Origin of the sequence: Prosthecobacter sp. SYSU 5D2, from assembly GCF_039655865.1 — a bacterium.
In the GTDB taxonomy this organism is placed as follows: domain Bacteria; phylum Verrucomicrobiota; class Verrucomicrobiia; order Verrucomicrobiales; family Verrucomicrobiaceae; genus Prosthecobacter.
On the sequence record NZ_JBBYXL010000014.1, the window covers coordinates 1 to 172,535 of the forward strand.

129 protein-coding genes are annotated in these 172,535 nt (G+C 58.8%); 42 read left to right on the forward strand and 87 right to left on the reverse strand.

What is annotated here, in order from left to right; translation table 11 throughout:
- Window positions 1–20: 20 nt before the first annotated feature.
- The 3 genes from WJU23_RS21030 to menA are packed head-to-tail and all read right to left on the reverse strand — an operon-like array spanning window position 21 to window position 3,001.
- Window positions 21–1,136, reverse strand: coding sequence for an AMP-binding protein (locus WJU23_RS21030; protein WP_346334596.1), 1,116 nt, complete (start codon window positions 1,134–1,136; stop codon window positions 21–23).
- Window positions 1,133–2,107, reverse strand: a complete 975-nt coding sequence (locus tag WJU23_RS21035; RefSeq protein ID WP_346334597.1) for a hypothetical protein — start codon at window positions 2,105–2,107, stop codon at window positions 1,133–1,135. The genes WJU23_RS21030 and WJU23_RS21035 overlap by 4 nt, the downstream gene beginning before the upstream one ends.
- Window positions 2,108–2,110: 3 nt before the next feature.
- Window positions 2,111–3,001, reverse strand: a complete 891-nt coding sequence (gene menA, locus WJU23_RS21040; RefSeq protein ID WP_346334598.1) for a 1,4-dihydroxy-2-naphthoate octaprenyltransferase — start codon at window positions 2,999–3,001, stop codon at window positions 2,111–2,113.
- A 177-nt stretch (window positions 3,002–3,178) separates the two neighbouring features.
- Between menA and WJU23_RS21045 the strand changes: the two genes are divergently transcribed.
- The gene (locus tag WJU23_RS21045; protein WP_346334599.1) at window positions 3,179–4,609 is read left to right on the forward strand and encodes an AAA family ATPase; all 1,431 of its coding nucleotides are present in this window, start codon (window positions 3,179–3,181) and stop codon (window positions 4,607–4,609) included.
- Window positions 4,610–4,676: 67 nt separating this feature from the next.
- Here the strand turns inward: WJU23_RS21045 and WJU23_RS21050 are convergent, their stop codons facing one another.
- Window positions 4,677–5,657 (reverse strand): hypothetical protein, encoded by a 981-nt coding sequence (locus tag WJU23_RS21050; RefSeq protein WP_346334600.1) that lies wholly within the window; start codon window positions 5,655–5,657, stop codon window positions 4,677–4,679.
- 8 nt (window positions 5,658–5,665) lie between these two features.
- Window positions 5,666–6,916, reverse strand: a complete 1,251-nt coding sequence (locus tag WJU23_RS21055) for an OmpA family protein (protein WP_346334601.1) — start codon at window positions 6,914–6,916, stop codon at window positions 5,666–5,668.
- A 122-nt stretch (window positions 6,917–7,038) separates the two neighbouring features.
- On the opposite strand from WJU23_RS21055, the gene WJU23_RS21060 reads away from it, so the two are divergent.
- Both WJU23_RS21060 and menB read left to right on the forward strand, forming a co-directional pair.
- Window positions 7,039–7,959: a PfkB family carbohydrate kinase gene (locus WJU23_RS21060; protein ID WP_346334602.1), complete on the forward strand. Its 921-nt coding sequence runs from the start codon at window positions 7,039–7,041 to the stop codon at window positions 7,957–7,959.
- Between the two features lie 113 nt (window positions 7,960–8,072).
- The gene (gene menB / locus WJU23_RS21065) at window positions 8,073–8,885 is read left to right on the forward strand and encodes a 1,4-dihydroxy-2-naphthoyl-CoA synthase (RefSeq protein ID WP_346334603.1); all 813 of its coding nucleotides are present in this window, start codon (window positions 8,073–8,075) and stop codon (window positions 8,883–8,885) included.
- 15 nt (window positions 8,886–8,900) lie between these two features.
- On the opposite strand, the gene WJU23_RS21070 is transcribed toward menB, so the two are convergent.
- The 3 genes from WJU23_RS21070 to WJU23_RS21080 form a co-directional block, all read right to left on the reverse strand.
- A complete protein-coding gene (locus tag WJU23_RS21070; RefSeq protein ID WP_346334604.1) occupies window positions 8,901–10,295 on the reverse strand; it encodes a sulfatase in 1,395 nt (464 codons plus the stop codon).
- A 65-nt stretch (window positions 10,296–10,360) separates the two neighbouring features.
- Entirely contained in the window at window positions 10,361–11,869 is a 1,509-nt protein-coding gene (locus tag WJU23_RS21075; RefSeq protein ID WP_346334605.1) for a hypothetical protein, read from the reverse strand.
- 57 nt (window positions 11,870–11,926) lie between these two features.
- Window positions 11,927–14,281, reverse strand: a complete 2,355-nt coding sequence (locus WJU23_RS21080; protein ID WP_346334606.1) for a family 16 glycoside hydrolase — start codon at window positions 14,279–14,281, stop codon at window positions 11,927–11,929.
- Between the two features lie 188 nt (window positions 14,282–14,469).
- On the opposite strand from WJU23_RS21080, the gene WJU23_RS21085 reads away from it, so the two are divergent.
- The 3 genes from WJU23_RS21085 (at window position 14,470) to feoB (ending at window position 20,877) form a co-directional block, all read left to right on the forward strand.
- A complete protein-coding gene (locus WJU23_RS21085) occupies window positions 14,470–18,267 on the forward strand; it encodes a PQQ-binding-like beta-propeller repeat protein (protein ID WP_346334607.1) in 3,798 nt (1,265 codons plus the stop codon).
- A gap of 109 nt (window positions 18,268–18,376) precedes the next feature.
- The gene (locus WJU23_RS21090; protein ID WP_346334608.1) at window positions 18,377–18,613 is read left to right on the forward strand and encodes a FeoA family protein; all 237 of its coding nucleotides are present in this window, start codon (window positions 18,377–18,379) and stop codon (window positions 18,611–18,613) included.
- Window positions 18,610–20,877, forward strand: a complete 2,268-nt coding sequence (gene feoB, locus WJU23_RS21095; RefSeq protein ID WP_346334609.1) for a ferrous iron transport protein B — start codon at window positions 18,610–18,612, stop codon at window positions 20,875–20,877. Before WJU23_RS21090 ends, feoB begins: the two co-directional genes overlap by 4 nt.
- Window positions 20,878–21,117: 240 nt before the next feature.
- Here feoB and WJU23_RS21100 read toward each other — a convergent pair whose 3' ends face one another.
- Window positions 21,118–22,215, reverse strand: coding sequence for a 6-bladed beta-propeller (locus WJU23_RS21100; protein ID WP_346334610.1), 1,098 nt, complete (start codon window positions 22,213–22,215; stop codon window positions 21,118–21,120).
- Window positions 22,216–22,350: 135 nt separating this feature from the next.
- Between WJU23_RS21100 and WJU23_RS21105 the strand changes: the two genes are divergently transcribed.
- The 3 genes from WJU23_RS21105 (at window position 22,351) to WJU23_RS21115 (ending at window position 24,455) form a co-directional block, all read left to right on the forward strand.
- Window positions 22,351–22,737 carry a hypothetical protein gene (locus WJU23_RS21105; protein WP_346334611.1) on the forward strand — a complete coding sequence of 129 codons (387 nt, stop codon included), beginning with the start codon at window positions 22,351–22,353 and terminating at the stop codon, window positions 22,735–22,737.
- 48 nt (window positions 22,738–22,785) lie between these two features.
- Entirely contained in the window at window positions 22,786–23,532 is a 747-nt protein-coding gene (fabG, locus tag WJU23_RS21110) for a 3-oxoacyl-[acyl-carrier-protein] reductase (protein ID WP_346334612.1), read from the forward strand.
- A 260-nt stretch (window positions 23,533–23,792) separates the two neighbouring features.
- Window positions 23,793–24,455 (forward strand): VTT domain-containing protein, encoded by a 663-nt coding sequence (locus WJU23_RS21115; protein ID WP_346334613.1) that lies wholly within the window; start codon window positions 23,793–23,795, stop codon window positions 24,453–24,455.
- Between the two features lie 62 nt (window positions 24,456–24,517).
- Here the strand turns inward: WJU23_RS21115 and WJU23_RS21120 are convergent, their stop codons facing one another.
- The 6 genes from WJU23_RS21120 to WJU23_RS21145 form a co-directional block, all read right to left on the reverse strand.
- Window positions 24,518–25,597 (reverse strand): TIGR02597 family protein, encoded by a 1,080-nt coding sequence (locus tag WJU23_RS21120; RefSeq protein WP_346334614.1) that lies wholly within the window; start codon window positions 25,595–25,597, stop codon window positions 24,518–24,520.
- A gap of 34 nt (window positions 25,598–25,631) precedes the next feature.
- Window positions 25,632–27,704: a sulfatase-like hydrolase/transferase gene (locus WJU23_RS21125; RefSeq protein WP_346334615.1), complete on the reverse strand. Its 2,073-nt coding sequence runs from the start codon at window positions 27,702–27,704 to the stop codon at window positions 25,632–25,634.
- Between the two features lie 35 nt (window positions 27,705–27,739).
- Window positions 27,740–29,887: a sulfatase-like hydrolase/transferase gene (locus tag WJU23_RS21130; RefSeq protein WP_346334616.1), complete on the reverse strand. Its 2,148-nt coding sequence runs from the start codon at window positions 29,885–29,887 to the stop codon at window positions 27,740–27,742.
- Between the two features lie 69 nt (window positions 29,888–29,956).
- Complete coding sequence (locus WJU23_RS21135; protein WP_346334617.1) at window positions 29,957–31,219, reverse strand: anaerobic sulfatase-maturation protein; 1,263 nt, start codon at window positions 31,217–31,219, stop codon at window positions 29,957–29,959.
- 178 nt (window positions 31,220–31,397) lie between these two features.
- Window positions 31,398–32,432: a polymer-forming cytoskeletal protein gene (locus tag WJU23_RS21140; RefSeq protein WP_346334618.1), complete on the reverse strand. Its 1,035-nt coding sequence runs from the start codon at window positions 32,430–32,432 to the stop codon at window positions 31,398–31,400.
- A 220-nt stretch (window positions 32,433–32,652) separates the two neighbouring features.
- Complete coding sequence (locus tag WJU23_RS21145; protein ID WP_346334619.1) at window positions 32,653–33,027, reverse strand: polymer-forming cytoskeletal protein; 375 nt, start codon at window positions 33,025–33,027, stop codon at window positions 32,653–32,655.
- A gap of 307 nt (window positions 33,028–33,334) precedes the next feature.
- Between WJU23_RS21145 and WJU23_RS21150 the strand changes: the two genes are divergently transcribed.
- On the forward strand, window positions 33,335–34,825 hold the full coding sequence (locus WJU23_RS21150; RefSeq protein ID WP_346334620.1) for a DUF1501 domain-containing protein: 1,491 nt from the start codon (window positions 33,335–33,337) through the stop codon (window positions 34,823–34,825).
- A gap of 19 nt (window positions 34,826–34,844) precedes the next feature.
- On the opposite strand, the gene WJU23_RS21155 is transcribed toward WJU23_RS21150, so the two are convergent.
- The 3 genes from WJU23_RS21155 to WJU23_RS21165 form a co-directional block, all read right to left on the reverse strand.
- A complete protein-coding gene (locus tag WJU23_RS21155) occupies window positions 34,845–35,516 on the reverse strand; it encodes a histidine phosphatase family protein (protein ID WP_346334621.1) in 672 nt (223 codons plus the stop codon).
- 33 nt (window positions 35,517–35,549) lie between these two features.
- Window positions 35,550–36,383 (reverse strand): hypothetical protein, encoded by an 834-nt coding sequence (locus tag WJU23_RS21160; RefSeq protein WP_346334622.1) that lies wholly within the window; start codon window positions 36,381–36,383, stop codon window positions 35,550–35,552.
- A 112-nt stretch (window positions 36,384–36,495) separates the two neighbouring features.
- A complete protein-coding gene (locus WJU23_RS21165) occupies window positions 36,496–37,473 on the reverse strand; it encodes an endonuclease/exonuclease/phosphatase family protein (RefSeq protein WP_346334623.1) in 978 nt (325 codons plus the stop codon).
- Window positions 37,474–37,526: 53 nt separating this feature from the next.
- Here WJU23_RS21165 and WJU23_RS21170 point away from each other — a divergent pair, with 53 nt between their 5' ends.
- Window positions 37,527–37,841: a hypothetical protein gene (locus tag WJU23_RS21170; RefSeq protein WP_346334624.1), complete on the forward strand. Its 315-nt coding sequence runs from the start codon at window positions 37,527–37,529 to the stop codon at window positions 37,839–37,841.
- A gap of 213 nt (window positions 37,842–38,054) precedes the next feature.
- Window positions 38,055–38,735, forward strand: a complete 681-nt coding sequence (locus tag WJU23_RS21175) for a cysteine peptidase family C39 domain-containing protein (RefSeq protein ID WP_346334721.1) — start codon at window positions 38,055–38,057, stop codon at window positions 38,733–38,735.
- 79 nt (window positions 38,736–38,814) lie between these two features.
- Here WJU23_RS21175 and WJU23_RS21180 read toward each other — a convergent pair whose 3' ends face one another.
- Window positions 38,815–41,205 (reverse strand): Tex family protein, encoded by a 2,391-nt coding sequence (locus WJU23_RS21180; protein WP_346334625.1) that lies wholly within the window; start codon window positions 41,203–41,205, stop codon window positions 38,815–38,817.
- A gap of 150 nt (window positions 41,206–41,355) precedes the next feature.
- On the opposite strand from WJU23_RS21180, the gene WJU23_RS21185 reads away from it, so the two are divergent.
- Complete coding sequence (locus WJU23_RS21185) at window positions 41,356–41,790, forward strand: pyridoxamine 5'-phosphate oxidase family protein (protein WP_346334626.1); 435 nt, start codon at window positions 41,356–41,358, stop codon at window positions 41,788–41,790.
- A gap of 40 nt (window positions 41,791–41,830) precedes the next feature.
- Here the strand turns inward: WJU23_RS21185 and WJU23_RS21190 are convergent, their stop codons facing one another.
- The 5 genes from WJU23_RS21190 to WJU23_RS21210 form a co-directional block, all read right to left on the reverse strand.
- Window positions 41,831–43,330 (reverse strand): CbiX/SirB N-terminal domain-containing protein, encoded by a 1,500-nt coding sequence (locus WJU23_RS21190; protein ID WP_346334627.1) that lies wholly within the window; start codon window positions 43,328–43,330, stop codon window positions 41,831–41,833.
- 127 nt (window positions 43,331–43,457) lie between these two features.
- Window positions 43,458–44,867 carry a cysteine--tRNA ligase gene (cysS, locus tag WJU23_RS21195; RefSeq protein ID WP_346334628.1) on the reverse strand — a complete coding sequence of 470 codons (1,410 nt, stop codon included), beginning with the start codon at window positions 44,865–44,867 and terminating at the stop codon, window positions 43,458–43,460.
- Between the two features lie 103 nt (window positions 44,868–44,970).
- Window positions 44,971–45,294 carry a KH domain-containing protein gene (locus WJU23_RS21200; RefSeq protein ID WP_346334629.1) on the reverse strand — a complete coding sequence of 108 codons (324 nt, stop codon included), beginning with the start codon at window positions 45,292–45,294 and terminating at the stop codon, window positions 44,971–44,973.
- A 54-nt stretch (window positions 45,295–45,348) separates the two neighbouring features.
- Window positions 45,349–45,603, reverse strand: coding sequence for a 30S ribosomal protein S16 (rpsP, locus tag WJU23_RS21205; RefSeq protein WP_346334630.1), 255 nt, complete (start codon window positions 45,601–45,603; stop codon window positions 45,349–45,351).
- Between the two features lie 262 nt (window positions 45,604–45,865).
- Window positions 45,866–46,147: a hypothetical protein gene (locus tag WJU23_RS21210; RefSeq protein ID WP_346334631.1), complete on the reverse strand. Its 282-nt coding sequence runs from the start codon at window positions 46,145–46,147 to the stop codon at window positions 45,866–45,868.
- Between the two features lie 108 nt (window positions 46,148–46,255).
- Here WJU23_RS21210 and WJU23_RS21215 point away from each other — a divergent pair, with 108 nt between their 5' ends.
- Window positions 46,256–46,708: an Rrf2 family transcriptional regulator gene (locus tag WJU23_RS21215; protein ID WP_346334632.1), complete on the forward strand. Its 453-nt coding sequence runs from the start codon at window positions 46,256–46,258 to the stop codon at window positions 46,706–46,708.
- On the opposite strand, the gene WJU23_RS21220 is transcribed toward WJU23_RS21215, so the two are convergent.
- From WJU23_RS21220 to WJU23_RS21270, 11 genes are all read right to left on the reverse strand, one after another.
- Window positions 46,694–47,461: a hypothetical protein gene (locus WJU23_RS21220; protein ID WP_346334633.1), complete on the reverse strand. Its 768-nt coding sequence runs from the start codon at window positions 47,459–47,461 to the stop codon at window positions 46,694–46,696. The genes WJU23_RS21215 and WJU23_RS21220 overlap by 15 nt on opposite strands.
- Window positions 47,454–48,005 carry an RNA polymerase sigma factor gene (locus WJU23_RS21225; RefSeq protein WP_346334634.1) on the reverse strand — a complete coding sequence of 184 codons (552 nt, stop codon included), beginning with the start codon at window positions 48,003–48,005 and terminating at the stop codon, window positions 47,454–47,456. Before WJU23_RS21225 ends, WJU23_RS21220 begins: the two co-directional genes overlap by 8 nt.
- A gap of 60 nt (window positions 48,006–48,065) precedes the next feature.
- A complete protein-coding gene (locus WJU23_RS21230) occupies window positions 48,066–48,239 on the reverse strand; it encodes a hypothetical protein (protein ID WP_346334635.1) in 174 nt (57 codons plus the stop codon).
- Between the two features lie 98 nt (window positions 48,240–48,337).
- Entirely contained in the window at window positions 48,338–50,884 is a 2,547-nt protein-coding gene (locus tag WJU23_RS21235; protein WP_346334636.1) for a BatD family protein, read from the reverse strand.
- A 24-nt stretch (window positions 50,885–50,908) separates the two neighbouring features.
- The gene (locus tag WJU23_RS21240) at window positions 50,909–52,831 is read right to left on the reverse strand and encodes a VWA domain-containing protein (protein ID WP_346334637.1); all 1,923 of its coding nucleotides are present in this window, start codon (window positions 52,829–52,831) and stop codon (window positions 50,909–50,911) included.
- A 13-nt stretch (window positions 52,832–52,844) separates the two neighbouring features.
- The gene (locus WJU23_RS21245) at window positions 52,845–53,870 is read right to left on the reverse strand and encodes a VWA domain-containing protein (protein WP_346334638.1); all 1,026 of its coding nucleotides are present in this window, start codon (window positions 53,868–53,870) and stop codon (window positions 52,845–52,847) included.
- On the reverse strand, window positions 53,867–54,397 hold the full coding sequence (locus WJU23_RS21250) for a DUF4381 family protein (RefSeq protein WP_346334722.1): 531 nt from the start codon (window positions 54,395–54,397) through the stop codon (window positions 53,867–53,869). Before WJU23_RS21250 ends, WJU23_RS21245 begins: the two co-directional genes overlap by 4 nt.
- Window positions 54,397–55,305: a DUF58 domain-containing protein gene (locus WJU23_RS21255; RefSeq protein WP_346334639.1), complete on the reverse strand. Its 909-nt coding sequence runs from the start codon at window positions 55,303–55,305 to the stop codon at window positions 54,397–54,399. Before WJU23_RS21255 ends, WJU23_RS21250 begins: the two co-directional genes overlap by 1 nt.
- A 63-nt stretch (window positions 55,306–55,368) precedes the next feature.
- Window positions 55,369–56,436, reverse strand: a complete 1,068-nt coding sequence (locus tag WJU23_RS21260; RefSeq protein WP_346334640.1) for a MoxR family ATPase — start codon at window positions 56,434–56,436, stop codon at window positions 55,369–55,371.
- A gap of 125 nt (window positions 56,437–56,561) precedes the next feature.
- The gene (locus WJU23_RS21265) at window positions 56,562–57,836 is read right to left on the reverse strand and encodes an MFS transporter (RefSeq protein ID WP_346334641.1); all 1,275 of its coding nucleotides are present in this window, start codon (window positions 57,834–57,836) and stop codon (window positions 56,562–56,564) included.
- A gap of 80 nt (window positions 57,837–57,916) precedes the next feature.
- Window positions 57,917–59,797, reverse strand: a complete 1,881-nt coding sequence (locus tag WJU23_RS21270) for an ABC transporter ATP-binding protein (RefSeq protein ID WP_346334642.1) — start codon at window positions 59,795–59,797, stop codon at window positions 57,917–57,919.
- 152 nt (window positions 59,798–59,949) lie between these two features.
- On the opposite strand from WJU23_RS21270, the gene araD reads away from it, so the two are divergent.
- Complete coding sequence (gene araD / locus WJU23_RS21275) at window positions 59,950–60,645, forward strand: L-ribulose-5-phosphate 4-epimerase AraD (protein ID WP_346334723.1); 696 nt, start codon at window positions 59,950–59,952, stop codon at window positions 60,643–60,645.
- Between the two features lie 33 nt (window positions 60,646–60,678).
- Here the strand turns inward: araD and WJU23_RS21280 are convergent, their stop codons facing one another.
- Window positions 60,679–62,067 carry a right-handed parallel beta-helix repeat-containing protein gene (locus tag WJU23_RS21280; RefSeq protein ID WP_346334643.1) on the reverse strand — a complete coding sequence of 463 codons (1,389 nt, stop codon included), beginning with the start codon at window positions 62,065–62,067 and terminating at the stop codon, window positions 60,679–60,681.
- A gap of 160 nt (window positions 62,068–62,227) precedes the next feature.
- On the opposite strand from WJU23_RS21280, the gene WJU23_RS21285 reads away from it, so the two are divergent.
- A complete protein-coding gene (locus tag WJU23_RS21285; RefSeq protein ID WP_346334644.1) occupies window positions 62,228–63,061 on the forward strand; it encodes a TIGR00730 family Rossman fold protein in 834 nt (277 codons plus the stop codon).
- 10 nt (window positions 63,062–63,071) lie between these two features.
- Here the strand turns inward: WJU23_RS21285 and WJU23_RS21290 are convergent, their stop codons facing one another.
- The 3 genes from WJU23_RS21290 to WJU23_RS21300 form a co-directional block, all read right to left on the reverse strand.
- Window positions 63,072–64,082, reverse strand: a complete 1,011-nt coding sequence (locus WJU23_RS21290) for a polyprenyl synthetase family protein (RefSeq protein ID WP_346334645.1) — start codon at window positions 64,080–64,082, stop codon at window positions 63,072–63,074.
- Window positions 64,083–64,254: 172 nt separating this feature from the next.
- The gene (locus tag WJU23_RS21295) at window positions 64,255–69,294 is read right to left on the reverse strand and encodes an autotransporter-associated beta strand repeat-containing protein (RefSeq protein WP_346334646.1); all 5,040 of its coding nucleotides are present in this window, start codon (window positions 69,292–69,294) and stop codon (window positions 64,255–64,257) included.
- Between the two features lie 178 nt (window positions 69,295–69,472).
- Entirely contained in the window at window positions 69,473–69,757 is a 285-nt protein-coding gene (locus tag WJU23_RS21300) for a hypothetical protein (protein WP_346334647.1), read from the reverse strand.
- Between WJU23_RS21300 and WJU23_RS21305 the strand changes: the two genes are divergently transcribed.
- The gene (locus WJU23_RS21305; RefSeq protein WP_346334648.1) at window positions 69,756–69,923 is read left to right on the forward strand and encodes a hypothetical protein; all 168 of its coding nucleotides are present in this window, start codon (window positions 69,756–69,758) and stop codon (window positions 69,921–69,923) included. The two genes, WJU23_RS21300 and WJU23_RS21305, sit on opposite strands and share 2 nt — an antisense overlap.
- A gap of 195 nt (window positions 69,924–70,118) precedes the next feature.
- Here WJU23_RS21305 and WJU23_RS21310 read toward each other — a convergent pair whose 3' ends face one another.
- The 11 genes from WJU23_RS21310 to WJU23_RS21360 all read right to left on the reverse strand — a co-directional run bounded on the left by WJU23_RS21310 (window position 70,119) and on the right by WJU23_RS21360 (window position 86,380).
- Window positions 70,119–71,573, reverse strand: a complete 1,455-nt coding sequence (locus tag WJU23_RS21310) for a DUF1501 domain-containing protein (protein ID WP_346334649.1) — start codon at window positions 71,571–71,573, stop codon at window positions 70,119–70,121.
- 19 nt (window positions 71,574–71,592) lie between these two features.
- Entirely contained in the window at window positions 71,593–74,775 is a 3,183-nt protein-coding gene (locus WJU23_RS21315) for a DUF1553 domain-containing protein (RefSeq protein ID WP_346334650.1), read from the reverse strand.
- A 155-nt stretch (window positions 74,776–74,930) separates the two neighbouring features.
- Window positions 74,931–76,388, reverse strand: coding sequence for a DUF1501 domain-containing protein (locus WJU23_RS21320; protein WP_346334651.1), 1,458 nt, complete (start codon window positions 76,386–76,388; stop codon window positions 74,931–74,933).
- Window positions 76,385–78,907: a PSD1 and planctomycete cytochrome C domain-containing protein gene (locus tag WJU23_RS21325; RefSeq protein ID WP_346334652.1), complete on the reverse strand. Its 2,523-nt coding sequence runs from the start codon at window positions 78,905–78,907 to the stop codon at window positions 76,385–76,387. The genes WJU23_RS21320 and WJU23_RS21325 overlap by 4 nt, the downstream gene beginning before the upstream one ends.
- Before the next feature lie 69 nt (window positions 78,908–78,976).
- Window positions 78,977–79,897: an ROK family protein gene (locus WJU23_RS21330; protein ID WP_346334653.1), complete on the reverse strand. Its 921-nt coding sequence runs from the start codon at window positions 79,895–79,897 to the stop codon at window positions 78,977–78,979.
- A complete protein-coding gene (gene metF / locus WJU23_RS21335) occupies window positions 79,894–80,814 on the reverse strand; it encodes a methylenetetrahydrofolate reductase [NAD(P)H] (protein ID WP_346334654.1) in 921 nt (306 codons plus the stop codon). The genes WJU23_RS21330 and metF overlap by 4 nt, the downstream gene beginning before the upstream one ends.
- A 94-nt stretch (window positions 80,815–80,908) precedes the next feature.
- Window positions 80,909–82,213, reverse strand: a complete 1,305-nt coding sequence (locus tag WJU23_RS21340; RefSeq protein ID WP_346334655.1) for an FAD-dependent oxidoreductase — start codon at window positions 82,211–82,213, stop codon at window positions 80,909–80,911.
- A 20-nt stretch (window positions 82,214–82,233) separates the two neighbouring features.
- Window positions 82,234–83,019 carry a glycosyltransferase gene (locus WJU23_RS21345; RefSeq protein ID WP_346334656.1) on the reverse strand — a complete coding sequence of 262 codons (786 nt, stop codon included), beginning with the start codon at window positions 83,017–83,019 and terminating at the stop codon, window positions 82,234–82,236.
- Window positions 83,016–83,996 (reverse strand): polysaccharide deacetylase family protein, encoded by a 981-nt coding sequence (locus WJU23_RS21350; protein WP_346334657.1) that lies wholly within the window; start codon window positions 83,994–83,996, stop codon window positions 83,016–83,018. The genes WJU23_RS21345 and WJU23_RS21350 overlap by 4 nt, the downstream gene beginning before the upstream one ends.
- A gap of 12 nt (window positions 83,997–84,008) precedes the next feature.
- Complete coding sequence (gene wecB, locus WJU23_RS21355) at window positions 84,009–85,133, reverse strand: UDP-N-acetylglucosamine 2-epimerase (non-hydrolyzing) (protein WP_346334658.1); 1,125 nt, start codon at window positions 85,131–85,133, stop codon at window positions 84,009–84,011.
- Between the two features lie 83 nt (window positions 85,134–85,216).
- Window positions 85,217–86,380, reverse strand: coding sequence for a prepilin peptidase (locus WJU23_RS21360; protein WP_346334659.1), 1,164 nt, complete (start codon window positions 86,378–86,380; stop codon window positions 85,217–85,219).
- A gap of 61 nt (window positions 86,381–86,441) precedes the next feature.
- Here WJU23_RS21360 and WJU23_RS21365 point away from each other — a divergent pair, with 61 nt between their 5' ends.
- Window positions 86,442–87,074: a M15 family metallopeptidase gene (locus WJU23_RS21365; RefSeq protein ID WP_346334660.1), complete on the forward strand. Its 633-nt coding sequence runs from the start codon at window positions 86,442–86,444 to the stop codon at window positions 87,072–87,074.
- A gap of 2 nt (window positions 87,075–87,076) precedes the next feature.
- Here WJU23_RS21365 and WJU23_RS21370 read toward each other — a convergent pair whose 3' ends face one another.
- The 4 genes from WJU23_RS21370 to WJU23_RS21385 are packed head-to-tail and all read right to left on the reverse strand — an operon-like array spanning window position 87,077 to window position 93,238.
- The gene (locus tag WJU23_RS21370; RefSeq protein WP_346334661.1) at window positions 87,077–88,231 is read right to left on the reverse strand and encodes a sialidase family protein; all 1,155 of its coding nucleotides are present in this window, start codon (window positions 88,229–88,231) and stop codon (window positions 87,077–87,079) included.
- Between the two features lie 5 nt (window positions 88,232–88,236).
- The gene (locus WJU23_RS21375) at window positions 88,237–89,049 is read right to left on the reverse strand and encodes an aldolase/citrate lyase family protein (protein ID WP_346334662.1); all 813 of its coding nucleotides are present in this window, start codon (window positions 89,047–89,049) and stop codon (window positions 88,237–88,239) included.
- Window positions 89,046–90,227: a sialidase family protein gene (locus WJU23_RS21380; RefSeq protein ID WP_346334663.1), complete on the reverse strand. Its 1,182-nt coding sequence runs from the start codon at window positions 90,225–90,227 to the stop codon at window positions 89,046–89,048. Before WJU23_RS21380 ends, WJU23_RS21375 begins: the two co-directional genes overlap by 4 nt.
- Window positions 90,224–93,238, reverse strand: a complete 3,015-nt coding sequence (locus WJU23_RS21385) for a sialate O-acetylesterase (protein WP_346334664.1) — start codon at window positions 93,236–93,238, stop codon at window positions 90,224–90,226. Before WJU23_RS21385 ends, WJU23_RS21380 begins: the two co-directional genes overlap by 4 nt.
- Before the next feature lie 149 nt (window positions 93,239–93,387).
- Between WJU23_RS21385 and WJU23_RS21390 the strand changes: the two genes are divergently transcribed.
- Both WJU23_RS21390 and WJU23_RS21395 read left to right on the forward strand, forming a co-directional pair.
- Entirely contained in the window at window positions 93,388–94,272 is an 885-nt protein-coding gene (locus WJU23_RS21390) for an alpha/beta hydrolase (RefSeq protein ID WP_346334665.1), read from the forward strand.
- A gap of 13 nt (window positions 94,273–94,285) precedes the next feature.
- Entirely contained in the window at window positions 94,286–94,834 is a 549-nt protein-coding gene (locus tag WJU23_RS21395) for an SMI1/KNR4 family protein (RefSeq protein WP_346334666.1), read from the forward strand.
- A 174-nt stretch (window positions 94,835–95,008) separates the two neighbouring features.
- On the opposite strand, the gene WJU23_RS21400 is transcribed toward WJU23_RS21395, so the two are convergent.
- On the reverse strand, window positions 95,009–95,959 hold the full coding sequence (locus tag WJU23_RS21400; protein ID WP_346334667.1) for a rhomboid family intramembrane serine protease: 951 nt from the start codon (window positions 95,957–95,959) through the stop codon (window positions 95,009–95,011).
- Window positions 95,960–96,060: 101 nt separating this feature from the next.
- Here WJU23_RS21400 and WJU23_RS21405 point away from each other — a divergent pair, with 101 nt between their 5' ends.
- From WJU23_RS21405 to WJU23_RS21430, 6 genes are all read left to right on the forward strand, one after another.
- Window positions 96,061–97,698: an altronate dehydratase family protein gene (locus tag WJU23_RS21405; RefSeq protein WP_346334668.1), complete on the forward strand. Its 1,638-nt coding sequence runs from the start codon at window positions 96,061–96,063 to the stop codon at window positions 97,696–97,698.
- 164 nt (window positions 97,699–97,862) lie between these two features.
- Window positions 97,863–101,831 carry an autotransporter-associated beta strand repeat-containing protein gene (locus WJU23_RS21410; RefSeq protein WP_346334669.1) on the forward strand — a complete coding sequence of 1,323 codons (3,969 nt, stop codon included), beginning with the start codon at window positions 97,863–97,865 and terminating at the stop codon, window positions 101,829–101,831.
- A 76-nt stretch (window positions 101,832–101,907) separates the two neighbouring features.
- Window positions 101,908–102,558: a hypothetical protein gene (locus WJU23_RS21415; protein WP_346334670.1), complete on the forward strand. Its 651-nt coding sequence runs from the start codon at window positions 101,908–101,910 to the stop codon at window positions 102,556–102,558.
- A gap of 340 nt (window positions 102,559–102,898) precedes the next feature.
- The gene (locus WJU23_RS21420) at window positions 102,899–104,554 is read left to right on the forward strand and encodes an MbnP family protein (protein ID WP_346334671.1); all 1,656 of its coding nucleotides are present in this window, start codon (window positions 102,899–102,901) and stop codon (window positions 104,552–104,554) included.
- A 32-nt stretch (window positions 104,555–104,586) separates the two neighbouring features.
- On the forward strand, window positions 104,587–113,400 hold the full coding sequence (locus tag WJU23_RS21425) for an Ig-like domain-containing protein (protein WP_346334672.1): 8,814 nt from the start codon (window positions 104,587–104,589) through the stop codon (window positions 113,398–113,400).
- A gap of 35 nt (window positions 113,401–113,435) precedes the next feature.
- A complete protein-coding gene (locus WJU23_RS21430; protein ID WP_346334673.1) occupies window positions 113,436–113,843 on the forward strand; it encodes a hypothetical protein in 408 nt (135 codons plus the stop codon).
- Here WJU23_RS21430 and WJU23_RS21435 read toward each other — a convergent pair.
- From WJU23_RS21435 to WJU23_RS21450, 4 genes are all read right to left on the reverse strand, one after another.
- Window positions 113,819–115,075 (reverse strand): NAD(P)/FAD-dependent oxidoreductase, encoded by a 1,257-nt coding sequence (locus WJU23_RS21435; RefSeq protein ID WP_346334674.1) that lies wholly within the window; start codon window positions 115,073–115,075, stop codon window positions 113,819–113,821. The two genes, WJU23_RS21430 and WJU23_RS21435, sit on opposite strands and share 25 nt — an antisense overlap.
- Window positions 115,076–115,160: 85 nt before the next feature.
- Window positions 115,161–115,874, reverse strand: a complete 714-nt coding sequence (locus tag WJU23_RS21440) for an ABC transporter ATP-binding protein (protein ID WP_346334675.1) — start codon at window positions 115,872–115,874, stop codon at window positions 115,161–115,163.
- Between the two features lie 55 nt (window positions 115,875–115,929).
- Window positions 115,930–116,694, reverse strand: coding sequence for an ABC transporter permease (locus tag WJU23_RS21445; RefSeq protein ID WP_346334676.1), 765 nt, complete (start codon window positions 116,692–116,694; stop codon window positions 115,930–115,932).
- Between the two features lie 34 nt (window positions 116,695–116,728).
- Window positions 116,729–117,781 (reverse strand): ABC transporter substrate-binding protein, encoded by a 1,053-nt coding sequence (locus WJU23_RS21450; protein ID WP_346334677.1) that lies wholly within the window; start codon window positions 117,779–117,781, stop codon window positions 116,729–116,731.
- A gap of 233 nt (window positions 117,782–118,014) precedes the next feature.
- Here WJU23_RS21450 and WJU23_RS21455 point away from each other — a divergent pair, with 233 nt between their 5' ends.
- Window positions 118,015–119,724, forward strand: a complete 1,710-nt coding sequence (locus WJU23_RS21455) for an alpha/beta hydrolase-fold protein (protein WP_346334678.1) — start codon at window positions 118,015–118,017, stop codon at window positions 119,722–119,724.
- A 247-nt stretch (window positions 119,725–119,971) separates the two neighbouring features.
- Here WJU23_RS21455 and purN read toward each other — a convergent pair whose 3' ends face one another.
- The 4 genes from purN to WJU23_RS21475 all read right to left on the reverse strand — a co-directional run bounded on the left by purN (window position 119,972) and on the right by WJU23_RS21475 (window position 123,842).
- On the reverse strand, window positions 119,972–121,039 hold the full coding sequence (gene purN, locus WJU23_RS21460; protein ID WP_346334679.1) for a phosphoribosylglycinamide formyltransferase: 1,068 nt from the start codon (window positions 121,037–121,039) through the stop codon (window positions 119,972–119,974).
- A 77-nt stretch (window positions 121,040–121,116) separates the two neighbouring features.
- On the reverse strand, window positions 121,117–122,058 hold the full coding sequence (locus tag WJU23_RS21465; RefSeq protein ID WP_346334680.1) for a phosphatidate cytidylyltransferase: 942 nt from the start codon (window positions 122,056–122,058) through the stop codon (window positions 121,117–121,119).
- Window positions 122,059–122,065: 7 nt separating this feature from the next.
- The gene (locus tag WJU23_RS21470) at window positions 122,066–122,674 is read right to left on the reverse strand and encodes a lysophospholipid acyltransferase family protein (RefSeq protein ID WP_346334681.1); all 609 of its coding nucleotides are present in this window, start codon (window positions 122,672–122,674) and stop codon (window positions 122,066–122,068) included.
- Window positions 122,675–122,834: 160 nt separating this feature from the next.
- Window positions 122,835–123,842 carry a spermidine/putrescine ABC transporter substrate-binding protein gene (locus WJU23_RS21475; protein ID WP_346334682.1) on the reverse strand — a complete coding sequence of 336 codons (1,008 nt, stop codon included), beginning with the start codon at window positions 123,840–123,842 and terminating at the stop codon, window positions 122,835–122,837.
- A gap of 105 nt (window positions 123,843–123,947) precedes the next feature.
- Here WJU23_RS21475 and WJU23_RS21480 point away from each other — a divergent pair, with 105 nt between their 5' ends.
- Window positions 123,948–125,288, forward strand: a complete 1,341-nt coding sequence (locus WJU23_RS21480; RefSeq protein WP_346334683.1) for a DUF1501 domain-containing protein — start codon at window positions 123,948–123,950, stop codon at window positions 125,286–125,288.
- A 215-nt stretch (window positions 125,289–125,503) separates the two neighbouring features.
- Here the strand turns inward: WJU23_RS21480 and WJU23_RS21485 are convergent, their stop codons facing one another.
- From WJU23_RS21485 to WJU23_RS21505, 5 genes are read right to left on the reverse strand one after another with little or no spacing between them, the layout of a single operon-like run.
- Window positions 125,504–126,604, reverse strand: coding sequence for a type IV pilus twitching motility protein PilT (locus WJU23_RS21485; protein ID WP_346334684.1), 1,101 nt, complete (start codon window positions 126,602–126,604; stop codon window positions 125,504–125,506).
- Window positions 126,605–126,656: 52 nt separating this feature from the next.
- Window positions 126,657–127,760, reverse strand: coding sequence for a type IV pilus twitching motility protein PilT (locus WJU23_RS21490; protein ID WP_346334685.1), 1,104 nt, complete (start codon window positions 127,758–127,760; stop codon window positions 126,657–126,659).
- A 13-nt stretch (window positions 127,761–127,773) separates the two neighbouring features.
- Window positions 127,774–128,151 (reverse strand): hypothetical protein, encoded by a 378-nt coding sequence (locus WJU23_RS21495; RefSeq protein WP_346334686.1) that lies wholly within the window; start codon window positions 128,149–128,151, stop codon window positions 127,774–127,776.
- A complete protein-coding gene (locus tag WJU23_RS21500; RefSeq protein ID WP_346334687.1) occupies window positions 128,148–128,534 on the reverse strand; it encodes a phage holin family protein in 387 nt (128 codons plus the stop codon). The genes WJU23_RS21495 and WJU23_RS21500 overlap by 4 nt, the downstream gene beginning before the upstream one ends.
- Before the next feature lie 24 nt (window positions 128,535–128,558).
- Window positions 128,559–128,966: a hypothetical protein gene (locus WJU23_RS21505; protein WP_346334688.1), complete on the reverse strand. Its 408-nt coding sequence runs from the start codon at window positions 128,964–128,966 to the stop codon at window positions 128,559–128,561.
- Between the two features lie 290 nt (window positions 128,967–129,256).
- On the opposite strand from WJU23_RS21505, the gene WJU23_RS21510 reads away from it, so the two are divergent.
- From WJU23_RS21510 to WJU23_RS21520, 3 genes are all read left to right on the forward strand, one after another.
- On the forward strand, window positions 129,257–130,099 hold the full coding sequence (locus WJU23_RS21510) for a MotA/TolQ/ExbB proton channel family protein (protein ID WP_346334689.1): 843 nt from the start codon (window positions 129,257–129,259) through the stop codon (window positions 130,097–130,099).
- Between the two features lie 62 nt (window positions 130,100–130,161).
- Window positions 130,162–130,602, forward strand: coding sequence for a biopolymer transporter ExbD (locus WJU23_RS21515; protein WP_346334690.1), 441 nt, complete (start codon window positions 130,162–130,164; stop codon window positions 130,600–130,602).
- A 1-nt stretch (window position 130,603) separates the two neighbouring features.
- Window positions 130,604–133,081 (forward strand): tetratricopeptide repeat protein, encoded by a 2,478-nt coding sequence (locus tag WJU23_RS21520; protein ID WP_346334691.1) that lies wholly within the window; start codon window positions 130,604–130,606, stop codon window positions 133,079–133,081.
- A 24-nt stretch (window positions 133,082–133,105) separates the two neighbouring features.
- On the opposite strand, the gene WJU23_RS21525 is transcribed toward WJU23_RS21520, so the two are convergent.
- The 6 genes from WJU23_RS21525 to queA form a co-directional block, all read right to left on the reverse strand.
- Window positions 133,106–134,023 carry a LysR substrate-binding domain-containing protein gene (locus tag WJU23_RS21525; protein ID WP_346334692.1) on the reverse strand — a complete coding sequence of 306 codons (918 nt, stop codon included), beginning with the start codon at window positions 134,021–134,023 and terminating at the stop codon, window positions 133,106–133,108.
- Window positions 134,024–134,088: 65 nt separating this feature from the next.
- The gene (locus tag WJU23_RS21530) at window positions 134,089–134,346 is read right to left on the reverse strand and encodes a hypothetical protein (RefSeq protein WP_346334693.1); all 258 of its coding nucleotides are present in this window, start codon (window positions 134,344–134,346) and stop codon (window positions 134,089–134,091) included.
- A gap of 126 nt (window positions 134,347–134,472) precedes the next feature.
- Window positions 134,473–135,786 (reverse strand): polysaccharide deacetylase family protein, encoded by a 1,314-nt coding sequence (locus WJU23_RS21535; protein ID WP_346334694.1) that lies wholly within the window; start codon window positions 135,784–135,786, stop codon window positions 134,473–134,475.
- Between the two features lie 69 nt (window positions 135,787–135,855).
- Window positions 135,856–136,842: a squalene/phytoene synthase family protein gene (locus tag WJU23_RS21540; protein WP_346334695.1), complete on the reverse strand. Its 987-nt coding sequence runs from the start codon at window positions 136,840–136,842 to the stop codon at window positions 135,856–135,858.
- A 57-nt stretch (window positions 136,843–136,899) separates the two neighbouring features.
- On the reverse strand, window positions 136,900–138,588 hold the full coding sequence (locus tag WJU23_RS21545) for a GDSL-type esterase/lipase family protein (protein WP_346334696.1): 1,689 nt from the start codon (window positions 138,586–138,588) through the stop codon (window positions 136,900–136,902).
- Between the two features lie 74 nt (window positions 138,589–138,662).
- Window positions 138,663–139,640 carry a tRNA preQ1(34) S-adenosylmethionine ribosyltransferase-isomerase QueA gene (gene queA / locus WJU23_RS21550; RefSeq protein ID WP_346334697.1) on the reverse strand — a complete coding sequence of 326 codons (978 nt, stop codon included), beginning with the start codon at window positions 139,638–139,640 and terminating at the stop codon, window positions 138,663–138,665.
- Window positions 139,641–139,856: 216 nt separating this feature from the next.
- Here queA and WJU23_RS21555 point away from each other — a divergent pair, with 216 nt between their 5' ends.
- Window positions 139,857–141,044, forward strand: coding sequence for a GDSL-type esterase/lipase family protein (locus tag WJU23_RS21555; protein WP_346334698.1), 1,188 nt, complete (start codon window positions 139,857–139,859; stop codon window positions 141,042–141,044).
- 10 nt (window positions 141,045–141,054) lie between these two features.
- On the opposite strand, the gene WJU23_RS21560 is transcribed toward WJU23_RS21555, so the two are convergent.
- Complete coding sequence (locus tag WJU23_RS21560; protein ID WP_346334699.1) at window positions 141,055–141,936, reverse strand: LysR substrate-binding domain-containing protein; 882 nt, start codon at window positions 141,934–141,936, stop codon at window positions 141,055–141,057.
- Between the two features lie 89 nt (window positions 141,937–142,025).
- On the opposite strand from WJU23_RS21560, the gene ilvD reads away from it, so the two are divergent.
- On the forward strand, window positions 142,026–143,705 hold the full coding sequence (ilvD, locus tag WJU23_RS21565) for a dihydroxy-acid dehydratase (protein ID WP_346334700.1): 1,680 nt from the start codon (window positions 142,026–142,028) through the stop codon (window positions 143,703–143,705).
- Between the two features lie 25 nt (window positions 143,706–143,730).
- Here the strand turns inward: ilvD and WJU23_RS21570 are convergent, their stop codons facing one another.
- Entirely contained in the window at window positions 143,731–147,060 is a 3,330-nt protein-coding gene (locus WJU23_RS21570; RefSeq protein WP_346334701.1) for an exo-alpha-sialidase, read from the reverse strand.
- A gap of 184 nt (window positions 147,061–147,244) precedes the next feature.
- On the opposite strand from WJU23_RS21570, the gene WJU23_RS21575 reads away from it, so the two are divergent.
- Window positions 147,245–148,249 carry a galactose oxidase gene (locus WJU23_RS21575; RefSeq protein ID WP_346334702.1) on the forward strand — a complete coding sequence of 335 codons (1,005 nt, stop codon included), beginning with the start codon at window positions 147,245–147,247 and terminating at the stop codon, window positions 148,247–148,249.
- Between the two features lie 5 nt (window positions 148,250–148,254).
- Here the strand turns inward: WJU23_RS21575 and WJU23_RS21580 are convergent, their stop codons facing one another.
- Together WJU23_RS21580 and WJU23_RS21585 are read right to left on the reverse strand one after the other, a co-directional pair.
- Window positions 148,255–149,076, reverse strand: coding sequence for a protein phosphatase 2C domain-containing protein (locus WJU23_RS21580; protein WP_346334703.1), 822 nt, complete (start codon window positions 149,074–149,076; stop codon window positions 148,255–148,257).
- 75 nt (window positions 149,077–149,151) lie between these two features.
- Window positions 149,152–149,589, reverse strand: a complete 438-nt coding sequence (locus tag WJU23_RS21585; protein ID WP_346334704.1) for a serine/threonine protein phosphatase — start codon at window positions 149,587–149,589, stop codon at window positions 149,152–149,154.
- Window positions 149,590–149,784: 195 nt separating this feature from the next.
- On the opposite strand from WJU23_RS21585, the gene WJU23_RS21590 reads away from it, so the two are divergent.
- From WJU23_RS21590 to WJU23_RS21600, 3 genes are all read left to right on the forward strand, one after another.
- Window positions 149,785–150,804 (forward strand): glutamine synthetase beta-grasp domain-containing protein, encoded by a 1,020-nt coding sequence (locus WJU23_RS21590; protein WP_346334705.1) that lies wholly within the window; start codon window positions 149,785–149,787, stop codon window positions 150,802–150,804.
- A 156-nt stretch (window positions 150,805–150,960) separates the two neighbouring features.
- Entirely contained in the window at window positions 150,961–151,818 is an 858-nt protein-coding gene (locus tag WJU23_RS21595; protein WP_346334706.1) for an MBL fold metallo-hydrolase, read from the forward strand.
- A gap of 13 nt (window positions 151,819–151,831) precedes the next feature.
- Entirely contained in the window at window positions 151,832–152,467 is a 636-nt protein-coding gene (locus WJU23_RS21600; protein WP_346334707.1) for an ABC transporter ATP-binding protein, read from the forward strand.
- A gap of 20 nt (window positions 152,468–152,487) precedes the next feature.
- Here the strand turns inward: WJU23_RS21600 and WJU23_RS21605 are convergent, their stop codons facing one another.
- The 9 genes from WJU23_RS21605 to WJU23_RS21645 form a co-directional block, all read right to left on the reverse strand.
- Window positions 152,488–154,536, reverse strand: coding sequence for an FAD-dependent oxidoreductase (locus WJU23_RS21605; protein ID WP_346334708.1), 2,049 nt, complete (start codon window positions 154,534–154,536; stop codon window positions 152,488–152,490).
- Window positions 154,537–154,643: 107 nt separating this feature from the next.
- Window positions 154,644–154,916 (reverse strand): HPr family phosphocarrier protein, encoded by a 273-nt coding sequence (locus tag WJU23_RS21610; RefSeq protein WP_346334709.1) that lies wholly within the window; start codon window positions 154,914–154,916, stop codon window positions 154,644–154,646.
- A gap of 23 nt (window positions 154,917–154,939) precedes the next feature.
- Window positions 154,940–155,896 carry an HPr(Ser) kinase/phosphatase gene (hprK, locus tag WJU23_RS21615; RefSeq protein WP_346334710.1) on the reverse strand — a complete coding sequence of 319 codons (957 nt, stop codon included), beginning with the start codon at window positions 155,894–155,896 and terminating at the stop codon, window positions 154,940–154,942.
- Between the two features lie 163 nt (window positions 155,897–156,059).
- Window positions 156,060–157,601, reverse strand: coding sequence for a sulfatase (locus WJU23_RS21620; RefSeq protein WP_346334711.1), 1,542 nt, complete (start codon window positions 157,599–157,601; stop codon window positions 156,060–156,062).
- 30 nt (window positions 157,602–157,631) lie between these two features.
- A complete protein-coding gene (locus WJU23_RS21625) occupies window positions 157,632–159,005 on the reverse strand; it encodes a sulfatase (protein WP_346334712.1) in 1,374 nt (457 codons plus the stop codon).
- Window positions 159,006–159,027: 22 nt separating this feature from the next.
- A complete protein-coding gene (locus WJU23_RS21630; RefSeq protein ID WP_346334713.1) occupies window positions 159,028–160,977 on the reverse strand; it encodes a sulfatase in 1,950 nt (649 codons plus the stop codon).
- Between the two features lie 7 nt (window positions 160,978–160,984).
- Complete coding sequence (locus tag WJU23_RS21635; RefSeq protein ID WP_346334724.1) at window positions 160,985–162,433, reverse strand: DUF1501 domain-containing protein; 1,449 nt, start codon at window positions 162,431–162,433, stop codon at window positions 160,985–160,987.
- A 19-nt stretch (window positions 162,434–162,452) separates the two neighbouring features.
- The gene (locus WJU23_RS21640; protein ID WP_346334714.1) at window positions 162,453–164,870 is read right to left on the reverse strand and encodes a DUF1549 domain-containing protein; all 2,418 of its coding nucleotides are present in this window, start codon (window positions 164,868–164,870) and stop codon (window positions 162,453–162,455) included.
- A 123-nt stretch (window positions 164,871–164,993) separates the two neighbouring features.
- Window positions 164,994–165,347 (reverse strand): DUF3817 domain-containing protein, encoded by a 354-nt coding sequence (locus WJU23_RS21645; RefSeq protein WP_346334715.1) that lies wholly within the window; start codon window positions 165,345–165,347, stop codon window positions 164,994–164,996.
- A gap of 219 nt (window positions 165,348–165,566) precedes the next feature.
- On the opposite strand from WJU23_RS21645, the gene WJU23_RS21650 reads away from it, so the two are divergent.
- From WJU23_RS21650 to WJU23_RS21670, 5 genes are all read left to right on the forward strand, one after another.
- Entirely contained in the window at window positions 165,567–165,980 is a 414-nt protein-coding gene (locus tag WJU23_RS21650; protein ID WP_346334716.1) for a ketosteroid isomerase-related protein, read from the forward strand.
- Between the two features lie 57 nt (window positions 165,981–166,037).
- Window positions 166,038–167,318, forward strand: coding sequence for an MFS transporter (locus WJU23_RS21655; protein ID WP_346334717.1), 1,281 nt, complete (start codon window positions 166,038–166,040; stop codon window positions 167,316–167,318).
- A gap of 31 nt (window positions 167,319–167,349) precedes the next feature.
- Window positions 167,350–168,015 (forward strand): TetR/AcrR family transcriptional regulator, encoded by a 666-nt coding sequence (locus WJU23_RS21660; RefSeq protein WP_346334718.1) that lies wholly within the window; start codon window positions 167,350–167,352, stop codon window positions 168,013–168,015.
- 55 nt (window positions 168,016–168,070) lie between these two features.
- Window positions 168,071–169,222: an efflux RND transporter periplasmic adaptor subunit gene (locus WJU23_RS21665; RefSeq protein WP_346334719.1), complete on the forward strand. Its 1,152-nt coding sequence runs from the start codon at window positions 168,071–168,073 to the stop codon at window positions 169,220–169,222.
- 147 nt (window positions 169,223–169,369) lie between these two features.
- The coding region (locus WJU23_RS21670; protein WP_346334720.1) for an efflux RND transporter permease subunit at window positions 169,370–172,535 on the forward strand (3,166 nt) is incomplete at its 3' end.

Sequence of the window (172,535 nt, forward strand, 5' to 3'; positions counted from 1 at the left end):
CCAGGCAACCCAACCCACACTCAAAGAGCCCTGTCAGGGCGAGACACCCCGGCCCGCGTGAACCCCAGACTTGCCACCTCCTTCCAGAGTCGTGACAAAAACCACCAAGTACGCCGCCCCCCCCCCCCCACCCGGCCGGGGGGGGTGGGCCAGCCTTGTTGGCGGGCGAGGGTCTCGATTTGCTCCTGGAGGGGGGCGAGGTGGATGAGCTCGCCGAGGATCTTGATGTAGCCGGAATCGCGGCCAGTGAACTGGAGGAACTGGTGGGTGCCGTGGTTCCAAAGGCGGACGAGATCCCGAGTAACGAGGCCGGTGGGGGGGATGGGGTCCCAGTGCCAGGTGCCATCGGCAGTGCGGAGGGCGTAGCCGGGGGAGAGGGCGGGGCCGGAGAGGATGAGGGGGGAACCTTTGTCAAGATTGGGGTCAAGGGGCCGGTCAAGAGCGTCAAGGCTAGGGTCAAGACAAGAGTTCAGAGGGGAGTCAGAGGTGCTGACTTGCCAGTGGGGGAGGACTTCGAGGGATTGGACGTCGAAGACGGGGCCGAAGGGGTTGTAGGGCTGGGTGGCGATCTGGGAGGCGGCCTCGGTCATGCCGTAGGTCTGGAAGACGCGCCAGCCGAGGGCGAGGGCGGAATCGGCGAGGGACTGGGACATGGCACCGCCGCCGATGATGGCGGCGCGGAGGGTGTCCGGACAGGGGATGCGGGCCTGGACGAGATCGTGCACCTGGGCTGGGACGAGGGAGACGAGGGTGATGCGCTCTTTTTCACACAGGGTGGCGAAATCCTGCGGCTGCCATTTGGCGGTGGTCTGAGTGACGCGGCTGTGGCTGAGGTGGGCGCGGGCGAGGATGGAGAAGCCGCCGACGTGATGAAGGGGGAGGGCGATGAGCCAGTGGTCGTCAGTGGTGACCTCGAAGTGGGTGTTGACGGCCTGGGCGGAGATCAAGAACGCACTTTTGGTGAGGGCGACCCATTTGGGGGTGCCGGTGCTGCCGGAGGTCTGGAAGAGGCAGAGATGGGTGAGGGACTGGGAGGTGAGAAAGTCGGCGAGGCCGGTGGCGGCGTCCGGCTGGGAGGGATTCACCGCGATGTGGTTGGCGGGGCTGTGCCAGTCGTCAAACACGGGAGGGGTCATGTGAGGGGCCTCCAGGGGAGTTTTTCCAGGACATCGCCAAAGCCGAGGCCGCCGCCGCTGAGATCGGGCGTCATGTGGCCGCCGGTGACGCGGATGCGCTCGAAGAAGGGGTCGGCATCGAAGAGGTGCTGGGTGCTGAGGCCGCAGAGGCCGATGCGGTCGCCGTGCTCCTGGCGGGCGAGGGCGGCCTGATAAGCGGCGTACATTTGGCCCAGGCCGTGGTCCATGGCGGAGGTGAGGACGAGGGGCTTACCGGGGTGCCTGTCTGCGACGGTGCGCCAGTCGCGACGGGCGGGCTTGACGACGACGGCATCGAAGCCGGTGCTGCCGTCGCGCCAGCCTTTGTCGAGGGCGAGCCTGACGCCCCATTTGGCCTGGCAGGCGGTCCAGAGGGCGGGGTCGTAGGGGAAAGGATCTTCGACGAAATCGAGCTGCCGATAGACGCGGACGGGCATGAACTCGATGAATTTTTGGAAGTCGTCCATGCTGAGGCAGGCATTAAAATCCACCCGGAAGCGGAGGCGGGGGTCATCGGAAATACGGGCGCAGTTTTCCAGGAAGCGGGTGGTTTCGCCGTAGTTGGCGTAGCCCTTGGCCTTGATGGCGGGCCAGCCCTCGGCGAGGACTTTTTCAAATTGGGGGACGGTGTCCTGGGCGAAGCTCCAGGAGTAATGGCTGCGGGGGATTTCCAGGTCCTGAAAGAGGCTGATGCCTGCCTCGCGGGCGGCGCCATCCACAGACGCGCAATGGAGGGCCATGGCGGTGACGGGGGTGGTAATGCCCTGCGCGAGGAGGCGGAGCTGCTCATCAATGGGGGCATCGCCAAATTCCGGCCAGGGATGGACGCAGCCGTAGCCGGAACCGATGCGGAGCAGGGCACCGGGGAAGACGCGGCGGTGAGAGGCAGAATTTAAGGCTACGCCGCTGCGGAGCAGGTATTCATGGATGTAGATGGGCTGGTCCAGGGTCACAGGTCACAAGGGGGTGAGGTGTGTCCTGGATACGCCCCAGCAGAACAAGGCGGCGAACAAGAGTAACTGCATGCCGCTGAGAGCGAGGAGGCGGTTGTATGACGGGCCGGGGGGCTGGGTCCAGATGCGGAGGATGAGGAAGAGGCCGACGGGGACGGTGGCGAGGGGGACGGTGAAGGCGCGGGGGAAGTCATGCTGCCACCAGTAAAGACCGGCGAGGTGGGCGAGAAGGATGAGGGCGGTGATCTCCAGCCGGGCGAAGGTGATGCCGAAGCGGACGGCCAACGTGCGTTTGCCCGTGCTGCGGTCTTCGGCCTGGTCACGGAGGTTATTGATGGCGATGAGGACGGTGGAGAGGCAGCCAACCTGGAAACCGGCGATGAGGCCGCCTTCCAGCCACTCGCCGGACTGGACGAAGGCGGAGCCGGTGACGGCGACGAAGCCGAAGAAGAGGATGACAAAAAGCTCGCCCAGGCCGCGATACGCGAGGGGCATGGGGCCGCCGGTGTAGCCGTAGCAGAAGTAGAGGGAAGGAATGCCGATGACGATGATGGCGACGCCGCGTGCCTGGATGAGGGGGACGGAAAGGAGGGCGGCAAGGGCGAGCATGAACCAGGCGGCGGTGAAGACGGCGCGGGGGGACATGACGCCGGAGGCGGTGATGCGGCGGGGGCCGAGGCGGGCGTGGGTATCCGCGCCTTTCATGAAGTCCAGAACGTCATTGAACCAGTTGGTGGCGATTTGCAGGGCGAGGGCGCTCGCCAACGTGCAGAGGAGGAGCCAGGTGCTCCATTGGCCGCTGATTTTCCAGCCCAGGACGGAGCCGACGACCACGGGGGCAATGGCCGCACCGAGGGTTTTCGGGCGGGCGGCGGCGATCCATTCAAAGAGCATGAGCAGCGGGAGAAGGAGGTGTGAGAAAAGACGAAGGCATCAAGAGACGATGTGAGCCGCTTTTCAACCGGGAACGTATCCTCTCAAAGAGCAAAGAAATCTCTCGCATCCAACGCATTGTCGCTTTTAACTGGCCCTGATTGCATCTGTGTGCCATCACCCCCTTTCACAAGGCTTATGTCATCCCTCCAGGCCATCCGCGACGCTCTTGAGCAGTCCCCTGATAATGTCTCCCTCCTTCTGCTCTTTGGCCGTGCCAGCATGGAGCTTCTGCACCTTGAAGATGCCCGCGAGGCCTTTGAGCGCGTGCTTGCCATTGACCCTGACCACACGGACGCGCAGCTAGGTGTGGCGCGGGTGCTGTTTATGGAAGGTGATGCCTCCGGTGCGGCGGTGCGGGCTGAGCGGGTGCTCTTGCAGGAGCCGGACAATGCGTCTGCCCACCTGCTGCTGAGCCGGGTGCATCTGAGCGAAAACGACCGGTCCAAGGCGATCGAGCATTTTGACCGCGCGGCGCAGATTGACGGCACGATGAGTGATCCGGCGCTGGAGCGTGAGCTGGGCCGCACGGCGCGTGATGCGCGGCGGACGTCCCCTGCCCCGTCGGCCCCGGAGCCGCCGGCTTCGAGCAGTGATGCTGCCGAAGACGGTGATGCGTCTCAGGAATTTTACGATGATCCGTTTGATGAGCCGCCCTATGACTGGCGGCCGGAGACGTTTTTTACACCGGGTGATCCGAACCGCTTCGAGACGACCTTTGCCGATGTGGGCGGGATGGACGAGCTGAAGGAGGAGATCCGCCTGAAGATCATTTATCCCCTGCAATACCCGGACCTGTATAAGGCCTATGGGCGGCGCACGGGCGGTGGCATTTTGATCTATGGGCCTCCGGGCTGCGGCAAGACGCTGGTGCTGCGCGCGGTGGCTGGCGAGGTGCCTTGCAACTACCTATCGGTGGGGCTGCATGAGATTTTTGATCCTTACTTCGGCAGCACGGAGCGGAACCTGCATCAGATCTTTGAAACGGCGCGGGCGAATGCGCCGTGCGTGCTGGTTTTTGATGACCTGGACTCACTGGCCCAGGACCGACGGAATGTGCGCGAAAGCCAGCTGCGCAATCTGGTGAACCAGTTTCTCCATGAACTGGACGGACTGCGTGAAAACCAGCGCGTGCTGGTGATTGGTGCGACGAATCAGCCGTGGTCGCTGGATCCGGCTTTCCGTCGCCCGGGGCGTTTTGATCAGGCGATTTTTGTGCAGCCGCCGGATGCGGGAGCACGGGCGCAGATCGTCACGCTACTGGCGAAGGACAAGCCGATTTCGAATCTGAATGTGGAGGCGCTCGTTGAGGCCACGGCCGGTTTTTCCGGGGCCGATATGGGCTGGGTGTTTGACCGTGCGGCGGAGCTGGCGCTTTCGGCGGCGATCCATAGCGGGCAGCCGGTACCGATCACGATGGAGCTGCTCTTAAACGTGGCGCACAGTCATACGCCGAGCACGCAGAGCTGGTTTGAAGGCGTGCGGGATCATGCGCATCAGGTGTCGCCGGACGGCTTTTTCAATGAGGTGCGGAAGTTCCTCAATGCGCCGTCTTCGAAGGAGCGATGAGGTTGATGCGGACGAGGTCGTCCGCGCTCCGTTTGCTTTGTTGTGCGGACGGGGGCGGCCGCGATCCTTAGACGAGTTCGCCTTCGGCCAAGCGCCGGGCTTGCTCGACCCAGCGCTCTCTTTCGATGCGGTCTTTAAAGGCCAGCCTTCGCGAAAACTCCCTGATCTGGACCTGATTCCAGGCGGAGATTTGCTGAAAGCGATAGACCCCCACTTCATGAAGCCGGTTCTGCAATGCTGGTGAGATGCCGTTCACCCGGGTCAGGTCATCCACATCCGGTGGCGGCTCTTTATAAACCAGGCCCAACGCGGGATCATTCTCCGGGATCACGGATGGGGGCGCTGATGCAGGAGCAGGGATGGCCCCGGCATCGGGATCAATGATGAAATCCAATGCCGAGCCAATGCCCAGCAAATCGAGTCCGTTTTGCCCCTCTTCATCATTTTTGTCCTCGTTCAGAAGAGCCGGTTGTTTCTCTTCTTCGGGTTCCTCGTCCATCAGAAACGAAAAGGGTTCCACGGCATCCTCATCCTCTGGAGGCGGGGTCGCAGGTGCAGCCGCAGGCGGACGTGACTTGGCCAGGCTGTCCAGTTTCATCTGAATCCGCGACAAAGCTGCCTCCTTGATGACCGGCCGGTCAGACATCTGCAACTCGGGCAGATCGGGGATCAAGGGCACGGGCGGGGTTTCTGCCACAGGTTGGGTCAACGGCGCAGGTGCCTCGATTTTCCGCTCTGGAAAAAGTGCGGGCGGTGATGGCGGCACCTGGGCAGACAGCTTGGGTGGGAGCAGCTCTTGGACCGGTGGCGTGGCTGGCTTCAATGCCTGCTCTGCCATTTTGCGTTTCAGCCCGGCCACCTCCTCGCGCAGGCTGTCCGTCTCTTCCTGCAAGTGGCGGTTCTGGCGCTTGTAGCGTCCCCAGGTCAACCCGCCAAACCACAGACCCAGAAGAAAGAAAAGGCACCCCAAACCGGCCACAAACGCTGTGCTATGCGTGAGGAAATACCACAGCGGTTCAGTCTCCAGGGATGTAAAATCAAACTTCATTGCGGATATCAGCGGATCAGGATCTCTACGGTGCGGGGATTTTCAGGTGCGCCCGGCGTGCCAGCACGCACAGGCTCAAAGGCGGCGGTCTGCACATCGCTGGCAGGCAGCCCTTGTTCAACGAGAAAAGAGTGCACTTCGCCCGCTCGCGCCAAGGCCAGCTTCCGCTCAGATTCTGGATTGCCATCAGGATCCGGGTGACTTCCAATGAGCAGCTTGACGACCGGTCCAGCCGTCAGTAACGAAGGCGTCAAGGCTGCCAGTTTCGCCTGCTCCTGGGCGCTTAAAGTCTGACGGCCTGGGTCAAAACTGATGCTCTGGCCAGACAGCGTCTCCCTCAGATTTTCGAGCTGCGTTTCAGGGATCGTGCTCTCCGGCTTGTAGCCTGGGAAATGATATTCTGAAGGATAGAACACCAGTTTGGAAATCACCTTTTTCCCACCCGTAACGGGTCGCAACAGCGCCAGCCATTCACTTTCAAGGGTCCGCGTTGCTGCCGCCTCGATCATCGGTTCCCCCTCTTTGTTGATTGAAAACCGTCGGGCGGAAGGAGAGGTAAAAAAAGCACGTACAAAGGAAGTCAAAGAGTCCGTATCGGAAAATACGGAAGGGAGTGTGTGGGCGCTTTCCTTCAGTTCTGTGGCATCCGTTCCACTCAAGAGCTTAACAAGCTGCCCACGCAGGCCATTGGCAGGAACAAGTCCAGCCAACTTGATCCCGGAAGAATCTTTTACCATTTCCAGCCAGGCGGCGACTTTCAGGTTTTCGATGATGGGTGCCATTAGGCGGCTGTCGGCCGTCAGAGGCCCCTGTTCACTTTCTGGCCAGCGCACCTGCGCATCCGCATGGAGGCCTTCTGTAGTCACCGTCAGGTCCGGGCGCAGCAGGTGAATCAACCGGGCAGCCTCACGGATGTTCTGTTCTTCAGGAAGCCAGCCTTCCAGAGTCAGGATATCATTGGCTAGGCGGGCGCGGAGGCTGGCCGGAATGCTGAGTTCATCCTTCACCAGTCGCAACGGTCTGATGGCCAAAACAGCGGCGCGGGCTTTTTCCAGTGCCGCGCGGTCCGGCGCATTCCCGGCGATACGAAGATCCAGAAAGCGCACATCCGCTGCCGCTGAACGTACACCTTGCTTAGCCAATGCGGCCAGCACCTGCTGGTGCAGATCTGGAAGCTGCTTTTCGGTATAGAACCAGCCATGCACGATCACCAGCAGCAGCAGCAAGGCCAGGGAGATGAGCAGGATGAAGAAACGCATGACGAGGAAGAACATTGACACAGGGGTGGGCTAACGGATACTCCGCCGCCCTTCTGCGCCTGAGTACCTACGGAGGTCCGATGCTGCGCTGCAAGAACTATTCCACACTCCCACTTATCCCCATGTCTGTCATCATCGCCGGAACCGTCGCCCTGGACAACGTCAAGACCCCTCAAGATGCCCAGGAGAACCTGCTCGGCGGCTCCGCTTCCTATGCCGCCCTGGCCGCCAGCATTTTCACACCGGAAGTTCACCTCGTGGGCATCATCGGCCATGATTTCCCGGAAGCCCACCTGAACCTGCTGAGCAGCAAGGGCATCTCCCTGGACGGCGTGGAGCGGAGCGACGGGGCCTCCTTTACCTGGAGCGGCGAATACCACGATGACATGAACAGCCGCACCACGCACAATGTGGCCATCAACGTCCTGGAGCATTGGATGCCGAAGCTTTCCACCGCCGGGGCCGCTGCGAAGATCGCCGTGCTGGCCAACATGAGCCCGGACAACCAGATGCAGACGCTGGAGCAGTGCACGGGTGCTGATTTCATCACGGCCGACACGATGGACCTGTGGATCAGCATCGCCAATGAGCGGCTGCATGATGTCCTCAAGAAGATTGACCTGCTGGTCATCAATGAGGGTGAGGCCAAGGAGTTCGCCGGAACGACCAACCTCGTCGAAGCCGGCTACCGCCTCCAGGCCAAGGGCCCGCGCTTTGTGGTCGTCAAACGCGGTGAGCATGGCAGTTATCTCTTTGGAGAAGGTGCCGGAGATTTCTTCGCCTGCTCTGCCTACCCGCTGCGCTCCGTCTTCGACCCCACCGGTGCCGGGGATTCCTTCCTCGGTGGCCTGGCCGGCTGGCTCTCTGCCAATGGCAAGACCAAGCCGACTTTTGCCGATCTGAAGACCGCCGTGGTCCACGGCAGCGTCACCGCCAGTTATACCTGCGAAGCTTTCAGCACGCATAAGCTGCAGACGGTCACCAAGGAGGATGTGGCGGCACGACTGAATGAATTGAAGCTGTTTACGGACTTCGTGGCGTAAAGAGAAGTTTGCTGTTGTTTGCGATGGATGGTGATGGTTTGCAGTTGATTGAAAACCATTGCCAACCACGGCAAACGCGCAGCGCCAACCATCGCCAACCTTCCCTTCCCCCTATGTGGAACACCATCCAGACATTCCAGGACATCAAGCTTGAAAAGACGGCCGACGGGATCGGCAAGCTCACGATCAACCGACCGGAGGTGCGCAATGCGTTCCGCCCGCAGACGGTGAAGGAGATGCTCATCGCGCTGGATCTGCTGCATGAGGACCGGGAGGTGGGGGTGATCATCCTTTGTGGTGAAGGGCCGCTGGCCTTCTGCTCCGGTGGTGACCAAAAGGTGCGGGGTGATGCAGGGTACATCGGTGATGATGGCGTGCCGCGGCTGAACATTCTGGATGTGCAGCGCAAGATCCGTACGCTGCCGAAACCGGTGGTGGCGATGGTGGCGGGATACGCCATCGGCGGCGGCCATGTGCTGCATGTGGTGTGTGACCTGACCATTGCGGCGGACAATGCCCGTTTCGGCCAGACAGGTCCCAAGGTGGGCTCTTTTGACGGCGGGCTTGGCTCAAGCTATCTGGCGCGCATTGTCGGCCAAAAGAAGGCCCGGGAGATCTGGTACCTGTGCCGTCAGTATGATGCGCAGCAGGCGCTGGACATGGGACTGGTGAACACGGTGGTGCCGCTGGAGAAACTGGAGGAAGAGACGGTCAAATGGTGCCGCGAGATGCTGGAGCACAGCCCGCTGGCGCTCCGCTGCCTGAAGGCTTCCCTGAATGCCGATTGCGACGGCCAGATGGGTCTTCTGGACCTGGCTGGCAATGCGACGCTGCTCTATTACATGAGCGAGGAGGCCAAAGAGGGCAAGAATGCCTTTGTGGAGAAGCGGAAGCCGGATTTTGGCCAGTTTCCGAGGCTGCCTTGATGGGTATAAGCCTGATTATTTGATCGGCGGCAATTTCTCCTCAAGCACGGTGCGCAGCTCTTTGAGTATGGCTGCATGCTGAGGGTCATGGGCGAGGTTGGTGTATTCGCGGGGGTCGTTGTCGTGATCGTATAGCTCGATGCCGTTGCGGCCTTCGTCCCATTCGGTGCAGCGCCAGCGGAGGGTGCGGATGCTGCGGCCCCAGAACTCGGCCTCGGGGCCGCGTCGGGCCTGAGTGAAGGCGCCTTCATGGATGGCTGTGGAGGGGGTATTCAATATGGGTTTGAGACTCTTGCCCTGCACATGGGAGGGGATGGGGATGCCGGTGAGGTCGCAGAGGGTTGGGTAGATATCCAGGAGCTCGGCGAGGCTGCCGCTGCTCTGGCCATTGCCCTTCATGCCAGGGGCGGAGATGATGAGGGGCACGGCGGCGCTTTCCTCAAAAAGGCTGCGTTTATGCCACAGCTCATGCTCGCCCAGATGCCAGCCGTGGTCGCTGGTGAAGACGACGACGGTGTTCTCTAGCAGGCCTTGTGCTTTCAAGTCGGCCATCAGGCGGCCAACCTGGGCATCCACATAACTGACGCAGGCCAGGTAGGCGCGGATGGCGGCGCGGCGCTGCTCAGGGGTGGCGGTCATCGTATAACCCGGAACGGAACCGTTACGGGCAGGCAGGGGGATGTCATCCACATCATTCGCGGGGGCCTCCGGCAGGGTGATGCTGTCCACGGGAAACAGGTCGAAATATTTGGCAGGAGCCACGAAGGGCGTGTGCGGGCGGTGAAAGCCAACGGCGAGGAAGAAGGGCTTGTCAGCATCACGCTTCTTCAACCAGTCCATGGCGATGGCGGTATGGGCTCCGTCCACGAGCTGGTCATCACCGCCCGGAATCTCCTGCCAGCCGATGCCCTTTTTCTTGCCGGTCTTGACCGTGACGATGGATTCACGAGATGGTGGATAGGGACGCTCGTCTTCGAATGGGGTGCCGAAGTCCCAGGCTTCGGGATCATCCTTGCTCTCCAGGCCGGTAGGGATGCCGAGGTGGAAGATCTTACCGGAACGGGCGGTGGCATAGCCCTGCTGGCGGAAATGATGCGGCAGGGTGAGCACGCCGGGAACATTGTCGTAGAGGACGTCGGCATTGTCAGTGACGCGTGTTTTGTTAGGCCGCAGGCCGCTCATCATGGAGGCGCGGGAGGGATTGCAGTGAGGGAACTGGCAGTAGGCGCGGCTAAAGAGCACGCCTTTTTTGGCCAGATCATCCAGGTGCGGTGTCTGGGCTTCTGAATGTCCGTAGCAGCTGAGCGTGGAGGCGAGGTCATCCGCCATGAGCAGCAGCACATTGGGGCGGGAATCCGCTGCGCATAAGCTGGAGCCGAGGCAGAGGAGGAGGGCGAGGAGACGCTTCATAGATCCGCTGTGAACGTATGGGCTGCGTCACTTTATCAGGGACTTGGCAAGTCCCACTCCTTGGCTCACTTGGGGATCTCGTTGAGAGTGTAGTAGGCGACGGGGTGCAGTACGGGATGGCCCTGGGTGTTCTTGACGCCGTCAAGATGCAACTCATGCACATGGCCCTGGGTGAGGGGCGAGAGGGTCAAGTAAACGGATTTGCCATCGGGGGCGACTTGGGCGCGGGTGATCTTGGGGATGATTTCGTCCACTTCGGGTCCGCCGTAGTCTTCGCGATAGGCATAGGTGAACTCGCGCATGGAATAGCTGGCGACATCGCCTGCGGTTTTGGCATCCACGGGCTGGGTGAAGGTAAGTTCAAAGCCATCGGGCTTGGCGCGCATTTCATGAATTTCGAAAGGCGTCTTGCCGGTCCACTCGAGCTTTTCAAAGCAGAAGGGTTTGCCGCCACGGGCACCCCAGCCACGGTCGCTGCCACCGGTGTAAAGGCGGCCCTCGGCATCCAGACGACCGCCAATGAGACCGCTGGAGAAGTCGCCCCGGAAGGGAATGACAACGCCCTGTTTGATGCCATTGACAGTTTCCAGGAAAACGCGGCTGATGTTGCTATGACTTTGGTCGGCGACGAAAAGCTGGTTTTGGAAAGGGCCAAATTTGCCCTGGGTTTCATCGCAAAGGATGAAGGTGGGCGAGTTGCCGATCTTGCCATGAACGAGGTAAACGGCCGGGGGGAGGAGTTCCTTGATGCGCTTGCGCTCCAGGATCATGCGGTCATTGTCGCCAGCGGGATTAAACTGACCACGTTTGCGGTCACCAAGGAAGGCTTCTTTGACTGGGTCCAATGGGCGGGGACCCATATTCGGGGCGATGGAATACCATTCGTTGCCGCCAGGATGGCCTTGGAAAGAGCCTGGGACGAGATGCTGAAGCGTGGATGAACCATGCCAGGGCCCCTGGTTGTCCACGTAATAGACCTCGCCATCTGCATCGAATCCGACGCCACCGGGACTGCGGATGCCGCTGGCGGTGGGAACCATGCTGCCGTCCGGCTTGACGCGCAGCGCCCAGCCACGAAAGGGCACCTTGCTGGTGAAGGAACCGGTGAGGCAGAGGGTGACCCAGAGGTCGCCGCTTTTGTCGAAACGGCTGCCGAGAGCGTATTCGTGGTAGTCACCGGAGACGCCCCAGGCATCGTTGAAGTTTTCAAAGACATCGGCGCGGCCATCGCCATCTTCATCCTTGATGCGGGTAATTTCATAACGGGTGGTGGCGTATAAAGCGCCGTCCTTATAGCCCAGGCCCAGGACTTCATGAAGGCCGGAAGCGAAGAGCTTATATCCGACTTTGGCAGGGTCTGCCTGCTGGGCATTGGAGACGAGCCAGATCTCTCCACGTCGGGTGCCCAAGGCGAGGCGGTCGTCCGGAAGAAGTTCAATGGAGCCTACCTCCATGGCGGTCTCTGTGGGCGTGGTGAAGGTGGTTATTTTGTAATAGTCTGCTTCGACAGGATCGGCTGAGAAGAGAGGGAGGGCGAGTGTGGAAAGCAGAGAAAGGAAAAGGACGGATTTCATGAATGATCAAATGTTAGGCACTGAAGCCAGGTTTGAAGAATTTCTTCATTGGAACCGTTACTGGGGCCAGGAGTAGGTGACGGTGATTTCGTTTCCGGCGACGGGGAGGAGGAGGTTGTCTCCGACGATGCGGGCACCGGGGGCAGTGATGCGGAGTTTGTTTTCGAAACTCCGGCCTTCGAGTTTGAGCAGGCCGCCATCCACCCAGAAGGTGCCGTCCACGGATTCGATCTTGCCGGTGGCAAGGCGGAGGAAGGTGTTCTTGGGGACGGTGCCGTCGAGCTTGAGCTTGCGGACGAGTTTGTCAGTGGCGGCGACGCTGCGGTCCTCCACTTTGAGGCCGTTCCATTCATACATGAAGGTGGGGTACCTTTGGGCATCCAGGCGGTAACCTTTCCAGGCATAACCGGGGGCGCGATCCACAGTGGCGGGCCAGGGGGAATCCGGTGTGGGCAGAATGGCGAAGGGCTGGCCAAAGGCGGGACTGAGGACATCGTATCCGAGCGGTGGCTGGTAACCACCGCCACGGCTGTTCCAGTGTTTGGAGGCATCGATAAATGCGCCGCGCCAGACAAGGGCGAGGTTCATCTGCTCGGCGCTCCAGGCGAGGCTGACGCCGCCGGGATAACCCACGGCAATACCGCGATTACCCGCACCGGCGATGAAGTTGCGATACACGACGGGCTCGTCTTTGACGATGAGAGGGATGGGGTCAAAGTCCTTGGCCTTTTTGGCCTTGGCACCTTTTTCCCAGCCTTTGGGCCGCCAGGTGGAAAGCGGGGTGACATCGAAGCTGGCCCCTTTCCAGGCGGCGAAGACGGCAATGTCTCCCTGGGCCTGGAAGTATTCGAGACGGAACTCATGGGGACCGGCTTCAAGCTGAGTGCTGCCTTCTTTGATATCGGAGGGGTGGATGCCGTCATGCTCGACAACCGTCTTGCCATCAATCATGAGGCGGACGCCGTCGTCACCGGCGGTGTAAAAACGATAGCTGCCTTTGCGGGGTGCATTGAGTTTGCCGGTGAAGACGACACCGAACTCGTTCTTGTAATCGTCCAGCTTGATCTGGACAAGGTTGTCTTCAACGACGCCCTGGCGGTGTGGGGTGAGTTTGGAAAAATCGGGCAGCTTGTCCCAGGCACCGAGATAGAGGGCGAACTTGAGATCCTGCAATCCTTTACCCAATGGCAGGACTTTCATCTTGCCGTTCATGGTGAGGGCGTGGCCGGGGAAGGTGCAGACGAAAGGATAGTCGCCGTTTTTTTCAGGAGCGATGAAGGTGAGGGTGTCGGTCTCGTGCGGGTTGAGCATCTTGGAGTGGAGCCAGATGCTTTTGTCATCGGGCACCCAGTTGCGCTTGAGGGCGGCCTCGGGGTCCTCCATCTGCTTCATGGCCATGAGGGCGGTGTCGGTACCGGGCTGACAGAAGACGATGTTATGAGGGAGGTCATCGCCATTTTCGAAGATGAGTTTCACGGGTTCGCCAGGGCGCACGGTGAACTCGGTCTGGTCATACTTCATCTGGGCGGTCATCGTTTTGAGACGAATGATTTGGGCCTTGGCGGCGGGAGTTTTAGCTGGTGGGACCTTGGCGGCGACTTGTTTCTTTTTTGCTGGGGCGGAAGCGGCTGGTTTGGCGGGGGCTTTGGTGCCGGCTTTGTCGGAATCCACAATGAGGGGTCGCAGCCAGATGTTGCGATAGCGGACAGGATTCAGGTGGTCCTGGAGGAAGAGGTCGCCCTCCTGGAGGGTGCTCTCGAATTCGCGCATGTAATGCACAACGACGCCGTTGTGGATCACGGTCAGGCGGGCCTTGCCACCGTCTTTGGGGCGCTCGAAAAAGATGTCGTAAGTCTGCCATTCGCCCGGTTTGCGGCTGGCATTGACCATGGGAGGATAATTTTTGTACAGACCGGCAGCCTGGCCATCGGGATAGGTGTCATTCTGGTAGGAATCCAGCACCTGGATCTCCGGGAAGCCTCCAATGAAGACGCCGCTGTTTCCCCTGCCCTGGCCATTGCCGACGACCTCGACAGGTGTGGCCCACTCGATGTGAAGCTGGTAATCGCCTTGGAATTTTTCCTTGGTGCGGAGGCCGCCGCTGCGGGGAGTGATTTCCATGTAGCCGTTTTCGACCTTCCAGAGAGGTTCGTCACCCGGAGGGGAGTCTTTGCGTGGCTCACGCTTCCATTGGGAAAGATCCTTGCCGTCAAAGAGGACGATGGCATCGGAGGGGGCGGCACCGGCTCTTTCCTGGGTGCTGAAGCCGGGCGGGGTGATGACGGGGGGCCGAGGGCGCTGCAAGTCATTCGCCCGATAGACGCCGCCGGGTGTCATGGGCTGTTCTTTCTTTTTGTCGGCCGCCTGGAGGCTGGTGGCCAAACTGAGGATCAGGAGGAAGGAAAAACGCATGATGAAAGTGGGGGCAGACAACGGGAGGTGGGGAGGGATTCTATCTGGGAACGGGGATGGGATTGATGACTTATGATTTACGATTTATGACTTGGGAATGGAGTAGTTCCCCCTCGCATCGTCACGCGGGCAGAGAGTCTTTGCTTCCCTGCAATGACTTGGGGCTGGGAAGCGTTGATTAGGGCTTCATGAAATGCGTTTTCCTTTTCCTTTGTCTGACTGCCCTTCCCTGCTTTGCTGCTGACTGGCCAATGTGGCGGTATGATGCGGGACGGACAGCGGCGTCTGATGAGGTGCTGCCGGAGGGGCTGGAACTGCAATGGGAGCGGGTGGAGTCCCCGAGGGAGCAGGTGTGGGATGATCCGCTGAACCACGACCTGATGCCGTATGACCGGATCTTTGAACCGGTGGTGATGGGCGGGAAGATGTTCATCGGCTATAATGACCGGGACAAGGTGGTGGCGCTGGACCTGGAGACGGGGGCGAAGGTGTGGACTTTTTACACGGGTGGGCCGGTGCGGCTGCCACCGGTGTGCTGGGAGGGAAAGGTGTATTTCACCAGCGATGATGGGCACCTCTATTGTGTGAAGGCGGAGGATGGGAGCAAGGTGTGGTCCTTTAGCGCGGCACCTTCTGCCATGAAGACGCTGGGGAACATGCGGCTGATCTCCGCCTGGCCTGCGCGCGGCGGCCCGGTGATCAAGGATGGGAAGGTCTATTTTGCAGCGAGCATCTGGCCGTTTATGGGGACGTTTTTATATGCGCTGGATGCAAACAGCGGTGAGGTGGTGTGGGTGAATGACGGGACGGGAGCGGATTTCATCAAACAGCCGCACAGTGCCGCAGCCTTTGCTGGCGTAGCCCCGCAAGGGGCGCTGGTGGCCACGAAAGATACCCTGCTGGTGCCTGGCGGCCGGTCCGTTCCCGCAGGATTCGACCTGTCCACGGGGGAACTGCGCTACTTTCACCTGAACGACGGCGGCAAGGGCAACGGAGGTTCGTTTGTGGCGGCCGGAGAGAAGTATTTTTATGTGCATACCCGCGAGCGCGGAGTGCGGGTCTATGATCTAAAAACTGGCACCGCAGGGAAGTCCACCATGAATGAACCGGTGATCGTAGGAGACCGCTTGTATGCGGCGAAGGTGACGGAGAAAGACGATCCGGTTGTGCAGGCACTGGGCACCAGCGAGAAGGTGCTGTGGGAGGTGAAGGCGGATGGCAGCGGGGACCTGATCCAGGCGGGCGGGCATCTGTATGCGGCGGGGAAAAAGACCCTGTCGGCCATCGAGCTGCCGAAGTCTGACAAGGACAAGGCGCGGGTGGCCTGGACGCTGCCGGTGGAAGGGAACGTGCAGAGGCTGCTGGCGTCGAACGGCAAGCTCGTGGCAGTGACGCTGGACGGACGCATCCAGGTGTATGGCCAGGGAAAGAAAACCGGGCGGCTGGTGGTGGAGCCTATGTCCATGAATATGAGGGATGCGGAGGCGGAAAAACTGGCGAAAACTCTGGTGGAAAAGGTGCAGGACGAGGGCGGGCATTGTCTGGTTTATGGACTGGGCAGCATAGGGCTGGTGAATGCGCTGCTGAGCACCACGGACATGCAGATCACGGTGGTGGATCCGGATGCTGAGCAGGTGGAACTGGCGCGCAAGGCCTATGATGAAAGCGGGATGCTGGGCAAGCGGATCACTTTTCATGCAGGCGATGCGCTGTCCTTCCAGGCACCGCCGTATTTCGCGCATGGGGTGGTGGTGAGCCCGGAGATGTCTGAGCTGATGAGCCGGCCGGAAATGCTGAAAGCGGCGTATGCCTCCGTGAGGCCGTATGGAGGCATCTTATTGTGGCTGGGGGAGAAGGCTCCGGATGTGAGCGGACTGGAAAAGGCGCGGGTGGAGGCGGTGGACGGTCAGCAGCTTATTATTCGTGAAGGGGCGCTGCCAGGTGCAGCGGACTGGACACACCAGTATGGGGACATCGGTAATACGGTGAAGTCCAACGACAGCCGTGTGCGTGCTCCGCTGGGAGTACTCTGGTTTGGCGGAAGCTCCAATATGGATGTGCTGCCTCGGCATGGCCATGGTCCGCCTGAGCAGGTGGTGGGCGGCCGCCTGTACATCCAGGGGATGCACAGCTTCAGCGCACGGGATGTTTATACGGGCCGCGTGATCTGGCAGCATGACTTCAAGGACCTGGGCACCTTTGGCATCTATTATAACGAGACCTATGAGGACACGCCGCTGAGCACCGCGTATAACCAAAAGCATATTCCCGGGGCGAATGGCCGGGGCACCAACTATGCGGCGACGGAGGAGGCCGTCTATGTGGCGGTGCACGGGGAATGCCACATGCTGGATTCACGCACAGGTGAGCTGATGAAGAAAATCCCGATTCGTGAAGAAAAGGGAGATCCGGCGCAATGGGCCTTCATCGGAGTGCTGGAAGACCTGCTTATCGGCGGGGATGACTTTGCCCACTTCAGCTTGCAATTGGGCGGCGTAAAAAGCCGCACGCAGGCTCCCATTGAAGATTACTCCGCCAGCGCAGGCCTGGCGGTCTATGACCGGCATAGTGGCAAGCTGCTCTGGCGGGTAAAGGCCAAACACAGTTTTCTGCACAATGGCATCGTAGCAGGCAATGGGCGGATCTACTGCCTGGACAAGCTAACCACCCATGCCGAAGGCCTGCTCAAACGCCGCGGTCGTGACCTGCCGAAGGACTACCGAATTGTGGCGCTGGATGCCCGCACAGGCGAAACGCTCTGGGAGCAGGAAAAGGATCTCTTTGGCACCTGGCTGGGCTATTCCGCCGAGCATGACCTGCTGCTACAAGCCGGCGCCAAAGCCAGCGACCGCCTGTCCACAGAAGTGGGAGACGGCATGATCGCCTACCACGGAAAAAATGGCGCAGTAAGGTGGCAGGACCTTGAGCGGGAATATACCGGCCCCTGTATCCTGCATAATGAACTCATCCTGACGGGGGCGAATTCGTATAGCAAATCCGGCGGCGCCTTTAACCTGCTGACCGGAGAAGATCATTTGGTCAAAAATCCGCTCACAGGCAAAATGGAGCCGTGGCGGCTGAACCGCACGTATGGCTGCAACACGATCATCGCCAGCGAACATCTGCTGACGTATCGAAGCGGATCAGCCGGTTTTTATGATCTGGACAGCATGAGCGGGACGGCGAGCCTGGGCGGATTCAAGTCCGGCTGCACCTCCAATCTGGTGGTGGCCAACGGGGTGCTGAATGCGCCGGACTACACACGAACCTGCAGTTGCTCCTACCAGAACCAGACGTCACTGGCGCTGATTCACATGCCGGAGATGGAGATGTGGAGCTACAGCCAGTTTGGCCTGGATGGCGAGCAGGGCGACCGAATCCTGCGGGCAGGCATTAACTTTGGCGCGCCAGGCAACCGCCGCGATCCTGCGGGGACACTCTGGCTGGAGCATCCACATGTGGGGGATGGCAATGCACCGCAGATGGGAGTGGAAGGCGTGGACCGGGTGAAATGGTTCCGCAGGCACAGCTCACAAGTGACGGCGAAGGGCGAGGGGCAGACGTGGATCGCCGCCTCCGGCCTGATGGGAGAGGGCGAAATCGTCATCACGCCCTCCCTGCGGCGGCCGAAGCTGGTGAAACCGGTGAAATCGGTGAAGGACAAGGACGGCAACGAAATCCCTGCGCCACCAGTGATGCCGGAGGAACTGCTGAAGGTGGACTATCCGCCGAAAGCACACACAGTTAGGCTGCACTTCAGCGAGCCGGACGGGCTGGCCGCGGGAGGGCGCGTCTTTAGTGTGAAACTGCAGGGCAAGACAGTGCTGGAGAATTTTGACATCGCACGCGAGGCCGGTGAAGCAGGCGGCGTGATCGTGAAGGAATTCCCCGGGGTGAGCATGGGAGCAAACCTGAAAGTCACGCTGGCAGCAGCCAAAGGCAAAGCGCCTCCGGTGCTCTGCGGCGTGGAGTTTGTCGCTGAATGAAGCGGGTGTTGCACAAGATCCATTGCAAAATCTAATCGCCATCGGTTGCAAACATTGGCGCGCCCTCTAGCTTCGCCCACTGCAAGCGCGTCTCAATAGCACTTCGGCCATGCACGCTACCTCCACCCTTTCCAAACTCCCTGTCGGTCAGTCCGGCATCATTCAATCCATGCCTACGGGGAGGGCGGGGCTGACACGGCTGCGCGAACTGGGGCTGACACCGGGTGCCAAGGTGACGATGGTCAGGCGCGCGCCGCTGGGCGAGCCCATCGAGGTCACAGTGCGCGGATCCCACCTGGCGATGCGTAATCATGAGGCGGCTGACATTTCCATCACCCTGGCATGAGCGCTGAACTGCCCCTGCTGGCCATTGTCGGCAATCCCAACTCCGGAAAGACCACCGTCTTTAACCATCTGACGGGCCTTCGCCAAAAGGTGGGCAACTACCCTGGTGTGACGGTCGAAAAGAAGATGGGCGAGTGCTATAGCCAGCATGGCAAGAAGTTGCGGCTGATCGACCTGCCGGGGGCCTACAGCCTGAATGCCCGCAGCCCGGATGAGGCGGTGCTGAGAGATGTGCTGCTGGGCCGTCAAGCGGATACGCCCCGGCCTGACCGGGTGATTTTCATCGCCGATGCGGCCAATTTGGAGCGCAATCTGTACCTGCTTTCCCAAGTGCTGGAGCTGGGAATTCCGACGGTGCTGGTGCTGAACATGATAGACATCGCCAAGTCCAAGGATTGGCAGATTGACGTGAAGAAGCTGTCTGAGGAGCTGGGAGTGCCGGTGGTGCCGATGCAGGCGACGAGCGGGAGCGGCTACATCGAGCTGAAGGCGGCCATGAGCCGGGAGGACCTTCCCCTGCCCCGCTGGCAGTCCGCCCCGCTGCCGGAGGACATCCGCGCGGCGCTGGAGACGACGCGTGCCGGGCTTGTGCAGACCAAGGCGGTGCATGAAAAGACGACGCTGCTGGAGCCGCTGTACCTGCTTTCCGATCATGACCCGCTGCACGCAGGCATCCGCGATGCGCAACTGGGCCAGATTCAAAAAGGGCGGGAAACGCTGAATGCGGCGCACCCCGGCTGGGAGGACCAACTGGTGGCGGACCGGTATGCGCAGATCGAAAAGCTGACGCAACAGGTGCTGAAGCGGCCAGATAAGGAACTGCCGACGCTGACTCAAAAGCTGGATGCGTTTTTACTGCACCCTATTTTTGGCGGCGTGACGGTGCTGGCTTTTTTGATGTTCCTTTTCTATCTGATCTTCAAGGTGGCTGAGGGTCCGATGGACTGGATTGACACGGGTTTTGGCAACCTGGGAAGCTGGGTGAATGACATGATGCCGCCGGGGGATTTGAGGGACCTGATCGTCCAGGGGGCGATTGCAGGTGTAGGCGGGGTGGTCATCTTCCTGCCGCAGATTTTGATCCTTTTTTTCTTCATCGGGATCATGGAGGACACAGGTTACATGGCGCGGCTGGCCTTCATCCTGGACCGGATGATGAGCGTGGTTGGGCTGAACGGGAAGGCTTTTATCCCCTTCCTGAGTTCCTATGCCTGTGCGATTCCTGGCGTGATGGCGGCGAGGACCATTGAAAGCCCTAAGGACCGCCTTATCACCATCCTCATTGCGCCCCTGGCGAGCTGCTCGGCGCGTATCCCCGTGTATGTGCTGCTGATCAGCGCGTTTATGCCGGATACGGTGTCCAATCTGGCCAAGGCAGGGATCATGGTGGGGCTATACGCCTTGGGGACTTTTGGGGCTTTTTTCTTCGCCTGGGTGCTGAACAAGGGGATCATGCGAGGGGCTAATGCCCCGATGATTTTGGAAATGCCGTCGTATAAAATGCCGGCGCTGCGATCCATTTTGCTGCTGGTGTGGCAGCGGGCCCGGGTGTTCCTGGTGCGGGCGGGGACGATCATTTTCGGGATCTCGATCCTGATCTGGGCAGCCTCAACCTATCCGAAAAACGAGGCGCTGACGGAGCGTGCTGCCATGCTGGAGGAGCAGATCGCGGCCATGGAGGAAGCGGTCGGCGTGGATGAGCAGGATCAGGCCGGTAACATCAATCACTCCCTGGCCAAACCGGGGCCACGGGTGGATAAAGATTCCGACGAGGTAACTGAGATTCCTGAGAATCCTGAGCTGGTGAAAGCCCGCACGGAGCTGGCCTCCCTCAGTTCGCAGCATCTGGCGCAGAGTTTTGCGGGCCGGGCGGGGCACTTCATTGAGCCGGCGATTGCGCCGCTGGGTTATGACTGGAAGATCGGCATTGGCCTCATCGGCAGTTTTGCAGCCCGTGAGGTGTTTGTGAATACCATGTCCGTGGTCTATGCAGTGCAGGCGGAAGAGGATGATGACCTGATGCCGGTGAGGGACCGGATTCGCGAAGAGCGGAGACCTGACGGCACACCTGTTTTTACACCGCTCGTCTGCATCAGCCTGCTGGTGTTTTATGTGTTTGCCATGCAATGCGTGAGCACCATGGCGATTGTGAAACGGGAAACCGGAAGCTGGGGCTGGATGTGGTTCCAGCTCGGTTTCATGACCGGCACGGCCTACTTGCTGTCGCTGGCGGTTTACCAGATCGGCAGCGCGATGGGGTATTGACGGCAGTTTAATCCCCTGCCGCGGTTCACAAACGTATTATTCAAGATGATGAATGACTGGCAATCCTGGGCAGCCCCTGCGGTGGTGATCATCACGGCCGCGATCTTCCTTTTGCGTGTGGTTCGCGGACGCAAGAAAGGCGGTTGCGGGGGCGCTTGCGGATGCAAGCCGAAGATGAAGTAACGCGCGCGGGAAAAAATCCTGTCCCGCCGTCTCCCCGAGCCAAGGTTGCGGTGATTCTTAAACTTTTTCGAGCTTGATCGGATAGGTCTGGAAGGCGTTCCACTGGCAGACGATGAGGTCGCCATTTCCCAAGACGCAAACATCGTGGCCATGGTCAATGATGGGCTGGGCCTGCTGAAGCGGCTTGAGTTTCCCTTCCTCATAGGTCGGATTGGTGCCACCCGGGGCGCTGATAACCTGGCCTGCTGCATCCAGAATGACCGTGAAGCCGGAGGGATTCTGGGGAAGCTTGTTCCGCACCGGATCTACGGACCAGCAGACACCGGCATAAAGCTCCTGGCCGGAGATGACCGGACGACAGACTTTGCAGCCGGGCACTTCGATGGTTTCAATGTATTTGCCCTCCAGCGAGAAGCGGCGGAAACAATGGTCCGCGCGGGAAGTGACGAGCACGGTGGCCTTGTCATCACCCTGGCGGCGGTCAATCTCGATGCCGTGGGCGTTATTCAGCCGCTCCTGCTCCGGCACGCCTTCCTTGCCACCGAAGCGGGAGATGAACTTGCCTTTGTGGTCGTAGCGCAGGACAAAGTTGGACCCATAACCATCCACGACGTAAATGTCGCCATTGGGGGCGACGGCAGTTTCGGTGGGATTGAAAAACTGGTCCGGTTCATAGGCCCCCACGCTCATCGGGTGGCTCAGGCTAAAAATCTCCCGGCCAGCGAGGTCAATCTTCACCACACGTCCCGTCTGGCGATAACCGCTGCCTCCGCTTTTCCAAAGACCGCTGTCCGTGACGAAGAGAAACTCCTCCCCGTTTTCCCGGCTAAGGCTGAGCCCATGCCCGCCCGGCCAGGCGCTGCCCCAGGATTCCAGGATGGTGCCGTCAGGTTTGTAAACCAGCATTTGGTTATCCCAATGGTCGCCCACCATGAAGAGACGGCCATCCTTCACCTGCACCATTTCATGACAGTTCAGGATGGGGTGATGCCTCCCCTGCCCCGGCGTCACCCAGTCCTTGATGACTTTATAACGGTGGTCGCCATGACCAATGACGACATCCTTTTTGGGATCCGGTGCCGCGCGCAGGGTCTGGGTAAAAGTGGCAGCGGCAGCAGTGGTGAGCCCGGCGAGAAAATGGCGGCGTGTCTTCATGAATACAGATGTTTTAGCGGGCCAGGCAGCACATGGAAATGCTGATGTGATGGAGGATGCGACTTTAGGACAGAGTGGAACAACAAGGGTGTTTTGGAATTGGCAGTCGGATCAAAAAGGTTTCAGATGCGTGGCATGACTCCCAAAGCCGAAAAACTGCTGCCAAAGATTGAGAGAGCAGGCATCAAGGCCTCCCTGAAGGCAGGCCATGTAGTGAGCCGGGAGGAACTGCTGGAGGTGAAGGTGCAATTGATGCCGACGCTGCTGCGGTGGACGCTGGGAGGCTTTTCTGCGGCCTCGGCGTATGGATCCTACATCCAGTTCAATACGGGAAACAGTCTCGCGGCCCTTGGTTTCCTGCTCCTCGCCGTGCTGTTTTTGTTCTTTGCCTGGGTCGGCATTCTCAAGACGCTGGGTCACGTGCTGGAAGGAATGAAGGAAGTAGATTATGCGAATGCAGGAGAACTGGTGAGTTTGGCCTTGATCAGTATTGCCGAAGCGGTCGGCACCGTCCTTGATTGAGAAGCAAGGACGCGCTTGCCATGGAGCCGGGCTTGGCCATGATGAGGCATGGGTAAACTCCAAGATAAAGTCGCAGTCGTCACCGGTGCCGGACGTGGCATCGGCAAAGCCATCGCTGAAAAATTCGCCACCGAGGGCGCCAAAGTGGCCGTCATCAGCCGCACCGAGGCCAATTCCCAGGCCGCCGCTGAGGCCATCAATGCCCAGTATCCCGGTGCCGCCAAAGGCTATGCCGTGGATGTGGCCAATGGTTCCGCTGTGGCAGAGCTGGGCAAGACCGTGCTGGCGGACTTTGACCACGTGGACATCCTCGTCAACAACGCCGGCGTGACGAAGGACGGTCTGCTCCTGCGCATGAGCGAGGATGATTGGGACTTCGTCGTGGATACCAATTTGAAGGGCGCCTTCAACATGGTGAAGGCCTTCCAGCGCAGCATCCTGAAACAGAAAGGCGCACGCATCATCAATGTGGCCTCCGTCATCGGCCTCATCGGCAACGCCGGCCAGGCCAACTACGCCGCCTCCAAGGCCGGCGTCATCGGCTTCACCAAATCCCTCGCCCGCGAATTCGCCGGCCGTGGCGTCACCGCCAATGTCATCGCCCCCGGCTTCATCGCCACCGACATGACCGGCGTCCTGGATGAGAAATTGAAAGCAGCGGTGCTGGAAAAAATCCCCCTCGCAGACTTCGGCCAGGCCGAGGACATCGCCTCCGCCGCCCTGTTCCTGGCCAGCCCCGAAGCACGCTACATCACCGGCCAGGTCCTGGCCGTAGACGGCGGCATGGTGATGTAAACTTGTTAGTCGGGTTCCATAACGGCTGTCCGGCCTCACCCTTGGAAGAAGCTGCCTCTATTGAAATAGGGTGGCATGCCATTTTGTGAGATCCCCATCAATCGGGAAATCCAGAACCAGCAAAACGGCGTTCGGAGTACCGCATTTATGCGGAATCTTTGAAGCTGCGCCCCCTCGGTTTTTGGAAAACTTTGGACATGCAAAAAAACTGCCTGCCAGCTCCAGCTTGCAACCCCCGGCAACGCAAGCCTTGGTAACCCATGACTTTGAAACATGGCAAAGGAGCCTTTGGGGCCCTGATCCTGATGGTGCTGACCGCCATCATCGTGCCATTCATCCTCTGGGGAGAGCACTTTGATGCCGTCCTAAGCCTCGAAGGCGCGCGGCAATGGATGGAGAATTACGGTCACTGGGCCTGGGCCGCCGGCATGGGCCTGCTCATGAGCGACATCATCCTGCCCATCCCCAGCACCGTAATCATGTCCGCCCTCGGCTGGATGTATGGATGGTGGCTCGGCGGTCTCATCGCCGCAGGCGGCTCCTTTTTATCCGGCCTGCTGGCCTATGGCCTGTGCCGCTGGCTTGGCCGGGGGGCTGCCCGGTGGATCGCAGGTGAAGAGGGCCTGCGGCGGGGTGAGCTGCTCTTCGCGCGAAAAGGCGGCTGGTTGGTGGCCCTTTCCCGCTGGGCCCCGGTGCTGCCGGAGGCCGTCGCCTGCCTGGCAGGCATGATGCGCATGCGTTGGAGCACCTTTGTCCTCGCACTCGCCTGTGGCTCCCTGCCCTTGGGATTCGCCTTTGCCGCCATCGGCCATTTAGGCCATGCCAGCCCCGGCTGGGCAATAGCACTCAGCGCCCTCCTGCCCCTCCTGTTCTGGGCCTGGGCAGGCAGAAAATGGGGAGGTAAAACCGGCCCGGTGACTTAAATCCTTGACCCGAATGCCGGGATCAATCTGGCTCTCCCTTCAGATCGGCAGGTGACCTTCCATTAACGGACGTTGTTGAGGTTGTACATCACATCCGTCTTCTTAACGGAGATCGCTTTCTTCACGACAAACGCACTGCCAGCCGGAATGATGGGATCAACCGCCAGGGAGCTTCCCATCATGTACCACTTGTTCTTATACCTGTAGTAGGTGGCACCGACCTTGCCAAACCCATTGTCAACCAACAGAAGATCATTGTGCCCCAGCGGAGAATGATTCAGACTGGGCGTGAAATTCTTGTTGGTGAAGCCCATCTTCGAAAGCTTATAGTCAGATGAGCGCGGCAGGGCGAAGCAGTTCATCGTGATCTCGGTGGGAGAGCTTGCAAAGGTGATTTGCAGGGTGGAGGTGAGTACGGTGCCAGCAATGATGGCATCCAGCGGGTAGCTGCCATCGTGGGTGCTTTGCAGATATAAAGAACGGGTGGGTGCCACCAGATCCTTTCCGGCAGGTGTGAGGGGATCCTTGCTGTTAACCCAGGCGGACAGGCTGCTGCTATAATAGTAGGATTCCCCGACTTGTTGCGGCTGTTCGTTGGCTGCAAAGGTGAGGGGGGCAATCACCAGCTTGGTTTTGATGCTGTCTGCTGACGTGGTCGGGATGAAAGAAACCGTCGCGGCCGAGGTGGGAAAAAGCGTTTCCAGATTCCAGTAGGGCCGTACTTCCACCGTGCGTATGCTGCCCTTGCGGCTGACCAGCCCGTCTGTGCGAAGGGCCAACGAAGACGGCGTATTCCCCGTGACCGTGAAATACAAGCCTGCCCAGTGACCCGCCGTGACCATGGCGTAATAGGTGTTTGCCCCCGGCTCGTATTGGTCCGTCAATAGCGGTGCGGTGTAGCTGTCCAGGGCCGGTTTGCCCGCCAGGTCTAGCGTGGTCGTGGAACCGGACGTGGCTGTGGAGGTGACCTTAAAAATTCCAACGCTGGGACGCTGAAACTGTGGAGCGACAATGACAGTGGTGTTGGCCGGAACATAAACATACTGGCTGCCGGTCGTGCCCTGTGCAGTGCGGAATTTTTGGGCGGACGCCGTGGTTAACAAGGCCAGGGCGGTCAAGAGGGTAAGGATGAACTGCTTCATGAAAAGAGACTTGCTTAAATTTGTGAACATTCAGTTAGACCGGGGCTAAGCGGGAAGGTTTTGGGATCACAGTCGGAGCTGGATTAGCCCTCCAGGTGAGACGGTAGTAAACTTTGAAACCCGTCACCGGCTGGGTGATGATCAGCGGGCCATTGTTGCCCGTGATGGGATCATTGACGTTGGTCCAGGTCTTTTGATCCCGGGAAGACTGCAACTGATATTGAGTCGTTTCGCGGGAGACCCAGGTGAGCAGCAGCTCGCTTTCCAACTGGTTGAACTCGTTGGTCCAGTTCAGCAGCTCCACTTTAAAATCCTGCGGAGGAATGGCCGCTTTGGCACGCCGGGGGCGCAGTTTGGTATTGAGCGCCCGTTGCAGTTTCTGCTTCATCTGCTGCCGTTTCTTCTCCAGGTCCGGCGTGGCCAGGGCTGGCAGTCCGCGCAGCCGCCGTTGAAATTCGGCCCACTGGGAGAGGTTCTGGTATTCCACCGGCTGCCCGGTGCTGCCGCCCAGTCCGTGATCCAGGTCAGTGTCCGTGCCACCGTCCGCCTTGTGGCGCATATCGTAAAACTCCGCCTGCGGCAGCTCATGCCCATCGGCATCAAAGTAATAAGCATACTTCGATTCCTTGTCCCGAATCGCCCGCACCCGGTTGGGCGGTGAAACGATGCCACCAGGAAACTTCTCCGCACTCTGCCCCGCATAGATGTCATCATAGGTGAACAGAATGCTATCCTGCACCGCCGGTCCTGACGGGTTCTTGATCAGTGAGCTGTAATCCACCCCGCTGAACTGATAACGCCGGGGGTTGATCCCCAGCATCGAGCAGACCGTGGGCACAAAGTCCACGTGGGACACCAGCTCTTCGCAGATGGCTCCGCCAGCCTGGAAGTCCACCGGATTGGACCAGACCATGGGCACCTTGATGGTCTCTTCATAAACGCAGAAACCCTTCTGCCGAAGCCCTCCATGAGAAAGGCCAAGCTCACCATGGTCAGAGGCATAGACAATCCAGGAATTGTCCCGCAGAGCCGTTCCTCGAAGCAGATCCAAAATCTTTTTGAACTCGGCATCAACCAGCTTCAGACAGTTGGCGTAAAAATTCAGATAATTCAAGCTGCCGCTGCCGCTTTCGTCCGCCGTTTCATCCAGCTGGCCCAGAAGCAAATCCCCGAGCACCCGATACTTCGCATGCGTCGTAGGTTTGTAGTTGGCGAGCAGGTTCTCATTCAGCGTCGGCGGATTTTCAGTGATGTCGCCAGACAGGATGCTGCGGTCATAGCCCCACGTCGGAACGTCTGTGACCGTTGGATAATCACCGCTGTAGGTGGGATAGCCGATGAGGTCATGCGGATTCACCAGAGAGACGATCAGGCAGAAAGGCTTGGTGCCAGGGTTGGCGATCTTGTCACGCAGGTAGGCCAGCGCGCTCTGTTGCTCATACTCAGGGTTGATACCGCCTGCCCCGTCGTTGTAGGCCCAGTCGTACCCTTCCACCACTCGTGCATCCTGATTGTATTTTCCGCCGCCATACAGGCGTTCCGGATTGGAATCTGAGCCGATGTCGGGCCCGTTCCAGCCATCAAAGCCGCAGCGGGCCGGACGGTCATCCACCTTGCTCCCATCCGGCAGCACGGTGCCCTCCGTGAGATGCCACTTGCCTTTATAAACCACTTCATATCCGGCCTCCTTCAGAACGGTGCCCAGATTCGGCACACTCGGATCCAGCTGATTGTCGGCAACCGTTCCAATATTGACCTGCTGAACAACATCCGGGCAGAGATGCTGGGCCGGGTAAAGCCCCGTGAACAGCGTGTTACGCGCCGGCGTACACATGGAGGTGTTGGAAAAGGAGTTGGTGAAAGTGACCCCGGTATTCTTCAGTTCGGTCAGCGCTGGCCGGTTGGCCTCTTCCCACCCTTCCGGGAACCACATCGTGGCGCGCTCCTGATCCGTCAGAAACAAGATCAGATTCCGTCGCGCTCCTTTCTCTTCGGGCGGCGGCCATACCCCCAGCGCCCCCTGGACGGGCAGCACACAACCGGCACTGGCCGCCAGTTTCATAAACTCACGCCTCGGGATCTGCACGGGGGCGGAACTTTCAGTCAAATCATTGCAATGGATGGGAGCACCTCTCATGATATTCAGATCTTGGTCGTTGAAGCGGGTTGAGGCGTTTTCGTGCGCCGTTTAGGAGCCCAGGTCAGGCGGTAATACACCTTGAAGCCGGTCACCGGTTGATTGATGAAAATGGGGCCGTTGGTGCCGGGCACCGGTGCGCCCACATTAGTCCAGTTTTTTTGGTCGCGGGAATACTGCAACTGATACTGGCTAGTAGAGCGGGACAGCCAAGTGATCAGCAACTCACTCTCGAGCTGCTGATAGTCGTTCACCCAATTGAAAAGCTCCACGCGGAAATCCTGGGGCGGCACTGCAGGCCTCGCTCGCAGCGGTGCCAGTTTGGCTTTCATCACCCTCTGCAGCTTCGCCTGCATCATCTTCCGCTTCGCCGCGATCTCACCTGTGGCCAGTTTCACCACCCTCTGGCGCTCCGCCCACACCGAATAATTGATGTATTCCGCAGCCTTGCCCGTGCTGCCTCCCAGGCCGTTGTCCATGTCCGTATCCGTCCCGCCGTCCCCTTTGGAGCGCAGATCATAAAACTCGTCCTGCGGCTTCTCGCTGCCTTCGCCATCGAAGTAATAAACATATTTGAAATCCTTCTCGACCAGAGCGCGCAGCCGGTTCGGCGCAGCGACCAGGCCGTTAGGATTGCCCGCTGCATCCTGGCCGCACCAGATGTCGTCAAAGGTGAACAAGATGGCGTCCTGCACAGCCTTGCCATCCGGGTTCCTCAGCAGGGAGCTGTAATCCACACCTTTAAAAGGGAACGCTCGCGGATTCAGCCCCGCCACCGCGCTGAGTGTCGGCATGAAATCCACATGGGAAACCAGTTCATCACACACACGCCCCTCTGGAAAATCCACCGGGTTCGACCAGACCAGCGGCACATTCGCCATCTCTTCGTAAAACTCAAAAGACTTTTGGCGCAAGCCCCCGTGAGCCATCGCCATGTCACCATGGTCCGAAGTGAAGATGATCCAGGAATCCCTGCGCAACGCCTGCGCCGCCCCGGCATCCACCGTTCCGTCAAGCCCTTCAATAAGATCCAGCATCTTCGTGAGACGCTGATCATTGAGCTTCATCAGGTTGCCATAGAAGTTCAGATACTTCAGCTTGAGATCATCCGTCGGCACCGGACCCAGCCCGGCTGAAAAGGCCAGAAAATTGGGCTGGCAGACCGGCTTGTGATTCTCCAGCAGGGACTCATTGTAGGTCGGCGGAAGCCCGATTTCCAAGGGACCCGTCTGCTCGGACCAGGGAGAACTGCCATCTTCGCGGCCATAATAACCGCCTTCCAAATAGGTGCCATTGCCCCCGTTTGCCACAGAGACGCCTGGGCAGCCCAGCACATCGTGCGGATTGATCAGGCAGATGATCAGGCAAAAAGGATTGCCCCCAGGATTGTTGATCTTGTGGCGCAGAAAGGCCATGACGCTTTCGCGCTCGAATTCCGCGTTCATCGGCCCTTCTGCCTGGGAGAATATGTAACCGGGATCGGAAGGATCTCCCGTCGGCTCCTGCCAGGTTGAACCGTCAAAATAGCGGCCATCGTTATTGATCGTTCCCCCGCCATAGTTTTTCAGCTTGGCGTCTCCCCCCGCATCGGGTGAATTCCACTGCTGCATTCCATATCGGCTGATGTCATCATCCTGGTGCCCACCGTCGGGATGTTCCATGCCCTTGCTCAGGTGCCATTTGCCCTTCCAAACCACATCATATCCTGCCGAGCCGAGCACGGTGGCGATATTTGGCAATGTCGGATCTAGCTGATGCTCCGCCTCTGATTGCGACATGCCTTCGGAAAGGGTGTCGAAATTCCGGTGCTGTTCAGGATACAGGCCCGTGAACATCGTCGTCCGCGAGGGCGTACACATGGCCGTGTTCGTATAGGCCCGTGTAAAGGTCACTCCGGTGTTTTTCAGCCGGTTCAGACCAGGAAGATTCGCTTCCTGCCAGCCCTCGGGGAACCAGCGCAGGTTCTGCTGCTGGTCAGTGGTGAAGAGAATGACATTGCGGCGCTGCTTGATGGCCTGCGCCTGCGTTTCGTTAGGCCAGAAATTAACCGCCCCCTGTGCCGCGATCATTGCGCCGGTTCCGCCCACCATCTTGAGGAAATCTCGCCGACCTGCCGAGGACATTGCGTCTTGCTTTTCGAGTCTCAAATTCATAATTTCCGTTATTATTATAATATAGAAACTAAAAGCATCTTAAAGCAAATGGTTTTCCATCAATTCAAATTAAGTGCGATCTTGAAATCCGGCTTCTTTCTCCTTTAAGGGCAGCATTTGCATGATGCCTGCGGGCGAGCGGCGCTGCCCCAGGAGAGCAGTCATGCGGCGCATATAGGGATCTACATGGCGGAAAAACTTTTTGTACCCACCGCATAGATAATTCAGCCCCGGTTCTCCATCCGGTGTGGTAAGGAACCGGTGTTTAGGGCACTCTCCATGACAGGCAAAACGCACTTCGCATTCCCGGCAATATTTGGGCAGACGCTCCGATTTGTTACCACCAAAGTTCCGCTGCTGAACCGAGTTGACCATGGTGGCCAGGGATTCATTCATCACGTTGCCAAGCTTGTATTTCGGATAAACAAAGTGGTCACAGGAAAAAATATCCCCATTGTGCTCCACGGCCAGCGCCTCCCCACAATCCGGTAAAAACAGGCACAGCCCAGGGCCAAACCCGGCCCAGATGCCAAGAGAAACATCAAACATCTGGACGAAAACCTTGCCCACATCCCGGCTCACCCAGGCATCAAAAATCGTGATGAGGAAATCCCCGTATTGCTCGGGACCCACGCTCCACTCCGTGACAGCCGATTCCGGCTGGCCCGGTTCAGGAGGTTCCGCATAGTCCAGTCCTGCAGCCGATCCTGGAGTCGGCAGCCGCTCAATAAGCGGGATGAACTGGATGTAACCAGAACCGGATTCGCGCAGAAAATCATACACCTCCAGCGCATGCCCGGCATTGGTGTGGCTCACAACCGTCAATGTATTAAACTCCACCTTGTGAGCCTTTAGCAGTTCGAGGCCGCGCATCACCCGGTCGAAGGTCGGCTTCTGGCCTTTGTCTTTGCGGTGCGCATCGTGAAATTCGCGCGGACCGTCTATGCTCAGTCCGATCAGAAACTGATGCTTCTGGAAGAACTCACACCACTCATCGGTCAGCAGGGTGCCATTGGTCTGCAGGGTGTTGTTGATCTTGCGGCCGCCGGCATATTTGCACTGCAGGTCCACCACGCGTTTGAAGTAGTCCACCCCGAGCAGGGTGGGTTCTCCCCCCTGCCAGGCAAAGGTGACCTCAGCAGTTTTTTGCGATTCAATGTACTGCCGGATGTAGGCTTCCAGCACAGCCGGCGACATCCTAAAGTTCTCGCCCTTGGGGAAATAGGTCTCTTTTTCCAGGTAATAACAATAAGTGCAATCAAGGTTGCAGATCGGCCCGATGGGCTTGGCCATCACATGAAAATTGGTAGTGGCTGGAGACGTGGAATGCATAAGAATGGGAAAAAGAGCAAATGCGCAGCGTGGCGCCAGCCATTCGCTGTCTGATGTAGCTGGGGAACGGCACAGTGTCCAAGCGTAGCGTCCAATTACCCCAAATTCCACGAATTAACGGCTTAATCCAGACCCACCGGCCGATATATAAGCTGCCAGGGCATCCCTGCTCCGGTTCCTACTTCCGGACAATGTTCATGCCGCCATTCAGTTCCCCGCCCGGTTCGATGGATACGGATCGTGCAGTGATGTCTCCATTCACGCATCCGTTGGGGCCAATGAGAAACGACCCGCTGGAAATGATCGTGCCGGTGATACGGGCATGGATCTCCACCTCCTCCGCATAGACCTCGTTAATAAACACGACATCGCAGCCTTTTTCGATGATGAGGCGGCGGCAATGCACCTGGCCGATCATGTTGCCATTGGCGCGGAAGATGGCATCACCGCTGGCTTTGACATTCGCCTCCAGGATGCCCTGGCAGCGCAGATCTTTGCAGATGATGCTTTCAGCCGAAACTTGGCCGCGCTTGCGGATAAGCACATCCCCACGGGTCTTGATGGAATCCCCGGAGGGCATGTTCACCTCCACATCCTCCAGCGCAATGGTGGCTCCGCAGTTCGGGCACTGGGTGGAGCGGGTGGAACGGCTGACTTTGAACGAGTGATCGCACTCGAAGCAGTCGGCATCCTTGAAATACTGGTTCCGGTACATCCCCTCACTCTTCATCTTCTGAAGCGTGCTGGCGCTCATGGGGGCCGGGGCAGCGGTCGGCGGCGGGGAGTTGGATTGGGCGCGTTTTTCAGTTCCCGCAGCTGCCTCCGCAGCGTTCGCCTGGTACGGAGCAGGCCGTGAGCGGCGGTAGGATGGAGCCGCGACCGGAGGCGCTTCCCGTTCTGAATCCTCGGGTTCAGCCGCCGTGTCGCCACTGGAAACAGCCTCGGATTCAGGATCTGGTGCAGCCTCTTGGGCGGGTGGGGCCGGTTCAGACGGGGATGCAGGTGCGCCAGCCGGCGGGGTTTTGCCCTGCTGTTTGAGAAAGACGCCAAATCCTCCCTCTTCCGCTTCCTCCTCCGAGACAGGCTGGGCAAGCTCAGCCGCAATGGGATCCGAAATGGGCTGGAGAGCCGAGGCAGCCGGTTTTGGGGCTGGCCTGGAGACAGGCGGCTCAGGCTTGGCTGCCGGTTTGGCATCCGCCCAGGGATCCGGCATGCCCATGCCTGAGCGCGTCACACTGGAAGCGGTGACCTTCTTGCGCTCAACAGTCAGATGAACCCCGCACTTTTTGCAAAATGTGGAGACTACAAGACGCGGCTCATACTGAGCCGCGCCACACGCCGGACAGACCACCTCGATTTGATTCTTCGGTGGGCCTGGCCGGTCGTTTTTAGAGCCGAATAGACCCCGAAACACTCGTCGGTGGTTCTAAAGTTTAGGGTTGTGCAGGACGACCGCCCCCCAGAGGGGCTGGCTTGGATGGCTCAGGTTTGCGGCCCACTTTGGAGGCCCCCATGAACGTTGCGCCTTCTTCGATGGAAAGTGTGCCGGCTTCGATGTCACCGACCAGGATGGCATTGCTCTTCAGCTCGCAGCGCTCCACGACGGTAATATTACCTTCGACCTTGCCGAAGATGATGACGGAACGGGTCTTGATTTCGCCCTTGATGAGAGCGTTTTCGCCCACAGTCAGGCTGCCGTCGGAGGAGACTTCCCCTTCGATTTTCCCATCAATGATGAGGTCGTGGGAAAATTTGATGGAACCTTTGATTTCGACGTCGTTCGAAAGAACGTTTTTGCTGGAAGTCATGTTATAAGAATTTGAGGCGCGTTGGGGTTGTGCAGCAGGAGCTGGCGCGGAGAAGCTGGAGCCACGGTCGGCCATTGAGGCCGGTGCGGGGGCCTCAGCGCGGCCTGATTCCTTTTGCCCTTCTGTGGGTTGTCCGATAATTTGCCTTAGCATGGGGTGGTACTATAGGGGGACTGTAACTTGAGTGTCAACGGTGTGCTGAATTTATTTCAGGGCATTTCCGCCCCAAAAAGGAACAGGAAGAATGAAACAATAGTGATGCAAAAGCTATGCCACCCGAAACGTTTGTTTCCCAAGAGCGTCAATCATGCATCCAGTCGAGCATCAGATCCTGCAAACTCGCCGTGAGTTTCTCACCACTTCCGCCAATGGCATTGGGGCGCTGGCGCTGGGAGCAATGCTGACACAGGAGGGGCTCATCACTCCCGCGACGGCTGGCATCACGCCAGGCATGGATCCGCTGGCACCACGTGCCCCCCACTTCCCGGCACGGGCCAAGAACTGCATCTTTATCTTCATGGAGGGTGCGCCCTCCCAGATGGACCTCTTTGATCCTAAACCGAAGCTCAACGAACTCCACGGCCAGCCGCTGCCGGAGAGCATGACCAAGAATGTCCGCTTTGCCTTCATCAAGAAGGAGACGGCAAGGCTCATGGGCAGCCCTCGCAAATTTGCCAGGCATGGACAGAGCGGCATGGATTTCAGCGACCTGCTTCCACACATGGCCAAGACAGCGGATGACTGGCTGATGATCCGCAGTCTGCACACGGACCAGTTTAACCACCATCCCGGCCAGCTTGTGCTGCACACAGGGCGGGCTCAGTTTGGCCTGCCCACGGTCGGCTCCTGGCTCAACTATGGCCTGGGCAGCAGCAGCAGCAACCTGCCAGGGTATGTGGTGCTCAGCGCAGGCCGCGGGACCAGCGGCGGGGCTTCCCTGTGGCAGAGCGGTTTCCTGCCCAGTTCTTATGCCGGGGTCCTTTTCCGCAACCAGGGAGAGCCGGTGCTGAATCTGAAAAATCCACCGGGCCTGCCGATGACTTTGCAGCGCCGGGGACTCGATACACTGATGGAGCTGAACCAGAGCCGCTTTGACCAGTTTCGCGATCCCGAGATCGCCAGCCGCATCGCGGCCTATGAACTGGCCTTCCGCATGCAGTCCGCCGCGCCCGAGCTAATTGACCTCAAAGATGAGGACCCGAAGACGCTGGAGATGTATGGCGTGAACCGCGAAGACCCGCCCATCAAGGCCCAGCGCGCGGGAGGTCCGGGGCAGTACAAAGCCTTTGCCACCAACTGCCTGCTCGCACGCCGGATGGTGGAGAGAGGTGTGCGTTTTGTCAGCATCATGCATGCAAGCTGGGACCACCACTCCAATCTGGATAACGAACTTTCGTACAATGCCGGCATGGCGGACCAGCCCATTGCCTCGCTGCTGAAGGACCTGAAACAGCGGGGCCTGCTGGAGGATACGATGATTGTCTGGGGCAGCGAGTTCGGGCGCACCCCCCTCGGGGAAAACCGCAATGGCCGCAGTGACGTCTCCGGGCGTGACCATCACCCCTTTGCCTTCACCATGCTGATGGCCGGCGGCGGCATTAAAGGCGGCCAGATCTATGGCGAAACGGACGAAATCGGCTGGAGCATCGTGCGCGACCCGGTGGACATGCACGACTTCCACGCCACGCTGCTCAACCAGTTCGGCTTTGACCATCTCCGCCTCACCCACCGATTCCAGGGCCGGGACTTCCGCCTCACCGATGTGGCCGGGCGGGTGATCAAGGAATGGATCACCTAACTAAGTTTGCATAAAACCATCAGTCATCCTTGATGAGTGGCGCATCCGGCACCGTCGGAAACGGCGGGCAGAAGTTCAGCAGCTCGATCTCAAAGGCATGCTTCTTTTCAGGCTGCACCTCCACGACACTGATGCTGCCGTATTGAATATTGAAGTGCGCCATGTGCTTCAAAGGCTGCCCGAGCATGAGCGCCAGGATCACCCGGATGATGCCGCCGTGGCAGAACACCGCCACCTGGCGGTGCGGATTGTCCTGAAGGATTTTTAATAAGGCAGGCTCCACCCGGTCAGCCAGCTCCGTGGCCGTCTCGCCATTGGGTATGCCGACACTGCCGATAATCTCCAGCCAGTCAAAGGCGCTCACGCCAAAGTGCTCCTGCACCCCCTCCCAGCGATAGCCTGTCCAGTCGCCAAAGTCCACCTCCCGCAGGCTCGGGATAAGGATGGGATCAAGCTGCCGTACCGCTGCCAATGGAGCAAGAGTCTGCTGCACGCGCAGCATGGGGCTGGCATAGATCGCATCCAGGGGGACATTGGCCAGCCAGCGTGCCACGGCTTCACCATGCTGCCGCCCCAAGGGAGAAAGACCCATGTCAATGCGGCTGCCGCCAAAGACATTGTGATAACGCTCCTCCACCTCTCCATGACGGATGAGATAGAGCCGGGTGGGATGATGCAGCTTCGTTTTCAAGTGGCCCTTTCATCGTCCAGCAGGGCTGCATGTTCAAGACGACATGCGCTTCATCGCGGTCAGCACCGTTCTTGAACAGAGGTCGGCCGTCACCTGAACATCAAGCCAGGTCGTATCCAGCTTTTCCAGATGAATTCCACGGAGCTGGAGATGCTGGCACACCTGCGGATGACACCGGGCTGTCTTGAGCTTCCCATTGGCTTCAGCTTTGGCACTGTCAGGTCCTTGAGGAGGCCAATCATCGACCAGTTGCCGGATCTCCTCTTCGGAAAAGGCAGGTTCACAGAATTTTTCGCCATACTTGGCCACCAGGTTCCGGCGTTCCTCCACCGTCATCCCCTTCCCCAGTCGCTGAAGTGTTTTACGCACATTCGCAAGACGGCGTTCGCCTTGATATCGCGCACATTTCTTTTTGCCACGCTCCAGCCGGCGTTTCTCCATGATCTCGGGCTCTGCAACAAGATGCAGGACAAGATCCGGCAGCAGTTGTCTGGGCAGCATTTCCACATGCTCCGGAAGGACCGGCAGCCGCAGAATGCCCTGGTCCACCAGCACCACCTGAACTCCCTGCTCCATCGCCTTCCGGGCCAGGCCGATGGTTGAAAAAGATCGTATCCAGCCAGTATAACTGGCAGTGCAAATATGGGCCTGGGTGGTCCTCCACGCGGCCACTAACGAACGTGGATTTGTCGCGACCCATGCCCACCGTTTTAACCGCGTCCAGCGGCGCCGGCGGCGCGGCACATTTTTCTCCGGCAAGGCCGCCACGGAATTCTGCCCCAGGATTTCCTGGAGCCTGTCTGCAACCAACGCTGACATGGTGGACTTGCCCACCCCGCTGGCACCTGCTAGTTCGACAACGATCATCGGCAAAATGCACCTTTGTAAAAGGTACGACAAAGGTACCCCTGCTGACGGAATTGTCACACCAAAAAATTAGACAAACTCATTTCAAACATTCATGAAACAAGGCTCATCCTCATGGCTGCCACCCCACTTCCAGCTCCTGTGGCCGGTGATCTGACCCCACCTCTGGACCAATACGCCTGCCAGGAATGACAAGAGGTGGAGTGCACAGTGCGTGATCAATGGGTAAAGCAAAAAGATTCCGCGCCTGCCAGGTCGGCAGGCTGGAAGCGGCGGGTGAGCGATAATCCAGGCCGGATGGCCGCTGTAAAAGCGTCATGCCATGAGACCAGGGCGTGGCATTCAAATCCCCCATCAGCAAGACGGGCAAGTCCAAAGCTGAAACATATTCCCCCAATTTCTGAAGTTGTGCATCCCTGCTGGCTGCCCATTCAGATCCGATGGGAGGCACCGGATGCACCCCCAAAAGGACCATCTCCCGCCCTTCATGGATCAGCCGGGCATACAGGGTGGGGGTGGCGGTTTCAGAAGTGGTAAGAACCTGCGGCTCCAGCAAATGCACCCGGCTGTAAACGGCTACGCCAAAATTGTCCGACTGAAGATGCACGTGATGATGGGGGTGCGTGGCCTTCAGCGGCTCCAAAGCCTGTGCCCAGGCCATGTTCGTCTCTACCAGAAAGATGACATCGGCCCGCGTGGACTGCAGATAATCTAAAACACGCTTTTTGTTAGAATTGCCAACTTCCACATTCAGGCTGATCACCCTCAGCCGCCCGCCTTCAGCTTTCGCGAAAGCGGGATCACCCCGTGTGCGATACAGTTCCGTCCCGTTCATCAGCAATGAAGCGAAGCATATGGCCAGCACCCAGCGGGCCCGCTTCATGACCAGGCACCACCCGATGCCCAGCAGGCAGATGCCCCCATACTGCCAGCGGAAGTGGCTGAACAGGTCCAACAGCCAATGCCAATGCCCCAGCAAGCCCAGCCAGATGCCGATAAGTGCCATCAAAAACAGAATGTCCACCAGTCCGCTGATCCGCAGGCTGGCAGAAAGGAAGGGCCGCTGGGGGTTCATCAATGAAGGAATCAAGAAAGCCGGAATTGAGCAAGGGGTGGTTAATTTCCACGACGCACCTCGCAGCCATGCAGACCGGCCACCTTGGCCGCCACATCAAACAGAAGAAGATGGTCTGCATTCGGCACAAATATTTTCAAGGAGATCAAAGTGGCAACCACCTCAAAAGGTCTGCATTCAAGCAGGGCTGCAAGTTTTTTTACAGTGATCTCATCGGCAATCTCGATGATCTTGGATTTCGCCTGAAGCACCTTCTTCGGGAATGGATGCCGGAATTAATAAGTCTGCTGCAGGCGGCTTTTCGAGCGGCAGGTTCAGCACCTCCAGAAGGTCCTTGCACCCCAATGGCAGTGAGCAGTCCCGCCTGTGGTAGTCCGGTGTAAGGTCAGCCATGGCAACAGGATGCCACAGAAAGTGTTGTGCAGCGAGGATGATGTGATCTTTAATGCATCGCGGCGGCTGTTTATTCTTTTGTCATGAATCCAAATTGGGTGGGAATCATTTGTTCCGTGGGGGCTATATTGGCTTTCTTACTCAGCTATGCATCAGGGCGCAGGATGCCAGGGAGAAAGCGTGGATGGTATATCTTGCTGACAATGATCCTGGCGGTGCCGGGGGCGAGTTTTGCGGCTTACTATGCGCATCTGGTGGAAGTGCCGGGGTGGTATTATGAATTCCGCTCCTGGCGGGGTACGGAAGGGTTGCTCATGTTGATCGGCGTGGCAGGCGGACTCGTCGCAGCGGACCTGGGGGCAGTGTTCCGGATGCTGGCGCTGCTGGGAGTGGCGGCTTTCGTATCCGTACCGTTTGTGAAGCCTTTCCTGGGACCCTTTCCCGACGGTGCGCTGCGCGACCTTTGGAGCGGGGACGTGTGCCTGCAAAGCACCTATTCCACCTGCGGCGCGGCAGCGGCTGCGAGCCTGCTGCGCAAGCATGGCCTGGCGGCAACGGAGGCGGAAATCGCCAAAGAAGCCTATTCCTATCAGGGCGGCACGGAGGTGTGGTACCTGGCCCGCGCCGTGAGGCGGCGTGGCCTGAAAGCGACGATGCATGTGAGCGATGGAATGCCTGATTTCCTTCACGATATGTCCCGGCCCTTCACGCCATGCATTGTAGGCGTGAAGTTTGGCGGTACAGGACATTTCATTGCCCTTCTGAGCCGGGATGGAGATCAGTTTCATGTCGGTGATCCGCTGCGTGGGAGCGAGAAAGTGGATGGGAATGCGCTGAGGGATCGTTACCGGTATAGCGGCTTTTGGATGGAGGTTGGACCATAATATTTTATGATGCAATAGAGCATTGTGGGCGTACAGTGATCTTTGGGTCCCATCACTCGGAGAGTGATGAAAACTTTCTTTACTTTTTGCCCTTCTGGCTCGCAGCAGTGAACCAGTCGCCACCACCGCCACCGAAGGGATTGCCCATGCCGCCACCTCCGCCAGAGCTGCTGCGATTCCCGCCTCCACCACCGCTGCTGAAGCTGCGGTTGCCACCGCCCTGGCCTCCACCGCCCTGCCCGGCTGGACGGGGACCGCCGGAGCCGGTCTTTTTCTCGAAGTCGGGCTTGGACTTCATGCTGAGGGCGATGCGCTTGCGCTGGATGTCCACTTCGGTGACGGTAACCATGACCTTTTGGGCGACCTTCACGACTTCGGCGGCATCGCGTACAAAAGTATCACTGAGCTGGCTGACGTGGACAAGGCCGTCCTGATGCACGCCAATGTCCACGAAGGCACCAAAGGCAGTGACGTTGGTGACGATACCGGGCAGCTTCATGCCGACGGTGAGGTCCTTCATGTCGTTGACCCCTTCGGCAAAGTTGAAGATCTCAAACTGCTTGCGGGGGTCGCGGCCGGGTTTGGCCAGCTCGTTCATGATGTCCTGGAGGGTCGGCAGACCGACGTCTTCGCTGACATACTTTTTCAAATCCAGCTTCTGGCGCAGCTCGGCCTTCTGCATGAGATCGGCGACGGTGCAGCCAAGATCGGCGGCCATCTTTTCCACGAGGGGGTAACGCTCCGGGTGGACGGCACTGGCATCGAGGGGATTGATGGCTCCGCGAATGCGGAGGAATCCGGCGGCCTGCTCGAAGGCTTTGTCGCCGAGGCGGGGCACCTTGAGGAGGTCCTTACGGGTCTTGAACGGGCCGTTTTCATTGCGAAAGGCGACGATGTTTCCCGCATGGGTGCTGTTGAGGCCGGAGACGTAGCTGAGGAGCTGCTTGCTGGCGGTATTCACCTCTACACCGACGCCGTTCACGGCGCTGATGACGACGTTGTCCAGGCTGCCTTTGAGCTGGTTTTGATCCACGTCATGCTGATACTGGCCCACACCGATGGACTTGGGGTCCAGCTTCACCAGCTCGGCCAGCGGATCCATGAGACGGCGGGCGATGGACACCGCGCCGCGCACGGTGATGTCGTGATTGGGAAACTCCTCGCGGGCGACTTCGCTGGCGCTGTAAATGGAGGCACCGCTTTCATTCACCATGAGGACGGGGATGGACTTGGGCACGCCGATCTTGTTGATAAACGCTTCCGTTTCGCGGCTGGCGGTGCCGTTGCCGATGGCGAAGGCCTCGATTTTGTAACGCTCCACCAGGTTTAGGATAAGCGTCTTGGCCTGCATGAGGCTGTTGCCCTCGCCTAACAAATAGATGACATCATTGAACAGGAGCTGGCCTTGGGCATCCAGGACGACGACCTTGCAACCGGTGCGGAAGCCGGGGTCAATGCCGAGGACGCGCTTCTGGCCTAGAGGAGCCGCCAGCAGCAGCTCGCGCAAGTTGTCGGCAAAGACACGCACGGCTTCACCATCGGCCTTCTTTTTGGATTCCAGGCGGGTTTCGGTCTCCATGCTGCTGCTGAGCAGACGCTTGTAGCTGTCGGCACAGGCCAGCTTCATCTGGTCGGAGCAGGCATTGGCCCCTTTCACAAACATGTTGGTCAGGATCTGCGTGCCGGCATCTTCCGGGGGGCTGATGCGCATGAGCAAGAAGCCTTCTTTTTCCCCACGGCGGATGGCCAGCATGCGGTGGGAGGGGATGGATTTCAGCGGCTCGGACCAGTCGAAGTAGTCGCGGAACTTCTGCGCATCTTCTTCCTTCTCTTTGCCATACATGACCTTGGAGACGACGGTGCTCTGTTCGCTGAACAGCTTGCGCAGGGCGGCACGGGCATCTGCGTGGTCGCTGATGCGCTCGGCGATGATGTCGCGGGCACCGCTGAGGGCCTCGGCGGCGTCCTTGACCTTCAGTTCCTCGGTTTCCGCATCCGGATTCACAAACTTGGCCGCCTCACCGTCCAGGTCCACGCCGTGGGTGAAAAGATTTGCTTCGATGAAATCCGCCAGCGGCTCCAGCCCCTTTTCCTTGGCAATGGTGGCACGGGTGCGGCGCTTGGGGCGGAAGGGGGCAAAGATGTCCTCCAGGGAGTTCATGGTCTCCGCTTTGTCAATCTTGGCGCGCAGCACATCCGTCATCAGATTACGCTCTTCCAGGGACTTTACGATGGCCGCCCGGCGGTCATCCAGCGCCACGAGCTGGTCCATGCGATCCTTCACATTTTGAATCTGCACCTCATCCATGGAGCCTGTGGCCTCTTTACGATACCGGGCGATGAAGGGCACGGTGGCCCCATCCGCGAAGAGCTGCGCCGTGGCTCCTACCTGAATGGCCCGCAGGCCCAGTTCCTTGGCGACGCGTTCGACGTGGGCGATGTTGATTTTGAGTTCGGTGGCAGCAGACATGGTTAGAAAGTGGAAATCTGAAAACTGGAAGGGATGTCTGAGTTAGCGAATGGGGTATCCAGGGCAACCCTGGAGCACGTTTCAGGCGAAACTTTTGTTTGAGCCTAATGCTTGACAACGCCCGTCCGCTTCCCGCGATAATGCGTCCGCATGCCCCAGCCCGCCCCTATCAACCCTGCCGATCTCCCTGTTTTGGCCCTGGCCACCATGAAAGCCGCTAAATTCCCCGTCCTCGCGACCATGAATGGCGACCAGCCCCGTGTGCGCCCGGTCTCTCCTGTAAAAACCGACGGTTTCATCATCTATGTCGCCAATCTCCGCCGCTATGGCAAAACCGCCGAGCTCGCCGCCAACCCAAAGGCCGAGCTCTGCTACACCGACGACGACCACAATCAGGTCCGAATCACCGCCACGTCAGAAATTCTCACGGACCGTCCTTTAATCGAAGACATCTGGAACAGCAATCCCCTGCTCCGCACCTACCTCCGCGATATCAACAACCCGGAGCTCATCATTTACAAGTTCACTCCGAACCGGGTCCGATACATGAAGGAATGGGCATTGGAGTATTGGGAAGTGCAATGACCTCATAATGAGCCGTGCTCGCTCGCAGGGATCGGCCTGATCACGGAGTGGCCTTGGATTCGAAGTTTTCGCGGGCGACTTTCCGGGCGGTGGAGACAATGTGATTGCAGGCCTCCATGCATAGGAGCGGTATGCACTGGCCGGGGGCCTGTCCCGGGACCTGACCTGCTTCATGGCCGAGCTTGGCGGTGGCAGGCGGGGGCAGTGGCTGGGAGGAGTCCAGAGGCCAGACGATACGGCGGAGGCAATTGGTATCTGTTTTGCAAAAGCTGCCGATGATCTCGCCCGATTGCGAATCGGTGATGCCGTTGGCAAAGCGGTACATGCCGGTCTGGCGGCCTAACAAATCACGCAACGGAACAGGCTGAAGGCAGCCATTTTCATGCGCCAGCGCCATGCCGATGGCAGCGGGATAAAAGAATTCCAGCGCAAGCTGAAGGGAGGCCAGATCTGGTAACTGCAACCGCCAGCCCCGGATGAGTGTGGGAGCAGTCTTGATGGGCCGGAATTCGCCACCGGCATCGTTGCGGGCGATGTCACGGGCATCCGATGGACAAGTATAAAGGGTGAGCGCTTCGGCAGGCAGGGAGACATCCTCCAGGTGACGTAGCGTGAAGGTGCCGCCCACCTCTGCAATGTGCACCTGGCCGATGACCTGACGGCCGGCCAGCAACCAGGCGGCCAGAGCGGTCTTCAATTCATCCGGGGGTGGCTGGGCTATGCCCGCAGTGGAGATGCCATGCTTGGCGTCGAAGTCGTGCACCTGGTCCAGAATGACATCAGCCATGAGGGGCTCCGTGCCGATAGCGCTGCTGTAATAGAGACTGCGCCCATGCATGGCGATGGGATTGTGACGGAAGACCTCCATCTGGCTGAGAGCCTTGCCAGGCTCTGACTCCATGCCCAGGAGCACAGGGATGTCCTGAAAGCTGTGCAGCCCATCCGCAATAAAAAACGGCACGACGACGACATTGGCCGCTGAGGTGAGGGTGTGCCAGTCGGAGACGAGGGGCGCCTCCTCCATGTAAGTATCTATGACTTCAGCGAAACCATAGCCGCCTTCACTGATGAGGCGGACCTGGTCCTGGATGGCTTTGGTGGAATTGTCGTTCAGATTGGTTCCGTGCCCGACGATGATGAGGCTCGTCTCCGAACGCGGCACCCCAGGGGCCACTTCATCCGCACGCTGCAGTAGCAGGCGGGTCATGTTGGGATGGATGCCTACAGGGTCGCAGTAATGGATGGTGCGGCCATCCCGCTGCGTGACGGGGCCGTCCAGGCGGAGCTCGCGCGGAAGCACCTGCTGGCAAAAGTAGCCTTCGCTGATGAAATTCGGGACGATGTAGATGACCTCACTGTCCACGGATTCATACACTTCGCGCATGGAAGGCTCTTCCTTCCAAAAGCAGCAGGCCACTTCGCGAAAGAGACCGCGCTGCCGGATCTCATCTGCATGGCGATGTGTGGGAGCGCTGGAATCAGGGTTCAGAGTCGAACCATGACCGACGATGATGAGAGCGGCGTGTGTGTGGGAGTTCAAAGCGCAGGTGATTACGTTTTGACTCAAAGCACAGGCCAGCAGAAGTCACAGTAATTTTTAGCAGAGCCCTTCCTTTGGAATAAGTTTGTTATGGCAAGCTTGAATGCTTTAACGCGAACGTGTGGCCCTATTTGGGAAGGATCTGATAACCCTCTTTGCTGTCTTTGATGATCCAGCCGGCAGCTTCAAGCTCTTTGCGGAGGATGTCGGCGGCAGCCCAGTCTTTGGCCTGTTTGGCCTGCCAGCGTTTTTCGGCCAGAGCGGTGATGTCAGCGGGGACGTCGGTTTGGACTTCATCGCTGCTTGGGGGCAGTTGGAGGCCGAGGGCGCGGAGGAGGAAATGGAGGCCTTCCAGTGCGGCGACGGCTTCGTCCTTGGTCAAGGAAGCTGCTTTGGTGCGGTTGATGGTGGCAAAAATGTCTCCGAGCGCACCAGGAACGTTAAGGTCGTCGTTGAGGGTCTCCCAGGCGGGGGCGAAGGGGCCGGGTGCCGTGCCGGTAATGTCAGCGGAGATACTTGCGACTTCGCGGACAGCCTTGTCAAATTTGGCCAGCTTTTGGAGGGCCTGGCGGGCGGCATCCAGGGAATGAAGGGTGAAATTCAGCGGGGTGCGATAATGGCCGCTGATGAGGACGTAGCGGACCTCAGCCGGGGTATAACCACGGGCTTTGAGGTCTTCGAGAGTGTAGAGGTTGCCGAGGCTTTTGCTCATCTTCCCGCCGTCCACCATGAGGTGGGTGACGTGGAACCAATGGCGGGCAAATTTGCCGTGGGTGGCGCAGCAGCTCTGAGCGATTTCGTTTTCGTGATGTGGGAAGATGAGGTCCACGCCGCCGCCGTGAACGTCAAAGTCCTCGCCCAGGTATTCCAGGGACATGGCGCTGCATTCCAGGTGCCAGCCGGGGCGGCCTTCCCCCCAGGGGCTGGGCCAGTGGTTGGGGCCGTCTTCAGGCTTCTTGCCTTTCCAGAGGGCAAAGTCGGCCAGGGAGTCTTTGGTGTATTCGTCGCTGTCAGTAGCGTTGGCGGACGAAGAGGCTCCGAGTTTGAGCTCGCGGTCTTCCAGATGGGAAAGACGGCCATAGTCGGCAAAGGAGGCGACCTTGAAATAAACGCTGCCATCCGGGGTGGCGTAGGCATGACCACGATCCACCAGGGTCTGGATCATGCGGATCTGATGGGGAATGTGGGCGACCGCGCTGGGCTCCACATGCGGAGGCAGCAGGTTAAGGGCGGCACAGTCGGTGTGGAATTTCTCAGTCCAGAGGCGGGTGAAATCGGTTAAGGACTGGCCGGCCTTCTGGGAATCGCGGATGGTTTTGTCATCCACATCGGTAAGGTTACGGACATGCAAGGTGGCGAGGCCACCCTGCTCGATGACACGGCGGAAGACATCCTGTGCGACGAAGGTGCGAAAATTGCCGATGTGAGCGGGACCGTAAACGGTGGGTCCGCAGCAGTAAAAGCGCAGGGTTTTGCCATCCAGAGGGGCGATGGAACGCAGCGAGCGTGAAAGGGTATCGTGAAGGATCAGCGGCATGAAAAGGGAGCGCGTGGGATACGATGTGACGGCGCGGTCTGCAACCCGTCAGTGAACCGGAGAAGACGGGTTTCCCGGCGTCCGGACCGAGATAGCAGCTGATTCAACAATCAGCGGCAGCAGCCTCTTCCCGCTGCTGTTCCTGCTCCGGTGTCTCATCGTCGTCCAGATCCCGGGCGGCACCGATCTTGAGGCTGACACGAATACCATGTTTTTCTGCAGCCGTGGAAAGGAGGGAGCGGATGGAGCTGGCGGTCATGCCGTTTTTACCCAGGACGTGCTTGACGTCCTCCTGCGCGAGCTGGACCCGGAACACCAAAACGCCATTGGCGTTGTGGCCAATGGCGATGGAAGCTTGCTGGGGGTGGTCAATCAAATTGGCCACCACATAGGTCAGGAATTCGCGAAGGGCTTCGGGGGCGTCCATGACAGCAATTAACAGTTTCCGTCAGCCCGAGCAACAACGGAAAAGGAGAAGGGCTCAATTACTAGCCTGTGCCTTGACCTGGCGCTTGATGAGGCTGCGGACAGTCTCAGAAGGCTGGGCACCCTTGGAAATCCAGGAGTTCACCTTTTCGATGTCAATGTTGGTGTTTTCACCCTTCTTCTGGGGGTCATAGGTACCCAGGATTTCGATGAAGCGACCATCGCGCTTGAAGCGCTGGTCGGCGGCGACGACGCGATAAAACAGACGGCCTTTGGAGCCTTCTTGACGGAGACGGATTGCTACTGCCATGAGATCAAATATAAATTTCGGACTTTCGGGGAGGCGGAGGTTGCGGGAGAAACCATGAAAATCAACTTCTATTTTCAAATTTCTAACGATTTACACTCATCCAATGGCAAATACCGCCATTCATCGGATGATGGTTTTAACACCTGTGTTAAAGAATTAATCTTAGCACAGGAATCGGGATCGGCATTGAATCATTTCGACACCGATAAAAAAGCGGCCTCTTTTCAGAGACCGCTTTCGAAAACCAATGCTCAAGCCTTGATTATTTGCCGCTGGTATAGGGCTGGCCAACAGGAGCATAGACTTCCTGATGAACGTGGACATGGGGCTTGTTTTTGCGCGGGAAGATCGGCTGGCGTGCCGTGCCGACGAAGTGCTGCTGCCAGGTGTAATCGTACTGGCGCTCTTCCCCTGCCATCCGGTAACCCGCGCCCGGAGTGCGGTAGCGTTTGTAAAACATTTCATTCACACTGCCCACCATGTAAGGCTTTGTGGAGCAGGAGGAAAGAACGGCGAGGGAGATGAGGGATAAAATCCATTTCATAGGAGCAAGGTGAGTTTGGCCAGAAATACTGTGCAATGTCAAAAAAAATTTCGTAAATGCTGCCTTTGGCGGTTGCCTGAAAATCAAAGCCCTCCTAACGCATGGGCCATGAAGCTCTCCAAAAAAGCCGAATATGCCATGAGGGCACTGCTGGCGATGGCAAGATCGCCAGAGACATCCACCTTTTCGATCCAGGACATTGCCACCCGTGAACACATCCCGCTAAAGTTTCTGGAGCAGATTTTGGTGGTGCTTAAAAATGGGGGACTTCTGCGCAGCAAAAGAGGGGTGGGAGGCGGATATCAGTTTCAGAAGACACCGCTGCGGATCAGCCTTGGGGAGATCATCCAGCTTATTGACGGGCCGTTTGAACCCCTGGCCTGCACTTCCCTGGCAGACCAGCCCGGCGGCAAATGCGAGTGCGGGATCACCGGAGGCTGCGGTCTGGGCCAGGTCTTTGGCGGACTGCGGGACGATGTGAACGGATGGCTGACCCGGACGACACTGGCAGATGTGCTGGAGCGCGAGAAAGTGCGCCAGCCGATGTCATTTGATATCTGAGGTGGCGACGAGGAATTCGTCCAGATTGGTCTCTGGCGAGTCGCCCATCATGACATAAACATACTTGCTGCAGGACCAGGAGGCCACGGGGTACCCCTCGACACGTACCACTTTTTGAGGAGAGAGGTCGTCGGGAAGATCACGTAGCGTTTCCCGCAAGACGACAAACAAATGCGCTTCCTGATCAGCACGGCCAAAGCAGATCATGGCCACTTTTTGGCCGCGCCAATCCACCACGCGGCAGCCGAAGGGACGTGCCTCCTTGGTGCAAGGACGCACGACATAAGGCTTGGGTGCACCCTGACTGCCAAGCCAGGCGCTAACGTTGGCGATTTCACCAGTGACATGATCCAGGCCGAAGCCCTTGTCTTTCATGCCGTCAAAGATGTCCACGATCTCTGTCTCAAACTGGGCGAGAGTGGGGTCGGCCTTCTGAGGCTGATAAATGGTGAAGAGCAGACCGGAGAGCATGAGCGCCGCAGCGGCCGCCAGCCAGGGGAGGCGCTGCCAGCGCGGCAGAGCCGAATTCAGTTTGGCTGCTGCGAGAATTTCCGAACGGAGATTCTCCGGCACGGGCACCTCAGCCAGACACTTGCACATGGCGCGGTCAAAATCCTGCTCTTGCGCAAACCATTCCATGCTGGCGGGGCGATGGGGCAGGTTTTCCATGGCCTCGCGAAGCAGCGGGTCGTCATTGTCCTGGCCGTTGGGACGGCAGGCGCTCAGGCGGAGATGAAGTTCGGCGTCATCCATGGCGGCTGGTTTGAGGGGGTTCGAAAGGAATCACTTTGGGGGTGGCGGCAGAGGGGGCCGGTTCAGCGGTATCGGAAAGTTTTTGGCGTAACTGAGCTTTTCCGCGAGAGAGGCGGGACATGACGGTGCCGATGGGGACCTCCAGAATACCGGCTATTTCCTGATAACTGTGCTGCTGAAGATAAAAGAGCGTGAGCGGCGCACGGTAGGTTTCATCCAGCTGGTTCAGTGCCTCCAGGGCGGACTGTGAATCCATGTCCTCTGCGGTCCTGTCCTGGACGGGAGGCAGTTCGGGCTCGGCATCTCCAAGCTCGACATGAGGAAAGCGGACGGAGCGGCGGTTGCTGGTTAGAAACTCACGATAAAGGGTGGTGAAGAGCCAGGTCTTGGCCTTGCTCCGGTCCCGAAGCTGGAAGCCGCGGGTGGCCCAGCGCAAAAAAGTCTGCTGGGTGAGGTCGGCCGCATCCGCCTCACGCTGGGCAAGGCTCAGCGCGAAGCGGTAAAGCCCCTGGTAATGCTCCTGCACAAGATGCTCGAACTCCATGGGTCTTAAACGGCTGCCAGTTGAAAAAGGGACGGGCCAGTCTGGACCAGCCAGACATGACTACATTTTCTTTTTACCGGCGTCGCAGGACTCGCACTTGCTGCCGTCTGCGGGCTTCTTGCTGCAGCAGGCTGCCTTGTCATCGCAGCAGGCGGACTTGGTTTTGCAGCAGGTGGCGCAACTGGACAGACCGAGGCTGAAAGCGACGAGGGAGAGGAGGAGGATGGATTTCATAGGTGCAGGGGTAGGTTGGTTTGAGGAAGCCCACGGGAAGGAGCTCTGAGAATGGGACGCTGATGCGTCCACATTATTCCACAATGGATCAAAAATGATCACGGAACAAGCTGCGCATCCCAAATCCAAAGTGGGGTGATGGCGGCGCTCTCCACCCAGCCGCGTAAATTTTCAGGGCGGTTGGGGATTTCGACATAATTCCAGGCTCCGCGTTTCTCCAGAATGCGCACCTGCGAACCGGCTGGAAGATCCATCACCGTCCCAGATGTGACCGTGGCGGCGGTATAGGCACTGAGTTCAGGAACGGTGACAACGGAGATGTCCCGGACGCGGTCTGGCCCTAATGGGCGAATGGAGGCCAAAGCGGAAGCGGGCAAAGCGATCAGAAGGCCAATGACAGAGACGGTGAGTGCCCATGGAAGGCTACGACGCCCGGCCAAAAGACGCCAGGCGAGGGGCAGAAGAAACAGCCAGAAACCGATGGTGGCCAGGATGACCCATTCATTCAGCGACAGCCACAGGCTCCACTGGCTGAGAGGGGATTCCGCCTGAAAGGAGACAAAACGGAGCTTTTCGTATAGATGGCGGAGGTTTTGCCGGAGTTCTGGAGACCGGGGATCAAACAGCCGGGCGCGCTCATACCAGAGGACGGCACGGCCAAAATCCTCCTGCCGGTAACGGGCGTGACCGATGATTTGAAAGACTTCTGAACTGAGCTGCGGAGGATCCTTTTTGGTGAGGGATTCCGCATGATACTGGGCCCGGGCGAAGTTGCCCTTTTCCAGTTCGGCAAGGGCCTCCTGATACACGGCATCCGGGGAGGGTGCCTGGGCATGAAGACTGCCGGAAATCATGAAGGCGATGAGGATCAAAGGGGTTACTTTGGCCAGAGCCCGGCTGAAGAGACCGCCCAGGGTATGGGTGATCTGGCGGCGCTCTTCTGGAGTGACGGGCGCTGCCGCGAATGCAGTGAAATTGGAGGACTGATAACGGTCCAGGATGGATTTCAGCTCGGGTTCCAGCACTGTATCCCCGGATTTGGCGGTATGGATAAACTGAGCAGCACGGCGGAGGAACTCGGCATCGGCCAGCGCGCGCTCATCCAAAGCACTCCAGGCGGCGCGAAGCTCACCTGCACGCCCGGCCATGCGAGCCCGACGGCGTCGCCCTAAAACGGCAAGGAAACTGGCCAGCAGAAGGAGTCCCGCAGGGATGGCCTGGACTGTCCAATAGGTCGTGCTGCGCAGCAGCAGAGTGCCGGTGGGAGGCAGCCAGCGCGGGGTGGCAGGAGGATTGACAATGATGTCAGTGATTTCTGGCTGGGGATCAGGAACCAGCGGCGGCGGGACACTTTCCCCCACGCTGCCAGGAGTGACCTCGCTGGTGGAGACGGCAGGGGCAGGCTTCATGTCCAGGGGAATGGCCTCGGTCCGGAGGGTGACGTACTGCTTTTTGCTGCTGCTGAAGAAATTGATTTCAAAAGGCGGCAGGGTGTCGTGGACAGCCTCAGGAATGAAAACCTGGGAATAACCAATTTTACGGTCCAGGGTCGGCACCTGGCTCTGATCAAGCTGGCCTTCAATGCTGTAACGCTTGGCAGGATAGGATTTCCATCCGCTGGGGGCCGTAAGCGCGGGAGGGGTGAGCGCATCGAAATTGCCAATGCCTTCCACGACCATTTCCACCGCAACGGGATCTCCCACAGTCAATTCGGTGGGACTGGCGCTGGCGCTAAGGACAAAGTCTCCGACGGCACCGCTGAAGTTTTCCGGCCTGCCTTCTTCAGGAAGAGGGAGGACTTTCAGTGTGACCGGCTGGCTTTTGACCACCAGCTTGCGGGGTTCAGAGGCGACACCAAAGAAACCCTGAGGGAAACCGGGCGGGAACATGTTCTGCCGGGGATTGCCTTCTACGGGCACCTCAACAAGAATCTCCATAGTGGCAGGGCCAACCTTGAGGTCGCCGGTGCGAAGGGAGGAAAGCGTGCTGCGGAAGGTGAGCACGGTGTAGCCCACATCTCCAATGACAGTGGTGGTCTGGTCGCTCTGCTGAGGAAAGCGGGCGATGGCAAAGTCACTCTTTTCGATTTCGATGAGACCCAGACGGCGGAGGGACGTCTGACGGGGGATGTAAAGGGTGCAGTTCAGGGGCATCACCTCCCCCTGGTAGATTTCCTTTTTACCGAGTTCGAGCTGGAGGATGGGCTTGTTGGTATCGTCCGCATCTGCCAAGGCATCCTGGCCGGCACCGCCCTGGCCGACAGTGAGCTTGACCTCATTTGTCGCCACCATCTGGCCATTGACCTTGATGTTCTGAGCGGGGATGATGAAGTCTCCAGGCTCGCTCGCCATTAGACCCCAGGAGAGGCGGATGGAAGAGGTCTGGCGACCATTGGTGATGCTGAACTGCTGCGAGGTGGATACATTGGTGGTCTGCTGGATCTGGAGGGGAAGGCGGAGCTCTGAAAGACGCTCCACACTGCCGTCCTGAACGGTAATGACATAGGTGACAACCTGGTTGGGCCGTGCCTGGTCCGGCTGCACATAGGCGCGGACGGTAGCGGCCTGCGCCACACTGACGATGCCAAGCCAGAAGACAGCCAGAAGCCCGAGGGTGAAGGCCGTGTGGCGGTTCATTTTTGTCATGGGTCCCATCATTTTTGTATCCAGTTACCAGTCCTTCCCGTTGGCCGCCGGGTCGCGCGGGCGCAGGATCTGCGCTTTCTTTTGATCATCGGCATAAGTGCGGAGGAAAGACCTGGCCTCGTTGCGGCTGAAGCCGGTGGCCTCGTTGGCTTCATCACCAGCGTCCTCGGCCTGCTGGCCTTCCTGGTCCTGAGGTTCGCCTTTGTTGGCAGCCTGAAGATCGCCTTCGGGCAGTTCCTCCTCTTTCTTTTCGCCATCCTGTTTGCCCAGGCTTTCCTTGCGGCTGCGGTCCTTGTCATTTTTGCCTTTGCCGTCCTGCTCGCCATCGCCGTCCCCTTCCTCACCTTCTTCGCCTTCGCCCTTCTGGCCTTTTTTCTTGTCACCCTTTTCGCCTTTGTCGCCCTTTTGCTCCTGCTGATCCATCTGCTTCTGGAGTTCATCCAGGCGCTTTTTCACGAACTCGCGGTTCTCCCGCAGATTGTCATTGGCGGGATCCAGCTTGATGGCAGCGTCGAAATGCTTGACGGAATCCCGCCAGGTTTTGAGGGTGAATTTGGGCTGCTTGGCCAGGGACCGGTCGCCCTGGTCATAGAGGCTGTGGGCGATGCCCTGGTGCGCCTGTTTTTGTACCGGACGCTCCTCTGATTCCAAAGCCTGGCTGAAGGCACCAACGGCACGGTCATAATCGGCAATCTGATGTGCGGCGAAGCCCATGGCCTGCGCATACCGGTGGCGAAGGTGTTCCGGTGGATTTTCTTTGATCAGCCGGTTGAACAGATCAGCGGCCAGCTTGTGATTGCCATTTTTCAGCGCGTCCTCCGCCTCCTGGGGCTGAACCTGGTTGCGATTAAAAATGGAAGCCCAAACGGAGCGGGCGGCGGCCGGTTCAGCACGAACTGTACTTTCGCCCGCGCCCAGACAAAGCAGGGCGAGCGCCGGGGCCAGCCGGCTGCGGGCGGGAGAGGAGCGGAGGGACCAGGCAATCATAAGTAACAATACACCCATAGACAACGGCCACTGAAAACGTTCGACCGGTTTGACAAGTTGCCGGGCTTCGTTGGTCTGGGCCTGAAGGGCCGAGAGCAGGTCCCGCACCACGGTGACGGCCAATGGCTGGGAGCCCAGCTTCAGATACCGGCCTCGTGTGGCGGTGGCGATCTCCTGAAGGACGTTGCCTTGGAGCGTGGTTTTGACAACATTGCCAGCGCGATCCCGGACGTAGTCACCAACGCGGTCAGGATCCGGGTCAGGAATCAGGGAACCTGTTTCCGTACCGACGCCGACGGTGAGAACAAGGACGTTCTTTTTGGCCGCCTGCTGCGCGTATTCTTTGATCTGGGCGTCAGGCTCCCCCCCGTCGCTGAAGAGGATGAGGCCATGGTTGCGGGCTGGATTTTTTTCGAAGGTTTCCATGGCCAGCTTCAAGGCCTTGCCGATGTCGCTGCCGCCACGTGGAACGGAGGTGAAATCCAGGGACTGAATGGCCTCGATAATGGCCTCATGATCGGTGGTCAGTGGAGCCTGCAGATAAGCATTGCCGGCAAAGGCGATGAGGCCGACACGGTCGGTTTTCAGGGAAGCAAGTACGTCCTGAGCTGCCAGCCGGGCACGGGTGATGCGGTCCGGGGAGACATCGTTCGCAAGCATGGAACGGGAGGTGTCCATGGCGATGATGACATTGCGGCCAGACTCGATCTGAATGATCTTGTCCTCACCCCAGCGAGGCTGGGCCATGGCGAAGATAAAGCAGGCCAGGGCGATGAGTTGAAGGGCAAAGATGAGGTTAGCCCGCCAGGTGGAGATACCGACGATCAGATCACGGCGGAGGCGGGGGGCTGTCATCGCACCGACGATCTTGCCGGCCCGAAAGGACGCCCATGACCGCAGCCCGGCGAGGAGTGGCAGGGCAAGCAGAAAATAGAGCAGGGCTGGATGGGCGAAGGTCATGCCGGAAATGGTCTCAAGTGGCGACCGCCATGGGTGCGGAATTTAACAACGTGAGCCTCAGGAAAAGAGCCAGGCCCAAAAGAGCGGCAGCCAGGGCGGCGGGGTAGAAGAAAAGTTCCTCGGTTTCGACAATGCTGCGGCGTTTGATTTCAGTTTTTTCCAGGCGGTCGATGGTTTCGAAGATGTCCTCCAGAGCTGAAAGATCTTGGGCCATGTAAAAATTGCCGCTGCCGATGCGGGCGACTTCCTGGAGGGTGCCTTCGTCAAACTCCTGCCTGCCGCTGGTGATGACGCGGCCGTTTGGCAGGGGAATCATGTGAACGCCGGGGGTGCCGATGGCGATGGTGTAGATCTTTTGGCCCAAGGTGGCTGCGAGGCGGGCGGCATCCTGGGGGCTGAGCTTGCCACTGTTGTTGGCCCCGTCCGTCAGGAGGATGATGACCTTGCTGGGGACGGTTTCCTTGTCCAAACGGCGGGCGGCGGCGGCAAGGCCGGAACCGATGGCAGTCCCGTCTTCCATAACCCCGGTCTGGATGCGGTCGAGGTTGGACTCCAGCCATTCGTGATCGAGCGTCAGGGGGCAGGGCTGATAAGGAGCCCCGGCAAAGGCGACGATGCCGACACGGTCGCTGGTCCTGCCACGAATGAAGTCACGCATGACCCGTTTGGCAGCGGTGAGGCGGTTCACCGGGGAGCCACCGATGTAAAAGTCCTCAATGAGCATGGAAAGGGATACGTCCACGGTGAGGCAGATGGCGATGCCTTCGGTCTTGTCCTCATCATGGGAGATGACCTTTTGCGGCCTGGCCAACGCAATGACGGCCGAGGCGAGGCTGAGAAGGACCAGCCCAAAGGTGAGGCCGCCACGGGTGGACTTGGCCTTGAAGCCAAGATCGCGAAGGATGAAGGAGGTGGGGAAAGTGACCGCAGGTGCGCGGCCGATGCGGCCACGCCACCACATCATCAGCGGCAGCGCCAGCAGGGCAAAGAGCCACTCTGGACGGGCAAAGATGATGTCTGGAAGCAAGGGGATGTTCATGGCCGGTCCTCCTCAAGATAAGTAATGGCACGGGCGAGCAGCTCTGCGGCCTCGTCCGTAGAAGCAGGAACCGGGGCGAACGAAAGGCCATCCCAGAGGTCCGCGAGGGGGGCGTATTTGTGCAGGCGGGAGGAGGTGGAGGGAATGGTGTCTCCATGAAAGATCTCCTGCGTGGTGCGGAAGGGGGCGGGGATCTTGTAACGGACCAGGAAATACTGGCGGAGGATCTCCGAAATCTGGCCCGCAGTCTGGCCGGGGGGCTGAAAACGGGCCAAGGGGGAAAGCTCGCGAAGGGCGGTCATGGCAGTGACCCAGGGCCGTTTGGGCGGTATGGCCTCTGGTGGGCGGGGGCGCAGCAGCAGCCACAGGACAAGCGCCAGCATGGCAACCAGCAGGAGGCCGCAGACGATAAAAATCCAAACGGGAATGGGTGCAGGGGGAATGAAGACCTCCGGCAGCGCGGGATGGGGGAGCGGCTGCAACGGGGGCCCCTCGGGCGCCGCCTGGGCTAACAAGAAGTTTAACATCACCGTTTCCTCCTTCTTCTTGAGCGGAAATAGGCCTTCATGGCCGGGGCGTAGTCATCATCCAGACGCACGTCTATACGTTCCACGCCGTTTTTGCGCAGCATACGCGTCAGGGCATCCTGCCGGTCTCCCATGGCCTGGGCGTATTTTCGGCGGACTTCAGGATGGGATGTATTGACGATGAACTGCTCCCCGGTTTCCGGGTCTTCCATGCAGATGCGGCCAGCATCCGGGAGGATCCATTCCCGGGGGTCGCTGATGTGGGCGGCGACGACATCGTGCTTGGCAGCGACGGAACGGAGGCTGGCTTCCCAGACGCTGTCCGGCGTCAGAAAATCCGAGACGAGGACCACGAGAGCGCGGTGGGCGATGCGCTCCAGGGCGGTATCCAGAGCGGGGGTGAGATTGGTTTTGCGGCTCTTGGGCCGGATGGTGAGGATATCCCGGAGGATGCGGAGTGCGTGGGCGCTGCCTTTGCGGGCGGGCAGATAATGCTCCACGCGGTCACTGACGAGGATGAGGCCGACTTTGTCCTGATTTTGCACGGCGCTGAAGGCAAAAACGGCAGCGACTTCGGCCGCGCGCTCGCGTTTGCTGTCCTCCTGGCTGCCGTAATCACCCGATCCGCTGACATCCACGACGAGCATGACGGTGAGCTCGCGCTCCTCGATGTATTTGCGCACAAAAGGCTCGTCCATGCGGGCGGTGACGTTCCAGTCCAGAAAGCGGACGTCATCGCCGGCCTGGTACTCACGGAAGTCATCGAACTCAATCCCCTGCCCTTTAAAGCGGGAATGGTATTGGCCACCCAGGGTCTCCTTGACCATGCCACGGGTGATCAGCTCGATACGCCGCACCCGTTTCAGGATGCGCGTGAGCTGTTCGTCGTTGTCAGGGGTGTCAAGCATGGGTCAAGGCAGCCGCAAAGCGGCTTCGAGTGAGATTCAAATCGGACCGCAGATTTCGATTCCTTACGGCACTGGAAGCTTGTCCAGAAGCTGACGGACAACGTCTTCACTGCTGACGCCTTCGGCCTCCGCTTCGTAAGAGAGCAGGATACGGTGGCGGAGGATGTCCGGCCCGAGGTCCTTGATGTCCTGCGGGGTGACGTAGTTGCGCCCGGCCAGGAAGGCATGGGCCTTGGCGGCGAGGGCGAGATTGATGGTACCACGCGGGGAGGCTCCGCAACGGATGAGAAGCTTCAGGTGCGGGGCATAGGCATCCGGAGTGCGGGTGGCCTGGATGATGGAGACGATATAATCACGGATTTTTTCATCCATGTAGATGGCATTCACGAGACCGCGACTGGCCACGATGTCTTCGGTTTTGGTGATCTGGTTCACCTCCAGCTTGGGGGCGCTGGTGGCCATGGCATCAAGCACCTGGCGTTCTTCGGCTGGAGTTGGATAGTCCACCCGGACCTTGAAGAGGAAACGGTCAAGCTGGGCTTCGGGGAGGGTGTAGGTGCCTTCCTGGTCAATGGGGTTCTGAGTGGCCAGCACCATGAAGGGGTCCGGCAACTTGTAGGTGTTGTCACCGATGGTGACCTGCCGCTCCTGCATGGCCTCCAGCAGGGCGCTCTGGACCTTGGCGGGGGCGCGGTTGATTTCATCCGCCAGGACGAGATTGGCAAAAATGGGACCCAGACGGGGCGTGAAGGTGCCTTCACGCGGGTGATAGACCATGGTGCCGATGACATCCGCAGGGAGGAGGTCGGGGGTGAACTGGATGCGCTTGAACTCGGCATGAAGGGCGCTGGAAAGTGTCCGGACGGCAAGGGTTTTCGCGAGGCCGGGCACGCCTTCGAGAAGCACATGGCCATTGGTGAGCAGAGCCACCAGCAGACGGTCTACAAGAGCCGACTGGCCGACAAGAACACGGGCGATCTCGGCACGCAGCGGTTTGACCCAGGTGGATGCCTTTTCAATGGCGGCAGCATCTGGCACTGAGGGGGCAGATGCGGAAGTGGGCAATGGGTTCTTGTTCAGGGAAATCGGACCGGCTTCAGGCGGGGGCGGTGGGGCGACAGAATCAGACATGCGTGGGGAAAGCTCAATGGTGGCAGGGGGAGAGTCAAGGCAGGACCTCCATGTTCAAAACGACACCGGCGGGCCTTTTTGCCGCAAAAGTTTCCATATCTCTCGATCTGGAGACGAACAGGCAGTCATCTGACGGCTTGTTTTTCCTCAGGCAGCAATAGCGCTATCGCGGCGGCAGGGATGAAAAGGAGACCCGCGTAGTAGAGTGCCAGGCGGTAGTCCCCCACTGGCACATAAAGCTTGAACATCACCGTGCCTGCGGCGGCGACAATGCGACCGATGTTGTAGCAGAAGCCAGCCCCGGTGGTGCGCAGGAGCGTGGGGAAGAGCGGCGGCAGGCACATGGTGAAGAGACCAAAAACACCCTGGCAGAGACCGATTATGGCATACCAGTTCAGCATCTGATCATGCGTCCAAGTCTGTGAAAAGGCGGCGAGCATGGTGATGCCATAGGCCAGCAGCATGAGGGTAATGGCCTTTCGATAACCCATGAGTTTGGCGAGGGCGCCGGCAAGGTAGTTGCCAATGATGGACCCGATCATGATGTACATGAGGGCGACGACGACGGCGTGGGTCTGTTCGGGCGCCGTGAGGTTTCGGACCTCTGGCATGGCACGAATGAGACTCTGCTGCCAGAACATGAAAGCCCAGTGGGCGGTAAGGGAGACGGCGCAGATGATGAGTACACGCCAGGTGACACCTGAGACGGCAGGTCCAAAAAGCTCGCGGATGCGCGGTGGGACGCTTGTCTTTTTTGCCTCCTGCCACTCTTCTGTCTCAGGCACGGCCTTGCGTATCCAGAGGGTGAGCAAGGCGGGCAGGATGCCGACAAGGAAGATGGTGCGGTGGCTTTCATCATCCTTTAGCAGCCAGCCGGCCAGACAGGCGAGGAGGACGCCCAGATTGACGGCGGTTTGCAGGGTGGCGGCGATCCATGGCCGCCATTTTTTAGGCCAGGTTTCCGAAAGCAGGGAGGCACCCACTGCCCACTCGCCGCCGATTCCCAGGGCCGAAAGAAAACGGCAGATCAGCAGATGCCACCACTCAGTACAGAAATACGACAGACCAGTAAAACCTGCATAAAACAGGATGGTAAGAACCAGGGTGCGGCTGCGGCCGATGCGGTCTCCGATCCAGCCAAAGACGCCACCCCCCAAAGCCCAGCCGACGAGGAACGCCGCCTGGATGATGGAGGCCTTGGTATCCACCTCTCCAGGAGAGGCAGCGATGCCATCACTCATCAGTAGGATGGCCACGAAGGGTGTGGCCACCAGGGTATAGATGTGCATGTCCAGGCCGTCGAACAGCCAGCCAAGCCAGGCGGCGAGGCCGGACTTTTTCTGGTGGGAGGAAAGGTCCCGCAGGCGGGTAATCTCAGGAGAAGCGGCAGGTTGAGTCATGCGAGGGCGCGAGCTTTTAACATTTGCGCGGATCTGGCAAGCCCATACCGAAAACGGTTAAATTTGCGGCTCAGCAGAAACTACTCATTAAACTGCAAGGAATAGAGCTTTTGGTAGAGATCGCTGTTCCTCAAAAGCTCATCATGCGTGCCCATGTCGGCGACGCTGCCATCCTTCATGACGATGATCTGGTCCGCCTCCATGATGGTGGACAGGCGGTGGGCGATGGCGATGACAGTTTTCCCCTCCGAAAGGACGTGGATGGCCTCCTGGATGATCTTTTCCGTCTCGGTATCCAGGGCGCTGGTGGCCTCATCCAGGAGGAGGATGGGAGCATTGCGCAGGATGGCGCGGGCGATGGAAAGACGTTGCTTTTGCCCGCCAGAAAGGTTGCAGCCGGAGTCTCCAACGATGGCATTGTAGCCCCCCTGCACCTGCTGGATGAATTCGTGGGCATGAGCCTTTTTGGCGGCGGCGATGATTTCCTCCTCCGTGGCATCCAGGCGGCCATAGCGGATGTTTTCGCGGATGGTATCGTGGAACAGGAAAGTGTCCTGGCTGACGAGTCCAATGTTCGTGCGCACGCTGTCCTGGGTGACGGTGCGGATATCCGTTCCATCCATCAGAACCCGGCCGGTTTCGGGATCATAGAAGCGCAGGAGAAGGGAGAATAGCGTGCTCTTCCCTGCCCCGCTGGGGCCGACGAGGGCGTAAAAACGGCCTGGGGCAAGATCCAAATTCACATGATTAATGGCGGCACGGTCCAGCTTCCTGCCATCCAGATCGCTGTAGGCAAAGGAGATATTTTCAAATGTGACACCACCTTTGATGCGCGGAAGATCTGGTGCCCCGGGAGCATCCTGAATGTCCGCCGGGCGCTCAAGCAAATGCACCACCTTGTTCACGGCATAGACGGTCTTCTGCATGAGCAGGTTCACCTTGCTCAACTCCTTGGCAGGCGGGTAGATTTTGGTCAGGGCCATGACCAGGATGATGAGGTCGCTGGCAGGCCGCTGCTGCACCCAAAAATAGACCAGGCCTGCAGCGATCCCGATGGAGGCAACGGCCTCGACGATGGGGCCGATAAGCTCCGTCGCCTGTGTCCAACGCATCATGTTCCGGCACATGGTGGCATTGGCCCGGTCAAACCTCTCCACCTCATATTCCTCCCGCGCATAACCTTTCACAAGGCGTATGCCCGTGAAGGATTCATGCATGGTGGTCATCATCTTGCCCACCGATTTTTCCTCTCCTGAGCCTGATTTCCGCACCTTCCGGCCGATGGCGATGATGGGGGCGAGGCAGAGGGGAAAGACCACCAGGGACATCAGCGTAAAAAACCAGTCTTTGGAGAACAGAACAAAGAGGATCACAATGATTGTCAGCGGACGGTTGGTCAGCAGTTGCACAAGCTGAACCGCATTCGTCTGTGCCACGCGCGACTGGTTAAAGACAGTCTGCATGAGCTCGCCCGCTTTGGTGTGGCTGAAAAACGCCGGAGACTGGCGAAGCACGCTGCGGAAGACATCACTGCGGATGTGGAAGAGCATTTTAGTGCCCACCCAGGCCAGGCAATACTTGTTCAGATATTCTAAAAAACCGTTCAGAAACATCAGCACAGGAATGCAGGCACAGGCCGCGATAACGCCCGCAAGCCCCACTGGCGTGTCAGGGGCCATGCCAAACATTTCAGCGAGGTTGATCTCCCCAAAAACCGGCAGATCCAAGGGTTTTCCCAGCGTTTTGGCCCCGCCATCCAGCACGAGTTGGAAAATAAGCGAAACACCGATGATGAGCACGCCATTGAACGACGCGGCGACGATTCCGATAAGCACCCCCAGGACAAACCTGCCCATCCACGGTTTCAGATACTGAAGGATGCGCCCATAAGGCATCTTTAACTGGGCGATCTCAGCATCGGTCATCTGAGACGGGTTTTTCAACAGGGGAGCTGCGGCCATGTGGGTGGGATAAATGTCCCGGGCAATGCCTTCGGGACGGGATGCCTAGCACGGGAGAATGAAAGCGTCGAGATGAAGTTCACGCTTGCAAAAGCCGGATTGTCCCGGTTGAAAAACCAGCGCGTGTGGCCGAAGCCTGCCCACCAACCATGATGCTGCCTGAATTGCGTAACCAAATTTGTGAAGCCAACCGGGCGCTGGAACCCAGCGGCCTCGTCCGCCTGACCTGGGGCAATGTCTCAGGCATAGACCGGGCTTCGGGCCTTTGGGGCATCAAGCCCAGCGGGGTGGACTATGGAGCGCTGACCCCGGAGGACATCGTCCTCATGGATCTGGAGGGGAACATTGTGGAAGGGAAGCTGCGCCCTTCCTCCGACACAAAAACGCATCTGCATTTATACCGGGAGTTTTCAGAGATTGGCGGCATCACCCATACCCACAGCTTGTACGCCACGGTCTTTTCCCAGGCGGGGAGGGAACTGCCCTGCTTTGGGACTACGCATGCGGATCACTTTTATGGCACAGTGCCCATTGTCCGGGCGCTGAACCAGGATGAAGTGGATGAGGATTATGAACACTTCACCGGCGTGGCCATTGTGGAGCGGCTGCGGGAGCTGAGGCTGAATCCGCTGGAGATGCCGGCGGTGCTTCAGCGGCATCATGCGCCCTTCACCTTTGGCAAAAATGCGATGGATTCCGTCAAGAACAGCATCGCACTGGAGATGTGTGCGCAAATGGCTCTAAGCTCCCTGACACTGAATCCAGACCTGGCTTCCATCCCGGAGCATATCCTGGACAAGCACCACCTGCGCAAGCATGGGCCGGGGGCGTATTACGGGCAGAAGTGACAAGCATTAGCCAAGTGTTCCTCCTTGTTTCTCTCACTTCACCTGCTTGCCATTGCTGAGCAGGTTGGCACCGATCTGGTTGTCATTGCCGCCGATGATGAGGAGGGAGGGCTCTTTTGATGTGGCCTCTTCGGCACGGTCATCGCGGATGAGGTTATCGCTAACAATGCTCTGCTCCACACCCTCCAGACGCAGACCAGAACCGTCGCTGTCCAGGATGCTGTTGTTGGAAATCATGAGACGGCGGCCACCGACAATATCCACCGCGGCACGCTGGCGGACCACGCCACCGACAATGTTGCCGATGAAGGAGCTGTCGGTGCAGTTTTTGATAAGGATGCCGTTGTTTTCAGCATTATTGAATCCGTTGACCCGGTAACGAGGATTGCGGTCAAAGTTGTTGCTGCTGACAATGAGGTGCTCGCAGTTCTCAGCTACCAGGTCATGCTCAAAGCCTTCCCAGAAAGTGTTGCCGGTGATGACGACGCCGCGCGATTCTTTGACCTCAATGTTGACCTTGACGTCGCTGAAGACGTTGGCGCTGATGGTGACATTGCCTTCACGGGTGTGAGGACGGCCGAGGCGACCGGTCAGGTTGGGATCCGTGCCAGCGCCGAGAATGCGGATGTTGGCGGAGCCCTCTGCCTTGCTGGAATGCTGGATGGTGCAGCCGGTGATGGCCACCTCGCCAATAGAACCGCCATCGGAGTTTAGCTCAATGTTGGCGGAGGGGGGTGAATCGGCGTGGTGGTTGCTCTCGATGTCGCAGGTGCCGATGTGCAGGTTGCGCACGTTGCCGCCGCGTGAGACCACTCCCCCGCCCCGATTGTAGCTGATATGGCTGCCGATGATGTTAGTCTGGTGCAGGTTCACATTGTCCAGAAAGACACCGATGCCCATGTTGTCATAGAGGTGGCAGTCGCTGATAAGGACGTTGCGGTTGCGAGGGGTGAGATGGATCGCGTGACGGCATTTGCTGATGATGATGCGGTGAATAGTAATCTGCATGGCACCACCGGATTCGATGCCGTCCGCTTCAGGATGGGCACCAAAAATTTCAAATCCGCTGAGCATGGGGGTGCGCTCCTGATCCCAAATGCCTGGCTTCAATGTCGTAGGAGCCGCCGAACCTTCATGGTGTCCGATGATCCTGAAAGCAGGCCCGGCACCTGTCATGATGAAACGTGCAGTGCCATCCCCTGACAGGCTGGCGAGCCCTGTTTTAGAGAGATCCACGGTGACGGTCTTCGTGAGCCTGTAAGTGCCCTTGGGAAAGAGAAGGCTGCCCTTTTCATCCACAGCTTTTTGGATGGCAGCCGTGTCATCGACCTCTCCGTCACCAATGACGCCGAGAGACATGACATTGGTCTGGGCCAGGACACAGGTGACCGAAAAAGCGAGCAGCAGCAGAGGGCGTAACATTTTAACATAACGCCGGTCGCCGGAGAAAATCACATTCTCTGTGCTACTGAAGGATGGTTTTGTGTGCGCCGGACAAGCGCTCCCGACATCTTTTATGAAGGGAGAGACCGGATATTTTAAATGATTTAGGGTACAATGGAGTCAAAGGATTATGCCAACCATGCCAACTCCCACCATTCAAGACAAAGAAGGCCGCTCAAGCCATTCTGCCCCTGTCCCGCATCCACCGGCACAACCGCCCAGCGAAAAGCAAATTCAGCAGGCTTTCTGCCACAAGCTGGAAGACCGTGCGTTGCTTCAAGGGCCTAACCGCCGGTTGAGCGAGCTGAAGCGTCTGTTCACAATTATGGCGGATTTTCTGCGCGGTTTTCGCGGACTGCACTTCGTGGGCCCTTGCATCACGGTGTTTGGCTCTGCCAGATTTACAGAGGAGCATCCGCACTATCAAAAGGCGCGTGAAATGGGTGCGGCCATCGTAAAAGCAGGCTTTACCGTCATGACGGGTGGCGGCCCTGGCATCATGGAGGCGGCCAACCGCGGTGCCAAGGATGTGGGCGGGCGCAGCGTGGGCTGCAACATTGAGCTGCCCTTTGAGCAAAGCCACAATCCGTATCTGGACCGCTGGGTGACGATGAAGTATTTCTTTGTCCGCAAGGTGCTGCTGATGAAATACAGCTACGGTTTTGTGATCATGCCCGGCGGCTTCGGTACGCTGGATGAAGCGTTTGAAGCACTGACGCTGATCCAGACCAAAAAGGTGCGCAATTTTCCCATGGTATTCATGGGCACGGAGTTCTGGACCGAACTGCGGGCCATGATTGACAGCATGGTCGCCAAAGGCACCATCAGCCCGGAGGACCTGGATCTGATCTGCTGGACGGATGACGTGGGTGAAGCCATGCACCACCTGGAGGACCGCGCGGTGAAGCAGTTCGGCCTGACCTGCGAGGTGCCGCCTGCATCCAGCAACTGGCTGTGGGAGAAAGGGCTTTGAAGCCAGACGGTCAGGCTGAGGCGCGACAGTTGTCCAGCAAGGCGTGCAGGTAGTCAGCGATTTCTTCAAAGGCCCTTTTATAGTCTGAATCCGCCAGGCAGATGAGTTCTGCCCGCGCGTCGTTGAGCATGTCCTGGGCAAAGCTGACGGCCCGCTCAATCGCGCCTTCGTAGTCGGCAATGCCGGCCAGGATAGAGGTGTCCATGGGCTCGCCTTTGAGCAGCATTTTATTGAGCTTCTGCTTCTGGGCATCGGTGGCATCCATCAGCAAATACAGAATGGGCAGGGTGAGCTTGCCTTTGATGAGATCAGTACGGAGGGTCTTGCCGACTTTCTTTTCATCGCCGACCAGGTCCAGGCAGTCGTCATAGATCTGATAGACGGTGCCCAGCTTCATGCCGTAATTATAGAGGGCATGCTCCACCTGCTCGGATACGCCGTTGAGGCGGGCACCGAGTCCGGCGGCGGCGGCGAAGAGGGCGGCGGTCTTCATCTCGATCATGCGCAGGTAGTCTGGCACGGAGAGATTGAGGTCGAACCGGCGCTGGGTTTGCAGGATCTCGCCGCTGCAGACGTCGCGGGAGGCTTTGGCAATGCTGCGGCAGACTTTGGCGTCTTCAAACTCCGTGGCCAGTTCCAGGGCGTAGGCGAAGATGGCATCCCCAAGCAGGACACTGAGGGCGCTGCCCCACTTGGCCGCTGCGGTGGGCAGGCCACGTCGGGTGGCGGCTCCATCCATGATGTCATCGTGGACCAGGGAGGCAATGTGGACCATCTCCAAAATGACGGAAAGACGGGTGTGGTCAGCGGTTTTTCCACCGGTGGCTCCGCCAGCCATGAGAGCCAGTGCGGGGCGGATGCGCTTGCCCGCGGCCTGGCAGACGTAACTGACATAACCTTCCACTGCGGGATCAAAGGCACGGGACTGATCTCGAATGGCTTTTTCGACGATCTCGAGATCGGCACGAACAAGTTCGAACGGGAAGACAGGTGCGGAGGCGCTGGCGGGAATATTTTTCATGAACGGGGCGTGGCAGGCAGCGCCGGAGATCCAAAAAGGACCCTTACTACGTGGCGCACCGCCTTTCCTCAGTCAATTACGACCTGCACAGAATCTGCGGATGAACTTTCAAAAATGTTATTCTCGATGAAAGTTACGAAGAACTGAAACTGCGGCGAACCGACTGGAAAATTCAGGCATTCTCCTTCCTGCTGCGGCCCCTGCGCACCAAGCAAAACAGTGTTCCCACAAGGACTAAGAAACAGCGCGACGGCTCGGGCACCAGGGAAATGCTGAGCACCCCGCTAGTGAAGAGGCTGGAGGTATCCCACATCAGATCGGCAGGCAGTGACGGCAGTTCATAGTTGCTGATGCTGCCTGTAACAGGACCTGAAAGGCCTGCCCAGTCAAAGAGCTGCCACTGGTCATTCACTGCCCAGGTGGTCATGCCTGTGGAATTGGAAACTCGCAGCGTCACATTGGAACCGAATTCGACGGCACCTTGCAGCACAGCCCGGTCTGCCGATGTGAGTGAGGCCGAGTTGTCGCCTGCCCCTGCTCCGGATATGAGATCCAAGAGCAAAACGGAGTCCGCTGTGAATGAAAGCATGCCTGCGCCGGAGGTGATGATGGTGAGACTGCTGGCAGTGGGTATCACACCGGGGTAATCCAGGCCGATCTGCAGGCGCCCGCCGACGGTAATGCTGCGGTCTGCCGCCAGCTCAATGCGCCCGCTGCCGCCAAAGGTGGTGCCGGGCAGCAGAGTCACCGGGCCGGCACCAGTGGCTGAGCCAGTGAGGTTGCTGACCAGGAGGGTGCCTTCAGAGACCGTGGTGCCACCGCTGTAGGTGCTGGCTCCGGCGAGGGTCCAGGCACCAGGACCCGTTTTTTCCAAAACAGTGGGGGCCGCACCATTGTCACCAATGCCAACGATCTGGCTGTCACCAGCATGGGTGCCTGAAAGGCGGAATGTGCGGGAAGCGGTGACATTGGTGCCGGTGGAGGTGAACGGTGTGGTGAACTTGAGGGAGCCGGTGCCGTTGTTCTCAAGAACCGTGGTGATGGACACGACCGAGGCTACGGAATTGGCAATGTTCAGCGGGCGGTCAGTGGTGGAAACCTCATTGCCTACATACCGCAGCACTGCCAGGATATTAGGGATGGAGCTGCTTCCGCCGCTGCCCATTTCGATGACCCCATCGGCATTGCCAGTGCCCAAGGAACTGGCCAGCCCCTGGTCAGCCAGCACAGATACTTCCACTGTGGCATTGCGGATCTGGGTGCGTCCGCCATAAGTATTGGCTGGTCCCAAAGGAAGAAACATGACGGTTGGCAAACCAGGGGGTGTGGTGGTGGTAACATCGTAAACCGACAGGGCCAGGTTGTTCTCGTTGACGCCAGGACCGCCGAGAAAGCCTGTGCGGAAGTTGTTGTTGGTCGTGGGATTGTCCACGGTCAGCAAAGAGATGACGGATGCCCCGCCAACGATGCGGTTGTCCATGCCAGTGCCGACGACCTGGAGCCAGTCCATGGTGGCGTTGAAGGCAGTTGATTCATGGCCCAGCACGATCTTGCCGCTATTGCTGCCGGAACCGAGGATAAACTCTGTGCTGCCGCTGATGGAACCAGACTGGAAATGCAGGATGCCCTCCTGAACACGGGTGCTGCCGCTGTAACCATTGGCCCCAGTGAGCACCAGCGTACCTGGGCCTGATTTGATCAAGGCAGTGGACTGTCCCGAGGTGGCCTGGTTGCGGATGGAAGAAGAAATGATCAAGGGGGCAGCCGTGTTGTTCTGGATGATGGGCAGGTCATTTCCAGAAGCAGCTGGGTGGGCCTGAAGCTGAAACACGGAGATCGTCTGCACATGGGGCCCCACCGTGCTGGAGACAAGGATGCCGGACAGGTTTAACAAGGTGTTTGCACTCTGGGTGATGAGCGTCGCCTGTGGCTGGGCGAACCGAAGCGTGGTAATGGCGGTGTTTCCCGACAGGGTGGTGGTCGTCTCTCCAAGGGTGATGTCAGCATTCCCGGAAAGGGAGTTCGCATCAGACGGTGTGTAGCCGCCGGATGGGAGCATGGAAAGGGGAACGATCTGGCGCACGCCGCCCGCGAGCTCCGCCGTGCCGAGCCACTCATCCCCAGCCACCGGATTCAGCGACCACATAAAGGGTATGCCGACGGTGTTGGTGATGAGAGCATTGTCCGCACCGCCAGTGGTGGTGACACTCCCGGCGGCGGGGAGGGTGATGCCGAGGGCACCGCCGGTGCTGCGGGTCAGGGCACCAAAGGCTATGCTTACTCCGGCGGCCCCGTTCTGCGCAACTGTCATGTAACCGGTCCCCGTGACCGTTGTTGCGCCAAAGGTCTGGCCGTTGCTGGCACCGCTCTTGCCGGTGATGAGCATGCGGGTACCGTTGATCGTTAAGGTGCCGGGGGCAGTGACGCCATGGTGAAGGATGTTTTCCGCCGGGCTGAGCGGCGCACTGAAGTCCAGATGCACGTTGCCTCCCGACAGGGTGGTGATGGTATTGGTCACTGGCGCGGCCAGGGTAAGGGTGCCATTGCCTTCTTTGAGAATGGTGTAAGCCCCCGTGCTCGTGCGGGTGAGGGCTCCCCGTATGGCGATGTCCCCTGCCCCGCCGAGTGCGAGAGTGCGGGAACTCGAACTGACGTGAGCGATGGAACTGGCGCCAGCAGGCTGAAAGGTCAACAGGCCGGTGTCGGAGTGGATCCGGGTGGTGGTGGCATTCAAGGTCACCAGGCCGGTGAGGGTATTGTCGCCGCTGATGTTGCGGATGCCCCCGGTATTGGCCACGCCAGTGCTCACGAGGGAAACAGCTTCGGCCGCAAGTGTGATCCCGCCGCTGAGTTCAAGAGCGGAGTTGGCATTGATTGTGGTCCCTCCCGCTGTGGTGCCCAAGGCATTGGCATGAGAGATATGCACCACTCCACCGCTGATGGTAAATGCACTGGTGAAAGTGTTGTCGCCCGCCAGGGTCAGGGTACCGGTGCCGGTCTTGGTCATCACACCTGAGGAAGTTGCAATGCGCCCGTCAACCGTCACATGGCCGGGGCCGGTGATCCCCAGGGCAAAGGTGCCCGTGATAGCATTGGCCGTGGCCGAGGCAGACTTGATCGTCAAAGTGCCGGACTCGGAAAAGATGTTGGTTGGAGAAAGGAGGGTGACAAGCCCCGTCGTCGTATTATCTCCGCTCACATTCCGGAGCCTGCCTTCTGAAAGCGTACCCGCAACGCCCAGACCAGAAAGCGTCACCGGGCGGCTGAAGGTGATGCCTCCGGCAAAACGCAGGGCTCCGTCTTCAAGAACATTCACCGTACCTGCGGTGCCCAGGGCGGTTCCATTGCGCAGTTCCAGCGCCCCGCTGGCAAGGATCGCCCCGCCGGTTTGTGTGCCGGATGCGGTGAGCACGGTGATGGAATCCGCCGTGCCGTTGACAAGAACATTCACCGCACCGCCGCCAGCATTGTTGATGATGCCGGAATGAATGGTTAAAAGAGAAGTGGAAGAGTTGTTGGTCAGAATGAGCTGGCTGGCACCTGCCGCAGCGCCGCCTGCTGAGAGGTAGCTGGTGACGCCGGCCTCCCCAATGGTGAGGCTCTTTGAGTTGGAGGTGATTTGCACACCGCCGTTCATACCGAGCCGGAGCGTATTGCCATCCCCAACATGAAAGGCGCGGTCAAGAACCGTATCGCTCATGCTCACTGTGGCCAGATAGGCAAGCGGGTCCGTTTGCACCACATGACCGGTGGAACTGCCGTCTATGGCCAGATGGCTGGTCACATCGCTCGCAGGAGAAACGCCGGTGACATGAGGAGTGGAACCGCTAAATCCCGTGAGCACACCACCTGAAAGCTGGGCCCAGCTCTGCACGCCGCCACCCGATTTAAAGGTGGCCCATGGGCCAAGCACCGCATCTGCCATGCTGCTGGTGATCTGCCCCTGGGCAGGTGCGTTAAAAGCGATCATGCCGTTGGCGACGCGGCTGATGTTTCCGAGGCTCAGATTCATCGTGCCGCCATCACCGGAGACCATGGTGACGACAGAGCGTGTCTGACGGGCGGTCACATCCCCCATAGCTTGAGAGTTGATGGCTCCGGCCTTGCCATTCAGCACCAGGGAGGTGCTACCAATGTTGCTGCCAAGGAGCTCCAGCCCCCCAGGGGTGGCCACCCCATTGTAGAGGATGTTATCCTGCGGTGCGCCGGTCGCGGCAAAGTCAAGAATGGTAATACCACCTGCATTGGAGGAGCTGGTGCGTCCCAAAGTAGTTTTGCCAGTATAAGTATTGGCAGCCGCCAGGGTGAGTGTGCCATTGTTTTTCGTCAGTGCAAAGCGGTGCAAGCCAGAGCCGGGGACGGACTCCGTGATGGGTGCATTGATGAGCATGCCGGTATTGCTGGAGTGCATGTAGATGCCCGCATCTCCGGCCAGCGTAAGTCCGCCGGAAAGGATGACATCACTGGCCGTCACCCGGATGGCGGAGTAGCTGCTGGTGTAGCCGGTGGCAGTAATCGGGACGCTGTAATTGCCCGCAGCAGACAGGACAAGGTTGCCATTGTTAAGTACGGTCAGCCGGTCCAGTCCAGAAAAGGCATCCGCCGAATAGAAAGCGGCATAGATATAGGCTCCGATGGTCAGATTGCCCGTGAGATCGGGATTGGACACCGTGCGGATGTTCATGAACTGCGTATCTGTCCCTGAGCTTTTTTGAATGGTCAGATTGTTCCCTTTAAAGACCAGGGTGTTGCGAAATTCAATAAAGTTGGAGGAACCGCCAGAGGCAAAGTTCTCCACCTGGATGAGACCGTTGTCACCAAAATCAATGACGGTGCCCGCAGCGGCCCCTTCCAGCACATACTGAAAGCCTGCCGCAGGTGCTGCTGTACCCAGGGACAGAAAGCTAATGCCTTTTAACTGAACATTCTGCGCAAGCGTGACGACGCTGGGATTGACCGACGGTGTGGTGCCAAACTGGGCGGTCACCAGTGGTGAATTGCTCCAAAGCACATTTTGACTCTCCGCGTTCATCCACAAATTGGAAGAGGTGTTCCAGGCACCGGAGCCGTTCTGAAGTCCTGCCTGCAGCGGTTTGGCATCCCAGGTCAGTATCTGGGCTTTCAGGGAGGTGGTGCCAGAAATGAAAATGCAGACTGCCGATAAGAACAGGAAGGCAGTCTCGTAAAAAACAGAGCGAAAAGGAGATTTCATGGAAAGAACCCTTCCCGGTCAGCAACAGGCAGTGGACTTCCATCGGCATTTACAGCCGCTTTTCATCTTAAAGACCAGCAACGGGGGGATATGTTTATGCTAAGCATTGCTCATGCCATGCGGCACGGGCACCCGCGTAAGCGACACATTAGTACAATAAATGGTCCGCCGGAAATCATCACTCCAAGCTTAACAAGCGCTGTGATTCCTCCAGCAGAAAACCGGTGTCTGAAAACGGTTCCCAACTGACATCCCACCAGCGCAGCCTTCCCTGGGCATCCACCAGAACAGCAGCGTGCAGCGGCTCCTCTTCAAAGTCATCGTAGGCGCGGAAGCTCTTGAACATCTCCAACCCCGGATTGCAATAAATAGGAAAGGCAGGCAGTTGCCCGGTTTTCATCTGCTCCATGCAGTGGCTGCAGGTGCTGCCAAGGTAAAAGAGGCTGGATGTATCCCATACCATGCCACCACTGGTCATTCACTGCCCTGGTGGTCATGCTGTGGGGGAGGAAGCAGACGCAGCAAGGCGGGAGGAAGCGCCCGCAGCCGTCCACCGGGGAGGCGTGCGGAACACGCCGGGCCGCGGGACAGGCCGCGCCAAACCCCACGGTCGTGAAGGAGCTCTGTGAGCCTGCATACAGAGAACACGATAACGACCTCATCTCGCTGTTTCCGCCAGCGAAGCCTGGTCTTCATGCGCGAGATCATCCAACGTTATCAGAAGAAAGCATGAAAACCAGCTCATCACTCAACCGCCGGATGCGGAACCGCACGACCGGTGGTGTCGGAGCACAGTGGGGGCTAAACCGCCTCCCTACCTCATGTCAGGCAATCAGCTCTTTGACCACCTTCGCCGCTTCAACGCCGGTCAGCTTCTGGTCCAGCCCCTGGAACTTATAGGTGAAGCGGTCGCTGTTATAGCCCAGCAGATGCAGAACCGTCGCGTGGAAGTCGCGGATATGCAGGGGATCTTTGACGATGTTGTAGCTAAAATCATCCGTCTCGCCATAGATCGCCCCGCCCTTTGAGCCGCCACCGGCCATCCACATGGTGAAGCAGCGCGGGTGATGGTCACGGCCATAGTTGTCCTGGGTCAGGCCGCCCTGGCTATAGATGGTGCGCCCGAACTCGCCGCCCCAGATAATGAGCGTATCTTCGAACATGCCACGCTGTTTAAGGTCTTCAATCAAGGCATGGCAGGGCTGGTCAATGTCCTTGCACTGGCTGGGCATACGCCCGGTCACATTGCGGTGATGATCCCAGTTGTTGAGGTAAATCTGCGTGAAGCGCACTCCCCGCTCCGCCAGACGCCGCGCCATCAGCACCCCGTTGGCAAAGGTGCCCGGCTTCTTCGCTTCTTCACCATACATCTTGAAGATGTGGTCAGGCTCCTTGGTGATGTCCGTCAGCTCTGGCACGCTGGCCTGCATGCGGAAGGCCATCTCATACTGCTGGATGCGAGTATGCGTCTCAGGATCGCCCACCTGCTGGTAGTTCAGCTCATTCAGCGCATTCAGACCTTCGATGGTCCGCTTGCGCACACTGTTGGGCACCCCGGGAGGATTGTTGATGAAGAGGATGGGGTCCCCCTTGCTGCGGAATGACACCCCCGCATGCTCACCCGGCAGATAGCCGCTGGACCACAGACGTGAAGAGATGGCCTGCTCCTGCTCACGGTTCGTCGGCGTGGCAATGAGCACCACAAAATTGGGCAGGTTTGCATTGACCGACCCCAGACCATACGAGGCCCAGGAACCCAGGCAGGGACGCCCGGTGATCTGGTTGCCCGTTTGCATGGCGCAGATGGCGGGCTCATGATTGATGGCCTCTGTATGCAGTGAGCGCATCCAGCAGATGTCATCCGCATTTTTGGAGAGGTTCGGCAGCAGATCCGAATTCATCCACATGCCGCACTTCCCATACTGCGCAAAATTATAAACCGACGGCGCAATGGGAAACCGCGCCTGTCCACTGGTCATCGTGGTCAGGCGCTGCCCTTTGCGGATGCTTTCCGGCAGGTCCTTGTCATACCATTGCTTCATCACCGGCTTGTAATCAAACAAGTCCATCTGCGAAGGCCCGCCGACCATGTGCAGGTAAATGACCCGCTTCGCCTTCGGTGCCCAATGCGGTGCCACACTGCCAATCGCCGCCTTGGCCGAACCCGTCATCCCCTCGCCTAACAAAGAGGTTAGAGCCGCCGCCCCCAGTGCATTCTTCCCACGCGAGAAAAACTGCCGCCGGGTTTCAAAGGTGTTCCATTCGTTGAGGATGCTCATGATCGTAGAAAATTAGAAGTTACTTGTTGAGGACTTCATCCAGGTTCATCACCTGGCTGGAGACCATGGTCCAGGCCGCGAGTTCAGCGGGAGGGAGCTTGGCGTCGGGTTGGGTTTCACCCACACTGATGAGGGCTGTGGCATCTTCGGGGACGGCCTGATAATGGGCGCGCAGATCCTTCAAGCTGGCCTGCAGGATGGTGGTTTCCTGGGGCTTCAAAGGACGGCAAAGAAGGCGCTGGGAAATGGCAGCCAGCCTTTGTTCATCCTCACTTCCGGCCTTCATTGCCTGCTGGGCCAGGTTGCGGGAAGCCTCGATGAATTGCGGATCGTTCATTACCACCAGCGCCTGGAGAGGCGTGTTGGTGCGGTCACGGCGCACACAGCTCACTTCGCGGCTTGGAGCGTTAAAGACATCCATGTTGGCGGGCGGGGCCATGCGTTTCCAGAAGTTGTACAGCGTCCGGCGGTAGAGGTTTTCCCCCTGGTCCTGCACATACTTCTCGGTGCCCATACCCACCACTTCCCAGACGTTTTCCGGCTGGTAAGGAAGCGTTCCCGGACCGCCCATCTTGGGAGAAAGCGATCCGCTGGCCGCCAGGGCGTAATCGCGGATCATCTCCGCATCCATGCGGAATCGCGGACCGCGGCTGAGCAGCGCATTGTCACGGTCCTTGTCAATTTTCTCCTGGGTAATGATGGCCGCCTGACGATAAGCGGCGGAGGTCAGCAGCAGCTTGTAAAAGCGCTTCACATCCCAGCCGCTTTCACGAAATTCCACCGCCAGCCAGTCCAGCAGTTCTGGGTGCGTGGGCGGGCTGCCCATGATCCCAAAATCCTCGCTGGTGACCACAATGCCACGTCCGAAAAGCTCCTGCCACATGCGGTTCACCGTAACGCGGGCCGTCAGCGGATTGGCCTCGTCCACCAGCCATTGGGCCAACCCCAGGCGGTTCTTGGGCGCGCCTTCCGGCAGTGAGCCCAGCGCCACGGGCGGGGCAGCCTCCACCTCTTCACCAAGCTGGTCATACACGCCGCGCATCAGGATGTTGGCCATCGGCTGCGTGTCCATTTTTTCCTCCTGGATGTGAGTGATGGGACTGCGGTCCTTGATGGCTGCCAGCTCCGCCTCCAGCTTGCCAGACAGTTTGTTAGCCATCTGATAGCCCGCATGGCGGGTCACCAGATAGTGCTGAAACAACAGTTCTTTCTGCTTGGCTCCAATCTTGGGTGCTGCCAGCATCAGCTTCAGCGGCCCCACTTTGGAAAGGGTCTGGATCTCCACCGCCGCGAGCTGGCGCTCATAGATGCGCACATCCTGCACGGAACCGTCGTTGAATACTCCGCCGTTGCCTCGCTGGCCGATGCGTGTCGGCATCGGGGTCCGGATGCTGCCTTTAAGCGTGTTGTTTTCGATATTCAGCTCTTGGGCGACTCCATCCACATAGATCTTCACCCCTTGCGCCTTGCCCTTGCCGTCATAGGTCACATAGACATGCTGCCACACGCCAGGCCGGACGGTCGGTTTGCGTGTACTCACTTTCAGCGCATCCTTGGGCCAGTTGCTGACGATGTGGACAGAGTAGTTCCGATCGTTCTGGAGAAGGTCCCAGCCGCGATAGGCCCCCTTCACATCCATCCGTGCAATGATGCCGCCGCCCTTGCCCACGCCCACGCTGCTTGCACGCACCCAGCCACCATAGCTGAAGGCCTCGTCCTTTTCAAAATCGCCCGCGTCCCCGATCTCGAAGGTGCTGTTGGCCTTCATCACAGGGGTAGGGCCGATCTTGCCATCCGGCTTCCAAGTCACTTCGCCCTTGGCTTTAAAAGTCTTCGTGGCTCCGCCAATCACCGCCACCTCGCTGCCCTCACCTTCTGTCAGCGGCACATGCGCCACCATTCCCTTCGCTGCCACATCCCGATCCAGATCCTCAGGTCTCGCGGTGGTCAGCCATTGCTCAAACTCGCCTACGGCCAGATTGCGGTTCTCTTCCATCTTCGTTTTTGTCGCTGCGATCTCCCCCGGCAGCGCCTTCCAGCGCGGAAGATCCTTCTCGCTGGGCAGTACAAGCACAGGTCCATTGCCATCTTTCACGTTACCGTCCTTTGGTTTCTGCGTCGTATTGCGGAAGAAGGCCGCCATCGAGTAATAATCCTTCTGCGATATCGGATCAAACTTGTGGTCATGGCACTGCGAGCAGTTCGTCGTCAGCCCCATGTAAACCCAGCCCAAAGTCTGCACACGGTCCGCCGCATAGTTGGCCAGGTTCTCTTCATCAATGGTCCCGCCTTCATTCGTGGTGATGTTGCAGCGCTGGAAGCCCGTTGCGATAAGCTGGTCCACCGACGGTTTCGGCAGGAGGTCCCCGGCGATCTGCTCAACTGTGAACTCATCAAAGGGCTGGTTCCGGTTGAACGACTTCACCACCCAGTCGCGATACGGATACATCTCGCGCGGCTTGTCAAAGTGCAGTCCGTGAGTGTCCGCATACCGCGCCGCATCCAGCCAGTAGCGCGCGCGATGCTCACCATACTGCGGCGACTTCAGAAGCTCATCCACCAGCTCATTGTAGGCCGCATCCGGCAGCTTCTGGCCCTCCGCCTTTTGAAGATAACGCTGCACCAGCTCTGGTGACGGCGGCAGCCCGGTCACGTCCAGGCTCACCCGGCGGATCAAAGCCGCAGCTTCCGCCTCAGGGGCAGGTTCCAGCCCGGCAGTCTCCAGTTTCGCCAGTACAAAACGGTCCACTGGCGTCTTCGCCCATGCGCTGTTTTTGACCTCCGGCTCCGGTGCCCGCTCAGGTTTCATCAGCGACCAATGCGGCTGCCAGGGTGCCCCCTCCTCGATCCAGGCTTTGATCTTGGCGATCTGCTCCGGCTTCAGCTCCTTGTGCGACTCAGGCGGCGGCATGATCTCATCCTCATCCTTGGACAGCAACCGCTGATACAGCGGACTTTCCTCCGGCTTTCCCTTCAGCACAGTTGGCGTCTCGCCTTCCTTGGCCGTAAAAAAACCCTCTTCCGTATCCAGCCGCAGACCGGCCTTCCGCGTGCCCGGGTCAGGCCCATGGCAGTGAAAACAGGCATCTGCCAGGATCGGGCGGATATCCTGGTTGAAGGCGACCTTGCCATTGCCAGCCCCAAAAAGGCTGCCATGCAGGGCGATCAAACTTAATGTGACATGGAGGCGTACTAAAGTCATCGTGATAACATACGAACGTTGTTAACCGATATTACGATTTCCCGCACCCTTTGCCACCTGTCCCTGTCTTGGAGTCAAAAGTGGCCAACCCTTGCTCAAAATACGCCAAGGCAGGCGGAGACAGATTCGGACTTCAAATTCTGTCGAAGAGATCCTCACACGATGATCTCGCGGATCACCTTGCCAAAATCCCGCTCCAGGCGCTTCCGTCCAGGCACCTCCAGACGATGTGGATTCAGGCCTAACAAATGCAGGATCGTCGCATGCACGTCGGTGACATAATGCGGGTGCTCCGTCGCATGAAAGCCCAGTTCGTCCGAAGCACCATGAATGGTGCCGCCTTTGATGCCACCACCGGCCATCCAGATGCTAAAGGCAAAGGGATGGTGGTCCCGCCCGTCGCTGCCCTGGCTGCCGGGAGTACGGCCAAATTCCGTGGCAAAGACCACCAGCGTCTCCTCCAGCATGCCCCGCTGTTTCAGGTCCTTCAGCAGCCCGGAAATGGGCTTGTCCACCTCACCGGCCAGGCGTGAGTGGTTCTTCTGCAAACCGGAGTGTGAATCCCAGGCTCCGGCCGCCCCGTCCCCATGCTGGAGCTGGATGAACCGCACCCCGCGCTCCGCCAGGCGGCGCGCTACCAGCAGTTGCCGGGCAAAGGGCTCCGTCTCCTTTTGATCCAGCCCGTACATCCGCTTCGTCTCCTCGCTCTCCGTATCCAGATCCAGCGTTTCCGGCACCGCCGTCTGCATGCGGTAGGCCAGATCGTAGCTTTTCATCCGCGCCAGCAGTATGCGGTCGCCAGGGTATTGCTCCGCCGTGAGCCGGTTCAGCCGGTGGATCATTTCAAACTGCGCGGCCTGCTCGCTGTGCCCCGTACCCGCTTCCGGTTTGGCAAAAGAAAGCGGATTCTTCGGGTCCACCTTCAGGTTCACCGCATCAAAGGCAGGACCAAGATAATGCCCGTCGCGTGTGTCAAAATAACGCGGCCCCATGTTCACAAAAGACGGCAGATCATCCGTCATGCTGCCCAGGCCATAATTGACCCAGGCCCCCAGCGTCGGCACGCGCGGCTCCAGCATATGCCGCCCGCTGGCAAACTGCACCTGCGCACCGTGATTGTTATCCGTCGTCCACATGCTGCGCACAAAGGCGATCTCGTCAGCACAAGATCCAATATGGGGGAACCAGTCGCTGATCTCCACCCCGCACTGGCCATAGCGTTTATAGCCCGTTTGCAGCGGATAGATCACATTGCGCTGCTGGCCATTGGCATCATTCACCACCACCACCCGCACATTTTTCTGCTTTTCAGGATCCAGCACTTCTTTAAAAGGTGTCTCATCAATGCTTTTGCCCGCGTAGCGGTTCAGCATCGGTTTCGGGTCAAAGCTCTCCATGTGGCTCACCCCGCCGCGCATAAAAAGCCAGATCACCCGTTTCGCCTTTGGCGCATGCATGGGCAGCCCGTCCGGCGGGCTCCATGTTCCCGCTGCCGCTGCCTCGCGTGCAAGTAGCGCCTGCAAAGCCACGCCACCCAGCCCGGTGCCAAGCTGGCCCAGAAACCGACGCCGGGTCTGCACCTGCCGAAGTTCAAATGAAAGGTCCGTGTTCATCGCAGAGTGACGAAGTCGTTGTGATTAAAAAGCGCTTGGAGGAACAGCTCACGCTTCAGCGATCCCAGGGTTTCCAGGCAGATATCCAGCTCCGCTGGCAGCGCCTCCCGCCCCAGGACGACCAGAAAAGATCGCCTAACAAAAGATTCATCATCCAGTGAACCCAGCCCCTTCAAAAGCGTCTGCGCACATTCATAGGAAAGCTGGCTGTTGCTCAGCGCCAGCGCCTGCTGTGGCACCACGCTTTCCTCCCGCCGGTAGCAGTCCAGCACGTTGGCATTGTCAAACATCGCCAAAAACCGGTGCTCCTGCTGCGCGGTGTGGTTGAAGTAAAGCGACCTCCTTGCGCTGCTCTCCATCTTCACTGGGTCCAGCGTCGGCCCGCCAAGAGTCAGGTCCAGCCGCCCCGCCAGATGCAGCAGGCTGTCACGCACCACCTGCGATTCCATCCTCCGCGGGTTCATCCGCCAGTAGCAGGCATTGTCCGGGTCCGCCTCCAGCGTAGCCGCATCCGCACCGGCATTGGAGGAACTGCGCGCATACAGCTCCGACAGCACCATCTCCCGATGAAGCTGTTTCAAGCTCCATCCGCTTTCCATAAACCGCACCGCCAGCGTATCCAGAATGTCCTGGTGCAAAGGCGTGCCGCTGCGCCGTCCAAAGTCGCTCACATCCGCCACCAGCCCCGTGCCGAAGTGGCGCAGCCACACATGGTTCACCATCACCCGCGCCGTCAGCGGATGTTTCTCACTGGCGATCCATCGGGCCAAAGCCAGCCGTCGTCCCGTGCTGGTTTCAGGATACACCTGCACCTGCGCATTGTTTGGATCATCCGGGCCTTCCTTTGCCTTCAGGCTGGCCAGCAAAGGTGAATAAACTTCGCCCGGTTTGGTCACCTTTTCCGCCGCACTTTTGAGAGCCTCTTTTGCCGTGACGAGCTTCTTGTTAGCCGCCGCTTTCTTCTTCGCATCCTTGTCAGTCAAAGCCGGATCCTTTTGCGCCTTGAGAAAGTTTACCTCCGCCAGGGCCAGTTGATACCGCGCATCGGCAGCAGCCGCTTGGGCAGCCAGAGCCTTGTCCCCCGGAGCCGCCTCCGCTGCATGCACAGCCCTCAGCATGTCAGGCCGCGCCTGTGCTGCCTCCAGCGCTTTTTCCACCAGCGCTTTGTCTTCCGCTTTGGACTTGGCCAGAGCCGTGCGGGCCGCCACCAGCGCACGCTCCGCAACCGCCAGATGATCACTCAAAGAAAAGGGCAGTAGCACAGGCCGCACCGAGGATGCCGGCAGCTTCAGCGACACCGCCTCATAGACCTCACCGCCCAGGATCTTCGGCACGCCCGGTGGATGCGACTTGGACTTGTCCTCATTTTTATCATCCCCCCGGATATGCCGGTAAGTGGGCCGGTCCAGATGCAGGTCAAAAACACGCGGCAGCCCGTTTTTCTCAAAGTCCGTCTCGCCCGGCCAAGGGTCCAGCCGCACATGCAACGGCTCAAAAATCGCCCGCATCTGGTAGTACTCCGCATGGCTCACCGGATCATACTTGTGATCGTGACATTTGACACACTGCATGGTTAGGCCAAGAAATGCCCGGCTGGTGTGCTCCACCGTTTCATCCAGCCATGTCGTGCGGTTGAAGAGGTAATAGCTGCGCGCCAGGAAACCCGTCGCCCGCAGGTTGTTACGGTCTTCCGGGGCAAGTTCATCTGCCGCCAGCATCTGCACGATCATCTCATCGTAGCCCTTGTCCGCATTCAGGGATTCGATGATCCAGTCCCGCCAGTGCCACAGATGCTTCTGGCTGTAGCGCAGTTGCGACCCCAGACCATACCAGTCGCTGTAGCGCCAGATGTCCATGAAATGCCTCCCCCAGCGCTCCCCGTATTGGGGCGATGCCAGCAGCCGCTCCACCACCCTTCCCTGCACTTCCTTGCCCGCCGCAGCCGCCTTCATCTCCGCCAGGAAGGACTGCAGCTGCTCCGTCGTCGGCAGCAGGCCGATGAGGTCCAGATACACCCTGCGCAGCCACGCCTCTGGCGCAGCTTCCGGCTGGGCCGTCAGCTTCCGTTCATCCAGCCGGGCTGCCAGCAGTTCATCCAGCGTCTTGCCGCTCGCCTTCGGCACATGATACGCCCAGTGCTCCTGCGGATCCGCCTCCGGCTTTTCATCGGTCGGCCCCGGTGCTCCGGCCGCGATCCAGGCCTTCAGCAAAGCGATCTGCTCCCCATTAAAAGCCGCCCCTTCGCCTTCCGGCGGCATCCTCTCATCCAGATCCGCCGTCATCACCCGTTGCAAAATCAGCGCATGATCCCCCGCGATGGCATTGCCCCCATCGCCGCCCTGTTTCATCAACGCCACCGTATCCACCCTAAGCCCAGCCTTTTGCTTCAGCCCGCCATGGCAGGCATAGCAGCGCTCCTGCAGCAACGGCTTGATGTCCCGCAGATAGTCCACATCTTCAGCGCCCGCGCACAGCCCCACCATGCCGGTCGAAATAACCAGTCTTCGCAGTAGATGCACAGAGGCTGAAGGAGTCACCCAGCAGCTACGTTACCGGCCCATCACCTTTTGCTTTTTAGCAAGCTAAAATCACTCATTGCCATCCAACGCCATCCGGCCCAAAGCCAGCGCACCGAGCAAGCCGGATCTCGTGCCCAGTCCCGGTGTCACCACAAACTTCTCAATGTCATGACCCAGCTCAGGTACCGAAAGATACCCGTTCATGTGCTGCATCAGCTTTCCCTGCACCAGCGGGATCAGGTGCGGCTGCTGCATCACTCCCCCACCGAGGATGATCCTCTTGGGCGAAAGTGACAGCGTCAGATTCATTAGTGCATACCCCATCACATCCGCCACTTCCTCCCAGGCTGGATGATCCGGCGGCAGCGCATCCGCCTTCACTCCCCAGCGTTTCGCAATGGACGGACCGCTGACATACCCCTCGACACAGCTTTTATGAAACGGGCACTGCCCCTCCCGCTGAATGGCCTGGCTGTTATGCGGCGGCGGCACGATTAAATGCCCGACCTCCGGATGCAGCAGCCCGTGTAAAAGCTGCCCGTTGATCAAAACCCCGCCACCCACGCCGGTGCCCACGGTGATGTAAACCAGCGGATCCTTCCCCTGGCCCGCGCCCCACAGATATTCCGCCAGAACGGCTGCATTCACATCCGTGTCGAATCCCACTGGAACCTTGAAGCGGTGCTTGAAAAACGACATCACATCCGTCTGCTGCCAGTGAGGTTTCGGTGTCGTGGTGATGAAGCCATAAGTGTCGCTGTCGCGGTTCAGATCCACTGGCCCAAAGGTGCCGATGCCGATCGCCGCAATCGGACCGTGCGTCACCTTCATCTTCGAGATCCAGTGGCTGATGTTTTCCAGGGTTTCCTGAGGGGTCGTCGTGCTGATCCGCGCCGTATCAATGATATGATGCGGCCCGGTGCCGATGCCGCAGACAAACTTGGTTCCACCACCTTCGATGGCAATGATTAATGGGGAGGTATCACTCATGAGGGACGCACGGCTGAAGAATCACGGATTCCCAGGCTGGCGTAGATCTCGCGCGTGGCCTGGGATTTGTTCAGGGTGTAAAAATGAATGCCATCTACACCATGCTCCAGCAGGTCGCGGCACTGCTCCGTAGCATAGTGGACTCCCACCCGCTGCACGGCCTCTTCATCCCCGCCGCAACGCTGGATGGCGCGCATCAGCTTGGCCGGGTAGCGCGCTCCAGCCGCCAGCTCCGCCATGCGCCGCATCCCGCTCGCACTCGTGATGGGCATGATGCCGGCAATGATCGGGATGTTGATGCCCGCCAGTTTGCACCGGTCACGGAAATCAAAAAAGTCGTGATTGTCGAAAAAGAGCTGCGTGCAGATGTAGTCCGCACCCGCATCCACTTTGGCTTTCAGGTGATCCATCTCTAACATTCGGTTAGGAGTCGTCGGGTGGCCCTCAGGAAATCCCGCTACACCGATTCCAAAGCCGCGCTGGTCTGGATGAGCACCGCTGTCGTTGAACTTCTTGATGAACCGCACCAGATCCGCCGCCTGCTGAAAAGCATCTTTCTTCCGGTCATACCCTTCCAGGTTCCGTGGCGGATCTCCCCCCAGCGCCAGGATGTTGCTCACCCCCGCCTCCGCATACCGCTCCAAAATGGAGGCAATGTCCGCCTCACTGTGGCACACGCAGGTCAGATGTGGCACCGGATCCAGCGTCGTGGTCTTTTTGATGCGCACTACCAGGTCATGCGTCAGTTCCCGCGTCGAGCCACCGGCCCCATACGTCACACTCACGAATGAAGGCTTATAGGCCTCCAGTTCACCAATCGTCTGATACAGCGCCTCCGAAGCCTCCGCCGTTTTCGGAGGGAAAAACTCAAAAGAAAGCGTTGGGCGCTGCTGGGCAAGAATGTCGGCAATATGCATCGGGAGAGAATGTCCCCCTATTGAACGCGGGAGATGCGCCGGGGCAAGTCATAGAAATACGCTTCGCCTCGGAATTGCCTGCTTCATTCCTTCTTTACATCACCGCCAAGGTTTTTTCCGCCTGGATCACGCTGCCGTTCCATGAAGTCACGACTGGATAGACCTGCGCCGTCGTCGCCAGGCTCACCTTGCCGGGAATCAGCCGCTCTGGCGGCCGCTTTTTCATGAAGCCGCGGGTATAGACCGGCTCCACAAAAGGAGCCCGGAAGACGTAGTCCGCCTCCAGCTCATCCGCCTTTAAATCCGGGAAGATCTTCTGCAACGCCGCAAACCAGGTGCTCTTGATTTCCGCCTCCGGCTGGGTAAACCGCGCATCGGTCCGGTGCACATACTTGGTCAGATAGACCACATGCCTCCCCTGCCCCCGGTCCGCCTCATCCGTCAGCGTGGAGGTTTCCACCACGCCGTCAAAGGGATGCTCCGCCGCCGGGGTGGCCAGCCAGTAATGTTTGGTCAGCGGACGTTTCAGAAACAGCACATGATTGATCACCCCCTGGAAATCAATGCCCCAGTCCGGCACATGAGCCTTCTCTTTAAATGCATCCGTAGCCACCTTCGTCAGAGTCGGCCAGGGCAGCGTGATCAGCAACTGGTCCGCTCTCAGTTCTCCGGCATCCGTTTGCACAAAGGGATTTCCCCCGGCATCCAGGTCAATCTTTTCGATCTTTTCATTCATCCGCAGCGTCACCCCCAGCTCACGCAAGCGCGTGGCAAAGACATCGGTGATGCGTTTGTAACCCCCTCGGATGTAGCCCTTCACCTCCCCCTTGCTCTCGCCCTTTTCGCGGTTGAAGCGTGTCCAGAACCACAGCGCTGGCACATCCTGAAAACGGTCCCCAAACTTGGCTTCCAGCATCGGCTGCCAGAAGGTGGAGAAAGCCCGCTTTCCCGAAAGCCCCTGGAGCCATTGAGCTGTCGTCATCTCATCCAGCCCTTTGTCCGAGCACACACGGCCCCAGGCACCTGTGATGCCCACCCGGATCCGGTCCACAAACGGTAGCGGCGCAAAGCGCAGCAGGTCCACCGGTGTATTCAAGGGATAGACTTTGCCTTCACTTGCATAAGCAAACGAGCTGGGCCGCCAATAGATCTCTGGGGTGAGCCCCAACGAATCCAGAACACCCAGCAGCGGCCCGTCACTGGGCAGCATGCAATGATAAAACTTCTCAAACATCCGGTCATCATGCTGAAAAAACGTACCCAGCCCGCCGAGCTGGTCTGAGCCTTCCACAAGCGTCACCGGATGCCCTTTCTCTGCCAGTCGCAGGGCACAGACCAGTCCGCTGATGCCTGCCCCTAAAATTAAGACATGTGGAAGCCGGTTCTGCTCTGAATGCATAAGTCAACTTAGTCCATCATTCATGCCTGGGAAGTCACCAGGCCTGCCACTGCCACCCCCGGTTTCGCCGAGCGATAGCGCCCCACCACGATCAGGTATCGTTTCAGCGTCCTCCATATCTTCAGCTTGCTTACCCCGGCCTTGAGGTCATACCGCAGCGTGTAAGGAACCTCCGTCGCCTTGGCCCCGATGGCACGGAGTTTCAGCATCACTTCCAGCATGCAGACGAAGCCGCTTTCTTCAACCAGCTTGTTCTCACCATAGACCTGCGCCATGCGCTTCAGCAGGTTGCTGTCATAAAGCCGGAAACCCGTCGAATAATCCCTCACATTCCGAAAAGGCACGATGGTCTTCATCAGTAAAAAACAGCCCAGGCTCAGAAATTTGCGAAACGCGGACAGGCCCACAATCACGCTGCCCGGCTGATATCTTGAAGCGATGACCAGTTGCACATCCTTTGTCTCCATTTCCTTCACCATGTCCATCACATAGATGGGATCATGAGTATTGTCGGAGTCCATCACCACCACGGCATCCGCCACTTTCATCGCCGCTGAAAGCCCGGTCTGGATGCCCATGCCCAGCCCCTTGTTCACCTCATGCTTGATCAGAGTCAGGGGCATCCCTCTGGCCGCTTCTGTCGCGATCTCTGCCGTCCGGTCACTGGAACCGTCATCCACCACAATCACTTCATAACGAAACGGCTGGGCGGTCAGTGTTTCTTGTATCCTCGCCAGAAGTGCAGGCAGGTCCTTTTCTTCATTAAATGCCGGCAGGACGACGGCCACGGATTCGATCTTTTTCATGAGCGGTTCGGTTCGAGATGTTGCGTTTCAAAGGCGGTTTCGGAAGACTCTGGTTCCAAAGGCTGTGTCAAACTCTGGGCGGTCTGCCCCATCGTCGCCGTTCCCCAATGACGGCGCAGGCTGCTGAGGGTATGGCGCACCAGTTCGATTTTTTTCTCTGCAGGCACCCGCATCGCCGGGAAAAAACCCAGTTCCGGCACATCGCTTGCATCCAGAAAATCCGTCGGATGGAGCAGCAGAGAGGGAGATACTTGGGTCAGCCGGCACAAGGCTACCGCCATGTCCCAATACATGCGTGCCAGCGGCATTGAATACTGCGCCAGAAACAGCAGGTAGCTGAGATGAACCGGCGTGCGCAGCAGCGGCATCGTCGTTACCGGCATTTCCAAAAGACCTGGCTGGATTTGATACGGCGTCAGCGGAGAAAAGGCGCTGAAAATGCTGCCGTACAGGCCTTTACGTTTGGCCTTTTCCTCCGGCGGCAGCTTGGAGGTCATGAAAAAATACGCCCGTGCCACCGGCCCCATGACAGTCGGGAACAGGCTGGCATCATACAGATAACCACGATCAATGAGCATGTCCCTCACCGCCTGGGAGGTGCTGAAACCCGGCCCGCGAAAGCCCTGCGGCCGCTGCCCGGTTGCTGCCAGGATCGCGGATTCCGCCTGCTCAAAATCCGCCAGCAATTCCTCCTGGCTGTAAAGATGCAGCCAGGGTTCATGCATGTGGCTGTGATTGGCCAGCTCATGCCCGGCATTGGCCAGACTCTGCAAGGCCGCGCGGTTCTTTTCCAACTCCGCATCCTTGCCCACCACGAAGACCGTGATTCTCAACCCGGCCCGTTTCATCGTATCCAGAATGCGCGGAGTCACCCGGTCCAGGTAACTTGGGAAGCTCTGCCACCCGTCCAGCCCTTGGGTCTTCATATAAGCCCATTGGTTGTCGAGATCGAGTGAGACGTTGGCGGAAAGCGGCATCAATGGCAGGGTCTAGGGTGGAAGCAGAAGACGGGAGATGATTCGTTGGGAGGCCTGGCCGTCACCAAAGACCTTTTCGGCTTTCGCCGCATGGTCAAACCAGGCGGTATCCGCCACGGCTTCATTGAGCAGAGATTCCAGGTCACTGGCACGCTCACCCACAAGCCTGGCCACGCCCACGTCCACCCCTTCAGGCCGTTCAGTATTCTCGCGGAGCACCAAGATCGGTTTCCCCAGAGAGGCCGCCTCTTCCTGAATGCCGCCGGAATCACTCACGATCAGCCACGAATCGGAAAGCAGATGCACGAAGTCCGCATACCCCATCGGAGTCGTGATGATGATCTGGTCACAACCGCCCAGCTCCAGCTCCGCAGCTTCCTTCACTGCCGGATTCGGATGCACCGGAAAGACCACACAGAGCTCCGGGTGCGCTTCCGCAAACCGGCGCAACAGCCGCAAATGCGTACGCATGGTATCGCCAAAATTCTCCCGCCGGTGAGTTGTCAGCAGCACCACCTGTCGTCCGGCAATCTGTTCCCTCAGCTTCTCAATCACCTCACCGGGCCGGGTATTCGCCAGCGTATAGTGCAGCGCATCCACCACCGAATTACCCGTGACGGAAATCTGCGAATCCGCGATGCCTTCTGCGAGCAAAGCCGCCCGGTTTCGCTCCGTGGCGGCAAAGTGCAGCGTGGCAATCTGGGAGACCAGACGCCGGTTCATCTCTTCAGGAAACGGGCTCAACGGATTGCCTGAGCGCAAACCCGCCTCAATGTGCCCCACGGGGATCTTGCGATGAAACGCCGCCTGGGCACCACCCAGCGCCGTGGCCGTATCCCCCTGCACCAGGACATAATCCGGCTGCACTTGTTCCAGCACCGGGTCCAGCCGGTCAATGACTCGTGACAAAAGCCGGTTCAGCGGCTGCCCTGCCACCATGGCCTCAAGGTCGTGGGCCGGATGTACATCAAAGAGATCAAACAGCGGGGTCAGCAAATCGGCATGCTGGCCGCTGTTCACCAGAATGGCTTCTGCCCCCTGACGTCGGGCTTCCCGTATCAGCGGAGCCACTTTGATCATTTCAGGCCGGGTGCCTAGGACAAAAAGGAGTCTCTTCGCTGTGAAAGTTTCTATCATTGTGAAAAATTTAACATTGAGGGAAGTTAAATCAATAATTTCTATAACTCCTGACCGTTTTTCCCCTTCCCAGTAACTTCGAATTAAAACTCTGTCCGCCCAGTGACCTTGGAAAGGTACCAGGCCATAGCCTGCGGTCCGTAAAAGATCCACAGCGCAGCCCCGGCAGCCAGATAGGGTCCAAAGGGCAGCTTGGCACCCCACTGGGCACGGCCCGTGAGCCGGGTAAATCCTGCCACCAGTGTACCCAGGATGGATCCGGCAAAGATGGTGAACAGCACAGCCTTCCATCCGACAAAGGCGCCGATCATCATCATGAAGTGCACATCGCCCAGGCCCATGGCCTCGCGTGGGATCATGACCCCGGTGGCCGTTCCTTGCAGGGTGGTGACGTTCTCCAGATTGTAGTCATCCACCTTCCCCGTCGCATCCCGCAACTTCATGGTTTCCATGAATAGCTCCACGGTCACATCGCCGTAGGTCTGGTCGTTAACACGCACAGAGGGGCAGTTGATGACCAGACGGTCCGTAGGCCGCTGCATCCCGAACAGGTCCACCCACTCGATCTTGTCATCCCCGACAGTGACAATGGGCGGCTCGTTTTCATCTGGCTGGGTTACGCTCCAGGCCTCCGGTTTGTCAAAAGTCAGCTTCTTACGGCCAAAGGCCAGCTTGCCCAGTTCTACCACCAGGCGCAGCCCGCCGAAGCCGACCGCTGCACTGGCCAGAGACATCAGCCCCGCCCGCCACCAGAGGTCCTCCCCCTGCAAAGACGGCACCCAAAGCGAGGCCAGCACACCTGCAATGGTGCCATTGCGGGTGATCTCCGCAGGTAGCAGGAAGTGCTCAATGTCAATGAAGGTCCCGGCGATGAGCAGGCTCATGAACACCCACAGGCAGAGCACCTGCGGTCCCCATTGGGCGATGTACATCCAGTCGCCGCCAAACTGCATGAGCACGGCAAAGAACATCAGGCCCGTAAATAGCTCCACCCCGAGGTAGCGAGGAGAGATGGAGGTCTTGCAGTTGGCGCACCTGCCGCGCAGCAGCAGCCAGCTCAGGATGGGCACGTTGTGATACCAGGGGATGGGGTAGTTGCAGCTTGGGCAGAAAGACCGGCGCGGATTGTTGACGGACAGGTTCCGGGGCACCCGGTAGATCACCACATTCAGGAACGACCCAATGCCCGCTCCGATGAAGAAGAACAGAAAGTGCAGCAGGGCATTGAGGATCTGATAACGCAGCATGGGGGATGAAGTGCCGGAAACTTGCCTTGCCATCCGCCCTATAGGAAGCAAAAAAAGCATAATGTCTTCCCTGCCCCGGCTTATACTCCTTGCTGCGCTTCTCTGCTCGTGCTCCGCACCGGCTGAAAAGAAGGGGCTGGTGGATATTCAGCGGACCATCCCCGGCCTCTCCGTGGACCTGCGGTATAAGACGGCGCAGAACGTGACGGGCCGTCCCTTATACCCGCCGGACATGCCGTGTATGCTGCGGGCTTCGACGGCCAAGAAGTTGAAGAAGGCCCAGCGGCGGCTGCGGTCCCAGGGCTATGGGCTGCGGGTCTGGGATGCCTGGCGGCCACCGGAAGCGCATGCGAAGCTATATGGCAAAGGCGCTGCGACAGGTATGTTCCTGGACCCGGCACACGGCTGGTCACGGCATTGCGGCGGGGTCTCCGTGGATGTGACACTGGTGGATAAGAACGGCAACGAACAGCAGATGCCCACTTACTTTGATGAGGACCTGCATAAAGCCGCCAGCAATCAGCAGCCGAGTGATCCGGAGATCCGGCGTAATCTGGCATTGCTGAATGAGGCGATGACTGAGGCTGGATTCAAGGCCCTCCCGGGGGAGTGGTGGCACTTTGATGACCTGGAGTTTTTATATCGGCCTATCCCGGTGATCCGGGCGAAGGATGTGGGGATAACGATTGAGTGAGCTTATTCGGCAGCCTCGATCCAAGCTTCGTTGAAGCGGGCCACGGTGAGGCGGCTGTCGCGTTCGTAGAAGCAGAGGAGGGTGCCGTCGGGAAGAACGGTGAGGTCGGAATAGGCGCTCTTGCCGGCTTCGAGAGTCTTGTTGGCGATCCAGGTCTGGCCGTCATCGCGGCTGAGTTTGATGGAGAGGTTCTCACGAAGGCCGCGTCCGCCCGGTACAGGCTGGCCGTTTTCATCGAGCTTGCGGGAATGCGGATTGGCGAAAACGAGGGTGCCGGGTTTTTGTGGCAGGGCCGTGAGGCTGCCCATACAGATGGGCTCCCAGAGGGCATCGTCAAAGCGGGGTTTGCTCCAGCCGGTGGCACCGTCGGCACTGATGGTGATGAGGCGGCGGCTGGCCTTGGAAACGCTGCGGGTATTGAGCATCACCCGGCCATCGGAGAGCATGGCTAGCGTGGTTTCATTAGGATTGGTGAAGTCGCCTTCATTAGGTGCAGCGATGTCGCCGGACTTCCAGGTCTGGCCGTGGTCGTCGCTGTAGATCGTGGCGGCGACGGAGGGGGCATGGTCGCCGGGCTTGGAGCCGTAAGCGAGCCAGACAGGGACGACGAGGCGGCCGCTTTTGATCTGAATGCCGTGACCGGGGCCGGTGGCGAGGACGTTCCAGGGACAATGGGGTTTGAAGCCCTCGAAGGCGGCGGTGATCTCGCGCGGCTTGCTGAAGGTCAGTCCGTCATCGCCGCTGCTCATGTAAAAACACCGGGCGTAATTGAGGCAGTAGAGGAAATGAATCGTGCCGTTTTCATCCACGATGGCGACGGGGTTGTTGACGGTCTGCTCCTTGTCACCGCCTTCCTTTTTCCGAGGGTTGCCTTCGGCACGCTCTCCATGATGGGCGATGTGCTGGGCGGCCTCCCAGGTCTTGCCGCCATCAGTGCTGCGGCGGAGATGCACTTCGATCTCGCCCCAGTCCTTGCTGTCGTTGAGACGTGCTTCGCAGTAGGCAAGGACGGTGCCCTTGCCGGTGACGACGATGCCCGGAATGCGATACAAGGAGGCTCCTTTGCCACCTTCGAAGACATCAGTTTGCTCCAGGAAGGGAGTGGCAGCGTGAGCGGATAACGCGAGGAGGGAGAAAAGGAGGAGGGCTTTAAACATAGGAGTCAGATGGTGACGGTTTCGACGGAGGCGGAGGCAGTAGCGAGGCCAGCAAGGTTTTTGACGGCGGCGAGTTCCAGACGCAGGTGCTTTTGAAAAAGGCTGATATCGGCACTATGGATGAGCATCGTGGCACCGAGTTTGAGGAAGCGGGCATGCTGCTCGACACTGCCCCAGAAGTGGATACCGGCCCCGATGCCAGCAGCGCGAGCTTTGGTGAAGATGGTCTCGCAGGCGGCGAGGAAATCGGGGTGGTCGTATTGCTCAGGCACGCCGAGGCTGCAAGTCAGGTCGTGCGGGCCGATGAGCACTGCATCTATCCCGGGGACAGCAAGGATTTCATCCAGCGCGGCAATGGCGGGGACGCTCTCGATATTGATGATGAGCAGGCGGTTCTGCGCACCAGCGGCCATGTAGGATTGCAGCTCCGGCTCGCAGGTGCCACCGGCAAGGATGGTATCCAGCCTGCGGCCTTTGAGGGGGCGGACTTTGACGGCTCCACGCAGGGCCTGGACCTGGGCAGCGGATTCGACATAAGGCGCGATGATACCAGCGGCCCCGCCATCCAGAACCATGGTGGCGGCATAAGGATCGGGCGAGGGAATGCGCACCAGCGGCGGCAGGCCCATGGCCAGATAAGTCTGGCACATCCAGGAAAGCTGCTCGCGATCCAGCGCGATGTGCTCGGTATCTATGAAGACAAAGTCCAGCCCGCAACCCCGGACCGTATCCGGCCAGCGGGGGGAGGGAGAGACAATGAGGGTGCCGAATACGGGCTGCCCATCGTGAAGAGCGGCACCAAGCTGGGAGGGTGTCATTTGAAAAGTTGGTTAGGCTTTGACCAGAGGATTTTAGCGAGGATGATGCGGTTGGACTCGCTTTTGCGTTCCTCGGGAAAGCCCATTTCGGTGCTGATGATCCAGGTTTCTTCTGGGCTGTAATCGAGCACACCGAAACCACCCGCCAGGTCGAGGCCGGTTTCGGGCATGAGGACCTGCTCGGTGGCGCGGAGGATGCAGAGGCGCTTGCGATCCACCTTGGCGATAAACAAGGGGGCGCGGTGGCGGAAGACGTGGTCGTTATTGGCCCCTTTTCGGGTATAAACGAGGTATAGGTCGTCACTATGGGCGACCCAGTGCTGCTGGGCGTTATAGCTGCCCAGCACCTGGCCGTCATCGAAGGTCCATTCGGCTGGCGGGGTATAGTTGAGGCCGTCATCACTGACGGACACGAAAGCGCTCTCATCCGCCCGCATGGTGAGAAAATAGCGGCCCTGATACCCCATGACGGACGGTTCGTATAAACCGCGCCGGCCTTTGAAGGTGAGTTCGGAACCGTGCTCCTTATAGGTCAGAGTTTTGCCATCAAAGGTGCAGCGGGCGACGATGGTGGTGTATTGGCGGCTCTTGGGATTTTTGCGATACCGGATGGGCAGAAGGATCTCGCCATTGGGCAGATCGAAGCGCTGATGGCAGCCTGAATTGGGTTCCAGGATGGTGAGACCTTCGTGGTCTTTTTCCGGGAGTTCCAAAAGGTTCAGGCCGCTCCAGGCATCGGTCTTGGGGGAATAGACGGCGTAGGAGACTCGCTCGAAACCCCGGTTTTCTTTGATGCCGCCTTCGAACCCAAAGGTCTTGCCATGGGCGAGAACGACACCGGTTTTGGCATGAAACTGGGGGCAGATATCGCCCATGACGAAGTCATGCCCTTCCGGCATGCGCTGGCGGCGGAGGCTGATAATTTCCTTCGGCGGAGACCAGGTTTTGGCCCCGTCCACGGTCTCGGTGACATAGACGTTGCGAAAGCCGTGGGAGCCGAGCTTTTCGATCTCCTGAGTGGTGACGATGACACGGGCGGGATCTCCAGGGATAAGGGCGGCACGGGACTGGGACCAGTTCAGGGGGCCTGAACTGGTCTGCACGGTGCTGTGCTCCAGATGGAAGTCTGCGGCCGAGATGGAGGTCGCGAGAAGCGCTGCGAGAATGAAGCGGCTCATTGAAGGGGAGCAGGCTCGGTCATTTTCCAGTCATCGGTGCGGAAGGGGGAGGCGGGCAGACCTTCGCCATTAAAGAGGCTGGCGGCGGGATTGGCGGACCAAGCGTAGCGGACGGCGACAGGTTCCTTGATGTCCGGATGGGAGAAGACCATGAGGTTGCTGTTGATCTTCACCTGGGCGGGCTTCCACTGCTTGTCGGCTCCGGCGATGACAAAACCTTGAGGTGTATCGCCTTTGATTTTGAGGCCGCCGGTGGCGTTGTCGAAGCGGATCTGGACGGTTCCGTTTTTCACTTCATGGCTGCGGACGGTGGGGCCGGAATAGGCGGGGAGCTTCTGCCGGTAAACACGTGCCTGAGCCCAGAGGGAGAGGCGCTCACCAACGGTCTTTTTGTCCTTGGGATGGTTATCCTTGGCCTCGCCGACATCAATGGTGACGGCCATGCCGGTATTCGGCACGCTGAGGCTTTTCAGCATGGCTTCACGGACGAGGGGGCGGTAGGCCTCCTGCTCATAGTTAGGCAACTGCACAGTGCCGAAGGCGAAGTTGTTGCGCCATTTGGCGCGCCAGTCGCTGATCATCAAGGGAAGCTGGGTGGCATAGAGGCTGGCTTTTTCTTCCGTGGAGCAGTTATGCTCCCCCTGGTACCAGATGGCCCCGCGGATGGAATAAGGGATGAGGGGTTGAATCATGCCATTGTAGAGATTGGCAGGATGATTTTGGCTGGTGAGAGGAGCGACCTGGGGACGCGGGGCGCGGGGGAATTCCTTGCCGCCTTTGGCTTTGATGCGCTCCACTGCGCCCTTCCAGGCGGTGGCACGTTTCGCATTGTCAGCTTTGGTTTTAACGGGATCGAATTCGGCGGCGTCCTTGGCCCATTTATCCAGACCGGCTTTGAGGGCGGGGACTTTGGCCTGGGCATCTTCGCTGGTCCAGGCGGCGATGTCGGTGCCGCCCCAGGAGGAATTGATCATGCCAACGGGCGTCTTCAGTTTGAGATGGAGATCGCGGCCAAAGAACCAGGCGACGGCGGAGAAGTTCTGTACGGTTTCTGGCGTGGCGACGATCCACTCACCTTCACAGTCATCTTGGGGGACGCGGGTGCTGTGCTGCTTCACCGTGAACATGCGAACCTGCGGGAGGTTGGCAGCGGCGGTTTCGGCTGGCGGGTATTCTCCCCGGTTGAATTTAAAGGCCATGTTGGACTGGCCGGAAGCGAGCCAGACCTCGCCAATGAGGACATCTTTGAAGGTGAGGGTTTTGCTGCCTTTGACGATGAGCTCTTGAGGTTTGTCAGAAGCAGGCTGGGCCTTCAAGCGGGTGCTCCAGGTGCCATTGGAGGCGGCTTTCGCGGTGGCGGTTTCGGTGCCGAGGGTGACGGTGATTTCCTCTCCATAAGGAGCCCATCCCCAGACGGACACCGGGGCATTGGCCTGGACGACCATGTGATCGCCAAAGATGGCGGGGAGCTTCAGCTCGGTTTTCCAGTCATCGGTGCGGAAGGGGCTGGCGGGCAGACCGGCACCGTTTTGCAAGGACCAGACGGGATTGTCCGCCCAGGCATAACGAACGGCGACGGGATTGGCCACACTGGCGGCATCGACGAGGACTTTGTTTCCGGCGATGTGGGCACGTGCCCAGACGAAACGGCGGTCCTCGCCTGCGATGGCAAAGCCTTTGAGTTCATCGCTGCCATCCTTGGATTTCAGGCCGCCATTGGCATGGTCAAAGGTCAGGGTGACGGTCTTGCCTTTGATCTCGTGGCTTTTGAGAACCGGGCCGGAGGTGGCGGGGACTTTCTGGTCGTAAACGGTGCCGAGCGCCCATAGGGAAAGCCGGCGGCCGACTTCCTGTTTTTTCTTGGGGTGGATGTCTTTTTCATCGCCCAGACCGAGGGTGACAGCCATGCCGGTCTTGGGCACGGAGAGGGTTTTGAGCATCTGCTCGCGGATGATTGGCCAGGTCTGGATCACCTCAGGGGATAGCTGAGGAGCCCTGTAGTCAGGGAGCTGAACCCAGGCGAAGGGGAAATCGTAACCCCAGCGGGTGCGCCAGTCTTGGATGAGTGTTTTTAACTGGAGGCTGTAGAGATCCACATAGGTCTTACCGGAATTGTGCTCGCCCTGATACCAGATGGTACCGCGAATGGCATAAGGGATGATGGGGGCGATCATGCCATTGTAGAGGTTGGCAGGATGGTTCTGGTGAAGGCGCGGCTCGACGGTGGCAAGAGGGGCGCGCGGAGCGGTTTTTTTGGCGGCCTTGGCGGCGGCAACCTCGGTTTTCCATTTGGCCATGGCGGCCTCGTCTTTTGCCTTTTCTTTGGCGGCATCCCAGGGCTGTTTTTTGGCCTCTTCCCAGCTTGCGGATATGGTCTTGTATTCAGGCAGCTTGGACTGGGCGGGCATGCTGGTCCAGGCCTCAATGGCGGTTCCTCCCCAGGAGGAATTGATGAGGCCGACGGGCTGCTTGAGGACCTTGTGGATTTCCCGGCCGAAGAAGTAGGCGGCGGCGGAAAAACGGCCGACGGTTTCGGCACTGGAGACCTGCCAGGTACCTTTGCAGTCCTTTTGCGGAGTGGTCATGGAAGCACGCTCGACGGTGAACATGCGGACTTGGGGAAGATTGGCGAGCTTCTGTTCCTCTTCATAGTTTTCGCTGCTGCTGACGGTCATGCCCATGTTGGACTGGCCGGAGCCTAGCCAGACTTCACCAATGAGGACGTCCTGGACGGTGAGGGTGTTGCTGCCTTTGACGGTGAGAGTCTGGGCTTCGGGCGAGGACTTCAACTGGCCGAGCTTCACCTGCCATTTGCCATCAGGAGAAGTCTTGGTAGTGGCGGTCTGGTCGGCCAGGGTGACGCTGACTTCTTCGCCGGCATCGGCCCAGCCCCAAATGGGAACTTCGGTGCCGGACTGGACGACCATGTGATCAGAAATGATGGCGGGTAATTTGACCTCCGCGAGGGCGCAGGAGGTGGACAGGAACAGGGCGAGGGCGGCGAGTCTCATGGGTTGTGAAGACATAGACGACGGAGAGGACGGGATATTACTGGTAACAGGGGGTGACCAGAAATTTTAGGACTTCCGGACTGGCGAAGTATTTTTTGAAGAATCCATGAAGGCAGGAGGATCAGGTGCACTCCCCGCGTTTAATGGCGATGAAATTCTATCTGATTGCGAGTGTTCTGCTGTTGAGCTGCCTGAGCGGGTTTTCCCTGGATCTGCCGCCGCATACCAAAACGGGGGATGTGGTGTATGGGAGGAAGCTAGGTTTTGCCCTGACAATGGACGTGATCCAGCCCGAGAAGCCGAACGGATGCGCCATCATCTACATGGTGAGCGGAGGGTGGGTCTCAAACTACTCCCCAAATACGCCAGACTATTATATTCCGTTTTTGGAGCGGGGTTATACGGTGTTTTCGGTGCGGCATGCATGCCAGCCAAAGTTCATCATCCCGGAGATCACCCAGGACATTCACCGGGCGGTGAGATACATCCGGCAGAATGCGGAAAAGTGGGGGCTGGATGCGGACAAGTTTGGCATCAGCGGCGGCAGTGCAGGCGGACATCTTTCCCTGACCATGGGAGTGCAGGGCGGACCGGGAGATCCGACGGCGAAAGATCCGGTGGACCGGCAGAACAGTGCGGTGCAGGCAATCGCCTGTCTGTATCCGCCGACGGATTTCCTGAACTATGGCAAAGCGGGAGAATGTGCGGTAGGCGTGGGGACGCTGGAACGGCTGAAGGCGGCCTTTGGTCCTGAAGCTGAGACGGCGGAGGGCCGGGAGCGGCTGGGGAAAGAGATCTCACCGATTTATCATGTGACGGAGAAGCTGCCGCCGACGTTGATCATTCATGGGGACAAGGACGAGATCGTGCCGCTGCAGCAGGCGGAGATTTTTGTGAAACGGGCAACGGATGCAGGCGTGACGGCGAAGCTGGTGGTGAAGCAGGGGCTGGGCCATGGATGGCCGGACCGGCAGCCGGATTACCAGCTGTTTGCGGAGTGGTTTGATGAGCACCTGCGGGGTATCAAGAAGTAAGGAGACTCACGTTGTGACTGAAGAAGACATTGCCAAAATCGAGACGGCGCTGGGGGTATGCCTGCCTGCGGACTACCGTGCGCATCTGGCAAAGAATGATGAGGACGAAGAGGAGCACGGGGTGGTGGACGATGTCACCGCCATGCGGGATGCGTATGGCATCATCAAGGCCACCCGTGATTACCGGGCGGGGTTTGAAGGACTGCCGCCCTGGCCAGCGCACTGGGTTTACATGGGGGATGAAGCTGACGCCTGCCCGTATGCGGTGGACTGTGTGAGCGGGCAGTTCCGGAAGACGGACAAGGGAAACCTGTTGCGTCCACCGTTAAAAGCATATGCCTCCTTTGATGAATTTCATGCCGAACACCTAAGGGCTTACGATGAGCGGATGTATGTCTCTGATGAACCATTGACGCTGGGTGACCGGGTGAAGAACTGGCTGTGGGGCCTGGCGATTTTTTTGGGCATTTTTGTGGTGATGCCAATGATTCTGTTCAGCCTGAAACTGCTGTATCGTTATTTGGTCTATGGCGAGGTGCCACGCTTCGAGAACAAATGGTAGTCATGCCATTCAAGACAGGGAGATGGGGATGGCAGAATAATGAGGGTCAGAATAATACTGGAAGCAGGCTGAGATGAGGGGGTTACGGGAGGTGGTAGGTTTATATGAGTTCTGTGTCCGATCGTTCGGCGATGACATGCGCTTCGCGGCGCTAAGTGCGGGGCACTTTTGGGGCTACTTGAGGCGGCGGCTGGCGCGCTCGAGAGTGCGGCGTTCGTCGTCAGTCAGGCTGGCGATGCCTTGGTCGTTGATCTTGTCGAGAATGGGATCAATCTCGTCCTTCATGAGGCTGACGAGGGGATCGTTTTGAGGATTTTCACGGCGGACGGCTTCCATGTCCACGTCCACAGAGGGACTGCGTGGACGGCGGGCGCGGGCCATTTCAGGACGGCGGCGCAGGCTGGAGCCGGTCGGCGGCGGGGTGCGCAGAAGATGCACGGGCACGCCGCCATAACCGAGGGAACGGGCGAAGTACCAGCCGGCCAGACCGCCGCCAAGCTGGGCAAAATAGGAAGTGTTGCCAAGAGGCAGCCATTCAGGCAGGTGAACAGTAAGGGTGAGGATGGCGAGGATGAAATTCACCGCCAGCAGGAGCCTTACCACCGTCCAGAGAGTAATGGAGATGAGGGGCAGCTCTTCCTCCGGCATCGCGACGGAGTAGGCCAGGAGCAGACCGACAACTGAGGCGGAGGCACCCATGAGAGGGGCGGCGGTGGTGTGCAGGACGTAGGCGGAGACGGCCATTTCAAGAGAGGCGCCGACGAGGCCGGAGATAAGGTAGATCCAGAGAAAGTTTTTCCCGCCATAGAGGTCCTGCACCCAGCGGCCGGAAAACCAGAGAAGGACCATGTTTCCCAAAAAAGTGCCCCAGCCGCTGTGCACAAACATGAAAGTGAAGGGCGTCCAGAAATGGCCGGCGCTAAGCTCATCCACGCTGACGCTGCCGAGCGGACGGATGGGCTCTCCAGTGAGGGCATCTTGCAGCCAGGCCAGTTGAAAGACCCACTGAAAAATAAAAACGGCAACGTTTAAAACGAAGATCGCGCGGAACGCCGTCCAGCCGCGCAGCCAGTCGCCAAAAGAAGGCGGGCCTGCACGCATGTAATCACGTTCATGATAGGACATGGGAGCGGAAGAAAGGGGACGATATTTCGAGTAAAAACCTGGAACACGTCAAATACGTGATTCAGACTGGGAACTGACAAACTCACCCCAACTTACTGCAAATGCTTCTCCGCGTCCATCCCGCTGATGATCTGATCGTTGTGCTCCAAGATTTCCCGGCGGGAGCGGAGGTCTGCCTGGAGGGCCAAAAGTGGACTTTGAGGGAAGCAATTGCGGCCAAGCACAAGTTCGCTGCTCGGGATTTTCATGTGGGGGACTTGGTGACGATGTATGGAGTGACGGTGGGACGGGCGATGCAGGCCATCCCGGCAGGCGGGCGGGTGCATACCCACAATTTGAAGCATGAAGCGGCGTCGTTTTCCGGCAAGCGGCAGAGCCTGGTGTGGACGCCCCCCGAGGTAAGCCGCTGGCAGGGGCGAACCTTCCAAGGATACCGGCGCAGCCAGGGTCCGGCCGGGACGGCGAACTACTGGCTGGTCATCCCGCTGGTGTTCTGTGAGAACCGCAATCTGGGTTTCATGCGCGAGGCGCTCACAAGGGCGCTGGGGTATGGGCAGAGCACGGCCTATGAGCGCTATGCCCAGCATCTGGCCGACGGATTTCGCCAAGGAAAAAGGGGGGCGGAGATGGACGGGCCGGGCTTGGATGAAATGGCCCAACCAAGTCCGCTGTTCCCGAATGTCAGCGGGGTGAAATTCCTGGAGCACGGGCTGGGCTGCGGAGGGACGCGGGAGGATGCGGTGGCTCTGTGCCATCTGCTGGCAGGCTACATGGCGCACCCGAACACGGCAGGAGTGACGGTGCTGAGTCTGGGCTGCCAGCATGCGCAGGTGAGCCTGCTGGAGGAGTCGCTGGCGCGCTTTCACCCAAATTTTGACAAGCCGTTGCATGTCTTTGAGCAGCAGAAGAGTGCGTCTGAAAGGGACATGATGGCGAAGGCGATCCGGACGACGTTTGACGGAGTGGCGAAGGCCGGGGAGCAAGTTCGGGTCCCCTGCCCTGTGACGGACCTGGTGGTTGGGATGGAATGTGGGGGCTCTGACGGGTTTTCGGGGATCTCGGCAAATCCGGTGATGGGGCATGTCTCGGACCTGCTCTCGGCACTGGGGGCAGCACCGGTGCTCGCGGAGTTTCCTGAGCTTTGCGGCGTGGAGCAGAGCCTGTGCGACCGCTGCGTGACAGAGGAACTGGCGGACCGGTTTGTGCACCTGATGCGGGCTTACGAAGGACGGGCGCAGGCCTGTGGGTCCGGTTTCGATGCGAATCCATCTCCAGGGAACATCCGGGACGGGCTGATCACGGATGCAATGAAATCCGCCGGGGCAGCAAAAAAGGGCGGGACTGGGCCGATCGTGGATGTCCTGGACTATGGGGAGCCGGTCCGCAAACGCGGCGGCCTGACGCTGTATTGCACACCGGGGAATGATGTGGAATCCACCACGGCACTGGCTGGCGGGGGGTGCAACTTGATGGTGTTTTCCACCGGTTTGGGGACGCCAACGGGGAATCCGGTATGCCCGACACTGAAGGTGGCGACGAACAGCCGGCTGATGAAGCGGATGGGCGACATCCTGGACTTTGACTCAGGGCCGGTGATCACCGGGGAGAAAAGCGTGGCGGAGATGGGGGAGGAACTCCTGGAGCTGTGCCTGGCGACGGCGGGCGGGGAGTTCGTACCGAAGGCGGTGGCGCTGGGGCAGGATGACTTTTTGCCGTGGAAGCGGGGGGTGTCTCTATAAGTGAACCGGGAACAAACCTGAGGTGAATGCATGCACCTTGCATTCAGCTATGTGTTTTGAGGGAGGAGTGAAAATTGCCAAATTGGGAAAAACCTTTATCGTGATACGACCAGTCTGTTTGTTCTTGGCGTAACCATGACGCCAATTTAGGCTTTTCGTCCCCCATGAAAAAGTTCCTGCCGACGGTCGCCACGAATCCGAAGTTCCTGCTTTTGGCCATGGGAGCGCTGCTAGTGTGCAGCCACCAGACCGCCTATTCCCAGGCGGACCAGACCTGGCGGGATGGCGAGGTGAACAATGACTGGGATCTGACCACGCCGAACTGGGATGCTGGAGCGGTGTGGCTGAACGGGAACAATGCAATCTTTGGCGGCACCGGGGAGACGGTGGAAGTGGCCAGCGACCTCACGGTCAATAACCTGACGTTTAACAGCACCGGCTATATTGTCGCCGATGCAAACAACGACAGCGTGCTGAGCCTGCTGGCAGGCAGCGTGATCACGACGGGGACCGGGGTGACGGCGACGATCTCCGAAGCCATCGCAGCGGGCGCGATTACGAAGCAAGGAGAGGGTACACTGGTGCTGACCGGGGCGAACGGATTCGAAGGGAATGTGAGCATTGCAGAAGGGCGGCTGATTGCCGGAAGCAATGGGGCACTGGGGAATACGGTAGGAACGACATCGGTGACCTCAGGTGCGCAGCTGCAGCTTGGCGACGGCGTGGTGATCACGGGGGAGTCGTTGGAAATTGCGGGGTCTGGGCTTTCTTTTACAGGGGCGCTGAGCGTGGCTGCGGGGGAATCTGGCACGTGGGCAGGAGCGGTGAACATCGGCTCCGGTGGCAGGTTTGGTGCGGCGGCAGGCGGGGTGCTGACAGTTAGCGGGCCGATTTCGGGTGGTAATCTCGTGCTGTCCGCTTTCGGTTCCGGCGAGGAGACCGGTGTGCTGGTGGTGAGCAATACAGGGAACACGTATGGCGGCCAGACGCAGATCATCCGGGGCATTCTGCGTTTGGGTGCGACCAATGCGCTGCCAGCAACAACGCTGCTAAATATTGACTCGGCCAACAGCCCTACGGAACCGTCCATTTTTGACCTGGCGGGCTACAATCAGACCATCGCCACCCTGACGAGGACGGCGACAAGCGAAGCGGGAAGCTTCATCACGAACACGGGCAACGTGGCGAGTACGCTGACGGTGAATCAAAGCGGAAGCTCGACTTACAGCGGCATCCTGCAGGATGTGACGGCGGCATTGAACATCGAAAAGACCGGCACGGGCACGCTGACCCTGTCAGGTGACAATGCTCACAGTGGCACGACGACGGTGAGCGAGGGCACTCTGATTCTTTCCGGTAATGGCACGGCGACGGGAGAAGTGATTGCGACAACGACAGGCGTGCTGATCGTGGCAAGCAACGGGGCGCTGGGCAGCACGAGCGCCGGGACGGTGGTGAATACAGGCAGCCGGGCGATCCTTAATGACGGCATCGTGGTGACGGGAGAGACTATTACCATCGCCGGCACGGGCGGGAACAACAACGGCGCGCTGCAAACGGCGGAAAATGCAACGGCGGAGTGGGCGGGCAACATCATCTCCAACAGTGCAGACGCGCGTATCGGCGGCGGTGCCGGTGGGACGCTGATTGTCTCCGGAGTGATCAGCGGGGCCACCAGCTTACGCGGGATTCTGTTCAGCCGTGGCAACAACTCCACAACAATCCTCAACAATGTGAACACCTACACGGGGGATACCCAGATTTTCGCCAATGCCGGGGATGGTTCCAGGCTGGTCATGGGGGTGGACAATGCCATCAATGAGGGCAGCCAGCTCAGTGTCATCTCAGCCAATGCAACCAGGAGCATGGTGCTGGATTTAAACGGCCATTTGCTTACGCTGAGAGGCCTGAACACAGCCACCAACCATTCGAGCGGCAACTTTCTTTTCATCGAGAACAACGGGGCAACGCCGACGACTTTCAGCGTGAGCGGCTCAACCGGAACTTTTGTTTGGAACGGGCGGATGCGGGATGGCACGGGCGGGCTTTCCTTTGTTAAAAATGGCGCGGGCATCCAGACGATTATCGCCCCGCAAAGCTATACGGGAAGCACGACCGTAAACGCGGGGACGCTGCAGATTGGCGGGGCGGTCACGACCCTGGGCGTGAACGGGTCTCTGGCTTCTGCCAACCTGGTCCTGAAAGGGGGCACCCTGGCCTTCGATAACCTGGGCGCGAACAATAACAGCGGGAACCGGCTGGCCGATACCTCCAGCATCACTTTTGAAGGAGGCACTTTTGTCTATCGGGGCTCAGAGCTGGCCAACTCCAGTGAAACGATGGGCAGTCTGGTGGTGGGATCCAAGCGGTCCGTGATGACGATGACGTTTGGAGGAAGCCAGACAGCTGCACTGACGGCCAGCGGGCTGACCCGCAGCGCGAACGGCGGAACGCTGCTGCTGAACGGCATCAACCTTGGCATGGACGGCAGCAGCACGGCGAGCGTGAGCCGGATCCTATTGACTGCGGCACCGACGCTTGTGGGGACGACAGACGCGCTTTCCACTGGCATCAATGCGGCAGCCAAGAATACCAAGATTGTTCCGTTTCTGCTTGGCGAGGCGACGGCCACTGCAGGAGGGCTGGGCACAGCCACAGGGACGGCGAACACCTTTGTCACCTATGATCCGGCGACAGGCCTGCGGCCGCTGAACCTGGCGGACGAGTTTACCAACAATGCCTTCACCACAGGGCACAATGTTTATATCACCAGCCCAACAAATGTAGGCGGGAGCGCGACGATCAATTCTTTGATTCTCAGCGGTTCAGGTGCGACCATCGGGACAGGTAACACGCTGACAGTCGAGAGTGGTGCGGTGTTTTTCTCGTCAGGATCAGGACTGACGTTGGGTGGGGGAGTCTTGAATTTCGGAAACCGTGAGGGGATCATCACGATGAATTCAACAGGCAATACTACGCTGACGACACGGATCATCGGGACGGCGGGCGTTTCTTTTTATGGAACAGGCACCCTGGTAACCAACCAGCAGCATACCTTTTCTGGTGATACGGGACTGTATCTGGGGGCCGTGATCCCGCAGGTCAGCTCGGTGGGCACACCGGGAGCGGTCGTCAGCGGTCCCTTAGGAACGGGGACAATCATCATGGGTGGGGCAAGCATCCGCGCGAGCACAAGCGGAGATGTCGTCCTACACAATGATGTGCGATTCCTGGCCAACATGACGGTCTTGGGAGCGACAGGTGCAAGAAACCTGACCTTTGCAGGAGATGTCATTCTTGAAGACGGCATTCAAACCGTGACCAACCAGACCACGGCGAACACTTATTTCACCGGTGTCATCAGCAGCAATGCAGCGGGGGATGGTTTTTCCGTGGCAGGAAATGGAGCTGGGCAGGTGGTGCTAAGCGGGGATAACACCTATGCGGGTCCGACCTCCCTGACCGGCAACACCACCCTGTTGATCAACGGCGATCAAAGTGCCGCCACCGGAGCAGTAACGGTGACGGCGGGGGTGCTGGGCGGAACTGGCACGCTGGGTGGGGCAACGACCATCGGCAATGGCGGTACTCTCAGCCCCGGTGACCCGGCGGCGGCAGGAGGGATTGGCAGGCTTTCCATGGCCCAGGGGCTGACGCTCCAGGTCGGGTCCATCACAAGCCTGGAAATCACAGGAGCGTCGTTTACCAGCCTGGATTCTTTTGGCGGCAATGCCCCCGGTTCTCCCGAATACATGGCCTATGTGCTGGCCAATGGCAGCGGCCAGGGAAATCATGACCAGATTGTCATCACCGGCAGCATCAACCAGGAAACGGGCGGAAGGATCCAGGTCATGTCCGCTGGTTTCACCCCGGCAGAAGGGCAGATCTTCAATTTGCTGGACTGGAGTGCTTCCCTGGGGAATTCGTTTTCAGAGAATCTGGGAGACACCTACCGGACCGGTGCTGATGACAACCTCTTCGACCTGGATCTCCCGGACATTTCCAGCAGCGGTCTGGCATGGGACATCAGTTTCTTTGCCAGCCACGGCATTGTGGTGGTCATTCCAGAGCCCGGCCGTGCAGCTCTGCTGATGTTGGGGCTGGCACTGGCCGGAATGCGCCGCCGCCGCTGAGCGGGACTGGAAAAAGTTGTCACTGCCTGGTTGGCAAAGAGGCTATCCCGTTTAGCATGAGTTCATTCCGGCGGCCATGATCTTCCCCATTCTGCGCGACATCCTGCACACCCCGGTGGTGGAGATCATTCTCCATTTAAAGCAGTCACCCGGGATGACGGTGAAGGAACTGTGCGGCGTCATGAAAATGAGCTACATGGGGGTCAAGCAGCATTGCGATGCGATGGCGGAGAAAGGCTATCTGGATTCCTGGCGGCATCCGGTACCCCATGGGCGGCCGGAAAAGATTTACCGTCTCACTTCCAAGCTGGATCCGCTTTTCCCAACGGCCAGTGCAGAGCATCTGCTGGAACTGCTAAGCCATGCGGAACGGCTGTTTGGCATGACGGCACCTGAAAAGCTGCTGTATGCTTTTTTCGCCTCCAAAGCGGAGAGATATGCCAAGAAAGTCACCGTGGAAACTGAACTGGAAAACAAGGCGCTGGTGCTAGCCCGGCTGCGGACTGCGGACGGGTGCATGTCCGTGGTGGAAATGAGCGGGACAGGCGGACTGCGCATCGTGGATTACCATTGTCCACATGTTGAGTTGCTGAGGCAGTATCCGCTGATTGAAGAAATCGAATGTGAGATGATGGAGCGCCTGCTGGGCTGCACGGTGCAACGAGATGTGGAGGAGAGATCCGGGCTGAGGAGGGTGATTTTTTCACTGATCAGTCCGGCCGAGTAAGAGGCGAGGAGGGCTTTATCTGCCAATGGCCGTTGCTCACAGAAGCACGGTTGGCCGGGATTCATAATGAGGGTTAGTCAGAGCTGAGGAAGCACGTCTTCCTGTTATCCTGACACCTAATTAGGGTTTAATTAGTTATTTCGCCCTGTTAGAAGGGCTAAAAACAAGCCGAATTGCAGGAATATTACATTTTTCTTATAGAATCCACAGCGCTTCGTTTCACTATTGAGCACGTTTGCAAAAACGAGACTCACCAATGAATGGCCGCGCAAAAGCCCCATGGAAGCATTACCTTACAGGCATGTTTTTGCTTTGCGGTGGATTCGTGCAGGCTCAGGTCATGGAATTGGAAATTCTGCCACTATCGCAGAAGGCAGTGGCAAAGCACCAGGTGGTCATCCAACGCCTGGATTTTATCCTTTCTGGACTGGCTCTGAAGCGTGCAGACGGAAGCTGGCTGGAGTCCGAGGACTGGGCGGCCTTTTTCAGCGTTGAAAAGAAAAGGCTGAAAGCGCGGGCAGAGGGAGTTCCGGCAGGCAAATATCAGGCCGTGAGGTTTGATGTGGGGCTGCCTGCGGCGGTGAATGAGGCGGATGTAAATCAACTTCCACCGGGGCATGACCTGCATCCCGACGTGTGCGGCCTGCATTGGGGCTGGCAGGGCGGCTATGTCTTCATGGCCCTTGAAGGCCGATGGGGGCAAGGCAAAGAAGGACAGGGAGGCTTTGCCTATCATCTGGCGAGGACGCCAAATGTGGTGAAGGTCGAGGTGCCGGTGGAATTTCAGGGCGGAGGCCCGATGACGCTGAAACTGGAACTGGATAAGGAGCGAATCCTGAAAGGCATTGACTTCGACATTCACGGCACTTCCACGCATTCCCGTGATGGCGATGAACTGGTGCCACTGCTGAAGACCAACCTTGCGGAGGCGTTCAGTCTAAAGTCAGTGCACTACGATACCTATCAGACGGAGACGGTGGCAGAGAACGATAAGGCGGAAGAGCGGCCACAAGGAACCCAGCCCTACCCTGTCGCCATCACCAACAGGTTTCCGCAAGCAAGGTTTCCGGCGGACAATCCTCTGACGGAGGAAGGGGTGACGCTGGGAGAAAAGCTCTTCCATGACACCCGCCTGTCCATTAACAACAGCCAGTCCTGCGCAAGCTGCCACGACCGGAGTTTCGCTTTCAGCGATCCCCGGAAATTCAGTCTGGGTGCGGAGGGACAGACCGGCAACCGCCATTCCATGCCGCTATTTAATCTGGCTTGGGAGCAGACGTTCTTTTGGGACGGGCGGGCAGGAAGCCTGCGCGAGCAGGTGCTGATGCCCATCCAGGACCGGCACGAGATGAATGAAACGCTGGAGCGGGTGGTGGAAAAGATCACCGACCAGAAGGATGGCTTTGCCGCAGCCTTTGGGACATCCGAGATCACACCGGAGCGCATTGCCAAAGCCTTGGAGCAATATTTGTTAACCCTTGTCAGCCAGGAGTCCCGGTTTGACAAAGCAGCAAGGAAGGCCGGGGAGATGACGGAGGAGGAGAAGCGGGGGCTGCAGCTTTTCGTGACGGAATTTGACCCTTCACGTGGACTGCGCGGCGCGGACTGCTTCCACTGCCATGGGGGCACACTGTTCACCGACCACCAGTTTAAAAACAACGGGCTGGACCTGAACCCGGCTGACCTGGGCAGGATGATCGTCACCGGGGATCCGGCAGACAGGGGAAAGTTCAAAACGCCCAGCCTGCGCAACATTGCAGTGACGGCCCCCTACATGCATGACGGGCGCTTTTCCACCCTGGAAGAGGTGGTGGAGCACTACAGCCAGGGCGTGAAGCGAAGCAGCACCCTGGACCCAAACCTGGCCAAACATCCCGAGACGGGACTGCAACTGACCGAGGCTGAAAAACACGCACTCGTGGCCTTTCTGAAAACACTCACGGACGAGGAATTTATCTCCGCGCCCGCCAAGACTGAAATTGCCCAACGCCCCTGATGAAAACGTTACCGCTCCCATTAGCCTGTCTGATGTTTTTGTCCTTCTGGACAAGCATTGATGCAGCGGATGACCACGGCGTATCCGACCAGCTTTCAGCCGATGCACAGATGCTGGCTCCTGCGTTTGTTGTTCAGACGGGACCCGCGCCAACCCCAGCGCAACGAAACCAGGTAGGCACCTGGGGACCGGTGATCAGCTGGACCCCGCATATTCCAGTGACGGCGGCGACGCTGCCTGACGGACGGCTGCTGACGTTCTCATCCAACCAGCGCACGACCTTTCCGGTGGGGGCGGAGTTTACCTATGCGGCGGTATGGAATCCGGCGACGGGCGTGTTTACGGAGATCAATAACAACCGGCATGACATGTTCTGCGGCGGGTCCGTCATGCTGGCGGACGGGCGGGTGGTGATCAATGGCGGGCGCAACACGGTACGGCTGAGCAGCATCTTTGACTGGCGGACGAACTTGTGGTCGGCGATGCCCAATATGAATGACGGCCGCTGGTATAACACGAGTGTGGCCTTAACCGACGGAAGCGTCTTCACGGTGACTGGCGACGGCGGAACAAACACGGCGGAACGGTGGACTGCCGCCGATGGCTGGAAGCGCCTGAGCAGCATCAACTGGGCAACGGTGGTGAGCCAGCCTGGGTACGTGACGCGCTGGCACCCGCTGATGGTGGTGGCCCCTGACGGTCGGCTTTTCCATGGCGGGCCGACGCGGCGGATGAACTGGGTGACGGCCGCTGGCAATGGCAGCCTGACCTACAGCGGCGTGGATGTGCCGGGGACACATTATCCGAAAGAAGGCTGCTTTGCGGTTTATGATGAAGGCAGGATCCTGGTGGCAGGCGGCTCATTGAACACCAATTCGAATCCGAGCGACAGCTCCACGGGCACCAGTACAAACCTGTCCTTCACCATTGATATCCGCAGCGGCACCCCGGTGGTGGCTGCGGCACCGTCCATGAAGTATGTGCGCCAGTTTGCGAACTCCGTCATTCTGCCCAACGGGGAGGTGATGGTCATCGGCGGGAACACTTCAGGACTGAAGTTTAACGATACTGGCAGCATCCTGTCTCCGGAAATCTGGAATCCGGTAACCCGGCAATGGCGCGAGGTGACGGACATGAGCGTGCCGCGTAACTATCACTCACTGGCGCTGCTGCTGCCTGACGGTCGCGTGTGGAGCGGCGGCGGCGGGCTTTCCGGAAACAGCGCTGACCATCGGGATGCGCAGATTTATACGCCCCCCATGCTTTATGCTGCGGACGGCTCCCTTGCAGCACGGCCTGTCATTCAGCAGGCCCCCTCCTACATCGGCACCGGGACAGTGTTTACCGTCCGCGCGACACCTGGGATCACCAAGTTCAGTTTCATCAAGATGTCATCGCAGACGCACTCGATGAATACGGACCTGCGCTATCTGAGCCTGCCGTTCACGGAAACGACCCCGGGCATTTATACGGTCACCGGTCATGCCAATGTGAATGTGATGACACCTGGCTACTGGATGCTGTTTGGCATCGGAGCCAATGGGGCTTACTCCGAAGCTGAGATCATCCAGGTGGATCCGGCATCCCTGGTCACCATCGCCAATCCCGGCAGCCAGTACAGCGCCAGGAACGCCCCGACGGTGCTGGCCGTCTATGGGGTGGGACCAGGAAACAGAACAGTGACCTTCAGCGCCACCGGCCTGCCACCAGGACTGGGAATGCAAAGCAGCACGGGCATCATCAGCGGAACACCGGCCACGGAAGGCGTTTATACCCCGCGTGTGACAGTCACAGACGGAGTAACCAGCGCGAGTGCGGACTTTTCCTGGACGATCACGCCAGCTAACGTAAGCCACGACTTCGCCAATTTCACAGGGAGCACGGCTACCTGGCAGTTCAATGGGGATGCAAGCCTGAACGGAAGCATCCTGCAACTGACCCCCAATGGAGTGACGCATGCGGGTACGGCCTTTTTGAAAAGCCCCATCCCGCTTTCCGAAGGGACATCGTTTACGACGCGATTTGTTTTTCGCATGAACGGCTCCGGTGACGGTGCTGACGGGATGAGCTTTATCATGCAGAATGACAGGTTGACGGCCCTGGGAGCAGGCGGAGGCGGACTGGGATATGAAGGGATCATGCAGAGTCTGGCCATTGAGCTGGATACCTATCTGGGCGGCTCAGACCCCAATGCGAACCACATCGGCGTGCTGACCAACGGCATCGTCTCCCCGCATCTGGCCACATATAATGCGCCCTTTGACCTGGAAAACGGGGCCAGTCACACGCTCTGGGCGGAGTATGATGGTCCGGCTAACAGTCTGCGCATCTACCTGGCGCAGGGCGTGGTGGTCACACGTCCGGCCACTCCCGTGCTGACGGTGCCGAACATTGACCTTCCTACCCTCATCGGCCCCAACGCCTGGCTGGGCTTTTCTGGAGCCACGGGTGGAAGCACGAATACGCATGAGGTGCTGAGCTGGAGCTTTTTCAGCAATGCCTTTGCGCTGCCATCGGCACCCGTCATCACCAGTCCGGGAGCGCAATCGGGTGTCGTGGGCGGACTTGTAAGCCTGCCCATCACCGCGACGGATATTAACCAGGATGCACTGACTTTTAGCGCTACCGGCCTGCCGCCAGGACTCGCGATCCATGCACAGACAGGCGTGATCAGCGGCAGCCCGAGCCAGGCGGGAAACTATACCGCGACGGTCTCTGTGACCGATGGTCACACTGCACCGGTAAACACCAGCTTTGCCTGGACGATCAACAGCACGCTCGCGCTTCAGCCGCTGCTGACCACAGCGGCAGCAGTGGGAGTGAACGTCGCCTTCACACCGGTCAGCACTGGCGGAGCCAACCCGCTCTTCCGCTGGGACTTTGGTGATGGCAGCCCGGTGACCGCCTATGCGCCTGCGGCGACTGTTTCTCATGCTTACTCTGCAGCAGGCCGTTATCTGGTGACGCTGACAGCGACGGATAACACCGGGGTGGTGACCTCGGTCAGCGCCTATCAGGTCATCCATCCGCCGCTGACGGTGAAGAAACCGTCCGCCTCCACCAGCATTGCCTTCGAGGTGCGCAGCACGGGCAATGGCCGGGTGTGGGTGGTGAATCCGGACAGTGACAGTGTGACGATTTTTGACGCTGTAACACGGGCCAAGCTGGCAGAAACAACGGTGGGCACGGCTCCGCGCAGCGTGGCCATTGCGCCGGATGGAAGAGCGTGGGTGACAAATGTGGAAAGCGGGACGATTTCCATCCTCAACGGCAGTTCTTATGCGGTGGCGGCGACAGTCACGCTGCCACGTGGGTCGCGGCCCTTCGGCCTGGCTTTTGATCCCAATGGAACGGCAGCTTATGTGGCCTTGGAAGGCAGCGGGCAGCTCTTAAAACTGAACCCAGGCACAGGCGCGACGGTGAGCACGCAGACGGTGGGCCAGCATGCGCGGCATGTGGCGGTGAGTGCGGACGGTGCGCGGGTGTATGTGAGCCGGTTTATCACACCGCCGGTGCCGGGAGAAAACACGGCAACACCGAATCCGGCGGGTCGGGGTGGCGAGGTCGTTGTGGTAACCGGAGCGACGATGGCCATTGAGCGGACGATTTTGCTACAGCATAGCAATGCGGAGGATACGCCGACCTCGGCAAGCGGCATCCCGAATTACCTGGGGGCGACGGCCATCTCTCCGGACGGGCTTTCCGCGTGGGTTCCATCCAAGCAGGATAACATCAAGCGTGGTACGCTGCGCAATGGCGTGGGGTTGAACCATGACCAGACGCTGCGGGCCATCGCCAGCCGCATCAATCTGGCCACACAGGCAGAGGACACCGCCAGCCGGCTGGACTTTGACAATGCAGGCATCCCAAGCGCGGCGGTCTTTGATCCCTGGGGAGGTTATCTTTTTGTGGCACTGGAAAGCAGCCGCTCGGTGGCGGTGGTGGATGCGAGGTCAAAGGTGGAGCTCATGCGTTTCAGCGTGGGTCGGGCTCCGCAGGGGCTGGCTATTTCACCGGATGGCAAAACTTTGTTTGTGCAAAACTTCATGGACCGCAGCGTGACGGTGCATGATGTGGGCGGCCTGCTGCAAGGCGGCGTCCAGCTTCCGGCAACATTGGCGACGGTGAGCAGTACGGCTACGGAGAAACTGACGCCGCAGGTGCTAAACGGAAAGCAGCTTTTTTATGATGCGCTGGACAGCCGGGTGGCGCTGCAGGAATACATTTCCTGCGCAGGCTGCCATAATGACGGCGGACATGACGGACGCACCTGGGACATCACGGGCTTTGGTGAAGGGCTGCGCAATACCATCACGCTGCGCGGTCATGGCAACCAGGGGATGCTGCACTGGAGCGGCAACTTCGACGAGGTGCATGACTTCGAAGGGCAGATCCGCACCCTGGCGGGTGGAACGGGACTGATGACGGATGCGCAGTTTAACAGCGGGACTCGCAACCAGCCGCTGGGCGATCCGAAGGCCGGTGTGAGCGCAGATCTGGATGCACTGGCGGCGTATGTAAAATCGCTGACGGCGGAGCCGAAAAGCCCGCATCGCAACAGCAACGGCAGCCTGACCACGGCCGCTGTGGACGGTGAAAAGATCTTCCGCCAGCAGAACTGTGCGAGCTGCCACAGTGGCAGCGGCTTCACCAACAGTGCGCTGAATGTCTTCCGTGACATTGGGACGCGCAAGCCTGCCAGCGGCAAGCGCCTAGGCGGGGCATTAACAGGGTTTGACGTGCCGACCCTGAGAGGGCTGTGGGCCACGGCTCCGTATCTGCATGATGGCTCAGCCGCGACGCTGGCAGAAGCAGTCAGCGCCCACCAGGGGACGACACTTTCGGAAGCGCAGCTTGGGCAGCTTTCCGCCTACTTGCTTCAACTGGACGATGCCCCGGCCACCGCCCCGCTGCCGGTGACGGTGGAACTTGCCACGACGGCCCCCGCGACGGTGGAGGCCCCCTTTACGGTCAATGTGACTTTCAGCCATGCGGTGAGCGGCTTTGTGCTGACGGACATCACGGTGACTGGCGGGACGGCGAGTGCTCTGACGGGCAGCGGGACCACGTATAGCTTTACGGTGACACCGACGGCAAATGTGGCGATCAGCCTAATGGCAAACGTGGCACAGGACACAGCAGGCGTGGGCAATCTGGCATCCAATGCCATCACCCGCAGTTATCAGGTGGCTGCTCCCGTGCTGGTGGGGCAGGACATTGGGGACCTGAACCTGAATGGCGGAACGGTGTATGATGCAGCCACTGGCACCTACACGCTGACGGCTTCAGGCAGGGACATCTTTTTCGAAGAGGACGGCTTCCATTTCACCAAGGTGGCACTGAATGGTGATGGTGAAATTCGTGCGCGGGTGCGCAGCTTTGGCAATACCAATCCCTGGGCCAAGGCCGGGGTGATGATCCGTGAAAACCTGACCGCTGGCTCCCGCCATGCGACGGCCTTTATCACGCCGCCAGGGGCAGAAAATGGCTTTGGCATGGTGTGGCGGACGGCTGCCAATGCGGCGACCACCTATGCCGGAGGACCGGCCATGAACCCGGTACCGGACAACTGGGTGCGCCTGGTGCGTGCAGGCAATGTCCTGACAGGCTACGCCTCTGCCGATGGCAATGCCTGGGCACCAGTAAGCAGTGTGACGCTGACCGGGCTGCCTTCGCAGGTATTCATCGGCCTGGCGACAACGTCAGGTCAGAGCTTTGAAAGCACGACGGCAGTGTTTGACCAGGTGCAGATCACCGGCAGCCAGACGGTGCTGCCACCGGAGGTGACGCTGAGCGCCGCCTCCAGCATCGAGACAGGGCCGTTCACGGTACAGGTGCAGTTTAACCAGGCAATCAGCGGACTGGCCTTGACGGATTTTGTGGTGACCAATGCGACGGCTTCGGCACTGACAGGCAGCGGGGCCAGCTATGGCATTACGTTGACACCCACGGCACCCGGCATGGTGACCGTGCGCTTGCCGGCCTCCTCCGTGGTCAATGCGGGGGCGGTGGGGAATGCCGCATCGAATACGCTCAGTGTCAATTATTCGCCGCCGGTTGTGGTGTCGCTGCAAGGGCAGGATGTGGGCGAGGTGGCGGTGGCAGGCTCCACCACATACAATGGAGGAGTTTATACCCTCAAGGGGGCTGGCGAGGACATTTTCTTCAGCCAGGATGGTTTTCAATATGCGCTGACGCAGCTCAACGGGGATGGTGAAATCCGCGCACGGGTGACCAGCCAGACGAACCAGAATCCCTGGGCGAAAGCGGGGGTGATGTTCCGGGAAAACCTGACCGGCGGGTCACGGCATGTGATGATGTTTACGACACCAACCGGTGCCGGGAACGGTTTTGGTGCAGTGTGGCGGCCCACGGCGAATGCGGCGACGAATTACGCAGCGGGCCCGGCTTTGAATGCCACGCCTAACAACTGGGTGCGCCTGGTACGGACGGGCAATGTGCTGACTGCTTATGCCTCCGCCAATGGTACGGCATGGACGACGGTGAATACGGTGACGCTGAGCAGCCTGCCTTCCTCCCTGTATGTGGGACTGGCCCTGACCTCCGGCTCGCGCACGCAGCTCAGCACGGCGACGTTTGACAATGTGCAGGTCGTGGGCGCACAGAGCGTGGTGGCACCGGGGGTGACACTGACGTCGGCCTCTTCTATCGAGACGGCGCCCTTTACGATGCAGGCGCAGTTCACGCAGAGCGTCACCGGGCTGGCTTTGTCAGACTTTAACGTGAGCAATGGCAGCGCCTCCAACCTGGCAGGCAGCGGCACGGCCTACAGCCTGACCGTTACTCCGGCAAGTGAGGGCGCGGTGAGCATCAGCCTGCCTGCGGGAGCGACGCAGAACAGCAGCGGGGTGCCAAACACTGCTTCTAACACACTTGTGGTTAGCTATATTCCGCCGGTAACGGTTGGATTGCAGGGCCAGGACATCGGCAATGCAGCAGCGGCAGGCTCCACGCAATTTAATGCGGCATCGGGAACCTATACCCTGCGCGGCTCAGGCGAGGACATCTTCTTTACGCAAGACGGCTTCCATTATGCGGCGACGCAACTGGTGGGCGATGGAGAAATCCGCGCGCGGGTGACCAGCCAGACCAATCAAAACCCCTGGGGCAAGGCCGGGGTGATGTTCCGCGAAAATCTGACCGGCGGCTCCCGCCATGCAATGGCCTTCACGACACCGATGGATGCGGGCAACGGCTTCGGGTTTGTCTGGCGCTCCGCAGCGAATGCGGCGACGAGCTATGCAGGCGGGCCGGCCTTGAACACAACGCCGAACAACTGGGTGCGGCTGGTGCGGACGGGGAACACTTTTACGGCCTATGCATCGGCCAATGGCACGAGCTGGACGACGGTAAGTGTGGTCAGCCTGGAGAACATGCCTTCCACGCTTTATGTAGGCCTGGCGCTCACTTCGGCAAGGGCGGCGATCCTGGGAACGGCCACCTTTGACAATGTGCAGATCGTCGGCAATCCACCGGCCTCTGGTGGTGAAGGCAGCACGGGCAATCCGCCGGGAAGTGATCTGGGGTCTTCCAATGCGAAGGACCGTGACTTTGACGGGGATGATGTGAATGACCTGATCGAATACGCGCTCAACAGCGACGAACGCTATGACGCGGGCTGGTGGCTGACCACCACTCCGGAAGGCCGTGTGGACGCGCATCTTGTCAGGCCGCGAAGCATCACGGATGTGAGCTTTAAACTGGAAAGCAGCAGCGATCTGATGACCTGGCAGGCGCTGGCGATTGCGCCCACAGTGACGGCCCTGGCCAATGATGAAGAGCAGCTTACCTGGGCGGGTATCAGCCACCTGACAGGGCAGTCATTGGAGCGCGGGATGGTGAGGCTGCGGGTGACGCACAGCAGCGGCATCTCAGCTGCCAGCACGCCGCAGTGCTGGCAGAGGCTGGCGCTGCAGCCGGGCTCCCAAACGCTGGGGGTGAGCTGGGTGAATGCACCCCGGTATGCAGGCTTTGTCACCGCAGCGGCTACCGGTCAGGCAGTGGAAGTGCAGGGGGCCATCCTGCCTGCTCATGTGGCCGATGCACCCTGCTATCTGGAAGTACGTGACGGTGCGCTGGCTGGCCACCGGTATGAGATTCAGAGCATCAGCGGACAGACTATCACTCTGGATTTGGCCTCCGATTATTCGACGAAGAAGACGCTGCCAGCGGACATCGTCGGAGCTCGTGTGGTGGTGCGTCCGCATGTGACTTTGAACCAGGTCCTGCCAAAAAATCAGCTTCAAGGCTCAACTGCATCTCCACAGGCTGACCAGGTACTGTTTTTCAAAGAGGCGGCATGGGAAACACACTGGCTGCAACTATCCGCTACCCACCATGAATGGCGCGTGGTCGGGGATGAGAACCAGTCAACGTCGGATGACAAAATCATTCCACCTGGCACCGGTGTGATGGTGAAGCTGGCGGATCGCAGTGTCACCTATACCCTCACCGGGCATGTGAGGACGGGAGCCTTTGTCCGTCCTCTGGACCAGGCTCATAACCTCCTGGCCCTGCCGTGGCCGGTGGACAGCACCCCGCAGCAGTTGCGGTTTGCGGTAAGCCAGGGTTTTACCGCCGGGGCCAACAGTGTCGTCTCGGACCAGCTTCAGCTCTGGTCCGGCGACCACAATCCAGGAACTTCTGTGTATGAGATCTACTGGCTGCGCCACAGCGGCAGCACGGGAGCCTGGAGTCCGCGTGCCAATGCATCGGCACCTGATCTGAGCGCGACATTGCTGCTTCCCGCCCACCGCAGCTTCTTCCTGAAGATCATGCCACGCAGTGGCGATCCTGAATGGAAAATGCCGCCGCTGGTGCCTTGATTCGATACGATGGATGAAGCAATGTTGCGCACTCAATGCTCCCCTTGCTCCGTTACATTCATGGCCTGTCCACCGGGCGCATCATTCTCTGGTGCTATGCCATCTGGTATGTCGTGAATGTGGCCTTCCACTTTGATCCCCTGCCCCGGATCTGGCTGACATCTCTGGGACTGAGCGGCATCATTGGCGTGGCGCTCATCATCAGCACCCGGCCCGGAGGCGGACAAAAGACTGCCCTGGATCCATGGGTCACCTTCCGCCTGTTTTTGATGCCATTCTGCGTCAGCAGTTTTGCGGCATTGGTGAAGGATGCGGGCTACGTGTTGATCTTCCCGCCATCGCTGCGGGAAAACCTCACTGGGCTGGCGGCCATCGCAGCCTTTTTGCTGCTCGTCCTGGTGATCAGAAAGGCGCTTCCTCAAGCTGCCAAGGGAACGCCGTAAGGCAGGTCTTCCGGCAGTTTGACAAACTCGCGGATGCGGTTCCAGAGCGGCGTGTAGTCCTTGTTCAGGTCGCCTGAGAGACAGTCGGTCAGTTCGGCACCGGCCTCGGGATATTTCATCACCACGTCCTTGAAGGAGAAGTTGGGGTCATAGAAGGCATAGACCAGCTTGCGCATGTTCTCCACTCCTTCGCGGATTTGCTTGCCATAGTCGGCGAAACGTTCCGGCGAAAGATCACCTACCTTTAGGGCCTCATGTACGGCATCTCCCGCCAGTACGCCGCTCTTCAGCGCCAGCATGACACCGCTGCTGAAGACGGGGTCCAGGAAGGCAAAGGCATCCCCCACCAACAGCAGGCCGGGTGAAGCACCGTATTTGGAATGGCGGCTGTACTCGCTGGTCAGCCAGTATTGGCCAGTGCATTCGCCGGTGGAGAGATGGTCTTTGATCCACTGATTTTCACCGATCTCGCGCTGGAACATTTTTTCGGGGTCGCGCACGCCATCGCGGGTGAGATATTTGCCCTCGGCTACGATGCCAACGCTCACCATGTCATTGTGCTGGGGGATGTGCCAGAACCAGCCTTTGTCCGGTACAAAGGCGATGGTGGTGGCGCCTTCGTCCAGATCCGCCGCCCGTTTGGAGCCCTTGTAATAAGTCCAGATGGCCACCTTGTTTAAAAACGGATCCCCCACGCGCCAGCCCTGACGGCTAGAGGCAAAGGCTTCCTTTCCGGAGGCATCAATGACCAGCTTCGAATAGAGCTGCTCCAGGCTGCCGTCCTTATTTTTCACCTCGACACCGATGACGGCACCGCTGTCGTTTTTCAGCAACTGCACCACAGTGGTCTCTTCACGGACGTCTGCGCCTTTTTCACGGGCATTGTTCAGCAGCATTTCGTCAAACTCCGACCGCAGCACCTGCCAGGTCTGGGCGATGGTGTCCTTGTCATAACGCGTATGGAAATAAAACGGCTGCGAGCGCCGGCCGTCAGGCTGCACAAAGCTGACGCTGTACTTCTTCATGAAGTGGCTCTTTTTCATCTTCGGGATCATGCCCAGCCGCTCCAGGGGGCCGAAGGTGAATGGGATCAAGGATTCACCGACATGATAACGGGGAAATTTTTCGCGTTCGATCACCAGGGCCCGGTGGCCTTGCTCAGCCAGGATGGTGGCCACACTGGCTCCGGCGGGGCCACCGCCGATGATCAGGACGTCGTAATTGGAATTCATGAGGAGCGTTTTGAGAGGGGTTGCATAGAGGTTTACGCCTGCAAACCCTGCAACTGTGATTCAATTAACGCATCACCGTGATGCTTTAATGCGATAAGTCACCGCCACTGTGCACATCCATGCCCATGATGGCAAAAATCCGGTCACGTGTGGCGAGGTAGCCGGGAGCATCCAGATCACGGGGACGTGGCAGATCCACGGTCACCGTCTCCGCCACAGTGGCGGGGCGGCGGCTCATGACCACCACCCGGTCCGCCAGTTGCACGGCCTCCTCAATGTCGTGGGTGACAAACAGCACGGTCTTTTTCTCCGCCTGCCAGATGCGTATAAGGTCGGCGCGCATCTTCAAACGCGTCAAAAAGTCCAGTGCTCCAAAAGGCTCGTCCATGTATAGCACATCGGCATTGGCCGCGAGGGCACGTGCGATCTCCACCCGCTGACGCATGCCGCCGGAAAGCTCCCGTGGATAAGCTTTCTCGAAGCCCTTCAGGCCGACCATTTCAATGTAATGTTTCACCCTTTCCTCCCGCTCGGCCTCAGGCCGCGACATGAGGCCAAAGCCCACATTCTCCTCCACGGTCAGCCAGGGGAAAACGCCGTTCTCCTGGAAGACAAAAATGCGCTTGGGATTGGGTCCGGCCACCGGTGCACCATCCACAAGCACCTCGCCTTGGGTCTCTTTGAAAAATCCGCCAATGATGTTTAGCAGTGTGGATTTGCCGCAACCGGAAGGCCCGACAATGCAGAGGAACTCGCCCTCATGGACATCCAGGTTCACACGTTCGAGAACGTGGATCATTTCTCCTGATTTGCCTGGGAAGGACTTCCAGCAATCCCGGACTTGTATAAGTGTTTTAGCGTTGTCCATAGCCCCAGCGAACTTCATCAAATTTTTCCAACTGCCTCACCAGCAGATCCAGCACCAGCCCAATGAGGCCGATCATCACCATGCCTGCGACCACCAGGTCGTAGCGTTTGCCGGCATTGCGCGCATCAATGATGAGATAACCCAGGCCGCTGTTGACGGCGATCATCTCCGCCGCCACCACCACCAGCCAGGCAATGCCGAGGGCAATGCGAATGCCCGTGATGATCTGCGGCAGCGCGGCGGGCAGGATCACCCGGCGAAAAAGCTGCGAACCCTGCACTCCAAAATTCTGGGCTGCGCGCAGATACACAAGCTGCATGTTTTGAACCGCCGCCATGGAGGAGACGGTGATGGGAAACACACTGGCCAGGAAGATGAGAAAAACGGGTGCCGTGTCATCAATGCCGAACCAGAGAATGGCCACAGGAATCCAGGCAATGGGCGAGATAGGACGCATGATCTGAATCATCGGATTCAACGCTTCATAGGCAGGTCGAAACCAGCCCAACGCCAGACCAAGCGGCACCCCGACGACGACTGCGAGGATGAACCCCCAGCTCACGCGGAAGAGCGAGGCTACGATGTATTTGAGCAACAGGCCCTTGTCGAAAAGCTCCTGGATTCCCTTCGCGACGTCCCAAGGCGTGGGAAAAAGATCGCTTCCTGATATCTTCACCAGCACATGCCAGAGTGCGAGGAAGAAGAAACCGGTTAGAACGGGCAGCAGCGTACCACGGAGAGATTTGTTCATGCGATTAGAAGGTTACAAATACGGTCCGCTGGAATCACTGGCCCTTGCCGGTGCCTTCAAAGACATAGGGTTTAACAAGAGATTCATCCGGGACAAAGGACACGTCCGTGTAGTCTTCAAAACGGGCGCTGCCATTCACGATGCCTGCCTCTTTTCCCAGTTCCTCGATCTCTTCAAAATCAGCCTTTCGCAGGGCCAGATTGGTGTATTTCACGCGGTCCGGCGGCTTGCTCAGCACAAAGGAGAGCAGGCGCGGATGCTGGTTGTAATAGTTTTTGGAAACGAACTGGGCTGCATCCATGCGGTGATCCATCTTTTCATCCAGCCACTTGCCGCTGCTGGCGATGCCGTCCACGAGCTTCTGCACCGCCTCACGGTCGTTCTTGATCATGTCCTCATGCACGGCCAGCACGCAGGAAATGAACTCCGGCCAGACATCTTTGGTCAGCCAGAGCACACGTCCATAGCCGTCCAGCTCCGTCTGGGCCATGAAGGGCTCGCCGCTGGAGATGGCGTCCACCGCTTTGGAGTATAACGCGGCAGGCATATCCGGCGGCGGCATCTCGACAAGTTCGATGTCATTGACTGTCATTCCGGCCTGCTTGAGAGCGCGAAAGATCAGCAGGCGCTGGTTGGAATAGCGGTTGGGCACGGCCACTTTCTTGCCACGCAGATCCTCCATCCGGTAAATATTCGAATCTTTATGTACCATGACAGCACTGCCATCCCGATGTCCCAGATAGACGATCTTGATCGGCACCCCCTGTTCGCGCAGCGCAATGGCCATGGGTGCCAGGATAAAGGTGGCGGGGGTATAGCCGGAAAGGTAGGCTTCTTTGAGTTCAGGCCAGCCATTGAAACGCACCGGCTCAAAGAGACCGTCCCCGGTCGTTTCTTTATTAATGAAATCCGTCACCGGGCAGGTCAGGTGGCAGGTCACGGGCAGAAAACCGATCTTGTACTTCTCAGTGGAAGAGGTCCCTGGCGCACGCGTTTCAAACCACTTCAAATTGAGCTTGCCATGCATCCCCGTGATCAGGGCCAGCCAAAGGCTGCCAAAGAGAAAAGTGGCGGTGAGAAGTTTCATTCGCTCCTTATCCGCCATCCTTAGTGATAATATAATTCCATTCCAGCATCACTTTCATGCCGAAACGGCATCACAGATGATCACCGTGCAGAAAGCTTGTTCCGCCTTCGTTCATTCTTCAGGATCATCCATTTATGAGAACTTCTCTTTTTCTATCCTGCCTCTTCAGCCTTGGCCTCCTGGCTGCCGAGCCTGAATTTCCGCTCACGCCGGATTCCACCCCGCAGCCTGGCGTGGCGCAGGGCACGCTGATCAAGGACAGCTACACAGCTAACGAGGGCAGCGTCTTCCCTGGCACCGGGCGCGAATATCAGATCTATCTGCCTGCCGGATTCGACAAGAGCCGGCCTGCCCACTTCATGGTTTTCCAGGATGGCGTCATTTATAAAGCCCCCGTCGTTTTTGATAACCTCATCGCCAAAAAAGACATCCCGCCCCTGGTCGGCATCTTCATCAAGCCAGGTGTGGTCCCGGCGGCAAACGACAATGCCCTGCCCCGCTTCAATCGCAGCTATGAGTATGACAGCATCACGGACACGTATTCGACCTTCCTCATCGATGAGTTTCTGCCAGCCATCGAAAAGAAACACGGCCTGCAACTGAGCCGCGATCCCAACCATGCCGCCATTTCCGGCAACAGCAGCGGCGGCATCTGCGCCTTCATGGTGGCCTGGCACCGACCCGACCGCTTCCGCCGCGTCTTCACCGGTGTGGGCACCTATGTCGGCATCCACGGTGCCGACCAGCTCCCCGTGCTCGTCCGCAAGTTTGAGCCCAAGCCGCTGCGCATCTTTCTGCAAAGCGGCACCGGCGACAACAACCTCTACTGCGGCGACTGGTGGATGGCCAATCAGATGATGGAACGCAGTCTCACCTGGGCCGGCTATGACGTCAATCACGCCTGGGGCGAAGGCGGGCATAACCAAAAGCATGCCAGCCAGATTTTTCCCGACGTGCTGCGCTGGCTGTGGCGGGACTGGCTGACGGACATTGAGGTAAAAGCGAACCCGAAGGGGGAGTCGAAGTGGAAGGGGTATGAGGTGGTGGAGGCAGCACTGGACGGATGGAAAAAATTGGACGAACAAACTCATGTCAGAAGTTATCACATTTCTCCTTCTATCGATGGGCACGTGTTTGCGCTCGATTTCACTATTGACGAATGGAAGCTAACTGAGTTTTTTCCGACTGGCGGTTCAGTCCAAAGCGAATCACAGCGGTCGACATCCGGTATAAGAGCTCTGAATGAGACCATGATAATAGCAACAAAACAGGGGGATTCAGATCATAATTTCGTAGAACTTCGCGATCTTCGATCCAATACTCCTGTGGCAACCACTGCCATCTCGGGGGGCGACTCATGGAGTTGGATTTCGGACTTCGTCGTCGCTAAAGGCGGCCTATTCATCCTCAGCCAAGGAGGGGATCAATTGATGACGATCCAACACGGAATCTCAAAAGTTTTCAATCTTCCTTCACACAACATATGCGGTCGGGCCTTCCGGTTAGCGTTATCTCCCGATCAAACAACGCTCTACGCGACGGACCGTCTTTTTTCTCAGGTGTCATCCTTCACAGTCGATCAGTCGGGCTCCATCTCGCATTCCCAATTGTATGCGAGGCTGGACACTTGGCCGGGCAATGAAGGACGGGTGGAAACAAAGGAGGGTGGATTAGAAGCTTTCAAAGAGAGAGGCCTCTGCGTGGACACTGAAGGTCGTCTCTACGTCGCAACCTCCCTCGGCATCCAGGTTTGCGACCAGGCGGGCCGGGTGAACTTCATCATCCCCACCCTGAAGCCGCCACTGGATGTCTGCTTCGGTGGCAAAGACCTCAGCGAGCTGTTCATTGCCTGTGGCGATGCCATTTACAAACGTCCAATGAAGGTTCGCGGAGTGGTCAGCGGGCAGCAGGCCCCCATCAAACCGGCGGCTCCGAAGCTGTAAGATATGGAGCTTCGCGAAGCGTCATGGAGTGCGGTGCAGAGAGGCAAGACGCAAGTCTCTTGCCTCGGCGGCACCGCTTTCGCGGGGACTGGTGAGGGACTAGTTTTCGTTGGAGATGCTTGAATGGCCTTTGCCGGCCTGACATCATTTGGTCGCACAATCCGTTAGGCCATGGAGCACCTTCAGGGAAAAGCGGTGTTGCGCTTGAGCGCTTTCCACCGCACTCCACGACGCTTCGCGCGACTTGTCACTTCTTCCACTCCGAGAGCACGCGTGGAAGCAGCGTGTGCTCTTGTTCCTTGATGCGGGAGTGGAGGGTCTGGGGAGTATCGCCAGAGAGGATGGGGACGCGGGCTTGGGCGAGGATGCGGCCAGCATCAATCTCAGCGGTGACGAGGTGGACGGTGCAGCCAGTCTCCGCATCACCGGCCTCGATGGCCAGGTGGGGGGCGTTGGCGCCTTTGTATTTGGGCAGCAGGGAGGGATGCACGTTGACGATCCGGTCGGCAAAAAGGCTCAGCGTGGGCTCCTTCAAGATGCGCATGAAGCCGATGAGCACCACCACATCCACCTGGGCACGCTGCAGGTGCTCGGCGATCTCCTTTTGCGCGGCGTCATGGAAGCGGCGCGGATTCGGGCCGCCGTCCACATGGATGGCCGGGATGCCAGCTTCACGGGCGGTCTTTAAGAAACGCGAATCCGCCTGATCCGAAAGCGCCACGCAGACATCGGCCTGCAAGGTCCCGGCTGAAATGGCTGCGAGAATGGCGCGGAAGTTGGACCCGTCGCCAGAACCGAGCACGGCGATGCGCAGGCGGTCCCCTGCCCCGTCACTGTTCATGCGCTGAATTGTTTTGGTCGTGGAGCGGCCCGGCACCAGGGGCAGGATGCGAATGTCCGTGCCTGCTGCATCCAGAGCCGCGCGTTCTTCGGCATTGAGGGACTCAACAGTGTAGTCACCGCCCTTGGCGTAGATGTGAGGCCGGATGGTTTCGATGAGGCCAGTGGCGCGTTTGTCGCCAAAGACCACGACAGCATCCACGGCACGCAGCGCAGCCATGACCTCGGCCCGGTCATGCTCCGGATTCACAGGCCGGGTGGGACCTTTGAGCTCGCGCACGGATTCATCGGAATTCAGTGCCACCACCATGGCATCACCGAGCTCGCGGGCTTCATTCAAATACCTCACATGACCAGCATGGAGGAGGTCAAAACAGCCGTTGGTGAAGACGAGTTTCTTCCCCTGCGCATCCAGTTCATCGCGTAGCTGCCGCACCTGGGCGGGGGTCATGGGGGAGTATTCGTCTGCGGACATGGCATTCTATGAAGCGGCTGCGGCGGGTGGACAAGTGGAGGATGCAGCCGCTTGAAAATCGGTTTTAAATGGCCCCCTCAAGTCAGCGCATAGCGGGTGACATGGAAGAAAATGGGGGCGGCAAAACTTAGCGAATCCAGCCGGTCCATCACGCCGCCATGCCCGGCGATGGCATGGCCCCAGTCCTTGACCCCACGGTCCCGCTTGATGGCAGACATCACCAGACCGCCCAGGAAACCGAGCAGCACCACCAAGACGGTCATGCCGGCCGCTTGCAGCGGAGAAAAGGGCGTCACCCACCAGAGCGCGGTGCCGATGGCCACGGTGCTCAGACCGCCGCCAATGAGGCCTTCCCATGTCTTGTTGGGGCTGACTTTGGGGGCCACTTTGTGCTTTCCACAGGTCTTTCCCCACACGTATTGCAGCACGTCGCTGATCTCTACAATGATGACGAACCAGAAAAGGAGCTTGGCATTCTCCCCCAGGTAACCGGGGATCTGCAGCGATAGCAGCGCCGGGGCATGACTGACGCTGTAAACGCAAATCAGCAGCCCCCACTGGATTTTGGCCGACCTTTCCAAAAAGTGTTCACAATCCCCCGCCAGGGCGCTGCGCATGGGCACAAAAAGAAAGGCGTAAACCGGGATGAAAATGGAATACATGCCATACCATTCATCCAGCACGTACCAGTAGTGCAGCGGCGTGATAATAAAGAACACCCAAAACAGCGTACGATGGTCGCCGGGGCGTGTCGGCGTCAGCGTGATAAATTCCCGCAGTGCCATAAAGGACAGCAGGCCAAAGAGAATGACGGTGCCGGTGGTCCCAAGCAAAATGGCCAGGGTGAAAATGATGACCATTCCCCACCAGGCCCGGGTACGGGCGGCCACATTTTCCAAAGTCATGCGCGCACCATCGTTGCGGGCCCGTTTTAAAAGAATCCGCGTGATGATGGAGGCAACAATGAGGATGCCCACCACCCCGGTGATCAAACAAGCCAGTTCGTGATCCAGATTCATAAAGGTATTAACCGCAGGTTCCGCGCAGGCAGATGACCGATTCCCGTGCTCGATTCAAAAAATCCACCTTGGTCTCCCCCTCTTCCAGGCGCACGGGGGTGCCGAAGACCAGACTACCCAGCAGCGGAGCCGGAAGAATTTCCCCCTTGGGCAGGATGCGGTTGAGGTTTTCCATCCACACGGGCACCAGTTCCACATCCGGCCGGCGTTTGGCCAGGTGGTAAAGGCCGGCCTTGAAGGGTTCCGGCTCCGGGCTTGCCTGGCGGCCGCCTTCGGGGAAGATGATCAGCGAGTGGTCGTCGCCCATGGCCTCCAGCATGGTGTTGAGAGGGTTGCACTCGGCAGTGGGCTTTTTCCGCTCGATGAGCACAGCATTGAAGACTCGCTGAGCCAGCCAGGGGCGCAGTTTTCCCACGCTCCAGTAGTCATGGGCGGCCACCATGCGGGTGCGCACACGGAGAGGGGTGGGAAGGCTGGCCCAGAGGAGAGGGCCATCCAGGTTGCTGGTGTGGTTGGCAAAATAGATCCGCTGGCGCAATTCGGGGCCGCAGCCGTGCCAGCGGGCGAGCGCCCCGGTGGCCACACGTAAGGAGCCTGCGATGAGACTGGAGATCATTTCGGCTCATTCAATCCGCAATGCCGCCCTCCTGCAAGGCCCGATTCCTTTCCGGCCATCATCTTCAGGGTTGAGCTGTTGGCGAGTACTGGATTGAGGGAGTTCCGTGTCGGCAGACAAGTGGACCGATGCTTCATGGGTCTTTGGGATCACACTGACGCTATTTCTTCACAGCATCCCACACTTGAATGTATTTGGCCAGATCGGGGCCGAGATCCTGGATGACTTCGCATTTGGCCTGGATATCGGCCGGGATGGTGACCGCGGGATTTTGGAGAAATTCCGGGCTGACATTTTTCAAGGCTTCGGGATTGGGGCAGAGGTAGCCCATCCATTCCATGTTTTCGGCGGCGATCTCAGGATCGAGCAGAAAGTTGATGAAGGCATGGGCGAGGGCAGGCTTGGGGGCGGATTTGGGAATGACCATTTCATCACAGCTCAGCGTCACGCCTTCCTGGGGGATGAGGAGGGCGACTTTGCTGTTTTCCTGAGCGACCTGGAAGAGGTCACCGCTATAGCCATGGACGAAGAGGAATTCGCCGGAGTCGAGGCCGGCCTTGTAACCTTCGTTGTCGAATTTGGCGATGTTCTTTTTCCAGGCGAGAAGTACCTCCTGGGCCTCGGCGAGCTGCGTTTCATCGCGGGTATTGATGCTGTAACCCCGGCTTTTCAGGGCGGCGCCAATGGTCTCCCGCATATCATCCAGCAGGGTCATCCGTCCGGCCAGGCCAGACTGGGCAAAGGCGGCCCAGGAGGCAGGGGCGGTGGCCACCTTGTCCTTGCGATAGGCGGCGATGGCGTAACCGACGGTGTAGGGCACGCTGTGTTTCATCTCCGCATTGCCGATCTTGGCCAGGATGGCAGGATCCACGTGTTTGAGGTTAGGCAGGCTGGCGGCATCCAGCGGGGTGAGCATGCCCTCCGTCGCCATGACCTGGACCATGTAGGTGGTGGGAAAAATGACATCGTAACCGGCGGCCCCGGCTTTGAGCTTGGCGAACATGGCCTCGTTGGAATCAAAAGTATCCATGACGACGCGGCACTGGTGTTGCTCCTCAAACTTCTCCACGATGTCCGGGGAGATGTAGTCCGCCCAAGTATAGATGTGCAGGGTCTCTGCGGCGGTGACGGGCAGGGCGGCAAGAAGCAGGAAAAGCAGGGCCTTCATGCTGCTGAGAAAACGCCATCCCGCACAGAGGGCAAGGGCATCTTTTTTTCAACTCACCGATAAGCTCGCGCAAGACAACCGGGCGGATGGGCGTAGGTTCAGGCAGTGATCTCTGGTCCCCGATACAACTGTGCAGGCGTTGGCCGCCGCGATTTCCTCCAACTGGGTTTTGGGGCGATCGGCGGCGTGGCTTTTTCCGACATCCTGGCTCTGCGTGCGCAGGCAGCTGAGGCTCGCGGCAAATCGAGCCCGGACCAGATCAACTGCATCCTCGTCTGGCTGGACGGAGGCCCCTCCCACTACGAGACTTTTGATCCGAAGCCGGATGCGCCGAAGGAAATCCGGGGGGAGTTCAAGTCCATCCCCACCTGTGTGCCCGGGGTGCATTTTTGTGAAACGATGCCGAAGCTGGCCAAGAGCTTTGACAAATTCACCGTGGTCCGCTCCATCTGCCACAAGGACCCGAACCACGGCGGTGGCAATCATTACCTGATGACCGGAACCCCGACGCCGGTGCCTGTGGGTTGCGGGGCGTTTGTTTCTTTTCATCCTTCTTTCGGCTCCATGGTCTCCCATGAACGTGGGGTGCGCGGGGGCCTGCCGGGCTACATGAGCCTGCCGAATGCATCCCGCTCCGGCGGACCGAATTTCCTGGGTGCGCAGCACGCGCCGTTTATCATTGGCGGAGATCCCAACAGCAAAAAATTCCGCGTCCGTGACCTTGCCATCCCCCAGGACATCAGCGAAGGGCGTGCGCTCAGCCGCAACAGCCTGCGTGCCTCGCTGGACAAAATGAAGCGCATCACCCATCAGGCGGCGGAAGATCCGACCGTGGGCTTTGACCAGTTTTACCAGCAAGGCATGGAGCTGGTGACTTCCGAGACAGCACAGGCGGCTTTTGACCTGGCCAGCGAATCTGAGGCCACGCGCAAGCTTTACGGAGAGAATGACTTCGGTCAGCGGCTGCTGCTGGCACGCCGGTTAGCGGAAGTGGGCGTGTCATTCACCGTGGCCTACTGGGGTGGATGGGACCATCATCGTGGCATCTTCAAGACCTTCAAAGACAGCTACGCAGCCAAGCTGGACCAGGGCCTGAGCGGTCTGATCACGGATCTGGACCAGCGCGGCATGCTGGACAGCACGCTGGTCATCTGCCTCGGCGAATTCGGTCGCACACCCAAGGTGAACAAGGACGCTGGCCGCGACCACTGGCCAGGCGCGATGAGCGTGGTGATGGCCGGTGCCGGCATCCCTGGTGGACAGATCGTAGGCGCAACGGATCCGAAAGGGTACTATGCGGCGGAAAATATCTATTCGCCGGAGGACTTCGCCGTCTCCCTCTACACCAAACTGGGCATTGATCCCCATCAGACGCTGCACACCAGCACAGGACGCCCTGTACAGCTGGTGAACGGCGGCAAGGTGATCAAAGAGCTCTTTGCGTGAGATTCGCTGCTGCCCTCCGATTGAGGCTCACTCTTCGAGCAGGCCCAGGACTTGATCGCCTTGGAATTGTTTTACCAGGGAATCTATCAAATTCAGCCGCGTGGTAATTGCCATTACCATTCAGCCAGCACTTTGCCCCGCAGAATGGGCGGGAAACTTGAAGCTACTGGAGGATTGCGTCCATCATGGCGCAATCCTCCAGATTATTAAGCTTTTTACTTTTTGGCTTCACCACCGGCATTGGCAATGGCCTGGTCCTCAGGAGGCAGGAAGGCTTTGAAGCGGCCTTTGTCAATGGCCTTCATGTAGGCCTCCATCGGGCTGGCGTAACCGTCACGCAGTTTCTGCCAGATGGAGTCATCCATGAACTGCATGCCCTGGGCCTTGCCGCCGATGATGACGTCGTAAAGCTTCTGGGTGGCACCTTCACGGATGATGGCACCGACAGCTGGGGTGGAAACCATGATTTCATTCACCGCCACACGGCCTTTGCCGTCCGCCTTCTTCATGAGAAGCTGGGCCACGACGCCCTTCAGGGAAGCGGCGAGCATGGTGCGCACCTGGCTCTGCTGGTCGGCCGGAAAGACGTCAATGATACGGTCAACGGTTTTACGGGCGTTGTTGGTGTGCAAGGTACCGAAGACCAGAAGCCCCGTCTCAGCCGCCGTCAGGGCGAGAGAGATGGTTTCGAGGTCGCGCATTTCCCCCACCAGCACGATGTCCGCATCCTGGCGGAGCGCCGCACGAAGTCCGTCAGAGAACGAAGGCGTCTGGATGGGAACCTCACGCTGGGTGATGATGCTGCGCTTGTTCTTGTGCACGAACTCGATGGGCTCCTCCACCGTGATAATGTGGCGGCGGAAATTAGTGTTGATGTAATCCAGCAGGGCGGCCAGCGTGGTGGATTTGCCAGAACCCGTCGGGCCGGTCACCAGAACCAGACCGCTGCGCATGTGGCCAAATTCCTTGACCACGGGTGGGATGCCAAGCTGCTCGAGGCTGGCGATTTTGGTGGGAATGATACGGAAGACGGCGGCATAGCCGTTCTGCTGCTTGAGGTAGTTGCAGCGGAAGCGGTGCTCGGCGTCCATCTCATAAGCGAAGTCAAGATCGCCTTTTTCAACGTAGCGCTCCCAGGCACGCGGCTCGCAGATCTCCCGCATCATGGTCTCCATGGTGGACTGGGTAAGGAGATCGGAGGCAATGGGTTTGATGCTGCCGTGGACGCGCACTTTAGGCGGCTGCCCCTGGCTCAGGTGAAGGTCAGAACCTCCCAGTTCGATGAGTTGCTGGAAGTAGTTGTCAATGATGGACATGATGGGTCAGAAAGTGCTGAAGTTAAAACAAGTGGATTCCAATCGCAGTGTATTATTGGAAGAAGGAGCGCATGAGCTGCTTGTCTTCGGCGCGTGATTCGCACTCCTCGCGGCTGATGATGCCCTGACTGTAAAGATTGCGGAGCGAATCATCCATCGTGATCATTCCGACATTCTTGCCGGTCTGCATGACGCCATTAAGCATGAAGGTTTTGCCATCCCGAATACAGGCCGACACAGCCGGTGTATTGACGAGGAGTTCCACGGCCATAGCTCGGCCGTTACCGTCTGTTTTGGGAACTAGCTGCTGGGAAATGATGCCGCGCAGGGATTCCGAGACCATGATGCGGATCTGATCCCGCTGATCTGGGGGGAAGACGTCCAGAACTCGGTCCAGAGTTCGCGCACTGTTTCCGGTGTGGAGGGTGCCGAGCACCAAGTGACCCGTTTCCGCCGCCGTGATGGCCAAGGAGATGGTCTCAAGGTCACGCATTTCCCCCACCATGATCACGTCCGGATCTTCACGAAGAGCACCACGAAGTGCAGATGCAAAGGAATCCGTGTGGGTGCCCACTTCACGCTGGTTTACGTGGCAGCTTTTGGGGGTGAGAACGTATTCGATCGGATCCTCAAGCGTGATGATGTGGTCCTGTCGCTCTTTGTTGATTTCATCAACAAGGGCAGCAAGCGTGGTGGACTTGCCACAACCCACCGGTCCTGTGACGAGCACCAGGCCGTTGTGATAGCGGATGAGGGTGCGGACCATTTCAGGAAGCCCCAGTTCCTCCACAGACCGGATGCTGGTGCTGATGATGCGGAAGGTGATGTCAATGCCCAAACGCTGCTGGACGACAGACGCGCGGAAGCGACCAAACTCGGGCGAGTAGGCAAAGTCCACATCGCCTTTGTTTTCGAGCTGATGAATCTGCGCCTCCGTGAGGAAACTGTAGGCCAGCCGCCGGGTGTCTTCAGGACTGAGCGAGGCGGAATTGGCCCAGATGGGAGTCAAGTTTCCGAACCGTCTCCATATGGGCTGGGCTGCGGTAGGGAGATGCAGGTCAGAGGCATCATACTGCATGCAAAAACGCAGATAATCATCCACATGGCCCAGTACGGGCACGAGATCTTCTTGGGGGGCGGCGGCTTGGTCGGACATGAGAGGGGGTAGTTCACGCACGCGGGCGTTCACCCTCGTGCCGAGAGAAATGTTCGGTCAGGTAAGATTGAAGATATTGGCTTCCATATTTCCACGCTGTCTGTTTCGCCATGGCGAGCATGGGAGACAAAATAAGCGCAATAAGGCCGCTCTTTGTAGCGGAAGCAGTCAAGTTGTCACGCTCAAACTTGCCTGCGCGTGCCGGCATTAATGAACGCACCAGAAAAAGTCCGCTCAGTGAGGCCGCTCCAATCCACACCCAGGGGTGCTTGCGCACGGAGCGCAGGAAGACCGCTTTGGGATTCAGTTCCTCGCTGGCGAGCTGCAAATGCGCCCCGAGCTGTGTCCGGGCAAGGGCCAAATCGTTGAGAACTTTCTGTTTGGGTGTCATAGGCCGGGGGGGGGATTGCCGATGAGATCGCGGTCTTTTTCAAACTGACGGAGCGTTTCTTCAAACACCCGCAGTTTCCGCAGCCGTACCTTGAGCAAGAAGAAGAATACAATGGCCAGGAACAGATGCACTCCGGCACCGCCCAGGGCGACATGCCACCATGGCCAGCCTTGGGAATCCGCCACCAGCCAGACCAGCGCAGGCAGGGCCAGCAGCCAGCCAAAGAGCAGGCAGCCGCACAGGACGACCACCAGGATGACAATTCCGCTGAGTTTGGAACCTGCCTCCTGGGCCTCGATCTGCAGCAGACGGCCTCGGGCTTCTGCGTAGAGGGCCAATGTGCGCAAGAGCGACCTCACCCGGGAGACCTTGGTGTCAATCATACTTCAAGTATAGTTGCGGAGATTTTAGCGGCGCAGCAGAAGGCCCACCACCAATCCCACGCCAAAGGCTGTCAGGAGTGCCTGGCGGGGTTTGACACGGGCCAGTTCTTCAGCCTCGGCAAAGAGATTTTCGCATTTTTCGCGAGCTTCACCCAGTGTTTCCTTCGCGTGGACGACAGCATCATCCGCATAATGTCGAAATTCGCCGGCTTTTTCAGTGAGGTCAGTTTTCAGTTCTGCAGCCTTTTGCTCAGCGGCGGTTTTAAACTGCTGGGCGCGGCTTTCAGCGGCCGTACGGATGTCGGAAGCTTTTTGAGCTGCGGCATTGCGGAGCTCTTCAGCGGCCTTGATGGCGCTTGCCTTGGCGGCCTGGAAGGGATCAATGCTGGGTGCGCTGCCGAAACCGTTGTCAGGATTGGTGGATTCGTTCATAAAATTAAGGGCTGATTCAAGTGTGATTTAATGCTTCTTCACCTGGATGGCGAATGAAAAAAGGCGGGGGGTAAACCGTGATGAAGGAAGTTTGGAGAGCGATCAACCCTCCTCTGTCCACATTCATTCGCTTGTTCTGCCCGGATCGTCCTTCTCGCATTGAAGGTTTTGTCAGGAAAACACAATTTTCATACAGAATGGCCATTATTTTGTCTCTTCTTACGTCTATTATCGCGGTCCTCGCCTCGTCTCTTGCATCCTTCACCCTCGCGCCTACAGTCTGCCTGCCCATGTATCGCCCCACTTTTCTTGCCCTCGCCATCCTGACCGTCGTGATGACATGGTTACCGCCGCTGGCCCACGCTCAATCTACGGCCCCTGCCCCGGCAACCCCCGCAGCTCCGATAGACCAGGTCATGACACCTGCGGCAGCAGCAGATGAAAACAACCCCTTCGCCAATGCCCTCACCCTGGAAGGCTTTATTCAAAGCACCGGTGTCATGGCTTACCCGCTGATTGTGCTTTCCATGATCACGGCGTTTCTCATCGTCCTGTTTACATTCACGGTGCGTCAGGGGACGGTGGTCAGCGATGCGTTCATGAACTCGGCTGATGCGCTGATCCGCAAGCAGGACTACCTGGGCCTGCTGGCTGTGTGCAACCGGCGCAATGAGTGCATCGCGCGCATCACGGCCAAGACGCTGGATTTTGCCACGCGCAATCCCACGGCCAGTTTTGAAGAGGTCAAAGAAGTGACTGAGGCCGAGGGCAACCGGCAGTCAAGCCTGCTGCTGGCCCGCATCGCCTACCTGGGCGATGTTGGCGCTGTGGCCCCCATGCTGGGACTGCTGGGCACCACTCTGGGCATGATCACCACCTTCCATGCCATCTCCGGCTCTGAATACGGCGGCTCAAACCAGCTCGGCCTGGCGCAAGGTGTTTCTGAAGCCCTTCTCTGCACGGCATCCGGACTCGTCATTGGCATTCCAGCGCTGATCTTTTATGCCATTTTCCGCGGCAAGGTGAACCGCCTCATCTCCGAGATGGAGGCCGCCACAACGCACCTGATGGCCCTGCTGGCCGTTCAATACAAACGTGCCGCCCGCGCCGTGGCCGGACGGGGAGATGCATAAACAGCTGAATAAAAGCCACGACTTCCGACACCAAGCTTTTTTGTCCATCCCGCTGCAGTGACATGAATTTCCGCAAACAGCATTCCATTGAACCCACGCCCATGCAGCTGGCACCGCTGGTGGATGTGCTGTTTCTGCTGGTCATTTTCTTCGCCGTGACCTCCCACTATGCCAAAAATGAGCAGGTTATGGACATCAGCGTCCCTGCGGCAGATGAAAAAGAAGAAAAGGATGAGCGGTTCCGCAACGTCGGTGAAATCATCATCAACATCAAATCCGGGGGCGAGATCATCGTCAACGGCCAGCAACTGACCGAGGATGAGCTGCTGGTGAAGCTGAAGAACATCACTTCCATGTACAAAGACCAGGCTGTTATTCTCAGGGGGGATCGCGTATCCAATTTTCAATACGTGATCAACGTCCTGGATGCCTGCCAGAAAGCTGGCATCTACAACATCGCTTTTGCCACCCAGAAGCCTGAAACTGAAGCCCCGAAGAACTGAGATGCGCCGCCAAGACCTGTCCCGTCACCTGCTTTGCTTCTGCCTGATCGGCGTGGCCGCTGCACCGGAGCTCACCGGCCAGGAGGTACCGCGTGCCATTCCTGTGGAGGAGGATGAGCAAAGGCCCGTTCCCAAGGCCATTCCGGTTGACCCCACCGTGCTGCCGGCCCAGCCAGCCACCCCGCCAAAACCCAAGTCCCCAGACCAGGATCTGTTTGACTATGCCACCATGATCTATGAGCGCGGGGAGTACGGTCTCGCCGCCCAATCCTATGGCCAATATCTTCAGAACTATCCTTCAGGTGCAGAAGTGCCCCTGGCCCTTTTCCGTGTGGGTGAATGCTACATGAAGCAAAACCAGCTCAAGGTGGCTGAAACTTATTACCTGGAGGTGGTGAGCCGCTACCCAAATTCCGAAGGAGCCCCTTCTGCGGCCTACCGGCTGGGAGCGATGCGTTTCAATGCCAGGGATTTTGAGGAGTCCGCACGCCAGTTTGCCTTTTGTGAAACCAAAAGCACGCTTCCACAAGTACGTCTGGCGGCCGCCTATAACCGGGCCCGGGCCTATCAGATGCTCAATGATCCCAAGCGCCAAAGCGCGGCCTTGCTGTCCGTTGTAGGCGTTAAAACGGACAATCCCTACCGTGAAGCGGCTCTTTTGATGCTGGGCACCGTCTATCTGGCAGAAGACAAGAAGAATGAAGCCCTGCCGCTGTTCATGGATCTCCTCAAAGAAAGCAAGGACAATGCAGTGCTGTCCGAAGCAAGTGTCAAAGCCGCCGTCCTCCAGGCTGAGACCGGAAAGCCTGAGGAAGCCATCCCCTTGTTTGAGCGGGCTCTGACCATTCCGGAGACGACGCCGGTGAACCGGGGCATCGCCCTTGTCGGCATCGTCCAGGCCCTGTTTGCCAAAGGTGATTATGATGCTGTCATTGACCAGTATCACCGCAACTCAGGCGTACTTCCGGAAGGTGACATCCGTCCTAAAATGCTGCTGCTGGTGGGCAATGCCTACCGGATGAAAAAGAGCTATGCCCGTGCTGTCGAAGTCTATTTGATGGTTGAACAGGGTTACCCGGGAAGTGACCCGGCCTTTGAAGCCGGCTATTGGAAACTGTACTGCTTCTATCTGCTGGATGACCGCCAGATCGGTGATTTTGCGACAGAATTCATCCAGCGGAATCTACAGAGCCGCCCGCAGCATGAATTTATCAATCTGGCCCGCCTTATCCGGGCGGACTTTTACTTCAGGCAGAGTGAATATGACAAGGCGGCCGACAGCTACAGCGATGTACAAACCGACAGGCTGCCTGAGAAACTCCAGCCGGGCACGCTCTTCAACAAAGCCTGGGCCCTGGCCGAGGCATCGCGGCATCAGGATGCCATTGGCGCCTTTACCCAGTTCCTTGCAGATTACCCTGCGCATGAATTTAAGCCCAAGGCGCTGGCACGCCGCGGACTGGCCTACCGTGAGTCCAAGGACCTGCCAAAGGCGGTGGGCGACTTTCAGCGGGTCATCAAAGAGTTCACCAATTCAGACGCCGCCGAAATTTCTTACTTGCAGTTAGGCCTCATTGCCATGGAGCAGCGTGACGCCAAAGCCATGGTTGCCGCCTTTGAAATGCTGGTGCAGAAGTACCCTCGCAGCCAGGCCGCAGGCCAGGCGTGGTATGGCATCGGACGCGGATACTTCGATCAGAAAGACTGGGACAAGGCTGTCCCGGCACTGAAGAAGGCCATCGAGACGGACAAAGAAAACAATCTGGACCGCGCCAACCAGATGCTTCTCCTGGCGCTCTATGCGCAGCAGAATGTGGACGGGCTCAGTGCAGCGATTGATGATTATCGCAAGGCCAGCCCCAATGCCAACGTCCCTCCCAATGTCGTTTCATGGCTGGGTTTGAAGCTGTATGACATGAAGCTTTACGCCCGCTCCACCAAGTATCTCAGCCTGGCCACGACTCCGGAAGCCCCTGAAAACACAGATCCACGTGTGTGGAACTACCTGGGCATGGCTTTCCTGGAGATCCAAAATTATGAAGCCAGTATCAAGGCCATTGATCATTTTCTGGCCGTGACGCCTGACAGCGCGGTCAAAGCGCGAGGTCTGATGACCAAAGGCCGTGCCCTGCTTGGCCTGGGCAAGATTGATGAAGCTGAAAAAGTCGCCCAGGAAGGCCTGAGCTTCGCGAAAGATGGCAAACCCCAGGCCCTTCTGCTCATTCTGGAAGGCGATGTCGCCCTGGCCGCAGGGAAAAAGCTGGAAAGTGAAGGCGATGCCAATGCCGCCTTGGAAAAATACAAGGCCGCTGCAGGGAAATTCATGTTTCCTGCGCAGTTCTTTGACGACAATGAGCTGACACCAGAGGCCATGGACAAGGCCGCTCAGGCTTTGGAAAAGGCCGGACAGGCGGAGAAAGCGGCCGAGTTTCGCAAACTGCTCAAGGAGAAATATCCAGGCTACGGAGCTGGGAAATAGCCGTCGCCACTCCAATCCAACCCTTCAAAGCCAAAGCCTGCCGGCCTCCAGCCATTCCAGCACAAGCTCCCGAAAGGCCTGAACTGGCGGCTGGATCTCATCAGGATTCCACACCATGACCAGGGGCACGGTGCGTTCTGGCGTGACACTGAGATATCGCAGCGCCGGGGACATGGACGCGGCAGCCACACTGTCGGTCACAATACCCACCCCTGCCCCGGCTTCTGTATAGCTGAGCACTGTGCCCATCAGACTGGGGCTGTAGGCAATGCGTGGTGTAAAGCCCGCAGCACGGCAGGCAGCCAAAATCTCATCGTGAAGACCCACGCCCTCCCGCCGGGCCAGAACAATGAGCGGCTCCCTGGCCAGCATCTTCCAGGTCACGGACTCCTGCTCTCCCAAAGGATGATCCAGTGGAACCACCACCCCCAACGGCTCTTTCCGCAGCAGCAAAGTTTCCAATGACCTCTCCCCCTGGCCCGGCAGCGGACGTGTAATGGCCACCGACAGGCGGCCTTTGGCCACCATCTCCCAGACACGCTCGGGAGTGCGCTCTTCCAGATGAACCGATACTTTCGGATATCGGACACGGTAATCATGCAGGAGACGGCCCAAAAACCTCTGGGTCGGAGGTCCGATGTAGCCTAGCCTGAGCTCGCCCTCTTCGCCAGAGGCAGTACGGCGGACCCGGCGCATGGATTCTTCGAACCGTTCCAAAAGCAGTCCTGTCTCATGCAAAAGCACTGCGCCTGCGGGGGTCAGGGCAACCGTGCGCCGGTCGCGCTCAATTAACCTTGCCCCCAGTTCCTGCTCCAGTTCCTGCACTGCACGAGACAGCGCGGGCTGGGCAATATGAAGACGGCGGGAGGCCTGGGAGAAACTCAGCTCCTCCGCCACAGCTTGAAAATAACGCAAATGCCGCAGATCCATGATCTGCGGCATTACGCTTGATGCCTTCAAGTGGCAAGAAAATGGACGTGCAAATGCCCGCCCAAACTAAAATCTGATCAGGCCTTTTTATCTGCCTTTTTTTGCTTGGACCAGCGGAGGCGCTGAGCTGCAGCAATTTTTTCTTTGGCTTCGGGGGACATGGTGCGTTTTTTGCGCCCCGTGGGAGTGACTTTTTCGCTCTTGGCGAGCTTTTTAACTGCTTTGAAGTCGCCACCGAGAATGGATGCGAGTTCAGACTCAAGTTTCTCGATCTGTCTGGTAATTTCCAGAGCACGTGTAAGTTGATCCACCGAAGGAAGTGATGATTTGGCCATGAATATGTTGTTGGATTTAGTGAAGATACATATCTTCTGAGTATTCCTAACCAATGTCAATCAAAGGTTGGTACTTTGTTAACATTTAGTCAGACAAGGCTTTTACCGGACTGTGAGTCTTCCAGATTATGACTGGGGCAGATAACTGGCTTCAAGGTCCACTTTAAACCTCCAGGTTATCACCTCGTCCGGCTCGCCTGCGGCCCGTTTAAAGCTCAGGGTTACAGCACAGTCCTGACGTCGCAGACGGTATGGCAGCAGGTAACTTACCTGCATGGACTGCGGATCATAACTTGCCGGCACTGTGCCCAGTCCTGCTATGCGGAGGCGCACGGTTTCAGGAACCACGGTGCCCACCCTTTGTAAATTCACCCTTATTTCCGGTCTCCTTTCTTTGATAACCTCACCCGGTGCAGGACTCATCTCTACAAGCTGACGGCCTTCTGAATCTTTCGCATCCGTCTTCAGGAAATGGTTCGAAGTCACATCCCCTCGCCCGCGAAAACTGGTGGCCAGACGGAAGTTGGCATCACTTTCCCCATGGATAATGAAGCGGCCGATCTTCCCAAGGGGAGTGTCCCAGTTCACTTTCTGACTGTTCACCGTAACCAGGGATTCATACCCCACTTGAAGCCCCATTTCTGCCATTGAGTCATCGAATACTCCGAACGGATAGGCAAAGCTGGTGCAGGGTACACCCGTGTTTTTCTCAACGAACTCTTTCGAGTCTTTCAGCTCACCGAGAACCCACTGAAGGTGCTCCTCATCACTTCTGCCTTTTTTATTCCTCAAGCTTTCATGCGAGACGCTGTGGCTCCCGATTTCGCATCCATACTTCATCATTTCTTTAATTTGCTCCCAGTTCAAACTCCTCCCGCCAATGTTTACATACTTTTTATAAACGTATACGGTAAATGGGAAGCCGTATTCTTTTAGCACCGGGAAGGCGTAGGTATAGACTCCAACCCAGCCGTCATCCATGGTGATGACGAGAGATTCTTCCGGAATATTTTTCAAACCTTTACGCCAGGCTATGACATCGCTCAAAGGAATGACCGGGATTCCTGACTCTTTGATGGCTTTCATCTGCTCGCGAAACTTGCTGGCAGCAATGATCATGGGACTTCCACCCCGCTCACGAAAGTCATGGTAGCCCAGAATGGAAACAACAGCCGATTTGTTAAGCTCAAACGGTTCGGCCTTGGGAGCGAGGTCTTCTTCCCTGGCTGCTTCAAAGACCGCACTGTCCTTCAACCGCTTTTCCATGGCTTCTTCCTCTGGCGTGAGGGGAGGAGCGGAGACTCCGGACGGATCATCAGGAGACGGCTCCTGGGTGATGCCTGCTGCTTCAGCCAGGCGGTCAAGTTTCGACTCAATGCGTTTACAAGCAGGAAGTCCAGGAAGGAGAACAAGGGAAAGGAGGAGCGTGAAGTAACGCATGCGTAGAGTTACATACGGGCAGACCTGATTGCAACCTTGACACGAGGCGGCTTTGACCGGCCACCATCCTCACTTTTCCAGCCTGCGGCAGAGCTTTTCCATGGCCTGCGCATTCCGGCACGCGATGGTGGCTTCCGCCAGAATCATGGCCATGTCCAGGCGGCTCACCTTGATGCCTTCCTTAACCTGCTTCCATGGGGCTGATTTCATCCTGGACAGGGTTTTGATGCCGATGAAAAGCGGAAGGGAGGTTGCGTAGCGCAGCTTGCCATCAGCAACGTGCTGGACGTAGAGCAGCCCCGATCCGAGGTGATCTCTGCAAACCTGCATCCACTGGGACCATTCCGCCTCCAGTTCTGCTTCCCCGGCCAGTCCGCCAGGCAGGTAACAGCGGCCATCACGCATGTCCTCACCGACATCTCTGAGGATGTTGATCAGCTGCAGCCCCTTGCCGAAGCTGGCACCCCAGGCCTTCATCTGGTCAACAGACACGGCAGGATCCAATGAGGCGGGTTTTTCAACGGCACACATCTCAGTCCAAAACTCTCCGACGCAACCTGCCACGAGCCAGGTGTATTCATCCAGTTCTGCGGCGGAATTTAGAGCACGCACCTGTCCATCCCCAGGGAAACGCTGGATGTCCAGAATCTGTCCCCGGATAATATGGTGTAGCACCTCACGGATGGCCCTGAGCCCTGCACCCTGCATCGTCCCCAGCCAGGCCAGACCGTCGGCAAAGCGCTCCATCAGACGGCGCTCAGCCTCGTCCTGTTGAAGAGAAACAAAGCGGGTGCGCACCGTCTCAGCCAGACGGGCGTGCACCTCAGGCTGCCCCTGCACCAGCGCTTCGTATTCCTGCAAACACTCCAGGCGCAGTTCCGCGGGGACATCGGCGGTGTCGGCGATTGTATCCGCCGTTCGTGCCAGCAAATAAGCGAGGGAAATGGGCTCCCGAAGCTCACGCGGCAGCGCCTTCAGTGTGAGGTAAAAAGAGCGGGAAACGGAGGCCAGCAACTGGCCGCCCAGCTCCCGTTCGTGGTGTGATTCATCAGACATCAGCGCCTCAATACCGCCTGCCCGCCCGGCGCTCCAGCACAAACTGCGGTGGTCTGCTCAGCGGGTGTTCTTGAGGATGAAATCTACGATCGGCGTGCTGTCATCCAACCCGTGAGGATGATGACCGACACCCGGCTTGGCGATCAGGGTGATGCTGCCGCCAAGCGCTTTATAGCGCTCCGCGATGACACCTGTGTTTTCCTCCCACGGCACTACTTCATCCGCATCCCCATAGACATGCAGCAGGGGCACTTTGCTCCTGGCCAAAGGAGCGAGGTTATCTACCGGATTCACTTTGGCAGCGAGCGCCTCGGCCTCATCTTTGAAGCCCCACAGTTTAAGCACACGATCCCAGTTCTTCGGGTCGCCCTTCCCCTGCCCTTTGCCTCCGGGCCAGCTTTTGAAATCGCACACAGGGGCATCGGCATAGATGCAGGAAACTTTGTCCGGATTGGCCGCAGCCCAGTTATAGCAATAAAGACCGCCCCGGCTCAGCCCGACGAGCGACGGCTTCTTGCTCAGCCCATAGCGTGTGGTGAGCTCCTGATAAAAAACATTCCAATGTGCCACTGCGCCGGGAGAGCCCAGCATGTCCTGCACTTTCAAATAAGCGATGTGATAGCCTTTTTCCAGCAGGGCGATATCTGGGGCGGGTTTGTGGCCAAAAAACTCCCCATGCCAGACCCAAGGCATGCCTGCCGCAGGCTGCTTGGGGACCACCACTAGAGCAGCTTTGCCATCCACCATGAAGTCGTATTTGGGAAACCCGTTCCAATCGGAGACAGTGCCCGGAAAACCGGCTGCCGATGTCTTCATTTGCGCAAGATCCCGCGCTCTGGCATCCAGGTCAGCGGCTTGTTTTTGTGCTTCAGCCAATGGCAGGCCTTCTTTCACCCCAGGACGGGTGTGTTTGGTTTCCGTCAGCCAGGCATCCCGTAGAAGGTTCACCTTTTTTTGCACCGTTTCGAAGATGGCCGTCCCATTCGGATTGTCAGGCTTCCCATCGCCAGAAACCTTGAGCCCCCAATGCTGCAAAAGTGGCTTTGCCATGACGAGATGCCCCTCTGCATTGGGGTGGATGCCGTCCTTGGAAAAAGTAAACTGGGCATCACCGCGCCGGGCTTCCGCCAGCGCCTGGGTCATCGCGCCATGCACATCCAACACTACCCAGCCCTCTTTGCGCTGATTCAGCAGCCACTGGCTGTAGGCGGTCAGAACTTCATCGTAACCCGCGTATGGCTGCGGATACTCCTTCAGCCCGGCAGGCAGCAGCCTGGCCTGGATCGGCAATGGGTCAAAGGCAGCCGGAGTTAAATGAATAATCTCGGCCCCCACCGCAGCCACTTTGGCCCTCAGCTTCAACATCCCATCCTGATAAGCTTTCATGCGCTCCGGGCTCAGCGGATAGTAGATCCCATCATTCATGCCATAACAGGCAATGACGAGCTGGGGTTTCGTTTTGGCCAGCACCCGGTCCAGGCGTTCATGCAGATCTGGACGCGGAAATTTGCCCCCGGCGTGGCCTTCTTCCGACAGACCGGAAACCGTCTCGCTGGACAGTCCCAGGTTCATGATTTCATACTTTTTCTCCGGATGCTGAGCGATCAAAGCCGCCTCCACAATCTGCACATAGGTCCCGTTATAAGTGATGCTGTCCCCCAAAATCAGGATGCGCTGCGCATCCGGCAGGGCTGCATGAAGAGGCAGCAGGCAGAGACAAAGAACTGTGAGCAATAAGATGCGCATGGTGGAAATGGAAGTACGAGGTAGAACAGGCTGACTCTTCATAGAATCACAAAAGAGATCTGCAATGGATTCAGTCAGACAATCAGCATGCAGTCTCCATAACTGAAAAAGCGGTATCGCTCGCGGATGGCCTCTTCATAGGCGCGGAGGATGAGTTCCTTGCCGGCAAAGGCGCTCACCAGCATGATGAGCGTGGACTTGGGCAGATGAAAATTCGTCAGCATGGCCCCCACGGCATTAAACTTGTAACCGGGGTAAATGAAGATGTCCGTGCTGCCGCTGGCAGCCTCCACGCGGCCATGGTGATCCCTGGCCACAGTCTCCAGCGTGCGCATGGCGGTGGTGCCCACAGCGACCACCCTTTGAGCCTTTTGTACTGCGGAGGCGGTTTCCGCGCTCACCTGATACTGCTCGCTGTGCATGACGTGCTCTTCGATCTTGTCCGCTTTCACCGGCTGAAAAGTGCCCACGCCCACATGCAGCGTGACGAAGGCATGGGGCAGCTTTTCCAGGATGTCTGGTGTGAAATGCAAACCGGCTGTCGGTGCGGCAATGGCTCCGGCTGCCTGGGCAAAGACGGTCTGGTATCGCTCCCGATCCGCAGGCTGGTCATCCCGCCCCATGTAGTGTGGCAGCGCCAGATGCCCATGAGCATCTTCGTCCACTTCACGGTCCCATTCGATGATGCGCTCGCCGTTTTCCAGGATCTCCTGCACGGTGCCGGTGGCTTCGCCGATCTGTACGGTATTGCCCATCCGAAACTTCTTTCCCGGCTTCACCATGCAGCGCCAGCGTGTGGCTGTCAGCGGTTCCAGGCGCAGCACTTCACGGCCTCCATCATTGGAAAAATAACGCGCCGGGACGACGCGTGTGTTGTTCATCACCCAGAGGTCCCCTGGCCTGACAAAGGTCGGCAAATCTGCAAACTGCCGGTGCTCCACGGTCCCCGTTTCACGATGCACCACCAGCATGCGTGATGCGGCGCGGTCTGGCAGCGGCTCACTGGCGATGAGTTCGGGCGGGAGGTGATAATCAAAGTCGGAGGTGAGCACGGCGGGAAAGTTCAGGTTTACGGGTGGGGATCATAGCAGGAAAGCGAAAAATGATCAGAGCGGGTGATGCGCAGCACTTGCCAGAGAGGTGCGTTGCTTCCACCATGCCGCCTCATGCGCTTGTTTCCTCTTGCTCTCTTATCGTTGCTAATCGTTCCCGTCTTTGCAGAAGATAAAACTCTGGCTCTTGTCCCGGCGCAGGAATGCCGGCCCCGCATGGGCCTGCCAAATTTTCTGGCAAAGGTCAGCCAGCCGGGCGCGGAAGTTCGTATTGGCTACCTCGGCGGCAGCATCACGGCCCAGAAAGGCTGGCGGCCAAAAACGCTCGTCCATTTTCAGCAGAGCTATCCTCAGGCGAAGATCAGCGAGATCAATGCGGCCATCGGTGGCACCGGTTCGGACCTTGGCGTGTTTCGCGTCAAACAGGACGTACTGGATCACACGCCGGATCTGTTGTTTGTCGAGTTTGCCGTCAATGACGGCGGTGCGGCCCCTGAGCAGATCTACCGCTGCATGGAGGGCATCGTCCGGCAGACCTGGAAAGCGCTGCCAGACTGTGACATCTGCTTTGTCTATACCCTGACGGAAGCCCTGTCCCCGCCGATGAAGGAAGGGAACTTCCAGCGCTCCGCCAGCGCCATGGAAAAAGTGGCGGATCATTACGGCATCCCCACGATCCACATGGGCATGGAAGTGGCCCGGCTGGCCAAGGAAGGCAAGCTGCTCTGGAGAGCCCCGCTGCCCAAAACGGATGAAGAAAAACAAGCCCTGGGGGACAAGTTTGTCTTCGCTCCGGACAGCGTGCATCCGCATGTGGAGACAGGTCATGAATTGTATCTGGCCGCCATCGTGCGCTCCCTGGAGCCCATCAAATCCGCATCAAAGACCCCGGCTTCACATTCCCTGCCCGCTCCTTTCATCGCTACGAATTATGAACGCGCCCAGCTCCTGCCGATTACTCAGGCGACGCTTTCTCAAGGCTTTGTTGCGCTGGATTCCAAAACAGATCCTTTTGGCAAACGCTGGGCCAACCGCATGACCTCTCTGCATAAAGGCAGCAAGCCTGGTGACACGATCACCTTCAAATTCAAAGGCACCCGCTGCGCTATCTATGATCTCGTGGGTCCGGATGGAGGCCAGGTCATCATCACTCTGGATGACCAGCCGGCCAAAATCGTGCCCCGCTTTGATGCCTATTGCACCTACCACCGGCTTTCCACGTTGCTGATCGGGACCGGCCTTGAAGATATCGAACACACGGTGAAAATCGAAATTCATCCTGACCAGCCCGACAAGGCCACCATCCTCGCCAAGAATAAAAACGTCATGGACAAGCCGGAACGTTTTGATGGAACCGTCATTTATCCAGGTGCCATTTTGGTCGTGGGTGAGATCCTGCCATAACCTTGCCGCATCAGGCTTTCAGCACCTTCATTAAATCGGCCAGAGGCACCATGAGCCGCCCTTGCTGACAGGCAAAAACATGGGTGATCTTGGGGCTTCCTTTCAGTGGGATGGGCTGGATGGCTGTTTTCATAATGCCCGCCAGCGCTGCCGGGAGCAGGGCGATGCCTGACCCCGCCGCCACCATTAACGCTACGGCCTGGGCGCGAGGAGATTCCAGGATGATGCGTGGGCGGAATCCGGCCGCTTTACAAAGCTCCCTCACATGCGCTGCGAAGGCTGGTGCCGATTCATGCGACACAGCAATGAAGGATTCCTCCGCCAGTGATTTCAGCGCCAGGCTTCGTGAACCTGCCAGCCGGTGCCCCGGCGGAACAAAGCACATCAAGGGCTCCTGATGCCAGGCCAGAAACTGGATCCCGGCAGGCTTCACTGAAGGCACAATGCCCACGAACCCGCCGTCCAGACGTCCTTCCGCAATGGCTTTGAGCTGCTCGTTGGGAGAGAGGTCCTGCAGCATGATCTGCACAGCGGGATACAGCTCACGGTAGCGGCGGAAGCTCTCCACCAGCTCATCATTCATCACCGCGCTGACAAAGCCCAACCGCAGCCGGGCAGTTTCGCCCATGGCTGAGCGCCGGGCGATCTCCCCTGCCCTGGCCAGCAACCTGGGCAGGCTGCGAGTTTCTTCATAAAACAGGCTGCCTGCCGATGTCAGCGCTACCCGGCGCGGTTCCCGTGAGAAAAGCTGCGCACCGATCTTTTCCTCCAGCGTGCGGATGTGACGGGAAAGCGGCGGCTGGGCCAGATTCAGCCGCCGTGCCGCGCGCGTAAAGGAGAGCTCCTCCGCCACGGCAATAAAACATTCAATCTCACGAATGGAATAGTCCATACTGAAACGGTATCACAAATGCACAAAAGTGGTAATTCAATCATGATTAGGCCGTGTCATTTTGTGTCCGTCACCACCACACACAAATCATGGCCATCAGCGACACCATCAAAAGAGGAGCCATTCGCGCTCCGCACCGCAGCCTACTCCGCGCCACCGGAGTCATTCAGTCTGAGGACGACTGGGACAAGCCTTTCATTGCGATTGCTAACTCCTTCGTCCAGATCATTCCCGGCCACGCGCATCTGGATGTGGTGGGGAAGAAAGTGCGCGAAGCCGTGCGTGCAGCCGGCGGGGTGCCTTTCGAATTCAACACCATCGGCGTAGATGATGGCATCGCCATGGGCCATGGCGGCATGAAGTACTCTCTGGCTTCCAGGGAAATCATCGCCGACTCCGTTGAGACGATGCTGCGTGCCCATTGTTTTGACGGTGTGGTGTGCATCCCCAATTGCGACAAGATCGTGCCCGGCATGATGATGGGCGCGGCGCGGGTGAACATCCCTTCCCTGTTTGTTTCTGGCGGCCCCATGCGATCCGGCAAGGATCCGACGACTGGCCGGTCGCTGAACCTCGCCTCCGTGTTTGAGGCCGTGGGCCAGCTATCTGCCAATACAATCACCGAGGAACAGCTCAGCACGATTGAAAAAAATGCCTGTCCCACCTGCGGCTCCTGCTCCGGCATGTTCACCGCCAATTCCATGAACTGCCTGTGCGAGGCCCTGGGCTGGGCGCTGCCGGGCAATGGTTCCATCCTGGCCACAGATCCGGCACGTGATGCGCTGTTTGAACGGGCTGGCCGGACCATCGTGCGGCTGGTGCGGGACAATGTGCGGCCATCGGACCTTTTGACACGTGAGGCTTTTGAAAACGCGCTGGCGCTGGACATGGCCATGGGCGGATCTTCCAACACCATCTTGCACACCATTGCAGTGGCGCATGAGGCTGGAGTGCCGCTGACCATGGCAGACTTCAATGCCATCGCCGAGCGGGTTCCCCACATCTGCAAAGTGGCTCCGTCAGGTCATTATTACATGGAGGACGTGGACCGTGCCGGCGGCATCATGGCCATATTGAAGACACTGCAAAAGAAGCCGGGTGTCCTTCATGAGGATGCTTTCACCGTGAGTGGCCTAACCATCGGTGAAACCATCTCCGCTGCGGAAGTGAAGGACGATGACGTCATCCGGCCTATCGAAAGGGCACACTCGCCGAAGGGCGGGCTGGCGGTGCTGTATGGCAACATCGCGCCGGATGGGTGTGTGGTGAAGACGGCAGGGGTGAATCCAAGCATGATGGAATTCACCGGGAAGGCGGTCATCTTTGAATCGCAGGAGGAGGCCCATGTGGGCATCCTGGGCGGGCGCGTGAATGCTGGAGACGTGGTGGTGATCCGTTACGAAGGTCCACGCGGCGGCCCCGGCATGCAGGAGATGCTCGCGCCCACGGCGGCAATCGCCGGGCGTGGATTGGGCGATTCCGTGGCCTTAATCACAGATGGCCGTTTTTCTGGGGCGACACGCGGCGGGGCCATCGGCCATGTATCGCCTGAAGCGGCGGCAGGTGGTCCCATAGCATTGATTGAGGCCGGTGATCTCATTGAGATCAACATCCCTGCACGAACCATCCGCATGCTGGTTTCAGACGAAGTGCTGGAAGAGCGCCGGGGCGGATGGACTCCGCCAGCCCCCAAGGCGCGGACGGGTTACCTAGCAAGGTATGCAGCGATGGTGGGGAGCGCGGACACAGGAGCCATTTTGCGAGTGTAAGACCCCAAAAATCGATGCGACAGCCTTATAACCAGCCGAGGCTTTTCAAGAACTCATCCATCTTCTTGACCGTCTCAGCATACAAGGTCGCGTCTTTGAACATGTAAGTGTGGATGGCATTCTCCGGCGCGACAAACTCAATCCGGTTACCGGCTTTGCGCATGGCGGCATCAAAGTCTCGGGCGCCTTTGATGGGGGTGACGGTATCACCGGTGCCGTGGAAAAGCAGCGTGGGCGGCAGTGAGGGGCGTACCTGGTGCGCAGGTGAAAGCACCTGCCAGCGGTCGCCGATCTTGGCCTGGCCATAGCCTTCCTTGGAAGTATCAATGACGGGCGAGAAAAGGATCAGCGCATTGGGCGCACAGGAGATGAGCAGATTTTCATCTTCATGATCCACGCCAGGAAACATGGCGGTGGCAGCGGCGAGATGGCCACCAGCGGAAGCGCCATTGGCGACGATCTTATCCGGATCAATGCCGAGTTCGGCCGCATGGGTGCGGATGTAACGAAGAGCGGCGCGAGCATCTTTGACACAGCCAAAAACAGAGACAGGACCGCCGGCTTTGTATAAACGATACTGGACGCTGATGCCCACCATGCCGAGCTTGGCGCAGTGGTCCGCAAAGGGATACATGCTGCGCGTGGAGCCGCTGGTCCAGCCACCACCATGGATGGAGACAAAGCAGGCGCGCCTGTCGCCTTTCTTCAGGCCGGCTGGCTCGAAAATGTCGAGGCCCAGCTCCACATCGCCGATCTTTTTGTAGATCACGCGACGGGTGGGGTTCATGCCTGCGGCGAGCTGGCTGAGATAGTTTGGCGTCGGTTTTTTGGCAGCCGGTTTTGCGGCCGCTGCGGTGACTTTGGGAGCCGGTTTGACACCTTTATATTTCGCGAGCTGGGCCTTGGTGGGCAGGATGGCGAAGTCACTCTCTTTGATGGTTAAATGCAGGGCCTGCTGCCAGCGATGCGGCATGAAGAGGTGCATGACGCCGTCTTCGGTAAAGGCATCCAGGTAGGAGCACTGAAAGTTGAATCCGCCGACGGCGAGGTTGTTTTCAACGGCATTGGCCATGACAAAGCGCGGCTCGCTCCAGCTATGGCCTTCATCGGTGGAGGTGGAGACCCAGACCTCTGAGCGTACCTTCATCGTCTCGGCCTTGTCATTGAGGTCGCGGGGATTGGTGGGCGGGAGCTTGTTGTGATGAAAGGCAACGAGGGTTTTTCCATCGGACAAGGGGAAGAGCATCGGTGGTGCATCGGGATGGACGAGGCTGCTGGGGGCGGGTTCAGTCCAGGTCTTGCCGTCATCCTTGCTCCAGGCCGTAAAGAGCTTGCCCGCAGGCGTGCGGGACATGAAGAGCACCTTGCCACCGCCAAGGTTCAGCGGGCGGCCTTCGTCCATGCGGTCGAATCCTTTGGCAAACCAGCCATTGGGCCGGGCATCGGGAAGGACGGTCCACGTTTCCCCTTTGTCCTCAGAGCGCAGGAGGTATTGCTTGGTCTTGATCGGCTTGAAGGACCAGTCCGCAATGTGGGAGCCGAGCAGCCAGGTACCGGCATCGGTCTCTGTCATGCGCATGACGGACATGCCGCGAAAGCCTGGATCATTGACCGGGGCAATCAGCTTCACATCGGACCAGGTGTGGCCATTGTCATCGGACCAGCGGTATCCGATGGCGGCGTTCTCATGCTGGCCGCCTTCATGCGTCCAATGACTGTGGATGGGCTGGGTGCCGAAGGCATAGAGACGCTTGCTTCCGCGCGGGATGAAAGGGATAAACCCATGCTGGCCATACGGCACGTCATAAGCAATGGCGGGGGTGCTCCAGGTCTGGCCTTTGTCAGTGGAGCGGCATGCCATCATGGTATTGATCTTCTCACCCTTGCTCTTGGCATAATGGTCGCCCTCAGGAAACATCAGCAAATAATCACCATTCGGTGTGATGGTGGCACGGGTTTCCAGGATGCGTGAGGTGGTGCGGTGGACGAGCTGGCCCTGGATGGCATTCACAGTGATGAGGCCCATCTGCGGATGCAGGACAAGACCATCCGGCACTTTTTTGGTGGACAGAGCCAAGCCACTGACCGTAACCGGATCCATGATGGTAAGGTCCGCCCGACTGACTTCCGGGGTGGTGTCCTTGCCATGGGTCAGCCATTCCAGATTGAAGCGGGCCAGCGTCAGGCTGTCGCCGGCAAAATGAGGTTTGACCTTGGCAGCCCCATGGAAACAAAGGATGGTGCCCTTCTGCGTGACGGCGATGTCGCTGTAGGCGCTATAGCCTGGTTCGATGACTTTGTTGACGGGCCACGTGAGACCTTCGTCATAGCTGAGCTTGACGCTGAGATTCTTCCTGACGCGGCTTTTGCCAGGTTCAGGATCGCCCTTTTGGCGGGCACCTTCCAGGTTGTGCGGATTGGAAAACAGCAGGCGGTTTTTCTGGCCGTTGGCGGCGCTGGAAAAACGGACGATGCCTCCCATGCAGATGGGTTCCAGCAAGGCGTCATCAAAGCGCGGTTTGCTCCAGCCGGTCGCACCGTCCTTGCTGACCGTGACCAGGCGGCGGTGAGCCTTGGATTCACTTCGCACGTTTAGCATCACATCGCCATTGGAGAGTTCCACGGCCACAGTCTCATTGGGGTTGATCCATTCCTCAGTATTGGGCACGGCGATCTCGCCAGCGTTCCAGGTCTTGCCCTGGTCGTCACTGTAAATGGTGGCGGTGACACTCGGGCGGTGGGCATTGCCGCCAGTGCCAGTGGAGAGCCAAACGGGGACAATTAAACGGCCTGTCTTTCGCAGCTGAATGCTGTGATTAGGCCCCGTGGCCAGCACCTTCCAATCATAGTCTTTGCGGAAGGACTCGAAAGTCTGAGTGATTTCCACCGGCTTGCTCCAGGTCATCCCGTCATCCGTACTGCGCTGGTAAAAGGCGCGCATGTATTCCAGGCAAAAGAGCATGTGCACGGTGCCATCCTTGTCCGCGATGAGGACCGGGTTGTTATAGGTGACGGTTTTTGGGTCTGTGCTTTTAAGCAGGAGAGAAAAGGGGTTCTTGGTCTTTGGTCCCGTGACCTCCACAATGTTTTTTGGCTCGCTCCAGGTGAGACCGTCATCGGTGCTCCTGCGCAGAAGGACATCAATTTCATCCCAATCGCTACCGTTCTTGCGAGCTTCACACCAGGCCAATACGGTACCTTTAGCTGTGACGACGATCCCTGGAATGTGAAAGATCTTATAACCCAGGTCGCCTTCTTTGAAGATCACCTGCTTTTCCATGAAGGGTTCAGCCGCACAGAGCGGGAGAGCGATGCTGAAGGCCGCCGCCATGGCCAAAACAAGATGCGTTTTCATAAGAGGTTGGAAAGGTTGTCCGGTATAAACGCAGGATGCGATGCGGCTTCACTGGTCAGCACAGCAGGCCAGTGCTGGTCTAACTGGGTTATTTTTGTAACCAGGAAGAAAGAATAGCCAGCGCACGTGATGTCGTGATATGACCGCGCTTACAATGAGATCCCTGCTGTCTGCCACCCTGTTTATGCTCACCCTTCCTACCGTTGCCCAAGATGACTGGACATCCCTTCCCGCCTTGCCTGATACAGAAGGTTTTGCAGGTTCCTTTGCGGGCGTAGCCGGTGGAGCCTTGCTGGTGGCCGGAGGCACCAACTTCCCCGACAAGCGCCCTTGGGAAGGCGGAACCAAAGTGTGGTATGATACCGTCTATGCGCTCGGTCAGCCGGATGGGAAATGGAAAAAAGCCGGTCGGCTGCCCAAACCGAATGGATACGGCGTTTCCATCACCACACCGGACGGCCTTGCCTGCATCGGTGGAGGTGATTTGGAGTCGAATTTTCGGGATGTCTTTCGACTCCGTTACACCAATGGCAAGCTCACCACCCAGGCCCTTCCTCTCCTGCCGCAGCCTTGCGCCTTCATGGCCGGTGCGGAAATGGACGGCATCCTTTACGTCGCAGGCGGCATCTCCACACCTACGGCAACCACAGCCCTGAGCACGCTCTGGGCTTTGGACCTGAAACAGGTGGACAAGGGCTGGAAAGAACTTCCCCCCTGCCCCGGACCGGCACGAATCCTTGCCACCATGGCCGCCCATGACGGCGTGCTTTATTTCATCAGCGGAGCGTCCCTCAAAGCTGATGCTGACGGCAAACCTGCCCGCGAATGGCTCAGCGATGCATGGAGCTACCGGCCTAACCAGGGATGGAAAAAAATCGCCGACATCCCGCGTGTAGCTGTGGCCGCTCCCAGCCCTGCTCCTGTCATGGATGATCATATCCTCATCCTGGGCGGTGACGACGGGGTCAATGTCAACTTTGAGCCCAAGGACAAACATCCCGGCTTCCCGCGCGAAATCCTCACCTACCATCCCGGCAGCGACAGTTGGGGAGGAATTGGCGATCTGCCTTTTTCCCTGGTCACCACCCCCGCTGTTGAGTGGCATGGGCGCATCATCATCGCCGGAGGCGAGGCCCGGCCAGGTAAAAGATCCCCGGAAGTCTGGAGCGGAAAACCCGTGATCCCCTGATCTGTTCAGGACGCAAACTCCACCACCACGGCGGTGCAGTTGTCCTTGCCTGATTCAGCCACCGCACGTTCCACGATTTTAAATGCCTTGGGCTGATCCCCCGGTGTCGAAAGATATTCGGCGATGCGGTTGTCCCAAAGTCCGTCCATAACACCGTCACTGCACAGCAAAAACTTATCACCCGGATGACAGCTCACCGCACCAAAGTGCGGGTTGAGTATCTGGTGGCCGGCCCCAAGCGCCTGGTTCAGCACATTTCGTCCCGGATGGTTGCGCGCCTCCCGCTCATTCAGCTTACCCTGGCGGCGAAGCCAGCCCACATAGCTGTGATCCTGCGTGACCTGCATCATCCCGCCTTCTTTGGGCAGATAATAAATCCGGCTGTCGCCGATGTGGCCAAAGTGCATCCAGCCAGGTGAAAAGCAGGCCATGCTCAGCGTCGCGCCCATGCCGGAGCATTCTGCATAGGACCTGCCCATCCGGTTCAGCTCCTCATGCACGTGGCTGAAAATTTCTTCCAGCGCATCATTCACGCCACCTGCCAGCCTTTGCGCCGCCAACCGGTAAACTTTTGGCATCAATCGCGTAATGCGTGCCACCGCCGTGCGGCTGGCAAATTCCCCCGCATTCGCCCCGCCCATGCCATCGCTGACGGCAAAGACAAAGTCGCTGTGATCCAGTGTGGATTCCCCCACTTTGCCCAGATAGCGTACCTCCTGGGCATCATACGCCAGGGCCAGAAAGGCATCTTCGTTGTTTTTGCGCACACGGCCGACATGGGTCATGCCGGACCAGGAAAGGGAGGTAGGGTGGCCGTCGGGAGTCACAGGGTTGGGAAGGCAGAGTCTGCTACGGAATATGCAGATTGGCAATGCTTTGCAATGGGGGCAGAAAGCGGCTCCTCACCACCCGCGCGGCCCCTGCTCATCCGGGTCTGGCTCCGGCGGCGGCGGCCCCAGGTCCGGCTGGTCCAGGATGGTAGCAAACTCAAAATCAATCAGGCAAAACCGTCCCAGCTGCGGGCTGTAGGTGACATTCCGTGTGTAGGGGTCCTCATGCCGTACGCCGTACTGCTCCAGTTCAGCATAGAGCTGACGCAAGCGGTCCTCCGTCAGGTGGTCCACGCGGCTGCCGCAGTTGGAGGTTACCAGATGCAGTTTTTCAGGGTCCGTTTCCAGCACCTTCGGCACAAATTTGCAGCCCTGCTTCTCCAGATAATTCAAGACTCGCACCTCATGTTCAAAGCGCTCCTTGGCCATGTGCCCCCGGAAAGTTTTGTGCACACGCCCGTCGTATCCCAGGCGGACCAGTGCCCGTGCGGTATTTTTTGCTTCCACCATGGGGCAATTAAACCCGGCCTGGCAGTAGTCGCAACAGGCGCTGGTCTTCATTTTCAGGGTGAGTTTTTTGCATTTGGGCTAAAAAATGATTTCTGTTCTGGCATATTCCATGCTTCATCCACTCGCGCGGCTCGAAGCGAAGATTCTCCCTTTCTTTCCCTCGGCCCCAACACATACAAGTCGAACACCACAACCATGGCCAAATACAAACTCGAATACATCTGGCTCGACGGCTATACGCCCGTGCCAAATCTGCGCAGCAAGACCCAGATCAAAGAATACGCCAGCTTCCCCGCCTTGGAAGAACTCCCTCTTTGGGGCTTTGACGGCAGCTCCACCCAGCAGGCCGAAGGCCGCAGCTCTGACTGCGTGCTGAAGCCCGTCGCGGTGTTCCCGGATACGACCCGCAAAAACGGTGTTCTGGTCATGTGCGAAGTCATGATGCCTGATGGCGTGACTCCCCATCCTTCCAACTCCCGCGCCACCATCCTGGACGATCCGGGCGCCTGGTTTGGTTTTGAGCAGGAATACTTCCTCTACCAGGACGGCCGCCCCCTTGGCTTTCCCGAAAACGGCTACCCGGCTCCCCAGGGCCCTTACTACACCGGCGTCGGCTACAAAAACGTCGGCGATGTCGCCCGCCAGATCGTCGAAGAACACCTCGACCTCTGCCTGGACGCCGGCATCAACCACGAAGGCATCAATGCCGAAGTGGCCAAAGGCCAGTGGGAATTCCAGATCTTCGGCAAAGGCTCCAAGAAGTGCGCCGATCAGATGTGGGTGGCGCGTTATATCCTCATCCGCCTGTGCGAGAAATACGGCATTGACGTCGAATTCCACTGCAAGCCCCTCGGCAACACCGACTGGAATGGCTCCGGCATGCACGCCAACTTCTCCACGGACTATCTCCGTGACGTCGGCGGCAAGGAATACTTCGAAGCCCTCATGGCCGCTTTCGCCAAGAACCTCAACGAGCACATCGCCGTTTATGGTCCGGACAACCACATGCGCCTCACCGGTCTGCATGAGACCCAGTCCATCGACAAGTTCACCTACGGCATCGCTGACCGCGGTTCATCCGTCCGTGTGCCCCATAGCTTCATCAAAAATGACTACAAGGGCTACCTGGAAGACCGCCGTCCGAACTCCCAGGGCGATCCCTACGCCATCGCTTCCCGCATTCTGGCCACCATCGCCGAAGTGCCGAAGCCTTAATTGAGTTTCGACAACGATCACACTCTCTCACCCGGAGCGCCGCCTGGAAACAGGCGGCGCTTTTTTGTAAAAACACCGGCGCTGGCCCCCACTTTTTCGCCCCAAAAGGGCCATTGCGCCTTGCCACTCGCGGCCTGTCGGTTAAAAACAACAGACATGGTTCGACTCACAGTTCTCGGCAGCGGCAGCTCAGGCAATTGCGCCTTGGTTTCCACCGGGCGCACGACGTTGCTCATTGATGCAGGGCTGAGCGCCAAACAGATCTGCCTGCGGCTCGCAGCCGCCGGTTATACGCTGGACCAGATTGACGGCATCCTGCTCACCCATGAGCATCAGGATCACACCAACGGCCTGGAGGTGCTCAGCAGCAAACGTCCCCTGCCCCTCTATGCTACCGCCCTCACCCGGGAAATCCTTCAGGGCAGCCTCAAGTTCCGCAGCGCACCGTCCTGGCGCATGATGACCACCGGCAGCGCCTTCGATTTCCAGGACTTGCGCATCGAATGTTTCCCCGTCCCGCATGATGCCGTGGACCCCGTCGGGTTTGTCATCGCCGATGAAGAATCCCGCCTCGGCGTGCTCAGCGACGTCGGTTTTGTCACCAACCTCATCAAGGACCGCCTCAAAGCCGCCGACAGCCTGTTTGTCGAAGCCAATTACGACACCCAGCTCCTCGAAGCAGACACCAAGCGTCCCTGGGCCACCAAGCAGCGCATAAGCTCCCGCCATGGCCATCTCTCCAATGACCAAGCGGCGGAACTTATTGAAAGCGTGGCTCATAGCGGTCTGCATCATGTGGTGCTTGGTCACCTCAGTGATGATTGCAACGATCCCGACCGCGCCTCCAAACGCATCCAGGAGTCCCTGCAACGCGTCGGTGTCCATGAAACGCGCGTGGTCTGCGCCAGCCGCCGCTGCCTGACGCCCACCATCGAGGTCGCCCGCCGCCGTGTGGTCATCAGCCTCAGCGTCTCCGTGCAAGTGCAGCCCATGCAGCAAATGGCTCTGTTCTGAGTTTACTCATCCCATGATCCAGCTCGACAACATCGCCTGGCAGGCTCCGGGGGGCTTCTTTCTCAAGGACATCCATGTCGAGATTCCCACAGGCGTGTATGCCGTGCTCATGGGCTCCACCGGCTGTGGAAAGACCTCCCTGCTGGAGATCCTCTGCGGCCTGCGCATCCCCTCCCACGGACGGGTGCTGCTCAATGACCGGGATGTGACCCGGCTGGAGCCACGGCAGCGCCAGATTGGATATCTGCCCCAGGATCTGGCCCTTTTTCCAAGGCGCTCCGTCCGCGACCAGATCGGCTTCGCCCCATCCCTTCAAGGCTCTCCGGATACAGAAGCCACCGTCACGGAACTCGCCGCCGAACTGGGCATCGCCCACCTGCTGGACCGCCAGCCAGACCACCTCTCCGGTGGTGAAAAACAGCGCGTCGCCCTGGCCCGCGCCCTCGCCGCCAGACCCCGCGTCCTGCTGCTGGACGAGCCTCTCTCTGCCTTGGACGAGGCCACGCACGCGGAGGCCGTCCAGCTCCTCCGTCATCTGCACATCAAGCACGCCCTGACCGTCCTCCACGTCACCCACTCCAGCCGCGAGGCCGACGCTATGGCGCAATTAAAACTGCGCATGGCCGACGGCAAAATCGTCCGCGAGTGAGTGAGCGGCGCAAGGCCAGGTCAGTCCCCGGTCTTCACCAGTTGTAGCGCATCCAGGATCACAAATCCGTCCGTGTCCTCGTTTCTCACCGTCAATATGCACTCGCCTTCCGCGCTCAGCATCACACTCCCTACGGTGCGAAAGGACTCCCCCTCCGCCATGGACAACGTCTGATCCACCAGGATCCGGGCGGAATGGCTGCCGCTCTGGATCGCCACCGGCACCCGCGTGGCACGAGTTGAATGCGCCGAGTAGGCCATCCGCAGATCATACTTGCCTGCCGCTGGTGCTTTAAACTTAAAGGTCGCCACTGATTTCCCGTCAGCGCGGCGGTCATCATGCACATAGCCATTCCCCACGTGCGGCTTGAAGCCGGATGAGTGTTTCCAGGTGCCGGACAGCTCCGCCTGTGCATCATCCAGAACAATGCCAGGCAGCTTTGCCGGATCAATGCTCATCGCCTTCACGGCCTCTGGTGGCAGCTCCTCCAGCACCGGCAGATCCAGCACCTGTTTCTGCGCCAGCAGCCGCTCTTTCAGGTCTGCGTATGGCAGCTTTTGCACCGCCAGGTCCTGCTTGGCAGCCAGCGCTGCCGCGATCCCCGCGCTCTGGCCCAGGATCATCCAGGTAGGCTCCACCCGGATGGAGGAGATGGCCACATGCGTGCAGGAAAGCGCCACCGGTACCAGCAGGTTGTCGCATTCCTGCGCCAGCGGAAGCAGGCTGCGATAAGGAATGTGATACGCATAGCCATGCCTGCGCCCTGGAATGCGCACCGGGAAGATCGTCCCTTCATTGATCACCCCGCCATCCTTCAGCGCCACCCGCTGGCAGTCATGGGAATCAATCGGGAAGGATGACACGGCAATGGCATCCTCCTTCTCCGGTTGATCCAAGATGTCCTTTTGGGAAACCACATACATGCCCTTCATGCGGCGGCCTTCGCGCACATAAAGCTGCGGGGACCAGTGGCCGTATTCTGGAAATTCATCTTTGCACAGCCCCAGCTCACCAAGCTCCGCACGCAGATGCTCCGGCACAGCCGCATCCGTCGTCAGGAAATGATACAGCTCCAGCGTGTATTGTTTGTGGGCATCCCAGATCTTTTTACGCCCGGCCGCATCCGCCTCGCTCCAGCCATTACAGGCACCTACCAGGCCCATGGAGAACTGTTTGCCGATGCCGTTGTTGGCATCAAACTTGTTGTTAGGCAGCGGATACAGGTCCCACAGAATGTGCGGCCTTTTTTCCTCGGCAAAGTAACGGCGCACCGCCTCAAAACGGGCCGGATCATAGTTCGCCGGCTTTGGAAATGGCACCCGGTTGGCCGCCTCTTTGGTCACGCACAGGCGGAAGCTGTACACCATGACATTCTTGTCCCCTTCCTCCTCCGGGCCTGCATCATCCGTGGTCAGCAGCGGCAGGATTTTCCCCTCGGCGTCAAAGCCGTTGATCGGCATCTTGGCCTTCGGATACTGCTTGCCCGCATAGGACTCACCAAACTCCTTTTTTCCCTCGCGCCCGATCGTCCAGCTCACGCCCGCCGCCGCCAGCAGGTCTCCCTCATACGTGGCATCCACAAAAGTCTTGGCCGTGAATTCCCCCTGGTCCGTCTTCACCCCGGTGATGTGGGGGCCCTCTTTGAGCGCCTTTTGCAGAATCTGCTTCGTCAGCACCTGTACCTTGGCTTCATCCAGCATTTGCCGGGTGATGCGCATGGCTACACTTGGCTCATAGGTCCACTTGCTCTGGTCTTTCACACTGACGTTGTAGGGCAGCTCGATTCCACGTTCCTCATAGTCCTTTTCGATGCGCGAATGCCATTCATCAAAAAGCCCCATCACCGTGCTGCGCACCGTCTGGTTGGAATCGCTGAAACTCAACCCGCCCGTGTTCACACCGCCCACATGGTCCGTTGGCTCCAGCAACACGACAGAAGCTCCCTCTCTGGCAGCCGCAATGGCCGCACAAAAGCCTCCGGGCGTCGCCCCATAGACAAGCACATCCGATTCCGTGGCCGCATGGGTCAGAGAGAGAAGACAGGGGAATAGCAGGAACAGTCGTTTCATGGTTGGTTAAAGCACCCTAAGGGCAGCAGCGTCCCTTTTTGGACAATCTTCTTCATCGGGGCCGCCAAAGGCTCCGCTATGCGGGCAAGCCACCAGATAGATGGCGCTTACTCCACGTCGCCAAAACCCGTCGTGATCAGCTCTTCCAGATCCGCCATGGCAGCCTCCGCATCTACCCCTTCCGTGGTCAGCTTGATCACTTCTCCACGACCTGCGGCCAGCATCATCAGGCCCATGATGCTTTTTCCATTAACAGGCTCATCATCCTTCTCCACCCAAATGTCGCATTTGTACTTGCTGGCACGTTTCACGAACTGCGCCGCCGGACGGGCGTGCATCCCCATCTTGTTTCGGATTGTAAGGTCTTTGCTGAGAGTCATGCGGTAATTTGGCTGGGCGCGGTTTAACCTATCTGGTCGTCTGCCATCTTTTTCAACAATCTTTGATCAAACTCAACGGCACTGTTATAGCCAAAGGTGCGCAGTTTATAATTCAGGGCCGCCAGCTCGATGAGGCCCGCCACGTCGCGGCCTGGGGCCACCGGTATGTCCACCTTGGCCACCGTCAGGCCCATGATGTCCGTCGTCTGGGCAGCCATGCCCACACGCTCCAGGTCATTGGATTCCGCCAGGTGCACCAGATTGACGGCCAGATCCAGCCGCTTGCTCATCCGCACGGAGCCCACGCCAAACAGCGCCGCCACGTTCAGAATGCCCAGGCCGCGGATTTCGATCATGTTGCGCGTCATCTCCGGGGCCGAGCCGATGATCTCCCTTTCCTCAATGAGCCGCAGCCGCACCGCATCATCCGCCACCAGGCTGGCCCCGCGCTGCAGCAGGCCGATCACGCTTTCGCTTTTCCCGCAGCCGCTCTTGCCCTGAACCAGCACGCCGATGCCCTGCACATCCACCAGGCAGCCGTGCACCAGCATCGTCGGCGCAAAAGCCCACTCCAGCTTGATCGTCGCCGCATTGATGAACTTCATCGTGATCATGCTCGTCTGGAAAACGGAAATCCCGGCCTCGTTGGCCACCGCCACCAGGTCCTCGCTCAGCCGCTGGCCGCGCGCCACAATCAGACAGGGGATCTCCCAGCTGCAAAGCTGGCTGAATCTGGCCGCACGCAGCTTCGGCTCCAGCCCCTCCAAAAAGGAATGTTCCGAGTTCCCGATGATCTGCACCCGCTTGTAGGCAAAATAGGTGAAAAAGCCCGAAAGAGCCAGACCTGGCCGGTTCACCGACGGCTCCGAAATCTTTCTCTTGAATCCTACATCGCTGCCCACCAGACGCAGTTTCAGCACCTTTTCATTGGTTTTAAAAAACTCCTCCACCGTGACGGCGGACGGACGTTTCATTTTCATGGAGGGACTCATATCGCAAATAGGGGCAGGACAGCCCTGAAATGTCACAATCCGGCACCCGAGGCAAGCCCTCTGTCACCTCCGGCCCCGCTCATGGTCTTTTTACACAAAAAAAGTCCCCACCACCGGCAGGCAGCGGGGACTCATGAAATGTTAGTCCACCTCACTCAATAATCGGATCCGTCCGCTTCACCGTCGTCCCTTCCCAGACGGCCTCATCCGTCGCCTTGTCGTAGGTCAGCACGCGGCTGGCACTGTTCGGGGCAGGCGGCACATCAATTTTAGGCAGCCATTTTTTGTGCTCGGCGATGACTTCCGCATACTCCGGTTTCCCGGCCAGATTGTCCCATTCCTCGGGATCTTTGACCATGTCGTAGAGTTCCTCGCTGCCATCGGCATAGTGGATGTAGCGCCATTTTTCACTTCGGATGCCATGGTTGCCCTGGTTATGGCTGGTGATGGCAGGACGCTCGCGCTTCGCTGCGGCATCCTTGAGCTGCGGCACCAAGCTCAGGCCTTCGATGTCATCACGTGCGGGGACCCCGGCCAGTTCAATCAGCGTCGGATACATGTCCAAAAGCTCGGCCGGCTGGGTGCTGCGGCCCCCTTTCGTCACGCCCGGTCCCGCGAAAATGAGCGGCACTTTCGTCCCCCGGTCCCACAGAGTGTTTTTTCCCGTGATAGCCTTTTCCCCCAAATGCCAGCCATGGTCACCCCATAGCACCACGATGGTATTGTCCGCCTGGCCACTTTCTTCCAGGGCGTCCATGAGTCTGCCCACCTGGGCATCCACAAAACTGGTGCAGGCCAGGTAGCTGCGCACCAGATTCCGCCACTGGTTGTTTTCCTTCACCCACTTCAGGCGCGGCTCCGGCAGATTCCAATGCATGTACCAGGAAAAACGCGGCGTGTCGTCGCGGTCGCCTTCCTTGATTTTAGGCAGCACGCTGTCGTCATCTGGATACAGGTCGAACCACTTCTGGGTCGCGTAGCACGGCACATGAGGCAGGAAAAATCCGGCCGCCAGAAAGAACGGCTGGTCCTTCGGCGCGTTTTTGATCTGCTCCACCGTCCATGAGGCCACCTGATAGTCTCCTTTGCCAGTGTCATCATTGTCCAGCGGCCAGACGCCCCAGTCCATCAGCGGATGATCCCCCATGGGCGTGGGCGGGATGAGCTTCTTCGGCGGCTTGGTGCCAACGCCGCCATAAGGGGCAGTGACATGGAACTCAGGCACGGTTTTCCCAGCGCCTTCCGCCTGGGCTTTGGCCTTTGCCTTCGGCCCCTTCCCTCCCTTGCCGACATTGCCCGTCCCACCATGGTAAATTTTGCCAGTCGCCCCGGTGCGGTAGCCATGATTGGCAAAGTGTTGCGGCAGCGCCACACGATCCTTCCACTCCGGCAAGGTGCGAAACCAAGGTGCGAGACCATAGACCCCGGTCGTGGTGGGGCGCAGGCCTAACATCAAGCTCGTTCTGGACGGATTGCACAGGGGGGCATTGCAATGGGCATTCAGGAAAACCGTGCCTTTTGCGGCCAACCGGTCGATGTTCGGTGTCTTGGCCATGGGGTGGCCGCCTAGAGTGCCGATCCAGTCGTTCTGGTCATCAATGGCGATGAACAGGATGTTCGGTTTTTTAGCCTCGGCAGAAAAGCCCGCTGAGGCCAGGGCCACACCGGCAATGAAAATAGAAAATAGCTTCATGATTCTGTTCTTTAAATCGGTCGTTTCACTTCACTTCCACTCGTTCACCTCACTCCATTCGGTGATGACCTTGCGTTCCTTCACCGGCCACCAGCTGGCAATCTTCCCAGCCAGGTGCTTCACCACTTCCGGATTATCCTTGGCTAGGTTGTTATTCTCATCGGGGTCGGCCATCAGGTCATAGAGCTGCGGGCGTTTTTCTGTCCTTGGATGCGTGCTGGCATAACGTCCCAGCTTCCCGTCATAGGTCAGCAGCAGCTTCCATTTGTCCTCGATCACCCAGCGGAAAATCAGACTGGCTTCGGGCTTGTCCACATCCGCCACATCGTGGGCAAAGGTCTCGCCAAAGAGCGTATTCCGCTCCAGCTTCTTGCCATCACGGATCATCGGCATCAGGTCCATGCCTGGCAGTTTTTCAGGGATGCGTGCTCCGGCTGCGCTGAGCACGGTGGGCACCAGGTCAATGCTGCTCACCAGTTCGTCCCGTTTGCCCGGCTTGATCACGCCCGGCCAGCTCAGCATGATCGGCTGACGGGTGCCGCCTTCATTTGGCGACTGCTTGGAGCGCGGGGCATAGCCTTTGCCATCCGGCTGCTGGATCCAGCCATTGTCACAGATGTAATACACCAGGGTGTTTTCCGTCAGGCCCTTCTTGTCCAGGTAGTCCAGCAGTTCCCCGCAGGTTTCGTCGAACCACTCGCACATGGCATAATACTTCGCCACGTTCAGGGAGTCCACCTTGTCCCGATACTTGGCCAGCAGGCGCTCCGGCGGTGTATGCGGCGTATGCGGCATAAACGGAGAATACCAAAGATAAAATGGCTTTTTTTCCGCCTGGGCATGGTCCACAAAATCCAGAACCGGTTGCAAGCCTTCGCGGCCAATCTTCAGGCCATCATCACCATGGCGGCCACCCTTGTTGGGAAAACCCCGCGTCATGCCATGGGTGAAGCCGCCACGCTGATACGGTCCCTCCCACCATTTGCCGGACTGATGACTCAAATAACCTTTTTCACCCAGTAGTTTCGGCAACGTTGGCTGCGCGTCCATGTGGCTGATCAGGCGCTCACGCAGGGCATCATACGCGGGTGTATCCGGTTTGGCCAGATCATGAGACGGATCATTTCCTGTGATCTTATGCTGATGAGTATAAAGTCCCGTAGCCAGGGTGGCCAGTGATGGCCTGCATAGAGCCGTGGGCACATAACCGCGAGTGAAGACCGCGCTCCGCGCCGCCAGCTTGTCCAGGTTCGGCGTCTTGATCACCTCATGCCCCATGAAGCTGTAATCCTTATAGGACTGGTCATCGGAGAGAATGAAAACTATGTTAGGCGGCGCATCGGCGGCTTTGGCAAACCCGGCCATCATGGCCAGTGCGGTGATGTAAGTGAGGAGGTGCTTCATGGTTGGAAAAAGGTAAAACGGTTCAGGGCTGGCTTGCAAAGGTCCAGACTTTGACGGGCTTCCCGTCATTCTTGGTGATCACACTCAGCGACTCGATCTCCAAAGGAACCTTGGCCGCCGGCAAAAAGAGGCGGAAGCCAGCCAGTGAAGTCTTGATGGGCAGCTCAAGCGTGATGTCCTGCCATTCGCCGCCGCCCGTCATGGCATACTCGAGGATGTTGACGTCATTCACGAATGTCTCCTGGTCCCCAGTGCGCCAGTGGATACTCCCAGCGCCACCCTTAGCACTGCGTGCCCGCATCTTGAGCGTGACCGCTCCATTTGCCTTCACGGATGCATTGCCCAGAAACGGCCGGGGCACTTCGGCGTCAATGCGCAGCGCCCCTTTCACCAGCGTGGCCTTGCATCCTTTCGGCACCAGGCCTCGCATCGGGTCCACCCCGGCTTTCGTCACATTCGCCGGAGCTTTGTAAGCCGGGTTTGGCTTCGGCACCAACGCGCCTGTGTCTTTGAGGAACCCGTCAATTAGCACATCCAGCTCCTTCACCTTGTCAGGCATTTGTTCAGCCAGGTTGTTCTGCTCACCGATGTCATCTTTTAAATTATACAGCTCACGTGGCACCCCTTCGTCAAACCAGCGGATGAGTTTGAAGTCACCTTCGCAGACAGTCGCCCCGCCTTCAAAAGGCCGGTAAGGGAAGAAGTTAAAAAAGGCGGTCCGTTCAAGCCCTTCCTTCCCCATCAGCACAGGTACCAGGCTCACCCCGTCGATTACCTGCTTCTCTGGTTTGGCCACTCCCGTCAGTTCCAGCACCGTCGGATAAAGATCAATGTGCCCCACGATGCTTTCCTCGTTCACACTGCCAGGCTTGATGCGGTCTCCCCACGACCAGATCATCGGCACACGCGTCCCGCCTTCATACAGTTTAGACTTTCCTTCTCGCAGCGGCGTGTTGTCGGTCGGGGCCCGGTCCCCGGCCCATTTGCGCCAGTCAGTCAGAGCCTCGTTTTTAAACTTCTCCGCTTGTGCAGTCTTCGCCGTATTGGGGATGTTGCTGTGGACATTGCCCCCATTGTCCGAGTAAAAGATAATGATCGTATTTTCAGTTAGGCCACGCTTGTCCAGCTCGTCCAAAATCGTACCGAAGCACTCATCCACACTGCGTAGCATGGAGGCCATGATCGGATTTCCCTGAACGCCGCGCGGATCTTTCTTCTTCGCAAATTCCGCCGTATATTCCGGCTTGTGTCCCCAGGGACCATGCACCCCATAGCACCACAGGTTCAGAAAAAATGGCTTCCCCTCGCTCCCGGCGATGAACTTCACCGCCTCCTGCGCCTGCCTGTCCACGATGTATTCACCCTCCGGTCCGTCCGTAATGGTGCCCACTTTGTTCTTGTTGTTCGGTATCCCTTCCTTCGTCACCCCATACGGTGAAAAATAATTTCCTGGCGGCCCAGGATCAGGCGCGCAATGAAAGGCCACATCGAAGCCCTGTTTTTCAGGCCTGTGCATCTCCGTCAGGCCCAGGTGCCATTTGCCAATGTGAGCCGTGCGATAGCCTGCTTCCTTCAAAGCCTCCGCCAGGGTAATCTCCGAAAGGTCCAGGTAGTTCTTGCTCTCCGGGCTGATCATCGGCCGGTTTGGTGGTGCGCTCTCCGGCATAAAGTTATGCCCTTCTGGCTGCGGCGGCAGGTGTCCGCTGGCCGTTAAGACACCGTGCCGGGTCGGGTGTTTGCCGCTCAAAATACTCGCCCGTGAGGGAGAGCATAGCGGGTTGGCATAGGCCCGCGTGAACCTCATCCCTCGTTTGGCAAAACGGTCTATGTTAGGCGTCTCATAATATTGCGAGCCATAGACTCCGCTGTCCATCCAGCCCATGTCATCCACCAGAAAGAGGACCACGTTCGGTTTTTCAGCGGCTGTAACCAGCCCTGTCAAAAGAAAGATACCCAGTAGTATTTGTTTCATAAAAATATCACGCAAAAATGTCCGTCACAGCCTTGCCCTTGCCGTCTTCAGTGACGTAAAAGGGCCGGCCTTCAATGAGATACTCTGTCTTCGGACTGATGCCCATGGCCGTCATGATCGTGGCATGCAGGTCCATCACGCTCACCGGGTTCTTCGTCGCCACCAGCGGACGTTCATCCGCCGTTTCACCATAGACCGTTCCTTTCTTCACCCCGCCGCCAAACATCATCACACTGGTTCCTGCCGTGAAGTGGCGGTGCAGCCCGTAGTGCTTCATCTCCTCCAGTTTCTCCACTTTAAACGTGGCCTGGTCATTCGCATTCGAGCCCGGTTTGCCCTCCATGATCGCATCCCGGCTAAACTCGCTGGCGATGATGATCAGCGTCCGGTCCAGCAACCCGCGCTCCTCCAGATCCTTCACCAGGGTGGCGATGGGCAGGTCCATTTCCTTGTGCAGCCCGTCCACTGTCGTATGCCCGTCCTTGTGCGTATCCCATTGGAAAAACGGCACGTATTCCGTGGTCACTTCCACAAAACGCACCCCCGCCTCCACCAGCCTCCGTGCCAGCAGGCAGCCCCGGCCAAACCGGCCCGTGTCATACTTTGCATAGCTCTCCTTCGGCTCCAACGTGATGTCGAACGCCTCACGCTCCTTGGAGCTAAGCAGACGGTACGCATTGTCCATGCTGCGGATCAGCGACTGCTGCTGATGATCGCTCATGTAATCACGCTGCGGGCTTTGATCCACCAGCTTGCGGAACAGCTTGTCCCGGCTCGCAAAACGGTTCGCATCCATTCCCTTTGGCGGCCTCACCGATGTCGCCGCTTCCTCAGGATACGGCAAGTTCATCGGCCCATACTCACTGCCAAAAAAGCCTGCTGTAGTAAAAGCCTTCAGCTCCTCGCTTTCGCCCACCCCTTCCAGCCTCTGGCCAATGTTCACAAACGCCGGCATCACCGCATTGCGCGGCCCCAGCACCTTTGCCATCCAGGACCCAATGTGCGGACAGGCCACCGTCTGCGGCGGTACATACCCCGTATGCCAGTGATATTGATGCCGGCTGTGCAGGATGCTTCCCAGATCCGGCTGGATCGCACTGCGAATCAGCGTCCCCCGGTCCATCACCTGGGCGATGTTTTCCAGCCCCTCGCAGATTTTCACACCATCCACCGCCGTATCAATGGCCGGGAACGTGCTCAGCATTTTGGATACCTCCAGCCCCTTTTCAAACGGCACATACCGCTTCGGATCAAACGTCTCCGGTGCCGCCATCCCGCCCGCCATCCACAGCAGGATGCAGGCATCCGCCTTCGCCTCAGGATGCTGCAAAGCCGCCCCCCGGACCAGTCGCGGCTGTCCCGTCATCCACGCCGCCGTGCCTGCCGCTGCCAGCTGGCGGATGAAGTCGCGCCTAACAATATGTTTAGGAGCTTGCGGATCGAATTCGGTATTCATCATCTGAATCGGTTAAAAGTTATCTCACAAACATAAACTCCGGCTGCATCACCACCGCCCACAGCAGATCCTGGATGGACGCTTCATCCGCTTTAGCGCCCACCACCTCCAGCGCCGCTTCCAGTTCTGCCGCCGCCGGGTCCCGTGCCAGCGCCTGCTGATAAACCCATTTCACCAGCTCCGCCGGAGACTTCCATTCACGCTCCGCAAGATTCCCCGCCCCCTTGGCCAGCGCATTCGTCAGCGCCTCCCCATTGGAAAGATCCAGCGCCTCCAGCGTCGAAATCTCATTCGGTCTCATCGAGACAATCTGGTCCCGGTTAGGCCGCCCCAGTGAGCGCATTAAAAAGTCGCTCTTCAGCAGGCTCGCGCGCACCACCAGATGCCCGCTCTTCCCGCCCTGCGCCAGCAAGCCCGGCCCCTGCGCATTCAGCGCCTGCCGCCAGGATCCGTTCGCTTTCACCACCGTCGCCGGCTTCCAGCCCTTGGCTGCCACCGCCCCCAGCCGCCCTTCCCTGCCCTCCGGCACCTTCGGATTCCATTGCCAGGTGTCATCCGTCGTCACCGTCATCTCGCTCCCGTCCGCCAGCTTCAGGCGTGCCTCAAAATACAGTCCGGCCATATTCGGCTTGGCTCCCGCATTGCTGGCCAACACCACGATGTTGTTCTGCCCAACCACAAGTTTGTCATGAACGGGCACCGCCACGATCTGCTCCCAGTTCTCGCTGCCCGTCACTTTGCGCCCATTGAGATACAACGTAAAACCATTGTCACAGGTCATGATCGCAGATCCCTCCGCCACCGCCTGATCCAGTTTCAGCACCTTTCGCAGAAGGATCTTTTCTCCCGCTGGCGGCACACTCCCTGGCAGGGCAGAGTCCCCCCAGATCCACTTGCCTTTAAGCTGGATCTTCTTCGCCAGCTCCGGATCCGGCTTCCCGCGAAAAACCGACGCATCCATCTTGTCCGGCGCCGCCCCCGTCAGCCGCCACACCCCGTCCATGAACTGCTCCGCCGTCAGCCTTTTGGCCCGCACACCTTTAAAGACAAAGCCCCCGTCATCCTCTCCCGTCACCACTTCACCGTGCGACTGATAGAGTTGTGACGTCGCGATCAGTTCCAGCGTCTTCTTCAAATCATACCCGTTCTCCTGCAAATGCATGGCCAGGTAATCCAGCAGATCCGCATTCCACGGAGCCGTGTCCATCGCATCTAGCGGATGCACGAGCCCGTGGCCCATGAGCCGGTGCCACAGCCGGTTCACGATCGTCCGCGTGAAGCGTCCGTTCTCCGGATGCGTCATCAAATCGGCGAGTTGTTTCAGCCTCTCCTCACGCGGTGCTGCTGCATCCACCTGGCCGATCTCCGGGAAAAGCCAGCCCGCCTTCGCCTGCCGCCCGACCGGCTTGTCGCAGCGATGAATGTCCAGCGGCTTCTCCGCATAGATCGCCGCCAGCCCATAGGCCTCATCCAGTTTCCACCGGTCCACAAAACTGTCATGGCAGGACGCGCACTTCAAATTGATGCCCAAAAATGACTGCCCCACACTCTGCGCAAACTGGATCTCCACCGTCTGCCCCGCGCTCACCTCGCCCCGCCACTTGATGCCGTCAATAAACCCCCGGCTCTCCTGGGTCGGCGGGGCGATCAGCTCACGGGTAAACTGGTCAAACTTCTTGTTATTCACCAGCGCCTCATACAGCCACTTGCTCACCTGCTTGCGTCCTCCCGTAATGAACCCCGTCCCGCCATAGTCATTGCGCAGCAGGTCATTCCAAAAGGTCAGCCAGTGCTCCGCATAGTCCACATCGCGGTTCAGCAGCGACTGGATCAACCGCGCCCGTTTGTCCGCGCCAGTGTCCGCCTTAAAATCCGCCAGTTCCTCCGGTGTCGGAAGCAGCCCGATCAGATCCAGAAAAGCCCGCCTCATAAACGCTCCATCCTCCAGCGTTTCAGGCCGCGTCAGTTTCTTCTCCGCCAGATAGGCGTCCATCAGCCGGTCCACCGCATTTTCCCGTCCGTCCGCCACCGGCGGCAGCGTCACTTCACGGGGCTTCAGCGGCGGTTCATAGGCCGGTTTCTTGAAGGCAAATCCCGGCTCCCAGGGCAGCCCCTCCGCCACCCACTGCTTCAGCACCGCCACCTCCGCCTCCGTCAGGCCATCCCCTTTTGGCGGCATCCGCAGGTCCTCATCCTCCGTGCTCACCACCTCCAGCAGCAGGCTCGTGTGCGGCTTGTCCACATCCACCACCAGCCCGTTTTCCCCGCCCGTCATCAGCGAGGCCCGGTCATTCATCGAGAAGCCGCCCTTCTTCTTGTCCCCCATGTGGCACTCCGCACAGTGCTTTCTCAACACAGGCACCACCTGATGGGCAAAATCCACCCCTGCCATGGCAGGCACAGCACTCAGGAGCAGGAGGAAAAAAGTCGGTTTCATACAGCAGGTCGGACCCAGCTTACTCCAGTCTCTGGTTGGGAGACAAGCCTGTCACACCTGCGAAACGAAGCCCTGCCCGTCAAAACATCAGCAAACTTTGTGTCGGATCCCGCAAACCCGCCTTCAACCCCCCGCATCCTTCTTCGCCTCGCTCCCCCATTCCCGCATCCTCCGGTCCAGTAAAAAGGGGCCGAACGGCAGCAGCGACGCCACAAAAACCACCGCGCATCGAGCCAGCGACCACTGCGTCTTCAGCATCACCTGCAGCAGCGCATAGAGAAACACCACAAACAGCACCCCATGAGCCCATCCCACGACCTTCACCGCCATCGGCATGTCCGCCAGGTACTTCAACGGCATCGCCACTCCCAGCAGCAGCAAAAACGAACCTCCTTCTAAAAGGGCAATTTGACGGAGAAACTGGATCGACTTTAAAGACGTCATTTTCGAAGGGTGGAGGGAAGCCTGTTCATCCATCCTGCCCCGCTCTCTGTCAAAGGCTGATGGCATCTTGTTCCGATTTCTGCAATCCAGCCTGAGATGTCCGCAAAAAACTTCTCCCTTCATACCACTGCAGCCTTTGCCTCTCTGCGGTAGAGCCGGGCGTCCAATCGGTCACGAACATCTTAGCATTCCGGCCCGTTCCTCCCTCCCCCTCTTGACCCCTGCCCTCCCCGCATTCAATTTCTCCTCATCATGCCCTCCGCCTCCGATGCCACCCGCCTCATTGAATCTTACTACGCAACCTTTAATGCTGGCGACCGGGATGCCATGCTCGCCCTCCTGACGGATGACGTCATCCACGACATCAACCAGGGCGCATCTGAAAGCGGCAGAGACATCTTCCGCGCCTTCCTCCAGCGCATGGACCGCAGTTACCGCGAGGAGGTGACCGAACTTGCCATCATGCCCCATGAATCCGGCACCCGAGCTGCGGCTGAGTTTTACATCCTCGGCACCTACCTGAATACCGACGAGGGCTTGCCTCCCGCCACAGGCCAGACCTACCGCCTGCGGGTGGGAGCTTTTTTTGACATCCGTGAAGGGAAAATTGCGCGGGTCACCAATTACTACAATTTGGAAGATTGGCTGCGACAAGTTGGAGCGTAATCCCCATTCAAACCGCTTTATTCCGAGTGGAATAGCGGCATCCTTCGTCTCCAGCACATGTCTGCCACCGTCCCCCAGCAACCTCATTCACATGCGGTGCGGCGGAATTTCATCTGCCACTGTCTGGAAGGCGGCCTTTACATGGGCGGCACCGCTTTCCTGGCCCCGGAAAGCGTCCTGCCCAAGATGGTTGAGACCCTTGGCGGACGCGCCTGGATCATCGCCATGATGCCCATCCTGCTGCCGGCGGCTTTTGCCAGTGTGGGCATCTTCATCGCCCCCGTCGTGGAGCGCCTTCCACGTTTCAAGCCCTGGGTCCTCACCTTCGGTTTTCTGCAAAGGCTGCCCTACCTCATCACCGGCCTCATCCTCCTCTATTCAGACCGGATTGAAGGCATCCTCCTGCCCATCGTCGTACTCACCCCCGTCATCTCCGGCCTCATCGGCGGCATGACCGTCGTCGCCTGGATGGAGATGGTCACCCGTATGGTGCCAGAAAGGGCGCGCGCCGCCGGCTGGGCCGTGCGCTACATTATTCAGGCCGTGATAGGCGTGCTGGCAGGCGCTGTCATTCATTTTGTCCTCACCCATTATCCCAAGCACGAAGCCTATGGCTGGCTACATCTGGCCGTTTTTGCCCTGCTCCTTGTTTCCTGGGTCTCCCAGCTCTTCATGCATGAGGATGAGCACCACCGGCAGCGTCTCCCGGCCCAGCCTTACGGCCCCTATCTGGACTACCTCCGCAGCCTCCCCGGACTCCTCCGTTCTCAGCCTTATCTGGTAAAACTCGTCTTCGCCCGTTTCACCGGCATGGGTTACCTGATGGTCGTCTCCTTCCTCACCATTCACGCACTCAACGTCACCGGCAGGCCGGAGGCGGATGAGGGCCGCTTCGTGACCTGCCAGGCCATTGGTGTGGTGCTTGGCAGCCTCCTGGCCGGCTGGGTCGGCTATAAATGCGGGGGTAAAATCCTCCTCCAGGCCTCCCGCATCGTCTGCCTGGGCCTCTGTCTTTGGGTGGCTCTCACCGGCTCGTTCACCGGTTTCATGCTCTCTTACTTTGTCCTCGGTTTCGGTCTCTTTCTTGACCGCGTGGGCGACCTCACCCTTGCTGCCGAGCTCTGCCCGGCTGAGCGCCGCTCCACCCTCCAGGCACTCCTCGGTTTTTGCAATGTCTTCGCCTTCCTCCTGTCCACCTTCATCAGCGGGCAGATCTATGCCTGGACCCATTCCTTCCAGGCAGTGACCGCCGTCGCCGCTCTATTTGCCATCATCTCCATGCTCATCCTGCGTGGCATTCCAGAACCCCGTTTGGCACCCATACAAAAAAATAGTTGACTGTTCGTCTAGTATCGCCAGTGTCCAGCGCATGGGACGCACAAGTGACGCCAAAATCCGCCTGATCGAAGCCGTGATCGAACTGATCTGGACCGGCAGCTATGGCAGCACTTCCGTGGACCAGATCTGCGAGCGCGCCGGCGTCAAGAAAGGCAGCTTCTACCATTTCTTCGAGTCCAAGACCGACCTCGCCCTCACCGGCATTGACCATAGCTGGCTTGAGCACCGCCGCGAGCTTGACCAGACTTTCTCCCCCGTCGTCCCGCCCCTGGACCGCATCGTCAACTGCTTCCGCAACTTCCGCAAGGAGCAGGAGGAACTCCTCGTCAAACATGGGCGCGTCCTGGGCTGCCCCATTCATTCCCTCGGGGCCGAAATCAGCACCGTGGATGACCGCCTGCGCAACAAGCTCCAGGAAATCCTCAGCCAGTTCATCCTCTATTATGAGTGCGCCGTCCGAGATGCCGATGCCCAGGGCATCATCAATGCGGAAGATCCCAACGCCCTTGCCCGCATCGTTTTTGCTTATAGCGAAGGCCTGCTCCTTCACGCCCGCATGTGGAATGACCTCAGCTACCTGGATGAATTCGAAAACGGTGCCATGATCATTCTCGGCGTCAACAAAAGCCCTCCGAAAAAAGCAGTCAAGAACGCAACAAAATCTCCCAAGAAACAACTTTCTGCGCTCTCGAATTAACCAACTGGTCAACTTTTTCCGCTTCTCCCCCGGAACCCTCCCCCCCCGAAACCGCATGAAACCCCAAACCCTCCTCCCATTCGTCCTGCTCCTCGCCTCCTGTGGAAAGCCTCCGCAGGAAAGCGCCGGTGGTCAGATGCCACCCGCTCCGGTGACGCTCGCGCCCGTTGAGCAGACAGCACTGGTCGAGTGGGAGGAGTTCACGGGGCGTGTGGAACCTGTTGAAACCGTCGAACTGCGCCCCCGCGTCTCCGGTTACATCACTGAGGTTCATTTCCAGTCCGGAGCCCTCGTTAAAGAAGGAGACATCCTCTTCACCATTGATCAGCGCCCTTTCATCACCAAGCTGCGCGTCGCCACTGCTGAAGTCCAGCGTGCCGAAGCCAGCGCCCTCGCCGCGAAGCGCGAATACGACCGTGTCTCCAGCCTCCTTGCCGCCAAGGCCATCGCCCCGGAGCAGGCTGAAATGCGCGAATCCATGTTCCGCCAAGGCGAAGCTGCCCTCGAATCCGCCAAGGCCACCCAGCATAGCGCCGAGATCGAGATGGAGCACACCGAGGTCAAAGCCCCCATCTCCGGCCGCATCAGCCGCGCCATCACCACCCAGGGCAACTACGTGACCGCAGGCACCACCTTGCTGACGACCATCGTCACCGTGGACCCCGTCTATGTTTATACCGACATTGACGAAAACAGCCTCCTCCGCCTCCAGGCCCTGCAGCGGGATAAAAAGCTCTACACCAATGGCAAAGGCCGCGTCCCGGTTGAGCTTCAGCTCTCTAATGAGACGGAGTTCAAGCATAAAGGCCATATCGAGTCCTTTGATAACCGCCTCGATTCCAGCACCGGCAGCATGATCCTCCGGGCCGAGTTTTCCAACACCGACGGTTCTCTCACCCCCGGCCTCTTTGCCCGTGTCCGTCTCCCCATGACAGCTGAATACCCGGCCCTGCTCATTGATGAAAAATCCATCCTGACTGACCAGGCCAACAAGTTTGTCCTGGGCGTGGATGAAAACAACATCAGCGTCTATAAGCCTGTCGTCATCGGCCCCAGCATCAATGGCAAGCGCATCATCCGCAGCGGACTGAGCGCAGGGGACAAGATCATCATCAACGGCCAGGCGCGCCTGCCACAGCCCGGCATGCCCGTGACCCCCATTGAGGCCCCCACCGCCCCTCCGGCCAAAGCCACCGCATCCAATTAATGCAACGCATCACTCTCTGAGTGACGCCTGGCCGCCTCGCCTCTCACGGCATCGCACATAGCCTTCCCCTCTCCCCCGCATCCTCCCGTCATTTCACGGCCGGAAACAGTGAACCTGTATTCCCGACACGCCTCCCGCTCTTCTGTTATGAACATCTCCCGGTTCTTCATCACCCGCCCCATTTTCGCGGGTGTGCTCTCCCTGCTCATCTTTCTCCTGGGCGGCATCTCGCTCTTCCAGCTTCCCATTTCCGAGTATCCGGAAGTCGCCCCGCCCACGGTCATCGTCACCGCCACCTATCCAGGGGCCAACCCCAAGACCATTGCCGAAACCGTCGCCTCCCCGCTGGAGCAGACCATCAACGGCATCGAGCACATGCTCTTCATGTCCTCGCAGAGTACCGCCAATGGCGTGATGACTCTCACCATCACCTTCAAGCTGGGCACCGATGTGGACCAGGCCCAGGTGCAGGTGCAAAACCGCGTCGCCCAAGTGCTGCCCAAGCTGCCGGAGGAAGTCCGCCGCTTCGGCGTCACCACCGTCAAGTCCTCACCCGACCTCACCATGGTCGTTCACATCCTGTCGCCTAACGACAGGTATGACGAGCTCTACCTCCGCAACTACGCCACCCTCAATGTCAAAGACGAGCTCGCCCGCCTTCCTGGCGTCGGCCAGGTCCAGCTCTTCGGGGGTGGCGAATACGCCATGCGCGTCTGGATTGATCCTGACAAGGCAGCCGCCCGTGGCCTCACCTCCTCCGATGTCGTCAATGCCATCCGTGAGCAGAACGTCCAGGTCGCCGCCGGCGTCATCGGCCAGCAGCCCGTGGGTAAATCGGTTCCCTTCGAGCTGACCATCAACACCAAAGGCCGCCTCGTCAGCGAAGAGGAGTTCGGCAACATCATTGTTAAGGTCGGCCAATACGGCGAAAAGCTGCGCCTCAAGGACGTCGCCCGCCTCGAAATGGGCTCCAGCGAATACGCCCTCCGCAGCCTTCTCAATAACAAACGCGCCGTCGGCGTCCCCATCTTTCAGCTCCCCGGTGCCAATGCCCTCTCCCTTTCCCAGGCCGTCCGCGACAAGATGGAGGAGCTCAAGAAAAAGTTCCCCGAAGGCCTGGATTACGCCATCGCCTATGACCCCACCGTCTTCGTGGACAAATCCATTGATGCCGTCATTCACACCCTCATCGAGGCCATCCTCCTGGTGGTCCTGGTTGTCGTCGTTTTCCTGCAAACCTGGCGCGCCTCCATCATTCCCCTCGCCGCCGTTCCCGTCTCCCTCGTCGGCACCTTTGCCGTGATGTACGCCCTCGGCTTCTCCATCAACAACCTCTCCCTCTTCGGCCTCGTTCTGGCTATCGGCATCGTCGTGGATGATGCCATTGTGGTGGTGGAAAACGTCGAGCGTAACATCCGCAACGGCCTCAATCCCGTGGATGCCACCAAGCAGGCCATGACGGAGGTCACCGGCCCCATCATCGCCACCGCCCTCGTGCTCTGTGCCGTCTTTATTCCCACGGCCTACATCAGCGGCCTCAGCGGCCAGTTTTATAAACAGTTCGCTGTCACCATCGCCATCTCCACGGTCATCTCGGCCATCAATTCCCTCACTCTCAGCCCCGCGCTCTCCGCGCTGTTGCTCCAGAGCCATGATGCCAAAAAGGACATCCTTTCCCGCCTCATTGACGCCCTCTTTGGCTGGTTCTTCCGCCCCTTCAACCGCTTCTTCGAGTGGTCTTCCAACACCTACGTCAGCATTGTGAAACGGCTCATCCGTTTCAGCATCATCGCTCTCATTTTCTACGGCGGTTTCGTCTGGCTCACTGTGCGTGTCTTTGACCAGGTGCCCACCGGTTTCGTCCCTGCCCAGGACAAACAGTACCTCGTCGGCTTCGCCCAGCTTCCCGACGGGTCCTCCCTGGACCGCACCGAAGCCGTCATGCGCCGCATGTCCGAGATCGTGCTGGACCATCCCGGTGTTAAAGACGCCATCGCTTTCCCCGGCCTTTCCATCCATGGCTTCAGTATCAGCCCCAACAGTGGCATCGTCTTCGTCGGTCTGGATGACTTCGAAGACCGCACCACCCCTGAACTCACCGGCGATGCCATCGCACAGGCCCTCAATGGTAAGTTCATGGAGATTCAGGATGCCATGGTCCTCGTTCTCTCCCCCCCTCCCGTCAACGGCATCGGCACCACAGGCGGCTTCAAGCTCATGGTTCAAGACCGCAGCGACCAAGGCTATGACGCTCTTTATAAAACCACCCAGAATCTCGTTGGCGCCGCCTATGGTACCGGCGGCAAACTCCAGCAGGTCTATTCCGGTTACACCGTCAACGTGCCCCAGCTTGAAGCCGAAGTGGACCGCGAAAAAGCCAAGGTCCAGGGCGTCCCCCTCGCCAATCTTTTCGAAACCCTCCAGATCAATCTCGGCAGCCTATACGTCAATGACTTCAACCGCTTTGGCCGCACCTATCAAGTCGTCGCCCAGGCCGAGCCTCAATTCCGCGATGACGTCGGCGACATCACCCGCCTCAAAACCCGCAACGCCGCTGGCGAAATGGTGCCCATCGGCTCCCTCGTCAAGGTCAAGGAAACCAACGGTCCCGACCGCGTCACCCACTACAATGGTTACCTCGCTGCCGATATCAACGGTGCCGCAGGCGTCGGTCTCAGTTCCGGCGAAGGTGAAGCGGTCATGACCGAGCTTGCCAAATCGCTCCCCCCCGGCTTCGAATACCAGTGGACCGACCTCGTGTATCAAAAGATCATCGCGGGCAATACCGCCGTCTATATCTACCCGCTTTGCATCCTCCTCGTTTTCATGGTGCTCGCCGCCCAGTATGAAAGCCTGCGCCTCCCGCTCGCCATCATTCTCATCGTCCCGGTGTGCCTTCTTTTTGCCCTGGCTGGCGTGATGTATGTGGGCGGGGATAACAACATCTTCACTCAAATTGGCTTCATCGTCCTCATCGGCCTCGCCTGTAAGAATGCCATCCTCATCGTCGAGTTCGCCAAGGAGAAATTTGACCATGGTCTCAGCCCCCTGGAAGCCGCACTCGAAGCCTGCCGCCTCCGCCTTCGCCCCATCCTCATGACCTCCATTGCCTTCATCGCCGGCGTGTTTCCCCTGGTCATCTCCACCGGTGCCGGTTCCGAAATGCGCCGCGCCATGGGCACCGCCGTATTCTCCGGCATGATCGGCGTGACCTTCCTCGGCCTCTTCCTCACCCCCGTCTTCTATGTCCTCGTCATGAAGTTAGGCCGCAAAAATGCCCCGGCCCCCACCACCCCTCCCCTCCCCTCCCCCC

Excerpts from the sequence above, each read along its gene's own strand:
- WJU23_RS21625 (WP_346334712.1), bottom strand. The coding sequence starts at position 159,005 with ATGAAGCACCTCCTCACTTACATCACCGCACTGGCCATGATGGCCGGG.
- WJU23_RS21490 (WP_346334685.1), bottom strand. The coding sequence starts at position 127,760 with ATGTCCGACCAAGCCGCCGCCCCCCAAGAAGATCTCGTGCCCGTACTG.
- menA (WP_346334598.1), bottom strand. The coding sequence starts at position 3,001 with ATGCTCTTTGAATGGATCGCCGCCGCCCGCCCGAAAACCCTCGGTGCG.
- WJU23_RS21525 (WP_346334692.1), bottom strand. The coding sequence starts at position 134,023 with ATGCCGCAGATCATGGATCTGCGGCATTTGCGTTATTTTCAAGCTGTG.
- WJU23_RS21080 (WP_346334606.1), bottom strand. The coding sequence starts at position 14,281 with ATGCGTTTTTCCTTCCTCCTGATCCTCAGTTTGGCCACCAGCCTCCAG.
- WJU23_RS21575 (WP_346334702.1), top strand. The coding sequence starts at position 147,245 with ATGCTCACCCTTCCTACCGTTGCCCAAGATGACTGGACATCCCTTCCC.
- WJU23_RS21185 (WP_346334626.1), top strand. The coding sequence starts at position 41,356 with ATGCCCCAGCCCGCCCCTATCAACCCTGCCGATCTCCCTGTTTTGGCC.
- WJU23_RS21385 (WP_346334664.1), bottom strand. The coding sequence starts at position 93,238 with ATGAGACTCGCCGCCCTCGCCCTGTTCCTGTCCACCTCCTGCGCCCTC.
- WJU23_RS21135 (WP_346334617.1), bottom strand. The coding sequence starts at position 31,219 with ATGCATTCCACGTCTCCAGCCACTACCAATTTTCATGTGATGGCCAAG.
- WJU23_RS21420 (WP_346334671.1), top strand. The coding sequence starts at position 102,899 with ATGGAATTGGAAATTCTGCCACTATCGCAGAAGGCAGTGGCAAAGCAC.
- WJU23_RS21220 (WP_346334633.1), bottom strand. The coding sequence starts at position 47,461 with ATGGATGACGCCGAACTTCATCTCCGCCTGAGCGCCTGCCGTCCCAAC.
- WJU23_RS21320 (WP_346334651.1), bottom strand. The coding sequence starts at position 76,388 with ATGAACACGGACCTTTCATTTGAACTTCGGCAGGTGCAGACCCGGCGT.
- WJU23_RS21585 (WP_346334704.1), bottom strand. The coding sequence starts at position 149,589 with ATGGTGGAAGCAAAAAATACCGCACGGGCACTGGTCCGCCTGGGATAC.
- purN (WP_346334679.1), bottom strand. The coding sequence starts at position 121,039 with ATGTCCGCAGACGAATACTCCCCCATGACCCCCGCCCAGGTGCGGCAG.
- WJU23_RS21515 (WP_346334690.1), top strand. The coding sequence starts at position 130,162 with ATGAATTTCCGCAAACAGCATTCCATTGAACCCACGCCCATGCAGCTG.
- WJU23_RS21120 (WP_346334614.1), bottom strand. The coding sequence starts at position 25,597 with ATGAAGCAGTTCATCCTTACCCTCTTGACCGCCCTGGCCTTGTTAACC.
- WJU23_RS21365 (WP_346334660.1), top strand. The coding sequence starts at position 86,442 with ATGTCTTCCCTGCCCCGGCTTATACTCCTTGCTGCGCTTCTCTGCTCG.
- menB (WP_346334603.1), top strand. The coding sequence starts at position 8,073 with ATGTGGAACACCATCCAGACATTCCAGGACATCAAGCTTGAAAAGACG.
- WJU23_RS21635 (WP_346334724.1), bottom strand. The coding sequence starts at position 162,433 with ATGAATACCGAATTCGATCCGCAAGCTCCTAAACATATTGTTAGGCGC.
- WJU23_RS21245 (WP_346334638.1), bottom strand. The coding sequence starts at position 53,870 with ATGAACATCCCCTTGCTTCCAGACATCATCTTTGCCCGTCCAGAGTGG.
- WJU23_RS21540 (WP_346334695.1), bottom strand. The coding sequence starts at position 136,842 with ATGTCTGATGAATCACACCACGAACGGGAGCTGGGCGGCCAGTTGCTG.
- WJU23_RS21520 (WP_346334691.1), top strand. The coding sequence starts at position 130,604 with ATGCGCCGCCAAGACCTGTCCCGTCACCTGCTTTGCTTCTGCCTGATC.
- WJU23_RS21645 (WP_346334715.1), bottom strand. The coding sequence starts at position 165,347 with ATGGATGAACAGGCTTCCCTCCACCCTTCGAAAATGACGTCTTTAAAG.
- WJU23_RS21620 (WP_346334711.1), bottom strand. The coding sequence starts at position 157,601 with ATGAAGCTATTTTCTATTTTCATTGCCGGTGTGGCCCTGGCCTCAGCG.
- WJU23_RS21600 (WP_346334707.1), top strand. The coding sequence starts at position 151,832 with ATGATCCAGCTCGACAACATCGCCTGGCAGGCTCCGGGGGGCTTCTTT.
- WJU23_RS21650 (WP_346334716.1), top strand. The coding sequence starts at position 165,567 with ATGCCCTCCGCCTCCGATGCCACCCGCCTCATTGAATCTTACTACGCA.
- WJU23_RS21180 (WP_346334625.1), bottom strand. The coding sequence starts at position 41,205 with ATGTCTGCTGCCACCGAACTCAAAATCAACATCGCCCACGTCGAACGC.
- WJU23_RS21090 (WP_346334608.1), top strand. The coding sequence starts at position 18,377 with ATGCACGCTACCTCCACCCTTTCCAAACTCCCTGTCGGTCAGTCCGGC.
- WJU23_RS21045 (WP_346334599.1), top strand. The coding sequence starts at position 3,179 with ATGTCATCCCTCCAGGCCATCCGCGACGCTCTTGAGCAGTCCCCTGAT.
- WJU23_RS21500 (WP_346334687.1), bottom strand. The coding sequence starts at position 128,534 with ATGATTGACACCAAGGTCTCCCGGGTGAGGTCGCTCTTGCGCACATTG.
- WJU23_RS21425 (WP_346334672.1), top strand. The coding sequence starts at position 104,587 with ATGTTTTTGTCCTTCTGGACAAGCATTGATGCAGCGGATGACCACGGC.
- wecB (WP_346334658.1), bottom strand. The coding sequence starts at position 85,133 with ATGATAGAAACTTTCACAGCGAAGAGACTCCTTTTTGTCCTAGGCACC.
- WJU23_RS21640 (WP_346334714.1), bottom strand. The coding sequence starts at position 164,870 with ATGAAACCGACTTTTTTCCTCCTGCTCCTGAGTGCTGTGCCTGCCATG.
- rpsP (WP_346334630.1), bottom strand. The coding sequence starts at position 45,603 with ATGGCAGTAGCAATCCGTCTCCGTCAAGAAGGCTCCAAAGGCCGTCTG.
- WJU23_RS21570 (WP_346334701.1), bottom strand. The coding sequence starts at position 147,060 with ATGAAAACGCATCTTGTTTTGGCCATGGCGGCGGCCTTCAGCATCGCT.
- WJU23_RS21085 (WP_346334607.1), top strand. The coding sequence starts at position 14,470 with ATGAAATGCGTTTTCCTTTTCCTTTGTCTGACTGCCCTTCCCTGCTTT.
- WJU23_RS21535 (WP_346334694.1), bottom strand. The coding sequence starts at position 135,786 with ATGCGTTACTTCACGCTCCTCCTTTCCCTTGTTCTCCTTCCTGGACTT.
- WJU23_RS21225 (WP_346334634.1), bottom strand. The coding sequence starts at position 48,005 with ATGGAGTTCGAGCATCTTGTGCAGGAGCATTACCAGGGGCTTTACCGC.
- WJU23_RS21660 (WP_346334718.1), top strand. The coding sequence starts at position 167,350 with ATGGGACGCACAAGTGACGCCAAAATCCGCCTGATCGAAGCCGTGATC.
- WJU23_RS21560 (WP_346334699.1), bottom strand. The coding sequence starts at position 141,936 with ATGGACTATTCCATTCGTGAGATTGAATGTTTTATTGCCGTGGCGGAG.
- WJU23_RS21240 (WP_346334637.1), bottom strand. The coding sequence starts at position 52,831 with ATGACCTTCGCCCATCCAGCCCTGCTCTATTTTCTGCTTGCCCTGCCA.
- WJU23_RS21340 (WP_346334655.1), bottom strand. The coding sequence starts at position 82,213 with ATGCATTCAGAGCAGAACCGGCTTCCACATGTCTTAATTTTAGGGGCA.
- WJU23_RS21400 (WP_346334667.1), bottom strand. The coding sequence starts at position 95,959 with ATGTCCTATCATGAACGTGATTACATGCGTGCAGGCCCGCCTTCTTTT.
- WJU23_RS21235 (WP_346334636.1), bottom strand. The coding sequence starts at position 50,884 with ATGACAAAAATGAACCGCCACACGGCCTTCACCCTCGGGCTTCTGGCT.
- ilvD (WP_346334700.1), top strand. The coding sequence starts at position 142,026 with ATGGCCATCAGCGACACCATCAAAAGAGGAGCCATTCGCGCTCCGCAC.
- WJU23_RS21440 (WP_346334675.1), bottom strand. The coding sequence starts at position 115,874 with ATGATCCACGTTCTCGAACGTGTGAACCTGGATGTCCATGAGGGCGAG.
- WJU23_RS21370 (WP_346334661.1), bottom strand. The coding sequence starts at position 88,231 with ATGTTTAAAGCCCTCCTCCTTTTCTCCCTCCTCGCGTTATCCGCTCAC.
- WJU23_RS21415 (WP_346334670.1), top strand. The coding sequence starts at position 101,908 with ATGATCTTCCCCATTCTGCGCGACATCCTGCACACCCCGGTGGTGGAG.
- cysS (WP_346334628.1), bottom strand. The coding sequence starts at position 44,867 with ATGCCGCTGATCCTTCACGATACCCTTTCACGCTCGCTGCGTTCCATC.
- WJU23_RS21030 (WP_346334596.1), bottom strand. The coding sequence starts at position 1,136 with ATGACCCCTCCCGTGTTTGACGACTGGCACAGCCCCGCCAACCACATC.
- WJU23_RS21375 (WP_346334662.1), bottom strand. The coding sequence starts at position 89,049 with ATGACACCCTCCCAGCTTGGTGCCGCTCTTCACGATGGGCAGCCCGTA.
- WJU23_RS21250 (WP_346334722.1), bottom strand. The coding sequence starts at position 54,397 with ATGTTAAACTTCTTGTTAGCCCAGGCGGCGCCCGAGGGGCCCCCGTTG.
- fabG (WP_346334612.1), top strand. The coding sequence starts at position 22,786 with ATGGGTAAACTCCAAGATAAAGTCGCAGTCGTCACCGGTGCCGGACGT.
- WJU23_RS21595 (WP_346334706.1), top strand. The coding sequence starts at position 150,961 with ATGGTTCGACTCACAGTTCTCGGCAGCGGCAGCTCAGGCAATTGCGCC.
- WJU23_RS21280 (WP_346334643.1), bottom strand. The coding sequence starts at position 62,067 with ATGTTACGCCCTCTGCTGCTGCTCGCTTTTTCGGTCACCTGTGTCCTG.
- WJU23_RS21270 (WP_346334642.1), bottom strand. The coding sequence starts at position 59,797 with ATGGCCGCAGCTCCCCTGTTGAAAAACCCGTCTCAGATGACCGATGCT.
- WJU23_RS21105 (WP_346334611.1), top strand. The coding sequence starts at position 22,351 with ATGACTCCCAAAGCCGAAAAACTGCTGCCAAAGATTGAGAGAGCAGGC.
- WJU23_RS21260 (WP_346334640.1), bottom strand. The coding sequence starts at position 56,436 with ATGTCTGATTCTGTCGCCCCACCGCCCCCGCCTGAAGCCGGTCCGATT.
- WJU23_RS21450 (WP_346334677.1), bottom strand. The coding sequence starts at position 117,781 with ATGAAACTTCTCACCGCCACTTTTCTCTTTGGCAGCCTTTGGCTGGCC.
- WJU23_RS21295 (WP_346334646.1), bottom strand. The coding sequence starts at position 69,294 with ATGAAATCTCCTTTTCGCTCTGTTTTTTACGAGACTGCCTTCCTGTTC.
- WJU23_RS21130 (WP_346334616.1), bottom strand. The coding sequence starts at position 29,887 with ATGAATTTGAGACTCGAAAAGCAAGACGCAATGTCCTCGGCAGGTCGG.
- WJU23_RS21330 (WP_346334653.1), bottom strand. The coding sequence starts at position 79,897 with ATGAGTGATACCTCCCCATTAATCATTGCCATCGAAGGTGGTGGAACC.
- WJU23_RS21050 (WP_346334600.1), bottom strand. The coding sequence starts at position 5,657 with ATGAAGTTTGATTTTACATCCCTGGAGACTGAACCGCTGTGGTATTTC.
- WJU23_RS21255 (WP_346334639.1), bottom strand. The coding sequence starts at position 55,305 with ATGCTTGACACCCCTGACAACGACGAACAGCTCACGCGCATCCTGAAA.
- WJU23_RS21315 (WP_346334650.1), bottom strand. The coding sequence starts at position 74,775 with ATGACTTTAGTACGCCTCCATGTCACATTAAGTTTGATCGCCCTGCAT.
- WJU23_RS21300 (WP_346334647.1), bottom strand. The coding sequence starts at position 69,757 with ATGGTATGGGATACATCCAGCCTCTTTTACCTTGGCAGCACCTGCAGC.
- WJU23_RS21290 (WP_346334645.1), bottom strand. The coding sequence starts at position 64,082 with ATGAAAAATATTCCCGCCAGCGCCTCCGCACCTGTCTTCCCGTTCGAA.
- WJU23_RS21100 (WP_346334610.1), bottom strand. The coding sequence starts at position 22,215 with ATGAAGACACGCCGCCATTTTCTCGCCGGGCTCACCACTGCTGCCGCT.
- WJU23_RS21470 (WP_346334681.1), bottom strand. The coding sequence starts at position 122,674 with ATGATCTCCAGTCTCATCGCAGGCTCCTTACGTGTGGCCACCGGGGCG.
- feoB (WP_346334609.1), top strand. The coding sequence starts at position 18,610 with ATGAGCGCTGAACTGCCCCTGCTGGCCATTGTCGGCAATCCCAACTCC.
- WJU23_RS21075 (WP_346334605.1), bottom strand. The coding sequence starts at position 11,869 with ATGAAATCCGTCCTTTTCCTTTCTCTGCTTTCCACACTCGCCCTCCCT.
- WJU23_RS21495 (WP_346334686.1), bottom strand. The coding sequence starts at position 128,151 with ATGACACCCAAACAGAAAGTTCTCAACGATTTGGCCCTTGCCCGGACA.
- WJU23_RS21465 (WP_346334680.1), bottom strand. The coding sequence starts at position 122,058 with ATGAATCTGGATCACGAACTGGCTTGTTTGATCACCGGGGTGGTGGGC.
- WJU23_RS21590 (WP_346334705.1), top strand. The coding sequence starts at position 149,785 with ATGGCCAAATACAAACTCGAATACATCTGGCTCGACGGCTATACGCCC.
- WJU23_RS21215 (WP_346334632.1), top strand. The coding sequence starts at position 46,256 with ATGAAGCTCTCCAAAAAAGCCGAATATGCCATGAGGGCACTGCTGGCG.
- metF (WP_346334654.1), bottom strand. The coding sequence starts at position 80,814 with ATGCATATTGCCGACATTCTTGCCCAGCAGCGCCCAACGCTTTCTTTT.
- WJU23_RS21605 (WP_346334708.1), bottom strand. The coding sequence starts at position 154,536 with ATGAAACGACTGTTCCTGCTATTCCCCTGTCTTCTCTCTCTGACCCAT.
- WJU23_RS21140 (WP_346334618.1), bottom strand. The coding sequence starts at position 32,432 with ATGCCGGATCCCTGGGCGGATGCCAAACCGGCAGCCAAGCCTGAGCCG.
- WJU23_RS21530 (WP_346334693.1), bottom strand. The coding sequence starts at position 134,346 with ATGGCCAAATCATCACTTCCTTCGGTGGATCAACTTACACGTGCTCTG.
- WJU23_RS21665 (WP_346334719.1), top strand. The coding sequence starts at position 168,071 with ATGAAACCCCAAACCCTCCTCCCATTCGTCCTGCTCCTCGCCTCCTGT.
- WJU23_RS21145 (WP_346334619.1), bottom strand. The coding sequence starts at position 33,027 with ATGACTTCCAGCAAAAACGTTCTTTCGAACGACGTCGAAATCAAAGGT.
- WJU23_RS21410 (WP_346334669.1), top strand. The coding sequence starts at position 97,863 with ATGAAAAAGTTCCTGCCGACGGTCGCCACGAATCCGAAGTTCCTGCTT.
- WJU23_RS21310 (WP_346334649.1), bottom strand. The coding sequence starts at position 71,573 with ATGAGCATCCTCAACGAATGGAACACCTTTGAAACCCGGCGGCAGTTT.
- WJU23_RS21610 (WP_346334709.1), bottom strand. The coding sequence starts at position 154,916 with ATGACTCTCAGCAAAGACCTTACAATCCGAAACAAGATGGGGATGCAC.
- WJU23_RS21175 (WP_346334721.1), top strand. The coding sequence starts at position 38,055 with ATGATCCTGGCGGTGCCGGGGGCGAGTTTTGCGGCTTACTATGCGCAT.
- hprK (WP_346334710.1), bottom strand. The coding sequence starts at position 155,896 with ATGAAAATGAAACGTCCGTCCGCCGTCACGGTGGAGGAGTTTTTTAAA.
- araD (WP_346334723.1), top strand. The coding sequence starts at position 59,950 with ATGCTGCCTGAATTGCGTAACCAAATTTGTGAAGCCAACCGGGCGCTG.
- WJU23_RS21405 (WP_346334668.1), top strand. The coding sequence starts at position 96,061 with ATGCTTCTCCGCGTCCATCCCGCTGATGATCTGATCGTTGTGCTCCAA.
- WJU23_RS21200 (WP_346334629.1), bottom strand. The coding sequence starts at position 45,294 with ATGGACGCCCCCGAAGCCCTTCGCGAATTCCTGACCTATGTGGTGGCC.
- WJU23_RS21485 (WP_346334684.1), bottom strand. The coding sequence starts at position 126,604 with ATGTCCATCATTGACAACTACTTCCAGCAACTCATCGAACTGGGAGGT.
- WJU23_RS21555 (WP_346334698.1), top strand. The coding sequence starts at position 139,857 with ATGGGCCTGCCAAATTTTCTGGCAAAGGTCAGCCAGCCGGGCGCGGAA.
- WJU23_RS21210 (WP_346334631.1), bottom strand. The coding sequence starts at position 46,147 with ATGAAATGGATTTTATCCCTCATCTCCCTCGCCGTTCTTTCCTCCTGC.
- WJU23_RS21510 (WP_346334689.1), top strand. The coding sequence starts at position 129,257 with ATGTATCGCCCCACTTTTCTTGCCCTCGCCATCCTGACCGTCGTGATG.
- WJU23_RS21345 (WP_346334656.1), bottom strand. The coding sequence starts at position 83,019 with ATGAAAAAGATCGAATCCGTGGCCGTCGTCCTGCCGGCATTTAATGAA.
- WJU23_RS21265 (WP_346334641.1), bottom strand. The coding sequence starts at position 57,836 with ATGACTCAACCTGCCGCTTCTCCTGAGATTACCCGCCTGCGGGACCTT.
- WJU23_RS21390 (WP_346334665.1), top strand. The coding sequence starts at position 93,388 with ATGAAATTCTATCTGATTGCGAGTGTTCTGCTGTTGAGCTGCCTGAGC.
- WJU23_RS21055 (WP_346334601.1), bottom strand. The coding sequence starts at position 6,916 with ATGCGTTTCTTCATCCTGCTCATCTCCCTGGCCTTGCTGCTGCTGCTG.
- WJU23_RS21150 (WP_346334620.1), top strand. The coding sequence starts at position 33,335 with ATGCATCCAGTCGAGCATCAGATCCTGCAAACTCGCCGTGAGTTTCTC.
- WJU23_RS21430 (WP_346334673.1), top strand. The coding sequence starts at position 113,436 with ATGCTCCCCTTGCTCCGTTACATTCATGGCCTGTCCACCGGGCGCATC.
- WJU23_RS21505 (WP_346334688.1), bottom strand. The coding sequence starts at position 128,966 with ATGAACGAATCCACCAATCCTGACAACGGTTTCGGCAGCGCACCCAGC.
- WJU23_RS21630 (WP_346334713.1), bottom strand. The coding sequence starts at position 160,977 with ATGAAACAAATACTACTGGGTATCTTTCTTTTGACAGGGCTGGTTACA.
- WJU23_RS21350 (WP_346334657.1), bottom strand. The coding sequence starts at position 83,996 with ATGCCGCTTTCCGCCAACGTCTCACTCGATCTCGACAACCAATGGGCT.
- WJU23_RS21545 (WP_346334696.1), bottom strand. The coding sequence starts at position 138,588 with ATGCGCATCTTATTGCTCACAGTTCTTTGTCTCTGCCTGCTGCCTCTT.
- WJU23_RS21060 (WP_346334602.1), top strand. The coding sequence starts at position 7,039 with ATGTCTGTCATCATCGCCGGAACCGTCGCCCTGGACAACGTCAAGACC.
- WJU23_RS21435 (WP_346334674.1), bottom strand. The coding sequence starts at position 115,075 with ATGAATTCCAATTACGACGTCCTGATCATCGGCGGTGGCCCCGCCGGA.
- WJU23_RS21360 (WP_346334659.1), bottom strand. The coding sequence starts at position 86,380 with ATGCTGCGTTATCAGATCCTCAATGCCCTGCTGCACTTTCTGTTCTTC.
- WJU23_RS21475 (WP_346334682.1), bottom strand. The coding sequence starts at position 123,842 with ATGAAGGCCCTGCTTTTCCTGCTTCTTGCCGCCCTGCCCGTCACCGCC.
- WJU23_RS21170 (WP_346334624.1), top strand. The coding sequence starts at position 37,527 with ATGCAGACCGGCCACCTTGGCCGCCACATCAAACAGAAGAAGATGGTC.
- WJU23_RS21160 (WP_346334622.1), bottom strand. The coding sequence starts at position 36,383 with ATGATCGTTGTCGAACTAGCAGGTGCCAGCGGGGTGGGCAAGTCCACC.
- WJU23_RS21380 (WP_346334663.1), bottom strand. The coding sequence starts at position 90,227 with ATGAGCCGCTTCATTCTCGCAGCGCTTCTCGCGACCTCCATCTCGGCC.
- WJU23_RS21655 (WP_346334717.1), top strand. The coding sequence starts at position 166,038 with ATGTCTGCCACCGTCCCCCAGCAACCTCATTCACATGCGGTGCGGCGG.
- WJU23_RS21070 (WP_346334604.1), bottom strand. The coding sequence starts at position 10,295 with ATGAAGCGTCTCCTCGCCCTCCTCCTCTGCCTCGGCTCCAGCTTATGC.
- WJU23_RS21445 (WP_346334676.1), bottom strand. The coding sequence starts at position 116,694 with ATGAACAAATCTCTCCGTGGTACGCTGCTGCCCGTTCTAACCGGTTTC.
- WJU23_RS21230 (WP_346334635.1), bottom strand. The coding sequence starts at position 48,239 with ATGAAATCCATCCTCCTCCTCTCCCTCGTCGCTTTCAGCCTCGGTCTG.
- WJU23_RS21305 (WP_346334648.1), top strand. The coding sequence starts at position 69,756 with ATGCCACCACTGGTCATTCACTGCCCTGGTGGTCATGCTGTGGGGGAG.
- WJU23_RS21115 (WP_346334613.1), top strand. The coding sequence starts at position 23,793 with ATGACTTTGAAACATGGCAAAGGAGCCTTTGGGGCCCTGATCCTGATG.
- WJU23_RS21285 (WP_346334644.1), top strand. The coding sequence starts at position 62,228 with ATGCCAACTCCCACCATTCAAGACAAAGAAGGCCGCTCAAGCCATTCT.